General features: G+C 66.8%; 187 protein-coding genes, 4 pseudogenes and 1 riboswitch (2 of these 192 cut by a window edge). Of the genes and pseudogenes, 100 read left to right on the top strand and 91 right to left on the bottom strand.

All coding sequences use genetic code 11. From position 1 onward, the window contains the following. Positions 1-364 precede the first annotated feature (364 nt). Positions 365-856 carry a hypothetical protein gene (locus P9A17_RS20565; RefSeq protein WP_278040539.1) on the top strand — a complete coding sequence of 164 codons (492 nt, stop codon included), beginning with the start codon at positions 365-367 and terminating at the stop codon, positions 854-856. Between the two features lie 397 nt (positions 857-1,253). Further along, positions 1,254-2,021, top strand: a complete 768-nt coding sequence (locus P9A17_RS20560) for a hypothetical protein (protein WP_278040538.1) — start codon at positions 1,254-1,256, stop codon at positions 2,019-2,021. 153 nt (positions 2,022-2,174) lie between these two features. Here the strand turns inward: P9A17_RS20560 and P9A17_RS20555 are convergent, their stop codons facing one another. Beyond that, positions 2,175-2,780: a recombinase family protein gene (locus P9A17_RS20555; protein WP_278040537.1), complete on the bottom strand. Its 606-nt coding sequence runs from the start codon at positions 2,778-2,780 to the stop codon at positions 2,175-2,177. A gap of 262 nt (positions 2,781-3,042) precedes the next feature. Here P9A17_RS20555 and P9A17_RS20550 point away from each other — a divergent pair, with 262 nt between their 5' ends. After that, positions 3,043-4,965 carry a hypothetical protein gene (locus tag P9A17_RS20550; RefSeq protein ID WP_278040536.1) on the top strand — a complete coding sequence of 641 codons (1,923 nt, stop codon included), beginning with the start codon at positions 3,043-3,045 and terminating at the stop codon, positions 4,963-4,965. 226 nt (positions 4,966-5,191) lie between these two features. On the opposite strand, the gene P9A17_RS20545 is transcribed toward P9A17_RS20550, so the two are convergent. Both P9A17_RS20545 and P9A17_RS20540 read right to left on the bottom strand, forming a co-directional pair. Beyond that, positions 5,192-6,403, bottom strand: coding sequence for a type I restriction enzyme HsdR N-terminal domain-containing protein (locus tag P9A17_RS20545; protein WP_278040535.1), 1,212 nt, complete (start codon positions 6,401-6,403; stop codon positions 5,192-5,194). A gap of 127 nt (positions 6,404-6,530) precedes the next feature. Further along, positions 6,531-6,953 (bottom strand): hypothetical protein, encoded by a 423-nt coding sequence (locus P9A17_RS20540; RefSeq protein WP_278040534.1) that lies wholly within the window; start codon positions 6,951-6,953, stop codon positions 6,531-6,533. Positions 6,954-7,863: 910 nt separating this feature from the next. On the opposite strand from P9A17_RS20540, the gene P9A17_RS20535 reads away from it, so the two are divergent. Both P9A17_RS20535 and P9A17_RS20530 read left to right on the top strand, forming a co-directional pair. Beyond that, complete coding sequence (locus P9A17_RS20535; RefSeq protein ID WP_278040533.1) at positions 7,864-8,592, top strand: ANTAR domain-containing protein; 729 nt, start codon at positions 7,864-7,866, stop codon at positions 8,590-8,592. A 309-nt stretch (positions 8,593-8,901) separates the two neighbouring features. After that, complete coding sequence (locus P9A17_RS20530; RefSeq protein WP_278040532.1) at positions 8,902-9,303, top strand: STAS domain-containing protein; 402 nt, start codon at positions 8,902-8,904, stop codon at positions 9,301-9,303. A gap of 24 nt (positions 9,304-9,327) precedes the next feature. On the opposite strand, the gene P9A17_RS20525 is transcribed toward P9A17_RS20530, so the two are convergent. Next, entirely contained in the window at positions 9,328-9,687 is a 360-nt protein-coding gene (locus P9A17_RS20525; RefSeq protein ID WP_278040531.1) for an Rv2640c family ArsR-like transcriptional regulator, read from the bottom strand. A 97-nt stretch (positions 9,688-9,784) separates the two neighbouring features. On the opposite strand from P9A17_RS20525, the gene P9A17_RS20520 reads away from it, so the two are divergent. The 4 genes and pseudogenes from P9A17_RS20520 (at position 9,785) to P9A17_RS20505 (ending at position 12,634) form a co-directional block, all read left to right on the top strand. Further along, positions 9,785-10,246: an ArsI/CadI family heavy metal resistance metalloenzyme gene (locus tag P9A17_RS20520; RefSeq protein WP_278040530.1), complete on the top strand. Its 462-nt coding sequence runs from the start codon at positions 9,785-9,787 to the stop codon at positions 10,244-10,246. Beyond that, positions 10,243-11,408 (top strand): annotated as a pseudogene (gene arsB, locus P9A17_RS20515) (ACR3 family arsenite efflux transporter); the annotation flags it as partial. The gene P9A17_RS20520 and the pseudogene arsB, both read left to right, overlap by 4 nt. Further along, entirely contained in the window at positions 11,397-11,747 is a 351-nt protein-coding gene (locus P9A17_RS20510) for an arsenate reductase ArsC (RefSeq protein ID WP_278040604.1), read from the top strand. The pseudogene arsB and the gene P9A17_RS20510, both read left to right, overlap by 12 nt. Before the next feature lie 119 nt (positions 11,748-11,866). Continuing rightward, the gene (locus P9A17_RS20505; protein ID WP_278040529.1) at positions 11,867-12,634 is read left to right on the top strand and encodes a DUF4239 domain-containing protein; all 768 of its coding nucleotides are present in this window, start codon (positions 11,867-11,869) and stop codon (positions 12,632-12,634) included. A gap of 78 nt (positions 12,635-12,712) precedes the next feature. Here the strand turns inward: P9A17_RS20505 and P9A17_RS20500 are convergent, their stop codons facing one another. The 3 genes and pseudogenes from P9A17_RS20500 to P9A17_RS20490 all read right to left on the bottom strand — a co-directional run. Continuing rightward, positions 12,713-13,276 (bottom strand): dihydrofolate reductase family protein, encoded by a 564-nt coding sequence (locus P9A17_RS20500; protein ID WP_278040528.1) that lies wholly within the window; start codon positions 13,274-13,276, stop codon positions 12,713-12,715. Between the two features lie 36 nt (positions 13,277-13,312). Then, a complete protein-coding gene (locus P9A17_RS20495) occupies positions 13,313-13,687 on the bottom strand; it encodes an NUDIX domain-containing protein (RefSeq protein WP_278040603.1) in 375 nt (124 codons plus the stop codon). Between the two features lie 45 nt (positions 13,688-13,732). Further along, a pseudogene (locus tag P9A17_RS20490) lies at positions 13,733-14,362 on the bottom strand (isochorismatase family cysteine hydrolase); the annotation flags it as partial. Between the two features lie 128 nt (positions 14,363-14,490). On the opposite strand from P9A17_RS20490, the gene P9A17_RS20485 reads away from it, so the two are divergent. Next, on the top strand, positions 14,491-15,267 hold the full coding sequence (locus tag P9A17_RS20485; protein WP_278040527.1) for a methyltransferase: 777 nt from the start codon (positions 14,491-14,493) through the stop codon (positions 15,265-15,267). Here the strand turns inward: P9A17_RS20485 and P9A17_RS20480 are convergent. The 4 genes from P9A17_RS20480 to P9A17_RS20465 all read right to left on the bottom strand — a co-directional run bounded on the left by P9A17_RS20480 (position 15,257) and on the right by P9A17_RS20465 (position 19,744). Then, on the bottom strand, positions 15,257-16,897 hold the full coding sequence (locus tag P9A17_RS20480) for a hypothetical protein (RefSeq protein WP_278040526.1): 1,641 nt from the start codon (positions 16,895-16,897) through the stop codon (positions 15,257-15,259). The genes P9A17_RS20485 and P9A17_RS20480 overlap by 11 nt on opposite strands. 152 nt (positions 16,898-17,049) lie before the next feature. Continuing rightward, positions 17,050-17,703 (bottom strand): ABC transporter permease, encoded by a 654-nt coding sequence (locus P9A17_RS20475; RefSeq protein WP_278040602.1) that lies wholly within the window; start codon positions 17,701-17,703, stop codon positions 17,050-17,052. Between the two features lie 188 nt (positions 17,704-17,891). Beyond that, the gene (locus P9A17_RS20470) at positions 17,892-18,911 is read right to left on the bottom strand and encodes an aliphatic sulfonate ABC transporter substrate-binding protein (protein ID WP_278040525.1); all 1,020 of its coding nucleotides are present in this window, start codon (positions 18,909-18,911) and stop codon (positions 17,892-17,894) included. Beyond that, entirely contained in the window at positions 18,908-19,744 is an 837-nt protein-coding gene (locus tag P9A17_RS20465) for an ABC transporter ATP-binding protein (RefSeq protein WP_278040524.1), read from the bottom strand. Before P9A17_RS20465 ends, P9A17_RS20470 begins: the two co-directional genes overlap by 4 nt. Positions 19,745-20,002: 258 nt before the next feature. Between P9A17_RS20465 and P9A17_RS20460 the strand changes: the two genes are divergently transcribed. Together P9A17_RS20460 and P9A17_RS20455 are read left to right on the top strand one after the other, a co-directional pair. Beyond that, positions 20,003-22,021, top strand: coding sequence for an alkaline phosphatase family protein (locus P9A17_RS20460; RefSeq protein ID WP_278040523.1), 2,019 nt, complete (start codon positions 20,003-20,005; stop codon positions 22,019-22,021). A 55-nt stretch (positions 22,022-22,076) separates the two neighbouring features. Continuing rightward, entirely contained in the window at positions 22,077-23,111 is a 1,035-nt protein-coding gene (locus P9A17_RS20455) for an alcohol dehydrogenase catalytic domain-containing protein (RefSeq protein WP_278040522.1), read from the top strand. Here the strand turns inward: P9A17_RS20455 and P9A17_RS20450 are convergent. After that, positions 23,092-23,745, bottom strand: a complete 654-nt coding sequence (locus tag P9A17_RS20450; RefSeq protein ID WP_278040521.1) for a glycoside hydrolase — start codon at positions 23,743-23,745, stop codon at positions 23,092-23,094. The two genes, P9A17_RS20455 and P9A17_RS20450, sit on opposite strands and share 20 nt — an antisense overlap. Before the next feature lie 152 nt (positions 23,746-23,897). Here P9A17_RS20450 and P9A17_RS20445 point away from each other — a divergent pair, with 152 nt between their 5' ends. Further along, positions 23,898-25,277, top strand: coding sequence for an amino acid permease (locus P9A17_RS20445; RefSeq protein ID WP_278040520.1), 1,380 nt, complete (start codon positions 23,898-23,900; stop codon positions 25,275-25,277). A 6-nt stretch (positions 25,278-25,283) separates the two neighbouring features. Here P9A17_RS20445 and P9A17_RS20440 read toward each other — a convergent pair whose 3' ends face one another. From P9A17_RS20440 to P9A17_RS20415, 6 genes are all read right to left on the bottom strand, one after another. Then, positions 25,284-25,613 (bottom strand): cupin domain-containing protein, encoded by a 330-nt coding sequence (locus P9A17_RS20440; RefSeq protein ID WP_278040519.1) that lies wholly within the window; start codon positions 25,611-25,613, stop codon positions 25,284-25,286. Between the two features lie 64 nt (positions 25,614-25,677). After that, positions 25,678-26,475, bottom strand: coding sequence for an ABC transporter ATP-binding protein (locus P9A17_RS20435; protein WP_278040518.1), 798 nt, complete (start codon positions 26,473-26,475; stop codon positions 25,678-25,680). Next, a complete protein-coding gene (locus P9A17_RS20430) occupies positions 26,472-27,494 on the bottom strand; it encodes an iron chelate uptake ABC transporter family permease subunit (RefSeq protein WP_278040517.1) in 1,023 nt (340 codons plus the stop codon). Before P9A17_RS20430 ends, P9A17_RS20435 begins: the two co-directional genes overlap by 4 nt. Continuing rightward, complete coding sequence (locus P9A17_RS20425) at positions 27,491-28,495, bottom strand: iron chelate uptake ABC transporter family permease subunit (protein WP_278040516.1); 1,005 nt, start codon at positions 28,493-28,495, stop codon at positions 27,491-27,493. Before P9A17_RS20425 ends, P9A17_RS20430 begins: the two co-directional genes overlap by 4 nt. Then, positions 28,492-29,472, bottom strand: a complete 981-nt coding sequence (locus P9A17_RS20420) for an ABC transporter substrate-binding protein (RefSeq protein ID WP_278040515.1) — start codon at positions 29,470-29,472, stop codon at positions 28,492-28,494. Before P9A17_RS20420 ends, P9A17_RS20425 begins: the two co-directional genes overlap by 4 nt. 83 nt (positions 29,473-29,555) lie before the next feature. After that, on the bottom strand, positions 29,556-30,413 hold the full coding sequence (locus P9A17_RS20415; protein WP_278040514.1) for a hypothetical protein: 858 nt from the start codon (positions 30,411-30,413) through the stop codon (positions 29,556-29,558). 211 nt (positions 30,414-30,624) lie between these two features. On the opposite strand from P9A17_RS20415, the gene P9A17_RS20410 reads away from it, so the two are divergent. The 5 genes from P9A17_RS20410 (at position 30,625) to katG (ending at position 38,361) form a co-directional block, all read left to right on the top strand. Then, on the top strand, positions 30,625-32,862 hold the full coding sequence (locus P9A17_RS20410; RefSeq protein WP_278040513.1) for an NADP-dependent isocitrate dehydrogenase: 2,238 nt from the start codon (positions 30,625-30,627) through the stop codon (positions 32,860-32,862). A gap of 169 nt (positions 32,863-33,031) precedes the next feature. Next, entirely contained in the window at positions 33,032-34,168 is a 1,137-nt protein-coding gene (locus P9A17_RS20405; RefSeq protein WP_278040512.1) for a hypothetical protein, read from the top strand. A gap of 55 nt (positions 34,169-34,223) precedes the next feature. After that, on the top strand, positions 34,224-35,507 hold the full coding sequence (locus P9A17_RS20400; RefSeq protein WP_278040511.1) for an acyltransferase family protein: 1,284 nt from the start codon (positions 34,224-34,226) through the stop codon (positions 35,505-35,507). Positions 35,508-35,620: 113 nt separating this feature from the next. Next, positions 35,621-36,064, top strand: a complete 444-nt coding sequence (locus tag P9A17_RS20395) for a Fur family transcriptional regulator (RefSeq protein ID WP_278040510.1) — start codon at positions 35,621-35,623, stop codon at positions 36,062-36,064. Positions 36,065-36,129: 65 nt separating this feature from the next. After that, on the top strand, positions 36,130-38,361 hold the full coding sequence (gene katG, locus P9A17_RS20390) for a catalase/peroxidase HPI (protein ID WP_278040509.1): 2,232 nt from the start codon (positions 36,130-36,132) through the stop codon (positions 38,359-38,361). Between the two features lie 50 nt (positions 38,362-38,411). On the opposite strand, the gene P9A17_RS20385 is transcribed toward katG, so the two are convergent. Then, positions 38,412-40,196: a thiamine pyrophosphate-requiring protein gene (locus P9A17_RS20385; protein ID WP_278040508.1), complete on the bottom strand. Its 1,785-nt coding sequence runs from the start codon at positions 40,194-40,196 to the stop codon at positions 38,412-38,414. Positions 40,197-40,288: 92 nt separating this feature from the next. On the opposite strand from P9A17_RS20385, the gene P9A17_RS20380 reads away from it, so the two are divergent. Together P9A17_RS20380 and P9A17_RS20375 are read left to right on the top strand one after the other, a co-directional pair. Next, a complete protein-coding gene (locus P9A17_RS20380) occupies positions 40,289-42,634 on the top strand; it encodes a Tex family protein (RefSeq protein ID WP_278040507.1) in 2,346 nt (781 codons plus the stop codon). Continuing rightward, positions 42,631-43,284, top strand: a complete 654-nt coding sequence (locus tag P9A17_RS20375) for a sensor domain-containing protein (RefSeq protein WP_278040506.1) — start codon at positions 42,631-42,633, stop codon at positions 43,282-43,284. The genes P9A17_RS20380 and P9A17_RS20375 overlap by 4 nt, the downstream gene beginning before the upstream one ends. Before the next feature lie 17 nt (positions 43,285-43,301). Here P9A17_RS20375 and eutC read toward each other — a convergent pair whose 3' ends face one another. From eutC to eat, 3 genes are read right to left on the bottom strand one after another with little or no spacing between them, the layout of a single operon-like run. Beyond that, positions 43,302-44,042 (bottom strand): ethanolamine ammonia-lyase subunit EutC, encoded by a 741-nt coding sequence (gene eutC / locus P9A17_RS20370; protein ID WP_278040505.1) that lies wholly within the window; start codon positions 44,040-44,042, stop codon positions 43,302-43,304. Continuing rightward, entirely contained in the window at positions 44,039-45,448 is a 1,410-nt protein-coding gene (locus P9A17_RS20365; RefSeq protein ID WP_278040504.1) for an ethanolamine ammonia-lyase subunit EutB, read from the bottom strand. The genes eutC and P9A17_RS20365 overlap by 4 nt, the downstream gene beginning before the upstream one ends. Then, a complete protein-coding gene (gene eat / locus P9A17_RS20360) occupies positions 45,445-46,854 on the bottom strand; it encodes an ethanolamine permease (protein WP_278040503.1) in 1,410 nt (469 codons plus the stop codon). Before eat ends, P9A17_RS20365 begins: the two co-directional genes overlap by 4 nt. Before the next feature lie 362 nt (positions 46,855-47,216). Here eat and P9A17_RS20355 point away from each other — a divergent pair, with 362 nt between their 5' ends. Next, positions 47,217-48,218, top strand: a complete 1,002-nt coding sequence (locus P9A17_RS20355) for a hypothetical protein (RefSeq protein ID WP_278040502.1) — start codon at positions 47,217-47,219, stop codon at positions 48,216-48,218. A gap of 27 nt (positions 48,219-48,245) precedes the next feature. Next, positions 48,246-49,430, top strand: coding sequence for an acyl-CoA dehydrogenase family protein (locus P9A17_RS20350; protein WP_278040600.1), 1,185 nt, complete (start codon positions 48,246-48,248; stop codon positions 49,428-49,430). Here the strand turns inward: P9A17_RS20350 and P9A17_RS20345 are convergent. Then, positions 49,427-50,677, bottom strand: a complete 1,251-nt coding sequence (locus P9A17_RS20345) for an MFS transporter (protein WP_278040501.1) — start codon at positions 50,675-50,677, stop codon at positions 49,427-49,429. The two genes, P9A17_RS20350 and P9A17_RS20345, sit on opposite strands and share 4 nt — an antisense overlap. Before the next feature lie 164 nt (positions 50,678-50,841). Between P9A17_RS20345 and P9A17_RS20340 the strand changes: the two genes are divergently transcribed. Further along, positions 50,842-51,081 (top strand): hypothetical protein, encoded by a 240-nt coding sequence (locus P9A17_RS20340; protein WP_278040500.1) that lies wholly within the window; start codon positions 50,842-50,844, stop codon positions 51,079-51,081. Between the two features lie 93 nt (positions 51,082-51,174). Beyond that, on the top strand, positions 51,175-51,642 hold the full coding sequence (locus tag P9A17_RS20335) for a DUF5078 domain-containing protein (RefSeq protein ID WP_278040499.1): 468 nt from the start codon (positions 51,175-51,177) through the stop codon (positions 51,640-51,642). Between the two features lies 1 nt (position 51,643). On the opposite strand, the gene P9A17_RS20330 is transcribed toward P9A17_RS20335, so the two are convergent. Genes P9A17_RS20330 through P9A17_RS20315 form a run of 4 tightly spaced genes read right to left on the bottom strand, consistent with a single transcriptional unit; the run spans position 51,644 to position 55,956 of the window. Continuing rightward, on the bottom strand, positions 51,644-52,276 hold the full coding sequence (locus P9A17_RS20330) for a methyltransferase domain-containing protein (protein ID WP_278040498.1): 633 nt from the start codon (positions 52,274-52,276) through the stop codon (positions 51,644-51,646). Between the two features lie 16 nt (positions 52,277-52,292). Next, positions 52,293-52,628 carry a DUF732 domain-containing protein gene (locus P9A17_RS20325; RefSeq protein ID WP_278040497.1) on the bottom strand — a complete coding sequence of 112 codons (336 nt, stop codon included), beginning with the start codon at positions 52,626-52,628 and terminating at the stop codon, positions 52,293-52,295. A gap of 47 nt (positions 52,629-52,675) precedes the next feature. Continuing rightward, the gene (locus P9A17_RS20320; RefSeq protein WP_278040496.1) at positions 52,676-55,531 is read right to left on the bottom strand and encodes an MMPL family transporter; all 2,856 of its coding nucleotides are present in this window, start codon (positions 55,529-55,531) and stop codon (positions 52,676-52,678) included. Next, positions 55,528-55,956, bottom strand: coding sequence for an MmpS family transport accessory protein (locus tag P9A17_RS20315; protein WP_278040495.1), 429 nt, complete (start codon positions 55,954-55,956; stop codon positions 55,528-55,530). Before P9A17_RS20315 ends, P9A17_RS20320 begins: the two co-directional genes overlap by 4 nt. A 221-nt stretch (positions 55,957-56,177) precedes the next feature. Between P9A17_RS20315 and P9A17_RS20310 the strand changes: the two genes are divergently transcribed. Next, positions 56,178-57,362, top strand: coding sequence for a cytochrome P450 (locus tag P9A17_RS20310; RefSeq protein ID WP_278040494.1), 1,185 nt, complete (start codon positions 56,178-56,180; stop codon positions 57,360-57,362). Here the strand turns inward: P9A17_RS20310 and P9A17_RS20305 are convergent. Beyond that, positions 57,342-57,737: a hypothetical protein gene (locus P9A17_RS20305; RefSeq protein WP_278040493.1), complete on the bottom strand. Its 396-nt coding sequence runs from the start codon at positions 57,735-57,737 to the stop codon at positions 57,342-57,344. The genes P9A17_RS20310 and P9A17_RS20305 overlap by 21 nt on opposite strands. A gap of 66 nt (positions 57,738-57,803) precedes the next feature. On the opposite strand from P9A17_RS20305, the gene P9A17_RS20300 reads away from it, so the two are divergent. Both P9A17_RS20300 and P9A17_RS20295 read left to right on the top strand, forming a co-directional pair. Next, positions 57,804-58,613, top strand: a complete 810-nt coding sequence (locus P9A17_RS20300; RefSeq protein ID WP_278040492.1) for a ketosteroid isomerase family protein — start codon at positions 57,804-57,806, stop codon at positions 58,611-58,613. A gap of 89 nt (positions 58,614-58,702) precedes the next feature. Then, the gene (locus P9A17_RS20295) at positions 58,703-59,299 is read left to right on the top strand and encodes a hypothetical protein (protein ID WP_278040491.1); all 597 of its coding nucleotides are present in this window, start codon (positions 58,703-58,705) and stop codon (positions 59,297-59,299) included. 1 nt (position 59,300) lies between these two features. Here the strand turns inward: P9A17_RS20295 and P9A17_RS20290 are convergent, their stop codons facing one another. Together P9A17_RS20290 and P9A17_RS20285 are read right to left on the bottom strand one after the other, a co-directional pair. Next, positions 59,301-60,071 carry an SGNH/GDSL hydrolase family protein gene (locus P9A17_RS20290; RefSeq protein WP_278040490.1) on the bottom strand — a complete coding sequence of 257 codons (771 nt, stop codon included), beginning with the start codon at positions 60,069-60,071 and terminating at the stop codon, positions 59,301-59,303. A gap of 18 nt (positions 60,072-60,089) precedes the next feature. Continuing rightward, entirely contained in the window at positions 60,090-60,893 is an 804-nt protein-coding gene (locus tag P9A17_RS20285; RefSeq protein ID WP_278040489.1) for a hypothetical protein, read from the bottom strand. A 27-nt stretch (positions 60,894-60,920) separates the two neighbouring features. On the opposite strand from P9A17_RS20285, the gene P9A17_RS20280 reads away from it, so the two are divergent. Further along, positions 60,921-61,412 carry an NUDIX domain-containing protein gene (locus P9A17_RS20280; RefSeq protein ID WP_278040488.1) on the top strand — a complete coding sequence of 164 codons (492 nt, stop codon included), beginning with the start codon at positions 60,921-60,923 and terminating at the stop codon, positions 61,410-61,412. Between the two features lie 22 nt (positions 61,413-61,434). Here P9A17_RS20280 and P9A17_RS20275 read toward each other — a convergent pair. The 7 genes and pseudogenes from P9A17_RS20275 to malQ all read right to left on the bottom strand — a co-directional run. After that, positions 61,435-61,866: pseudogene (locus tag P9A17_RS20275) on the bottom strand (nuclear transport factor 2 family protein); the annotation flags it as partial. Beyond that, positions 61,827-63,260 carry a serine/threonine-protein kinase gene (locus tag P9A17_RS20270; RefSeq protein ID WP_278040487.1) on the bottom strand — a complete coding sequence of 478 codons (1,434 nt, stop codon included), beginning with the start codon at positions 63,258-63,260 and terminating at the stop codon, positions 61,827-61,829. The gene P9A17_RS20270 and the pseudogene P9A17_RS20275, both read right to left, overlap by 40 nt. 21 nt (positions 63,261-63,281) lie before the next feature. Beyond that, positions 63,282-64,388 carry a PDR/VanB family oxidoreductase gene (locus tag P9A17_RS20265; RefSeq protein WP_278040486.1) on the bottom strand — a complete coding sequence of 369 codons (1,107 nt, stop codon included), beginning with the start codon at positions 64,386-64,388 and terminating at the stop codon, positions 63,282-63,284. After that, a complete protein-coding gene (locus tag P9A17_RS20260) occupies positions 64,388-65,290 on the bottom strand; it encodes a metal-dependent hydrolase (RefSeq protein WP_278040485.1) in 903 nt (300 codons plus the stop codon). Before P9A17_RS20260 ends, P9A17_RS20265 begins: the two co-directional genes overlap by 1 nt. A 91-nt stretch (positions 65,291-65,381) precedes the next feature. Beyond that, positions 65,382-65,876, bottom strand: coding sequence for a hypothetical protein (locus P9A17_RS20255; RefSeq protein ID WP_278040484.1), 495 nt, complete (start codon positions 65,874-65,876; stop codon positions 65,382-65,384). Between the two features lie 174 nt (positions 65,877-66,050). Continuing rightward, on the bottom strand, positions 66,051-67,859 hold the full coding sequence (locus tag P9A17_RS20250) for a hypothetical protein (RefSeq protein WP_278040483.1): 1,809 nt from the start codon (positions 67,857-67,859) through the stop codon (positions 66,051-66,053). A 342-nt stretch (positions 67,860-68,201) separates the two neighbouring features. Further along, positions 68,202-70,340: a 4-alpha-glucanotransferase gene (malQ, locus tag P9A17_RS20245; RefSeq protein WP_278040482.1), complete on the bottom strand. Its 2,139-nt coding sequence runs from the start codon at positions 70,338-70,340 to the stop codon at positions 68,202-68,204. A 58-nt stretch (positions 70,341-70,398) separates the two neighbouring features. On the opposite strand from malQ, the gene P9A17_RS20240 reads away from it, so the two are divergent. The 5 genes and pseudogenes from P9A17_RS20240 to P9A17_RS20220 all read left to right on the top strand — a co-directional run bounded on the left by P9A17_RS20240 (position 70,399) and on the right by P9A17_RS20220 (position 76,331). Further along, complete coding sequence (locus tag P9A17_RS20240) at positions 70,399-71,586, top strand: MFS transporter (protein WP_278040481.1); 1,188 nt, start codon at positions 70,399-70,401, stop codon at positions 71,584-71,586. A 42-nt stretch (positions 71,587-71,628) separates the two neighbouring features. Further along, positions 71,629-73,200: a carboxylesterase/lipase family protein gene (locus P9A17_RS20235; RefSeq protein ID WP_278040480.1), complete on the top strand. Its 1,572-nt coding sequence runs from the start codon at positions 71,629-71,631 to the stop codon at positions 73,198-73,200. 60 nt (positions 73,201-73,260) lie between these two features. Beyond that, positions 73,261-74,113 (top strand): annotated as a pseudogene (locus tag P9A17_RS20230) (sterol desaturase family protein). A gap of 10 nt (positions 74,114-74,123) precedes the next feature. Further along, positions 74,124-75,530: an FAD-dependent oxidoreductase gene (locus tag P9A17_RS20225; protein ID WP_278040479.1), complete on the top strand. Its 1,407-nt coding sequence runs from the start codon at positions 74,124-74,126 to the stop codon at positions 75,528-75,530. A gap of 111 nt (positions 75,531-75,641) precedes the next feature. Continuing rightward, entirely contained in the window at positions 75,642-76,331 is a 690-nt protein-coding gene (locus P9A17_RS20220) for a hypothetical protein (protein ID WP_278040599.1), read from the top strand. Here the strand turns inward: P9A17_RS20220 and P9A17_RS20215 are convergent. Further along, complete coding sequence (locus P9A17_RS20215) at positions 76,328-76,768, bottom strand: nitroreductase/quinone reductase family protein (protein ID WP_278040478.1); 441 nt, start codon at positions 76,766-76,768, stop codon at positions 76,328-76,330. The genes P9A17_RS20220 and P9A17_RS20215 overlap by 4 nt on opposite strands. 109 nt (positions 76,769-76,877) lie before the next feature. Here P9A17_RS20215 and P9A17_RS20210 point away from each other — a divergent pair, with 109 nt between their 5' ends. Genes P9A17_RS20210 through P9A17_RS20200 form a run of 3 tightly spaced genes read left to right on the top strand, consistent with a single transcriptional unit; the run spans position 76,878 to position 79,584 of the window. After that, positions 76,878-77,558, top strand: a complete 681-nt coding sequence (locus P9A17_RS20210; protein ID WP_278040477.1) for a TetR/AcrR family transcriptional regulator — start codon at positions 76,878-76,880, stop codon at positions 77,556-77,558. A 50-nt stretch (positions 77,559-77,608) separates the two neighbouring features. Next, on the top strand, positions 77,609-78,103 hold the full coding sequence (locus P9A17_RS20205) for a VOC family protein (RefSeq protein WP_278040476.1): 495 nt from the start codon (positions 77,609-77,611) through the stop codon (positions 78,101-78,103). Further along, positions 78,100-79,584 (top strand): FAD-binding protein, encoded by a 1,485-nt coding sequence (locus P9A17_RS20200; RefSeq protein ID WP_278040475.1) that lies wholly within the window; start codon positions 78,100-78,102, stop codon positions 79,582-79,584. The genes P9A17_RS20205 and P9A17_RS20200 overlap by 4 nt, the downstream gene beginning before the upstream one ends. Here P9A17_RS20200 and P9A17_RS20195 read toward each other — a convergent pair. The 3 genes from P9A17_RS20195 to P9A17_RS20185 all read right to left on the bottom strand — a co-directional run bounded on the left by P9A17_RS20195 (position 79,581) and on the right by P9A17_RS20185 (position 85,047). Further along, a complete protein-coding gene (locus P9A17_RS20195; RefSeq protein WP_278040474.1) occupies positions 79,581-81,491 on the bottom strand; it encodes an ABC transporter ATP-binding protein/permease in 1,911 nt (636 codons plus the stop codon). The genes P9A17_RS20200 and P9A17_RS20195 overlap by 4 nt on opposite strands. 45 nt (positions 81,492-81,536) lie before the next feature. Then, positions 81,537-83,435, bottom strand: coding sequence for an ABC transporter ATP-binding protein/permease (locus P9A17_RS20190; protein WP_278040473.1), 1,899 nt, complete (start codon positions 83,433-83,435; stop codon positions 81,537-81,539). A 67-nt stretch (positions 83,436-83,502) separates the two neighbouring features. Continuing rightward, complete coding sequence (locus P9A17_RS20185) at positions 83,503-85,047, bottom strand: FAD-dependent monooxygenase (protein ID WP_278040598.1); 1,545 nt, start codon at positions 85,045-85,047, stop codon at positions 83,503-83,505. Between the two features lie 35 nt (positions 85,048-85,082). On the opposite strand from P9A17_RS20185, the gene secA2 reads away from it, so the two are divergent. From secA2 to P9A17_RS20070, 23 genes are all read left to right on the top strand, one after another. Then, complete coding sequence (secA2, locus tag P9A17_RS20180) at positions 85,083-87,434, top strand: accessory Sec system translocase SecA2 (RefSeq protein ID WP_278040472.1); 2,352 nt, start codon at positions 85,083-85,085, stop codon at positions 87,432-87,434. 11 nt (positions 87,435-87,445) lie between these two features. Beyond that, positions 87,446-88,024: a CDP-alcohol phosphatidyltransferase family protein gene (locus P9A17_RS20175; RefSeq protein ID WP_278040471.1), complete on the top strand. Its 579-nt coding sequence runs from the start codon at positions 87,446-87,448 to the stop codon at positions 88,022-88,024. 28 nt (positions 88,025-88,052) lie between these two features. Further along, positions 88,053-88,946: a DUF881 domain-containing protein gene (locus P9A17_RS20170; RefSeq protein WP_278040470.1), complete on the top strand. Its 894-nt coding sequence runs from the start codon at positions 88,053-88,055 to the stop codon at positions 88,944-88,946. A gap of 13 nt (positions 88,947-88,959) precedes the next feature. Next, complete coding sequence (locus P9A17_RS20165) at positions 88,960-89,292, top strand: DUF1290 domain-containing protein (RefSeq protein ID WP_278040469.1); 333 nt, start codon at positions 88,960-88,962, stop codon at positions 89,290-89,292. Between the two features lie 2 nt (positions 89,293-89,294). Then, a complete protein-coding gene (locus P9A17_RS20160) occupies positions 89,295-90,065 on the top strand; it encodes a DUF881 domain-containing protein (RefSeq protein WP_278040468.1) in 771 nt (256 codons plus the stop codon). Between the two features lie 34 nt (positions 90,066-90,099). Beyond that, positions 90,100-90,495 carry a glycine cleavage system protein GcvH gene (gene gcvH, locus P9A17_RS20155; RefSeq protein ID WP_278040467.1) on the top strand — a complete coding sequence of 132 codons (396 nt, stop codon included), beginning with the start codon at positions 90,100-90,102 and terminating at the stop codon, positions 90,493-90,495. 155 nt (positions 90,496-90,650) lie between these two features. Further along, entirely contained in the window at positions 90,651-91,121 is a 471-nt protein-coding gene (garA, locus tag P9A17_RS20150; protein WP_278040466.1) for a glycogen accumulation regulator GarA, read from the top strand. Positions 91,122-91,166: 45 nt separating this feature from the next. Next, the gene (locus P9A17_RS20145) at positions 91,167-91,910 is read left to right on the top strand and encodes a MerR family transcriptional regulator (RefSeq protein ID WP_278040465.1); all 744 of its coding nucleotides are present in this window, start codon (positions 91,167-91,169) and stop codon (positions 91,908-91,910) included. Between the two features lie 50 nt (positions 91,911-91,960). Further along, positions 91,961-92,455, top strand: coding sequence for a bifunctional nuclease family protein (locus P9A17_RS20140; RefSeq protein WP_278040464.1), 495 nt, complete (start codon positions 91,961-91,963; stop codon positions 92,453-92,455). Positions 92,456-92,640: 185 nt separating this feature from the next. Then, positions 92,641-93,258, top strand: a complete 618-nt coding sequence (locus P9A17_RS20135; protein ID WP_278040463.1) for a MerR family transcriptional regulator — start codon at positions 92,641-92,643, stop codon at positions 93,256-93,258. A 33-nt stretch (positions 93,259-93,291) separates the two neighbouring features. Further along, a riboswitch (glycine riboswitch) is annotated at positions 93,292-93,389 on the top strand. 172 nt (positions 93,390-93,561) lie between these two features. Continuing rightward, positions 93,562-96,402 carry an aminomethyl-transferring glycine dehydrogenase gene (gene gcvP, locus P9A17_RS20130; RefSeq protein ID WP_278040597.1) on the top strand — a complete coding sequence of 947 codons (2,841 nt, stop codon included), beginning with the start codon at positions 93,562-93,564 and terminating at the stop codon, positions 96,400-96,402. A gap of 19 nt (positions 96,403-96,421) precedes the next feature. Continuing rightward, positions 96,422-97,153 carry an alpha/beta fold hydrolase gene (locus P9A17_RS20125; RefSeq protein WP_278040462.1) on the top strand — a complete coding sequence of 244 codons (732 nt, stop codon included), beginning with the start codon at positions 96,422-96,424 and terminating at the stop codon, positions 97,151-97,153. Positions 97,154-97,706: 553 nt separating this feature from the next. Further along, entirely contained in the window at positions 97,707-99,488 is a 1,782-nt protein-coding gene (locus P9A17_RS20120) for an AMP-binding protein (protein ID WP_278040461.1), read from the top strand. Then, positions 99,485-104,941, top strand: coding sequence for a type I polyketide synthase (locus tag P9A17_RS20115; protein WP_278040460.1), 5,457 nt, complete (start codon positions 99,485-99,487; stop codon positions 104,939-104,941). Before P9A17_RS20120 ends, P9A17_RS20115 begins: the two co-directional genes overlap by 4 nt. 96 nt (positions 104,942-105,037) lie before the next feature. Next, positions 105,038-106,759 carry an AMP-binding protein gene (locus P9A17_RS20110; protein WP_278040459.1) on the top strand — a complete coding sequence of 574 codons (1,722 nt, stop codon included), beginning with the start codon at positions 105,038-105,040 and terminating at the stop codon, positions 106,757-106,759. Continuing rightward, on the top strand, positions 106,756-111,432 hold the full coding sequence (locus P9A17_RS20105; RefSeq protein ID WP_278040458.1) for a type I polyketide synthase: 4,677 nt from the start codon (positions 106,756-106,758) through the stop codon (positions 111,430-111,432). The genes P9A17_RS20110 and P9A17_RS20105 overlap by 4 nt, the downstream gene beginning before the upstream one ends. A gap of 5 nt (positions 111,433-111,437) precedes the next feature. Then, on the top strand, positions 111,438-116,834 hold the full coding sequence (locus P9A17_RS20100; protein ID WP_278040457.1) for a type I polyketide synthase: 5,397 nt from the start codon (positions 111,438-111,440) through the stop codon (positions 116,832-116,834). Next, complete coding sequence (locus P9A17_RS20095) at positions 116,834-122,218, top strand: type I polyketide synthase (RefSeq protein ID WP_278040456.1); 5,385 nt, start codon at positions 116,834-116,836, stop codon at positions 122,216-122,218. The genes P9A17_RS20100 and P9A17_RS20095 overlap by 1 nt, the downstream gene beginning before the upstream one ends. Next, positions 122,215-126,612 carry a beta-ketoacyl synthase N-terminal-like domain-containing protein gene (locus P9A17_RS20090; RefSeq protein WP_278040455.1) on the top strand — a complete coding sequence of 1,466 codons (4,398 nt, stop codon included), beginning with the start codon at positions 122,215-122,217 and terminating at the stop codon, positions 126,610-126,612. Before P9A17_RS20095 ends, P9A17_RS20090 begins: the two co-directional genes overlap by 4 nt. A gap of 19 nt (positions 126,613-126,631) precedes the next feature. Beyond that, a complete protein-coding gene (locus P9A17_RS20085; protein WP_278040454.1) occupies positions 126,632-127,660 on the top strand; it encodes an ATP-binding cassette domain-containing protein in 1,029 nt (342 codons plus the stop codon). After that, on the top strand, positions 127,657-128,508 hold the full coding sequence (locus P9A17_RS20080; protein WP_278040453.1) for an ABC transporter permease: 852 nt from the start codon (positions 127,657-127,659) through the stop codon (positions 128,506-128,508). The genes P9A17_RS20085 and P9A17_RS20080 overlap by 4 nt, the downstream gene beginning before the upstream one ends. Then, positions 128,505-129,350, top strand: coding sequence for an ABC transporter permease (locus P9A17_RS20075; protein ID WP_278040452.1), 846 nt, complete (start codon positions 128,505-128,507; stop codon positions 129,348-129,350). Before P9A17_RS20080 ends, P9A17_RS20075 begins: the two co-directional genes overlap by 4 nt. Positions 129,351-129,397: 47 nt before the next feature. After that, positions 129,398-130,651, top strand: coding sequence for a phthiocerol/phthiodiolone dimycocerosyl transferase (locus P9A17_RS20070; protein WP_278040451.1), 1,254 nt, complete (start codon positions 129,398-129,400; stop codon positions 130,649-130,651). Here P9A17_RS20070 and P9A17_RS20065 read toward each other — a convergent pair. Next, positions 130,644-131,474 (bottom strand): class I SAM-dependent methyltransferase, encoded by an 831-nt coding sequence (locus P9A17_RS20065; protein ID WP_278040450.1) that lies wholly within the window; start codon positions 131,472-131,474, stop codon positions 130,644-130,646. The genes P9A17_RS20070 and P9A17_RS20065 overlap by 8 nt on opposite strands. Before the next feature lie 56 nt (positions 131,475-131,530). Here P9A17_RS20065 and P9A17_RS20060 point away from each other — a divergent pair, with 56 nt between their 5' ends. From P9A17_RS20060 to P9A17_RS20045, 4 genes are all read left to right on the top strand, one after another. Further along, complete coding sequence (locus tag P9A17_RS20060) at positions 131,531-132,196, top strand: flavodoxin family protein (protein ID WP_278040449.1); 666 nt, start codon at positions 131,531-131,533, stop codon at positions 132,194-132,196. 1 nt (position 132,197) lies between these two features. Further along, complete coding sequence (locus P9A17_RS20055) at positions 132,198-132,704, top strand: DUF2505 domain-containing protein (protein WP_278040448.1); 507 nt, start codon at positions 132,198-132,200, stop codon at positions 132,702-132,704. Then, the gene (locus P9A17_RS20050) at positions 132,697-133,416 is read left to right on the top strand and encodes a nitroreductase family protein (RefSeq protein WP_278040447.1); all 720 of its coding nucleotides are present in this window, start codon (positions 132,697-132,699) and stop codon (positions 133,414-133,416) included. The genes P9A17_RS20055 and P9A17_RS20050 overlap by 8 nt, the downstream gene beginning before the upstream one ends. A gap of 299 nt (positions 133,417-133,715) precedes the next feature. Then, a complete protein-coding gene (locus P9A17_RS20045) occupies positions 133,716-135,338 on the top strand; it encodes a PecA family PE domain-processing aspartic protease (RefSeq protein WP_278040446.1) in 1,623 nt (540 codons plus the stop codon). Between the two features lie 70 nt (positions 135,339-135,408). On the opposite strand, the gene P9A17_RS20040 is transcribed toward P9A17_RS20045, so the two are convergent. Next, positions 135,409-136,656: a hypothetical protein gene (locus tag P9A17_RS20040; protein ID WP_278040445.1), complete on the bottom strand. Its 1,248-nt coding sequence runs from the start codon at positions 136,654-136,656 to the stop codon at positions 135,409-135,411. Positions 136,657-137,056: 400 nt separating this feature from the next. Then, entirely contained in the window at positions 137,057-138,205 is a 1,149-nt protein-coding gene (locus P9A17_RS20035; RefSeq protein WP_278040596.1) for an LLM class flavin-dependent oxidoreductase, read from the bottom strand. Positions 138,206-138,378: 173 nt separating this feature from the next. On the opposite strand from P9A17_RS20035, the gene P9A17_RS20030 reads away from it, so the two are divergent. The 4 genes from P9A17_RS20030 to P9A17_RS20015 all read left to right on the top strand — a co-directional run bounded on the left by P9A17_RS20030 (position 138,379) and on the right by P9A17_RS20015 (position 144,970). Then, complete coding sequence (locus tag P9A17_RS20030) at positions 138,379-139,155, top strand: alpha/beta fold hydrolase (RefSeq protein WP_278040444.1); 777 nt, start codon at positions 138,379-138,381, stop codon at positions 139,153-139,155. 507 nt (positions 139,156-139,662) lie between these two features. Continuing rightward, the gene (locus tag P9A17_RS20025) at positions 139,663-142,071 is read left to right on the top strand and encodes a PE-PPE domain-containing protein (protein WP_278040443.1); all 2,409 of its coding nucleotides are present in this window, start codon (positions 139,663-139,665) and stop codon (positions 142,069-142,071) included. A gap of 22 nt (positions 142,072-142,093) precedes the next feature. After that, positions 142,094-143,578 carry an NAD(P)/FAD-dependent oxidoreductase gene (locus tag P9A17_RS20020; protein WP_278040442.1) on the top strand — a complete coding sequence of 495 codons (1,485 nt, stop codon included), beginning with the start codon at positions 142,094-142,096 and terminating at the stop codon, positions 143,576-143,578. Positions 143,579-143,602: 24 nt separating this feature from the next. Further along, positions 143,603-144,970 (top strand): cytochrome P450, encoded by a 1,368-nt coding sequence (locus P9A17_RS20015; RefSeq protein WP_278040441.1) that lies wholly within the window; start codon positions 143,603-143,605, stop codon positions 144,968-144,970. Here the strand turns inward: P9A17_RS20015 and P9A17_RS20010 are convergent. The 5 genes from P9A17_RS20010 to P9A17_RS19990 all read right to left on the bottom strand — a co-directional run bounded on the left by P9A17_RS20010 (position 144,967) and on the right by P9A17_RS19990 (position 150,854). Continuing rightward, positions 144,967-145,794 (bottom strand): class I SAM-dependent methyltransferase, encoded by an 828-nt coding sequence (locus P9A17_RS20010; RefSeq protein ID WP_278040440.1) that lies wholly within the window; start codon positions 145,792-145,794, stop codon positions 144,967-144,969. The genes P9A17_RS20015 and P9A17_RS20010 overlap by 4 nt on opposite strands. Positions 145,795-145,815: 21 nt before the next feature. Then, on the bottom strand, positions 145,816-147,030 hold the full coding sequence (locus tag P9A17_RS20005; protein WP_278040439.1) for a PE-PPE domain-containing protein: 1,215 nt from the start codon (positions 147,028-147,030) through the stop codon (positions 145,816-145,818). 214 nt (positions 147,031-147,244) lie between these two features. Continuing rightward, complete coding sequence (locus tag P9A17_RS20000) at positions 147,245-147,910, bottom strand: cutinase family protein (protein ID WP_278040438.1); 666 nt, start codon at positions 147,908-147,910, stop codon at positions 147,245-147,247. A gap of 60 nt (positions 147,911-147,970) precedes the next feature. After that, positions 147,971-149,452 carry an NAD(P)/FAD-dependent oxidoreductase gene (locus P9A17_RS19995; RefSeq protein ID WP_278040437.1) on the bottom strand — a complete coding sequence of 494 codons (1,482 nt, stop codon included), beginning with the start codon at positions 149,450-149,452 and terminating at the stop codon, positions 147,971-147,973. A gap of 166 nt (positions 149,453-149,618) precedes the next feature. Further along, the gene (locus P9A17_RS19990; protein WP_278040436.1) at positions 149,619-150,854 is read right to left on the bottom strand and encodes a PE-PPE domain-containing protein; all 1,236 of its coding nucleotides are present in this window, start codon (positions 150,852-150,854) and stop codon (positions 149,619-149,621) included. 634 nt (positions 150,855-151,488) lie between these two features. Between P9A17_RS19990 and P9A17_RS19985 the strand changes: the two genes are divergently transcribed. After that, positions 151,489-152,346 (top strand): SDR family oxidoreductase, encoded by an 858-nt coding sequence (locus P9A17_RS19985; protein ID WP_278040435.1) that lies wholly within the window; start codon positions 151,489-151,491, stop codon positions 152,344-152,346. On the opposite strand, the gene P9A17_RS19980 is transcribed toward P9A17_RS19985, so the two are convergent. The 7 genes from P9A17_RS19980 to P9A17_RS19950 all read right to left on the bottom strand — a co-directional run bounded on the left by P9A17_RS19980 (position 152,326) and on the right by P9A17_RS19950 (position 162,866). Next, complete coding sequence (locus tag P9A17_RS19980; RefSeq protein ID WP_278040434.1) at positions 152,326-153,516, bottom strand: alkane 1-monooxygenase; 1,191 nt, start codon at positions 153,514-153,516, stop codon at positions 152,326-152,328. The two genes, P9A17_RS19985 and P9A17_RS19980, sit on opposite strands and share 21 nt — an antisense overlap. A 232-nt stretch (positions 153,517-153,748) precedes the next feature. Next, positions 153,749-155,335, bottom strand: a complete 1,587-nt coding sequence (locus P9A17_RS19975) for a peroxidase family protein (protein ID WP_278040433.1) — start codon at positions 155,333-155,335, stop codon at positions 153,749-153,751. Between the two features lie 40 nt (positions 155,336-155,375). Continuing rightward, the gene (locus P9A17_RS19970; protein WP_278040432.1) at positions 155,376-157,310 is read right to left on the bottom strand and encodes a substrate-binding domain-containing protein; all 1,935 of its coding nucleotides are present in this window, start codon (positions 157,308-157,310) and stop codon (positions 155,376-155,378) included. Positions 157,311-157,348: 38 nt separating this feature from the next. Continuing rightward, positions 157,349-159,529 carry a malate synthase G gene (locus tag P9A17_RS19965; RefSeq protein WP_278040431.1) on the bottom strand — a complete coding sequence of 727 codons (2,181 nt, stop codon included), beginning with the start codon at positions 159,527-159,529 and terminating at the stop codon, positions 157,349-157,351. Positions 159,530-159,582: 53 nt separating this feature from the next. Then, on the bottom strand, positions 159,583-160,461 hold the full coding sequence (locus P9A17_RS19960) for a 3-methyladenine DNA glycosylase (RefSeq protein ID WP_278040430.1): 879 nt from the start codon (positions 160,459-160,461) through the stop codon (positions 159,583-159,585). Next, positions 160,454-161,515, bottom strand: coding sequence for a hemolysin family protein (locus tag P9A17_RS19955; RefSeq protein ID WP_278040429.1), 1,062 nt, complete (start codon positions 161,513-161,515; stop codon positions 160,454-160,456). Before P9A17_RS19955 ends, P9A17_RS19960 begins: the two co-directional genes overlap by 8 nt. After that, complete coding sequence (locus P9A17_RS19950) at positions 161,508-162,866, bottom strand: hemolysin family protein (protein ID WP_278040428.1); 1,359 nt, start codon at positions 162,864-162,866, stop codon at positions 161,508-161,510. Before P9A17_RS19950 ends, P9A17_RS19955 begins: the two co-directional genes overlap by 8 nt. A 386-nt stretch (positions 162,867-163,252) precedes the next feature. Here P9A17_RS19950 and P9A17_RS19945 point away from each other — a divergent pair, with 386 nt between their 5' ends. Genes P9A17_RS19945 through P9A17_RS19935 form a run of 3 tightly spaced genes read left to right on the top strand, consistent with a single transcriptional unit; the run spans position 163,253 to position 166,932 of the window. Beyond that, positions 163,253-164,314 carry an iron ABC transporter substrate-binding protein gene (locus P9A17_RS19945; protein ID WP_278040427.1) on the top strand — a complete coding sequence of 354 codons (1,062 nt, stop codon included), beginning with the start codon at positions 163,253-163,255 and terminating at the stop codon, positions 164,312-164,314. Positions 164,315-164,321: 7 nt separating this feature from the next. Next, on the top strand, positions 164,322-165,869 hold the full coding sequence (locus P9A17_RS19940; protein ID WP_278040426.1) for an iron ABC transporter permease: 1,548 nt from the start codon (positions 164,322-164,324) through the stop codon (positions 165,867-165,869). Next, a complete protein-coding gene (locus P9A17_RS19935; RefSeq protein WP_278040425.1) occupies positions 165,862-166,932 on the top strand; it encodes an ABC transporter ATP-binding protein in 1,071 nt (356 codons plus the stop codon). The genes P9A17_RS19940 and P9A17_RS19935 overlap by 8 nt, the downstream gene beginning before the upstream one ends. Here the strand turns inward: P9A17_RS19935 and P9A17_RS19930 are convergent. From P9A17_RS19930 to P9A17_RS19915, 4 genes are all read right to left on the bottom strand, one after another. Beyond that, a complete protein-coding gene (locus tag P9A17_RS19930; protein ID WP_278040424.1) occupies positions 166,885-168,324 on the bottom strand; it encodes a GuaB1 family IMP dehydrogenase-related protein in 1,440 nt (479 codons plus the stop codon). The genes P9A17_RS19935 and P9A17_RS19930 overlap by 48 nt on opposite strands. A gap of 24 nt (positions 168,325-168,348) precedes the next feature. Further along, on the bottom strand, positions 168,349-169,806 hold the full coding sequence (gndA, locus tag P9A17_RS19925; protein ID WP_278040595.1) for an NADP-dependent phosphogluconate dehydrogenase: 1,458 nt from the start codon (positions 169,804-169,806) through the stop codon (positions 168,349-168,351). Positions 169,807-169,895: 89 nt separating this feature from the next. Continuing rightward, entirely contained in the window at positions 169,896-170,831 is a 936-nt protein-coding gene (locus tag P9A17_RS19920; RefSeq protein ID WP_278040423.1) for a M56 family metallopeptidase, read from the bottom strand. A 14-nt stretch (positions 170,832-170,845) separates the two neighbouring features. Further along, positions 170,846-171,262 (bottom strand): BlaI/MecI/CopY family transcriptional regulator, encoded by a 417-nt coding sequence (locus tag P9A17_RS19915; protein ID WP_278040422.1) that lies wholly within the window; start codon positions 171,260-171,262, stop codon positions 170,846-170,848. A 268-nt stretch (positions 171,263-171,530) separates the two neighbouring features. Between P9A17_RS19915 and P9A17_RS19910 the strand changes: the two genes are divergently transcribed. The 8 genes from P9A17_RS19910 (at position 171,531) to P9A17_RS19875 (ending at position 177,286) form a co-directional block, all read left to right on the top strand. Continuing rightward, a complete protein-coding gene (locus tag P9A17_RS19910) occupies positions 171,531-172,307 on the top strand; it encodes an iron reductase (RefSeq protein ID WP_278040421.1) in 777 nt (258 codons plus the stop codon). A gap of 213 nt (positions 172,308-172,520) precedes the next feature. Beyond that, positions 172,521-172,925, top strand: a complete 405-nt coding sequence (locus P9A17_RS19905) for a PaaI family thioesterase (protein ID WP_278040420.1) — start codon at positions 172,521-172,523, stop codon at positions 172,923-172,925. 51 nt (positions 172,926-172,976) lie between these two features. Further along, positions 172,977-173,279: an urease subunit gamma gene (locus tag P9A17_RS19900; protein ID WP_278040419.1), complete on the top strand. Its 303-nt coding sequence runs from the start codon at positions 172,977-172,979 to the stop codon at positions 173,277-173,279. Between the two features lie 10 nt (positions 173,280-173,289). Next, positions 173,290-173,607 (top strand): urease subunit beta, encoded by a 318-nt coding sequence (locus P9A17_RS19895; protein WP_278040418.1) that lies wholly within the window; start codon positions 173,290-173,292, stop codon positions 173,605-173,607. Then, positions 173,600-175,321 carry an urease subunit alpha gene (locus P9A17_RS19890; protein ID WP_278040417.1) on the top strand — a complete coding sequence of 574 codons (1,722 nt, stop codon included), beginning with the start codon at positions 173,600-173,602 and terminating at the stop codon, positions 175,319-175,321. Before P9A17_RS19895 ends, P9A17_RS19890 begins: the two co-directional genes overlap by 8 nt. Continuing rightward, the gene (locus P9A17_RS19885; protein WP_278040416.1) at positions 175,321-175,965 is read left to right on the top strand and encodes an urease accessory UreF family protein; all 645 of its coding nucleotides are present in this window, start codon (positions 175,321-175,323) and stop codon (positions 175,963-175,965) included. Before P9A17_RS19890 ends, P9A17_RS19885 begins: the two co-directional genes overlap by 1 nt. 14 nt (positions 175,966-175,979) lie before the next feature. Continuing rightward, positions 175,980-176,660, top strand: a complete 681-nt coding sequence (gene ureG / locus P9A17_RS19880; protein WP_278040415.1) for an urease accessory protein UreG — start codon at positions 175,980-175,982, stop codon at positions 176,658-176,660. Further along, positions 176,660-177,286: an urease accessory protein UreD gene (locus P9A17_RS19875; protein ID WP_278040414.1), complete on the top strand. Its 627-nt coding sequence runs from the start codon at positions 176,660-176,662 to the stop codon at positions 177,284-177,286. Before ureG ends, P9A17_RS19875 begins: the two co-directional genes overlap by 1 nt. On the opposite strand, the gene P9A17_RS19870 is transcribed toward P9A17_RS19875, so the two are convergent. The 3 genes from P9A17_RS19870 to P9A17_RS19860 all read right to left on the bottom strand — a co-directional run bounded on the left by P9A17_RS19870 (position 177,283) and on the right by P9A17_RS19860 (position 180,489). Continuing rightward, positions 177,283-178,656, bottom strand: a complete 1,374-nt coding sequence (locus P9A17_RS19870; RefSeq protein ID WP_278040413.1) for an NAD(P)/FAD-dependent oxidoreductase — start codon at positions 178,654-178,656, stop codon at positions 177,283-177,285. The two genes, P9A17_RS19875 and P9A17_RS19870, sit on opposite strands and share 4 nt — an antisense overlap. A 156-nt stretch (positions 178,657-178,812) precedes the next feature. Beyond that, a complete protein-coding gene (locus P9A17_RS19865; protein ID WP_278040412.1) occupies positions 178,813-179,742 on the bottom strand; it encodes an LLM class F420-dependent oxidoreductase in 930 nt (309 codons plus the stop codon). A 75-nt stretch (positions 179,743-179,817) separates the two neighbouring features. Then, positions 179,818-180,489, bottom strand: coding sequence for an SDR family oxidoreductase (locus P9A17_RS19860; RefSeq protein WP_278040411.1), 672 nt, complete (start codon positions 180,487-180,489; stop codon positions 179,818-179,820). Between the two features lie 421 nt (positions 180,490-180,910). On the opposite strand from P9A17_RS19860, the gene P9A17_RS19855 reads away from it, so the two are divergent. The 3 genes from P9A17_RS19855 to P9A17_RS19845 all read left to right on the top strand — a co-directional run bounded on the left by P9A17_RS19855 (position 180,911) and on the right by P9A17_RS19845 (position 183,441). Beyond that, positions 180,911-181,960, top strand: coding sequence for an APA family fibronectin-binding glycoprotein (locus P9A17_RS19855; protein ID WP_278040410.1), 1,050 nt, complete (start codon positions 180,911-180,913; stop codon positions 181,958-181,960). A gap of 139 nt (positions 181,961-182,099) precedes the next feature. Further along, complete coding sequence (locus tag P9A17_RS19850) at positions 182,100-182,402, top strand: GlsB/YeaQ/YmgE family stress response membrane protein (protein WP_278040409.1); 303 nt, start codon at positions 182,100-182,102, stop codon at positions 182,400-182,402. A 40-nt stretch (positions 182,403-182,442) separates the two neighbouring features. Further along, positions 182,443-183,441 carry a zinc-binding alcohol dehydrogenase family protein gene (locus P9A17_RS19845; RefSeq protein ID WP_278040594.1) on the top strand — a complete coding sequence of 333 codons (999 nt, stop codon included), beginning with the start codon at positions 182,443-182,445 and terminating at the stop codon, positions 183,439-183,441. Here P9A17_RS19845 and P9A17_RS19840 read toward each other — a convergent pair whose 3' ends face one another. Beyond that, positions 183,442-183,921, bottom strand: a complete 480-nt coding sequence (locus tag P9A17_RS19840; protein ID WP_278040408.1) for a hypothetical protein — start codon at positions 183,919-183,921, stop codon at positions 183,442-183,444. It lies immediately after the preceding gene. Between the two features lie 98 nt (positions 183,922-184,019). On the opposite strand from P9A17_RS19840, the gene P9A17_RS19835 reads away from it, so the two are divergent. After that, positions 184,020-184,592: a CGNR zinc finger domain-containing protein gene (locus P9A17_RS19835; RefSeq protein WP_278040407.1), complete on the top strand. Its 573-nt coding sequence runs from the start codon at positions 184,020-184,022 to the stop codon at positions 184,590-184,592. Positions 184,593-184,600: 8 nt separating this feature from the next. On the opposite strand, the gene P9A17_RS19830 is transcribed toward P9A17_RS19835, so the two are convergent. Then, on the bottom strand, positions 184,601-185,362 hold the full coding sequence (locus P9A17_RS19830) for a CPBP family intramembrane glutamic endopeptidase (RefSeq protein ID WP_278040406.1): 762 nt from the start codon (positions 185,360-185,362) through the stop codon (positions 184,601-184,603). A gap of 36 nt (positions 185,363-185,398) precedes the next feature. After that, complete coding sequence (locus tag P9A17_RS19825) at positions 185,399-187,858, bottom strand: phosphoketolase family protein (protein WP_278040405.1); 2,460 nt, start codon at positions 187,856-187,858, stop codon at positions 185,399-185,401. A 73-nt stretch (positions 187,859-187,931) separates the two neighbouring features. Between P9A17_RS19825 and P9A17_RS19820 the strand changes: the two genes are divergently transcribed. The 3 genes from P9A17_RS19820 to P9A17_RS19810 all read left to right on the top strand — a co-directional run bounded on the left by P9A17_RS19820 (position 187,932) and on the right by P9A17_RS19810 (position 193,128). After that, positions 187,932-190,274 (top strand): CoA transferase, encoded by a 2,343-nt coding sequence (locus P9A17_RS19820; protein WP_278040404.1) that lies wholly within the window; start codon positions 187,932-187,934, stop codon positions 190,272-190,274. A gap of 13 nt (positions 190,275-190,287) precedes the next feature. Next, the gene (locus P9A17_RS19815) at positions 190,288-191,763 is read left to right on the top strand and encodes an acetyl-CoA acetyltransferase (protein WP_278040403.1); all 1,476 of its coding nucleotides are present in this window, start codon (positions 190,288-190,290) and stop codon (positions 191,761-191,763) included. Between the two features lie 66 nt (positions 191,764-191,829). After that, a complete protein-coding gene (locus P9A17_RS19810) occupies positions 191,830-193,128 on the top strand; it encodes a dicarboxylate/amino acid:cation symporter (protein WP_278040402.1) in 1,299 nt (432 codons plus the stop codon). On the opposite strand, the gene P9A17_RS19805 is transcribed toward P9A17_RS19810, so the two are convergent. The 7 genes from P9A17_RS19805 to P9A17_RS19775 form a co-directional block, all read right to left on the bottom strand. Beyond that, complete coding sequence (locus P9A17_RS19805) at positions 193,129-194,118, bottom strand: malate dehydrogenase (RefSeq protein ID WP_278040401.1); 990 nt, start codon at positions 194,116-194,118, stop codon at positions 193,129-193,131. A gap of 14 nt (positions 194,119-194,132) precedes the next feature. Next, positions 194,133-194,687, bottom strand: a complete 555-nt coding sequence (locus P9A17_RS19800; RefSeq protein WP_278040400.1) for a hypothetical protein — start codon at positions 194,685-194,687, stop codon at positions 194,133-194,135. Between the two features lie 20 nt (positions 194,688-194,707). Next, positions 194,708-195,340 carry an endonuclease gene (locus P9A17_RS19795; RefSeq protein WP_278040399.1) on the bottom strand — a complete coding sequence of 211 codons (633 nt, stop codon included), beginning with the start codon at positions 195,338-195,340 and terminating at the stop codon, positions 194,708-194,710. 37 nt (positions 195,341-195,377) lie between these two features. Continuing rightward, positions 195,378-195,710: a TfoX/Sxy family protein gene (locus P9A17_RS19790; protein ID WP_278040398.1), complete on the bottom strand. Its 333-nt coding sequence runs from the start codon at positions 195,708-195,710 to the stop codon at positions 195,378-195,380. Positions 195,711-195,784: 74 nt separating this feature from the next. Next, positions 195,785-196,822: an LLM class flavin-dependent oxidoreductase gene (locus P9A17_RS19785; RefSeq protein WP_278040397.1), complete on the bottom strand. Its 1,038-nt coding sequence runs from the start codon at positions 196,820-196,822 to the stop codon at positions 195,785-195,787. A 76-nt stretch (positions 196,823-196,898) separates the two neighbouring features. After that, positions 196,899-199,229, bottom strand: a complete 2,331-nt coding sequence (gene lon / locus P9A17_RS19780; RefSeq protein ID WP_278040396.1) for an endopeptidase La — start codon at positions 199,227-199,229, stop codon at positions 196,899-196,901. Positions 199,230-199,285: 56 nt separating this feature from the next. After that, on the bottom strand, positions 199,286-199,750 hold the full coding sequence (locus tag P9A17_RS19775) for a nucleoside deaminase (protein WP_278040395.1): 465 nt from the start codon (positions 199,748-199,750) through the stop codon (positions 199,286-199,288). 36 nt (positions 199,751-199,786) lie between these two features. Between P9A17_RS19775 and P9A17_RS19770 the strand changes: the two genes are divergently transcribed. Next, the gene (locus P9A17_RS19770) at positions 199,787-200,533 is read left to right on the top strand and encodes an SDR family oxidoreductase (protein WP_278040394.1); all 747 of its coding nucleotides are present in this window, start codon (positions 199,787-199,789) and stop codon (positions 200,531-200,533) included. Positions 200,534-200,594: 61 nt separating this feature from the next. On the opposite strand, the gene P9A17_RS19765 is transcribed toward P9A17_RS19770, so the two are convergent. Further along, positions 200,595-201,587 carry an alpha/beta hydrolase family protein gene (locus tag P9A17_RS19765; RefSeq protein WP_278040393.1) on the bottom strand — a complete coding sequence of 331 codons (993 nt, stop codon included), beginning with the start codon at positions 201,585-201,587 and terminating at the stop codon, positions 200,595-200,597. 280 nt (positions 201,588-201,867) lie between these two features. Here P9A17_RS19765 and P9A17_RS19760 point away from each other — a divergent pair, with 280 nt between their 5' ends. After that, a complete protein-coding gene (locus tag P9A17_RS19760; RefSeq protein WP_278040392.1) occupies positions 201,868-202,302 on the top strand; it encodes a DUF1810 domain-containing protein in 435 nt (144 codons plus the stop codon). Between the two features lie 4 nt (positions 202,303-202,306). Here P9A17_RS19760 and P9A17_RS19755 read toward each other — a convergent pair whose 3' ends face one another. Continuing rightward, positions 202,307-203,608: an alpha-amylase family glycosyl hydrolase gene (locus tag P9A17_RS19755; RefSeq protein ID WP_278040391.1), complete on the bottom strand. Its 1,302-nt coding sequence runs from the start codon at positions 203,606-203,608 to the stop codon at positions 202,307-202,309. Beyond that, positions 203,605-204,084 carry a nucleoside deaminase gene (locus P9A17_RS19750; protein ID WP_278040390.1) on the bottom strand — a complete coding sequence of 160 codons (480 nt, stop codon included), beginning with the start codon at positions 204,082-204,084 and terminating at the stop codon, positions 203,605-203,607. The genes P9A17_RS19755 and P9A17_RS19750 overlap by 4 nt, the downstream gene beginning before the upstream one ends. Positions 204,085-204,116: 32 nt before the next feature. On the opposite strand from P9A17_RS19750, the gene P9A17_RS19745 reads away from it, so the two are divergent. Beyond that, positions 204,117-204,884: a maleylpyruvate isomerase family mycothiol-dependent enzyme gene (locus tag P9A17_RS19745; RefSeq protein WP_278040389.1), complete on the top strand. Its 768-nt coding sequence runs from the start codon at positions 204,117-204,119 to the stop codon at positions 204,882-204,884. Between the two features lie 2 nt (positions 204,885-204,886). On the opposite strand, the gene P9A17_RS19740 is transcribed toward P9A17_RS19745, so the two are convergent. The 3 genes from P9A17_RS19740 to P9A17_RS19730 are packed head-to-tail and all read right to left on the bottom strand — an operon-like array spanning position 204,887 to position 208,113. After that, a complete protein-coding gene (locus P9A17_RS19740; RefSeq protein ID WP_278040388.1) occupies positions 204,887-206,548 on the bottom strand; it encodes a tetratricopeptide repeat protein in 1,662 nt (553 codons plus the stop codon). Then, positions 206,502-207,527, bottom strand: coding sequence for a hypothetical protein (locus tag P9A17_RS19735; protein WP_278040387.1), 1,026 nt, complete (start codon positions 207,525-207,527; stop codon positions 206,502-206,504). The genes P9A17_RS19740 and P9A17_RS19735 overlap by 47 nt, the downstream gene beginning before the upstream one ends. Next, entirely contained in the window at positions 207,520-208,113 is a 594-nt protein-coding gene (locus P9A17_RS19730; protein WP_278040593.1) for a TetR/AcrR family transcriptional regulator, read from the bottom strand. The genes P9A17_RS19735 and P9A17_RS19730 overlap by 8 nt, the downstream gene beginning before the upstream one ends. A gap of 125 nt (positions 208,114-208,238) precedes the next feature. Between P9A17_RS19730 and P9A17_RS19725 the strand changes: the two genes are divergently transcribed. Beyond that, positions 208,239-208,622 (top strand): hypothetical protein, encoded by a 384-nt coding sequence (locus tag P9A17_RS19725; protein WP_278040386.1) that lies wholly within the window; start codon positions 208,239-208,241, stop codon positions 208,620-208,622. Positions 208,623-208,720: 98 nt separating this feature from the next. Continuing rightward, positions 208,721-209,368, top strand: coding sequence for a hypothetical protein (locus P9A17_RS19720; protein WP_278040385.1), 648 nt, complete (start codon positions 208,721-208,723; stop codon positions 209,366-209,368). Here P9A17_RS19720 and P9A17_RS19715 read toward each other — a convergent pair whose 3' ends face one another. From P9A17_RS19715 to P9A17_RS19690, 6 genes are all read right to left on the bottom strand, one after another. Continuing rightward, on the bottom strand, positions 209,369-210,973 hold the full coding sequence (locus tag P9A17_RS19715) for a regulator (RefSeq protein WP_278040384.1): 1,605 nt from the start codon (positions 210,971-210,973) through the stop codon (positions 209,369-209,371). It abuts the gene before it with no gap. 11 nt (positions 210,974-210,984) lie between these two features. Continuing rightward, positions 210,985-211,677 (bottom strand): cysteine hydrolase, encoded by a 693-nt coding sequence (locus P9A17_RS19710; RefSeq protein WP_278040383.1) that lies wholly within the window; start codon positions 211,675-211,677, stop codon positions 210,985-210,987. After that, complete coding sequence (locus P9A17_RS19705; RefSeq protein WP_278040382.1) at positions 211,674-213,095, bottom strand: allophanate hydrolase; 1,422 nt, start codon at positions 213,093-213,095, stop codon at positions 211,674-211,676. The genes P9A17_RS19710 and P9A17_RS19705 overlap by 4 nt, the downstream gene beginning before the upstream one ends. Before the next feature lie 64 nt (positions 213,096-213,159). Further along, positions 213,160-213,822, bottom strand: coding sequence for a GntR family transcriptional regulator (locus P9A17_RS19700; RefSeq protein WP_278040381.1), 663 nt, complete (start codon positions 213,820-213,822; stop codon positions 213,160-213,162). A 105-nt stretch (positions 213,823-213,927) separates the two neighbouring features. After that, positions 213,928-215,412, bottom strand: coding sequence for an HNH endonuclease signature motif containing protein (locus P9A17_RS19695; RefSeq protein WP_278040380.1), 1,485 nt, complete (start codon positions 215,410-215,412; stop codon positions 213,928-213,930). A gap of 10 nt (positions 215,413-215,422) precedes the next feature. Beyond that, complete coding sequence (locus tag P9A17_RS19690) at positions 215,423-216,868, bottom strand: FAD-dependent oxidoreductase (protein WP_278040379.1); 1,446 nt, start codon at positions 216,866-216,868, stop codon at positions 215,423-215,425. 86 nt (positions 216,869-216,954) lie between these two features. Here P9A17_RS19690 and P9A17_RS19685 point away from each other — a divergent pair, with 86 nt between their 5' ends. Both P9A17_RS19685 and P9A17_RS19680 read left to right on the top strand, forming a co-directional pair. After that, entirely contained in the window at positions 216,955-217,512 is a 558-nt protein-coding gene (locus tag P9A17_RS19685) for a TetR/AcrR family transcriptional regulator (RefSeq protein ID WP_278040378.1), read from the top strand. 31 nt (positions 217,513-217,543) lie between these two features. Then, positions 217,544-218,170 carry a PaaI family thioesterase gene (locus P9A17_RS19680; protein WP_278040377.1) on the top strand — a complete coding sequence of 209 codons (627 nt, stop codon included), beginning with the start codon at positions 217,544-217,546 and terminating at the stop codon, positions 218,168-218,170. Here the strand turns inward: P9A17_RS19680 and P9A17_RS19675 are convergent. Further along, positions 218,142-220,154 (bottom strand): FUSC family protein, encoded by a 2,013-nt coding sequence (locus P9A17_RS19675; RefSeq protein ID WP_278040376.1) that lies wholly within the window; start codon positions 220,152-220,154, stop codon positions 218,142-218,144. The two genes, P9A17_RS19680 and P9A17_RS19675, sit on opposite strands and share 29 nt — an antisense overlap. Positions 220,155-220,185: 31 nt before the next feature. On the opposite strand from P9A17_RS19675, the gene P9A17_RS19670 reads away from it, so the two are divergent. Together P9A17_RS19670 and P9A17_RS19665 are read left to right on the top strand one after the other, a co-directional pair. Next, entirely contained in the window at positions 220,186-220,893 is a 708-nt protein-coding gene (locus P9A17_RS19670; protein WP_278040375.1) for an EthD domain-containing protein, read from the top strand. A gap of 10 nt (positions 220,894-220,903) precedes the next feature. Beyond that, on the top strand, positions 220,904-221,656 hold the full coding sequence (locus P9A17_RS19665) for an enoyl-CoA hydratase-related protein (RefSeq protein ID WP_278040374.1): 753 nt from the start codon (positions 220,904-220,906) through the stop codon (positions 221,654-221,656). On the opposite strand, the gene P9A17_RS19660 is transcribed toward P9A17_RS19665, so the two are convergent. After that, positions 221,653-221,847 carry a (2Fe-2S)-binding protein gene (locus P9A17_RS19660; RefSeq protein ID WP_278040373.1) on the bottom strand — a complete coding sequence of 65 codons (195 nt, stop codon included), beginning with the start codon at positions 221,845-221,847 and terminating at the stop codon, positions 221,653-221,655. The two genes, P9A17_RS19665 and P9A17_RS19660, sit on opposite strands and share 4 nt — an antisense overlap. 2 nt (positions 221,848-221,849) lie before the next feature. Then, complete coding sequence (locus P9A17_RS19655) at positions 221,850-222,482, bottom strand: fatty-acid--CoA ligase (protein ID WP_278040372.1); 633 nt, start codon at positions 222,480-222,482, stop codon at positions 221,850-221,852. Between the two features lie 238 nt (positions 222,483-222,720). On the opposite strand from P9A17_RS19655, the gene bfr reads away from it, so the two are divergent. From bfr to P9A17_RS19630, 5 genes are all read left to right on the top strand, one after another. After that, the gene (gene bfr / locus P9A17_RS19650; RefSeq protein WP_278040371.1) at positions 222,721-223,200 is read left to right on the top strand and encodes a bacterioferritin; all 480 of its coding nucleotides are present in this window, start codon (positions 222,721-222,723) and stop codon (positions 223,198-223,200) included. 104 nt (positions 223,201-223,304) lie between these two features. Beyond that, positions 223,305-225,347, top strand: a complete 2,043-nt coding sequence (locus P9A17_RS19645; protein WP_278040370.1) for an MDR family MFS transporter — start codon at positions 223,305-223,307, stop codon at positions 225,345-225,347. Between the two features lie 42 nt (positions 225,348-225,389). Next, entirely contained in the window at positions 225,390-225,872 is a 483-nt protein-coding gene (locus P9A17_RS19640) for a carboxymuconolactone decarboxylase family protein (protein WP_278040369.1), read from the top strand. A 21-nt stretch (positions 225,873-225,893) separates the two neighbouring features. Continuing rightward, on the top strand, positions 225,894-227,255 hold the full coding sequence (locus P9A17_RS19635; RefSeq protein WP_278040368.1) for a glutamine synthetase family protein: 1,362 nt from the start codon (positions 225,894-225,896) through the stop codon (positions 227,253-227,255). Positions 227,256-227,273: 18 nt separating this feature from the next. Further along, a complete protein-coding gene (locus P9A17_RS19630; RefSeq protein ID WP_278040367.1) occupies positions 227,274-228,377 on the top strand; it encodes an amidohydrolase family protein in 1,104 nt (367 codons plus the stop codon). 75 nt (positions 228,378-228,452) lie between these two features. Here the strand turns inward: P9A17_RS19630 and P9A17_RS19625 are convergent, their stop codons facing one another. Beyond that, complete coding sequence (locus tag P9A17_RS19625; protein WP_278040366.1) at positions 228,453-230,213, bottom strand: amidohydrolase family protein; 1,761 nt, start codon at positions 230,211-230,213, stop codon at positions 228,453-228,455. 11 nt (positions 230,214-230,224) lie between these two features. Further along, on the bottom strand, positions 230,225-230,686 hold the 3' portion of the coding sequence (locus P9A17_RS19620) for a nuclear transport factor 2 family protein (RefSeq protein ID WP_278040365.1). It continues 9 nt past the right edge of the window; the window shows 462 of its 471 coding nt (coding positions 10-471); the start codon falls outside the window, past its right edge — the gene reads right to left on this strand; the stop codon is at positions 230,225-230,227. Then, positions 230,685-230,686 carry a 2-nt sliver of an amidohydrolase family protein gene (locus tag P9A17_RS19615; RefSeq protein WP_278040364.1) on the bottom strand. The gene runs 1,798 nt beyond the window's last position, so only 2 of the gene's 1,800 nt are visible here; its start codon lies beyond the right edge, outside the window; only part of the stop codon is in view: it crosses the right edge, with 2 bases visible at positions 230,685-230,686. Before P9A17_RS19615 ends, P9A17_RS19620 begins: the two co-directional genes overlap by 11 nt.

Genomic DNA, 230,686 nt, shown 5'->3' with positions numbered 1-230,686 from the left:
ATAGGGCGGCCGAACTCCCTTAGGTGGATAGGACCGGCACCCTCCTCTCAGGTACTGAGAATCCTGGCCGTGCGTTCGTATGTTGGTTTGGATTTCTTGGAGAGCACGAGTTGGGCTTCTCCTTCGGCACTGGCTCCCCGGTGAACGTGGCAGGTCATGTCATCATCATCGGGTGGATTGGTTGGGAGATCTCTGGCACTACCCGTTGTACGCATCTGTTTGGGGAACCGCCGGGCAGTGGGTTGGGTCGCTGTTGACTGCCGGGTCACTGTTTCTTGCATTCCGAATAATGCGAACGAATCAGAAGGATAAGCGTCGTGAGCAAGCGTCGTTGATCACCTTCCCCAGCCACTACACCAGCCTTATGAATGAAGACTTCTTTCTCGTCTCGGTTCGGGGGAGGGTTCACAACCACTCATCGGCGCTGATAACGAATGCTGCAATCGTCATTGAGATGACCGACAGGACTGCTAGACAGCGACTGTCGCGATCTGACCGATGGTTTAGACCGCACAAGAAGACGGTTCTTTATCATCACCTGCGGGACGAAAAGGACATGGACATCACCGACACGATCCTCCCTGGTGAGGACCGGCGCTACTACGTAGAGATGCCCGACGACGCAGAACTGTGCGCTGAAGAGGTCGTGGTGAAGTTGACGTTCATGGATGCCAATAGTGTGGAGTGGGAACGCCCAATGCAGGGCGCACCTGTCGAGTCGAATTTGCCAGGCAGGATTCGGAGGAGGCTGATCAATCGCCTGTACTGGAAGGACTGGCTGAAGGAGCACCCCGACACTGACGAGGACTCCAATCCCCAAGAAGACGAAGGCCGGAGGGCGCTGACGGCTGAGTAATCACGCCATCACCTAAGCAATGGTGAGGTAGCCGGAAAATTCTACGACCGGCATCTTGCGATCGTCACGACAGTAGCCCGTGTATGTCCATTGGTTTTTCCAGCATCGATAAATGGATGCAGTTCGGTCGCATTCGGCGCGTCGAATCTGTCGATAACTACCGAGAACGTCGCACCACGTTGGAGTTCTTCGATAAGTTGTTTAGTCTCGCTGGTCCGTTGCACTCGTTTCGGATTGATCATTAGGTATGACTACTCGGTATTACATTCGTGTCTTGCGTTCTGTATCAGTATTAGCGAGCTTGCTGCCATTCTGCACATTGTGGAATAAACAACGCGACTAACCAATGCTGTGTCGCACACCTGAACTGTCACAGCGTGCCACTAGGGTGACGGTCATGTGGTTCGAGATCTTCACAACGCACCAGTTCTGGGCTGGCGTAGGCAGCACCGGCGTCGCTGGTGTGCTCGGAACCTTCCTAAACAATCGCTTCAGCGACAGGCGGAAGTTCAAGCACGAGGACAAGAAGCTCGGTCGCCAAGAGGATCGCGAGGATACGACTCAGACCCACAAGGAGACTCGAGAGGACAAGCTGCGCGAGGAGCAGACGTTGATCGCAGCGGCAGACGAATTCGCGCAGATCTGCTCGGGCATCCTGGTCGACACAATCGATACGGAGGGAGCGTTCAACATGATCCGCGACCTCATGAATAACGTCCAGGGCAAGGACGACACAGCGGCCGAGAAGAAGATTGCACATGGGCAGAAGGTGGCCGATGCGCAGAAGCGGATCGCCGCTCCGCACTACAGGTTGAAGATGACGGCAAACTCGCCTGCAGTGTTGGCAGCATCGGACAAGGTCGTAGTGGCAATACTTGCCGTAGCTCGGATGACGGTCGAGCCCTTCGCCGTGGTCGTGACGCAGAAGATCGCAGCTGACGAAATGAACAACTTTGCCATGGTGGTTCGCAAAGAACTCGGTAAAACCGAGTACACGTCTGACGACTCAAAGAAAGCGGTCCTGAGTTTCCTCGACACGTTGCAGCGGCAGACCGACGACTTTGTCGAACATGCCAGAGACGAGATGAAGGCCGCTGGCTTCAGAACGACGCCGTGGGACAACTACGTGCGGAAGACCCCGAAGGTGCCGCCCACCGTCATCTAGCGACCTTCACGAGACTCACTAGCTCGTCCAGTTAGTGCGACTCGATACGAATAGCTCTGTCCCACAACCTTTTCCGCCACAAATTTGACAGCGCGTCAAAGATGAGACGTGGTTTCGGAACTAGAGAGCAGCCACAGGACCCGTGCGAGGTTTTCAGTCGATATCCGCGCCATTGGCAAGTGCACGGTAGATAGTCGCTCGGCTGACACCTAACGTGTCGGCGATCGAGCTAGCCGGCTCACCGGCTGCGTGCATGCGCTGGGCAAGAGCGGCTTTGGAGTTGTTCAATGCTTTCGGCCGTCCAATGGACTGCCCACGGGCCCGACGCGCCTCACGAGCGGCGGAGCGACGCTCACGTCCCAGTTCCAACTCTAATTCCGCGAGGCTGGCGAGAACCCCCGCAACCATTCGGCCAGTGGCATTTGAGGTGTCGATGCCTTCGCGAAGGGACCTCAGCACAATCCCGCGCTCACCGAGGTCGCGGATGGTCACCATCACCTCGGCAGCGTTACGGCCCAAGCGGTCAATGCCGACCACGACGATGGCGTCGCCCCGTCGTGCGTAGTCCAGTAGTGCGGCAAGGCCGGGGCGCTGCTGCCGCGTTGAAGTCCCCGAGAACTTGTCCGTGTAGACGCGGTCGGCATCGACGCCTGCTGCAGTCAGCGCATCCGTCTGTTGATCGAGCGACTGATGGGTGGTGCTAACGCGGGCGTAGCCGAGTTGGGTTCCGGTGACGGCGGGCGTGGTTTGGGTGACCATGCGTCGAGTGTCTCATAAGTATCAAAAGTTGTACATATGAGACATCACTTTTGGAGCAACTTCTGAGACGCCGCCAACTGGCAATGTTTATCCGACAGTCGCTCTCAGTCCTTGTGTTGCAGAACTTTAGTTTTGAGATGAAGTACTTCCACACGGAGATGCAGCAGACTGGGCGGCAGCCAGCTACTCCCGCAAGGGGCGGTTGCTGTCGGAACGCACGGCACCAATATCGTGGAAGACCGTCAGTAGCGATGGAGTTCCCGTGGTCAAGAAGCCGACCTGCGTCAAGATTGCGCGATCCCGTCCGGCGGGGGTTGAGTGGACGGTAACCCTCTCAGCGGCCATCGCTGCCGCAATTGCCTTGGCGCGGGTCTGGCGGCGGTTCAGACCCACCGAGGTACCGGAGAGCAAATCGACTACAGAGAACGACACATCCCCAGAGCCGCCTGCCACTTCCAGTCCCGATGAGCCGGCCGTTACACCCACCGCAACCCAAGAGCCCGAGATCGACATGGCGAGAATTAGTGCCGACGTCGAGCGGGCTCGCCAACTTGTACCGACAATTGGCGCACGGTGGCGGTGGTACGACATCCCATACCGCCTCCTCGATTGGACTCTGAGGTCTTCGCGAGGTCGTCGAGCGCCGTGGCAATTTCGATACCGACTCAACAATGGGCGCAACTTTCTCTCAGCGTTCAATCACTACGAGCGGTTGAAGGTGGAGCGCCTCGATGATCCTCGGAAGAACCTGATCGTCCCCGCTGATGAGAAAGTCACCCAGGGTGGCATCTGGGTGGTCGAATTTTTTCCGCCCAGCATGTACTCCAACCTGAGGCAGGCACTCGAAAAGAACGGGTGGGATGCGCCAAGTCCGCTACTCGACATCTATGGATCGAATGCCGACCGGGTGACACAGGCTCGCAGGGTAAGCCAAATGATGTGGACACAGATCGGCACCGTGGTGGACCCCAAGTCTAGGTATTTCGCTGGCGATGCGAAGCGCGAAGCTTTGCCCATGGAGTTCGGGTCAGTTCAACTGACCGCCGTTCAGTTGGGGCATAGCCTAACTGCGATAACCGCATACGTTCGACTCAGCGAGGAAGGCCAAACCTCCCTTAATAAGGTTTGGAAGGCGCAGCATGATCCGACGCTAACCTGGCGGGGACTCAAACCACCTCACGTTGAATCGCGAAACTTCGCCGCGATACGTGCCACACAGCGGGAGCGTAAGCGACTGCATGACCTAGCTCGCTCGTGGCTCGCCAGTCGTTGCGGCGGCTATTTCGCCGCCACCGAAGCCAGGCAGCCGGTGATGGACTTCAACATTTTCGCGAATTTTGACCCCACGGCAGCGAGTCCCACGCGAGAAATGCGCGACCCTCTGCGTGCTCTAGGTATGGACGGCGACCATGTGTACAACTACATCTCGCCGCAACTTCCTGGAGGGGTTCTAACGCAAGGCAATTCACTTCGCCGCGATGACGGCGAGGACTTAAGGAACTGCTGGGGTCTAGTCGCTTCGTATCAGGTATTTGCCGACCACAACGACGAGCCAGGATACGGCCCGAAGCCGCTCTCTGTTTCCGCCCTAGCTGCTATGACCGACGAAGCTGTGAGGGGCTTCTTGTTGGCCTTCGCAGTAGTCCGGTACACGGAGCAGCACGGTGAAACTCTCTCTGCTGCAAGGGATGCTGCGCAAAGTAAGCATCGGGAGTTTACGCCGCGGCAGGTCGATCAGCTTAGAGAAGAGTTACTCACATCAAGTTTGGATCTGCCTGTTGTCGCACGCGACACGGCTTTTCTATGGGAAGCGGAGACGCGGCTCTTCTACAGCATTCAGGCAGAAGCAGTTCCTATACCGGGAGACCCCTATCCCGCAGAGGCTTTCGACTTGATGGACCGCTTTGCACAAAGATGCACCAGCGCGTTTGAACGACTTATATCGGACGACAGTGCCTACCGCGACGTACTGGCAACCGCGTCTGCCCTCGGCTCAAGCGCAGCAAGCAACCGTCTCAGTAAGCGTGCGCTCATGATCTCCGGTACATCACTGGTCGTGTCGATAACAGCCGTCTTGACGACTAACGACGCTGCCGCCTGGCATCAGATCGCCGAGTGGTCGGTCGACATGTGGCACTGGGCTTGGGGTTTCATCGGTGGACATGCGCCAGCCGGTTCTCCATAAGTATAGCTCTACAAGATCTATCTCTAGCTAGCGACGAGATCGTCCTCCAACACCCACTCCTGAGGGAGGTCGCAACGACGGTGCGCGAGCACTTCGCGCCGCCAAGAGGGGGAGGGGGGGTCGAAAGTTCGCGGTGATAGCGGAAACGACATCCTGTCGCCGGAAGTTTTCGCCAAGAGTGGCGAGATCAACACAATGTTTGGTTACCAACTACCAGACCGGCGGTCTACGGCACGCTGGTATTTGCTTCAGTAGACGAATCGTCGACGGGTGGCGTAGAAAGCTCCGCGCTGACGCCGCCACTCTCGTAGCGCCGGATGGTCTGGCGGATCTCCTCGGTTGCAACCTTGTAGATGTCAACCACCGATGTGATGTCGCGCCGGATGCCAGCATCCTTACCCTGCTCGAACGTGGTGACGAACTTGACGCTCTTGCCGTTGAGATTAAGCCGGATGATGGGCTTGCGGTTGTTGTCGTCCAAGAGAACGGCAAAGTACGACTTGCTATCTCGGTAATGGACACGCTCAGGTGCAACTTCGGAGACCGCGATTGCGCGAACAATGTTGAACCCCTCAATTTCCTCGTCGGTCGTCACGACGCCGGGATCAGTCTCGCCATCGGCATTGGCCGTTGCATCAGCGAGTACAGCTCGCCCAATCGGCGCCGGTGGAGCTGGTGTCTCCGACCGAGGGATTTCGGTGGAGCGATTGGGGTCAGGAGCGTCGTCACCCAGGGCGGTCTTCAGCCGACTGTTGACCTGATCGCCCACGTACTGATTGAGGGCTTTGGCTACCAGCGGCCGGAATTGATCAATGATCCGCTGGGTTGTACGACCCTCGTAGATGCGGTTGACGAACAGTCGCACCCATTCCTCTGATGGGTCCTTTACTTCGGCCGCGATAATCCGGCGGATGCCGCCGATGTACTTGAGCTCCTCCGCGGCACTAACCACCGATTCGATGTCGAAGGATTCCTTCGAGAACTTCTGTATCTCGGGGACTAACGTCCGGTCGATGTCTAGGAGGTCAAACATCAGAAAAGGCTTCTCGTCCATTCGATTTGGCAGATCGCCGTCCGTATAGACGTGGTAGTGCTGACCGTTGGTCAGGATCGCGATGCGGGCAGATGTGACAGCGAAGTACCGGAAGAGCTGCGATGCATACCGGAGGTCCAGGGGGTCACCGATTTTCTTGCACTCAATCAGTATCTGGACTTGGCCATCTTTGAAAATCGCATAGTCGACCTTCTCGCCCTTCTTGACACCCACGTCGGCGACGAACTCAGGTACCACTTCCGAGGGATTAAACACGTCGTAACCGAGCACGTTCGATATGAACGGCATGATGAATGCGTTCTTTGTTGCTTCCTCCGTCAGTACGGAGTCCCTCATGTCGCGGATCTTCTTCGCGATAGTTGCAAGTCCATCTGAAAACGCCATTGCTCCCCCTTGGTGTGTGCCCCTCCGCGGCACACCTTAGATGAGGGCTGCGACAGTATTCCCTCAATCGCCGCACACGCGTCTGGCACTGGTTCTTTGCCTACCGGCAAATTGCCCACGGGGTCAGCTAGTCAAGCCCCCATACATCGCGCTCAACATGTCCGATTCGATCCTCGATGAATCGGGCAACATCACCCCTTCGCGACTCAAGTGGATTTTCGTACATTCGGTCAAGCTCCTGGAGCTGGTCGCGGGTGAGGTGAGTCTTGAACGTGGCGAACCACGTCTGTTGACGCACGTCGGCATCGTCGGGGCTGTAGATACCGGCAACGCTCAAGACGCCAGTATCAGGCTTGAGTAAGTCCTTCTCAATCCATCGCACCTGCTGTATCCGATCGCGCCATTCCTTGACTTGCTCGGTGCGCCGTTGTCGTCGAAGACGACGCTTCTCGATGCCCCAATTCACCCATGGCGCGAAGATCGTTCCGACAATCCCCGTCGCGAGACCAGCGCCACCGCCGATCAATGCGGCGACGATCTCGGCTGGCATGTCGAACATTGTTCCAGCGGCAACGCCGTCTGTGTGGGAGGTTCGCGCTCTGGCGGGGCTCAAGCCAAGGGCTATCTTCGCTCGTATGTTCGATAGGTGGCACCCCTGCCTGTAGTTCGCCTCCGCGACGACCCCTTCAAGTCGACACTCACGCGATGCGGCCGGATCTCGACGCCTCATTCGCGCATCTGGAGATCCGACAGCACGGCCTACGCATCGAGGCGTTCCAGCCTGGCCCTCTCACCGCCCGGGTGCGCCAATCCTCTGAGGGATGGCTGACCGTCGTGGAGGCCACCGCCTATGTTGCAGATGGCGCCGCCTCCGTGCCGATGACGTTGTGGGTCCGGGTAGCGCGGTGCAGCGAGGATGGCGCCCAGGGTGGGTCCGTACCCAAACGTGTACCCAAACCGGAACCTAAATCCGCAGAAATACGCTCTCGTCCGTCGAAGACCGCGTAGGACGAATTACTTTGCAACACACGGCATTAAGGTACTTCTGCGGATCCGTACGAACACACTTGCGATGCCTGGGGGTCAAGTGGTCGCAGGTTCAAATCCTGTCAGCCCGACCAAGACAAGGTCTTCGACCTGCTCTTTTCTGAAGAGCAGGTGTCCAACGGTACTTTCACAGTCAGCGATCGCTCCTGAGCTCGCTGCAGTAGCGCCGACTCGCGGGCGTTGCCGGCCGTCGTCTGCGGAACTCACGGTCACGGCTACTCCTCGTCGATCGCGGCGTTACTTCGTCACGCTTGTACCCCAGATCGAGGTGCGCGCCGCAGCCGACGACGCGGTCGGTGAGCTGGCCTCTGCTCCTAACAGGCTATTGGCTACATTCGCAGTCACAGGGTGCATACTGGGACTTCTACAGCGTGGATGTCACCTTCGGTGTCTGTGCGGAAAGCGCGGACACCATGCCATCTGAGGACGCCACCGACGCGCTGCTTAGCGCTGCGATCGCCCGCATCGTCGGCGATTTCGAACGAACTATCGTCGACATCGAACACGTGCTTGGCAGCGTCACCAGCACTGCTGTGGAGCTCATCGGCGGCATTGATCATGCCGATGTGGTGCTCATCGAGGACGGCACGTTTCACTCGATGGCATCTACCGCCCGGGTGGCCAGTCAGCTCGACGACGTTCAACTGCAGTGCCAGGAAGGGCCCTGTCTGACGGCGGCCGTGGCTGATTGTACCGTCCGATGTCCTGACTTGCGTACGGAGTCGCGGTGGCCTCAGTTCGCTTCTGCAGCAATCGAACTCGGCGTCTACAGCGTGTTGTCCTTCCAGCTCTACACCCACGACGGCGGTGCCGGCGCGCTGAATCTGCTTGGTGACCGTCCGCAGGTGTTCACCCGTGAAACTGAAACCGCGGGCGCGATGCTGGCCACCCACGCGGCGATCGCTTTGGCTGCCAACGCCAAGCAGCATCAGTTCGAATCTGCGTTGGCCAGCCGCGACACCATCGGCCAAGCCAAGGGCATTCTCATGGAGCGTTTCGGCGTCGACGCCGTGGGCGCCTTCGACCTTCTCAAACGGCTCTCCCAGGAAACCAACGCACCATTGCGGGACCTCGCCGCCCAGCTCGTCAACTCACTGACCCAACGGACTGACCCCGCCGCAGGGCCGTCGCACACCCAATAGCCCGACGACAACGAACAACCCCAGATTTCCCGGGAGGACTGACGATGGGCCGCATCCGACCTCCCCGGAAATGGGACGCTGCGCACAGCGGCCCGGCGTTAAGTAGCCAGCGTCGGCGCAGCGTTTCGCGCGAAGCCTCGCGTTTTCGCTTCCACATCAACGGCTGCCGGCAGAGCAGGTCGGACTTTCGCCTATCTCGCAAAGACAACGTGTGCGAGTGCGGCTGCCCTCGCAGCGCCCACAATCCGTATTGCGCGCACTGCAGCTGTCGAAAGTTTCGGCTTTGGCTGCGTTGAACGTGGTACTCGCATGTCGACACCGGAGGATCACGTGAACTCCGACCAGCCCGCACCGGCAACACCCGAGTCTGCGCTCTGCTCAGTCGTTCGCTTCGACCGAGGCGACATCGCAGTGCTATCGGTGACCGGCGATCTCGACGCGTTCACCGCGCCTGCCCTGCAGCACGCAGTCGTACAGGCGGTGGCCAGCGCTCCTCGGGCGCTCATCGCGGATCTGACGGGAGTTGACTATCTCGGCTCGGCCGGAATGTCCGTGCTCATCGACGCCCACGAACAGATGATTCACTCGGGCGGATTCGCCATCGTCGCCGAAGGCCGCGCCACCAGTCGTCCACTCCACATCGTCGGTCTGACCAACGTCATCCCCACCTGTCCAACCCTCAACGATGCCATCACCTTGTTCGACGCTTAACCGGCGCGGGGAAGGCGAACTGCGCTAACGGCAGCAGTTGGGGTCGAGCACGGTGCATAGTGCGACCAGCGATTCTCTGCGCGGGCGGTGATAGACGTTCATGCCACGCCGTTCGGATTCCACGAGCCCGGCGCGGCGCAGCTGCGAAAGGTGATGGCTGACAGTCGATTCGCTGAGTCCGACGGCGGTAGCCAGGTCGCAACTGCAGACCTCGCCCTCGCCGGAACTGAACAGCAATGACACCAGCTTCACCCGAACCGGGTCAGCAAGCGCCTTGAGTCGCAACGCAATCTCCAGCGCGGCCTCGTCGCCGACGGGGCCCGCTGCAACCGGTGAGCAACATACGGGTTCGGAGATGTCCACGACGGGCAGTGCCTTTGGCATGAAGACAGTCTGCCACACCATATTGACATATATCGAAGAGGTTGCCATTCTGATGCATACCAGTTCGACATAAGTCACACAGGTTCTGGAGGTCGCCATGTCCCGCGCCCAGCTCGCCCTCAATGTCGACAACCTCGACGACGCTATCGCCTTCTATTCGAAGCTGTTCAACACTGCCCCCGCCAAGGTCAAGCCGGGGTATGCGAACTTCACGGTGACCGAGCCACCGTTGAAACTCGTCCTGATCGAAAACCCGGGCCACGGCGGCACTTTGAACCACCTCGGCATCGAGGTCGAGTCCAGCGACGCCGTCCACGCCGAGATCGCCCGCCTGACCACCGAGGGTATGTTCACCGAAGAAGAGATCGGCACCACGTGCTGCTTCGCCACCCAGGACAAGGTGTGGGTCACCGGACCCGCGGGGGAGAAGTGGGAGGTCTACACCGTGCTGAGCGACTCGGACACCTTCGGACAGGGTTCGATCGCCCTAGGCGATGACGGTGCCAACGGAACCTGCTGCACGTCGGCGGTCGACGCCGCACCCAGCACGACACCATGATCCAGCCCATGGACTCGGATACCGACACCGCCGTCGTCGGGAAGCTCGCGACGCTTGACCGGTTCCTGCCGCTATGGATCGGCCTGGCGATGGTCGCGGGCTTGCTGCTCGGCCGACTTATCCCCGGCCTCGACGTCGCACTGAACAGTGTGCAGATACAGGGAATCTCGATCCCGATCGCCCTCGGCCTGCTGATCATGATGTACCCGGTGCTGGCCAAAGTCCGCTATGACCGCCTCGAGACCGTCACCAGTGACCGCAGACTCCTCATCAGCTCGCTGGCTCTGAACTGGGTCCTCGGCCCTGCGCTGATGTTCGCCCTCGCCTGGCTGTTGGTCCCCGACCTTCCCGAGTATCGAACCGGCCTGATCATCGTTGGCGTCGCCCGTTGCATCGCGATGGTGATCATCTGGAACGACCTTGCCTGCGGTGACCGCGAAGCCGCCGCGGTGCTCGTCGCACTCAACTCGCTGTTCCAGGTCGTCATGTTCGCGGTGCTCGGCTGGTTCTACCTTGCAGTGCTACCGGGATGTCTCGGACTCGAAACCGCCTCGATCAGCGCCTCACCGTGGGAGATCGCGCAATCAGTGCTCATCTTCCTCGGCATCCCACTGCTGGCCGGATACCTGTCACGGCGGGCAGGCGAAAAGTTCAAGGGACGGTCCTGGTACGAGACACGCTTCCTGCCCGCGGTCGGGCCGTGGGCGCTTTACGGGCTACTGTTCACCATTGTCATCTTGTTCGCGCTGCAAGGCGAGCAGATCACCAGCCGCCCCCTCGATGTCGTGCGCATCGCGGTTCCGCTGCTCATCTACTTCGCCATCATGTGGGGCGGAGGATACCTCCTCGGCGCCGCCCTCGGGCTGGGGTACGCCCGCACAGCGACGCTGGCCTTCACCGCCGCGGGCAACAACTTCGAACTCGCCATCGCCGTCGCCATCGCGACCTACGGCGCCACCTCCGGCCAAGCCTTGGCCGGAGTCGTCGGGCCACTCATCGAGGTCCCCGTCCTCGTCGCGCTGGTCTACGTATCACTGCGCCTGCGCCGCAGATTCGCAAACGACGCCGACCACCGAACGGCGCCCACTCCATGACGGATCCCAAACCCGCAGTGCTGTTTCTGTGCACCCACAACGCGGGACGCTCCCAAATGGCGATGGGCTTTTTTCGCCACCTTGCCGGAGATCGCGCCGCGGTGTACTCGGCGGGTTCAGAGCCCGCCGACCGGGTTAACCCCGCCGCCGTTGCCGCCATGGCGGAGAAGGGCATCGACATCTCGGCCGCGCAGCCACAACGCTGGACCCACGACATCGTCGAAACCGTCGACGTCGTGGTCACCATGGGCTGCGGCGATGAATGCCCCTACATTCCCGGCAAGCGCTACGAAAACTGGGAACTCGCCGACCCCGCCGGCCGAGGTGTCGCAGACGTCCGTCCCATTCGCGACGAGATCGAAGCTCATGTGCGGACGCTTCTCGCCGCACTCGGCGTCAAACCATAGTCCCGATAACCGCACCATCCCAGACACCTCGCCCCTAGAGTCGGAACGCCGACCGCGTCCGAGCCGGCGCACATGGCTGAGCACCAGGGGGATATGTGAGTCAGTGGCTGGTTTCGCACGTGCCTTCCTGGCTGCTGTTGCTCTTGATCGTCGCCTTCACAGCGGGGATAGCCATCGTCATCCAGTTTGTGGTCCGGCGGCGCTTCCCGAACCTGCGCGGTGAAGAGCACAACGACGTCACCAAGTTCGCCTTCGGCGTTGTCGGCTTCGTGTTCGCTTTCTTCATCGGCTTCGTCGTGTCGGCGATGTGGGGCCAGATCAGCCACGCCGATGACCTCGTGCGCACCGAGGGGACCGCCGGTGCTCAACTGGCTAGGGACTCCCATATCTTCGATCAGCCCGACAGAGATCGCATTCGGCAGAGCCTGCTCGAATACGAGCAAGCAGCGATCACTGAATGGGACGAGATCAACGAAGGCCGGTCCTACCCAGCCGCCGACCAAGCACTGAACCGGCTCTACGCCGCCTACGAGAACGTTGAACCCCGCACCGAAGCTCAGAAGACGCTTCTCTCAACATCATTCAGCAACTTGAACGACGTCAGCAAGAACCGCGCTGAACGCATCCTTCAGGCGCGCACCGACACGGGCCCGCCGTGGTCGCTGTGGGCGGTCATCTTCGTCACCAGCGGTCTGCTCTTGGGGTGCGCGATCATCTACGGCGTCGAGAAGGCGTCCAATCACTACGCCATGGTCGCCATCATCGGCACGCTCGTCGGAGCGCAATTGTTTCTTGTCGTCGAACTGTCCCACCCCTACGTCGGCGCGGTGTCCACCGTTCCTGAACCACTGCTCCAAGTCATCCGCACGCTGCAGAGCAGCCCCTAGCAGATCTAAGGGTTGCGGAAAGGCGTGGCCGCCGTATCCGCCTGCGCCTGATGGCATCCATGCAATGCTCGGGGGCCGTTACCGCCGAGTCTCGTACCTGTTGAGGATCACGCCGTCGGGAAACGTCAAGGTCTCCACCAACTTCAGGTTCACCCAATTGTCCAGGGCCGTGAAAAACGGTGTACCGCCGCCCACCAGAACCGGTGCGGTGGCCAACACGTACTCGTCGATCAGCCCGGCCCGCATGGCTGACGCAGCGAGTGTGGCGCCGCCGATGTCCATCGGTCCGCCCTCTTCGGCTTTGAGCCGGGTGATCTCGGCGACCGCGTCGCCGGTGACCAGCCGGGCGTTCCCGTCGACCGCGGCGGTCGTCGACGAGAACACCACCTTCGGCATGGCACACCAGCGGTGCGCGTACTCCGCCTCCGCCGGTGTGATGCCGGGCTGTTGGTCGGCGGTCGGCCAGTAGGAGCTCATCGTCTCCCAGAGTTTGCGCCCGTACAGAGCCAGGACCGTCGCCCCCACACGGTCGGACCACCACTGGAACAACTCATCGCTCGGCACGCTCCAACCGATATCGTCACCGGGCGCCGCGATGTAGCCGTCCAAACTCACGTTCATGCCAAAAGTCAGTTTCCGCATGGCTTACAGACCATCCTGGCGCAGAAGAATCATCGGTCAGCGTGTCTCGCTGCGAAGAAGGTCGAACACGGCGCCCCGCGTCAGCGGTGCGAGCTCGATGTCTCCGGGTTCACGTGGATCGATCCACGCGATCTCGTCGATCTCAGCCGAAGCGACCGGGTCGCCACGCAACGTCACCATGAACAGATCGGCATGCACCAGGTGTCCCGGCTCGTTGGCCGCGGCGGCGACGCGCTTGCCGAGCGACCGGACATCGGATGCCGTGACCCTGACGGCGAGCTCCTCCAGAAGCTCGCGGTGCAGCGCGTCCACTGCCGTCTCCCCAGCATCGACCTTGCCGCCTGGTTGCATGAAGGCCGTCGTGCCGCGCTTGCGTACGAGGAGTGCTCTACCGGTGTCGTCGACGATCACCGCGGCGACGATGTTGATCGCCGGCACCGTATCCGGCTGCGCCCCAAGTGATTCGACGACAGAGTCGGTGTCGATGAGATTGACCCCGATGGCGTACAGGTCCGCAAGGCGTTCTGCGGTGCCCTGCGAGGTCGCGTCAGGGACGAGGACTGTCCGGTAGTCGAGCTCCGATGCGTCGAAGAGCGTGGCGCGCGGACAGTTCGGCAAGTTGCATCCGGCGACGACGACCGTGGAGACCTCGAGCAAGCGCAGGTGGGTGTCCAGGGCCGTCCGGAAGAACGCAGACCACCGTGGCTTGGACAGGATGAACTCGTTGCGACCGATGGGTTGGACTTCGCTCCCCAGGAGAGCGTCAGCGTCCAATTCGACTGGGCGTGGCAGTACTTCGGCGAGGATCTGCGAGCCCGCGGTTCCTGGCGCGGCGATCATCGCCCCCGACTCGACCGCCGCACGGCGTACCGCGTCGACATCGGAGCCACCGGGGACGTAGAGGCGCACGACGTGGACGATGGGCCGCCCCGCGGCGCGAAACGCCGCGGCGAGCCGGGCCATCGCCGGGAGCTGCTCGGCGGTTCCGGCGATCGCGCTCGAGCCCGACACGAAATCGTTGTGGACGTCGATCAGCAGCAGCGCCGAGTGCGCCCATTCCGGCGACAGGTAGCTGGATTGGGGCACGTGATGATTCTGGCACCGACCCGGGGCATGTCGCCGTGCGGGTTCACGTCGTCTGCGGTGGTCTATCAACGCGAAGCTGGCTATTGTCAACCCAATCGAAAGCAGGCCGTTGAACGGGGGAAAGTGTCATGGCGTTGCGAGGGGAGCGATTTCTTTCGTCGGCGGCGGCGGTGGTGGGAGGGCGTCGGTTCAAGGACCGGATCGCCGGTCAAGCTTCCCGCTACTGGTCGGCACCCGCCGATTCCGCCTGGGAGGCCAACTCGCATTGGCGCCGCGGCATCGGCGACGAAGCCTGGCTCGAGGTGGGCAGCGACCACTGGGCGATCTACGAGACATTCGCCCGTGCCCTCCAGCTGCCCCGCCCCGGCACGGTGATGGAGTGGGGTGCCGGCGGCGGGGCGAATGCCGTGGCGTTCGCCCCGCACGCACAGCGGTTCATCGCCGCAGACATCTCGCAGGACACCCTGGACGAATGCGTCCGGCAGGTCCGGGAAACGTGTGCAACGCCGATCGAGACGAGAGTGATCGACCTCGCCGATCCCGGGCAGGCTGTCGCTGGGCTGACCGATACGTGCGACGTCTTTCTGTGCCTCTACGTCTTTGAACTGACGACCGGTGTGGATGCGGTCCGCGCCATCCTCGACATCGCCAAGAATGTCTTGGTTCCAGGGGGATTGGCCCTGGTTCAGGTCAAGTACCACACCGCCGAAGGCCGAACGCGTGGTCGCGCCGGCGTGACCTATGACCGGAACATGGCATCGACCACGACGTTCGGCATCGAGGAGTTCTGGCAGTTCGCCGCCGACAACGGACTCGATCCACGGCTCATCACACTCGTGCCGGAAAACCGGCTCGACTGTCGCTACGCCTATTTCGCGTTGACGACGCCGACGGTCAAGGTCTGACGAGCAGCAGTCGCTTGCCTGCGCGAGCGGTTGACGTGACGGAGGCCAGCTGAAACTCAGTTGTCGTGGGACTCGCCGCCACGCCGATCACCGCCGCACTCGTCGGCCCCTTCGGCGTCTCGATGGGTAGTGTCTCGCCGAATTCACCGTAGAGCCCTGTGCAATCGCCGCCTTCGCAAGTCCCTGTCGATGCGTCGATGCGTCCGGCGAAGATGTCGTTGACCCAGCCCGCGATGATCGTCTGCGCAGCCGATTTGTTCTGTTCCGTCGGGAATCCCTGGTACAGATACGACACCAACTCGATGAGCTTGGTTCCGCCCTGCATCGCGTCGAGATGCTCGCCCTTGTCCAGGATCAGCCCGTTGAAATGCCCCGGCCGATGAGCGTTGAGCGCCGCGTCCACATTGCGGACCGGTTTGGGCGCACCCAGTTCGAAAACCGGCGTGTACGAATCGAGGCCGTCGAGCTTGACCAGTGCGTCCGGCAGTGATGTCTGCGGGGGAGCGCCGTCGAGGAAAACCACGCCCGCCAAATGGTTTTCGGCACCGCTCGCGGTGACTGCGTCCGCGTAGTATCCCGCGGCGCCTGCTGCGACGCCGGCGCCGAGCGAGTGCCCGACGAGGACGAACGTGTCCGGCAACGCGACCCCGGCGCCGTACCTGCGCGCGAAGCCGGCTGACATCGCGCTGGCCGTCAACGCTTCTCGCGCTCCGAGGAAGAGGTCCGCGGTGGCGCGGTGAACTTGGTCATCGCCCAGCCAAAAACCGTCCTTGACATAGCGATTCGACGAGTGGGTCGGAACGACGACGATGCTGTTGGTGCGCTCCGCCAGGTACGACGCCGTTCGGCTGTACATCGCACTGACGCCGAGGTAGCCGTGCTGAAGGAAGATCAACCGCTGGGGTGGCTCGTCGCTGTCGGGGTAGTACCAATGAGCCGCGATCTTGCGCCCGTCGGTGATCTCCAGCGACGAGGTTCGTACGGTGACATCACTGCCACGGTGCACCACCGGGGGCCCGGCGACAAGTTTGACGGCGACGCCGATGATGTCGAGTAGCAGCGATTGGAATGCGTTCGACGGCGCCGGCGCGGCTTGCTGCTGGGTCTGCGACTGCGGTGCGACGTCGGTCGTCACGCTTTCCGGCTGCGCCGCGGACGCCTCGGAGGATTTGACCCACTTGGCTCGCGTCGGTTCGGACTCCAGCTCGACCGACAGCTGCTCGATGCGTGAGTCCTCTTCGGGGTCGACGTCCACATCGGCTTCATCGACCTCTACCTCGTCGTCGACCTCTACCTCGTCGTCGACCTCTACCTCGTCGTCGACCTCTACCTCGTCGTCGACCTCGACGTCGGCGGCGTCTTTGTCCTCGCCCTCTGCGTCGCGGTCTGCCTCGGCGTCGTCGGTATCCGGCGTTGCTTCGCCGCTGGCGTCCGACCCTGCGGAATTGTCTGCGCCCGAACGAGATTCACCGGCCCCGGGACGGTCTCGCTTGCTCGTCGCGCTCGCACTGGAATCCGATCCCGATGCCGCGCCGGTGTCGGCGCTCGCCACGTCGGCGCCTGCGACCACTGCGGCGGACACCCCTGCCGCGAGTACACCCGCCCCCATCCACGCTGATAGATGCGTCACGCAATCTCCCTAGAACGTCCTGAATTGACGACTGTCAAGTTAGGTGATTTTGACGCGCGTGAAGGTTGTTTTCACAAGAGTGGGTCAGGCGTGTCATGCATTCGTCAGAATCGAGCGCGCGCACTGCGCCACATTGCTGCGGCGTGCAGGTGCTACGTCCATTTCGCGATCGCCCACCGCTCGAAAAGGCTGAGCAACGAATCAGTGATCTTCCCGAGAAGCGCCAACGAGATGATGGCCAGGAAGATCCGATCGATACGCCCGTTCTGACCCGAATCGAGCAGCAGGAAGCCCAGCCCCATCGAGCTGGCGATCAGCTCGGCGGCCACCAGGAACAGCCAGGACTGTGCGAGCGCCAGCCGCAGTGCTGACACCGTCGACGGCACGACGGCAGGCAACTGCACGGTGGCGAACAACGCCAGACCATGTAGGCCGAACGCCCGGCCCGCCTCCAGGAGGTGCGCGTCGACGTGCCGGAGCGCCGCACCCACAACCGTGTACACGGGGAAGAACGCGCCGATCGCGATCAGGATGATCTTCGATCCCTCGCCGATTCCGAACCACAGGATCAGCAGTGGCACCCACGCCAGCGACGGCACTGCCCGGACACCGCCGAGGCTCGGCGCCAACAGGATGTTGGCGTACCGCGACAACCCGACGACCGCCCCGAACACCAGCCCCACCGCGGCACCGATCGCGAAGCCGATCAGCACACGCTGCGTGGAGATCGCGATGTACTGCCCGTAGAGGCCGCGCTCGGTGAGATCGACCGCTGCGTTCCACACCATCTCCGGCGACGGCAGCATCGACGGCGCCACCCACCCGAAGCCCGAGACTGCTTGCCACACGACGAGAACAGCGAGCGGCAGCAGCGCACCACCTACGAAGCGCAGCCAGCGCCGCTCGGTCACAGCGACGCGCCCTGGCGGCTGCCCGGTATCGGGTGCCTCGGACGGCGCCGTGACGGCGATCCTCTCGTCGACGGTCATCGCACCTATCCGAGACGCGCCGCGTCGGCCTGCGTGACGAAGGTGTCGTTGACGATGCTCGCGAGCGCATCGTCGACCTGCTTCTGGTCGGGCACATCGCCGAGTTCGACGAACACCGGCCCGATCTTCTCCAGCACGGCGAGTTGGGCCGCACCGGGTACGGGATCGACGTCGAGGTTGGAGCGCTCCCGGATCACCTTCTCGGCCACCGCCGGCTGCAGACCCGCGACGTCGGCAAGGATCTGCGCCGTCTCCTCCGGGTGCTCATCCGCCCACACCGCCGCGGTCGCGTACGCGTCGACGACCAGCTGCGCCAGCTCCGGCTTCTCGGCCAGGAAGTCCTCTCGCGCATTCAGGAAGCCGTAGCTGTTGAAATCGATGTTGCGGTAGAACAGCGTCGCTCCGGTCTCCTCGGCGCCGGCCATGATCGGGTCGAGCCCCGCCCACGCGTCCACGGACCCGTTCTGCAAGGCTGCCCAGCCGTCGGCATGCTGCAGGTTCTGCACCGTGATGTCCTGCGCGGTAAGGCCATTGGCCTCCAGCGACTGCAGCAGGAAGAAGTAAGGGTCGGTGCCCTTGGTCGCCGCGACCGTCTTGCCCTTGAGCTGCCCGACGCTTGTGATGTCGCTGCCCGCGGGTGCGACGAGGGCAGCCCACTCGGGTTGGGAGTACAGGGCGATGACCTGAATCGGTGAACCGTTCGACCGTGCGAGGAGCGCGGCCGAGCCGGCCGTCGAACCCACGTCGATCGCTCCCGCCCGCAGCGCTTCATTCGCCTTGTTGGACCCTGCCGACTGCACCCAATTCACGGTGACGCTCTGGGCTTCCAGCCAGCCCTGGTCCTTGATGATCAGACTCAGCGGGTTGTACGTGGCGAAGTCGATGTTCAGTGTCTGGCCGTCGACGCCGTCACCGCCGTCCGCCGACCGAGTCGGCGAGCTGCCCTCTCCGGACACGCAGCCGCTCAGCATCAGTGCCGACACGGCGACGATCGCGGTCAGCGCCGCTCTGAGTTCGCGTTTCATCTTGTCCTGCTTTCGTCAGTGCGGTCGTGGCGGGCGATGCCGAGGCCGGCGAGGAGTCGAGCGCGCAGTTCTGCGAGTTCTGCGGAACCGCGGTCGCGTGGTCGCCGCCCGGGGACGACGACGGTCTGCTGGATCGAGGCGCCCGGTCGTTCTTCGTCGCGGCCGAGCAGGATCACCCGGTCGGCAAGTTGCAACGCTTCGTCGACGTCATGGGTGACGAGCAGGACGGTCGCCGGCGCCGCCTCGTGCACGTCCAACAGCAGGTCCTGCATCTTGAGCCGCGTCAGCGCGTCGAGAGCGCCGAACGGCTCGTCGAGAAGCAGCACCCCGGGGTTTCGCGCCAGTGCCCGCGCCAATGAGGCCCGTTGCGCCATGCCGCCCGACACCTCGCGGGGCCGGTGGTCGGCGAAGTCGGCGAGCCCGACCAACTCGAGGAGTTCGGCGACGGAATCCTTGCCGGCCGCGGCCGGTCCGCGCCTCGGCAACCCGAGGGCGACGTTGTCGGCGATCGTGCGCCACGGCATCAGGCGTGGCTCCTGGAAACCCACCGCGCACCGCGGGTCGAAGGATTTCGCGGGCGTGCCGTCGATGCGCGCGACGCCTGTCGTGGGGGAGTCGAGTCCTCCGACGATGCGCAGCAGCGTCGATTTGCCGCAGCCGCTCGTCCCGAGGATCGCGACGATCTCGCCTGCATCGATGTCCAGATTGATGTCGTGCAATACCGGGCGGGCACCGCTCTTGCCGACGGGGAACGAGCGGCCCAGAGACTCGAGCGAGACCGGAAATGCCTGATCGGCGACACGATCGCGTATGGCCGGGGTACGCGCGGACATACGGGTGACTCCAGCCGGACGGGGTTGCCAACGAATTCGAACTCATCCGCATGCTCGCGCAGACGATCCGCCGAGTCGCTGGTTACGCGCACGCTGGTTTGAACACTTCCCGAGACTTCGGACACCACTCGAAGCGAAGTCGTCGAATCCTGTCCAGCGAACCATTGCCAGCGCGTAATTTACGGACAGCACAATCAGCCCACAGCCGACAACGACGTCGCGCGCGTCCGTCGTCGTGGCACCGACGTAAGGAATCTCATGGGTCACGCCAACAACATTGGTCGCGTCGGAGCACTCGCGGTGGCGCTGGGAGTCGGCTGGGCTGTCGCGTCCACATCGGGTGTCGCCTACGCCGACAACACCGATTCGTCGTCGTCGAGCGAATCGTCCTCGACGACGAAAGCCGACAGGTCCGGCGCGCCGTCGGACACGTCGGACGCCAAGGGTGGGGGCAGCGCCGACGACTCCACAGATGCTCACGCCACCGACGACGCCACCGACGACGAAGCCGATGACGACGCCGATGCTGATGCCGAAGTGGCGTCGACCGGGGGCGGCGGCAGCGACGCCGCTGACGACGACGACGTCGCGTCAGCCTCCGAGGCCGACGACGCGGCCACAGCCGATGTCGCGGATGTCGCCGACGACGAGGCAGACGAAGCGCAGCCGGTGGCCGCGACGACGAAGACCACCGCGCCGTCCAAGACGCCGCCCAAGGCGCCGTCGGCCCCGGCCACACCGGCGACCCCGCAGCCTGCCGCGGCCAAGCCGACGCTCGTCAGCGTCATCACCGACGTCGTCACTGCACTCCTCACACCCGCGAAGCCCTCTCCGGCGACGCCGCTGCAGGGCTCCACCTTCCTGGCGTCGCTGGCCGCAGCGCGCGACGAGTTGGAACGCAACGCCCTGCGCCGGGCCGCGATCACCACCCAGGACATCGAGGCGCAGGACGTCGGTACCCCCAACGTCCTGGTGATCGGCGTCGACGGCACCAACCTGAGCCGTGTCCTCGCCCATCCCGAGCTCACCACCAACTTCTTCAAGCTGATCCAGGGCAGCACCACGGCCGCCTCGACCATCGTTGGGCACACCACCATCTCGAACCCGTCCTGGACGTCGATCCTCACCGGGGCGTGGGGCGAGAAGACCGGCGTCATCAACAACGTCTTCACCCCGTGGACGTATGACAAGTGGCCCACGATGTTCACCCAGCTCGAGACGTTGAACCCCGGCGCGTCGACCACGTCGATCGCCAACTGGAACGTCATCTCGGCGATCGCGGCGTCAGGACTCGGCGCCGACACCATCATCAACGTGCCCGAACTGGAGAACGATCCGCGCTGGCTCGAAGCCGACGACCTGGTCGGCGAGTACACCGAAGCCGCGATCGCCGCCGCCAGCGCCGACGTCGCGAACCTGATCTTCAGCTACTTCGTCGGAGTGGACGAGAACGGCCACATGTTCGGCGGTGATTCTCCCGAATACCTCGAAGCCCTGGCCAATTTCGACGAGAACCTCGGCGAGATCATGCTGGCGGTCGACAACTGGGAAGCTCTCACCGGCGAGCAGTGGACGATCATGATGGTCACCGATCACGGCCACCAACCTCAGAAGGGCTTCGGCCACGGCTTCCAATCGCCGGATGAGACGTCGACATTCGTGATCGCGAACAACCCTCTTCTGTTCACCGAGGGCGGTGTGAACCTCAAGTACTCGATCGTCGACGTCACCCCCACGGTCATGCACCTGTTCGGTTTCGAGCCGGCCGAAGATGCCGACGGCGTCTCCCTGACCGACCTCGACGACAGCACAGTGCTGCCGGGTGACGACGATGCGTTGCTGCGCAAGGCACTTCAGGATGCGATCGCGATGTACGGCTACCCGGACATCGGCACCAACATCGCGCTGAGCGTGCGCACCATCGCCGCCACGATTCCCTACTACGTGGACAACATCGTCAACGGCATCACGTCGGGCCTGCAGTCATTGGCCGATCAGGACATCTTCCTGATCAGCCCGCTGGCCTCGCTGGCGATCATTCCGGTCAAGATCGTTGGTGACATCGCCTACATCGCAACGAATATCGTGGCCCAGATCGTCGCGCGGCTCACCGGAGTCGAAGGGGCCAGCATCTTCCCGCTGGAGCGTCCGGCGACGCCGACGTTCCCGTGGCCGCCGGAGGAGTCGTCGACGCCGGACCTTGTCGCGGTGGCATGCACCGATGGCCGGGTGTCGAGCGCACTGTTCTCGTGCGGGGCGGCGGCCGTCGCGGTCTGAGCTTGGGTGCTAGCAGGAATGTCGCCGGCGGCGGTCGCCGCCTAATCTCGGCAACATGCCGACCTACCGCGCCTACCAGGTAACTGGTCAACGTCACTTCGAGCTCGTCGAACGGGATCTCGTTCATCCCGCGCCGGGCCAGGTGCGGTTACGCGTGCTCAGCTGCGGAGTGTGCCACAGCGACGTCCTCGCCGTGGAAGGTCAACGGCCCCAACCCGATCAACCGGTGGTCCCCGGCCACGAGGTCGTCGGCGTCGTCGATGCGGTGGGCGACGGTGTGACCGCATGGGCGGTCGGGGACCGGGTCGGACTCGGATTCCTGGGCGGACCGTGCGGGCAGTGCGAATGGTGCCGGCGCGGTGACTACGTGAACTGCACCGACCAAGCGCTGCCCGGCACATCCGTCGACGGTGGTTACGCCGAGGTCGTCTATGCGCGAGCCAGCGGGCTGGTGCGGGTGCCCGCCGAGTTCGACGCGGCACTGGCCGCGCCGATGCTGTGTGCCGGCATCACCACTTTCAATGCACTGCGCACCGCCGACGCCCCGCCGGGAAGCCTGGTGGCCGTTCAGGGCCTGGGTGGTCTCGGCCACCTCGGCGTGCAATACGCCAAGAAACTCGGGCACCGCGTGGCCGTCATCGCCCGCGGCGCCGAAAAGTCGTCACTGGCAACCACTCTGGGGGCCGATCACTACATCGACAGCAGCGCCGACGATCCGGCGGCGGCATTGAACGCCCTCGGCGGCGCCGCCGCGGTCCTCGCCACCGCCGCCAGTGGCGCCTCGATGACACCGCTGGTAGCCGGACTGCGGCCTCGCGGAAAACTGGTGGTCGTGGGCGCCGCACCGGACCCGCTCGAGGTGGGCACCTCGGACCTCATCTTCGGCGGCCGCAGCATCGTCGGCAGTTTGACGGGAACGCCGATCGAGAATGAGGACAACCTGAATTTCAGTCTGGCAGCGGGCATCACGCCGATGATCGAGACGATGCCGTTCGTCGAGGCGCCTAAGGCCTACGACAGGATGATGTCGGGTCAGGCGAGGTTCCGGATCGTTCTGGAGATGGCCGGTACTACTTCATCGACCCGATGAAGTAGGTCTCGTCACCGGTCGGGTAGCCACCGCCGTCGGTCGCGATGTGCACGTGATCGAAGTGGTTGAGGGTCTCGGAGCCGTAATCGGCCGTCCAGCTCGGTGCTCCGATGCCGGGGTAGAAACCCTGTCGCCAGATCACGTGGATGACACCCATACGTTCGGCGTTGGCGAGGGCGTATCCGGCGATCTGGTTGCCGAGGGCGATGCCTTCCTCGCTGTTGTGGTCGGGGATCATCACGTCGATCGCCAAACCGTTGGGATGCCACTTCAATGCATCCTGGCGGTAGCCGCCGATGGTCTTGATCTCGGGGAACATCGCGCTGATCGCCCGTGCGACCCAGATGGTGTGCCTCTGAAGGCCGCCTTCGGGCGCGATGCCCTTGGGCAGCGCGAAATCGAACACCCGGGCGTCCACCGCAGGGGCCGTCGCGGCGAGCAGTTCCGCCTCGGTCGGCACCGGCGTCGACGGCGGGCTGGGGTTGAATGCCGGCATCTGCGCCGCGGGTGACGCCGGCTGTTGCGGCGGCGCAGGCTGGGTCTGCTGGGCGTAGACCATGCCGGCCGAGATGACGAGGGAGGCGCCGACCGCCATCCACCGCCCTCTGCCCTTGGCCCACAAGTTCGTGCCCACGGAGAGCACCTTAATGTCAGCGTTGCGCCTCAGATGGCAATTGGCGGCAACGCGTCCCAAGCGTCATCGGTTTCGTTGCGACGCGTTCCGGGAATGCGTGCGGTCTGTCTTGTGCAGCGCGGCACGCGTAAACGACCGAGGGGGCGTGTGCAATGGCCGGAAATGATAGGCCCGGAAACGTTGGCTTGGGGACCAGCCTGAAGCCCAGACACATCACGATGATCTCGATCGCCGGGATCATCGGGGCCGGCCTGTTCGTCGGATCGGCCAACGCGATCGAAGAAGCCGGACCCGCCGTCATCCTGTCCTATCTGATGGCGGGCACCCTGGTCGTCCTGGTGATGCGGATGCTGGGGGAGATGGCCGTCGCCAACCCCGACACCGGGTCCTTCTCGGTGTATGCCGATCGGGCGCTCGGCGGGTGGGCAGGATTCTCGATCGGTTGGTTGTACTGGTGGTTTTGGGTGCTCGTCATCCCTGTCGAAGCCACTGCCGCCGCGGACATCCTGACCAACCTCGTCGGGGGAGCGCAGTGGATCTGGGCTCTCGCCGTGACCCTGCTGCTGACCATCACCAACCTGATCAGTGTCGGCAACTACGGGGAATTCGAATTCTGGTTCGCGCTCATCAAAGTCGTCGCCATCGTCGCTTTCATCGGGATCTGCGCGGCCGCCATCTTCGGGCTCATCCCTGACTCCGAGGTCAGCGGCATTCATCACCTCTGGGAACCGGATGGCTTCATGCCCAACGGTTTCGGCGCAGTCGTCGCGGCGATGCTCATCACGATGTTCTCGTTCATGGGCACCGAGATCGTCACCATCGCGGCCGCCGAATCACCCAATCCGGAATCGGGCATCTCCCGCGCGGTCAACTCGGTGATCTGGCGGATCTCGCTGTTCTACATCGGCTCCATCTTCGTCATCGTCGCGCTGATGCCGTATGACCAGCTCGCCGACGGGTCCTATCAGACGACGTTGGAAGCCATCGGGATTCCCGGTTCCAAGCTCATCATGGACCTCGTCATCCTGACCGCGGTGGCGTCGTGTCTGAACTCCGCGCTCTACACCGCATCGCGGATGCTCTTCTCGCTCGCCGAGCGCCGGGATGCGCCCCAGGCGGTGAAAAAGCTGACGCGCAACGGTGTTCCGTGGGTTGCGGTGCTGGCGTCGATGATCGTCGGGTTCCTCGCCGTCATCGGCAACTACCTGCTACCGGAAAAGATCTTCGGCTATCTGCTGGCGACTAGCGGAGCCGTGGCGCTGTTCGTCTATCTGGCGATCGCCGCGAGTCAGTTCGTGCTCGGACGGTCCATGCGCGCGGCCGGGGAGAAACCCGCCGTGCGGATGTGGCTGTTCCCGTATCTGACGGTGGCCGTGATCGGGCTGATCGTCCTGGTGCTCGTGCTGATGGCGTTCGACCCCGATCAGCAGCAGGCCATCGCGCTGTCGGTGGTGTCGGCCGCGTTCATCGTCACCGCGGGTGTGGTCGTGCATCGCCGGCATGCCCGGAAGGGTGAACTCGTCTCACGCTGAGACCCGTCAGGACACCTTCGCGACGGTCAGCAGCAGCGCCGAATCCGCCAGCGCCACCAACGAGTGCCTGGTGTCGGGGATCAGCAGCATGTCACCGGTGCGAGCGTCCCACTCCTGATCGCCCGCGACCAGCCGGACCGAGCCCTTGAGCACATACAGCGTCGCCTCGCCGGGGTTCTCGTGTTCGCCGAGTTCGGCGCCCGACATCATGCCGATCACGGTCTGGCGCAGCACTTTTTCGTGACCGCCGACCACGGTGTCGGCCGCGTTGCGCCCACTGGCGGCGGCTTGCGACAACTGCTGACGGGCCAGCGCTTCGATCGACACCTTCTGCATGCTTGCCATTCCATGCCCGGATCGCCGTGTCGTCAACTAAGGGTCGCCTACGGTGGTGCAGCGTTCACGAATGGTGACGGCCGCGGGGCACCACCATCGGCGAGCCGCCGAGCGGGTCGCCGACGACGACGCAGTCCAGGCCGAACACGGCGCCGACCAGTTCGGCGTCGACCACGCCGGCAGGCGATCCCTGTCGCACGATCGCGCCGTCCTTCATCGCAATGACGTGGTCGGCGTATCGAAACGCCAGGTTCAGATCGTGCAGCACGATGACGACGGTGGTTCCCCTGGTGCGATTCAAGTCGGTCAGCAGGTCGAGCAACTCGATCTGATGGTTGATGTCGAGGTATGTGGTCGGCTCGTCGAGCAGCAGGATGTCGGTCTGCTGCGCCAGCGCCATCGCCACCCAGACACGTTGGCGCTGACCGCCCGACAGCGACGACAGCGGGCGTTCGGCGAGCACGCTGGTCGACGTGACCCGCAGTGCTTCCTCGACGGCTGCGTCGTCGGCCGCGGTCCATCTGCGGAACCAGCCCTGATGGGGGTAGCGGCCGCGGCCGACGAGGTCGGCGACGGTGATCCCGTCCGGCGCCACGGGGGACTGGGGGAGCAGCCCGATGATCTTGGCGACCGATGTCCCGGCCATCTGATGCACCGAGTCGCCGTCGAGTTCGACTGTGCCGCTTCGCGGTTTGAGTAACCGGGCCAGACCGCGCAACAGCGTCGACTTGCCGCACGCGTTCGCCCCGACGATGACGGTCACCTTGCCGGCAGGGATGTCCACGCTGAGATCGCGCACCACGTCGGTGTCGCCGTACCCGAGCGTCAACCCGGTGGCCTTGAGTTGGTGGTCGGTGGTCATCCTCCCCGTCCTTCCCGGTTCACGGTGGCGAGCAGCCAGATCAGATATGGAGCGCCGACCGCACCGGTGACGACACCCGTCGGGAGCGCAACGGGCAGCGCGTGCGCCGCGACCAGGTCACCCGCCAGGACCACGACGGCGCCGACAAGACCCGCCGAGAGAATGCCGACTCCCGCGCCGCGCAACAACCTGGCGGCGATGGGTCCGGCGGTCAGCGCGACGAACGCGAGCGGTCCCACGGCAGCGGTGGCCAGCGCCGTCAGCGTGACCGCCACGCCGATCATGGCCAGCCGTGCCCCCTCGACTCGCAACCCGAGTCCGTGAGCACTGTCGTCGCCCAGTTCGAGAAGCCGCAGGATACGTCCTGCCGCCATTGCCAGCGGAACCAGCACCGCGACGCCGCCGGCCAGCAGTTGCAGTTGCAGCGAACCGGCCTGCCCGACGGAACCGACGAGCCACGTCATCGCCTCCCGCGCGTCGTTGATCTCGGCCTTGGCGAGCACCCAGGCGATGAGCGCCGTCACGAACTCCGTGACACCGATCCCGACGAGGATGAACCGGTAGCCGGTGAGCCCGTCGCGGAAGGCCAGCACGTAGATCAGGGCCGCGGCGAGGAACGCGCCTGACAACGCCGCTCCGGCCACGACGATCGCTGAGGCGTGCAGGAAAACGATCGAGCCGACCGCGAAAAGACTGGCGCCGGAAGAGATTCCGATGAGATCCGGCGAAGCCAACGGGTTGGCGAGCAGTGTCTGAAAGATCATGCCCGCCACGCCGAGCGCCACGCCGGCCACCAGTGCGGTCGACGCGGTGGGCAGCCGCAACTCGAGCACGATGAAATCGACGGCAGCGTCGTCACCGAGGCGGGTGACGGCCGCGAACACCTCCCAGGGGCCGAGCGCGACGTCGCCGATCATCATTGTGCCGACCAGCAAAGCCGCGACGATGACCCCGAGCCCCGATGTCACCGCGACGACTCGGCGGCGTCGCGCGATGCGGGCGGTGGCTGCGACCGTCACAGTTCCGCCAGATCCCGTCGCCGCACGAGCGCGATGAACGCCGGCGCACCGAGCACCCCGAGCACGACTCCCACCTGAACCTCGCCGGGCGGAGCGATCAGCCGGCCAACGATGTCGGCCGTCAACAACACCATCGGGCTGAGCACCGCGGTGAATGCCAGCACCCAGCGGTAATCGGGCCCGCAGATCGCCCGCGCGATGTGCGGAATCACCAGGCCCACGAACACGATCGGGCCGCAGGCCGCTGTTGCCGCGCCGCACAGCACCGCCACCGCGACGAACAGGCCGATCCGCGTGCGCCGCACGTTCTGGCCGAGTGCGACCGCCATGTCATCGCCCAGCGACAGCCCGTTGAGCAGGCGTCCGCACAGCAGCGCGGCGAGCGCGCCGATGATCAGGAACGGGGCCGTCTGGATCAGCACCGGCCAGTATCGGCCTGCCAGCGAACCGACCTGCCAGAAGCGCAACTCGTTGAGGGCGTCGACGTTCATCATCACCACACCCGTGGTCACCGAGTACAACCCGGCGCTTGCCGCAGCACCGGCGAGCGCCAGCTTGACCGGCGTCGCACCCTCCCTTCCGAAGGACGCGACCAGATAGACGAGCGCCGTTGTCGCGCCTGCGCCGAGGAAGGCGAGCACGACCGAGACGCTGAGCGGAGTCGGGCCGAAGATCAGCACGGCGGTGACGATGACGGCGGCGGCCCCGGCGTTGATTCCCATGATTCCCGGGTCCGCCAATGGGTTTCGGGTGGCGCCCTGCAAAATGGCGCCGCCGAGCCCGAGCGCCACGCCAGCCAGCAGACCGACGAGGGTGCGCGGCACTCGCATGTCGCGGATCACCGTCTGCGAGGTCGACTGCGGATCGAAATCGACGATCGCATACCACACCGTCATCAGCGTGACGTCGCGCGATCCCACCGACACGCTGAAGAATGCCACGACCGCCAGACCTGCCAGCAGAGCGACCAGCAGTGTGCGCAAACGTGCGGTGCGGGTCACGTGAGGTCGGGGTCCGCCTTGTCGACGGCGTCGCTGAGGCGGTTGAGTTGGTCGGCGTAGGATGCCCACGTGCTGATCCAGAAGGCGGGCCACGGCGTGATCGCACCCGCCTGCACGGCCTCGATGCGTTTCCACGTCGGCTGCCGGTCCGCGGCGGCCATCGCCGAGTCGTAGGTCCGGTCGTCGAACAGGATCAGGTCGGGCTGGTACTTGTCGGCGTTCTCCCAGCTCAGGTTCTCCCAGTACGGGAACGCCGGATCGGGGTCGCGGGGGACCAGGACGTCCATTCCCCAATCGCTGAAGTCGGTCAGTTCGGCGGCATGCTCGGGCACCGCGACGTAGAGCAGTTCGTCGGTCGGGGAGGCCGCCATCGCGACCAGTCCCGGTTTGGCCGCCACCGCCTGGCTGAACCGGTCTCTGGCAGCGGCGAAATCGGCTTTGTCCTTCGCGATGTCGGGGCTGCCGACGTCGGCGCCCAGCGAGATCGCGAGTTGCTCGAAACCGTCGAGCATCGTCTGCACGGACTCGCCGGTGGTGGGTCCGACGACCTGCGCGAGTTCGCCGACCTTCTTGGCGCTCTCTTCGACGCCCTCTTCGAGTCCGCCGTAGGCCTCCTCGACCGGCCAGTACGCGCTGACGATCAGGTCGGGCCGCAGCGCGGCCGCGCGCTCGACGTCGATCTGACCCCAGGTCTCGCCGAGGATCTCGACGCCGTCGAGGTTCACTCCCGCCAGCGCCTTCGAGTCCTCCAATGGTTCGTTGAGGAACACCCCGACGGGTTTGATGCCGAAACTCATGAGCGCAGCCGCCGCCTCACCCTGAGCGATGATGCGCGTCGGAACCTGTTCGGCGGTATAGGTCTTGCCATCGCCGGAGAGGTAGGACCATCCGCCTTCACCGGCCTCGGTGCCGCCGCCTGACCCGCAAGCGGTGAGCAGCATGACGAGCAGAAGCGCGACCGTTGTCCGCGCTCTCATAGGGTTCCTCTCGGGCGGGTGAACCGCCCTCAGGAGTAAGGGCAGCCTCTACTTGGTCCCCGCCGAGAGGTTCGGCCAAACGTCTAGAAGGTCTCCACCTTCGCCGCGCTGACGGTGGCGCCGTGGCCCGTCTTGTCATTGGTGAACCGCATACCCGCTGGGCTCGACACGATCGTCCACCCCTGCGCCCGGTAGGGCTTGTCGGCCAACGTCGTCGGTGTCGGCGCACCGAGGTTCCCGTCCACCCACGAACCCGTGCCGTCCGGGTTGATCCGCACCCCGTGATAGGGCCCGCTGCCATCGACATGCTGCGCCCAGTTCATGCCGTCGGTCTCGCAGCCGACGTAGGTGGTGTCGACGATGCACTGGGTGTCGCCGGCCGAGGTCTGCACGACGACGTAGCCGTACTGGTTCGCTGGGAGTGTCACCGCGTCCGACGATGACACTGCCGGGACCGCGGCGGGGACCGTGCTGCCCGGCAGCGCTTCGACCAACGGCGACTGATAGGACGCCAGCGTGAAGCCGTACTGCTTGAGCGGTTCGAGGTCCTCGGCCTCGCCGGACGGCGTCCAGATCGCCAACGGCTTACCTTCGACAACCGCGTGCGCCACATACGTGGACGGCTGCCAGGACAGCACCGACGTCATCGACGGCTCCGATTCGAAGTGGTCGAAGTTCACGACGCCGTCGCCGTCTTGCGGTACGCACGTGGTGCCCTCGACGGTGTGGCGGGTGCCCGACGCCGTCTCGGTGTCGTCGCGGCAGACGGCCGCCTGCCAGTCGTCGATCGACCCGGTGATGGCCGGCTGGGAGGTTCCCGGGTTTGCCGAACCTTCGCTCGCAGGGGCAGAAGAGCATCCGGCCGCGGCGATGGCGACCCAGAGCGCGGCAGCGCCGCACCGTAGAGGGCCTGCCAACGCGGCCCGAGTCATGTCGGTCATGCGGCCGAATGTAAGGGCGTGATTTTCGCTGGCGTCAACGACGCGCCGATGCACGACCAACCGTGACCCCAGCGTGTCTGGAGGGAGGCCGCGAGGGTCGGTGTAGTGGCCTGACCCTGTCGGTTCGCTCTTCGGTACGCTGCGCCTGAAGGGTGCGAAGCTCCACAAGAGCCGACCGCCACACTCACCAACACGCCGGGAGAGCACACACATGAGCGCCGAGCAGCCGTCCATCATCTACACGCTGACCGACGAGGCGCCGCTGCTTGCGACCTATGCGTTCCTGCCCGTGGTGCGGACGTTCGCGTCGGCCGCCGGCATTGACGTCAAGTCCAGTGACATCTCCGTGGCCGCACGCATTCTGGCCGAGTTCAGCGACCGGCTCACCGACGAGCAGAAGGTGCCCGACAACCTCGCCGAACTCGGCGAGCTGACGCAGCTGCCCGAGACCAACATCATCAAGCTGCCCAACATCAGCGCCTCGGTACCCCAGTTACTCGCCGCCATCAAAGAACTCAAGGCCAAGGGCTACGACCTTCCGGACTTCCCGGGCGAACCGAAGAACGACGAAGAGAAGGCCATCAAGGAGAAGTACTCCAAGGTTCTCGGCAGCGCGGTGAACCCCGTTCTGCGCCAAGGCAACTCGGACCGCCGCGCGCCGAACGCCGTCAAAGAGTACGCCAAGAAGCACCCCCACAGCATGGGGAAGTGGTCGCAGGCCTCCCGCACCCACGTTGCGACGATGAAGGGCGGCGACTTCTACCACGGCGAGAAGTCGATGACGATCGACGCGGACCGGACCGTGAAGATGGTGCTCGAAACCGCGAGCGGGCAGACCATCGTCCTCAAGCCCGAGGTCAAGCTCGACGCCGGCGACGTCATCGACAGCATGTACATGAGCAAGAAGGCCCTCATCGAGTTCTACGAGGAGCAGATCGAGGACGCCTACAAGACCGGTGTGATGTTCTCGCTGCACGTCAAGGCCACCATGATGAAGGTGAGCCACCCGATCGTGTTCGGCCACGCGGTCAAGGTCTTCTACAAGGACGCGTTCGCCAAGCATCAGGCGCTGTTCGACGAGCTCGGCGTCAACGTCAACAACGGCCTGTCCGACCTCTACTCGAAGATCGAGACGCTGCCCGCGTCGCAGCGCGAAGAGATCATCAACGACCTGCACGCCTGCCACGAGCATCGCCCAGAGCTGGCGATGGTCGATTCGGCGAAGGGCATCTCCAACTTCCACTCGCCCAGCGACGTGATCGTCGACGCGTCGATGCCTGCGATGATCCGGCTCGGCGGCAAGATGTACGGCGCCGACGGCCGCACGAAGGACACCAAGGCCGTCAACCCCGAATCCACGTTCTCCCGGATGTACCAGGAAGTCATCAACTTCTGTAAGACCCACGGGCAGTTCGATCCGACGACCATGGGCACCGTGCCCAACGTCGGCCTGATGGCGCAGAAGGCCGAGGAGTACGGCAGCCACGACAAGACCTTCGAGATCAGCGAGGCCGGCGTCGCCAACATCGTCGACGTCGACACCGGTGAGGTCCTGCTCAGCCAGGACGTCGAAGAAGGCGACATCTGGCGCATGCCGATCGTCAAGGACGCCCCGATCCGCGACTGGGTCAAGCTCGCCGTCAACCGGGCCCGGCTGTCCGGGATGACCACCGTGTTCTGGCTCGACGACGAGCGCCCGCACGAGAACGAGCTGCGCAAGAAGGTCAAGGCCTACCTCGCCGAAGAGGACACCGACGGTCTGGACATCACGATCCTGCCGCAGGTGTGGGCCATGCGGTACACGCTGGAGCGTGTCATCCGCGGCCAGGACACCATCGCCGTCACCGGCAACATCCTGCGCGACTACCTGACCGACCTGTTCCCGATCCTCGAACTGGGCACCAGCGCCAAGATGCTGTCGATCGTGCCCCTGATGGCCGGTGGCGGCATGTACGAGACCGGCGCCGGCGGATCGGCGCCCAAGCACGTCAGCCAGCTGGTCGAGGAGAACCACCTCCGGTGGGATTCCCTGGGCGAGTTCCTGGCCCTGGGCGCCTCCTTCGAGGACATGGGCGCCAAATCTGGCAACGAGAAGGCCCTGCTGCTGGGCAAGACCATGGACTCGGCGATCGGCAAGCTGCTCGACAACGACAAGAGCCCGTCTCGGAAGTCGGGGGAGCTCGACAACCGTGGCAGCCAGTTCTACCTCGCCCTGTACTGGGCGCAGGCGCTGGCCGAGCAGACCGAGGACAAAGAGCTGGCTGAGCGGTTCGCGGCGCTGGCCAAGACGCTGGCCGACAACGAATCGACCATCGTCTCCGAGCTCAACGCGGTCCAGGGCAAGCCGGTCGACATCGGCGGCTACTACTACCCCGATCCGGAGAAAACGGCCGAGGTCATGCGGCCCAGCGCCACCTTCAACGAGGCGCTGGAAGCGGCTCGCGGCTAATAATCAGCCAGCTACCACGGAAAATTCGCCGCAACGGTTAATTGTCTTTTCGCCGTACAGCGAGAAATTGGTTCTGACACACGCGTAACATCTGTCGCAGGCGTGCCGATTACAAGCCAACACCGGCATCTGTCTAGGGGTAGTTATGCGCGTGGTAATGGGTCTGTCCTTGACCGCAAGTAGTGCCGTTTGGGTGCTCGTCGACACCTATGACGGCAGCATCATCGCCGACGAGGTGGTGCCACTGGAGTCGGTGAACGAGATTGCCAGGGCGGCGGCACGCAGTGTGCAAGCCTTCGCCCTGCAAAGCGAGCAGGACATCGACGGTGTCCGGCTGGTGTGGGACGACGAAGGACGCCAGCACGGCATCCGTCTGCGGACCAAGCTGCGCCTCTTCGGCTTCGACACCGTCGAGACCGTCTCCGAGGACGCCGCCCGCGAGGGACGTAACCGGACGGCCCGCCACATCGCGCCGCACATGGTGCTGGCCTACGGTGCCGCGCGTGCCGACCTCGACGACGCCGACGGCAAGGGCGTCCTGGGCAGGCTCGCCGCCCGGGTGCCCCACGATCGCAGCGGCGGGATGCCTACCGGTGGCGGTGGCCGCATCGCCGCCCTGAGGTCGGCCAGCAGCGAAGCTGCGCTGCGCATCTCGGACCGGGTCCGCCACGTCGGCTCGTCCGTGTCACGTCCGGTGGCAGCGTCGGCCGCGGGCGTCGCCCTCGTCGCCGCGGTATCCGGAGTCGTCGGATGGGCACTGCTCAGCGGTCCGTCGTCCGCGCCGGAAACGCCCGAAACGGCGTCTGTTGCGGCCGTCGTCCCCGTCCCGGCAGCACCCGCGCTCCCGGCTGTCCCTCAGGCTGTCGTCGCTCCCATACCCGCGCCGGAGGCCATCGTCGAACCGGAGGTGACGGTCGCCGAGGCGCTGCCCGAGGTGGAGGAGCTGCCCGAGTACACCGCCGCCGTCCCCCAGACCGCCGCCGAGACCGAGACGGAGGTCGCGACGACACCGTTGCTGCCCGCCGAAGTCGCTACGGGTGTGCCGACGGTCCAGGGTCTCGGGTCGACGGCGCAGAACCAGACCGGGGTGCCGCACCTGACGGGGGTCGGACCGCAGGCCGGGCCGCCGCTGCCGGTCACATCCGCCGCGTCGCCCGCCTCTTCCGCCTCTTCTTCAGTACCGTCGGCCACCGGCTACGTGCCGGTGTCCCCGATCTCCGGGCAGGCCACGCCCGGCAACGTGCCCGCCCAAGCCGCGCCTGCTCCGGCCGGTCCGATCGGTTCCGTCCTCAGCGCGCTGCCCTGACACACGGCGTAGTACTACTCATGCCGGGCCGGCGACGGCCCGGCATGCTTGTTTCATGACTCAGCCAACGCGAGATCGCGCCGTCGACGTCGCCCGCCTCGGCGCCCTCGTCGTCGTGATGTTCGGCCACTGCGTGCTGCTGCTCGCCACGATCGGCAGCGGCGGCGTGCGCATCGGCAACCTGATCGGTGAGGTGCCCGCCGTCGCCCCGCTCACCTGGTTCGCCCAGGTGATGCCGCTGTTCTTCCTGGCGGGCGGCGCCGCGGGCGCCTACAGCTTCCGAGCCGGAACTCCTTGGGGCTCATGGTTGTTCACCCGGGCGCAGCGGCTGTGTCGTCCCGTGTTCTGGTATCTGGCCGCATGGTCGGTGGCACTGCTCGCGGCCTGCCTCATCCTCGGCGCCGACTCGGCCGCCCGGCTCGGCGCAGAGAGTGTGGCGCTGCTGTGGTTCCTCGGCGTCTACCTGATCACGCTGGCCTTCGTCCCCGCACTGGTCCGGGTGTCGAGCGGCCGTGTCGTTGCCGCCGTCCTCACCGGACTGCTCGCCGCTGCCGCCGCCATGGACGCCATCCGGTTCGCGACCGGCGTCACCGAATCGTCGGCCGCCAATTTCGTCATCGTGTGGCTGATCCCGGTCGTCATCGGCGTGGCCTACGCGCGACAGCTGATCAGTCGGCGCATCGCCGCATGCATGGGGCTGGCCGCGTTCGCCGCAGCGCCGGCCCTCGTCACGTTCGGGCCCTACGAGGTCTCACTCGTCGTGACCGGCGCCGAGAAAGTGTCCAACGTCGGACCTCCGACGCTGCTCCTGGCACTGCACTGTGTGTGGATGTCGTGTGCGTTCATCGCCCTGGCCGGTGCGATCCAGCGCTGGGCGCAGCGGCCGCGGGTGTGGCGTGTGGTGGCGGCGGGCAACGCCGGCGCGATGACCATCTATCTGTGGCACATCATCGCCATCGCGATCGCGGCGTTCACCCTCAGCGCGTTCGGTCTCGACGCCTACGACGTGGCCGCGCCCGATTTCTGGTGGCTTCTGGCGCTGCGCGCCGTCGTCTTCGCGGTTGTCATGTTCGTCCTGTTCCGGTTGCTGTCCCCGCTGGAGCGTCGCCCGCTGCCGTGGTGGGACACACTCGTCTCCGCGACCGGTGCCCGGTCGACCGTGACCGGTGTGTTCGTCTGCGTGGGCGGCGTGGCCCTCGTGGCGATGGCCAAGTTCGGCCTCGGCCACCCCTCGGGGTGGGTGGCACTCGGTGTGTTCCTCGCGGCCGTCGTCGCTGCGCGACTGTGTGCGGTGGTACCCGCACGATCGATCTCGGCGCAACCGGTGCGCACTGTGTGACGAGCGCCTTTTCGCATTTCGGATAGCTCAGCTCTCCATCGGATTGCATTCTTGGCCAACGGATTCCCGAAAAATCTTGATTCCGTCCAGATAACGGTCCAGGATGGGATTCGATGGCCGGAGAACGAGAATATTCGGAGGCCCTCAAGGCGGCAGCGCTTCGGGTCACCCGACCGAGGATCGCAGTGCTGCGCGCCGTGGGCGAACATCCGCACGCCGATACCGAGGTGATCATCGGGGCGGCGCGGCGCCAGTTGCCGGACATCTCGCGCCAGGCCGTCTACGACGTCCTGAATGCCCTCACCGCAACAGGTTTGGTGCGGCGGATTCAACCGGCTGGCTCACTGGCCCGATACGAAACCCGGGTCGCCGACAACCACCACCACATCGTATGTCGCTCGTGCGGAACGATCGCCGATGTCGACTGCGCAGTCGGGGAGGCGCCGTGCCTCACCGCATCCGACGACCTCGGCTTCGACATCGACGAGGCAGAGGTCATCTACTGGGGCGTGTGCCCCGAATGTTCGAAGTCCCCCGCGTGTTCGAAGTCGAAGTAACCGGTCACAGCCGTGATCACAGCCCCATCACCACATGATGTTTACGGAAAAGGAAAGGGAACACTGTGTCCGATACGCCCGATAGCAAGCCGCCATTCCCCGAGAAGGCGACGGCCAGCCGGAGCGAGAGCGAGAACCCGGCAATCGCGTCCCCGACCCCCAAATCCCATGCGCCGCGGACAAATCAGGACTGGTGGCCCGATCAGGTCGACGTGTCCAAGCTGCACGCGCACGGGTCGGCGTCCAACCCGTTCGGCCCTGAGTTCGACTACGCGCAGGAATTCGCGAAGCTGGATGCAGAGGCACTGAAGGCCGACGTGCTGTCGGTGATCACCACCTCGCAGGACTGGTGGCCCGCCGACTACGGAAGCTATGCCGGACTGTTCATCCGGATGAGCTGGCATGCCGCGGGCACCTACCGGATTCACGACGGCCGCGGCGGCGGCGGGCAGGGCATGCAGCGGTTCGCGCCGCTCAACAGCTGGCCCGACAATGCCAACCTCGACAAGGCTCGCCGGCTGCTCTGGCCGGTCAAGCAGAAGTACGGAAACTCGATCTCGTGGGCCGACCTGCTGGTGTTCGCAGGCAACGTCTCGCTCGAATCGGCCGGCTTCGAGACCTTCGGCTTCGGCTTCGGCAGGCCCGACGTGTGGGAGCCCGAAGAGATCCTGTTCGGCGAAGAGGACGAGTGGCTTGGCACCGACAGGCGCTACTCGGGCGAGCGCGAACTTGCCGAGCCGTACGGCGCCACCACGATGGGCCTCATCTACGTCAACCCGGAAGGCCCTGAAGGCAAACCGGATCCGCTGGCGGCGGCCATCGACATCAAGGCGACATTCGGCCGGATGGCGATGAACGTCGAGGAGACCGCCGCACTGATCGTGGGCGGCCACACGCTCGGCAAGACCCACGGCGCCGGAGATGGCGAGTTGGTCGGCCCGGAACCCGAGGGTGCGCCGATCGAGCAGCAGGGCCTCGGCTGGAAGTGTGCCTTCGCATCCGGCAAGGCCGGGGACACGATCACCAGTGGCCTCGAAGTCGTGTGGACCCCGACGCCGACCCGCTGGAGCAACGCCTTCCTCGAAATCCTCTACGGCAACGAGTGGGAGCTGACCAAGAGCCCCGGCGGGGCATGGCAATTCGAGGCGAAGGACGCCGACGCGATCATCCCGGATCCGTTCGGCGGCCCGAATCGCAAGCCGACCATGCTCGTCACCGACGTCTCGATGCGGGTCGACCCCGAGTTCGGCGCCATCACCCGCCGCTGGCTCGACCATCCCGAGGAGCTCGACGCAGCCTTCGCCAAGGCCTGGTACAAGCTGCTGCACCGCGACATGGGACCGCTGAGCCGCTACCTCGGACCGTGGATCGCCGAACCCCAACTGTGGCAGGACCCGGTTCCCGCCGCTGACGGCGCGCAGATCGACGACGCCGATATCGCGGCGCTGAAATCATCTGTGCTGCAGTCGAACCTGACAGTTCAGCAGCTCGTCAAGACGGCGTGGTCTGCGGCGTCGAGCTTCCGCAGCACCGACAAGCGCGGTGGCGCCAACGGCGCGAGGCTGCGTCTGGAGCCGCAACGGAACTGGGAGGTCAACGAGCCGTCCGAACTCGACAAGGTGCTGCCCGTGCTCGAGAAGATCCAGCAGGACTTCAACGCTTCGGCTTCCGGCGGCAAGAAGGTTTCGTTGGCGGACGTGATCGTGCTGGCCGGTTCGGCGGCGATCGAAAAGGCCGCCAAGGAAGGCGGATTCGAGATCGACGTGCACTTCGCTCCGGGACGCACGGACGCGTCGCAGGAGGACACCGACGTGGAATCGTTCTCCGTGCTGGAGCCTCGTGCCGACGGCTTCCGCAGCTACATGCGTGCGGGGGAGAAGGCGCCGCTGGAGCAATTGTTGGTCGAACGGGCCTACATGCTCGACCTCACCGCGCCGGAGTTGACGGTACTTCTCGGCGGGTTGCGGGCGCTCGGCGCCAACCACGGCGGTAGCAAGCACGGCGTCTTCACCGACAGGCCGGGTGTGCTGTCAAACGACTTCTTCGTCAACCTGCTCGACATGAGCACCGAGTGGAAGGCTTCGGAGAACGCCGAGAACGTCTACGAGGGCAAGGACCGCGCGTCGGGTCAGACGAAGTGGACCGCGACCGCCAACGACCTTGTCTTCGGCTCGAATTCGCAGCTTCGGGCGCTGGCCGAGGTGTACGCGCAGAACGACAACAAGGGCAAGTTCGTCGAGGACTTCGTCGCCGCGTGGGTCAAGGTGATGAATGCCGACCGGTTCGACCTGCACTGAGTCGCAGTAGTGAGATCGGCGCCCGCACCCAACGGTGCGGGCGCCGACTCTCAGAGTGAGAAAAGCTCTGCCGCCTTCGTCTTGATCGTCTGGTAGACGAGGTGCCGTGCGTCGGGGTCGCCCTTGGCGACCGCGCGCGTCATGTTCAGCATCTGCTCGACGGTGATGTGCGGAGGTATCGGCGGAACCTCCGGATCGCAACGGACATCCAAGAGGGTCGGTCCGGTCGCCGAGAGCGCCCAGTCCCAGGCATCGCCGACGTCGTCCTCCGAATCGACGGTCATGGCATCCACTCCCATGGCGCGCGCGACCTCGGCATAGCTCACCGGCGGAAGGCTCTGCGACTCCTCGAATTTGGGCGCTCCGCCCATCGCGCGCAGCTCCCAGGTGACCTGGTTGAGGTCGCCGTTCCCGAAGACGCAGACGACGAATGGGAGCGCGTCCCACTCCGGGCGGTAACGGGCGATGGTGAGCAATTCGGCCAACCCGTTCATCTGCATCGCGCCGTCTCCGACCAGAGCAATGACGGGCCGGTCCGGGTGGGCGAACTTGGCCCCGAGCGCGTACGGCACGGCACACCCCATCGTGGCGAGCGTGCCGGACACCGAACCGCGCATGTCTTCGGTGAACGTCAGGCATCGGGCGTACCACGTGGTGGACGATCCCGAGTCCGCGGTCACGATCGCGTTGTGCGGCAACCGCTTCGAGAGTTCCCACCCCACTCGCATCGGATTGACCGGCTGTGCGGAGATCAGACTTTGCTTTTCGATCACCGACCACCAGTCAGCGACGTTGTCGACGACCGTCGCCCGCCACGTGTCGTCGACCTTGGCTTGCAGATGTGGCTGGAGTGCGGCCAAAGTCGTCTTCGCATCGGCGACGATGTTCAATTCGGTCGGATACCGCATACCGATCGACGTCCCGTCGCTGTCGATCTGGACCGCGCGGGCCTGGCCGAACTCGGGCAGGAATTGCGTGTAGGGAAAGTTCGAGCCGACGATCAGCAGCGTGTCGCAGTCGCGCATCAGCTCGTAGCTCGCGCGCGTGCCGAGAAGGCCGATGGCGCCGGTGACGAACGGAAGATCGTCCGGGAGGACGTCCTTGCCCAGCAGCGCCTTGGCTACCCCCGCTCCGAGCGTGTCGGCCACCGCCGTAACCTCCGCGGCGGCGCCGCGCGCCCCCTGCCCGATCAAGATGGCCACCCGTTCGCCGGCGTTGAGGATCTCGGCGGCACGGCGCACCTGGGTTTCATCGGGGGTGACGACGCCGTAGACGTCGCCGGGGTCACTCGAGGGAACCTGCTTGAACTCGTGCTCGGGCGCCTCGTACTTCTCCTCCTGCAGGTCCGACGGCACAATGACGACAGTCGGCGCGCGCCGTGTGCGGGCCGTTCGGATCGCCCTGTCCAGTGCCATAGGAAGCTGGGCGGAGGCATTGACTTCGACGATGTAGTCGCTGGCGACGTCGCGGAACAGCGCCTGCAGGTCGACTTCCTGCTGGTAACTGCTGCCCATCGCGGTACGCGCCGTCTGACCGATGATCGCCACCACCGGCACATGGTCGAGTTTTGCGTCGTAGAGGCCGTTGAGCAGGTGGATCGCCCCGGGACCCGACGTGGCCATGCACACGCCCACCTCGCCGGAGAACTTCGCGTACCCGACGGCGGCGAACGCGGCCATCTCCTCGTGCCGGGTCTGCACGAACCGGGGGTCGTCGTCGGCGCGCCCCAGCGCGGAAATCAGACCGTTGATCCCGTCACCGGGGTAGCCGAAGATGTGTGTGACATTCCATTGTCTGAGGCGGTCGAGAAGGAAATCGGCGACATCGGTGCTCATACCCACGGCGGCTACCCGGAGGTGCCCTGGCCAAACGTCGCGTGCCCGTGTCACAGACCGTGCTGTCCGAGAGATTGGGTAGGGTTCCGCGGGTGAATACGAGCACCGCCGTGAAGTCTGTAAACGCCCGTCTCGCTGAGGAACTGGCGGTGGGGGAGAACCAGGTCATCGCCGCCGTGCGGCTGCTCGACGAGGGTGCCACGGTGCCGTTCATCGCCCGCTACCGCAAAGAGGTCACCGGCAGCCTCGACGACGGTCAGCTGCGGCAGCTGGAGGAACGGCTGGGCTATCTGCGGGAGCTCGACGACCGGCGCACCGCGGTACTGGCATCCATCAAGGAGCAGGGCAAGCTCACCGCCGAGCTGACGTCGGCCCTGATGGCGGCCGACACCAAGGCCCGCGTCGAGGACATCTACCTGCCGTACAAGCCCAAGCGCCGCACCAAAGCGCAGATCGCCAGGGAAGCCGGGCTCGAACCGCTCGCCGAACGCCTGCTCGCCGATCCCACCCTCGTGCCCGACGCTGCCGCGGCGGAATTTCTCACCGATGATGTCGCCGACGTGGCGGCCGCCCTCGACGGGGCCAGGCACATCATCGTCGAGCGCGCCGCCGAGGACGCCGAGCTCGTCGGCGGGCTGCGGGAGCGTTTCTGGGAGAAGGGCTCGGTGCGCACCCGGCCTGCCACCGATGACGCGGCCACCTCCGAGAAGGCGCAGAAGTTCCGGGACTACTTCGACCACACCGAACCTCTGGCGGCGATGCCGTCGCACCGGGTGCTCGCCGTGCTGCGGGGGGAGAAGGAAGGGGTGTTGTCGCTGGGTCTCGACGGCGGCGACGAGGACTTCTATCAGGCGACGATCGCCGCCGCCCTCGGCGTGAATCTGACCGCGGGTGCCGCGGCGACGACGTGGCTGGCGGCCACCGTCGGGTTCGCGTGGCGCACCCGTCTGTCGGTGTCGGCCTCGGTGGACGCCAGGGTGCGGCTGCGGCTGCGCGCCGAGGAGGACGCCGTCACGGTCTTCGCGAAGAACCTCAAGGATCTGCTGCTGGCCGCCCCCGCGGGCAACCGCACCACGTTGGGCCTGGATCCCGGGTTCCGGACGGGCGTCAAGGTCGCCGTCGTCGACGGCACCGGCAAGGTCGTCGACACCTGCGCGATCTTCCCGCATCAGCCCCAGAAGCAGTGGGACGCAGCCAAAGCCACGCTCGCTGCACTGGTCGCGCGGCACGGCGTCGAGCTGGTCGCGATAGGCAACGGCACCGCTTCACGGGAAACCGACGCTCTGGCAACAGAACTCATCGCCGACATCCGCGGCGCAGGCGCACAGGCACCCGCGAAGGCGTTGGTCAGCGAGGCCGGCGCGTCGGTGTATTCGGCGTCGGCGTATGCGGCACACGAACTTCCCGATCTCGACGTCACCCTGCGCGGCGCGGTGTCGATCGCACGGCGGCTGCAGGATCCGCTCGCCGAGCTGGTCAAGATCGAGCCGAAGTCGATCGGTGTGGGCCAGTATCAGCACGACATCACCCCGGGCATCCTCGCCAAGAGCCTCGGCGCCGTCGTCGAGGACGCGGTGAACGCCGTGGGTGTCGATCTGAACACCGCCTCGGTGCCGCTGCTGTCGCGCGTCTCCGGCATCACCGAATCGCTGGCCGAGGCCATCGTGGCGCACCGGGACAGGACGGGACGGTTCCAGAACCGTCGCGCACTGCTCGACGTTCCGCGCTTGGGCCCCAAGGCTTTCGAACAGTGCGCCGGATTCCTGCGGATCCGCGACGGTGAAGACCCGCTCGACGCGTCGGGTGTGCACCCGGAGTCCTATCCGGTGGTCCACCGCATCCTCGACCGGGCGAGCCTGACGCTGGCCGAGATCATCGGCGACGAGCGCGCCTTGCGCGCGATGAGGCCGGCCGACTTCGCCGACGACCGATTCGGGATCCCCACCGTCACCGACATTCTCGGTGAGCTCGAGAAGCCCGGGCGCGATCCGCGGCCGGCGTTCACGACCGCGACGTTCGCCGCCGGTGTCGAGAAGGTCGCCGACCTCAAAGCCGGGATGATCCTCGAAGGTGTCGTCACCAACGTGGCGGCGTTCGGGGCCTTCGTCGACGTCGGCGTCCACCAGGACGGACTCGTGCACGTCTCCGCGATGGCCGATCGCTACGTCTCCGATCCCCACGAGGTGGTGCGATCCGGACAGGTGGTACGCGTCAAAGTCGTCGACGTGGATGTCGAGCGGCAGCGGATCGGCCTGTCCCTGCGACTGGGCGATGACGCGAAAGCGGGGCGAGCACCCCGCAAGGACGAGCGGCCCCGCGGTCCGCAACGGAAGCCGGACCGAAAGCCGGAGCGCGCCAACAACTCCGGAGGACGGTCTGACAGCCGGGCGGGCGGATCGATGGCACAGGCGTTGAAGGACGCAGGCTTCGGGCGATGATCACCGCAGCGCGGCGCACGGTGGCGGCATCTGTCGCCGTGGCCGCCGCGCTGCTCGGCGGATGCACCCGCCACGTGGACAACCCGCAGGCCCGGCCCGAGTCGCTGGCTGCGCCCATCGGCACGCTGCAGGTGGCAGACCTGCTCAGCCCCAAGGTGATCGGGGAGGACGGCAACCTGTTCGTCGTCGCAGAACCCGAACGGTGTGCCGGCCTCGGCCGCGAGGTCGACCCACCGTTCATCGACGCGGGGCGACCGCTGGCCACCGACGGCGGCCACTGGACGAGCGACGACGGACAGTTTTTCATCGAGGAGATGGTGGCGGTCTACCGGTCGGAATTCGATCCGGCCGCCGCGCTGGACACGGTGCGCACGGCCGTCGACGAGTGCACCGCCACCACGCTGTCGGTCACCACGATGCAGGACCGGGTCTACGAGTTCGAGGTGCAACCCGCGGCCACAGACGGCCCCGACGGCAGCGTGCTGTGGTCGCTGCGCGCCGTCGACTGGAACTGCGACAACCTTTTCGTCGCCGCCTACAACGCGGCGATCGAGATCACGACCTGCGGGCCGGCCCCAGGTTACGACGTCGCCGGGCTCGCCGAGGAAGCCCTGGAGCGGATCGACAGACTGGCGAACACCACCGCCTGATCATTTCAAAGCGGGAATCACTCCAGCTCGGCACGTGACGTGTCCTTGAGCGCGACGCCCGACCGTCCGAGCTTGCGAGCGCCGGCCACCAGGGCTGCGGCGATGCGCGCAGCCGTCGGATAGTCGAGACCGCCGGGGTGGATGTTGGAGATGCAGTTGCGGTCCGCGTCGGTGCGGCCAGGCTTCGGCAGATGGGTCAGGTAGATACCCAGGCTGTCGGCGACGGAGAGCCCCGGCCGTTCCCCGATGACCATCAGCAGGGTCGATACACCGAGCGCGGCGCCGATGTGGTCTCCGAGGGCGACCCGCGCCTGGGTCGCGATGACCGGAGGCGCCAGCCGATACGCCCCGTCGAACTGCTCGATGAGCGCCGCGAGCAGACCGGTGCCGTGGTCGGTCAGCGCGCGGGGCGACAGACCGTCTGCGAGCACGATGCCGATGTCGGCTCCCGTGTCCGGCAGCTCGCTCAGGTCGTCGGGTGCGCGGCCCAGATCGGGACGGCGCAGATATTCGGCGCGGCTCGCCGCCCGGCTGCGCACGATCAAGGGCGCACCCAGCCCGGCGGGCTCGACTGCGGCGGCGAACGCATCGACATCCAGCGGCACGTGCACGGCGTCGCGGGCCGCCGAATGCGCGGCCTTGAATTCCAGAACACGCTGCGAGGGAAGCGAATTGCCCGCGCGGCCCAACCCAATGCGCGCCTGTGTGGTGCGGCGCAGGGGAGCCCAGACGTCTTCGACAGGGGCGTTCTCGGTCATTGGCCGGCCGCCAGCGCGAGTAGGGGCGAGCGGGCGGGGTCGATCGGCAGGACGTGGCCGTGGGCGTCGGCCATGCCGAGCCGCGCCAGCCAGGCCTCGAATTCGGGCGCCGGCCGCAGCTTCAACGTCTTGCGGGCGTACAGCGCGTCGTGGAAGGCGAGACTCTGGTACCCGAGCATGACATCGTCGGCGCCGGGAACCGTGATGACGAACGCCGCGCCGGCGACGCCGAGCAGGGTCAGCAGTGTGTCCATGTCGTCCTGGTCGGCTTCGGCATGGTTGGTGTAGCAGACATCGACGCCCATCGGCAGGCCGAGCAGCTTGCCGCAGAAGTGGTCTTCGAGACCAGCCCTGATGATCTGCTTGCCGTCGTAGAGGTACTCCGGCCCGATGAAACCGACGACGGTGTTCACCAGAAGCGGGTCCAGAGCGCGGGCGACGGCGTAGGCCCTGGTCTCGAGCGTCTGCTGGTCGACGGGCTTGCCCCCGGTACCGAGGTGGGCGCCGGCCGACAGTGCCGAACCCTGGCCCGTCTCCAGATACATGATGTTGTCGCCGACGGTGCCGCGCGCGAGGGATCGCCCCGCTTCGTTGGCCTCGGCCAGCATCGGCAGCGTGATCCCGAAACTCGTGTTCGCCCCTTGTGTTCCGGCGATGGATTGGAACACGAGGTCGACCGGGGCGCCGCGCTCGATGAGCTCCATCGTCGTGGTCACGTGAGACAGCACGCACGACTGCATCGGAATCTCGAACCGCTGCCGGATCTCGTCGAGCAGGTGGAGCAGATCCGATGTCGCGTGCGGGGAGTCGGTCGCCGGGTTGATGCCGATCACCGCGTCTCCGCAGCCCATCAGCAGGCCGTCCAGCGTTGCGGCGGCGATCCCGCGCGGATCATCGGTCGGGTGGTTCGGCTGCAGACGGGTGGCGAGCGTGCCCGGCACGCCGATCGACGTCCGGAAGGCGGCGCCGACGACCGTCGCCGCGGCCACGGCGATCAGATCCTGATTGCGCATGATCTTCGACACGGCCGCCACCATCTCCGGGGTCAGCCCGGGCGCGACCGCCCTGATCCGCTCGGCGCTCTGCGGGTGGGATGCGGTGTCCAGCAACCAGTCCCGCAACCCTCCGACGGTCAGGTGGGACACGGCCTGGAATGCCTGGCGGTCGTGGCTGTCGATGATCAGGCGCGTGACATCGTCGGTCTCGTAGGGGACCACCTGCTCCTGGAGAAACGTCGAGAGCGGTAGATCGGCGAGAACCCATGCCGCAGCAGCTCTTTCGGCATCTGACTCGGCGGCGCACCCGGCGAGCTGGTCACCGGAACGCAGCGGGGTGGCCTTGGCCATGACCTCGACGAGGCCGTCGAACTGATAGGTGTGGCCGGAAATCTGCTGACGGTAGGTCATCTGAGATCGTCTTCGGCGGCGGCAAGTGCGGCGAATTCTTCGTCGGGGGAGTTGGCGATCACGCGGTGCCGACTGTAGAGCCCGAAATACGCCATGAAGGCCGCGAACACGCCCAGGCAGCACAGGGCGGCGACATGGTCGACGAGGAAGGTTGCGATCACCGCGAGCACCGCCACCACGAGGGCGAAACCGGTGGTGACGACACCGCCCGGGGTGCGGTAAGGCCGCGGCATCTCAGGCTCGCGCCTGCGCAACACGATGTGGCTGACCATCATCAGCACGTAGCTCAGCGCGGCGCCGAACACCGCCATGTTGAGCAGGAGCGCGCCCTGGCCGGTGAGCGACAACGCAAATCCGATGAAGCCCGGCACGATCAGCGCCAACGTCGGTGCTTTGCGCGAGTTCGTCACCGACAGTGCGGTCGGCAGATAGCCGGCTCGCGAGAGCGCGAAGAGCTGGCGGGAGTAGGCGTAGATGATGGAGAAGAAGCTCGCGATCAGCCCGGCCAGCCCGATGTAGTTGACCACCTTGGCCCACCCGCTGTCCCCGAGCGCCTCGACCAACGGATTGCCGGACTCCGACATGGCCGCTGCACCACCTGCACCGGTCGTCAACACGAGGACAGCGACGCAGGTCACCAGGAGCACCGCCATCGCGGCGATGATGCCTCGCGGCACATTGCGCTCCGGGCGGTCGGTTTCCTCGGCCGCCAGCGGCACGCCCTCGATGGCGAGGAAGAACCAGATCGCGAATGGGATCGCCGCCCACACCCCGAGCAGCCCGAACGGCAGTAGCGCAGACGACCCGGCCGCGTCGGTCACGGCGATGTCGGTGAGGTTGGCGGGATCGAACTGGCCGACCGCGGCGACGGCGAAGACGACGAGTCCGACGAGCGCGATCGCGGTGATGACGAACATGACTTTGAGTGCCTCACCGACCCCGGACAAGTGGATGCCGATGAAGATGGCGTAGGCGCCGAGGTAGACCCACCAGCCATCGGTGATGCCGAACAGGCCGAGGGATTCGACGTAGGCGCCGATGAACGTCGCGATGGCCGCCGGTGCGATCGCGTACTCGATGAGGATGGCGGTGCCAGTGGCGAAACCGCCCCATGGTCCGAGCGCGCGCCGCGCGAACGTGTAGCCGCCGCCGGCCGCGGGCAGCGCGGAGGACAGCTCTGCCATGCCGAGCACAAGGGCCAGGTACATCCCGGCGATGATGACCGCGGCGATCGCCAGACCGCCGAAACCACCTTCGGCCAGGCCGAAGTTCCACCCGGAATAGTCACCGGAGACGACGTAGCTGACGCCGAGTCCGGCCAGCAGCACCCAGCCGGCGCTACCTCTTTTCAGCTGGCGCTTCTCCAGATAGTTGTCGGTTTCCCGGTGTGCTTCGACGCCGCTCACGAGATGGGTCTCCCTTCATCGATGTGACCCAGAACACTACTGGCCGCGGAGTTGCATCGACGTTGCACGAAAGCGCGAAACGCTTTGGCGCACAACGAAATACACGTGACAGAACGCAGGATTAATCAGCGCGACATCGACGTCGCCACCCGGATGACGCGCGGGAGCCGCATGGTGGCGTTACGCTCCTGCCGATCCGACGTGCACCCGGGGCGGATTTTAAAGGTCTTTCTTCCAACCTTTAGCGGAAGCCTAGGTGCTGCACGAGGCGGTGTCCAGTCGTGTGCACGGACAACCCCATCTGTAACAGCGTCCCGACAATGTCCGATAGATCACACACAACGGCGACAGAAGGAGACGGCGTGGGCATGGTGCTGGGGTTGTCGCTGACCTCCGACGATGTCGTCTGGGTATTGGTCGACGAAGCCGACGGCACCGTGACAGACCACGACGTCATCGAGTTCCATTCCGACACCGAGATCGCCGGTGCGGCCGCGCGTGGCGCTCACGCAATCGCTGCCAACGGCGGTTTCGACGTCGACCGCGTTCGGCTCACCTGGAGCGACGACGTCGCTCGCGACGGCCTGCGGCTCCGGACTCGCCTGAGCTGCCTGGGCTTCGCCAAGGTCGAGGCCGTTCCTTTCGGCAACGCCATGGCCGTCATGGTGCACCCGGAGACCGAGCCCGGCCTGGCACTCGCCTACGGTGCCGCCGTCGCCAAGGTCCACCCCAGCGAGGCCGTCACCGTGCCCATCGTTCGGCAGACCCCACCTCGTCGAAACCGCTCCCGGACGCGGATCGCGGTGGCCGTGCTCGGCGCCGCCGCCGTCGCGGCGCTCGCCGGGCTGCTTCTGACCTCGGGTTCTGTCCCGTCCGCCGAGCAGACCGCCACCGCAGCCGCATCACGACCCCAACCCGACCCGGGCTGGGTCGCCGTGCCCGCACCGTCCGACTCCGCCGCAAACGCAGTCCGCAAGATCGTCGCGGCGCCGGACCAGGAGTCCGACGAGGCCGACGAATCCGAGTGGGCCACCCCCGAGCCTGCTCGCGCCGCGGAGCCCGTCGCGCTCCCCGTCGTCCCGGTGCCGACCGGAGTGCCCCACATGCCCGAAGGCGTCCCGCACCTCGCGGCACCGGCGCCCGCCGCTCCGGTCGTCTTGCCGGCGCCGGTCCCCGAGGCCGTTCCGGCTGCGCCCGAGGCCGTTCCGGCTGCGCCCGAGGCCGTTCCGGCGGTGCCGGAAGTGGCTCCGCCCGCTCCCGAAGCTGTCCCGCCGACGGGCGAACCACACCTACCTGCCGGGCAACCCGAACCCGTCGCCCCCGAGATGACAGATCCGTCGAATCTGTTCACTGCGCTGCCCTGAGCCGCTAGCCTCGACGCCGTGACGGCGGTGACCCACGAACTCGAAACCGGAAACAGCATCGTCGACCGCGCCCGCGCGATGCGCGACCTCGTGCGCGACCAGGCCGCCGACTGCGAGCGCAACCGCACCCTGACCCCCGCCGTCGTCGACGCCATGTGGTCCGGCGGACTGATGACGTCGTTCAACCCGACGGCCGCCGGCGGCGTCGAGCCGACCTTCACCGAGATGATCGAGACCTGGATCGAGATGGCTTGGCAGGACGGCTCGTTCGGGTGGGTGGGGATCGCCAACCTGCCGTCGTCGTTCGCCGCGGCGGCCTACCTGCCCGATGCCGGTTTCGCCGAGGTGTTCACCGCCAACGACAACCGCGTCACGATGGGCGGCCAGTTCTTCCCCAACGGCCAGGGCGTCGCCGTCGACGGCGGCTACCGACTGACCGGATCATGGAGTTTCGGCTCGGGCACGGGCCACGCCGAATACGTCGCCGCCGGCTTCTTCCCGATGGTCGACGGTGAGATGCAGTGGATCAGTGAAGGCGTGCCCGACATGCGGGTCGCCGTGGTGCCGCGCGCCGACGTCGCGTTCAACGACGGCTGGCATGTGCAGGGACTCAAGGCCACTGGGTCCTACGACTACGCGATCGCCGACGTATTCGTCCCGCACGAGCGCACTTTCGCGCTGTTCACCCGGGAACCGCAGCGGGGGAGTTCGGCCGCGACGCGGATGGGCATGATGCCGGTGACCGCGGCGGGGCATGCCGCATGGGCGCTGGGCGTCGCGAAGAGCATGCTCGACGACGTCGCGGAGCTGGCCGAGACGAAGTTCCGGATGAGCGACATGGCATCGCTGGCCTCCCGGCCGACCTTCCAGAAAGGCCTGGCCCATCACGTCGCCGCGTGGCGAGCAGCCCGGCTGCTTGTGCTCGACGCGTTCACGACCGCCGAAGCAGTTGTCGGCGGGGGTGGCGAGCTGACCCCCACGCTGCGGGCCGATATGCGCGTCGCCGCGGTGTTCGCCACCGACACCGCGAGGTCCTGCGCCGAATGGGCCCACCTCGTCGCAGGCACCACGTCCATCCGCGAGGGCAGCCGCCTCGAGCGGGCGTTCCGCGACATCTACACCGGCACGCAGCACGCCTTCATCAGCGAGAAGGTGGCCATCGACGCCGCGCAGGTGTGGCTCGGAATCGTCGAGGACCAGTTCGGGCTCTAGATCTCGGTCACGATCTCGCGTAGGTAGCGCCTGCTCGCCAGCAGGTAACACGCGATCGCGACCAGATGCATGACGGGAACCACGCACAGTAGTGCCCGGCCCAGCGACACGGTGCCGAGGTCCGCCTTCAGCGCATCGCTGATCACGCCGGTCACGAACGGTCCCACCGAGCCGAGGATCGCGCTGAAGAACAGGAAGATCGCCGACGCGGTGGCCCGCTGTTCGGCAGGTACCAGGCGCTGGATCGCCGCGATCGACGGCGCCATGTAGGCCGTGCCAACGACATAGCTCAGCGCGATGAACACCACTGCCAGAACCGGACTTTCGACGATGAAGGCCAGCGTCGAGAACGGGATCAGGACAGCGGTCATCAACGCCACCAGCCACAGCAGCCACCGGGGATCTACGCTCGACAGCCGGTCGGCGACCTTGCCGACCACGAGCAGGCCCAGGATGCCGGCCACACCGCTGGCGATGCCGTACTGGATTCCGACGTCACCGAGCGACATCCCGCGGGCCCGCATCAAGAAAGCGGGAGCGAACGTCGTGACTGCATAGCCGGCCACTGAGATCGACGCGGCACCCGCGACGATCGTCAGGTAGCTCGGCTTGCGCAGGATATCCCACCAGTTCGTCGGAACCTGTTCGGCAGCAAAAGATTCGACCAATGGATTCTGTCGGCGGCCGACGACCGCCAGCACGACGGGAACGAACGCGACGCTGAGCGCGCCCATGACGACGAACGCCGTCCGCCACCCGAGCGCCTGGGCGAGCAGACCACCGCCGATGAGGCTCGCTGCGCTCGCGAGTGGGATGGCCAGTGTGATGACCGCCAGCGGCGCCGCTCGGCGTTCCGGTGCGAAGTTGCGGGCCACGTAAGCGTGGGCGGCCGGCGTCGAACCAGCTTCGCCGATGGCCACACCCACACGGGTCAGCGCGAGCTGAAACCCGGACTGCACGGCCCCGCCCAGCATGGTCATCGCTCCCCACAACGACAGGCATCCCGAGATCACCAGGCCGTAGGCGCCCCGATCGGAGATGCGCGCGATGGGGATCCCGATGAGCGCGTAGACGGCCAGGAATCCGAACCCGTTGATCAGGCCGATCGCGGTGTCGGACAACGCCAGATCTTCGCGGATCGGTTCGGCCAGGACGGCAGGCAGGAATCTGTCGGCGTAGTTCAGCGTGCCCACGACGGCCAGGACCGACACGGCCGCCCATGCACGCCGCGGCGTATGGCCCGACATCAATCTCCTCGTGGGGCTCGGCTTCTAGCGAGAGGCTTTACAGGAAGCTCCCAGAATGTCATGTGTGCACGGCGCGGAAGTGCCGAACTGACGACCCGGGGTTACCGCTGGGCCGTCTCGTTATATATGCTAAGTACCGCCCTGTTCCGACGCGGGAGTGATACATGACCTTGATGAAGCGTTCGCTCTGTGCCGCCGCCGTCGCTGCCGGCCTGACCGCGGGAGTGCTCGGCGGTGCGTCCGCGAGCGCGCAACCCGCGCCGGCATGGGCACCGCCGAAACCCGCCGAAGTCTGGAACGGTCAACCGGTCGTGTGGAATCCGGCCTGGGGCGGGCGTTGGGGTGTTTGGATCAACGGTGGCTGGATTTCGTTGACCTCGAACCCGGTCACGGGCGGCGGTTAGATCCATGATCGGCACCCTCCATCTGCATAGCCGCGCTATATACTCACGCGGGGATGCGCGCACCCCGATCGACATGACGAGGCAGGAGCAACGATGACCGGACTGAGAAATCGCATCACGCGTGCAGGTCTGGGGTTGCTCGGCGCCGCAGCGGTCGGCCTGAGCCTCGCCGGTCCCGCGTCGGCCGACTCGACCGAGGACTATCCGATCCCGCGCCGCATCATCCACACCACCTGCGACGTCGAGCAGTACCTCGCCGCCGTCCGCGACACCAACCCGGTGTACTTCGAGCGCTACATGATCGACCGCAGCAACAGGCCCGCCGACATTCAGCAGATGGCCTTCGACCGCATCCACTGGTTCTTCTCACTCGACGCCGTGGGCCGCCGCCAGTACTCCGAGAACACCGCGACCAACATCTACTACGAGCAGGTCGCCACCCGCTGGGGCAACTGGGCCAAGATCTTCTTCAACAACAAGGGCGTCGTCGCCCACGCCACCGACGTCTGCATGAACTACCCCCGCGGCGATATGTCCGTGTGGAACTGGGTCGTCCGTTAGCTCAGCCTCTGACCCCGACCGTGATCACGTCCGATATCGGCGTCCACATCGGACGCTGAACGCGGTGCTGATCGTCGACGGCGAACCCGGCGTCGGTGAACAGCGCCCGCATCTCCGCGGGATCCGGGGCGTGCGACGGGTTCAGCTGGTTGGCGGTGAGCCATTGCAACGGCAGCCGCTGCCGCGGGCTGAGTGTCGCCACCGCAGCGAAACCACCCGGCGCGAGCACGCGGTGGAACTCCCGCAGCGCGGCCGGCTGATTGAACCAGTGGAACGCCGACGTCGTCACGACCGCGTCGAGGGTCCCGTCGTCGAACGGCAACTGCTCCGCCGGCGCCGTCCGCCATTTCACGGCGCCCGAGCGACGCACCGCCTGCGCCAGCATCCCCTCTGAGAGGTCGACACCGAAGACCTCCCCGGGATGCAGTTCGCGCTGAATCCGGTCGGCGAGAATGCCAGTGCCGCAACCGACATCGGCGACTCGTCGAGAGGCATGAGCCCGCAGAAGCGCGATCATCTCGTCGTGCGCAGGCCGGTACACCCACCGCTGCACGAACTCGGTGTCATAGATCGGCGCGGCAAGGCCCCAGAACCCGGTGACGGCCTGGTTGAACCCCCTGCGCGTGACCATCATCGCGGAAACACCGAAGCTACTGCTGGGCCTGGCCCAGAATCGGGAGCTTGTCCGGGCAGTACGTGCGCAGCGCCGCAGCCAGGAACTGGTAGGCCTGATCCGTCGTCGCGTCCTTCTCCAGCTGGTTGTGGACGAAGTTCGCCGACGCGAACACGTCGGGGTCGGTGCCCATAGTGATCCGCTTACAGGCGATCTTGCCGATCCAGGCGTTGTAGTCCTTCTGCCCGTAGATCCCGTACGTGTTCAGCTCGTTGGCGAACGCGGTGTCGGGGTCGGCGGCGGCGGGCGCCGCGGTTCCGAGAGCTCCAAGCGTCACAGCCGCCGCGGCGACACCGATCATGAGGCGCTTCATGCCCTCACTCCTTCCGACGGATCCGATTGCAGCCCACCAGGTCTCGGCTAGGGCGCGGGGATAGGACGGGTACGTACCCGTTGCGGCCACCAGAACCATGGACCCAGTAGCGCGGCGATCGACGGTGTCATGAAGGCTCGAATCACCAACGTGTCGAACAACAGACCCAGACCGATCGTCGTGCCGACCTGCCCGATGACGGTCAGCTCACTGACCGACATCGACATCATCGTAAGCGCGAACACCAATCCCGCGGCCGTTACGACGGAACCACTGCCGCCCATGGCGCGGATGATGCCCGTGCCGATGCCCGCGTGTATCTCCTCTTTGAGGCGGGAGACCAACAACAGGTTGTAGTCGGCGCCCACGGCCAGCAGGATGATCACCGCCATGGCCAAGACCATCCAGTGCAGTTCCTGGCCCAGGATGTGCTGCCACAACAGCACCGACAACCCGAACGAGGCGGCCAGCGACAACACCACCGTGCCGACGATCACCGCAGCCGCGACGACGGCCCGCGTCAGGATCAACATGATGATGAAGATCAGGCCCAGCGCGGAGATACCGGCGATCAGCAGGTCGTAGTTGTTGCCGTCCTGCATGTCCTTGAACGTGGCCGCGGTGCCACCGAGGTAGACCTTGGACCCCTCCAGCGGGGTGCCCTTGATGGCTTCCTTGGCGGCGGTCTTGATGTTGTCGATCTTGGCCACGCCTTCGGGGCTGAGCGGATCACCCTCGTGAGAGATGATGAATCGCACCGCATGCCCGTCGGGGGACAGGAACTGCTCAAGACCACGCTGGAAGTCGGCGTTCTCGAAGATCTCCGGCGGCAGATAGAACGAGTCGTCGTTCATCGAGTCGTCGAACGCCTCGCCCATGGCGTCGGCATCCTCCGACATCGCCGCCATCTGGTCCTGCTGACCCTTCTGCGACTGATACATCGTCAGCATCATGGTCCGCATGGTCTTCATGGTCTCGATCATCTCGGGCATGAGCGCGACCATCTGCGGCATCAAGGTGTCCAGCCGTTTCATGTCCGGCAGGATCGCCTTGAAGTCATCGGTCATCACATTGATGCCGTCGAGCGTGTCGAACACCGACCGCAGCGCCCAGCACACCGGGATGTTGAAGCACTTCGGTTCCCAGTAGAAGTAGTTGCGGATCGGCCGGAAGAAGTCGTCGAAGTTCGCGATGCTGTCGCGGAGATCTTCGATGTCGACCAGCATGTTCTCCATCTTCGAGACCATGCTGTGCGTGATGTCGGCCATCTGAGTCGTCAGATTCGACATCTTCTCCATGGTCGCGATGGTGTTGGCCATCTCGTCCGCCTGGACCAGCATGTCGGCCATCCGGTCCTGCATGTACTTCTCGTTGAGCCGCTGCGTGGTGCCCTGCATGCTCATCTGGAACGGGATCGACGTGTGCTTGATCGGCTTGCCGTCGGGCCGGGTGATCGCCTGCACACGGGCGATGCCCTCTACCTTGAACAGCGCCTTGGCGATCTTGTCGATGACGAGGAAGTCCGCCGAGTTGCGCATGTCGTGATCGCTTTCGATCATCAACAGCTCGGGGTTCATCCGGGCCTGGTCGAAGTGCTCGTCGGCGACGGCGTAGCCCTCGTTGGCGGGCAGATCGGCCGGCAGGTAGTCACGGTCGTTGTAGTTGGTCTTGTAGCCCGGCAGAGCCAGCAGGCCGATCAGGGTGATCGCCATCGTCGCGATCAGGATCGGGCCGGGCCAGCGGACCACGGCGGCACCGACCTTGCGCCAGCCGCGGATTCGCATGGCGCGCTTGGGTTCCAGCAGCTTGCCGAAGCGGGTGGCGATGCTGATGATCGCGACCATCAGCACCACGCCGGCCATCACGACGACGAACATGCCGATCGCCAGCGGAACGCCCATGGTCTGGAAGTAGGGGAGCCGGGTGAAGCTCAGGCAGAAGGTGGCGCCCGCAATCGTCAGACCCGAGCCGAGCACGACGTGGGCCGTGCCGTGGAACATCGTGTAGTAGGCGGATTCCTTGTCCTCGCCGAGCGCACGCGCCTCCTGATATCGGCCTATCAGGAAGATCGCGTAATCGGTCGCCGCGGCTATCGCGAGCGTCACGAGGAGGTTGGTCGCGAAGGTCGAGAGCCCGATGATCTCGGTGTGCCCGAGGAATGCGACCACGCCGCGGGCGGTGGCCAGCGACAGCACCACCATGAACAGCGTGATGAGCACCGTCACGATCGACCGGTACACCAGCAGCAGCATGACGATGATGACGGTGAATGTGGCGGCCTCGATGAGGCGCATGCTGCGGTCGCCGGCGATGTGCTGATCGGCGGCAAGCGCGGCCGGACCGGTCACGTATGCCTTGACACCAGGTGGCGCCTCGAGGCTGTTGACGATGCCCTGGACGGACTTCACCGACTCGTTGGCGAGTGCCTCACCCTGGTTGCCCGCGAGCTTGACCTGGACGTAGGCGGCTTTGCCGTCGTTGCTCTGCGAGCCCGACGCGGTGAGGGGATCGCTCCAGAAGTCCTGGACGGACTGCACGTGCGCGGTGTCAGCCTCCAGCCGGTCGACGAGTTCGTCATACCAGGCGTGCGCCTCGTCGCCGAGGGGCTGCTCGCCCTCGAAGACGATCATCACCGAGCTGTCCGAATCGCCTTCTTCGAAGAGCTCGCCGACCTTCTTCATCGAGATCATCGACGGGGCGTCGTTCGGGCTCATCGACACGGCCTGCGCCTCGCCGACCGCCTCGAGCTGGGGCACAAAAACGTTCAGGCAGACGATCACCGCGATCCAGACCACGACGATCGGCAGCGCGAAGAGCCGGATCATCCGGGGGATGAACGGCCTGTGCGGCTCACGCGCAGCGGGGAATTCGTCGGTGCGGGCGTCGGAAACCGGTGCGCTCATGCGGACTTCACAAAGCAGAAGGTCTGGGCATTCAAGCCGTCGGTCGTCCTCTCGTCCTTCAATTCGTCATCGACGAAGATCCGGCACGTGATCGATCCGCCATCACCCTGGGCGACGATGTTGGGCGCCGCCGACGGCTCGGTCGTCTCCAGGACGAGCGTCCACGGCAGCGCCGCGCCGTCGACGCGCTGCGGTTTGGCGTCGAGGTCGAGGTAATTCACGTCGGCATACGTTCCATTACCGACGATCTCGTAGCGGACGACCTTCGGATCAAACGGTTCGGGCAGGTCGGCGAAGTTGCGCGGCGTCTCGATGATGCCCTCGGCGCCGAAGAAGGTACGGATGCGCGCAACGGTCAGGCCCGCAACCACAACGACGACGACGATGAGCAGTGGCAGCCAGATCTTCTTCCCTATGGCTAGCACGACTGCTGACCCCGCGAAGTGACGCGCATTTGACCCCTGAAATCCGTATCTAATGTTGTGCTGATCGTAACTTAGCCGGTTTAAGTTCTCACCCGGCCATAGATTAGCTCAAGCAAATGTGTCACTGCTAACTCGTATTTCGAGCAGGCGATCCAGGTCACAATTTAACGCTTCCGGTAGTGTGCTGAGCGGTCGCACAGTCGATGAGGAGCGTGCCCGTCATGACCGTCTACTACGACCCGTATGACATCGCCATCACGACCGATCCCTACCCGACCTACGCCCGTCTGCGCGACGAGGCACCGCTCTATTACAACGAGCGATACGACTTCTGGGCGCTGTCACGACACGCCGACGTCGAGAAGGCGTTGCTGGATTGGTCGACGTTCTCCAACAGCCGCAGCGACATCCTCGAGCTGGTCAAATCCGACTTCGACATGCCCAAGGGCGTGATGATGTTCGAAGACCCGCCCGAACACACGATGCTGCGCGGCCTGATGTCGCGAGTCTTCACACCGCGCCGGATGGCCGAGATCGAAGACCAGATCCGACGGTACTGCGTCAACTGCCTCGACCCGCTGGTGGGCAGCGACGGCTTCGACGTCATCGCCGAACTCGCCGCGATGATGCCGATGCGGGTGATCGGCATGCTCCTCGGCATCCCGGAATCCGAACAGGTGTCGGTGCGCGACGCCAACGACGCGAACCTGCGGACCAAACCCGGCGCGCCGATGAAGGTCGCAGACCCGGACCGGATCGCCGACGGTCGCATCTACGCAGACTACGTCGAATGGCGTGCAGCCAACCCGTCCGACGATCTGATGACCGCACTGCTCAACGTCGAGTTCACCGACGAACACGGCGTTGAACGCAAGCTCACCCGCAAAGAGGTCCTGCACTACACCCAGGTGGTGGCCGGGGCGGGCAACGAGACCACCGGGCGACTGATCGGCTGGCTGGCCAAGGTGCTCGCCGAGCACCCCGACCAGCGCCGCGAGATCGTCGAAGACCGCTCACTGCTGGGGCGCACCGTCGACGAGACGCTGCGCTTCGAACCCACCGGACCCCACGTTGCGCGATATCTGGCCAAGGATCTCGAATACGACGGCACCACCGTGCCCGCGGGCGCCGCGATCCTGCTGCTGTTCGGTGCCGCCAACCGCGACGAGCGCCGGTACCGCGATCCCGACACCTACGACATCCATCGCGACAACATCAGCCACCTGACGTTCGGCAAGGGACTGCACTACTGCCTGGGCGCCAACCTGGCCCGCCTCGAGGGGCGCGTCGCGCTCGACGAACTCCTCAACCGGTGGCCCGAATGGGACATCGACTACGCCACCGCGCGACTGGCCCCCACGTCGACCGTGCGGGGCTGGGAGCACCTACGGATTCTGGTCGCCTGAGCCGTCGCCTGAGCCTGAGTCGTCGGTGTCGGCAGCGTCGAGCACGCTGACCGCGATCCCGTACGGCAGGAAACGCACCCGCCGCTTCGGATCGGTGTTGTTCTTGTTGGCGCGCAACGCATCCAACTCCGTCGGATACACCTGCTCGATGTGCGCACCACCGCCGTCGTCGGTCGTGAAGATCGCCCACACGCCGTCACCGGCCTCGCCCGTGGTCTCCGGCTCCGCGCGCGTCCGGGTGCCCCGGGAGAACTCGTCGAACAGACTGGAAAAGCCCGCGCGCCCCAGCGCGTCCCGCAACCCTTCGCCCGCTTCGCGGACGACGCGGTCCAAATCCTCGGGGTCGAATCCGAAAGGTCCGTTGCTCCTGCTCATAACCACCAGTGTGCCCGCGGCGGCACGTCTAGTCGACTGTGGGCCCCCGAGGTGGTAGGCAACCATATGCCTTTCACACAAGCTGACGTGCTGGCCTCGGCGCAGAGGTCGCTCGTCGCCGCCGGCGCGCATGACCGTGACGGCTGGATCGGCCTGTTCACCGCGGACGGCCGGGTCGAAGACCCGGTCGGATCGGCGCCACACGTCGGGCACGCCGCGATCGGGAACTTCTACGACACCTTCATCGGTCCACGCATCATCACCTTCCGGCCCGAAGGCGACATCGTCGTCGACAACATCGTCATCCGCGACGTCGAGCTCGTCATCGAGATGACATCGACGCTGACGATGCGCGTCCCCACCTATATCCGCTACGACCTGCGCGAAGACGGCGGCGAACTCGGCGTCGCCGCGCTGTCGGCCTACTGGGAGCTCCCCGCGATGATCGGCCAGTTCGGCCGCGCCGGGTTCGGTGCCGTCCCCGCCGGTATCGCGCTCGGGCGGACGATGTTCGCCAATCAGGGCCTGAGCGGCAGCCTCGGCTTCCTGAGCGGCTTCCGCGGCGTCGGCAACGGCGGCAAGAGGCTGTTCGGCCGTTTCCTCGACGACGCATGCGGCGGAGACGAGGTCGGGATGCGACGGCTGCTGTCCGACACCCAGGTCACCGGCGGTGACGCTGGCGGGCTGACACCCTCCGACCTCGTCAAGCACTTGTCGGGCGGCAGCTGGAGCAAGCTCATCAGCGCCGGCCGGTCAGTGGCGGCGCGGGTGGACCGCGACGGCATCAGGACCGTGCTCGTCGGGGAGATCGGCCCCGGAGCCGGCAGCGACCGCGCCCGGATCACGCGGATCCGGGTGTTCGGCGAACTCGACTGACCGGCCACATCAACCGAGTACGGCGACCCGGCAACGTTTCGGTCGCGGTGTCGCGTGGCCCCCGCCGAACGTGAGAACGTAAAAGCACCATGGCCGAGCCTTCATCTTTCTCCCACGATGCGTCCGTTCCCGGGCAATCCCTGACTTACGAGCAGTTCGGTCGCCGATTCTTCGAGGTCGCGGTCACCGAGGAACGCGTCGGCAACGCCATCGGCGAGATCGCGGGAGACGCGTTCGAGATGGGCCCGATGGCACAGGGGCCCGGCGGCCTGGCCAAGGTCACCGCGAAGGTCCGCGTCCAGCAACCCAATGTGACCCGTGACGTCGGCGAGCTGATCACGTTCGCGATCCGGATCCCACTCGAGATCGACATGGTCGTCGACCTGCGCATCGACAAACCGAAGTTCATGGTCTTCGGGGAGATCTCACTGCGGGCCACCGCGAAAGCCGCCGAGCCGCTGCTCCTGATCCTCGACGTCGAAAAACCGCGCTCCACCGACATCTCCATCCACGTGACATCCAAGACGCTGCGCGCCGAGGTGGTGCGCATCATCGGCGGGATCGACGCCGAGATCAAACGGTTCATCGCGCTGCACGTGGCCGGCGAAATCGACAGCCCCGGTTCGCAGAAGGCCAAGATCATCAACGTCGCCGAAACCATCGACGAGGCCTGGACCGGCATCTGAGCTACGCGCTCAATGTCTCCAGGTGCGGGCGCCGCGGAGGCCGGCCGGTTCCCACCGACTTACCGCGCATGTGCATCCACAGGTACGGCATCAGCATGTTCTGCGTCCACAGCAGCTGCGAGTACATCCGGGAGCGGAACGACGGCAGTGCGGCCGCTGGATCCGCCACCGCCCAGTCGTGATCGGCGCTGGGCAGCGCCAGCGCCTCCGCGGCGGCTGCGGCAAAGAGCATGTGCCCCTTGGGGGATCCGTGTACCCGATCCGGACTCCAGATGTCGGGCTGAGTCATCGACGGTGCGACGAACAGATCCACCAGACGGAAGCCGTGGCGCACCGCAGCGTCCCTGATTTGGGCGTTGATGATGATGAGGCGCTTGGCCAGCACCCGCCCGATCGGCAGGATCCGTGCCAGATCCGGGAACGTCGTCGTCACCACCGTCGCGCCCGACGCCGCGAGCCGCACATGCATCTCGTCGAGCTGTTCCAGTGCCCGGTCGAATCCCGAACCGGGCCTGGTCATGTCGTTCATCCCGATGCAGACGGTGATCAGGTCGGCGTTCATCTCCAACGCCCGCGGCAGCTGATCGTCGAGCACATCGCGGATCTGCCGACCGCGGATCGCGAGATTCGCGTACTGCAGGCCCGGCCAGACGCTGTCGATCATCACCGCCAGCCGGTCGGCGAAACCGGCCAGGCCGGTCTCGTCGTCGCCATCCCAGAGCCCTTCCGTCTGACTGTCACCGAGTGCGACATACCGGGAGTACCCGAACACAAACGTGACTCTAGCGCGTCACCACAATCTGCCCAGCCTCGTCAGGTTGAGCACCATTCCGGTGACGCTGAGCTGAGTGATGATGTCCTCCAACAGCTTCGGTGGAAGGTCGGTGCGCCACTCCGGCAACCTGCCCGACATCTGCACGACACCTGGAGCGAAGGTCACGGCGGTCAGCTGCAGACCGTTCGCCAACTCGGGAAGCTGCACCGGGTAGCGCGGAGTCGCGGCGGGCAACCGCCAGCGCCGGCTGCCGACGCGTAGCTGCCGCGCGGTCAGCCACAGCGTCGTGCCGTCGAGCCTGGCCTCCACCTCGACGTCGCCGAGATCAGGCCGTCGCGCCAGCCCCAGCCGTGCGATGCCGTCGGGTCCGACCCTGCCCGACAGCCGCGGAGCCGCCGTGCGGAACAGATCGTCGAGCGTGGCGGCAGGTAGATCCAGCGTGATGTCGACCGGTGCGGCCACCGCAACCGGCGGCGCACCCGGCTTCATGTGCACGTTGTGCATCACCACCGTCGCCCGATCGAAACGAGCTGTCCGCCAATGAATGTCCTCGGCGGTCACCGTCACATCGTTGAGCTGGCCGACGGCGAGCCCGTGCGTATCTAGGCGGGAATCGAACTCTGTGACGGTCATCGTCAGGTCGCCGCCGTCGAGACGCACCGTGAGCCTGCGGCCCAGGACGAGCCTGCGCATCGTGACAAACAGCGTGCGATAGGCGGCCGCGGCGCCGCTGTTGACGGGCACCATCGCGGTCGCCGACCACAAGGATGTCAATAGCTCGACCGGCCGGAACGGATCGAACCGCCGTGGACGGGTCATGATGGTGCCCATACTATCGTCGGCACCGTGCCCAAGCTCAGCGCCGGACTACTACTGTTCCGGGAAACCGACGCAAACCTCGAGGTGCTGATCGGGCATCCCGGCGGCCCCTTCTGGGCGCGCAAAGACGAAGGCGCATGGTCGATTCCGAAAGGCGAGTACGTCGACGGGGAGGATCCGTGGACGGTGGCGCAGCGGGAATTCACCGAGGAAACCGGTAAGCAGCCGCCGACCGGCCCGCGTATCGAGTTCGCGCCGCTGCGCCAGCCCGGCGGCAAGGTGGTGACAGCGTTCGCCGTGCGGGGCGACCTCGACCTCGAGGGCACGTTCAGCAACACCTTCACGCTGGAGTGGCCGCGCGGATCCGGCACGATCAAAGAGTTCCCCGAGATCGACCGGGTGGACTGGGTCGACCTGGCGACCGCGCGGGAGAAACTGCTGAAGAGCCAGCGCCCGCTGCTCGATCAGCTCGAGGAGGCACTCGGACGCGACGCACCGGAAGGGTCTCGATCGCGTTGATCGTCAGCGCGCGGCCGTGGAACCGCCAACCTTTCGGGGTCCGCAGGTATTCGTCGTCGTAGCGCAGATGCCAGACCACGTCGGTGGCGTTGCCGTTGCCGTCGACGCTCCAATGGTGGGCCACGCACGCGATCCGTCCCAGCGCGTAGTCGCGGTCCTCACCGGGCGCGTACACCTCGCCCACGATTGCGTGCTCGGTCCGGGTGATCGCGGCCAGTGCCGACAGCGCGGTGCGCACGCCGTCCCGGCCATGGTGACGCAGCGTCGGCTCCAGCGAAGAGGGAGGGTCCGGCACCCGTAATTCCGCTGTCTCGGTGAACAATTCGAGTACATCGTCAAACCTGCGGTCGTCGACCGCGGACGCGTAGAGGTGGACCAGGTCGGACACCGCAAGCCGGTCGGGTACCTCGAGCGTCACGGCAGGCCGTTGCTTCGGCGGATGTCCTCGCGGCATTCCCTGCGCGTCTGGCCCGTCTGTTCCATACAGGTCAGCACCGGGAACGCCTCCTCGGCGGGCACCGGCGGCTCGGTCGGATCCGGCGGTGGGGTCGAGCTGGGGCTGGACACTTCGCCCCGGGTCAGCGACCAGATCGTGGCATCGGAAGCCGGAACGGAGGAGCAGTACGCCGTGGCGCCGGTGTCCGTCGTCGCCGTGCTGTCCAGCGGAGAGCAGTTCGCGCCGATGACCGCGACGGCAGGCGCGGTCGCCGAGGATGTCACGGTGTCGGTGACGGTCTCGGTCGCCTCGGTCGTTGTGGCGGGGGCACTCGATGTCGGTGGCGGAGGCGCCGCGGTGGTCGCGGTGGACGTGGTGGACGTCGAGGTCTGGCGCGCGGTGGGCGTCTCGTCGGCGCGGTCCGCGCGCAGGAACTCCAGCGCGGCCACCGCGACGGCCGCGACAAGCAGCACAGCAAGCACCGCCGGCACGAGGACGGCCGGGCGCCGCCACGTAGGTCGGGGCGGCGCGGCAGTCGCCCGCAACAGCCGGGTGGCGCCGTCGTCGGCCGGTGCCGCGAGCCGATGACTGAGCGCGTGCGCGAAGTCCGCACACCGCTCGAAGCGGTCGTTGGGGTCCTTCGCGAGCGCCTTGGCCAGGACGGCGTCGACGTGGGACAGGTCGGGTCGTTGATCGCCGATCGTCGGGGGTTCCGCCGAGAGATGCTGGCTGATCACCACAGCCGGATTCGAATGGGAGAACGGCGGTTTGCCCGTCAACAGATGGAATGCCGTCGCAGCCAGCGCGTACTGATCGGCGCGGCCGTCGAGGTCACGGGCCATCAGCTGTTCGGGTGCCGCGTACGACACCGTACCGACGGTCATGTTCGTCGCGGTCAGGCCGCTGATATCGTCATCCCATCGCGCAATGCCGAAGTCTGCCAACAGAATTCGCTGATCCGGAGCACCCGGCTTGGACAGCAGGATGTTGGCGGGCTTGACATCGCGGTGCAGCAGGTGGCGTTCATGGGCGTAGTCGAGTGCCTCGGCGACAGCGGTGATGACCTCGGCAACCTGCTGTGCGGGCAACCCGTCACCGCGCTGATCGGCAAGAAGGTGCGCGGCGTCGGTGCCCTCGACGTAATCCATCGAGATCCAGATCTGGCCGTCGTACTCACCGCGGTCGTGCACGCCGACGATGTGAGGATGCCACAGCGTCGCGGCGATGTCGGCTTCCCGGTTAAAGCGCTGGCGATATTCCGAATCGGCCGACACCGAGGCGGGCAGAACCTTCAACGCATCCTGGCGGGGGAGGCGGGGATGCTGCGCAAGGTAGACCTCGCCCATCCCACCGGAACCGAGCAGGCGCACGATCGTGTACCCGGCGAAGGTCTCACCTGCGGCCAACGGCATTGGCGCATCCTACCGACGGAGTCAGAAATCCAGCGTCAACCGCGAGCCGTCTTCGGCGCGGGACACGCAGGTCAGCATCATCCCGGCAGCCCTCTCCGGCGCGGTCAGCAGCGTGTCGCGGTGATCGACCGACCCCGTCAGCACCCGGGTGCGGCACGTTCCGCAGAAGCCCTGCTGGCACGAGTACCGCGCGGGGACGCCTGCACGGCGCAAAGCGGACAGCAGCGTCTCGTCGGCGCTCACGTCGACCGTCTCGCCCGTCGATGCGACCGTCACCCCGAACGGTCTGCCGTCGACAACCGGCGGCGCTGCGAACCGCTCGAAATGCAACTCCACATCGTCGCGCCCGACGAGTGACGACCTGATCGCGGTGAGCATCGGCGCCGGCCCGCACGCGTAAACCGCTGTGCCGTCCGGACAGTCGCCCAGCAGATCGGCCGCGTTCGGCAACCCGTCCCGGTCGTCGGTGCGGATCTCGACCGGCGCCCCGTAGGCGGCGACCTCGTCGACGAACGGAAGGCTGTCCACAGAACGTCCCGTGTAGACCATCGACCAGTCGATGCCGAGCTTTCGGGCCAGCGCGAGCATAGGCAGGATCGGCGTGATGCCGATACCTCCCGCGACGAACCGGAACCGGCGCGCGGGGGAGCCGTAGCCGGGCACGGTCAGCGGGAAGGCGTTGCGCGGTCCGTGGGTGTGCACCGTCGAACCGACCGGCAGCCCGTCGTGCACCTCGATCGACCCGCCGCCGCCGTCGGGGATGCGGCGCACCGCGATCCGGTACTCCTGCGCGACACCCGGATCCCCGCACAGCGAGTACTGCCGTACCGCGCCGCTGGGTAGATGGACGTCGACATGTGCGCCGGGATACCACTGGGGCAACGGATTTCGGCCGGGTGCCGTCAGCGTCAACTCGACGACATCCTGGTCGTGCGCCACGACGCGACGCGCGGCGACCGTCAGCGGAAAAGTTTCCAAGGCGGCGCCCGGTGGACGGATTCGCCGCACCGCCGCCGATGCCGCGAACAGACCGGAGATCGCCGCGTCGGCAAGTCGCAGCGTCGGGTCGTGGCGCATGCGTCCGGACGCGCTCGGCGGCACCCGCCGATAGCGCTCGAAGGGCCGCATCACAGGTGTGCGGCGCGCGCCGCCGGCGACGCGGCCAGATACGCCACGGCCTGCGCGGTCGATCCGAGTTGCTCCGGCGAGTAACCGGGACGGAAGTAGCCGAGCGTGCTCGACCCGAAAAGGTTGCGGTACAAGGGAAGCAGGCCAAGCTTCGAATCGCGCATACGCATTCTGTTGAACGCCCACCAGCCGGCGTCCACGGACGGATCGTTCTTGACCAGATACCACGCGGCACGCTGGAAGAACACGAACAGCATCGAGGCCGACACGGTCATCGCGCGGATCCTCGCGAAGTAGCTGTCGTGGAAGTAGACGGCGACATCGTGGGCGACGCTGCGGTGCTCGACCTCCTCGCTGCCGTGCCAGCGGAACATGTCGACCAACGTCGGGTCGGCACCATGGTCGTCCCACGAGCAGTTCAACGCGAAATCACCCATTACCGCCGTGTAGTGCTCGATGGCGGCGATCAGCCACAGACGGTCGCACAGGTGGTTCATCCGGCGGGCTTCGTCCACGGTGTCGTCGAGCGGCGCGAGGACCCCGGAGAACAGGTGCTCGATCTGATCGAGGATCGGGGTCGGGTCCACGCCGTGACCGACCATGAACTCGTGCAGCACCTGGTCGTGCACATCGGCGTGGGTGGCTTCCTGGCCGATGAATCCACGAATGTCGTCGGCCAGCTTCGGGTCGTTGACCAGTGGCAGCGCCTCGTTGAACGTTTCGACGAACCAGCGCTCGCCCGCGGGCAGCACGATGTTGAGGACGCTGACGACGTGCGACGCGACGGGGTGGCCGGGAATCCAGTGCAGCGGGATGTCGGCGACGTCGAAGTGGACCTTGCGGGCCTGGATCTGCACGGGACCGGGATCGATCTCGGCGTCGAAACGGCGCGGTCGCAACATTGCGGCTCCTGTTCGTCGTGAACTCGAGCTGAGTTTACGACGAAACGAACCCTTTAGTGGGAACGCGGGTACCGGATAAGGGGGCCGTGCGTCAGGGTTGCGGTGACGTGTTGGCGATGATGGGCGCGCCGCCACCCGGCGGAAGCCCCTGCACGACGCCCGGCGCCGGCGGCGGGACACCCGCACCGGGAGCTCCCGCGATCGGAACGATCGGGGTAGGGGTGACCGTTGTCACGCCATTCGCGCCGATTGTGGGTCCGCCGGTCGGACCCATCGCCTTGATCTGGTCCGCCGCGGCTTGCGTGCAATCGAGCATCAGCAGCATGCGACCGCCGCTGGTGACCTTCTGCGTACCGACCAGGCACGAAGACTGAGGAAGCACACTGCCGGTCGATCCACCGAAATAGGCCTTGATGCCCTGGCTCTTCAGAATGGCCAGCGCACGCCCATACTGCTCGCCGACCACATTGGAGGGATGAGCCGAGTTCCCGGCGGGCTGCGGCTGAGACATCGACACACCGGCGCCGACCAGCGCAGCTGTTCCGGCGGCGACGAGTCCGCCGCTGAGCGCAACGAGCTTGTTCACAAAAACTCCCTCGGGTTCGGTATGCGGTGCGAACATATCGCAGCAGTGACGAATGTGAAACCGCTGCAGCGGGCCTCGGCGTTACACCGGGCCTGACCGCAGACACAACGAAGCCACCTCCTTGGGAGGTGGCTTCGGTGCCTCAGGGGAGTCTGTCGCCGTTACGACTCGGCCCTATGCAGCCGGGGTACGCGGGTCCCATCTTTCGAACCGATCGACGATGCGATCCACATTCTTGTCCAGAAAATCCCGCACAGGTCCGATGATTCGGTCGGGAATGAAGGACGGTAGACTGTCGAGTACGACGTGAAATGAGTCTTTGAGCTCATCCCTGACGTCGGCCCAATCGCCGGCCAAGATACCTGTCACTACAGAAACAAAATTCTGCGTTTGACTCGCGAAGCTGTAGGCAGCGCCGACATAGCGGTCCCACACAAAACCTAAAACCTTTCCGATATCGGGCGGAAGCACATACTTCACCCATCCCGACGGCTCCCATGCGCGCAATGCATCGCCGACACCGCGGACTTGCTCACCCAGACGTTCCCACGTCTTTTCCCACAAGCCATTCGACGGATCTTCTGGATCCGTCCCGGGATCACCGGGATCTCCAGGATCACCGGGGTCGCCAGGATCACCGGGGTCGCCAGGACCTCCAGGATCGCTCGGGTCAGGATCGCTCGGGTCAGGATCGCTCGGGTCAGGATCGCTCGGGTCGCCGGGAATGTCCGAGTCGAAGTCGTCGGGGTCCTCCACCGAAGGGACGCCGTCGCCGTCTTTGTCGGGGTCTTCGTCGTCTGGGATACCGTCCCCGTCGAAATCGGGCCGCGGCCGGGGTTCGAAGAGCTCGCTGGGGAACTCATCCTTGGCGATCGCCACAATCGCGTGTCCGATGTAGACCGATGCTTCGCGGTCGTAGTTCAGGACCCATTCGTTGAGGGCATTCTTGGAGAAAATCGCCTTTTGATGCGCGTAGTTGACAATCTCGTGGTCGTCGGTGAGCAGCTCAATTCCCACGGTTTCATACGCAGTCGTGTACGAGGTGTAACCGGTTGAGTCCGTGCTCGCGACTTCGACGAGGCGGTACTGCACGACGTAAATATCGAAATCGCGGAGCGGGCCATCGAGGGGGGTCAGACGCTGTCTGAATACTTCGTAGGCATCGTCTCTGGAGACCGAGGAATAGACATCCCAATAACCAGCGTCCAGATAGGGCTGCTCGTCACCGGAGAAATCCCGCGGTGGGTATTCTGAAAAGCTGAGAATGCGCGGACCATTGATCGAGTAGTTCGACTCTGTCTGCGCCCACCGCTGACGGAGCAGCGCCAAGCCCCAATTGTTCCAATCGCGGCCGGTCGGGTCCACGATGACCACCCCGTCAGACCCCGACGGCATGTTTGGATCCTTGCCCGGTACCCCGAAGACGTACGGCATGTCATCCACCGGGACGTAGGCAAGTTCTGGCACCTCCAATTCGGGTGGGATGCCTGCCACCTCTTCGTCGTCCAGCCACGCCTGGCTGGTCGACGAGGTTGCCAGCCTCGCGTTCCCGGCGAGCGTCGCGTCGGGCACGACCGAGTTTTCAGCGCCCGCTGCCACGGACCCCTCGTGTGCCTGCAACGCGGGGGCCGATTTCAGGTCGATCTCGGAGAGGGTGTCGGCGTTGAGGTCGTCGTCTTCGAGTGCGTCCCCGACTGACTCGTGGCTCGAACCTCGGGCCACGCCGCGTCCTCCGTCATCGGCTTCGTCGCTGCTCGAATCGTCGTTCTTGCGCGACGGAGAGCGCTCCTGCGCAGTGTCGTCCGGGGCCGGGGGCTTCGTGGAGGCTGATCCACCCGACGAGTTTCGGGCGCTCGGGGCCTCTCGCGTCGACTTGGACGACGGCGACGCCACGCTTGTGGAACCGCTTTGGTCCGACGAAGGAGTGTCGGCGCTGGCTGCTCCCGCACCTGACACCAGCGCCGCGCCGACACCGAGCGTCACCGCCCCTGCGCCGAGCCATGCATACGGTTCGACCCGACCGCGCGTCGCGGCTCGGTGTCTTCCTCGGCCGTGCCGGCGGGTATTCGCCACCTCTTCCGGTACCCCTGTGGACATTCAGCAACCCCTCCCCATGAACTGTTTCATCGCCAAACTTGCGTCGCCGTTGGCTCGTTGAGGCCGAGGTGTCAAGCTGACTTGGGGGAAAGTAGCACATGATCAGGCCATACTCTGAAGATTGCGAAAACGACACGAAGGAGGGCGCTCGCCCCTCAGAATTTGCTGCGGTGGGAGGACGCGAGATGCAGCAAGTCCGTCGCGCGAGCGCGTTCCGACCCGCCAGAATCAGCTGCGCGGTTTAACGGCGGCCTGCATGGCCTCACACAGCGCCGCGGCGCGGGGATCCGTAAAGATGTCCTCGAGGAGCATCTGCCTACCGTCCGGGCCGCCCAGGGGGACCCGCCAGTTCGGGTATTCGTCCGTCGTTCCCGGCTGATTCTGGGTGCGCTTCTCACCGACCGCGTCGGCCAGCGACAGAGACAGCAGACGTGAGGGAGTGCGGCCCAGATAGCGGTGCAGTGCCAGCACCACCCGATCAACGTCCTCGTCCCCGTCATCGAGCAGCCCGACGCGGCGAAGCTCGGCCATCCAGGATTCCTGATGCGCGCGATCACTGGCCAATTCCTCGGCCGCCGAACGGGTCAGCAGACCGAGTTCGTCGCGCAGGCGCACATGCTCGCCCGCCAGATACCCCGCCGTCGGCGGAAGATCGTGCGTCGTCACCGCCGACAGGCAATACTCGCGCCACCGCTGCGCAGGCAACGGTCCGTCTCCAGCCATCTCAAACCACAAGATCGACGTGCCGAACAGGCCACGGTCACGCAGATAGTCCCGAACCCACGGCTCGACCGTCCCGAGGTCTTCACCGACCACGACAGCCCCGGCGCGGTGCGCTTCCAGCGCGACGATCCCGATCATCGCCTCGTGGTCGTAACGCACATAGGTGCCGACGGTCGGCAGCGCGCCCTTCGGAATCCACCACAACCGGAACAGCCCGATGATGTGGTCGATGCGGACGCCGCCCGCATGCCGCAACACCGCGCTGACCAGTGCCCGGAACGGTTCATACGCGGCGTCGGCCAGCCTGTCCGGGCGCCACGGCGGCTGCGACCAGTCTTGTCCGAGCTGGTTGAACTCGTCCGGCGGTGCACCCGCGGTGACCCCGAGCGCCAGCACGTCCTGCAACGCCCAGGCGTCTGCCCCATCGGGATCCACGCCCACCGCGAGGTCGTGCATGATGCCGAGCTCCATGCCTGCCTGCACCGCCGAGTCCTGAGCAGCCGACAGCTGCTCGTCGACCAGCCACTGCAGCCAGCGGTGGAAGTCGACCTCCGAGGCGTGCGCCTCGACGAATGCGGCCACCGCATCGCTGTGCGGGTGCTGCAGTTCCTCCGGCCACTGATGCCAGTCCGCACCGTAGTTCTCGGCCAGCGCGCACCAGGTCGCGAAGTCATCCAGGCTGCGGCCTTCGCGTTCCCGGAATGCCTGGTAGGCGAGCTCGCGGCCCGCCGACAACTCGACCAGGTACAGCGTCTCCAACGCCGCGCGCTTGGCCTTCCACGCCGCGTCACGGTCGATCTGCTTCGCACGACTGGCCCTCGACTGCACCTGGGCCTGAGCCTTACGGATACGGCTGCGGTGCCTGACGTACGCGAACTCCGGAACCGCCTCGACTCGCAGATACAGCGGGTTGACGAACCGCCGCGAGGTCGGCAGGTACGGCGAGGGCTCCATCGGTGCGACAGGCGCGGCGGCGTGCAGAGGATTGGCGAGCACGAAACCCGCGCCGTGCCGGGCGGCCGACCACACCGCGAGATCGGTGAGGTCCGTCAAATCGCCTGTGCCCCATGATTTTCGCGAGCGAACACTGTAGAGCTGGGTGGCCAGACCCCACGTTCGCCCCGTCCGCAAAGGGGTCGAACGCTGCAGCGTGCTCGGCGACACGATCACCGTGGTGCTGACATCGGATGACCCGACCTGAAGATGGAGCCGGTGGTAGCCGATCGGCAGATCCGCGGGCAGCTCGAAGGTGGCCTCGCCGATCAGCCTGCCGTCGACTTCGAAAGGGGGCCTGTTGTTTTCGAGCTGCCGGACTCCGGTGCGGACGCTGCCGTCCTCGAGCCGCAACCACAGCCGGGCCGGGTCGCCGTGCGTGACGTGCACCCAGAACGGCGTCGTCGCGCCGGACCGTCCGACGATCGTCGGCGGCAGCGGGCGCACCCAGTAGTCGCGGTCGTGAGCGGCCAGCGCATCGGCGCGATCCTGCTCAGTCCCCGCGGCCACACCCAGCGCGTCGAGTACGGCGATCAGGGTCGATGGAGTCACCGGCACCTGGCCACCGGTCCAGTCCGTGTACTGGGTCGCCACCCCGTACCGCTGGGCCAGCTCGATCAGCGACGCGGACAGCTCGGTGTCATCGGACATGGCGCCAATCTTGCCCTGTGAAGAGCGTTTGCAAACGTCGAAGGTAGGGTCGCAGCTCATGGCGCCAGAACCGCTCGCCGGCGGCGAAGCGCGTATCCGCCGGGCCCGGTTCGCAGCCGCCGCGTTGTTCCTCACCAACGGCGCGCTCTTCGCCAACCTGCTGCCGCGCTTCCCGGAGATCAAGACCGACCTGGCGATGTCCAACGCCGTCTACGGCGCGGCCGTCGCCTCGTTCTCGGCGGGCGCACTGCTGGCCGGCCTCACCGCGGGAGCCTTGGTCCGGCGCTTCCACTCCGCTCGGGTCGCCGTCGTGACGACCGTGGCGCTGGCGTCGCTGATCGTGGTCGCAGCACTGGCCCCGACACCACTGGTGTTCGCAGCAGCGCTCCTTATGGCGGGCGCCTGCGACTCCGTCACCGACGTCGCCCAGAACGTCAACGGGCTGCGGCTGCAACGCAATTACGGACGTTCGATCATCAATTCCCTGCACGCGATCTGGGCGGTCGGTGCGATCATCGGCGGCCTGATGGGCGCGGCCGCCATTGCGCTGGACATTCCGCGCCCCATCCACCTCGGGTTCGCGGCCGTGGTCTTCTGCGCGGTCGTCTTCGCCGCCTATCCCTACCTGCTCCACGGACCCGACCACGACGACCATCCGTCCACCCACAACCAGGGCGAGGCTCCGGCCGGGGCAATGGTCTACCTGACGCTGCTCGCCCTGGTGGGGATCGCGGTGGCCGGTGCGACGGTCGAGGACGCGGGCAGTTCCTGGGCCACCTTGTATCTACGGGACACCCTCGACGCGCCCGGCGCGGTCGCAGTACTCGGCTACGTGGCCCTGGTCGGTTTCATGTTCGTCGGGCGGATGGTCGGGGACCGGCTGGTCGACCGGTTCGGCGACCGCGCGGTGGCACGAGCGGGGGGCGCGCTCACCGCCGCGGGCATGGGTGTCGCGCTGGCCTTCCCGACGGTTCCCGGCACGATCGCCGGATTCGCGGCCGCCGGCCTCGGCGTGGCGACGGTGGTGCCGGCGGCGATGCGGGCCGCCGACGAGCTTCCCGGCCTGCGTCCGGGGACCGGTCTGACGATCCTGACGTGGTTGATGCGGGTCGGGTTCCTGGGGGCGCCGCTGATCGTCGGCGTGGTCGCCGACGCGAACGGCCTCCGGGTGGGCCTCCTGACCGTGCCCGCCGCGGGCATTGCGCTGATCCTGCTGGCCGGCGCGCTCGGATCTCGACGGCACTAGCCCCTGGTACACTGGCGTACCGATCAACCTGAGGAGGTCGGCATGACCACGGAGGCCACAACGCGCAGTTCGGCAGGTGGCAGGCCTGTCGTCGAGACGACGAGTGGGCCGGTGCGTGGTGTCGACGACGGAATCGTCAAAGCCTGGAAGGGCGTCCGTTACGCCGCCGCCCCGGTGGGGGAGCTGCGGTGGCGCGCCCCGGAACCGCCGGTGGCGTGGACCCAACCGCTGGAAGCCGGCCACGTCGGACCCGTGTGCCCCCAGCCCACCGACCCCAAGATCCCGCTCGATCTGGGCGCGCCGCAGGGCGAGGACTTCCTCACGGTGAACGTGTGGGCCCCCTCGGGAACCCAGCCCGGTGACCGCAAGCCCGTGATGGTGTGGGTGCACGGTGGCGCCTACGTCCTGGGCTCGGGCAGCCAGCCTCTCTATCACGGACGCACGCTGTCCTCGGCCGGCGACGTCGTCGTCGTCAACGTCAACTACCGGCTCGGCGCCCTCGGGTTCCTCGAGCTGTCCACGCTCGGCGACGACTCCGGACGCTTCGCGACGAACGTCGGCATCCGCGACGTCCTCGCCGCGTTGCGCTGGGTTCGCGACAACATCGCGGCCTTCGGCGGCGACCCGACCAAGGTGACGCTGTTCGGCGAATCGGCGGGCGGCGGCATCGTCACCGCACTGCTCGGCAGTCCCGACGCGGCCGGCCTGTTCGGCGCAGCGATCGCCCAGAGTTCGCCTGCGACATCGACCTACGACCTCGGCCGGGCACGGCGCGTGGCGACGCGGTTCCTCGAGGTCCTCGGCGTCGGGCACGACGAGCTGTCCCGAATGCACGACGCGCCGATCGGCACGTTGGTCGAAGCGTCGCGCACCCTGTTCAACGAAGTGCCGGTGAGCACCCCAGGCACGCTGGCGTTCGCGCCGACCGTCGACGGCGACCTGCTGCCCGACTACCCGGTCAACCTGGCCCGCAACGGCAAGACCCACCCGGTGCCGCTCATCATCGGCACCAACAAGAACGAGGCCGCGCTCTTCCGGTACATGAAGTCGCCGCTGATGCCGATCGCTCCGGAGTCCATCAAGGCGATGTTCGCCGAGATCGCCGCCGAACAGCCGAGCCTGCAGTTGCCCAGCGAAGACGAACTCAGAGGCACCTACCGCGGCCGGGGCAAGGGCAAAGGACTCGGGCTCACCAGCGATCTCGGCTTCCGCATGCCGTCGATCTGGTTCGCCGACGGCCACCGGCAGGTCGCGCCCGTGTACCTGTACCGATTCGACTTCGCGACCCCGCTGCTGCGCGCCGTGCGTCTGCACGCCGCCCACGCCACCGAACTGCCCTTCGTGTGGGGCAACCTCGGGTCCGGGCGCAAGGATCCGACGTTCGCGCTCGGCGGACGCAAAGCAGGCACCGCCGTCTCGAAACGGATGCAGACGCGGTGGGTGAACTTCGCCCGCCACGGCGAACCGTCCGGCCCAGCAGGGGAGCCGCAGTGGCGGCCCTACGGCGCCGACGACAGGCCGACGCTGGTCATCGACAAGCAGGACTCGGTGGTCGACGACCTCGACGCCGACGTGCGCCGTGCCTGGGGCGATGACGTCCTGAGCTTCCTGTAGCGCCGTACACTCACCTCGGAGGTGCTCGACGTGGAGTTCCTGGATTTTCTTCCGCCGCAGATGCGCGATCCCGTGCTCTTCGCGATCCCGTTCTTCCTGCTGCTGCTCGTCGTGGAATGGACCGCCGCGCGCAAACTCGAAGAACTCGAGGAGGACGGTAGCCCGCCCAGCGGTGCCTATCACGCGCGTGATTCACGCGCCAGCATCTCGATGGGCCTGGTCTCGGTCGCCACCATGGGTGCGTGGAAGTTCTTGGCGCTGTTGGGTTATGCCGCGATCTTCGCCTATGTCGCGCCGTGGCAGCTGTCGGCCTCCCAGTGGTACACGTGGGTCATCGCGATCCTCGGCGTCGACCTGCTGTTCTACGCCTATCACCGCACGGCACACCGGGTTCGGCTGATCTGGGCCACGCACCAGGCTCATCACTCCAGCCAGTATTTCAACTTCGCGACGGCGCTGCGCCAGAAGTGGAACAACAGCGGCGAGATCTTGATGTGGATTCCGTTGCCGCTGTTGGGCGTTCCGCCGTGGATGGTCTTCTTCAGCTTTTCGCTGAACCTGATCTACCAATTCTGGATTCACACCGAACGGATCGGAAAGCTTTGGCGGCCTTTTGAATTCGTGTTCAACACCCCGTCGCACCACCGCGTGCACCACGGAATGGATCGGTTGTATCTGGACAAGAACTACGGCGGAATCCTCATCATCTGGGATCGGATCTTCGGCAGCTTCCAGGACGAGGAGTTCCGGCCCCACTACGGGCTGACGAAGCCGGTGAACACCTTCAACATCTGGAAGCTGCAGACGCGCGAGTACGCGGCCCATCGGCCGGGACGTGCGCGCCGCGCGGGGACTGCGCGCCAAACTCGGCTACATCTTCGGCCCGCCCGGTTGGGAACCTGCAAGTGCGTAGTGTTCGGCATGTGGAGACCGTCTTCGATGCCCATGTCGACCCCGCTCTGATCGACCGTTCGCTCGCCGAGACCACGCTGGGCTCGATGTGGCTGGACATCCCTCGTCCAGAATTCCCGGCCACCTCCGGACCCGTCACCTGCGACCTGCTCGTGATCGGCGGCGGCTACACCGGATTGTGGAGCGCCCTGCACGCAGCGCGTCGTCACCCCGACCGCAAGATCGTGCTCATCGAGGCCGACCGCATCGGCTGGGCCGCGTCGGGACGCAACGGCGGATTCGTCGACGCGAGCCTCACCCACGGCTTCGAGAACGGAAAAACCCGCTGGCCCAACGAAATCGACACGCTTGAGGCTATGGGTGTCGAGAACCTCGACGGCATGCAGGCCGAGATCGCCGAGCTGGGCCTCGACGTCGAGTGGGAACGCACCGGCATGCTCGGTGTCGCCACCGAGCCCCACCAGGTCGAGTGGCTGGCGGAGGCGGCCGCCGACGGACACGGCGAGTTCCTCGGCCGCGAGCAGATCCGCGAGCAGGTGAAGTCGCCGACATATCTCGCCGGGCTCTTCAGCGCCGACTCCTGCGCGATCGTCAACCCTGCGAAGCTGGCGCTCGAGCTCGCGCGGGCCTGCGCCGAAGCGGGCGTCGAGATCCACGAACACACCACCGCGTCGCGCCTCGAATCCGGCGGCGCGGCACTGCGGGTGTACACCGACGGACGGCCGATCCTCGCCCGTCAGGTGGTGCTGGCGACCAATGTGTTCCCGAGCCTGCTGAAGCGCAACCGGCTCTACACGGTGCCCGTCTACGACTACGTGCTGGCCACCGAACCGCTGACCGACGAACAACTCGGCCGGATCGGCTGGCAGGGCAGGCAGGGAATCGGCGACTCCGCCAACCAGTTCCACTACTACCGCCTGAGCAAGGACAACAGGATCGTGTGGGGCGGTTACGACGCCGTCTACCACTTCGGCCGCCGCGTCAACTCTGCCTATGAAGACCGGCAGGAGACGTACCGGAGGTTGGCCGCGCACTTCTTCGTCACCTTCCCGCAGCTCGACGACGTCCGGTTCACCCACCGGTGGGCCGGCGCCATCGACACCAACACCCGGTTCTGTGCGCACTGGGGATTGGCCCGCGAAGGGCGGGTGGCCTACGTCAACGGCTTCACCGGGCTCGGGGTGGGCGCGGCCAGGTTCGCCGCCGACGTCTGTCTCGACCTTCTCGACGGAACGCCGACGCCGCGCACGCAGCTGGAGATGGTGCGAAACAAGCCGTTACCGTTCCCACCCGAACCGCTGGCCAGCGTCGGAATTCAGGCCACCCGATGGTCGCTGGACCGTGCCGACCACTCCGCTGGCCGGCGCAATCTGCTGCTGCGCGCCCTCGACGCGGCGGGTCTCGGTTTCGACTCCTGATGTAACGCGTCGTTATGCAACCGCGATGACTCGGTTACACCACCAGCATCAACGGGTATTGGTGGATCGGGTCATCACGGGGTCGGAGGCGCTGTGTCTGTTTTCGCGTTCATGCAGTCGCCGCGGCGGAAGCTGGTCGGGCTCGTCGCGCCGCTGCTCCTCGTCGCCCTGCAGTCGCCCGTTGCCCAGGCTCAGCCGGGCGCTCTCGTATACCCCGGCATGGAAATCCATCAGGACACCGTGTTGTGCACGCTCGGTTACGTCAATCCGCAGACCCGGATCGCCTACACCGCGGGACACTGCCGAGCGTCGGGCTCGGTCTCGGACAAGTTCGGCGCGCCGATCGGCGTCCAGGGCAGCTTCCGGGACAACACCCCCAATGGCATGACCGTCGACACCAACCACCAGATCACCGACTGGGAAGTCATCCACCTCAACTCGAACGTGGCCGTCAACAATGTGCTGCCCGGCGGCAAGGTGCTGGTGACCGATCCCGGCGTGGTTCCCATGCAGGGGATGCCGGTGTGCCACTTCGGCGTCGTGACCGGTGAGAGCTGCGGGACCATCGAATCGGTCAACAACGGCTGGTTCACGATGACCAACGGCGTGGTGAGCAAAAAGGGTGACTCGGGCGGACCGGTCTACACACCGCTTCCCGACGGCCGCACCGCGCTCATCGGTCTGTTCAACAGCACGTGGGGCACGTTGCCCGCCGCCGTCTCGTGGCAGGCCGTCAGCCAGCAGTCCGCGGCGGACACGATCTCCGCGGCGTCGGCTGTCGCCACCCCCGCGGTGCCCTAACCGACAAGCTCGAAGACCGGGATCGACGGCGCCACCCGGCGCATCTCGACCCGGCTCGAGTCCGGCGTCAACCCGCCGATGTGGCCCTTCAACTGCCAGAACCACCGCTCCAGATACGGCTTGAGAAGCTCGGGCTTCGCGTCGTCGGACACTTCGACGATCGCGTGACTGCGGGATCGCCGCCGCGGGCCCATCTCGACTTCTCCGGCGGCTCTGGCGTTGCGCACCCACTGCGTGTTGCCGCGGGGCGAGATCAGATAGCGTCGCCCGTCGACGGTCAACGGATTGACGACGACGCCGCGCAACTCGCCCGACGTCCGGCCGCGGACCCTGATCGCGGTGCTGCCCTGGATGCTGATGCCGATTTCGGCGAGCCGCCGGACGGCCTCGTTGAAGACGCGCACCCCGAATCCGGGCACGTCGTAGCGCTCAGACATGGTTTCCTCCTTCGAAAGACTTGAGAGAGCAGTGCTCTCTTTTTCCCAGGCTGCCACGCCACGCTCTCTAAATCAAGAGCAGTGATCTCTTTTCTGTCAGACTGACCCCGTGGGCAAGAGGCAGGAAACACGCGACCGCATCGAACGCGAGATCATCGAGGTCGGGCGGCGGCATCTGATCACCGAAGGCGCGGCGGGCCTGTCATTGCGCGCCGTCGCCCGCGATCTCGGCATGGTGTCCTCGGCCGTCTACCGCTACGTCGCCAGCCGGGATGAGCTGCTGACACTGCTGGTCGTCGATGCCTACACCGAACTGGCCGAATCAGCCGAAGCCGCCCGCGACGACGCAGCGGGGGACTGGAAGCAACAGCTGGCCGCGATGGCGCGCGCGGTCCGGTCCTGGGCGGTCCAGCGGCCTGCCAGCTGGGCGCTGCTCTACGGAAGCCCCGTTCCCGGGTACCACGCACCACGGGACACGACCGTCGGACCCGGGACCCGGGTCGTCGGTGCGCTGTTCACCATCATCGCCGAGGGAATCGCCGCGGGCGACATCCGCACGTCGGACGTCTCTGCGCCGCAAGAACTCTCGACAGACTACGACGGCCTGCGCGAGGAGTTCGGCTTCGACGCCGACGACGCCGTCGTCGGGAAGTGCCTTGCGCTGTGGGCGGCGCTGGTGGGCGCGATCGGCCTCGAGGTGTTCGGCCACTACGGACCCGGCACATTCACCGAGCCGGCGCAGGTGTTCGATGTTCAGCTAGCGCTGATGACGGGGCTGTTCAGCCAATGAATTAGAACACGTTCTAGCTTGTCGGGGCGGTGGGCGATATTCTCGACTCGATGCATGACCAGACACCTGTCCAGATTGCCTGGGTGACCGGAGACCTCACCGCCACCGAAACGGCGCTGACCACCCTGATGGGCGCCAAGAAGTGGGTCCGCATGCCGGGCGTGCACTTCAGCCCCGATACGTGCACCTACCGCGGCCAACCCGCCGACTTCGTCGCCGACATCTCGCTGAGCTACGCCGGCGACACTCAACTGGAGCTCATCGCGCCGGTCAGCGGCACGAGCATCTACACCGAGTTCCTCGACCGGTCCGGAGCGGGACTGCACCACGTCTGCATGGCCGCACCGGACCCGCAGAGCTACGACGCCACGCTCGCCGACGCCGAAGCCGCCGGAAACCCCGTCGTCATGGCCGGCACCATGCCCGGAGGCATGCGGTTCGCCTACGTGTCCGCCGAACGCGCGGGCGTGCCCTACCTCGAATTCGCTGACATACCACCAGAGATCCACGCCTTCTTCAGCCATATCAAAGAGGAGCAGAAGTGACCATCCAGCACATCCCGGAGACGGTGCGCGCCGACGACGTCACCGACTGGTCGGACGAGGCCGACGTCGTCGTCCTCGGGTTCGGTATCGCGGGCGGCTGCGCGGCCGTCAGTGCTGCCGCTGCCGGTGCCCGCGTCCTGGTGCTCGAAAAGGCCGCCGCCGCAGGCGGAACGACGTCCATGGCGGGCGGCCACTTCTATCTCGGCGGCGGCACCGCGGTCCAGCAGGCCACCGGCCACGAGGACACCGCCGAGGAGATGTACAAGTACCTGGTCACGCAGTCGCGCAACCCCGAACACGACAAGATCCGCGCCTACTGCGACGACAGCGTCGAGCACTTCGATTGGCTTGAGGCGCTGGGCTTCCAGTTCGAGCGCAGCTATTACCCGGGCAAGGTCGTCGTGCCGCCGGGCACCGAAGGCCTGTCCTACACCGGCAACGAGAAAGTCTGGCCGTTCTTTGAGCAGGCCAAGCCCGCGCCGCGCGGCCACTCCGTCCCGGTTCCCGGCGAACTCGGCGGCGCCTCCATGGTGATCGAACTCCTGGTCAAGCGCGCCGCCGACCTCGGCGTGCAGATCCGCTATGAAACAGGAGCGACGGGCCTCATCCTGGACGACAGCGGCGCCGTCGTCGGCGTGCGGTGGAAGCACTTCACCGAAACCGGTGACGTCAAGGCCAAATCGGTGATCATCGCCGCCGGTGGATTCGCGATGAACCGCGAGATGGTCGCCGAATACACGCCCGCCCTCGGAGCAGAGCGCAAGACGAAGAGCCACGGCACGGTCGCGCCCTACATTCTGGGCAACCCGCACGACGACGGGCTCGGCATCCGTCTCGGCATCTCGGCAGGCGGAGGCGTCGACAACCTCGACCAGCTGTTCATCACCGCCGCGGCGTACCCACCCGAGATCCTGCTCACCGGAGTCATCGTCAACAAGGACGGGCAACGGTTCGTCGCCGAAGACTCCTACCACGCCCGCACATCCGCGTTCGTCCTCGAACAACCTGAGCAGACGGCCTATCTCATCGTCGACGAGGCGCACATGCAGATGCCCGAGATGCCGCTCATCAAGTTCATCGACGGCTGGGAAACCATCGCGGAAGTCGAAGCGGCGCTGGGCATCCCGGCGGGCAACCTCGCCGCGACGCTGGAGCGCTACAACGCCAACGCCGCGGACGGCTCAGACCCGGACTTCCACAAGCAACCGGAATACGTTGCGGCACAAGACACCGGGCCGTACGCGGCGTTCGACCTGTCACTGGGGCGGGCGATGTACTCCGGCTTCACGATGGGCGGGCTGACGGTGTCGATCGACGGGGAGGTGCTCCGCGAGGACGGCACCGCCGTTGCGGGCCTCTATGCGGCAGGCGCCTGCGCGTGCAACATCGCCCAGGACGGCAAGGGCTACGCCAGCGGCACCCAGCTCGGCGAGGGCTCCTACTTCGGCAGGCGGGCAGGGGAGCACGCCGCGCGGCGTTAGGGCGCGTCGGCTCCCCGCACGCCGAAGCGCCATTCACCGCCGCCGAGCAGTGCGAGCTCCAGGTCGCAATGGCTGATCACGGTGCCGCGATGGGCCACGCTGACCAAGATGGCTTCCGGTAGATCCTCGCGGACCATCCGGTAGAGCATCGTCTCCAGCCCGACGTCGAGCGCCGAGGTCGCCTCGTCGAGGAACGCCGCCTTCGGCTTCGTCAGCAGCACCCGGGCGAACGCCACGCGCTGCTGCTCGCCAGGCGAGAGCACCTTGGCCCAGTCCTGCTCTTCGTCCAGCCGCTCCGCAAGATGGGGTAGCGCGACCTTGTTCAGCATCGTGACCAGTTCGGCGTCGGGGATGTCGCCCGACTGCCGCGGATAGGACAACACGGCGCGCAGATCGCCGAGCGGCACGTACGGCATCTGGGACAGGAACATCGTCTCGTTCGGTCCGGCCGGGCAGCGCAGCGTGCCGGTCGTGAACGGCCACAACTGAGCAAGGCTGCGCAGCAACGTCGTCTTGCCGGTACCCGAAACGCCGGTGACGGCGAGGGTGTCGCCGGCCTGCAGCTGCAAATCGACGGGATTGATCAGCAGGGTGCCGTCGGGCTTGCGGACCTCGACGTCGTCGAGTTCGATGCCGCCCGTGCTCGGCGCCACGGTCAGCGTAGGAAGCTCGCGGCCCTCGTCGTTGGCGACGACCAGGCCGTGCAGACGGATGATCGCCGCGCGGTAGCCGGCGAAGTTGTCGTACGCATTTCGGAAGAACGAGAGGCCGGTCAGGATTTCGCGGAACGCCGCAGCCGTCTGCGACAGCTGCCCGAGGGTGATCTCGCCGCTGTAGAAGCGGTTGAACTGCACGATGTAGGGGATCAGCTCCTGGGCCTGGGTGATCGAGATGTTCCAGCCGAAGAAGCCCGTCATCCTGTTGACGTACTTCTTGTAGTTGGTGACCACCGGTGCGAACCGGCGCCGCAGCCCGGACCGCTCCGCCAGCTCTCCGCGATAGAACGCGACTGCCTCGGAGGCGTCACGCAAACGCACCAGCGCGTAACGGAACGCGGCGTTGTACCTCTCGTTGTTGAACGACAGCCGGATGATCGGACGGCCGATCCAGAACGCGATGATCGTCGCGAACACGACGTAGACGATGCCGATGATGAACATCGCCTTCGGCAGCGTGAAGCCGACGACCGGCAGAGTCACCGGACCCGAGAGGTCCCACAGGATCGTCGTGAAGGAAATCATCGCCGCGATCGACGACACCGCACCGAACAGCAGCGTCGACGTCGACGTGTTGCCCGGCGTGTTCGGCTGCGAACTCACACCTGTGGTGAAGATGTCGATGTCGGCCTGGATGCGCTGGTCCGGGTTGTCGATCGTGTCGTCGATGAATCGTGCTCGGTAGAACGCTTTCCCGTCGAGCCAGTTGCCGGTGAGCTCCTCCGTCAGCCAGGCGCGCCACCGCAGCATGAATCGCTGCGCCAGATACAGGTCGAGCATCACCTGGGCGATGTTCGCCACGGCGAGAACACCGAAGATCCACAACGACATCCAGAAGCCGTCGCCGCCCGACTGCCGGACCGCGTCGTCGCCGCTGAGCAGTCCGCCCGCGACCACCTGGAAGCTGGTCGACATGTCGCTGCCCTGATAGGTGAACAGCACCGAGAGCCGAACACCGATCATCACCGACAGCAGGAGCCCGGCCAGCCACGCCCACACGATCACGCTGTCGCGGCCGACGAAGTAGCCGCGGGTAACCCGCCAGAACTGCCTGCCCCAGACGGTGAACCTGGCGATCAGGACAAGGACCAAGAGGGTGGCGATCGCCGCGATCACCCAGGCCTTGCCGATCCAGATCAGCGACGTGACGAGCTCATTGCCCCAGTCCAGGGTCGGTGTGAACTTATCCACCCGGGCAACGTACCCCTCGAGCCCGTCGGCGGCGTGCCGTAGGGGCTAGCCCGGGGCGTCGAGTCGTTCCAGGCGCCACTGCCCGCCGCCGACCAGCTCCAGCCTGCTGGTGTGGAAGGGCTGCACCGACGGACGGTGGCTCACGCTGACGACGATGGTGTCGGGCAACTCGGTCCGAAGCAGCTCATAGAGCATCTGCTCCAGACCCTCGTCCATCGCCGAGGTCGACTCGTCGAGGAACACGGTCTTGGGTCTGCTCACCAGGATTCGCGCGAACGCGACGCGTTGCTGCTCGCCGACCGAGAGCACCTTCGACCAGTCCTGGTCATCGTTGATGCGGATCACCAGATGGGACAACGCCACATCGAGCAGGGCCTTCTGAATCGCCTTGTCGTCGAACGTGCCGGACGGCTGCGGGTAGGACACGACCGACCGCAGGTCCCCGACGGGGAAATACGGCAACTGTGGCACGAACATCGCCTCGTCGCGACCGTCGGGCAGCAGCACCCGACCGGTGGCGAACGGCCACATCCCCGCAAGGCTCTGCACCAGAACCGATTTCCCGATGCCCGACGGTCCGGTGATCACGAGGCCCTCACCGGTTTCCAGTGCCAGGTCCAGCGTGTGCACCAACGGGGAACCGTCCGGCTTGCGCACCTCGACACCTTCCACTGAGAACGCGCCGTTCGCCGACTGGGTCGTCCGCACCGCGCTGAAAACCCCGGCGCGCGTGTTCTGGTCGGCCAGGCCGTCGAGCCTGATGATGGCGGCGCGGTAACTCGCGAACTGGTCGTAGGCGTTGCGAAAGAACGACAGCGAGTCGTGAATCGCGCCGAATGCGTTGGAGGACTGCCACACATCGCCGAAGGTGATCCGCTGGGCGAACAGCCCCTGCGCCTGCACCAGCCACGGCAGCGGATTGATGGTCTGGCTCACCGAGACGTTCCAGCCGAAGTACAGCATCATCCGGTTGAGCCAGCCGCGGTAGTTGTCCATCACCGAGTCGAGCCGCTGGCGCAGCGCCGAGCGTTCAGCGGCCTCGCCGCGGTAGAGGCCGATCGCTGCTCCCGCGTCGCGGACACGGACCAGCGCGTAGCGAAAGCCTGCATTGCGCAACTCGTTCAGATAGCTCAGCCGGATCAGCGGACGCCCGATGGCGAACGCGACGATCGTCGCGATCAACACGTACACGACGACGATCCAGAACAGCGCGCGCGGCAGCGTCAGCCCGCTGATGGTCACCGGTTCCGACAGCCGCCACAGGATCGGCCCGAACGACAGCACCGACAACACCGCCTCGACGGCGCCGAACAGCAGCGTGTTGCTCGAGTTGTAGATCGGGTTGTTGCCGAGCCCGCCGACACCGGTGGTGAACACGTCGACGTCCTGCTGGATGCGCTGGTCCGGGTTGTCGATCGGCCTGCCGGAGAACTGGGCCCGGTAGTAGGCCAGGTCGCCGAGCCAGTCGTCGATGAAGCGCCGGCTCAGCCAGACCCGCCACCGCATCATGAACCGTTGCGTCAGGTACATGTCGACCAGCACCCGGGCCACGAAACACACTGCCAGCACGGCGAACACCCGCATGGACGCCCAGAACCCGGCCATCCCGCTGGACATGCCACCCTGGAACGCCACCTGCAGCGACGTGAACAAGTCGTTGACGTAGTAGGTCAACAACACGTTGATGCGGACCGAGATGATCACCGACAGCAGCAGCACCGCGATCAGCGCCCACGCGGGCGCGCTGTGGCGGCCCCGGAAATAGTCGCCGGTGATGCGCCAGAACTGCCGGCCCCATTCGGTGAATCTGGCCAGCGCAGCCAAGACCAGCAGCAGGCACAGCGCTGTCAGCACGAACGTCGTCGCGACCCACTGAAGAGAGTGGAAGAACTCGCGACCCCAGTCGAGAGTCGGCTGGAACGTCTGAGTATCTACCGTCTCCACAGCCGGGCGACCTCCCCTCCGCGCGTTCCGAAGCTACCGCAGGTTGTCGCCCGCAGGAGCGAACTCGTCACGCAAATGTCCTGCCCAGAGCGTCAATTACGGCTTCTGTGCGCACGGAGCCACGCTGCACATGAGCCAGGTAACCGTCGGGGCGGACCAGGAACACCGACGGTCCGGTGGCGCCATACTCGCGCGCGAAGTCGCCGTCCGCATCCCTGACGACGGGCAGTACGGTCGCACCCGCGTCGGCTCCGGCGGCCACGACGAGGTAGACGTCGAGGCGGCCGTGTGCCGCCTCGACCGCCGCCGGGGCCACAGCGTCGAAGCCGTCGACCTGGCCGCCGTCGGTATAGAGCAGCAGCGTGTGATCGCGGGCGCCGAACAACGAGAACAACCGGATCGGGTCCGCCACCGCCGCGCGGGTCAGACCCCGCGCATCCGGCGCCCGCGTACCGGCACCGTCGGACACGATCGGACTCGCGGCATAGTCGATCAGCAGCTGCGCTTCCCTGCGCATGACATACGACGGGTCATTCGAATCGGCACCGATGCCTTCCCGGGCATTGCGCACGGTGCGCCCGACGACCTCCTCGCCGACCGGGCGCCGCTCGGCGTCATAACTGTCGAGCAGGCCGGGGGCAGCGACACCGGATACGGTCAGCGCCAGCTTCCACGCCAGGTTGTGCGCATCCTGGATGCCGGTGTTCATGCCCTGCGCCCCGGTCGGCGGGTGGATGTGCGCGGCGTCGCCCGCGACGAACACCCGGCCGGCGCCGTAGCGGTCGACGATGCGGTGGCTGATCCGGAACACCGACGACCACCGCAGATTGCGTGCCACGGTGGGCTCGGGGGAGAGGCGGTCGATGACGGCCTGAATATGGTGCAGCTCAGGCTTTTCCGTGCCCAAACCGTCGGGGACGAGCATCGACATCCGATAGCGACCCCGCCCCGAGAGCGGGATGCACACCAGGAGGTCGTCGGTTACGCCGTCGGTCTGGTGCATCGAGCGCACCCCGTAGCCGCGCGGCATCGACCAGTCGACCTCGACGTCGCCGAGCATGTACTGTTCCTCGAAGGCCGCGCCCGCGAACGTCAGGCCGAGGATCTTGCGCACGACGCTGTGGGCGCCGTCCGCCCCGATCAGATACGCCGCGCGCACCGTTTCCCCGCCCGACAGCGCCACCGTCACACCGTCGTCGTCCTGCGAGAAGCCGGTCACCGCGACACCGCGCTCGACGTGCACGCCGCGGAGCGACAATTCCTCGTCCAAGATGCGCTCGGTCTCGTACTGCGGAATGCAGAAGAACCCGAACGGCACGTCGGCGGGCAGGCTCAGATCGAGGCGGCCGACCTCGGTGCCGTTGACGTAGACGATCTGGCCGTTCATCTGCACGCCCGCATCGAGGACGCGGCGCAACACCCCCATGCCCTCGAAGATCTCCAGCGTGCGGGGTTGCACGCCAACGGCTTTCGCATACTGCGGCCGCTCGAGCAGGGGGTCGACGATACGGACGGCGACGCCGCGGCGGGCCAACTCGATCGCGGCGGTGAGCCCGATCGGTCCGGCTCCGGCGATGAGGACGTCCACTACCGCGCTGTCGGGGGTCACCAGGGGATTATGGTGCAGCCGCCGCGTACCGTGACCTTGTGGCACGCACCTCCTCGAAGACGTCCCCCAAACCGGCCAAGACGGGTCGGTTGTCCGGCCGGTTCTGGAAGCTGCTCGGCGCCAGCACCGACAAGGACCAGTCGCGGTCGATGGATCAGGTCACCAAAGCCGCGGACTTCGACGCCAAGGCCGCCGAACTCGACGACGAGCAGCTCAGCAAGGCCGCCAAGCTTCTGGAGCTCGAGGATCTGGCCGACGCCGCCGACGTGCCGCAGTTCCTGGCGATCGCCCGCGAAGCGGCCAAACGCACCACAGGGCTCACGCCGTTTGACGTCCAGTTGCAGGGAGCGCTGCGGATGCTGGCCGGCGACGTCGTCGAAATGGCCACCGGTGAAGGTAAGACGCTGTCCGGCGCGATCGCCGCGGCCGGATATGCGCTGGCAGGCCGCAACGTGCACGTCATCACCATCAACGACTACCTGGCCCGCCGCGACGCCGAGTGGATGGGTCCGCTGATCGAGGCGATGGGACTGACCGTCGGCTGGATCACCGCCGACTCCACCGCCGCCGAGCGCCGCGCCGCCTACGAATGCGACGTCACCTATGCGTCGGTCAACGAGATCGGCTTCGACGTGCTGCGCGACCAGCTCGTCACCGACGTCGCCGACCTCGTCTCCCCGAACCCGGACGTCGCGTTGATCGACGAGGCGGATTCCGTGCTCGTCGACGAGGCGCTCGTGCCGCTGGTGCTCGCGGGCACCAGCCACCGCGAAACGCCGCGCCTGGAGCTCGTCAAGCTCGTCGGCGAACTCGACGAGAACAACGATTACGACACCGATACCGACAGCCGCAACGTCCACCTGACGGAGGAGGGCGCTCGCAAGGTCGAGGCGGCCCTCGGCGGCATCGACCTGTACTCCGAGGAGCACGTCGCCACCACGCTGACCGAGATCAACGTCGCGCTGCACGCCTACGTGCTGCTGCAGCGCGACGTGCACTACATCGTCCGCGACGACGCTGTGCACCTCATCAACTCCTCGCGCGGCCGCATCGCCACGCTGCAGCGCTGGCCCGACGGCCTGCAGGCCGCCGTCGAAGCCAAGGAGGGCATCGAGACCACCGAGACGGGCGAAGTTCTCGACACCATCACCGTGCAGGCGCTGATCAACCGGTACCCGAAGGTCTGCGGCATGACCGGCACAGCGCTGGCCGCCGGCGAGCAGCTGCGCCAGTTCTACAAGCTCGGCGTCTCGCCGATCCCGCCGAACAAGCCGAACATCCGCGAGGACGAGACCGACCGCGTCTACGTCACCGTCGCCGCGAAGAACGACGCCGTCCTCGAGCACATCGCGGAGATCCACGAGACCGGGCAGCCGGTCCTGGTGGGCACGCGTGACGTCGCCGAATCCGAGGAGATCCACGAGAAGCTGGTCAAGAGGGGCATTCCCGCGGTCGTCCTGAACGCCAAGAACGACGCCGAGGAAGCCGCCGTCATCGCCGAGGCGGGCAAGCTCGGCGTGGTGACGGTGTCGACGCAGATGGCGGGCCGCGGCACCGATATCCGGCTGGGTGGGTCGGAAGAGGAGACCCACGATGAGGTGGCCGAGTTGGGCGGTCTGCACGTCATCGGCACGGGACGGCACAACACCGAACGTCTCGACAACCAGCTGCGCGGCCGCGCCGGACGTCAGGGCGATCCGGGCACGTCGGTGTTCTTCTCCAGCTGGGAAGACGACGTCGTCGTCTCCCACCTCGAGGACAGCAAGCTGCCGCTGGAGTGCGACGAGAACGGCAGGGTCGTCAGCCCGAAAGCGGCGACACTGCTCGAACACGCCCAGCGCGTCGCCGAGGGCAGGCTCCTCGACGTGCACGCGAACACCTGGCGGTACAACCAGCTGATCGCGCAGCAGCGCGCGATTCTTGTCGAACGCCGCGACACACTGCTGCGCACGACAACCGCCCGCGACGAACTGCGCGACCTGTCGCCGGAGCGCTACGAGGAAGTCAGCGAGCAACTGGGCGATGAGGCAGACGAGAAGCTGGAGAAGATCTGTCGGCTGATCATGCTGTACCACCTGGACCGCGCCTGGGCCGATCACCTGGCGTTCCTGTCCGACATCCGCGAGAGCATCCACCTGCGGGCGCTCGGGCGGCAGAATCCGCTCGACGAGTTCCACCGGATGGCGGTCGACGCGTTCGGCTCGCTGGCCGCCGACGCCATCGAGGCCGCACAGCAGACGTTCGACACCGCACCGTCCATCGAGGACGAGCCCGGCGTCGACCTGTCCAAACTGGCGCGCCCGACTTCGACGTGGACGTACATGGTCCACGACAATCCGCTGGCCGACGACACCCTGTCTGCGCTGAGCCTGCCCGGGGTGTTCCGCTAGGTTCTACGTTCATGGCAGGCGACCGCGTGCTCACCGTGCCCAATGCGCTGTCGGTGATCCGGCTCGTCCTGGTCCCGGTGTTCCTGTACCTGCTGCTGGTGGTGGACGCGACCGGGTGGGCCGTCGGCATCCTGATGTTCAGCGGCGCCTCCGACTGGGCTGACGGCAAGATCGCCCGGCTGTACGCCAACCAGTCGTCGCGGCTCGGCGAGCTGCTGGACCCGGCCGTCGACCGGATCTACATGGTGACCGTGCCGGTCGCTCTCGCCCTGGCCCACGTGATCCCGTGGTGGGTCGTGATCCTGCTGCTGGGCCGCGACGCGGTGCTGGCCGGCACACTGCCCCTGCTGCGCAGCCGCGGGCTGTCCGCGCTGCCCGTCACCTACATCGGCAAGGCCGCGACGTTCGCCCTGATGTCCGGACTGCCGCTGGTGCTGCTCGGCCAGTTCGACGGGCAGTGGAGCCGCGTCGTCCTGGCGATCGGCTGGGGCTTCCTGATCTGGGGCATGGCCATGTACCTGTGGTCGGGCGTGCTGTATCTGATCCAGGTAGCAATGGTCATGAGAACGATGCCCCGGGCGCGGGCATGAGCGGAGCTTGCGAGCGAATCGACAGCCTATGAGCTCGTTGGGTGGCTACGACTCGGCGGCCCGACGCGGCCCGGACGCACCCGACGCGCCGATCCGCATCCCGGTGCCGTCGCTGCTGCGGTCCCTGCTGTCCGACCACCTCGATCCCAGCTATGCGGCTGCCGCGCAGGCGAACCGGCCTCGTAGCCGGACGTCCGACGCGCTCTGGCAGGTTCTGGCCGCCGTCGTGGTCACGGCGGTGTTCGCGCTGGCATGGGCCCAGGCGCAGGAAACCGCGCCCGGAGTGAAGGAGTCCCAGCAAGTGCTGGCGGGAAGCGTGCGCACGGCACAGACGGCGACCGACGCTGCCGCCGTCCGCCGCAACGGCCTGACGGCGGACGTGGACGCCGCACGCCGAAGCCGACTGGAAGGCGACGCGACCGGCCGTCAGCTGCTGACCGAACTCGACGACGCGAACTTCAACGCCGCCGCCACCCCGGTGATCGGCCCCGGGCTGACCGTCACGGTCACCGATCCCGGCATGTCGCGCGACCTCACCGATGTCTCCAAGGAGCGCGTCGAAGGCAGCCAGCAGGTGATCCTGGACCGCGACCTGCAGCTCGTCGTGAACTCGCTGTGGGCCAGCGGAGCGGAGGCGATCTCGGTCGGCGGGGTGCGCATCGGCCCCAATGTCACGGTCCGGCAGGCCGGCGGCGGCATCCTCGTCGACAACCAGCCGATATCGAGTCCGTATGCCATTGTCGCCGTGGGCCCGCCGAACGCGCTGGCCGACAACTTCAACCGCAGCGCCGGGCTACAGCGTCTGCGTCTGCTGGAGGCGTCCTACGGTGTCGGGGTGAACGTGTCCGCGGGCGACGGTCTGGCGCTGCCCGCCGGATCGATCCGAGAAGTCATCTTCGCCAAGCAGATCGGGCCCAATTGATGGGGATCACCACTTGATAGGAATTGTCGCGCTCGTCGTCGGGATCGTGCTCGGGGTGGTCTTCCACCCCAGCGTCCCCGAGTTCATCCAGCCGTATCTGCCGATCGCGGTGGTGGCGGCGCTCGACGCGGTGTTCGGCGGACTGCGGGCCTATCTGGAGAGGATCTTCGACTCCAAGGTGTTCGTCGTGTCGTTCGTGTTCAACGTGCTCGTCGCGGCGCTGATCGTGTACGTGGGCGACCAGCTCGGTGTCGGTACCCAGCTGTCCACGGCGATCATCGTCGTCCTGGGCATCCGCATCTTCGGCAACGCCGCCGCACTTCGGCGCAGGCTCTTCGGGGCCTGATCGTGAACGAAGAGCACCACGGCCGCCACGAACTGCCGCCCGACGACGCGGCCGCCGCACCTCGGCGCACGCGGTCGCAGGCCGTGTTCGGGGTGCTCGCCGTGCTGCTGTGTCTGCTGCTCGGCGTCGCGATCGCCACCCAGGTCCGGCAGACCGATTCCGGTGACTCGCTGGATTCGGCGCGCCCGGCCGACCTTCTCGTGCTGCTGGATTCGCTGCAACAACGCGAGGCCGCGCTCAACACCGAGGTCGCCGACCTGCAGCGCACACTCACGCAGCTGGAGGCGTCCGGGAGCAGCGATCAGGCCGCGATCGAGAACGTCAGGGCCCGGCTGGCGGCGTTGTCGATCCTGATCGGCACCGTTGCGGCGACCGGCCCGGGGGTGACGCTGACGATCGCCGACCCGGCGCAGGGTGTGGCGGCCGAGCCGATGCTCGACGTGATCAACGAGTTGCGGGCGGCGGGCGCGGAGGCGATGGAGATCCGCGGCGAACAGGGCGGGCAGCAGTTGTCCGTCCGGATCGGCGTCGACACCTGGGTCACCGGAAGTCCCGGCGCGCTGATCGTCGATTCGACGACACTCGGGCCCGTGTATTCGGTTCTCGCCATTGGGGATCCGCCCACGCTGGCGGCGGCCATGAACATCCCCGGCGGGGCGATGGACAGCATCGAACGCGTGGGCGGCACGATGGTGATACAACAGTCCGACCGGGTCGACGTCACCGCCTTGCGGCAACCGAAACCGCGCCAATACGCTCAGCCCGTCAAATAGTTGGCCCAGCTCGACATACAGATTGAGGAGCGCCGTGAGCGAGATCCCCGCCGAACTGTCCTTCACCGCCGAACACGAGTGGGTGCAGCGGACCGGCGACGACACGGTGCGCGTCGGCATCACCGACTATGCGCAGTCGGCGCTGGGCGACGTGGTGTTCGTCCAGCTGCCCGACGTCGACTCCGAGGTGTCGAGCGGCGAATCGTTCGGCGAGGTGGAGTCGACGAAGTCGGTGTCCGACCTCTATGCGCCGGTCACGGCGAAAGTCGTTGCGGTCAACGGTGAATTGGAGAGCAATCCCCAGCTGGTGAACTCCGACCCGTACGGCGAGGGATGGCTCGTCGAGTTGCAGGCCGACAGCGAGTCGCTGACCGCGGCGCTGGGCTCGTTGCTCGACGCGGAGGGCTACCGCGCCCACGTCGCGGACTGACGTGTTGTTAGGGTCGTCTCGACAGACCGGAACGCAACGAGCGGATCCGGCAGTGGTGGACACAGCGCGGTCGGATGCGCGGTACGGTCGACACCAGCGGCGTGACGGCTGGAGCCCGACCGCATATCGCCACAGCAGCCAGTGAGGAGCAGCGGGTGACGGACAAGGACTTCAACTCTGGGGCCGACTCGGACGAAGTCACCGTGGAGACCACATCGGTCTTCCGCGCCGACTTCCTCAACGAGCTCGACGCTCCGCCAGCCGCAAGCGGCGAAAGCGCGGTCTCGGGGGTGGAAGGTCTGCCGGTCGGATCGGCGCTGCTGGTCGTCAAGCGTGGCCCTAATGCCGGGTCTCGGTTCCTGCTCGACCAGCCGACGACGTCCGCCGGGCGCCACCCGGACAGCGACATCTTCCTCGACGACGTCACCGTCAGCCGCCGCCACGCGGAGTTCCGCCTGGAGAGCAGCGAGTTCCAGGTCGTCGACGTCGGCAGCCTCAACGGCACCTACGTCAACCGCGAACCGGTCGACTCGGCCGTGCTCGCCAACGGCGACGAGGTCCAGATCGGCAAGTTCCGTCTGGTCTTCCTGACCGGACCGAAAGGCGACGACGGCGCCACCGGTTAGACCGGCCCGTCCGCAACCGACATCACGAGCCCGCCGGACGCATCCATGACACAACCCGACACCCCCGCACTGACCGGGATGTCGATCGGGGTTGTGCTGGATCTGCTACGCGGCGACTTTCCCGACGTCACGATCTCCAAGATCCGTTTTCTGGAGGCCGAAGGGCTGGTCACCCCCGAACGCACCGCGTCGGGGTACCGGCGGTTCACGGCGTACGACTGCGCCCGGCTGCGGTTCATCCTGACCGCGCAGCGGGACCAGTACCTGCCGCTGAAGGTCATCAAGGCCCAGCTCGACGCGCAGCCCGATGGCGAGCTGCCACAGAGTGTTTCGTCATACGGGCCCCGGCTGGTCTCGGTGTCCCCGCAAGCTCCGGAGGAAGTGACCGCCTCCGCCGGGCCGACACAGGTGCGGCTGAGCAGGCACGACCTGCTGGAGCGTTCCGGTGTCGACGACGAGCTGTTGACCTCGCTCGTGAAAGCCGGCGTCATCACCCCGATCTTCAAGGGCGCCGGGACGGCGTTCTTCGACGAACACGCCGTGGTGATCGCGCAGTGCGCGCGAGCGCTGGCCGACTACGGCGTCGAACCGCGGCACCTGCGCGCCTTCCGCTCCGCCGCCGACCGCCAATCCGACCTGATCGCCCAGATCGCCGGGCCGGTGGTAAAGGGCGGCAAGGCCGGCGCCCGTGATCGCGCCGACGACCTGGCCCGTGAGGTGGCGGCGCTGGCGATCACGTTGCACACGTCATTGATCAAGTCGGCCGTACGCGACGTTCTGGATCGCTGAGGACTAGACTCGCTGGGACGGGTTCGTCGGCGTGCGGAGGGCAGGCACACATGGGTGAAGTTCGGGTGATCGGCATTCGAGTGGAGCCGCCCCAGAACCAGCCTGTCCTGCTGCTGCGGGAGTCCAACGGCGACCGCTATCTACCCATCTGGATCGGACAGTCCGAGGCTGCCGCCATCGCCCTCGAACAGCAGGGTGTCGAGCCGCTACGGCCGATGACGCACGACCTGTTCCGCGATGTCATTGCCGCCCTTGGCCATTCACTCAAAGAGGTGCGGATTGTCGACCTCCAGGAAGGCACTTTCTACGCCGACCTCGTCTTCGACCGCGACATCAAGGTGTCGGCCCGGCCTTCCGATTCTGTGGCGATCGCCCTGCGGGTGGGCGTCCCGATCTACGTCGAGGAGGCGGTGCTGGCGGAGGCCGGCCTGCTGATCCCCGACGAGGGTGACGAGGAATCGACCGGCGCCGTCCGCGAGGACGAGGTCGAAAAGTTTAAAGAGTTCCTCGACAGCGTGTCGCCGGACGATTTCAAGGCGACCTGACCTGCCACCTGGCGCTTGGTCACGGATGCGTCTCGTCGCGTTCGACACGCGGGGCGGGTTTTCATCAACACCGAATTGGGCAGCCATACTTGGTGCCGACGGGCAGTCACGGAACGCCCTCAAGCGTATGCTCGGACAAGGTTCGAGCAGGGCTTAAGCAGCCGATCGGCGAGAGGATTCGACCAGTGGGAGACACGCCACGCCAGGAGGAACTGGACTTGAGCACCCCGCAGGCGGACACCCTCCCGCGGGTCGCAGCCGAGCCGGTTCAGGCAGGCCTGTTCCCGGACGACTCGGTGCCCGACGAGCTCGTCGGCTACCGCGGACCGAGCGCCTGCCAGATCGCCGGCATCACCTACCGCCAGCTCGACTACTGGGCGCGTACCTCGCTCGTCGTGCCGTCGATCCGCGGCGCTGCCGGATCGGGCAGCCAGCGGCTGTACTCGTTCAAGGACATCCTTGTCCTCAAGATCGTCAAACGCCTGCTCGACACCGGGATCTCGCTGCACAACATCCGCGTCGCGGTGGACCATCTGCGGCAGCGCGGCGTCCAGGATCTGGCCAACATCACGCTGTTCTCTGACGGCACCACGGTGTACGAGTGCACCTCCGCCGAAGAGGTCGTCGACCTGCTGCAGGGCGGTCAGGGCGTGTTCGGTATCGCGGTCTCGGGTGCCATGCGTGAGCTCACCGGCGCCATCGCGGACTTCCCCGGCGAGCGTGCCGACGGCGGTGAGTCGATCTCGGCCCCCGAGGACGAGCTGGCCTCGCGACGCAAGCACCGCGACCGCAAGATCGGCTGAGCCCGGGGTCGGCGGGTAGACTCTCATCCGCATCGCCCTTGTGCGGGAGAGTTTCGTGACTGCCAGTCACGGACGCCGAAGGAGCAACACCTCTCCGTCAACCTCTCAGGCCCCAGGACCGCGCCAGGCCCCGATGCCTCTGGAAAGCGGTGCACGCACCCGCCCATGGGGAAAGGCTCACATCGCCGCGACGGCGTTCGGACCGAATCTCTCAGGCAGCCCGATCAGGGCCGACGACAGAGGGGGAGGAGCCGGTCTCGTCTGCGCCCCTGGAGATGTCCTCACGTGTCTGAGCAGTCACCCATTCCGTCCGTTCCCGCGTTCGTCGACAGGCACATCGGACCGGATGCGCAGGCCGTCGACACCCTGCTGAGCACCATCGGTGTCGCATCGCTCGACGAGCTTGCCGCCAAGGCGCTTCCCGCCGTTATCCTCGACCGGCTTTCCGAGAGTGGCGTCGCGCCCGGCCTGGAGCATCTGCCCCCCGCCGCCACCGAACACGAGGCGCTGGCGGAGCTCCGTGCACTGGCCGACTCCAACACCGTCGCGGTGTCGATGATCGGACAGGGCTATTTCGACACGCTCACGCCACCGGTGTTGCGTCGCAACATCCTCGAGAACCCCGCCTGGTACACCGCCTACACCCCGTATCAGCCCGAGATCAGCCAGGGCAGGCTCGAAGCGCTGCTCAACTTCCAGACCATGGTCACCGACCTGACGGGCCTCGAGGTCGCCAACGCGTCGATGCTCGACGAGGGCACCGCCGCTGCGGAGGCGATGACGTTGATGCACCGCGCGGTTCGCGGACCTGCCAACAAGCTCGCCGTGGATTCCGACGTGTATGCGCAGACGGCGGCGATCCTCGCGACGCGCGCCGAACCGCTGGGTATCGAGATCGTGACCGCAGACCTGACCCAAGGTCTGCCCGACGGTGACTTCTTCGGGGTGATCGTGCAGCTGCCCGGCGCCTCCGGTCGCGTCACCGACTGGTCGGCGCTGGTGACGCAGGCCCACGAGCGCGGCGCTCTGGTGGCTGTCGGCGCCGACCTGCTCGCGATGACGCTCGTCAGCCCGCCCGGCGAGATCGGAGCCGACGTCGCGTTCGGAACAACTCAACGATTCGGCGTGCCCATGGGATTCGGTGGCCCGCACGCGGGCTACCTAGCCGTCCACTCGAAGCAGGCGCGCCAGCTGCCCGGCCGACTGGTCGGGGTGTCCGTGGACGCCGACGGGTCACCCGCCTACCGCCTCGCTCTGCAGACCCGTGAGCAGCACATCCGCCGCGACAAGGCGACGAGCAACATCTGCACGGCCCAAGTTCTCCTCGCCGTGATGGCAGCGATGTACGCGAGCTACCACGGCCCCGACGGTCTGCGCGGCATCGCCCACCGCGTGCACGGGCATGCCCGGGCGCTGGCAGCGGGACTGTCCGGCGCGGGTGTGGAGGTCGTTCACGAAGCATTCTTCGACACCGTGCTCGCCCGGGTTCCCGGGTGCGCCGACGAGGTGCGCGCCGCCGCCAAGGAGCGCGGGATCAACATCTGGCTCGTCGACGCCGACCACGTGTCGGTGGCCTGCGACGAGGCCACCACCGAGGCGCATATCGCGGGCGTCCTCGAAGCCTTCTCGGCATCCCCGGCGGCGGTCGGCCCCGCCGATTCTCCTGTCACTACGCGCACCTCGGAGTTCCTGACCCATCCCGCGTTCGCGAAGTACCGCACGGAGACCGAGATGATGCGGTACCTGCGCTCGCTCGCCGACAAAGACATCGCGTTGGACCGCAGCATGATCCCGCTGGGCTCGTGCACGATGAAGCTCAACGCCGCCGCCGAGATGGAGCCGATCACGTGGCCGGAGCTCGGCCGCCAGCACCCGTTCGGACCCGCGTCGGACACGCCCGGCCTGCGACGGATGATCGCCGACCTGCAGTCCTGGCTCACCGGGATCACCGGCTACGACGAGATCTCGCTTCAGCCCAACGCCGGTTCGCAGGGGGAGTATGCAGGCCTGCTGGCGATCCAGGCGTATCACAAGGCGCGGGGCGACACCGATCGGACGGTCTGCCTGATTCCTTCGAGCGCGCACGGCACGAACGCCGCGTCGGCCGCGATGGTCGGGATGAAGGTGGTGGTCGTGGCGTGCCGCGCGAACGGCGACGTCGACCTCGACGACCTGCGGGCCAAGGTGGCCGAGAACGCCGACCGGTTGTCGGCGCTGATGATCACGTACCCGTCGACACACGGCGTGTACGAGCACGACGTGGCCGACATCTGCGCGGCGGTGCACGATGCCGGCGGGCAGGTCTACGTCGACGGCGCCAACCTCAACGCACTGGTCGGGTTGGCCCGTCCGGGCCAGTTCGGCGGGGATGTCAGCCACCTGAACCTGCACAAGACGTTCTGCATCCCGCACGGTGGCGGCGGGCCCGGGGTCGGCCCGGTGGCGGTGCGGTCGCACCTGGCGCCGTATCTGCCCGGGCACCCGCTGGCCGACGAACTGGCCGACGAGCACACCGTCTCGGCGGCGCCGTACGGGTCCGCGTCGATCCTGCCGATCACGTGGGCCTACATCCGGATGATGGGCGCGCACGGTCTGCGGTCGGCGTCGCTGGTGGCGATCGCGTCGGCGAACTACATCGCCCGCCGTCTCGACGAGTACTACCCGGTGCTTTACACGGGTGAGAACGGCATGGTCGCCCACGAGTGCATCCTCGATCTGCGCGCCATCACCAAGGCCACCGGCGTCACGGTCGATGACGTGGCAAAACGGTTGGCGGACTACGGCTTCCACGCCCCCACGATGAGCTTCCCCGTCGCGGGAACGCTGATGGTGGAGCCCACCGAGAGCGAGTCACTGGCCGAGGTGGATGCGTTCTGCGAGGCGATGATCGCGATCCGGGCCGAGATCGACAAGGTCGGATCCGGCGAGTGGCCTCTGGAGGACAATCCCCTGCGCGGAGCGCCGCACACCGCCGATTGCCTGTTAGTGGACAAGTGGGAGCACCCGTACACCCGGGAGCAGGCGGCCTACCCGCTGGGCAAGGGGTACCGGCCCAAGGTGTGGCCTCCGGTGCGCCGGATCGACGGCGCCTACGGCGATCGCAACCTGGTCTGCTCATGCCCGCCTGTCGAGGCTTTCGCTTGACGGGGGATAGGGTGCTCGCATGACCGGAACGAGTGAGGGGGCCCAGCCGAAACTCTTCATCTTCCCCCACGCCGGTGGAACTCCGCAGTACTACGTGCCGTTCGCCAAGACGTTCACCACGGATATCAAACGGACGGCGGTGCAGTACCCGCGCCAGGGCGGCAAGCAGGACTTCGGATCGTTCACGAGCCTGCCGGCCGTCGCCGACGAGATCTGCAGGATGGTTCCGCCGGACACAGGAGGCGGGGCTCACGGTGCCCCCGTTTTTTTCTTCGGGCACAGCATGGGCGGACTGCTCGCCTTCGAGGTCGCCCGCCGCTTCGAGGAGGCGGGTAACCCCGTCACGGCGCTGTTCGTGTCGGCGGTGGCGGCCCCCGGCCTGGTCGGGTACGACGACGTGCCCGACACCGACGAGGGGCTGCTCGCGGCGGTCAGCACCATCACCGGTGCCGACCCCGAGTTCATGAAGAATCCCGAGTTCGCGGCGGCGATCCTCCCGACGTTGCGGGGATTGAAGGCGATCGCAAACTACAGCTGCCCGCCGGACACCCGGCTGTCGAGCCCCATCCACGCGTACTACGGGGACGACGACGAAATCGCGACGGCGGACAAGGTGATGCCGTGGGCCGAGCGGACCACGGGCGGTTTTACTGCCCGTGATTTCAAGGGGCACCACTTCTATCTGAATGATCACCTGAGCGATGTGGTACCGGATATCGAGGAGAAAATCTGGTCACGCCTGCGTGGTTAGCGTCGCCGCCATGTGGTGTTCGCCACAGCGACATGTCGCTGCGCATCGTGCCGAGCACATCTGCGAACGACTCGACCACGCCGTTGCGCCACCCGCCAAGAAGCCTCCGGACCTGCTTCTTACCGGCAAGTCAGATTGTTTATTGACGTGAGCGTGCAATTTGGGCAAACCCTTTACCAACGCGTCAAGACGAAAGGAGCACTACGTTCAGCGGTCGCGGACGCGAACTCGCTCATCCTTCAGCCATAGGGTCGAGCAACGTAAAACCATCTAACTATGTGGGCTCTTTCAGCTTCTGGCAAAACTGTGAACCGGCTGTGAGTAACGGTTCGGGCACGCCCACCGATACACTTTTGGCGAAATTTGCCACAAGCTGCCAACTTCCCTCTGGCAAGCAACACGTGGTCTAATCCTTCGTCGGATTGCACGACATTATTAACAAGCCGGTGTTAGCCTTCGGGCGAGCGGGGGAATGCGCGGCCTAGAGCTGCGAACTGGTTTGCCATCCACGGCAGCGAGGCCGGGGCGCAGGAGAGTGAAAGGACGACGTCGCATGCCGTTGCTTGAGGGGACCATTCCTGGGTTGCTTGCCGAGCGCGCGAAGTCGCAGCCGGACGATGTGGCCTACACCTTTCTCGACTTCGATCTCGACCCCGCCGGCTTCGCGGAGTCGCTGACCTGGTCTCAGATGAACCACCGCGTCCAGGTGGTCGCCGAGGAACTGTTGCGCCACGGCACCAAGGGCGACCGCGCCGCGATCCTCGCCCCCCAGGGACTCGAGTACATCGTCGCGTTCTACGGCGCGATGGCCGCCGGCATGATCGCCGTGCCGCTGCCGGTCCCGGCCATGGGCCAGCTCGACGAGCGTGTCAGCGGCGCGCTGCGCGACTGCCAGCCGGTAGCCGTACTGACGACCTCCGCCGTCGTCGGCGAGATCCTCAACTACGTAGGCGGCCTGCCCGGTGGGAACCCGCCGGCCGTCATCGAGGTCGACGCGCTCGACTTCGACTCGCCACATACGCCCGAGATCAACGTCGGACCCCTGCCCAAGACGGCCTACCTGCAGTACACCTCCGGCTCCACCCGCGCGCCGGCCGGCGTGATCATGACGCACACCAACGTGATCGCGAACGTCAAGCAGGTCTTCGACGACTACATGGAGCACCGCAACGGCGTGCCCCCGCGCGACATCACGATGGTGTCGTGGCTGCCCTTCTACCACGACATGGGGCTCATCCAGGGAGTGTTCGCCTCGCTGCTGACCCCGAACGAGGACGACGGCGGCAAGCTGCACGGCCGCCCCGCGATCGTGATGAGCCCCGTGGCTTTCCTGCAGAAGCCTGCCCGCTGGATCCAGCAGCTGGCTCTGAACCCGTCCGCATGGTCGGCAGCACCGAACTTCGCCTTCGAGCTCGCGGTACGCCGGACCACCGACGCAGACCTCGAAGGCATGGACCTCAGCGGCCTGCTCGGCATTATCAGCGGTAGCGAGCGCATCCACGTGGCGACCATCCGCCGCTTCAACGAGCGGTTCGTCAAGTTCGGCATGCCCGAGACCACCGTGCTGCCGTCCTACGGCCTCGCGGAAGCGACCCTGTATGTGATCTCGGCACCGATGGGTCATACGCCGGCCACGGTGCGCTTCGACTACGAGAAACTCGCCGCCGGCCACGCCGAGCGCTGCGGGACCGATGCCGGCACCGAGCTGGTCAGCTACGGCGCACCGCGCTCCTCGACCGTGCGCATCGTCGACCCGGAGAGCTGCAACGAGAATCCCGACGGCAAGGTCGGCGAGATCTGGGTGCACGGCGAGCAGGTCGCGATGGGCTACTGGCGTGATCCGCAGAAGACCGAGCGCACATTCGGTGGGGAGATCAAGAACCCCTCCGACGGCACCCCGATCGGCCCGTGGCTGCGGACCGGCGACCTCGGCGTGATGAGCGAGGGCGAGATGTTCATCATCGGCCGCATCAAGGACATGCTGATCGTCGACGGGCGCAATCACTACCCGGACGACATCGAGGCCACCATCCAGGAGATCACCGGCGGCCGCGTCGCGGCCATCTCGGTGCTCGACGACACCAGCGAGCAACTCGTCGCGGTGGTCGAGATGAAGAAGAAGGGCACCTCCGAAGAAGAGGCGCTCGACAAGCTGCGCGCCGTCAAGCGCGAGGTCGCCTCGGCGATCAAGAGGTCTCACAGCGTGCGCGTCTCCGACCTGGTGCTCGTTGCGCCGGGCTCCATCCCGATCACCACCAGCGGCAAGATCCGGCGTTCGGCCTGTGTGGACCGTTACCGCCTGGACGAGTTCAGCCGCCTGGACGTCACCACATGACCTCTGAGTTCGACGAGGACTCAATCCGGCACTGGTTGGTCGACTACCTGGTCACCAACATCGGATGCAGTCCTGATGAGATCGACCTCGATGCACCACTGAACGATCTCGCCGTCGGATCCAGCGACGCCGTCGTGCTCACGGGAGAGCTGTCGGAGTTGCTGGGCCGCACGGTGTCTCCGGTCGAGTTCTGGCAGTATCCGACGATCAACGCGCTGGCCAAATTCCTGACCGGCGGCGAGGTCGACGTGGCGGCCGAGGTGACCCCGACACACCGGATCGCGGACGACGCGATCGCGGTGGTGGGGTTGGGCTGCCGGTTCCCCGGGGACAGCGAAGACATTCATGGCCCTGACGCGCTGTGGGACTTCCTCGCCGAAGGCCGCTCGGCGGTCAGCCAGGTCTCGCCGTCCCGGTGGTCCTGGTACGACGACGGATCCGCCGAAGGTGCTGCCGCGCTCGCGGGCACCACCCGGTGGGGTTCCTACCTCTCCGACATCGACGAGTTCGACGCCGACTTCTTCGAGATCTCGCCGAGCGAAGCCGACAAGATGGATCCACAGCAGCGGCTGCTGCTGGAGGTCACCCACGAGGCGCTGGAGCACGCCGGGATCCGACCCAGTTCTCTTCGCCACACGCAGACCGGTGTGTTCGTCGGCGCCTGCCTCGGCGAGTACGGCGTGATGGCCGCCAAGGACCTGGCCGAGGTCAACGCCTACTCGGGCACCGGCGGCGCACTCAGCATCATCGCCAACCGGGTCTCGTACTACTTCGACTGGCGCGGCCCGTCCGTGGCGCTCGACACCGCCTGCTCGTCGTCGTTGGTGGCGATCCACCTGGCCTGCCAGAGCCTGCGCACCGGCGATTCCGACGTCGCCGTGGCCGGCGGCGTGAACGTGATCCTGTCACCGGCGGTGACCCGCAGCTTCGATCAGGCCGAGGCGATGTCGCAGTCCGGCCGCTGCCACGCATTCGATGCGCGCGCCGACGGCTTCGTCCGCGGCGAGGGCTGTGGCGTGGCGGTGCTCAAGCGGCTCTCCGACGCAATCCGCGACGGTGACCGTGTGCTCGCCGTGGTGCGCGGCTCCGCCGTCAATCAGGACGGTCGCTCCAACGGTCTGATGGCACCCAATCCGGCCGCCCAGATGGCCGTGCTGCGCTCGGCCTACGCGTCGGCGGGTATCGAACCGCGCGACGTCGACTACGTCGAAGCGCATGGCACCGGAACGCTGCTCGGCGACCCGATCGAGGCCCGCGCGCTCGGCACCGTGCTCGGTCGGGGACGCGCCGCCGATGCGCCGCTGCTGATCGGCGCCATCAAGTCCAACCTCGGGCACACCGAGGCCGCGGCCGGAATCGCCGGTTTCGCCAAGGCGGTCCTCGCGCTGCAGCACGGGCAGATCCCCGGCAATCTCGACTATGAGTCGCCGAACCCGCACATCCCGTTCGACAACCTGCGGCTCAAGGTCGTCGACACGGTCACCGACTGGACGCAGAGGGGCAGGCCGCGCGTTGCGGGCGTGTCGTCGTTCGGCTTCGGTGGCACCAACGCCCACGTCGTCCTCGAACAGGCTCCTGCCACCGCAAGGGCCGGGGAGCGCGACGGTGTGGTCAACGCCCCTTCCGCGGTCACGACGCTGGTCGTGTCCGGCAAGTCGCCGCAGCGCATCGCGAGCACCGCGGGCGTGCTCGCCGAGTGGATGGCCGGGGCGGGGGAGCAGGTCCCGCTCGACGACGTCGCGCATTCCCTGAACCATCACCGCGCGCAGCATTCCAAGTTCGCCACGGTGAGCGCACGTGATCGCGCGGGGGCACTGGCAGGTCTGCAGGCGCTTGCCGCCGGCGGGACGGCTCCCGGTGTCGTGCCGGCGCACCAGGGTTCGTGCCGTCCCGGCACGGTGTTCGTCTACTCCGGACAGGGCTCGCAGTGGACCGGGATGGGTCGTCGGCTGCTGGCCGACGAACCCGCATTCGCGTCGGCGATCGCCGAATTGGAGCCCGTCTTTCTTGAGCAGGTCGGCTTCTCACTGCGCGACGTCGTCGCCAAGGGGGAGACCGTCACGGGCATCGACCGCATCCAGCCGGTGCTGGTCGGTATGCAGCTGGCCCTGACCGAGCTGTGGCGCTCCTACGGTGTGCATCCCGACGCCGTCATCGGTCACTCGATGGGCGAGGTCGCCGCATCGGTGGTGGCGGGCGCGCTGTCGGTCGCCGACGGTCTGAAGGTGATCGCCACCCGGTCGAAGCTGATGTCGCGGCTGTCCGGGCAGGGCGCGATGGCGTTGATCGAACTCGATCCGGACGCGGCCACCGAGCTCATCGCCGGCTATCCCGACGTCACCCTTGCCGTCTACGCGTCGCCGCGGCAGACGGTCATCGCGGGCCCCCCGGATCAGGTCGACGCGGTCATCGCCGCGGTCTCCGCGCAGGACCGGCTGGCGCGTCGCGTCGAGGTCGACGTCGCGTCGCACCACCCGACGATCGATCCGATCCTGCCGGAGCTGAAGGAGGCGCTGCGCGACCTGCGGCCGGCCTCGCCGAGCGTCCCGATCGTCATCACGACGCGCGAGCACGACGGCCCGAAGCCGGTGTTCGACGCCGACTACTGGGTCGACAACCTGCGCAACCCGGTGCGGTTCCAGCAGGCGGTGGCCGCCGCGGGCGCCGAGATCGGCACCTTCATCGAGGTGAGCCCGCACCCGCTGCTGACATTCGGCATCAGCGACACGCTGGGCACCACCCACCACCACGCGCTGCCGACGCTGCTGCGCGAGGGGGATCAGGCTCCCGACGAGACACTGACGTTCCACACTCATCTCAACAGCACCTATACGACGGCACCGCCGGTCACCGACCACGCACCGGAGCCGCACGCGTCGCTGCCCGCCACGCCGTGGCACCACACCAAGCACTGGGTGCCCGCCGCCAAGACCGACCGGCGCGGGCCGTCGGCGCCGCAGCGGGGCACCTTGCTCGGCGACCTGACCTCCGTCGCGACCAGCCCGCCCACCCACCTGTGGCAGGCCCACCTGGTGCGCGAAGCCAAGCCCTACCCCGGTTTCCACCGGATCCAGGGTGTCGAGGTGGTCCCCATGTCGGTGCTGCTGCGCACCCTGACTGCGGCGGCCGCCGAGTCCGGAGCGACAGCACTGTCCGACATCGCCTTCGAGCGGCCGGTCGTCATCGACCAGTCGCAGGTGATCCAGGTCGTGAGCACCGGCGACACGGTCACGATGGCCTCCGCGGCGTCCGCGGACGCACCGGCCAACCGCTGGGTGCGGCACGCCACCGCCCGGATCTCACCGGCGGAGCCGAGCGCCCCCGTCGTCGCCGACGTCACCGGTGCCACAGATTACGACAGATCGACCGTCGAAGATCTCCAGGCCCAGTGGGGCGTGGAGGGACAGCCGTTCCCGTGGTCGATCACGTCGTGCCGTGCGACGGCCGACGGTGTGGTCGCCGACGTGCAGTGGGAGGACGCCTCCGCGGTCGCGCTGCTGGACGCGGCGGTGCAGGTGGCCCGCCTGGCCGACATCAACGACAGCCGGCTTCTCGTCCCTGCCGGTCTCGAAAGCCTTTCCGTCACAGGCGAATTGGCCGATACTTCCGGGACCGTGACGGTGCGGCGCCGACGCGACGACAGTCAGGATCTCGTCCTCGACATTTCGGTCACCGTGCCCGACGGCAGCAGCCGCGCCGAGATCCGCGGCCTGCGCTACGTCGACGTGCAGGCCGGTCCGTCAGATTCGGCACCCGCCGACCCGCGCACGGTCGCCCACGAGATCGCGTGGCAGCCGTGGGAGGCGCCCGAAGCGGCCGAGCCCACCACACTGGCCGTGATCGGCAACGGCGCTACCGCAGCCGCACTGCGCGACGGCCTGGCAGCGGCGGGATACACGGCCGCCGACGAGTCGACGGCGCGCTGCGTGCTCTACGTGCCCGACACCGAGGAGACCGAAGCCGACGACCTGGCGACCGCCGTGCGGTTGTCCGGTGAGGTGGCCGGCCTCGTCGGACGCCTGGCCGGGCGTTCCGAAGAACCCCGACTGTGGATCGTCACCGAGGGCGTGCGCGACGCCGCCTCTGCCGCATCGCTGCGACAGAGCTGCCTGTGGGGCATCGCCGGTGTCATCGGCGCCGAACAACCACAGTTGTGGGGCGGCCTCGTCGACATCTCCTCGACCGAAGGGGCCGCGGCGGCACTGGCCGCCGTCCTGCCCAGCTCGGCCAAGTCGATCGTGTCGCTACGCGACGGTGAACTGTTCGCGCCCGGTCTCGCCCCGATCTCCGCGGAGCCGGTCCGGGAACCGATCCGCTGCCGTCCCGACGCCGCCTACCTGGTCACCGGCGGCCTCGGCGCCCTGGGCCTGGTGACCGCGGAATGGCTCGCCGACCGTGGTGCCCGCCGCGTCATCCTCGCCGGCCGCACCGCGCTGCCGCCGCGCAGCCGATGGGATGCCGACGATCTCGCCAAGGACGTGCGGCAGAAGATCGCCGCGGTCCGTGCACTGGAGCTCCGTGGCGTGGCTGTCGAGACTGCGGCGCTCGACATCGGGTCGCGTGACGCCGTGGCCGCTCTGCTGGCCCGACGTGACGAGCAGGGCGCGCCGCCCATCCGCGGTGTCGTTCACGGCGCCGGCCTCACCGACAGCCAATTGCTGACCGACATCGATGACAACCGGCTGCGCACCACGCTGTGGCCGAAGGTGGCGGGCGCGCAGGTGCTCGACGACGTCTTCCCGGTCGACAGCGTCGACTTCCTCTACCTGACCGCGTCGGCGGGCACCGTGTTCGGTGTGCCCGGCCAGGGTGCGTATGCCGCCGGTAACGCCTACCTCGACGGTCTGGCCCGCGCACGCAACCACCGGGGCGGCATCACCGCCAGCCTCGACTGGGTGGCGTGGCGGGGTCTCGGGTTCGGCTCCGACGCGCAGGTCGTCATCGACGAACTCGAACGCCAGGGGTCTCGGCCGGTCACCCCGGCCGAGGCGTTCGCCGCGTGGGAGTACGCCAGCACGTTCGACGTCGCGCATGTCGTCATGGCGCCGACGCTGTCCGGTGACGACGTCGATGCACCGGACGCTGCCGCCTCCCCGGAGCGCGACTGGTCGCAGATGTCGGCCGACCAGGTCGTCGCCGAGTTGGAGAGTGGGCTGCGGGCGATCCTGGCGACCGAGTTGCGCATCGCCGAGGACGAGGTCGACACGGACCGGCCGCTGGCCGAGATGGGACTCAACTCGGTGATGGCGATGTCGATCCGCCGGGAGGTCGAGCGTCTCGCCGGGATCGAGCTGTCCGCCACAATGTTGTGGAACTATCCGACCATTGCCGCCCTGGCGGTCCATCTGGCGGCGAAGGTGGCCCCTGCGGACAGCGCGGAGGCCGATGACGACGAGGCCGACGACGCGGGTGACAGCCTGCTCGACTCGCTGTTCGACAGCGTCGAGAACTGATTTCTCAAAGACACCCGACACGGGAGACCATGTCGGAAGCGCTCCGTTTGGTCCGGGTGTGGAATTTTGGATGTGTTGGGAAAGGATCACGTGAAAATGGCACTTTCTGAAGCCACCATCCCGGCGGCACTGGCCGACCGAGCACAGCAGCAGCCAGACGACGTCGCGTACACCTTCGTCGACTACGAGGCCGACCCCGCGGGCGTCGAGGAAAGCCTGACGTGGTCTGAGGTCTACGAACGCTCGCTGGTCGTCGCGGACAAGCTGAGCAAGATCGGCTCGCCCGGGGACCGCGCGGTCATCCTGGCGCCGCAGAGCCTGGAGTACATCGTCGGTTTCTACGGCGCGATCCAGGCCGGCTTCATCGCCGTGCCGTTGTCGATGCCGCAGACACGCCACCACGACGAGCGGGTGACCGGCGCGATGGCCGACTCCACCCCGGTGGTCGTCCTGACGACCTCGGAGGTCGTCGACGACGTCCGCCGCTACGGCGAGGCGGACCCGAAGCAGCGGCCGCCGAAATTCCTTGAGATCGACACGCTCGACTTCGACTCGCCGCCCAAGTCGGCCACTCTGCCGTCGCTGCCGAAGACGGCCTACCTGCAGTACACGTCGGGCTCCACCCGCAGCCCCGCCGGCGTCGTGGTCTCGCACAAGAACGTGCTGATCAACGTCGAGGAACTGCTCACTGACTACTACGAGACCTACCCCGACGGGCCGCCCGCCGACACCACGATCGTGTCCTGGCTGCCCTTCTATCACGACATGGGTCTGATCGTCGGCGTGTTCATCCCGATGATGCTGGGCAAGCCTGCCGTGCTGATGAGCCCGGTGGCGTTCATGATGAAGCCGTCGCGCTGGATGCAGCAGCTCGGCTCGCACCCGAGCGCGTTCACGGCCGCGCCGAACTTCGCGTTCGAACTGGCCGTCAAGCGCACGTCCGACGACGACATGGCGGGCAAGGACCTCAGCACCGTCGCCGTCATGATCAACGGCGCCGAGCGCGTGCACGGCGCGACGGTGCAGCGCTTCAACCAGCGGTTCGCCGCGTTCGGCCTGCCCGAGTCGGCGATGCGCCCGTCGTACGGTCTGGCCGAGGCGACGGTATACGTCGCGGCGTCGCACGGCGGGCGCCCGCCCACGTCGGCGAGGTTCGACATCGAGAAGCTGGCTGCGGGTCACGCCGAGCCCTGCACCGGTGAGCACGGCACCGAGCTGATCGGCTGCGGTGCGCCGCGGTCGACGACGGCACGCGTCGTCGATCCCGAGACGTCGGTCGAGAATCCCGCGGGCAAGATCGGCGAGGTGTGGCTGCACGGCGAACACGTCGCCGGCGGTTACTGGAAGAACCCGAAGCTCTCCGAGCTGTTCGCCGCGCAGCTCGGCGAGGGCAGCCCGAAGGGACCGTGGCTGCGTACCGGCGACCTCGGCGTGATGTTCGACGGCGAGCTCTACATCGTCGGGCGGATCAAGGACCTCCTCATCGTCGACGGCCGCAACCACTATCCCGACGACATCGAGGCGACGGTCGCCGAGTTCACCGGCGGCCGGGTGGCCGCGGTGTCGGTACCCGACGACGCCAGCGAGCGGCTGGTGGTGATCGCCGAGCTGAAGAAGCAGATCGATGCCGCCACCTTGGAGTCGGTCAAGCAGCAGGTCGTCTCGGCGGTGTCGATGACGCACAGCGTGCGGCTGTCCGACTTCGTGCTGGTCGGGGCCGGTTCGCTGCCGCTGACCACCAGCGGCAAGGTGCGCCGTGCATCCAGCGTCCAGCTGTATCGCGACGACAAGTTCACTCGACTGGACGCCACTACATGACCTCTGCTTTCGACGAGGCTGCTGTTCGTGCGTGGTTGATCGACTACCTGGTCACGAATAACGGTTGCAGTCCGGAGCACATCGAACGCGGCGCGTCGATGCACGACCTCGGAGTCGGGTCGCGCGACGCCGTCGTGCTCACCGGCGTGCTGTCGGAGTTCCTGGGGCGGACCGTGTCGCCCGTCGATTTCTGGCAGTACCCGACCGTGGACACGCTGTCGAAGTTCCTGACGGGCGGGGAGGTCGAGCCCGTCGACGACGGTGAGGTGACCCGTGCGGCCGGGCTGGACGAGCCGATCGCCGTCATCGGCCTCGGCTTGCGGCTCCCCGGCGGGCCCGACCTCGACGGCAACATCGAAGGTCCGGACGCCTACTGGGACTTTTTGACCGAAGGCCGCTCGTCGGTGCGCGAGGTCCCCGAGGATCGCTGGGCGTGGTTCGACGACGGCACCCCCGAGGGCGGTGCCGCTCTGGCGGCGACCACCAAATGGGGGTCGTTCCTGCGTGACATCGACTTGTTCGACTCCGAGTTCTTCGAGGTCATCCCGCGCGAGGCCATCCGCATGGACCCGCAGCAGCGACTGCTCCTGGAGGTCACCCACGAGGCGCTGGAGAACGCCGGCATTGCCGCGGATTCACTCGCCGAGACGCGCACCGGGGTGTTCGCCGGGGCGAGCGCCGGCGAGTACGGGCAGATGGGGTCGACCGATCTGAGCGGCGTCGATGCGTGGTTCGGCACCGGCGCGTCGATCAGCATCGTCGCCAACCGCGTCTCGTATGCCTTCGACCTGCGTGGCCCGTCGGTCACGATCGACACGGCGTGCTCGTCGTCCCTGGTCGCCATCCACCTGGCCGTGCAGAGCCTGCGCACCGGCGATTCCGACCTGGCGCTGGCCGCCGGCGTGAACTTGCTGTTGTCGCCTGCGGGCACCCGCAGCCTCGACCGGGCCAACGCGATGTCGCCGACGGGACGCTGCCACGCCTTCGACGCCTCCGCCGACGGTTTCGTGCGCGGTGAGGGTTGCGGTGTCACCGTGCTCAAGCGGCTGTCCGACGCGCAGCGCGACGGGGACCGCGTGCTCGCGGTGATCCGCGGGTCCGCGGTGAATCAGGACGGCCACTCCAACGGTCTGATGGCGCCGAACCCGTCGGCGCAGATGGCGGTGCTGCGTGCCGCCTATGCGGCGGCCGGGGTCAGCCCGCGCGAGGTCGACTACGTCGAGGCGCACGGAACCGGGACGCTGTTGGGCGACCCGATCGAGGCGCGCGCGCTGGGCACGGTGCTCGGTAAGGGGCGCGCCGCCGACGCCCCTCTGCTGATCGGCGCGGTCAAGTCGAACCTCGGCCACCTCGAGGCCGCCGCGGGCATCGCCGGCTTTGCGAAAGCCGTTCTTGCGCTGCAGCACAACAGGATTCCGGGGAATCTGGATTACCAGAATCCGAACCCGCACATCCCGTTCGAGAAGCTGCGGCTCAAGGTCGTCGACGAACACACCGAGTGGGCGCCCGCGGGCAGGCCGCGTCGCGCCGGCATCTCGTCGTTCGGGTTCGGTGGCACCAACGCCCACGTCGTCGTCGAGCAGGCGCCGGTGACGGTCCCTGCACCCGCCGAGGAGGCGGATTCCGCCGTCACGACGCTCGTCGTGTCCGGCAAGACACCTGAGCGGATCGCGTCCCAAGCCGCGATGTTGGCGGAATGGCTTGCCGCCGAGGATGTTCCGCTCCCGGATGTCGCGCACTCGCTCAACCACCACCGGTCCCAGCACGCGCGTTTCGCGACCGTCGTCGCACGCGACACCGCGCAGGCCGTCGCCGGGCTGCAGGCACTCGCCGACGGCCAGTCCGCGCCAGGCGTCGTCGCACCCGCACACGTCACCCCGAAACCGGGCACGGTGTTCGTCTACTCCGGTCAGGGCTCGCAGTGGGCCGGGATGGCGCGGCAGCTCTTGGCCGACGAGCCGGTGTTCGCCGAGGCGCTGGCCGAGATCGAGCCCGTCTTCGTCGAGCAGGTCGGCTTCTCGCTGCACGGCATCATTGCCAACGGCGAGACGATCAGCGGCGACGCGCAGGTGCAGCCGGTCCTGATGGGGCTGCAGCTGGCGCTGACGCAGCTGTGGCGCTCCTACGGCGTGCACCCCGACGCCGTCATCGGCCACTCGATGGGTGAGGTGACGGCAGCCGTCGTCGCCGGCGCGCTGAATCTCGCCGACGGGCTGAAGGTCATTGCGGCGCGCTCGTCGATCATGTCGCGGCTGGCCGGGCAGGGCGCCGTCGCGCTGCTCTCCGTGGAGGCCGACGAGTGCGAGGCGCTGATCGAAGGCCATCCGAGCGTCGAGATCGCCGGCTATCTGTCGCCGCGGCAGACCGTCATCGCGGGGCTGCCCGACGAGGTCGACGCCGTCATCGCGACCGTCACGGCGCTGAACACGTTCGCGCGGCGCGTCAACATGGTCGTCGCGTCGCACACCGCGCTGATGGAGCCGGTGCTCGGCGATCTGCGCGCGGCGCTGGCCGAGGTGGATCCGAGCATTCCGACGCTGCCGTTCCTGTCGACGGTCACCGATCCGTCCGTGTCGCCGGTGCTGGACGCCGACTACTGGGTGGCGAATGTGCGCCAGCCGGTGCGGTTCAGTGAGGCGATCACCGCGGCTGCCGCCGAGAACGGAACGTTCATCGAGGTCAGTCCGCACTCCACGCTGGGTCAGGCGATCAGTGAATCGCTGGAGGATGCGGGGGAGCACCTCACGATCGGCACGCTCGCCCGCGACACCGATGACACCGTCGCGTTCCGCGCGAACGTGAACGCCACGCACACGTCCCGGCCGCCGCACACTCCGCACGGTGCCGAGCCGCATCTGGCGCTGCCGACGACCCCGTGGCACCGCACCAGGCACTGGGTCGACGTGCGACCACGGCGCGGCGGCGTCGTGCGCTCCGGCGCGTTGCCCGAGGGCAGCGAGGTTCCGCCCGAGTGGTTCTGCGATCTGACGTGGCCCGCCAAAGCCCTTGCCGGACAAACTGAGTCAGACGCTTCCTGGCACGTCGTCGGCGATGATGCGCTGGCCGCCGCGATGGGGGCGACCTCAGATCTCGCCACCGCTACGCATGTGTTGTACGCGCCGTCGGAGACCGACGAGCTCGGCTACGCCGTCTTCGAGAAGGGCCGCGAGGTCGCACTCGCGACCGCGGCGCGTGACGTGCCGCCCAAGCTGTATTTGCTGACCCGCAACGCGCAGCCGATCAGCGAGGGAGACCGCGCCAACCCCGCCCAGGCCGTGCTGTGGGGCCTCGGACGCACGCTCGCGCTCGAACATCCCGAGATCTGGGGCGGCGTGATCGACGTCGACGAATCGGTGCCCGCCGTCGTCGCGGCGCGCTGGGTGCGCGCCGAGGCGCTCGCCGGCGACGGCGAGGATCAGGTCGTCTACCGCGGCGGCACCCGCCGGGTCGCCCGGCTGGTGCACTCGCTGCCGCCCGCGCCCGTCACCGAAGCCCTCGACCCCGACGGCGCGCACCTCGTCATCGGCGCGACGGGCAACATCGGGCCCGGTCTCATCGAGCAGCTCGCGTCGATGGGCGCCAGGACCGTCGTTGCGGTGTCCCGCAATCCGGGTTCGCGCCTCGACGACCTCACCGCGCGCCTGGCCGCATCCGGCACGACCGTCGTGACAGCCGCCGCCGACGCCGCCGACGCGGCGTCGCTGCGCCCAGTATTCGACCGGTTCGGCGCGGACCTGCCACCGCTGAAGGGTGTCTACCTCGCAGCGATGAGCGGCGGCCCGGTGACGCTGGCCGAGATGACGCACGACGATGTCGTCGCCATGTTCCGGTCGAAGATGGATGCCGCTGCCGCGGTCCATGAGCTGTCGCTCGGGCACCCGGTCGAGCAGTTTGTGCTGTTCTCGTCGATCTCGGGCATCCTCGGCTCCCGCTGGCTGGCGCACTACGCCGCGACGACGACGTTCCTGGATACGTTCGCGTTCGCCCGCCGCGCCGCAGGCCTGCCCGCGTCCGCGATCAACTGGGGGCTGTGGAAGTCGCTGGCCGACGTGCAGACCGGCTTCGAGAAACAGGCCACCGCGGAGTCCGGGCTCGAACCGATGGACGATGCCGTCGCGATCACCGCACTGCGCTCGTTCATCGGGCCGCAGGCACCGGCGCGGACGACGGTCGTCGCGGCGGACTGGCCACGCCTTGCCGCGGCGTATCACACCCGCGCGCAGCTGCACATCCTCGACGAACTGCTCGCCGGCGACGCCGCGGCGGCCCCAGCGCTGACCGGCGACACGAAGTTTCGCCAGGAGCTGAAAGCCAGCGAGCCCGACCGGCGGGTCGACCTGCTGACCGATTTCGTGATTGCCCAGGTCGCGGCCGCGATGGGACTCACGTCGGCGACCACGCTGGACCCCACCGTGGGCTTCTTCCAGTTCGGGATGGATTCGCTGATGAGCGTAACGCTGCAGCGCTCGCTCAGCGAAAGCCTTGGTGAGGCGCTTCCCGCGTCTGTGGTTTTCGACTACCCGACCGTCGAAGCGCTCACCGATTATTTGGCTTCCGTTCTTCCTGAGATAATCGATGCCGCCCAAGAGACTGTCAGCGACGTGGCTGATGACGCGTACGACGACCTCGCCGAGGAAGAACTGTTGGCGAGGCTGTCGGAAAGATTGAGTTGACTGAGATGACGCAAGCATCGCCGGACCGCCGGGCGATCATCACCGAGGCCCTGCGCAAGATCGACGATCTGACCGCCCGGCTCGCGGTCGCCGAGAAGGCCGAGACCGAGCCGATCGCCGTGGTCGGTATCGGCTGCCGCCTGCCCGGCGGAGTCCATGACGCCGACCGGTTCTGGGAGTTCCTGTCCGACGGGGAGAACGGCGTGATTCGCGTGCCCGCCGACCGCTGGGACGCCGACGAGTTCTACTCGCCCGACCACACCGTGCCCGGCACCATCTGCAACCGCGAGGGCGGCTTCCTGACGTCGTGGCAGCCCGACGAGTTCGACGCCGAGTTCTTCTCGATCGCCCCGCGCGAGGCCGCCGCGATGGACCCCCAGCAGCGCCTGCTGATGGAGGTCACGTGGGAGGCGCTGGAGCATGCCGGCATCAACCCGCGCACGCTGCGTGGCACGTCGACCGGTGTTTTCATCGGGATGACCGCCAACGACTACTACCACTCGGTGGTCGGCGCGCTGGCTCCCGCCGACATCGACCCCTACATCCCGTTCGGCAATGCACCGAACTTCGCGGCGGGCCGGCTCTCGTACTTCCTCGGCGTGCGCGGTCCGGCCGTCGTCTCCGACACCGCGTGTTCGTCGTCGCTGGTCTCGATCCACCTGGCGTGCCAGAGCCTGCGCCGCGGCGAGAGCGACCACGCGCTGGCCGCCGGTGTGAACCTGATCCTGTCCCCGGAGAACAACATCGCGTGCTCCCGATGGGGCATGCTCGCGCCGGACGGGCTGTGCAAGACGTTCGACGCCGACGCCAACGGCTACGTCCGCAGCGAGGGCGCCGGGGTGGTCGTGCTGAAGCGGCTCACCGACGCGCTGCGCGACGGCGATCGGGTACTGGCCGTCGTGCGGGGTTCGGCGGTCAACCAGGACGGCGCGAGCAGCGGCCAGACCGTGCCCAACGGCCCGGCACAGCAGGAGCTGATGCGCACAGCGCTGGAGACTGCGCGGCTGGCCCCGTCGGACATCGACTACATCGAGGCCCACGGCACCGGAACCTCGCTGGGCGACCCGATCGAGCTGGACGCGCTGTCGGCGGTCTACGGCGACCGCAAGGACGCGGCGCCGCTGATCCTCGGTTCGGTCAAGACCAACCTCGGCCACCTCGAGTCGGCCGCGGGCGTCACGGGCTTCATCAAGACGGTGCTCAGCGTGCACCACGGCGCAATCCCGAAGCAGCTGCACTTCAAGAAGCTCACGCCGCAGGCGGGCGAGGGCGCACAGAAGTTCCGCATCGCGTCGGAGCCGTTGGACTGGCCCGCCACCGAGATCCGCCGCGCCGCAGTGTCGTCGTTCGGTGTCAGCGGCACCAACGCACACATCGTCATCGAGCAGGCACCAGGCCCGGAACCTTCGAAAACTCCAGCGGCGCAGCCGGAACCACCGGTCAGCACGCTCGTCGTCAGCGGTAAGACACCGGCGCGCATCGCGTCGCTCGCCGGCCGGCTCGCCGAGTGGCTGCAGGCACCCGAGTCCGCGGCGCTGAGCCTCGCCGACATCGCCGAGACGCTGAACAGCCGTCGCGCGCAGTACCCACGCTTTGCGACGGTCGCCGCCGCCGACCGCGACCAGGCGATCGCCGGGTTGCGCGCGCTGGCCGGCGAGTACCCGGCACCCGGTGTCGTCGCGCCCAACGACCCGGCGATCGGGTCCGGAACGGTCTTCCTGTACTCCGGCCAGGGTTCCCAGTGGGCCGGCATGGGTCGTCGGTTGCTTGCCGACGAGCCCGCGTTCGCCGCCGCCGTCGACGAGCTCGAGCCTGATTTCGTTGCGCAGGTGGGCTTCTCGCTGCGCGACGTGTTGACCTCCGGTGAGACCGTCGTCGGCATCGACCGCATCCAGCCGGTGCTCGTCGGCGTGCAGCTCGCGCTCACGGCGCTGTGGCGCTCGTACGGCGTGAATCCTGACGCCGTGATCGGCCACTCGATGGGCGAGGTCACCGCCGCCGTCGTCTCCGGTGCGCTCAGCCCCGCCGACGGCCTGAAGGTCATCGCCACCCGGTCGCGGCTGATGAAGCGGCTGTCGGGCCAGGGCGCGATGGCGCTGCTGGAGCTCGACGCCGAGGCGGCCGAGAAGCTGATCGCCGACTACGACGGACTGACCGTCGCGGTGTACGCGTCGGCACACCAGACGGTGATCGCCGGTCCGCCCGACCAGGTGGACGCCGCAATCGCCGTCGTCGACGCCCAGGACCGGCTGGCCCGCCGCGTCGACGTCGACGTCGCATCGCACCATCCGATCGTCGACCCGATCCTCGACGATCTGCGCTCCGAGCTGGCGGGCTTGCAGCCGCAGAAGCCGACCATTCCGATCATCGTCACCACCGACGGACGGCCGACGGACGGTTCGAACGTGTTCGACGCCGACCACTGGGTTGCCAACCTGCGCAACCCGGTTCGTTTCGCCCGCGCCGTCGCGACCGCGGCCACCGACAAGGCGATCTTCGTCGAGGTCAGCCCGCACCCGCTGCTGGCGTACGCCATCAAGGACACCGTCACCGGCCCGCACCGCAGCCTCCCGACGCTGCAGCGGGATGCCAACGACACCGTCACGTTCCACACCAACCTCAACGCCACCCATACGGTGCGGCCGCCGAAGACCCCGCAGCGCGGCGGTTCTCGGGTGCAACTCCCGTCGACGCCGTGGCAGCACGCCCACCACTGGTTTGCCCCCACGTCGCCGAAGCAGGCGCAGCAGCCGGCGTCGTCGCCGCCCTCCGAGGGTGAGCGCCACGCGTGGTTCCACCAGCTGAGCTGGCCGGTTCGCGAACTGCCGCAGGGTGATTCGGACGTGGCCTGGCTGGTCTTCAGCGACGGGGCAGGCCTCGCGGAACTGCTGGGACCCGGATCGGCCACGTTGCCGCTTTCGGTGCTCGACGACGCGGATGCGCTGAAGGCTGCACTGCCGGGCGTACAGCATGTCGTCTACGCGCCATCCATCGCGCCCGGGATCTTCGACGCCACACCGAGTTACGACGAATTCCACCGGCTGCGCCGCCTGGTCGTCGCACTGGCCGGAACACCCGAAGCACCAAAGCTTTTCATCGTCACGCGCAACGCACAGCCTGTCGCCGAAGGTGACCGTGCCAACCCGGCGCATGCAGTGCTGTGGGGGCAGGGCCGCACGCTGGCGCTGGAGCATCCCGAATTCTGGGGCGGCATCATCGACGTCGACGAGACGCTGCCACCGGAACTGCTGGCGCTGTATCTGCGTTCCGAGGCGGGCACCCTCGACGGCGCCGACCGCGACGACCAGGCGGTGTACCGCGGGGGAGAGCGGCGGGTGCCGCGCCTGGAACCGCGTCCGCTGCCCGCGGTGTCGCTGTCCCGCTTGGAAAGCGGCACCAGCCATCTCGTGATCGGCGCGACCGGCAACGTCGGCCCGTACGTGATCCGTCAGCTCGCCGATATGGGCGCCTCGACGATCGTCGCGGCATCGCGGCGCGGCGGCGGGCAGCTGACCGAGCTGGCCGCCGAGCTGGCCGAGACGGGGACGACGCTGGTCGAGGTGGCCGCCGATGCCGCCGACGAAGCGTCGATGGCCGAGGTGTTCGCGCGGTTCGGCGCCGACCTGCCTCCGCTGGAAGGCATTTACCTGGCATCCCTGGCCGGCGGCGAGGCGCTGCTGACCGAGATGACCGACGACGACCTGACGCCGATGTTCCGGGCGAAGGTCGACGCCGCCGCGGTGCTGCACAAGCTGTCGCTGCGGACGCCGGTGCGCCGCTTCGTGCTGTTCTCGTCGATCACCGGGCTGCTCGGCTCCCGCGCCGTCGCGCATTACACGGCGGCCAACGCCTTCGCCGACGCGTTCGCCTACGCGCGGCGCGCGCTCGGGCTGCCCGCGACCGTCATCGACTGGGGCCTGTGGAAATCGTGGGCGGATGCCCAGCCGCAGATGAAGGCGGCCGGGCTGGAGCCGATGCCCAACGACGTCGCGATCAAGATGTTGCCCGCCGTGCTCGGCCCCGACGCCGCGGTGCACGCCGTGGTCGCGGGTGCCGACTGGGCGCGGCTGGCCGACGCGTACCGGATGCGGGCCGCCGTGAAGGTGCTCGACCATCTGGTGAACGCGCCGGTCGACGCCGCGGACCTCAGTGCCGTGGCGCCGCCCGCCTTCGGCACCGTCCTGGGCGAGCCGGTCTCCGGCTCCTCGCACGAGCACCTCTGGCAGGCCCGCCTGCTGCCGGGGGAGCGGTCCTGGCCGGTCGCGCACCGCGTCCGTGGCGTCGAAGTGGTCCCGGTTTCGGTGGTCCTGCAGACACTTTCGGCCGCAGCGGCGCGCCTCGACGGTTCGACCGTGGGCAGCGTGCGGTTCGAGTATCCGATCGTCGCCGACCAGGCCAAGGTCATCCATGTCGCCGTTGACGGGTCGGCCCTGACGGTGTGGTCGAGTTCGTCGCCGGACACCCCGGAACAGCGCTGGACGCGGCATGCGAGCGCGACATTGTCCGAGGCGCCTGGCGCCGAGCCGACGGGCGATCAGACGGTGAGCAGCGGGGCGTTCGACGGTGCGGCCATCGCCGAGATGCAGCGCGCGTGGGGTGTCGAGGGTCAGCCGTTCGAGTGGTCGGTCACCGACTGCGTGGCCACCGTCGCCGGGGCGCGCGCCGATGTCGAGGTGCCCGCGGCGGCCGAATCCGCCGCTGCCGCACTGGTGGACGCGGCGGTGCACGTCGCGCGCCTGGCCGACGCGGACAACGCGGCGCTGCTGTTGCCTGCCGGCGCCGAGAGCTTGTCGGTGTCGGCGTCCGCGGGTACGCGTGGTGTCGTCGAGGTCTTCAAGCGTGACGGCACCGGCGACGCGCTCGTCGTCGATGTCCTGGTCAAGGGTTCCGACGGCACGACGTGGGTCGACATGCGCGGGCTGACCTACGCCCCGGTGGAATCCGCGCCCGCTCCATCTGTAGGCGAGACCGATTCGGCGGCAGCCGAATTCATCGACTGGACCACGATGAACCGCCAGCAGACGGTGGCAGAGCTGCGGACGCGCCTGCGGACGATCCTGGCCCGCGAACTCGGGATGCCCGACGACGCCGTCGATGTCGACATGCCGTTCCCGGAACTGGGCCTGGACTCGATGATGGCGATGAACCTGCTCCGCGACGCCAAGGCACTGGTCCGCGTCGACCTGTCCGCCACGATGCTGTGGAATCACCCGTCGATCTCGCAGATGTCGGATTTCGTGGCCGACCTGCTGGCACCTACGCAACAGCCTGCCGAGGAGCCCGAGCCCGAAGCGGCGGAAGCTGACGAGGACGACTCGTTCGGCCTGCTCGACGAGCTGTTCGACAGCATCGAATCTGATTCCGTCGAGTCGGCCAACGCCGGCAGTGAGGGTTCACACTGATGAAGACGACTTTCGACAGAATCGCGGCCATGTCGGCCGAGCAGCGCGACAAGCTGGTCGAGCAGTTCGACAAGGCCTCCAGGGTCGCAGGCGCGGAGCCCATCGCGGTCGTCGGTATCGGATGCCGGTTCCCCGGGGGAGCGACGAGCCCCGAAAGCTATTGGAAGCTGCTGGAGTCCGGCACCAACGCGGTCACCGAGGTTCCCGCGGACCGGTGGGACGGCGACGCCTTCTACGACCCGGACGTGACAGCCCCGGGCCGGATGCCGTCGAAATGGGGCGCCTACATCGACGACATGCAGGGGTTCGACGCCGAGTTCTTCGGCATCACCCCGCGGGAGGCCGCCGCGATGGATCCGCAGCAGCGCGTGGTTCTCGAAGTCGCTTGGGAGGCTTTGGAAAACGCCGGGATGGCGCCCGACACCGTCGGCGAGGTCCGCGGCGCGGTGATGCTCGGCGTTTACTACAACGAGTACCAGAACGCGTCGGCGGGCAACCCCGACACGATCGACGCCTATTCGGCGACGGGTAACGCGCACAGCGTCACCGTCGGCCGGATCGCCTATCTGCTCGGTCTTAAGGGCCCCGCGGTCGCCGTGGACACCGCGTGCTCGTCGTCGCTGGTGTCGATCCACCTGGCCTGCCAGAGCCTGCGGATGCGCGAGAGCGACCTGGCGCTGGCCGGTGGTGTCAGCCTCAGCCTGCGGCCGGAAACCCAGCTGGCGCTGGGCAAGTGGGGCATGTTGTCCCCGCACGGCAAGTGCTACGCCTTCGATTCCCGCGCGAACGGCTTCGTGCGCGGCGAGGGTGCCGGTGTCGTCGTCCTCAAGCGACTGACCGACGCGGTCCGCGACGGGGACCGCGTCCTCGGCGTCGTCCGCGGCTCGGCCGTCAACCAGGACGGCCGCTCCAACGGCCTCACCGCCCCCAATGCGCCGTCGCAGAAGGACGTCATCGCGCGGGCCCTGCGCTCGGCCGACGTCGCCGCCGGAACCGTGAACTACGTCGAAACCCACGGCACCGGAACGTCTCTGGGTGACCCCATCGAGTTCGACGCACTGTCGGCCGTCTACGGCAAGGGCGACACCCCGTGCGCGCTCGGCGCCGTCAAGACCAACATGGGCCACCTCGAGGCGGCCGCCGGGATCGCCGGGTTCATCAAGACGGTGCTGACGCTGCAGCACGGCGCGATCGCCCCGAACCTGCACTTCGAGAAGTGGAATCCGACGATCGACCCGGCCGGGACCCGGCTCTTCGTGCCCACGGAGAAGGCAGACTGGCCCAAGACCGAGCATCCGCGCCGCGCCGCGGTGTCGTCGTTCGGCATGGGTGGCACCAACGCCCACATCGTGCTCGAGCAGGGACCCGAACCCGCTGCCGCGGTGGTGGATCCGACGCCGAAGGTCGCCACGCTCGTCGTGTCCGGCAAGACCCCAGCACGGCTGGCCGCGGCTGCGAAGTCGCTGGCGGACTGGCTGGAGGGCGACGGTGCTTCGACCCCGCTGGCCGATGTGGCGTACACGGTGAATCACCACCGCAGCCGCTACAACAGCATCGCCACGGTGAGCGCCCGCACCCACGCCGAGGCGGTCACCGGCCTGCGTGCGCTGGCGCTCGGTCAAACCGCGCCGGGAGTGATCGGTGCGCACGACGCGAAAGTCGGTAAAGGAACCGTTTTCCTGTACTCCGGGCAGGGCGCCCAGTGGGCGGGCATGGGCAAGGCCCTGCTCGCCGAGGAGCCCGCGTTCGCGGCGGCGGTCGACGAGCTCGAGCCCGCGTTCGTCGACAAGGTCGGCTTCTCGCTGCGCCAGACGCTGGAAGCCGGCGAACCCGTCACCGGCATCGACCGCATCCAGCCGGTCCTAGTCGGCATGCAGCTGGCGCTGACGCAACTGTGGCGGTCCTACGGGGTGGAACCCACCGCCGTGATCGGCCACTCGATGGGGGAGGCGACCGCCGCGGTGGTGGCCGGAGTCCTCACGCCCGCAGAGGGTTTCGACATCATCGCGACCCGCACACGGTTGATGAAGCGGCTGTCCGGCCAGGGCGCGATGGCACTGCTGGAGCTCGACGCCCGGGCGGCGGAGAAGCTGATCGCCGACCGCCCCGACGTCACGATCGCCGTGTACGCGTCGCCGAAGCAGTCGGTCGTCGCCGGTCCGCCGGAACAGGTCGACGAGCTCATCGCAATCGTCGACGCGCAGGGCAAGCTGGCCCGCCGCGTCGAGGTGGACGTGGCGTCGCACCACCCGACCATCGACCCGGTGCTTCCGGAGCTGCGGGAGGCTCTGGCCTATCTGAAGCCGGCAGCGCCGAAGATCCCCCTGGTGTCCACGGTCGCCTACACGGGGTCGGCTCCGATGTATTCGGCCGACTACTGGGCGGCCAACCTGCGCAACCCGGTGCGGTTCAGCCAGGCCGTCCACGAGGCCAGCGCCGAGAACAGCAATTTCATCGAGATCAGCCCGCATCCGCTTCTGGGGCATGCGATCTCGGACACGCTGGCAGCGCAGGGCACCACCCGCAAGTTCCATGTGGGCAGCACCGTGAACCGCGATCATCCCGAGTCGCAGGCGTTTCACGCGCAGCTGGCCGCGGTCAGTCCGCCCGCCGTCGCAGCGCCCGCGGGCAGCACGGCGCGACTGGCGGATGTTCCCGCGACGGCGTGGCAGCACACGCAGTACTGGATGGCCGACCGCTCCGGCGGCCAGCAGTTCGCCGGCACGCACCCGCTGCTCGGCCTGCACGTCGAATTGCCTTCCGGCACAGGCCATGTCTGGCAGTCCGACGTCGGCCTGGAGGCCCATCCGTGGCTGGCCGACCACATCGTGCACGGCCTGCCCGTGATGCCGGGCGCCGGTTTCGCCGAGATCGCGCTGGCCGCAGCACAAGAAGCGCTCGGCCTGCCCGCCACCGAGGTCGAGGTCTCGGTCGAGGTCGAGCAGATGCTTCCGCTCGACGACCACACCAAGCTGACCACCCAGGTCACTACAGGCGACGACGGCGCGCTGCGCGTCGAGATCCACTCGCGCTCGGAAGCCGGCACATGGACCCGGCACGCCGCGGGCACCGTCAAGGCGGCCGAGCCCGCTACCCCGGCCCGGCAGGCGCCGTCCAGCGAAGGCACCCCGGTTTCACCGGCGGACTTCTACACAGCCTTGCGCCGCACCGGAGCCCACCATGCGACCGCGTTCGCGGCGCTGGCGCGGATCGTGCGCTCCAACGGCAGAGCCGACACCGAGATCGTGCTGCCCGACGAGGCGACGCCGGCCCGGGGGATCACGCTGCACCCCGTGATGCTCGACGCCGCGCTGCAGGGCCTGGCCGCGGCACTCGGCGACGAGTCGCTGTCCGACGCCAACGACGTCACCTATCTGCCGGTCGGGTTCGGGTCGATCCGGGTGTTCGGTGAACTCGGCCGCCGCGCGAAGTGCCGCGCGGAGCTGGTCAGCGTCGCCGAGCAGACCGGTGACGCGGTCGGCCGTGTCACGCTGACCGACGACACCGGCGCCGTGCTGGCCCAGGTCAACGACGTCGCACTCAAGCGAATCCAGCGTCGCACCGTGCCACTTCCGTTGTCGCAGAAGGTCTTCGATTCACGCTGGGTCGAGAAGCCGCTTCCCGCATCGGGATCGGCGACCGGCAGTTGGCTGGTTCTCGCCGACGGTGTGGCCGGACAGGCCACGGCACAGGCGTTCGCCGAGAGCTTCGGTGGAGATCAGCGCCGTGTGGTCACCGCCGACCTGGCTGACGAGACGGCTGCACGCGATGCGTTCGCGTCGGCGACCTCCGACGCCGCACTGCCCCCGGCGGGTGTCGTCGTGCTCGTCGACCTGCCGGAGTTCGACGGCACCGACGCGAAGCTGACCGCCGCGCAGGACGCGATGTGGGAGACCGCATCGACGGTGCGCACCATCGTCGGCAGCTGGCACGGTAAGCCCCCACGGCTGTGGGTCGTCACCCGCGGCGGTCTCGCGGTCGCCGACGAAGACGGTGGCGGCAACCCGGGTGTCGGCAGCCTGAAGGCGCTGATCCGCGTGCTGGCCTACGAACACCCCGATCTGCGGACCACGCTGGTCGACGTCGGCGACGGCGACACGGGCGCGATCCTGGCGGCCGAGATCGAGGTTGACGGAACAGACGACACGATCGCGTGGCGCGGGGACACCCGCCGCGTGGAACGGCTTTCGCGGGCCAAGTTGCCCAGCACACCCGGTCGGCTCGAGGTGCGCCGCGGCGGCTCCTACGTCGTCACCGGCGCGCTCGGCGGTGTCGGGCTCGCGGTCGTGCGTTGGCTGGTCGACCACGGCGCCGGAAGGCTGGTGCTCAACGGCCGCAGCGGACCGTCGCCGGAGGCGCAGGCCACGCTCGACGAACTGTCGGGCCGCGCCGAGATCACCGTCGTCACCGGCGACATCGCCGTCGCGGGCACTGCCGAGCGGCTCGTCGCCGGGGCCGAGGAGACGGGCAAGCCGCTGCGCGGTGTCATCCACTCTGCGGCCGTCCTCGACGACGAACTCGTCGTCGGTCTGACCCGCGAGAGCGTGGAGCGGATCTGGGCGCCGAAGGCCGCGGGAGCGTGGCACCTGCACGAGGCGACGGCGGGCAAGGACCTCGATTGGTGGGTCGGCTTCTCGTCGGTCGCGTCACTGCTCGGATCGCCCGGCCAGTCCGCGTACGCCGGCGCCAACGCGTGGCTCGATGCGCTCGTGGCCTGGCGGACGGCGAACGGTCTGCCCGCAACAACGGTGAACTGGGGTCAGTGGGCCGACGTCGGCCTGGCGAGCTCGCTGCGTTTCTCGGTGCTGGACCCGATCAGCCCCGACGAGGGTGTCGAGGCGCTCGGCGGCGTGCTGGCCGCGGGCCTGTCCCGGGTCGGCATCGCGCGCCTGCGGTTGGATCGTGCCGCCGCCGCGTTCCCGGAGATCCGGCAGATCGGCTTCTTCGCCGACCTGGTCGGGGAACTGGACACCGACGACGCCGACGACGACTGGGAGGGCGCCGAGGCGCTCAAGGGCCTGGACGCGGCGGAGGTCAACCGCATCGTGGTCGCGCGGCTGCGGCGCCGGATCGCCGGTGTCATGGGCTACTCCGACGACAACGCCGTCGACACGGCGCGGCCGCTGACCGAGATGGGTCTCGACTCGCTGATGGCGGTTCGGATGCGCAACACCATCCGAGGAGATTTCGGAGTCGAGCCGCCGGTGGCACTGTTGTTGCAGGGGGCCACACTGGCTGATGTGGCGCTGGACCTGATCCGCCAGCTCGGGCTGGCCGAGGAGGATGGTTCCGACCGTCCGAACGCGCTACGCGATCGTGCGCAACAGCGCGCCGCAGCGCGTCAACGAGCCGCATCGCGGCGGAAAGTAGGGCCACGATCGTGACCGACGAACTACCCGACAACGCCATCGCCGTCATCGGCATGGCCGGACGGTTCCCCGGGGCGGAGTCGGTCTCGCAGTTCTGGCGCAACCTGCGGGGCGGCGTCGAGTCGATCGTGGACCTGTCCGAAGGCGACCTGCTCGCCTCGGGGGTGACCGAGAAGGCGTTGGCCAATCGGTCCTACATCCGGCGCGCGGCGCTGATGAGCGGCATCGAGGAGTTCGACGCCGACTTCTTCGGCTTCACGCCGTACGCGGCGCGTTCGCTCGATCCGCAGCACCGGCTGTTCCTGCAGTCGATCTTCCACGCGCTCGAGGACGCCGGCTACGACCCGCAGGGCCTTGAGTCCACCGTCGGTGTCTTCGGCACCAGCTCGACCAGCGGCTACCTGCTGCACAACCTGATGTCGAACTACGACCCGATGATGGTGATCGGGCAGGGTGCGAGCTTCGACATGGTCGCGCTGTCGCTGTCCAACGACAAGGACCACCTGGCCACCCGCGCGGCTCATCAGTTCAACTTCCGCGGGCCTGCCCTGTCGGTGGCGACCGCCTGCTCGTCGTCGCTGGTCGCCGTGCATCTGGCGTGCCAGTCGATCCTCAACGGCGAGTGTGACATCGCGCTGGCCGGCGGCTCGTCGATCCGCATCCCGAACAAGGTCGGCTACTGGTACGAGCAGGGCTCGATGGTGTCGCCGACCGGTGAGTGCCGTCCGTTCGACGTCCGCTCCGACGGCACGATCTTCGGCAGCGGTGTCGGGGTCCTCGTCCTCAAGGCGCTGCAGGACGCCGTCGACGACGGCGACCGGATCCACGCCGTCATCCGCGGCTCGGCGCTCAACAACGACGGCGCCACGAAGATGACGTATGCCGCACCGACGGTTCTCGGCCAGGCCGAGGTCATCGCGGAGGCGCATGCGATCGCCGGCGTCGACGCGTCGTCGATCACCTACGTCGAGACCCACGGCACCGGCACCCCGCTGGGCGATCCGATCGAGATCGAGGGCCTGCGTCAGGCGTTCGAGCTCGCCGAGGAGGACCGCAGCGCGCCCTGCTATCTGGGGTCGGTGAAGTCGAACATCGGCCACCTTGAGACCGCCGCGGGTATCGCCGGATTGATCAAGGCCATCCTGTGTCTGAAGCACAAGGCGATCCCGGCCACGTTGCACTACACCAGCCCCAACCCGGAGCTGCATCTCGACCGCGGACCGTTCCGCATCCGCAGCCAGGACGGGCCATGGGAGTCCGACGGGATCCGCCGCGCGGGCGTCAGCTCGTTCGGCGTCGGCGGCACCAACGCCCACATCATCCTCGAGGAGGCTCCGAACCAGCCGGTGAAGCAGGCCAGCTCCCGGCCACAGGTGCTTGTGCTGTCCGCGAAAACCCAAGAGGCCCTTGACCAGTCGCGTGCCGCAATGGCCGTCGAGCTGAGCGAGGCCGACGAGATCGACCTCGCCGACGCGGCCTACACGCTGACCCGGCGCCGCAAGGAACCGGTCCGGCTGGCCGCGGTGGTGCGCGATCAGGACAACGGCGCGACGGTGCTGTCGGCTTCTCCAGAAGACGGGGTGACGGACAACGTCTTCGTGGGCACGGCTGTCCCGGACGGTGACCGGTCCGAGGATCGGGTCGCGTTCCTGTTCCCCGGCCAGGGCGCCCAGCACATCGGCATGGCGCGCGGCCTCTACGACAACGAGCCGGTGTTCGCCCGCCACTTCGACGAGTGCGCAACAGCATTCAGCGCCGAGATGGGTTACGACCTCAAGACCGAGATCTTCGACGGAGCGGGCCGCAACCTCGAGCACACCGACCGGGCCCAGCCCGCGCTGTTCACCGTCGAGTACGCGCTGGCCAAACTGATCCAGTCCTACGGTGTGCAGCCGGCGATCATGGCCGGCCACAGCATCGGCGAGTACCCGGCGGCGACGATCGCGGGCGTGTTCGATCTGGAGACCGCCGTCAAGGTGGTCTCGATGCGCGCCAAGCTGATGCACGCCGCGCCCCGCGGCGTCATGGTCGCCGTGCCGCTGAGCCCCGAGGCGGTCGCCGAGCACCTCACCGAGGACGTCGACATCGCCACGGTCAACGATCCCGGCAGCTGCGTCGTCGCAGGCAGCGACGAAGCTATCCGGGCGTTCCAGGCGAAACTTGCGGAGAAGGGTGTCGCGGCCCGGCGGGTGCGCACCTCGCACGCCTTCCACTCGCGGCTGATGGATTCCGTCGTCGCCGAGTTCAGCGCCTTCCTGTCGCGGGTGACGCTGAACGAACCGACGATCCCGTTGCTGTCCAACATCACCGGCGCCGTGATGACGGCCGCCGAGGCGACCAACCCGGCCACCTGGGCCCGCCAGATCCGGGCGACCGTGCGCTTCGCCGACGAACTCGACGCACTGCTGGCCACCCCCGACCGGGTGCTGATCGAGGTCGGTCCCGGCGGCACGCTCACCTCGTCTGCGGGACGCCACCCGCGATGGTCGGAGCGTCATCGGGCCGTGCGGCTGATGCGTCACCAGGCGCAGAACCGCAGCGACGACGACACGTTCCTGCTCGCGCTGGGCCAGCTGTGGGCTGCCGACGTCGACGTCGATTGGAACCAGGGCGCGGGGGACACCGGTGCGCTGATTTCGTTGCCCGGTTATCCCTTCGCCAAGCAGCGCCACTGGGTCGAGCACAACGCAGGCGCGGCAGGGTCGGGCGCCACGGGGATTCCGGCGGGCGGTGGCACGACGGCACCGGCCACCGCGAGCGGTGCGTCGACGGTTGAGGTGGCACTGCAACGCATCTGGGCGCAGTGCCTGGGTCTGAGCGGCATCGACCGCAACGCCAACTTCTTCGAGATCGGCGGCGACTCGCTGATCGCGATCAGCGTCGCGATGACCGCCGGCCACGAAGGGCTGGACCTGACGCCGCAGGATCTCTACGAGAACCAAACGGTGGCCTCGCTGGCCAAGGTGCTGACCGCCCGGTACGCCGAGGGCGGCCTGTCACGCCAGGTTCTCGATGACACGGTCAACCCACCGGTCCCGCCGAACGTGACGTACTTCCTCGAACACGGCCTGCGCGACGTCGGCCGCTGGCGGATCCCGGTCATCCTCGGGCTGCGCGCCGATGTCGGCGAGGCCGACGTGCGTGCCGTGCTGACCGCCGTCACCGCAGCCCACGACGTGCTGCGGGTGCATCTGACCGAGCGGGCCGGCACGTGGGATCAGACCATCGCCGAGCCGGCCGAGTTCACCGAGCTGGTGACCCGGCGGCTGCCCGACGGCCTGGCCTCCGGCAGCCCGCAGGAGCGCGACGCGGTGCTGGGCTTCCTCGACGAGCAGGTGCGTGAACATCAGGTCGTGGTGCCGTTGACGGCCACCCTCATCCAGAGTGGAACCGGCGGCTCGTCCTATCTGGCGCTGAGCCTGCACGGAGCCGCAGGCGGGTCAGGTGACGACGGAGCCTCCCGCGACATCCTGCTCACCGACATCTTCACGGCGTTCAGCCAACGGATGGCGGGTGAGGACATCGTCCTCGCGCCCGTCAACGCGTCCTGGCGCGAGTGGTCGCAGCGGTGCGCCGGGCTGGCCAGCCATCCGGCGGTCCTCGACAGCCGGGACTACTGGCTGAAGACGGCGGCCACCGCGACGCTGAGCGTGGCGGGCACGGAAACGTCGGAGCGTCCCGGCGCGGACGATCTGGTGCGCCTGTCGACGACCCTGCCGACCGCCGAGACCGGCGAGATGGACGACGCCAGGCGGCGTCTGGGACTGTCCGTCGAGGACATCCTGCTGGCGGCGCTGGCGCGTACGGTCGCGGCGACGGTCGGCGAAGGCGCTGTGACGGTCGATCTGGGTGGCCGCGGCCGCTCGGTGCTCAAGCCGGATGTCGACCTGGCGCGCACGGTCGGCTGGTTCACCGCCCTGCACCCTGTCGTGCTGAACGCCCGCAGGCACGAAAGCGCGGCGCAGACGCTCGACGAGGTGAAGGAAGTCCTCAATGCGGTGCCTCACTACGGCATCGGGTACGGGCTGCTGCGCTACCTGTTCGCGCCCACCGCGCGCACGTTGGCCGCGTCGCGTCCCGCCGACATCCTGTTCTCGCACGCCGGGACCATCCCCGACGTGCCCGCCGATCAGCCTGACGACGTCCCGGTGCGGTTCGACGCGGACACGGCGATGCCGATCCGCGACGCGCTGCCGGGTCTCGGGCACGCGATCGAACTGCGGGTATACCGCACCTCAGGCGAACTCCACATCGACTGGTGGTACGACAATCGCCGTCTCGGACCCAGCGATGTGGAATCCTTTGCCCGGCAGTACTCGGCTGCGATCCTGGAGATCACCAGGGAGGCGCTTGCCGCGGAGGACAGCGACGCGGCCGGCGATGAGCTGGCGCTGGTCGATCTGTCGTGAGGGGGTAGAGGTAGAGCGCATGACCGGCTCAAGCACGGCAATGGAAAAGGGTCGCGACAAAGCAGTGGTCGTCGCGGGCATCAAGAAGTCGTTCGGCTCGGTTGCCGCACTGCGCGACGTGAGCTTCGAGGTGGAGCGCGGCGAGGTCCTCGGACTGCTCGGACCCAACGGTGCGGGTAAGACGACGACGGTCAACATCCTGTCGACGTTGATCAAACCGGACAGCGGCCGCGCGCTGATCGCCGGCCACGACGTGGTCAGCGATCCGGCGGGGGTGCGGCGTGCGCTGATGCTGACCGGCCAGCACGCGGCGCTGGACGACCTGCTGACGGGCCGCGAGAACCTGCTGATGTTCGGCCGCCTGCAGGGGCTGAAGAAGAAGATCGCCAAACAGCGCGCCCAGGAGTTGCTCGAGCAGTTCGACCTCGTGGCCGCGGGCGACCGGGCCGTCGGCAACTACTCCGGCGGCATGAAGCGCCGTATCGACATCGCGTGCGGGCTCGTGGTGCGCCCCGAGGTGGTGTTCCTCGACGAGCCGACCACGGGCCTGGATCCGCGTAGCCGCCAGGCCATCTGGGAGTTGGTCACGGACTTCAAGGAAGCTGGGATCGCCACGCTGCTGACGACGCAGTATCTCGAGGAGGCGGATCTGCTCAGCGACCGCATCATCGTGATCGACAAGGGCACCGTCATCGCCGAGGGAACCGCCGATCAGCTCAAGGAGCGCACCGGCGGCACCTACTGCGAGATCGTGCCCCGCCAGCTCACCGACATCCCGGAGGTTGCCCGCGCCCTCGGTTCGCTGCTGCCCGACGCGCACCGCGCCGCGCTGACCGATACGTCGGACCGGATCTCGATGCCCGCACCGGACGGGCCGGGCACGTTGATGCGGGCACTGCAGCTGCTCAGCGAGGCCAACATCGATCTGACCGACATCGCGCTGCGGCGTCCGTCGCTCGACGAGGTGTTCCTGGCGCTGACCGGGGACCACCCGAAGAGCATCAAGGACGACACCGAGAAATTTGCCGCAGCGGACGCATACGCGTGACGAGACAGTCGACGGTAGCGGCTCCCGAACGCTCGGTGGCGATTCCGCACGCCGTCCGGCCGCCCGTGTCGGCGATCCAGCAGTGGTGGGTGCTGACGATCCGGATGATCACCCCGACGCTGCGCAACGGGGAACTCGCCACCCAGATCGTCGGCTCGATCGTGTTCACGGTCGGCTACTACCTGCCGCTGAAGCAGATGATGGGCGCCGTCCAGCCGCTGAGCAGCTATGCGCAGTACCTGACGCCGCTGATCATCCTGCAGGCCATCTGGTTCGCGGCGATCTCGGCGGCGTTCCGGTCGGCGACGGACTCGGTGCAGGGCATCAACCGGCGTTTCCGCGCCATGCCGATCCCGTCGCTGACACCGCTCGCATCGCGGATGACGGCGAGCATGTACCGCTGCTGCATCGCGCTGGTGGTGTCGGTGGGCTGCGGCTACGTGATCGGTTTCCGCTTCGACAACGGCGTGGTGCACGCCGTCGGCTTCATCGGCCTGGTGCTGCTGATCGGCGCCGCCCTGGCCATCATCGGCGACCTGATCGGTATCGCCACCCAGAACCCGGAGGCCACCGCCCCGATGATGCTGATTCCGCAGCTGACCCTCGGGTTGGCGTCGGTCGGTCTGCAGCCGGTCGAGCGTTTCCCCGACTGGATCCAAGGGTTCGTCCGCAATCAGCCGCTGTCGCAGTGGGTGTACGGCCTGCAGGCGCTGGCCGGCGACAGCACCGGCGCGGCCCCGGAGGCGACGCTGGCGGTGGTCGGTCCCGGCATCATGTGGGCGATCGGCTGCATCGTGGTGGCACTGGCGCTGCACACGTGGGTGAGCGGCAAGAGGCGGCGCTCATGACGCTTCAGCCATCGGCGACGGCACCGTACCGCCCGGGCGGCAGGCATCGCCGCGAGCGCATCTGGGAGAACTCACCCAAGCGTCTGCTGCCGCAGGTGCTGGTGCTGACCGCGCGGATTCTGCGGCGGTGGAGCCGCGACCCGGCGACGCTGGTGCAGTCGATGGTCATGCCCGCGGTGTTCCTGGTGGCTCTCGACATCGTGCTGGGCGAGGTCATCGAACAGGTCACCGGGCACAGCGGGCTGTACGGGCAGGTGCCGCTGGTGGCGCTGGTCGGCGGCATGACCGGTTCGATCATCGGTGCGGTCGGCATCATGAGGGAACGCGAAGTCGGTCTGCTGTCCCGGTTCTGGGTGGTGCCGGTGCACCGCGCGGCGGGGCTGCTGGCACGGCTGACCGCGGACTTCTGCCGCATCGTCGTCATCACGCTCGTGGTCATGTGCGTGGGCTTGGCTCTCGGTTTCCGATTCGAGCAGGGCATCCTGGCGGCCGTCGTGTGGGTGTTCATGCCCGCGCTGTTCGGCGTGGCGTTGTCGGCGGCTGTGCTCACGCTGGCGTTGTTCTCGTCGAGCACGATCGCCCCGCAGGCGACCGAGATCGTCATCGCCATCCTGATGTTCTTCTCGATCGGGTTCGTACCGCTGGACCAATACCCGGAGTGGCTGCAGCCGTTCGTCGAGCACCAGCCGATCAGCACTACGATCGAGGCGATGAAGGGCCTGTCGTTGGAAGGTCCGATCGCCCAGCCGGTGCTCTTCTCGGTGTTGTGGGCGGCAGGGATCGCGGCCGTGTGCGCTATGCCGCTGGCGATCGGGTACCGCAGGGCCAGCAAGCGCGGCTGACCCACCGACAATCACGCGCACATCGAACAACCGGGAGTTAGGGACTCATGTTTCCGTCATCGGGCATCCGGAAGCTGGCACGCAGCGAGGAGATGTTCGCCGAGACACAGAACTTCGTCGGCCTCGCCGCCCACGTCCGCGGCACCGTCGACGTCGACGCGCTGTCCGAGGCGTTCGATGCGCTGCTGCAGGCCCATCCCGTCCTCAACGGCCACCTCGAGCAGCTGCCCGACGGGAAGTGGGAGATCGTCCTGGACGACCTGATGCACGAGGGACTGGAGGTCGTGGATCTCGACGCGGACGCCGAGCCGCCGCTGCTGCTGTTCGACCAGACCGCCGCGCTGACCCACATCCGGTTGACCCGACGGCCCGATGAGACGCACCTGACGCTCTACATCCACCACAGCCTCGCCGACGGCCATCACCAGTTCAGCCTCGTCGAGGAACTGTTCTCGACGTACACCGATCTCGTCACGTCGGGCACTGCCCGCCAGACTCCGGTGGAGTCGGTACCGACGTCGCTGGAGTCGGTGCTGGCCGACCGCGGCGTGGAGAAGAAGCTCCGCTCGGGCCTGGAGCGGCTGCTCGCGGCGATGTTCGCCTACGACGTGCCGCCGTCGCGCCGCGCCCCGTCGGAATCCAATCCGGTGCTGCCGCAACGTGTTCCGATGGAATTCTGCAAGCTCTCCGAACAGGAGACCGACAACATCATCGCGTTCTGCCGCGCCAACAAGCTCGGCCTGAACAGCCTGTTGTCAGCGGCGATCCTGATGGCCGAGTGGCAGTTGCGCGAGACGCCGAACATTCCGGTGCCCTACGTCTACCCGGTCGACCTGCGCTACCTGCTGTCACCGCCGGTGAAGGCGACCGAATGCACCAATCCCGTCGGTATCGCCACCTATCTCGCCGAAATCACCCCCGCCACAGACGTTGTCGACCTCGCGCGGGACATCAACGACACCTTCAAGAAGGACATCGCCGAGGGCGTCATCCAGCAGAGCTTCCTGCATTTCAGCCCGCAGTATGTCGGCAATCCGCCCGGCTTGCCCGATGTGGTGATGTTCACCGACAACGGCATCGTCCCGCCGATGCGGATGCCACCGGAAATGGAACTGGCAGCCAGCCACGGCGAGCTGTACTTCGCCGTCGGCGCGGGCATCGAGATCTACACCAGCAAGATCTTCGCGGGCCGCCTGATGATCGAATACCACTCGCACGGACCGCAGCCGGAGAAGTCGGTGCAGGTGATCGAGACGCTGCTGCGCGGCATTGCAGCCCGCCAGGCCGCCAGTGTCAGCTGACTGGGCCGAACCCGTAGCGGTGATACTGCAGCGCGTTACGCACCGGCGGCACAACACGAATGGCGCGAGCCAGCGCCTTGAAAAGCTTCGACGCCCGGGTCGCGGTACTTGCGCTGAAAATCGTCACGCACGCCAGCAATCGGGTGCCGGGAACGTTGGACAGGATGTCGTCGGGGCTGTTGACGGCCCAGTACAGCTTCGATCCTGTCTTGCGCACCAGGGTTTGCGTCTTCTGCGACCGGATGCCGACCCAGTTGTAGAAGTCGATCTGCAGCTCGCCGGACGGGAAGCGTTCGACGACGCGGCGCAGCAGTGCGATGCCGTCATCTTCGGTGAGGTACATGCTGATGCCCTCGGCGAGGAACAGCACGGGTTTGTCGGCGGGAATCTGGTCCAGCCAGGACAGTTCGGTGGCCGGGGTGGGCAGCAGGTGGTAGTTGGGTCGCGACGGGTAGACCTGCTCGCGCAGCTCGATGACGCCGGGGAAGTCGACGTCGTACCACTGCACGTCGGGGCCGGGGTCGACCCGGAACACGCGGCTGTCGAGTCCGCAGCCGAGATGGACGACGGTGCACTCGCCGTGAGCGGCGATGAACTGCTTGGCCCAGATGTCGTACTGGGCGGTGCGCACGGTGACGATGGGCGCCCATTTGCCGTTGACCCCGAGGTCGGCCCAGTCGTAGTCGATGCGGTCGATAGCCTCTTTGGCGAAGCGGTCGCCGAGCACGGGACGCTCGAAGTCCGCGTCGAGAGCTTTCAGGTAGAGGGTCGTCAGCATCGTCTGGGCCGGCCCGGTCAGATCGATGGAAACCTTGTCGGTCATGCACAGAGGCTATGCGGAAACGCCTCCGGGCGACAAAAAGCGAGAGGGAGCCAACCATGAGTGCGCCAGGCAACACCAGGGTGCTGTTCGTCTATTACTCGTACACCGGTCAAACCCAGAAGGTTCTCGACGCCGCGGCTGACGTGCTGCGCAGCAAGGGCGCCGAGGTGACGCTGGCGCCGATCGAGTTCGTCGATCCGCAGTACTCGGAGCCGTTCACCCGGTTCCCGATGCGCAGTGTGTGGCCCGACATGTTCAGCGTGTTCAAGGCCCAGGGCAAGGGTGAGACCGGTGAGATCCGCACGCCCGACGCGGTGCGCACGGGACCCTACGATCTGATCGTGTTCGGGTCGCCCACCTGGTGGAAGACCGTGAGCATGCCGCTGCGTTCCTTTCTGGAGTCGGCAGAAGCAGCGCCTCTGCTGGAGGGCACCCCGTACGCGGTCTTCACGGTGTGCCGCCGTTATTGGCGCGAGAACCTGGAAGCGGTCCGCGAGTTGGCGGACAAGAAGGGTGGCCGGTTCGTCGACAGCATCCATTTCGAGTACCCGGGTGGGCAACTGCCGTCGATGCTGTCGCTGACGAGTTACCTCGGGTCGGGCGAGTACAAGGACCGCTATCTCGGCGTGAAGATCCCGCCGACGAATATCAGTGCCGGACAGGTGGATCAGGCACGCACCTTTGCGGGCAGGCTGGCGGACCGGTTATTCGGCGGGCAGTAGGGTGCCGAGTCCTTTTGAGGTGCAGACCGACTCGCCCGCCGGCGTGGATGCGATTCTGGCGGCGTTCGGTGACGCTGGGTACTGGAACGACCGTATTGCCGAATTCGGCGGCGGTGCAACCACTTTGGACAGGCTCGACGTCGACGCAGACGGTGCGGTCGACGTCGCGACGACGCAGGATCTCCGCAATGATCTGCTTCCGGGACCGCTGACGAAGGTCTTCCGCGGCAATCTGTCGATCGTGCGGGCCGAGACCTGGAAGCGTGGCGTCGCCGACGACGTGCGTGGCGTCGTCACGATCTCCGCGTCGGGTGTCCCGGGGTCAGGGGAGGGGCACCTCACGCTGACCCCACAGGGGGAAGGATCACGGCTGACGTTCACCGGCACCGTCGAAGTCAAGATTCCCCTTGTCGGCGGCAGGTTCGAGAAGGCCATCTGCGACCAGATCGTCGCCGAACTCCCACAACTGACCCGCTTCACCTCGGATTGGATCGCGCAGAATGGCTGAGCCCAACTTTTCGACGACCACCCCGTCGACGCCGGAAGCTCTTGCGCGGCTGGACATGTCGCTGATCGACGTGATGATGACCCAGCGTGCCGTGCGACGGGTGTACCCCGATCCGATCGACGACGAGATCCTGATGAAGTGTCTCGAGGTGGCCCTGCATGCGCCGACCGGCGCCAACGGGCAGAACTGGGAGTTCATCGTCATCAAGGACTACGAGACGAAGAAGAAGCTCGCCAAGCGTTACCGGCAGGCGTGGAATCTGTATTACCAGGCCGTGATTCGCCGGGTATCGAAGAAGGATCCGTCGATGGCGAAGACGGCCCGCGCGGTGCAGTGGCAGGTCGACCACTTCACCGAGGTTCCTGTCCTCGTCGTGGCATGTCTGAAGCTGGGCGCCAAGGACGGTCGTATCCCGTTCGTCCCGATGCCGCATGCGGCGCTGTCCGGATTCTTCGGCTCGATCTATCCGAGCGTGCAGAATCTGCTGCTGGCCGCGCGCGCGATGGGCCTGGGCGCCTCGCTGATCACACTGCCGCTGTGGAGCGTCACCTCTACCCGCAAGACACTCGGGCTCCCCGTGTCGGTGACGCCGTGTTGCGTAGTGCCGCTGGGTTGGCCGCGCGGGCGCTACGGCCCGACGACCCGACGGCCGGTCGCCGAGGTCATGCACCTCAACACGTACGGCAACCGCCCGTGGATGGGCACCGACTAGGTGTGATGTCCGGGCAGGCCTCCGCCTGGATACAGCAAATCCGACAACCACGCCTGTTCGTTATTCGGATATTTGCTGATGATACTCTGCGACTTCACGTTCCCTTCACTGGCCGCCACCCGGCTTTGGCGCCCTCCCGCGGAGCCTGCCGCCTGTGTCAGGGGCTTTGAACACAGTTGTTGCTACGTCAACGAAAAGGCATCGCGTGATGCGGTGCTCCTGGTTTAATGACGCTTGTGAAAATCAGTAGCTGGGCAGCGACGGCCCTTGCGACACCCGCAATCGCCACAGGCGTGTGCATGTGGACGGCCACCACGGCACAGGCAGCACCGGATGACAGCAGCGCCAGCAGCAGTGCCGACGCAGCGAGCAGCAGCGATGATTCCTCCTCCTCGTCCTCGTCGGCATCCTCCGGCGAGTCGCGATCGACCACCAAGTCGACGCGCGCCGCCAGGGAGTCTGACGACGACGGCGGAGAGAACGACGGCGGCGGAGAGAACGACGCCGGAGAGACCGACACAGAAGCCGCCGAGAAGGCGAACGAGGCCGATGCAGAGGACGGCGATGCCGCCGACAGCGCGGAGACCAGCCCGGCCTCGGTGCCTGCCAGCGCCCGCACCGGCAAAGCCGAAGCTCTTGTCACGCTCGACGTCGCGGACGACGCCGACGATGCGGACGCCGACGAGGTGGTCGCCGCCGCAGCCGACGACGACACGAACACCGTCGATCTGGCGGTCGAGCAGATCTCCGAGGCGCGGGACGGCCTGAAGGCAGCAACCTGGGACAGCGGCAATTTTCTCGCCGGCCTGGCCTCGATCCTCCCGCAGATGTGGTTGGGGGGTGCCCAGACGTCGCTGGAGCGCTGGCAGGAGAACCACGCCACACTGCAGGCGCAATACGCCGCCACCGCGGAGAACACCTTCGCCCATTGGATCGCCGGGCAGCGGATCGAAGCAAGCATCCAGCGCACGATCCGAGCGCAGGACCAGCTCGAAGCGGCCGAGAAGTTCCTTCCCGTGGTCGGGCTCTTCGGCCCACGGGAGCAGATGGCCGCCTTGGCAACGCTCGTCGATCAAGCGTCCGACAACGGCCTCGTCTACCAGATCCTGGACGTCTACATGGAGAACACGAACGGCATTCCCAGGATCAACCCGATCATCCAGATGTCCATCAACGGCGGTGAGGTCGTCAACGTCCTCCTCGACACCGGGTCGTACGGGCTGGTCATCAACCCGCAGGTGATCGGACTGGAGCAGCTCGGCCCGATCATCGGCCGCGATTGGGCCTGCTTCGCCGACTGCGCCGTTCCGTATTTCTACGACGTCTACAACATCCCGGTCACGGTCAATGACGACGTCACGAGCGCACCGTCACCTGTCAAGGTCGTCACCTTGAACACCTGGTATGCGCTGTCGCAGACCAACAGTGACTACCAGGGCATCCTCGGCATCGGCCCCAACTCCGGTAGACCGAGTGCCGCCGGCAGGTCCAATCCGCTCGCGTTCCTTCCCGGGCTTCTCGGCCAGGGCGTCCTGATGGATCCGAAGCGCAACCGCGCCATCCTGGGGCCGAATCCCTATGCCGCCCGCGTCACACTCGACGGCGCCCCGATCAACCAGCTGAGGGTGAAGATCGGTGACTACGACGAGCAGCTCCTCGACACATGGGTCGACACCGGAGGCATCGAGGGTTCCATCCCAGCCTCACTGGTCAACGGCGCGACAAGCCTGCCCAACGGCACCCTGATCACGGTGTCGACCCCGGACGGGGTGGAGCTCTTCTCGTACCGCACCTCGGGCAAGGACACCCCGAGCATCGATCCCGAGGCGACCGACGCGATCTTCGGCTTCACACCGTTCGCGGTGACACCGATCTACACCGAGTTCACCAACGGCGGAAGGCTCGTCTTCAACTACAAGTGAACCCGTCGCACCACAACGCGCCGCCACTTTCGTGGCGGCGCGTTCTGTTGGGCGTATTTCGCGGGGCGCCTCAGCTGTCGGAATCGCCTCCACCGGAGCCGCCCGAACCGGCGGAGCCACCGGATCCCCCGGAGTCGGAGTCGCTCGCACTAGAGGCATCCGAGCCCGATCCGGAATCGCTGTCGCCGGACTTGCGGTGCTTGACCCTGCTGCTGGACGCCTCGTCGTCGGTGGACGCATCGCTTTCGTCCGAATCATCTTCGGCTGCAGCGCCTTTCACATCCGCTGCTTCTTCGGCGTCTTCGGTGTCGCCTTCCGGCTCGGCCAGCGCGAACTTGCCTTTCAGGAAATTCGTCGCGGTGTCGACGATCGTCGGGGCGTCCGGCTTGTCACCCTGCTCGTCGGAAGTCGTCTCGGTGACCTTTTTCTCGGTGGTCTCGTCCGGCACGTCGTCGGCGGCCACGTCGACCACTTCGGCATCGGTCGCGGCGGGGGAGAGCAGCGCCGGCGACACGAACGACAATTCTGTTGCACCGGAGGGTGTTTCAGGATCCTCCTCGACGGGGGGCCGCAGGAAGTGTTTGAAGAACGTCTCGATCTCACGTACCGCGATCCAGTCCGGCATGTGGCCGGTGATCTGCAGTGCCGCACCGAGGTTGGCCGCCGCGGTGACGAACTCCCACAGCGTCGTGGTCTTGATGCCGGTGGGCTCGGCGGTCAGCGAATCCCACACGGAGCGAAGAGGTTCGGCCGGATCGAGTTTGACGGTCTGCTCCGACCACGGCGTCTCCTCGCCGTTGAAGGGAGTCTTGACGACGGGGAAGGTGTAGCCGTCCTCGTCGTAGAACTCGCTCATCGGGACCTTGAACATCCGGTCGAGCATCCCCGGCAGATCCGGGCAGTCGAAGTTGCATCCCTCGTACATCGGCAGGTTCGCCGTGGCCCACCAGTTCAGGTGTCTGCCCCACGGCTCGGAGAACGCCGGAAACGGGATGGCCATGTTGATCAGCTCTTTCAACATGGCCGGATTGGCCTCGTCCCAACCCCATTGGTTGTTGGCGTGGTTCTCGTTCCAGCTGCCGCTGATCACCAGGGCGGCGGCCAGCCGGTCCATCGCTGCGGCCATGTTGGCGGGTGAGCTGAGGACCTGCTGGACCATGTTGATCGGCACGTAGGCCACAGACGATGCGGACAGGCTGACGTCGGACTGGACGACGGGCACGGTCGGCGCAGGCGCCTCGATCGGAGTGATGGCGATGACACTGGCCCCCACCAGAGCCACGCTGGTCGTGATGACCGGTTTGACGGCTATTCGCATGACTTCCAACTTCTCCCCGACAGTTACATCAACTGATCGCAAGACCATACCCCGGGCCCCGGTGATCAGCCGCACTCTTCGGCAAACAATCGCGAATCGTGGCGCCGGCCATTCCGGGCGCCGCGGTCGGCCGTTCACCCACGACGCGGGGCACGGCGCCGGGTGCGGCGGCCACGCCGTTCCGCCGTTCGCCAGGCAATCCGGATATTGACGTCAACGCGAAAAAGCGGTGTTCACGGGCTTTCCCGGAGGAGATGCTCGGTGATGCGCCGCATCGTCTTCGGATCACGTCGGTACGGCACCTTTCCCGCGGCCGATACGTCCACATCGTGGCCCGACGGACCAATTCGCGTCGACGCGCCGGCCGAAAACTTCAACCGGCAAACATGTCCGACCGATATCAGAGTTTCTTCAGACCCCGCAGTACCGAGGTATAGGGCAGAGTCGCCGACATCCCCTTGCGCAGCTTGGGGTTGAGCTGGCTGCCGTTGATGACGAGCAGGTACCTCAATCCGTGGTCGCGCCACTCGGCCACCTGATCGAGGATCTCGTCGGCAGTCCCATGGAAGCAGATCTCCTTCATCAGCGAGGCGGGCACGCGGGCCGTGTACTCCAGCGCCGCCTCGCGGTCGATCGTCTGCGGAACCAGGTCCTGCACACCCGAGAAGTCAGACCCGAGTGGATGTTCGACCCCGTGCCTGGCCCAGGCCTGCGCCGGCGCGGCCAGGGCAACCGCCTTCACGATCACCGAATTCAGTGCCTCGTCGACGTCGTCGCGGGTGCGGCCGGCGACGACGGTGCGGTTTACGGCGGGTGTGATCGACATCGGATCGCGGCCGTTGTCGGAGGCGGCGGTGCGGACCGCCTCCAGCGCCGCGGAGTAGTCGGCGGGACGGGAGATGACGAACGGCACCCAGCCGTCGGCATAGCGGCCCGTCGCGCGCAGCATGCGCGGACCGTGTGCGGCGACCCAGATCTCGGGCCACCGCCCCTTGTAGGGCGGCAGATCGAAGACCGCGTGCCGCAGCGGGAAGTAATCGGACTCGCGGGTGATCGGCTCGCCGCCGGATTCCCACAGCGCGCGGATCGTGGCGAGCGCCTCGACGAAACGGGCGACCGGCTTGGTCCACTCCACGCCGTACGGCTCATTGCCTTCCCGTTCGCCGACACCGATCCCGAGGATCGCGCGTCCGCGGGTGAGCAGGTGCAGCGTCGCGGCGGCCTGGGCGGTGACAGCCGGATGCCGTCGGCTGGCGTCGGTCACGCCGACGCCGAATCGCAGCCGCCGCAGGCGGTTGCGGGCCGCCAGGTGGCCGAGCATCGTCCAGGGCTCCAGGATCGCGTCGACCTTGGGAACCAGCTTCGCCGCCAGGCCGAGATGCTCGGGGGTGGCCACCGAGCGGGGCACCAGCGAGTTGATGTGATCGCCCACCCAGAACGAATCCGCGCCGGTGGCCGAGGCCGTCAGCATGCTGGCCGAGGGCAACAGCGTGGGGGAGATCCGGGTGTTCACGATGCCGTCGAGCAGTCCGAAACGGAACGGGGCCACAGCGGACCGCGGTCGGGACGTCATGATTAGCGACCGTACTACCCGGGATCGCCACGGCGCCCGCGCCGACGGCCGGTGGTACGTTTTCGGTACTCGTCTCCCGTGGAGAACGTCCCCCGCCCTCGATCGCAAAGGTTGTCGCCCTGCCCAGCCCGTCAACGGCACCGCTCGAGGTGATCGACAAGGGTGCCGGCGGCTCCGAGCATCCGGTGCCACTGTTGTTCGTCCACGGCGCCTGGCATGCCGCCTGGTGCTGGGATGAACATTTTCTGAACTTCTTCGCGGAGAAGGGTTATCGCGCGCTCGCCCTGAGTTTCCGGGGCCACGGCGGCAGTCCCTCCGACAAACCGCTGCGGGCGCTGTCGATCCACGATTACGTCGACGACGTCGCGTCGGTGGCGGCGACGTTGCCCACCCCACCGGTCGTGATCGGCCATTCCATGGGTGGATTCGTGGTGCAGAAGTTCCTGGAATCCCGCGACATCCCCGCCGGCGTTCTGATGGCGTCGGCGCCACCGCGGGGCTATCTGGCCTCCGGCCTGCGCTGGATCCGGCGGCATCCGTGGGACTTCGTGAAGTTGTCCGCCACCGGAAAGTCGCTGCGCTACGTCAGCTCGCCGGAGCTGGCCAGGGAGCGGTTTTTCTCTCCGCACACCCCGCAGGCGGTCGTCGACGCGTGTGCGTCCCGCCTCCAGGAGGAGAGTGCGCGGTCGGGTCGCGACGGCTTGTTGGCACTCCCGCGGCCTCAGCGCGTGCGGGCGCCGATGCTGGTTCTCGGAGCTCGGGAGGACGGGCTGGCCGTCACACCGGCGGAGGTGCGTGCCACCGCGCGGGCGTACCGCACCGAACCGCAATTCTTCCCCGGTATGGGGCACAACATGATGATCGAGCCGGGCTGGCAGGCGGTCGCAGAACACATTGACTCCTGGCTGGGCGAGCGCGGCTTCTGATAACGAATCTGTGACCTGTGCGACGCCTGTGACCGCGGAAGGCTAAACCTCTTCTGGCTAATTAACGCGGCCAGCAAAACGTTCTGTAACACATTCCAGTTGCCGAGCGATGTTGCTGGAAGGCGGCAGAGCTATCCCGCCGACCGAGCCGTGCCCGGAGTGGCTACGGTTCCGTAACCGGCTATCAACTTTGCGTTGCTACAAATTAGCTGGGTTAGACAATTCGAGCATTTGACACTGCTGAGATACAGGGTATCGCGCATTCACGCTGTTGCTTACGCGCTCCAGGCCGGCGTTGGGCGATGACGTTGCCAGCGAGTGGGGGACGCGGCTGCGGGCGTGAAATCTTCCCGCGGTAGCATCCGATACGGTTTTCTCTCAGGGGTTGCGGGCAAGATTGTGATTTCGTCCAGCAATTCCTTGCGGCATGTGATTCTGTGATAATCTCCGCACACCTTTGCCGTGATCAGATCGTCATCACAATGCAACGACTTGGAAGGTTGGGACATGCACTCAGCGCTTCGCCCGTACGTAACGACGGGCCTTGCCATTGTCGGGACGAGCGTGATCGCGCTCTCGCCCATCGCTCCGCCGGCGCCCGCTTTCGGTGCTGCCACCACCACCAAGCAGGTCACGCAGGAGGTCACCCTCTCCGCGCGTGTGGTGACGCTCAACCCGACGCCAGACGCGCTGAACATGGCCGAGCAGTTGAACGGCACGGTCTGCGGCGGTAACGGCACCCCCTGCTACGAGGTCGAGTACCTCCCCATCTGGACCGACCCGCTCAACGCCGGATATTTCGGCAACGGCGTCGAGGAGCTCCGGAAGGCGCTGTCCGGCAACCTCGGTGAAGAGACCACCATCTTCGGCTTCAGCGAGGGTGCTGTCGTTGCATCGCAGTGGCTGGAGAAGCATCTTGAGGATCCCGAGGCGTACCCGGCGCCCAACAACCTGACGTTCGTCGTCATCGGCAACCCGACCCGTAAGTACGGGGGCTCGGGCACCGTGTGGGGTCAGGGTTGGCCCGAGAACAGTGGCATCAAGGTCATCGACGTCGCGCAGCAGTACGACCCGACCGTCGACATGCCCACCGACACGCTGAACTCGCTGGCCGTTCTCAACGCCACGATGGGCTTCTTCACCAACCACCTCGGCAAGGGCTACTCGGACGTCGACATCGACGACCCCGCCAACAGCAGCTGGGAAGAAGACGGCATCGAGTACGTCTTCGTCCCGTCCAAGACCCTTCCGATCGTCGAGCCCCTGCGCTGGATCGGTCTCGACCAGCTGGCCGACGGCCTTACCCCTGGCCTGCAGTACCTGATCGAGCAGGCGTACGACCGCGACGACCGCATCACCGGCACGACGATCGACGCGCCCGAGAAGAGCTGGTCGTACATCCCGATCAACTTGGCGGAGACGATCGCCAACATTCCTTACTACGCCATCGCCGGCACCAACCGTTTCGCCAACGCGATGCGTGCCAGCGGCAGCTGGTGGGTCTACACGCCCACCAACGTTCTCGGCTGGGACCCGGCCAACCCCGAGATGACGCGCGCGTTCGTCGACTTCCTCGTCGCGATCCCGTCGATCTCGACCCCGATGGGCATGACCGCCGACTGGTGGGCGCGCGCCAACCTGCCGATGAACGCAGGCTGCACCGGCTTCCCGCCGTGCAACAACCCGTCGGGCATCACCGATCAGATGTTCAAGGTCAACCTCTGGGACTTCTTCGCCCCGGGCGGCTTCACCTTCACCAGCCCCATCACGCCTCAGTACAACCCTGTCAGCTCCGTCGAGGGATTCTGGGGACAAGAGCTGGGCATCACCGGCGACGAGGTCGAATGGTACGGCGAAACGGTGAATCCGGAGCCGTTCGGCGAGACCAAGGGCTTCTTCGACCACCTGATGTCCACCCCGGAGGGCATCAAGACGGCGACGCTGCAGGCGCAGATCGAAGCGTTCAGGAACCTTGCCGACGGTCTGACGACCACCTTCAATCCATTCGTGCCGAAGAGCTACGTGTGGAATCCGGCGATGACGCCGTTCGCGTACCTGGCCCGCCCGCTCGCCAAGGTCCTGTGCCCGACGTGCAACAAGGTCGATCCGTTCATGCCGGAGGACTGGAAGGTCGGCCTGGACGTCTACCCGGGCGCCTACATCCCGCCGTCGGTCAAGGATCAGTACGACCCCGAGACCGGTAAGTACATCGGCGATCCCGTCGACGGTCTGACCGACGCCGAGATCGCGGCATGGAACAAGAAGGCCGGCCTGGAGGGTCTCAACGGCCAGACGGCAGAGGAAACCCAGCAGGCCATCGACGAGGAGTCCAAGGGCGGCCTGGTCGACAAGCCCGAGTCGGGGCTGAACGCTCTGCTCGCCAAGCTGGCTCCTGAGGAGACCACCGAGGCCGACACCACGGAAGACTCTGCAAAGGCCTCCACCGAGGAGACCACGGAAGAGGTCACCGAGGAGCCCGCCGGGGAAGAGAAGACGGACGTCATCTCGACCGCGGTGCAGGATCTGCTCGACAAGTTCCAGAAGGCGCCCGAGGAAGAGGAGACCCCCGCCGAGGAGGCTCCCGAGGCCCCGGCCGACGAGGCCCCCGAGACCGAGGCGCCTGCCAAGGACGAGGCACCCGCCGACGAGGACAAGGCAGACGCCAAGGAAGCAGCTGCGACCAAGGCCAGCAAGGCCGCCGAAGCCAAGGAAGCCAAGGAAGCCAAGAAGGCCGCCGAGGCCGAGAAGGCTGCCGAGTCTGAGAAGGCTGCCGAGAAGTCCGACACCGAGTCCGAGAAGGACTCGAAGAAGGACACCTCCGACAGCGACTCCGGAAGCAGCGGCAGTGGCGGCGGAAGCGCCAGCGGCAGCAGTGGCAGCGGCGGCAGTGGTGGCAGCGGCGGCGGCGACGACTGATGAAGGGCCGTAGTATCGCCCCGTGAGTACGGAGCAGTTTGAGGCCGTCATTGTCGGAGCGGGATTCGGTGGCATGGGTGCCGCGATCCAACTCAATCGGCTGGGCTATCAGAAGATCGCCATTGTCGACCGCGAGGACGATCTCGGAGGTACGTGGCACGTCAACCGCTATCCAGGGTTGACGGTCGACGTCCCCTCGACGACGTATTCGTACTGGTTCGAGCCGAATCCGTACTGGTCCAGGTTGTATGCGCCCGGTGCTGAGCTCAAGACCTACGCCGAGCATGTCGCCGACAAGTACGACCTGCGTCGCTACATGCGGTTCGGGACGACCGTCGAAGGCGCCCGGTGGGACGAGGAGAGCCAGCGTTGGCTGGTCTCCCTCGTGGGTGGCCAGACTCTGCAGACGCAGTTTCTGATTCTCGCCACGGGCTACCTCTGCCAGCCCAAGAAGCCCGACATCGCCGGTATCGACGACTTCGCGGGCACGGTGCTGCACGCCCAGGAGTGGGATTACGACTACTCGCTGGCGGGCAAGCGGGCCGCGATCATCGGCACCGGTTCCACCGGGGTGCAATTGATTCCGAAGCTGGCCGAAGATGTCGCGGAGCTGACGGTGTACCAGCGCACGCCCATCTGGGTGATGCCGAAGCTGGACTTCCCGTTCGGCCCCAGGGCTCAGCGGCTGTTCGCGAGAATCCCTGCGACTCAACGGTTCCTGCGGTTGTCCAGCGACATGTTCATGGACATCATGGTGACGATCGCGATGTGGAAGTTCCGTCAGTTCCGGCCGGTGAACCGGGCGGCGGCCGCGATCGGCCGACTGCACCGCTTTCTCGCGATCCGCGACAAGGGGCTGCGCCGCAAGCTCACGCCGTCCTACGACTTCGGGTGTAAGCGGCCGACGCTGTCCAATGTCTACTACCGGACGTTCAACAAGCCGCACGTCCACCTGGAGACCACCGGAATCGAACGTATCGAACCCGACGGCATCGTCACCAAGGACGGCACCAAGCGCACCATCGACACCCTGGTCCTTGCAACGGGTTTCGACGTCTGGGAGTCCAATCTGCCTGCCATCCCGGTGATCGGCCGGGATGGCCGGGACCTGGGCAAGTGGTGGCGCGAGAACAAATTCCAGGCCTACGAAGGACTTTCGGTACCGTTGTTCCCGAACCTGCTGACGCAGGCCAGCCCGTACGCCTGGGTCGGAATGTCGTGGTTCGACACCGTCGAATACCAGATGCGGCACATGAAACGGTTGTTCGGCGAGCTGCAGCGCCGCGGCGCCAGCACCTTCGAGGTCACCGAAGAGGCCAACGCCGAATTCCTCGATAAGATGCTGACCCTGCTCGACGATTCGGTGTTCATGCTCGGCAACTGCGCGAACTCGCGGTCCTACTGGTTCAACAGTTCGGGCGAGGCGCCGTTGTTCCGCCCGACGTCGATCCGGCAGGCCGTCAAGGAACAGGACAGCTTCCCGCTCAGCCACTACGAGATGGTCTGACCGCTCACAGGAAGGGGTGACGACATGGCAACGGCCACAACCGATCCCGTGCGGCTGCCACCCGGCCCACGGATTCCGAAACTGATCCAGGGCGCCGCCGTGCTGGCGATGCGCTATGGCTCGGTCGCCGCGCTGGGCCGCCGCTACGGCTCGACGTTCACACTGCAGTTGCCCGTGTTCGGGGAGACCGTGGTGATCAGCGACCCGGTCCTGGTCAAGGACTTGTTCAGCACCAGCCGTGAGCTCGTCGGCCGGCCCCAGAACAATCTGGGCGGCGACGTCCTCGGTCCCGGATCGATCTTCAATCTCGAGGGCGACGAACTGCTGGCGCGGCGCAGGCTGCTACTGCCGCCGTTCAACGGCAAGAACATGCGCGCATACGAGGACATCACCGAACAAGAGGTGGTGCGCGAGATGGCGTCGTGGCCGGAGGGCGTCGAGTTCGAGACGCTCGAACCGATGATGCGGATCACGCTCAACACCATCCTGCGGGCCGTGTTCGGCGCCAAGGGTGAGGAACTGGACGAACTGCGGGTCGTGATTCCCGCGGCGGTCGAATTCGGTTCCAAGATCGCACTGTTGCCGTCCGTGGTGCGTCGCGACGTCGGCGCATGGAGCCCCGGCGGGAAGTTCGCGCGGTATCGCAAGCGGATGGACGAGATCTGCACCTCGCTGATCACCGACGCCCGCTCCGACCCGAATTTCGCCGAGCGCGGCGACGTGCTGTCACTGCTGCTGCAGGCGCGCTACGACAACGGCGAACCGATTCCGGACCCGTACATCATCGACGAACTGCTGACGATGCTGGTGGCCGGCCATGAGACGACGTCGACGCAGTTGGCGTGGACGATCGAGCGCATCCGCCGGCACCCGGACCTGTTGCAGCGCTTGTCCGACGAGGTCGATGCGGGCGGTTCGGAGTTGATGAACGCCACCATCGCCGAGTCCCAGCGCACCCGGCCGGTGCTGACCGCAGCACTGCGGCGCGCCAGGACACGTATCCGGCTGGGGGAGTGGGTGATTCCCGAGGGCGACACGATCATGGCCAGTACCCAGCTGGCGATGGCAGCCGAGCAGAGCTTCCCCGACGCCGAGGTGTTCAATCCGGACCGTTTCGTCGGCAACCCGCCGAACCCGTTCGCGTGGATTCCGTTCGGCGGCGGCATGATGCGGTGCATCGGCGCGTCGTTCGCCACCATGGAGATGGACGTCACGCTGCGCACCATGCTGCGCGAGTTCACGCTGGAACCGACAAGCGAGCCCGACGAGAAGCCGCACAGCCGCGGTGTCACGGTGACACCGGGCCGGGGCGGCCGCGCACTGGTCCGCAGACGTCGTAAAGATGCACCGCAGAGCACCGATTCGGTGTCGGTGGCCGAGACCGCCGGCTAGAACCGGTACTGCAGGATCCTCGCCTTCCTGGCAATCGACGGGACTCGGCGCGACAGCTTGCTCGCGAACCGCAGCCCGGCAGGGAAAAGTGCGGCCTCGGGGCGGTGCATCGCGCTGGATTCGTCGAGCAGGTGCAGATCGGGGTTCCAGGTTTCGGGTTTTCGGGCGTCTGTGAATCCCGGGAAATTCCATTGGCTGTGAGGCGAATTCGCCGTGCGCGAGGTCGCCAGCTTGCCGATGATCTGGTTGACCTTGCTGACCGGCCCGTAGTCGTTGAAGGCGAGGACACCCGAGGTGAAATGGCGGGTGATGCTCCGCATGACGCCGATCACCTCCTCCTCACCGAGGAATGCGAACAGGCCGTCGGCGAACACCATCGCTGGGCGATCGGCAGAAATCCCTGCGGCCCAGTCGGGTTCGAGGACGCTGGCCGCCACGGAACGGGCTCGCGGGTGTGCACGCACCACGGCCTCGCGAACCTCGACCACGGCGGGGAGGTCGACGTTGTACCAGTCCACCGCGGCCGGCGGGTCCACCCGTGACACGGCACCGCTGAGTCCGGCACCGAGGTCGACCACCACGGCAGCGGGGTGAGCGGTGGCGAACGCCCGAATCCGCTCATCGAGCATCTTGGCGCGCAACGCGACCAACGCCACCACACTGGGGGTGGCGCCCAGGCTCGCGAAATCGTGGTCTATCCGGCAGATCGTGGCATCGGCGCCTGTGTCACCGAGAATCGGCCGCGCCGAACGGGAGTCGAGGGCGCGGCAGTACTCGGTGAGAAGTGCGGTCTGTTCGATGGGGGCAAGGCCGCTGACATCCATGACGCCAGCCAAGCACACCGACTACTCGGAGTCGCCCGACGCCCCGTCGTCCTTCGACGAATCCCGCTCCGACGGCTTCTCGGTGTCACCCTTGCGAGTCGGCCGATCAGCGTCGTCCGCGGAGTCGTCATCCTTGGCGGCTGCGGCCTCGGTGTCGGTCTCGGCGGCCTCGTCTGCTGCGTCCTCATCGGCCTCGGCGTCGTCCGCGACCGCGGATCCGCCGTCGCCGTCCTCATCGGCAGGCGAGTCCTCGACGTCTGCGACGGTTTCTTCGCTGACCGGCTCGACGAGCACATCGTCGTCCTCGGCGGCATGCTTACCGCGTGAGAGCGCGGCAGGCTCCGACGCCGGCTCGGTGATCGTGGCTGACGAGATGTCTGCTTGCAGCGCTTGGGTTTCCGGCTGCGCCGCGGACGGGAGGCCGGGGGTGGCAGGCAGGTAGGACCGATCGTAGGCCCGGTCGATGATCTCCTTCAACGGCGCATTGAGGGCGTCGGCCACAAATCCCAGCCCGAACCAGCGCAGCGGCGTGAGCATCGGGAGCTTCTCGGTGGGGACGAACACGTACGTGGTGTTGCCCTCGACCCAGACGTAGTTGGCTTCGTCGTAGATGTCGACGGTTTCGTAGTCCTGGTGGGTGAAGAAGAATGCTGCGTTCGCATTGATCATCGCCAGCCAGTTGTTTCGATCGTCGGGGAAGTCGGACGCCAGGTCGTACTCCTGCGACACGTCGATCACCTTGTACGCGGTCTCCGGGAAGTTGGCTTCCCAATCCCGGTCCGAGCCACCGTATTTGCGACTGGGGTTACCCATCAGGACGAAGCTCATGTCTTCGACCGACGGGGCGCCCTCCGTCCCTTCGTTCTCGATGAGCCACCTGCCGGCCACCCTGGCGCCCTGGCTGTAGGCGAAGACGATCTGCTTGCCCGTCGTCCCGTCTCGCAGTGCCGCGTTCAGCGTGGCCACTGCCGCAGGCGAATTGGCGCGCGAGTAGATGACGTTCTGACACGTCCGCGGCGACTGGCACATCACGCCCATCAGGTCGTCGTCGTTGCCACCCGGCAACAAACTCAGCGTGAGCACCCGCGTGGGTTCCTGAGGGAAGTACTCGAATGCCGCCGAAGCGACCGGACTCGTCGTTCCCGCGACCGGGATCGCCATCAGCGGCACCATCGCCGCGGCGGCCACCGCCATCGCTTTCGACTTCCTCTTGCGCCTGTGCGCCACCTTCGACATATCTCCCCTTGCCACTGCACCCCGAGCAACCTGTACCAGCACCGTTTGCTGACCACGTCAGCCTACAGTGCGTTGGCGACGTCCCGAACACTATTTTCGGCCCGTTTCCGATCCGTCACAGACGATTTTTCGGAAATAGGCCAAATCCAGGGCAACGTAGTTTCGTAAATGTCGATCAGATGTATAGGTTTGCTAGCGAGTCAGTCACAAACGGTCACTGAAGTCGCCCGGCGACGAAGTTCGCCGCTTCGTCGACCATGCCGTTCTTGATGTAGGAGAAGTGGGCGGGGAAGTTCAGACCTGACGAGCAGAACGGATCGTCGAGACCGCACAGGTCGATCGTCCGGGGCCCGAACATTCCACTCACCTGCGAGAGTGCGCCGCCACCGGGAAGGTCGCGCAACGGATTACCGAACACGGCGACCGCCGCCACGCGGTCGGAGAGATGCGGGGGCAGGGGAGTCGGATGGAACCTGCCGAAGGGTCGAGCATCGGCGGTGATGAGGTCGATCACGCCTGCTCCCTGTGAATTCCCGCCGAGAACCAGCTTGGTGTCGGGACAGTTGTCGGCCATCCACTGCACCCGTCCCGCCGCGTCCGCGGCGCCCACGGGGGCGGATGCATCGAAGTCGAAGCTCGCCGGATAGTTGACACCGTAGGCGCCGACGGACCGTCCACCCATCTTCGCGCGCAGTGAATCCACGAACGCGTTACCCAGCCAACCGAGGCCGGGCGGCGCACCGGTTCCACGCGCGAAGATGACCTCGACGTCGGGGCAGGGCTGCGCCCCTGCCGAAGGAATTCCGACCGCGGTCGGTACTGTCGCAGCCACCGCGAGCGCCGCCGCGCCGAGCCCACTCAACATCCGCCTAACCAGCATGAATCCATGCTGTCACACAGCTGTGAGTACTTTCCGGAAAGTGCTTGTGAGCTGGCCTTCTCAGGCGATCGAGTAGTCGCTGAGCGGGAAGTTGTCGTTCTCGCGGTTGGTCTGATTCGTCGACGCCGGCCGAACCAGCGTCTCACCGCTGGGGCTGAAATAGTACGACCGCGACCGGGCGCAGTCCCCGAGCCCGAACACCGTCTTGCCCAGAAGCTTCGACATCCGCTCGCGGAACGCGGCATTGGCTTCCTCGGTGACCTCGAACGTCGTCGCGTTGCGCCGTTTCACCTCACCGAAGAGCCGATCCATGTGGCGCATCTGGTACTCCACGGTGTTGAAGAACGACAAGCCACTCGACGCGTATGGCCCTGCGAGACTCAGGAAGTTGGGGAACGCCGGGATCGTGACGCCCTGGTAAGCCTGGAACCCGTTGTCACGCCACCATTTACCCAGATTTCGGGCGTCGCGACCGATGATCTCGATCGCCGGTATGTTGGCCTCCCACAGATCGAAGCCGGTGCACAGAACCAGTGTGTCGATCTGCGTCTTGGTTCCGTCGCAGGCCACGATGCCGTCGGCTTCGATCTGCTCGATGCCCGCGGACTGCAGGTGGACGTTGGGTTTGGTGAACGTCCGGTAGTACGAATTCGAGTAAGTCGGCCGCTTGCAGCCGAATTCGTACTCAGGCGTCAGCTTCGCCCGCAGCGCCTTGTCCCGGATGGAGACGAAGCGCAGGGCACGCGAGGTGAGGTCGGCGACGGTGTTGAGCTGGCGGAAGTACTTGAAGTTCAAGACCGACAGAATCATCATCGCTTCGAGGCCGATGTCGCTGTTCCACCGGAATGCGCGCTGGATCAACGGAACCCGGGCGAGAAGCTGCCGAATGATGGGCGGGATCGGGAAGTCGACCTTCGGCACCACGTGGATGGGGGTGCGCTGATACACGGTCAGCTCGGCGGCGTGTTTGGTGAGCTGGGGAATCAGCTGCACAGCGGTGGCACCCGTTCCGATCAGACCGATGCGATCGCCGGCGGGGGAATAGCTGTCGTCCCAGTCCATGCTGTGCACGATCCGACCCGCGAAATCCTCGATTCCGGGGATGTCGGGCTTGCGCGGCTGCGACAGATACCCGGTGGCGGTGATCAGGAATCTGGCCGACAGCGTCTCACCGCCCGACAGCGCAACGTGCCAGAGCTTCGTGTCGTCGTCCCAGTGCGCACCGTCCACAGGGGTGTTGAACCGCATATGCCTGCGGACGTCGTACTTGTCGGCGACATGCTCGGCGTAGCGCTTGAGCTCGGATCCCGGCGCGTAATAACGCGACCAGTACGGGTTCGGCTCGAACCAGTACGAGTACGTCGGCGACGGAATGTCCACCGCCAGACCCGGATAGTGGTTCACGTGCCACGTCCCGCCCAGGTCATCCTCGCGGTCGAGGATGAGGATGTTGTCGTAGCCCATCTTCTTCAACTGGATGGCGGCCCCCATACCGCCGAAGCCAGCGCCGACGACAATCACGTCGTACTGCGGATCGTCCATGATCAAATACGGTACCCCACAGCAAATCGATCATCAGCCTATGGACACGTGGCCGCGCCCACTATGATTTTTCATTCTCGAACCCAGTCCGGACACCACGAAGCCCCGGCCGGATGCCGGGGCTTCGGGCGGGCGTCCTACGTCGGCAGCCTCGAGTTCGGGGAGGCTACTCCGAGGAGCCGGAGTCAGACGACCCAGATCCATCAGACGACGAGTCCCCTGACGACTTGGATCCCTTGGTGCTCGCGGAATCGTTGTCGCCCTCGTCGCCCTTGTCGGCCTTGTCGGAATCCGCCGTGTCGGCATCCCCGGAGGCCGCAGATTTGTCGTCGTCGGCCTCGGACACGTCGGTGTCCTCCTCGGCGACGGTTTCCCTCTTGCTCGCCTTCGTCGTCGGCGCGTCGGAATCGGCGGTATCCGATTCGGCGGCCTCAGATTCGGTCGTGTCGGCTTCGGTCGTGTCCTCCGCCTCCTCCTCGACGGTCGCCGAAGCCTCTTCGACCACCGCGGGCGCGGCGAACGAGCGGGCCGAGGCCGAGTTGGCGGCAGCAAGCCGGTCGTCGTTGCGGCTGTAACCCGCGTCGATCTTGGCCTTCAACGAGGCTTCCTGAGACTTCAGGAACGGAAGCAGCCGCACGATCGGAAGCGTCTTGGTGGGGACGAGGTAGGTGGTGGTGACACCGCCCTTGCTGTTCGTCACCCTGGTGATGTTCTCTTCGGGCGTGACCGCCGCGTAGTCCTCGAACATCATCGGCACGTGGACGTAGATCCCGCCGGCGATGGCGTTCACGACGGCCAGGAAGTTGAAGATCCGGTCCGGCATGTCGGCCGCGCCGTCGTATTCACCGGTGACGACGTCGATGTCGTAGATGGTCTCCGGTGCCGGCTGGTACGTGTAGTCGTACTGCGGGTTGTACTTGCTCGACCCCTGGATCAGCTTCTGACGGCTCGAATCAGCAACCAGGATGAACTTCACCTGCCCCTTGGTGGGGGCATTGGGGTCTTTCGCCAACTCCCGCATGAAATCGTTGACGACGAGCGAGCCGGCGGAAAAGCCGACGACGGTGAACTGCTCGCCCGCCTCCAAGCGACCGACGGCAGCGTCGAAATGGGTGTCGAGACTGGCGATCCCTTCTGTGATCGACTGTCCCAGGGTCCGCCCTGTCCCGGGCCGCTTGGCCTCAGCGGGCCATTCGACGCCGTCCAGGATGTCGTTCTCGCGGTCGAGCTTGCCGCCGAGCAGCGGCTTGATGACGATCTCGTGCATGTCGGGCGTCCCCAGCCCTCCGACTGCCACCGCCGTGGTGACGGCGGAGGCCCCCGTCGCCGTAGAGACGGCGATTGCCGTCGAGGCAAAGGCCGCCCCGCAGGCGACCCCTACCTTTCGAATGCTTCTGCGCATAGTGATCTCCCCGATCAGTAGCTGTGAGCGACTCGCCATGTCCGGCGCGACAGAAGCATATTGCGTCACTGTCAAACTTTGCGCAGCAAAATGGAGCTATTTCCAATGAATGCGATTGCAGCAAAAGGTGTTAATATTGCTGATATTGGACAGTTATACACTCTCTACACCGGTAGAGGATTTGTCCGACATTCGCCCGGGCGCTAACCGAAAAGCATGTCCGTCAGCAGTTCAACGATGTAAAACCACGTGAACCTCGTTCGCACTCGATCGCTGTAATGTTGCATCTCCTGAATTACCCAATTGTCATTTAGCGTCGAAACTCGGCGACTAGTTACCCGCCAACTTGTTGCCAGTGGCAGTGCCGCTAATAAATTTTGTTGGTCTGTACCACCTCTGTCAGCACACCATTTCGAGCAGACATCCATGCGGTGAACATTGGACGATCCCGGCCGTGTTGTCCGAACCGTGATCGGCACGCAGAACCGCTGGCGGTTCCGTCGTCGGCATGCCCCGCCCACCGCAGAGGCAAACCATGGGATCGTTGTCGCGCGCCGGTGCCGCGCCGGCCGATCGGGGCCGTGTCGTGTGGTCGGCATGACGCCCGACCCGACCCGGCCGATATCCTTCCCGGATGGCATCCAAGGACGCAGTCGAGCTGGCCGGGAAAGTCGCGTTCATCACCGGTGGGGCTTCCGGGATCGGCGCCGCGCTGACGGCGAAGCTGGCGGCGGCCGGCGCACAGGTCTGGATCGCCGACCGCCAGATCCAGGCCGCAGAACAACTCGCGCAGCACGTGCGGAGCACCGGAGCGACGGCGCATGCCGTGGAACTCGACGTGCGTGATCCAGACGCATTCCACGACGCCATCACCAAAACCGTTGATACATCGGGGAAAATCGACTATCTGTTCAACAACGCCGGGATCGGCATCGGTGGCGAGGTCGACACGCTCACCCTCGACGACTGGAACGACGTCATCGACGTCAACCTTCGCGGCGTCATCCACGGCGTCCAGGCGGCCTACCCGTTCATGATCCGCCAGGGCAGCGGCCACGTCGTCAACACCGCGTCGATGGCCGGCCTGATCACCACGACCGCGCAGGGCGGATACACGGCAACCAAGCACGCCGTCGTCGCCCTGTCCAAGGCGATGCGGGTGGAAGCCGCGACCCACGGCGTCCGCGTCTCGGTGCTGTGTCCCGGCGTCGTGCGCACGCCGATCCTCACCGGGGGTGAGTACGGCAGGAACAAGAGCGTCAGCCGCGAGGATCAGCTCAAGCTCGGCGAGGCGCTACGCCCCATGGATGCTGATGTATTCGCCGACAAGGCGTTACGGGCCGTCGTGCGCAACGAGGCGATCATCGTCGTACCGGGATGGTGGAAGGCGCTGTGGTACCTCGAGCGCCTGTCGCCGGGGCTGTCGATGCGCACGGCAGCAATCGCCCTCAAGCGCACCCGCGAAGTGCAGTCAGCCGTACCGCTTCACTAACTTGTGCTCTTTGCCCGGCGCCAGCGCAGCGAGACGCACGTCGCCGTTGTAGTGGGCGATCACGCGGGGATCCATGACGCGGCGCCACAGCGGCGGAAACAGCGCCAGGAGCACCATCGTGGCGTACCCCGACGGCAACTGCGGAGCCTCGTCGGCATGGCACAGCGCCTGATACCGCCGTTGCGGATTGGCATGGTGGTCGGAATGGCGCTGCAGGTGGAAGAGGAAGACGTTCGAGATCACCGAATTGCTGTTCCAGCTGTGCGCAGCGCGCACCTGTTCGTAACTGCCGTCCGCCCGGCGCTGACGCCGGAGTCCGTAATGCTCCAGGTAATTGATGGATTCCAGCAGGCAGACGCCGACGACGGCCTGGCCGATCAACCAGATCACCACGTCAGGTCCGAACACCGCGACCAGGACCGAGAACAGCACAACCGTCATCAGCCAGGAGTTCAGCACGTCGTTGCGCAGGGTCCACACCGACTTGTGCCTGCGGTTGAGGCGCCTCTTCTCGATGCGCCACGCCGACCGCAGACTGCCGAAAAACGACCGAAACTGGAATGTGTACAGGCTTTCGCCCAGGCGTGAGCTCGCAGGATCGTCAGGGGTCGCGACCCGCGCGTGGTGGCCGCGGTTGTGCTCGACGTAGAAATGCCCGTATCCGGTCTGCGCCAGCGCGATCTTGCTGAGCCAGCGCTCCGACTGTGCCCGCTGATGGCCCAGCTCATGTGCGGTGTTGATGCCGACGCCCGCGATGCCACCCACGGTAAGCATGAGGCCTACTTTGTCGAGCTCGCTCATCGGGATGCCGCTGCCGCCGGCCCACAGCCAGCAGGCCAGCACCAGCGAAAGGTACTGGGCCGGCAGGTAGATATAGGTCGCCCAGCGGTAGTAGCGGTCGTTTTCCAGCCACGTCAACGCACTGTCGGGTGGATTGTCCGAATCAGGGCCGACGAGATGATCCAGCGCGGGAATCACGATGAACATCAGCACCGGTCCCGACCACCAGAACACGCTCCAGCCGGACAGAGACGCACCCAACGCCGACATCGGGACGAGGGTGGGCACCACCAGCCCGAGAAGCCAGACGTAGCGCTTCCTGTCACGCCAGGGCGGAGCAACTACCGGCGCCTGGCTGCGTACCTTCAATGTCCGCTGCAGAGTCGACATCAGTCGATGCATCCCCCTCTTAGCCGGACGATTCCCCGATCATGTCAGCCGGAAGCGACTTTATGATAACGCCGTCATACCATTGAGGCACGGTACCGGCAATCGCCTCAGCGAACCGGCAGCGAAACACTTGCTGTGCGACGGTCAGACAGATCATTGCTGGGCGGCTGCTCAGTCCCGATAAGGGTGCCCTCAGAAGGGCGAACGGCGCCGTGCGACGCAGCAAAGCCGATTACGAGCCTGGGATGCGTGCCAGGCTGACGTGGGGCACCACCGACTCACCCTTGGTGTTGCGACGGACGATGTCCTGCAGCGACCTCGTCTCCTTGATGGCCTTCATTCCCTGGGGCGAGAAGGTGTCGCACGTGAAGATGCCCGGCGCCAGGAGCGGATTGGTCAGCGCCTGGGAGAAGGCGTCCACGGCGACCATCGTCGTCATCAGGGGCGGCAACGTCGCGCCCTTGCGCACGTCCTCGGCGAACAGGCCGGGAAAGAACTCGACGTTGTCGATGTGGCCGTAGCAGGCGTGCAACGCATCTCGCACCGACTGCTGCGACGTCAAATCCTCGATGCTGCCGAGGCGGGGGAGCCCGCACCTCTGGCGGTAGTCGTTGTACGACGCGAGCTGGGTCTTGCGCGCGACGAACATCGACTGCTGCTCGATCTGGAGCATCGACACGTCGGTATTGAGCAGGTCGATGGTGCTGCAGGGCTGCCGCGAAGCCTCATGGAACAGTGCCGCCAGGTCGTGATCGGTGACGGGGCTGGTGTCCCACGTCAGGCTGGAGAACTGCCGCGGCGTGCCGCCGACCTTCACCCGTGACGGCACCAGGCTGTGCCACCGGTACAGCAGGTTGAATTCGACCGACATCCAGTTCTGGCGGTACCACCGCTCGTTCATGCCGATGCCGGACTCCATGAACAACGGAAACTGTATCGGCGTGATGTGGTTGATGTAGTCCTCGATCACGACCTTGATCAGCAGCACGATCATCGTGTTGCGCGTCGTTTCGAAGATGCGGTCGCTGTCCCACTTGGTGTGCTTTCGGATCTCCCTGGCGATGCGGTTGTGTTCGCGGATGAACAACGTGCTCATCATCGCGAGGCCGTAGTGCATGTTGCCGCGTGGCAGGCCGAGAGCGAAGAGCTTGAGTTTGCGTTCCTCGGCCAGGGCCGTGGTGGATTGAGCTTTGGAGTCGTCGACGCTGTCCAGGACGATCGGCAAGTCCTTGAAGCATGCCTTGACGTTTCCGTCGCGGTCGTAATAGAGGGGTGGGAACTCGCGGCCCGATTCGTCGGTCGAGGTTTTGAGCAGGCCGAACTCGGCCCGCAGGGCGTCGGTCTCGATTTTCTTCTGGCCGTAGAGCTGACTCAGGTCGATGTCGTGGGTGGACGTGTTCTTCCTGGCGTCTGTGGGGTCGGTCCGCAGGAATCCGTCGACGAACCACTGGGCGAAGAACGGGAACAGCAGCGAGGACCCCTCCGATGTCGACTGCTTCCCGGCCGGCCTCTCGAACAGCGCCGAGACGCATTCCATGGTGGGCTTGGTGTCCGGCGCGAATCCATCGTCGCCTGCGAGGTGGCGGGCACTGAACTCGCGATCGTGGAGGGAGTCCCAGCTCGTATAGCTGGACTTGGTGCTCAGCGCGGGCGGGCGGGTCTCCATGGTGTAGATGGACGAGTTGATCAGGAACTGGTTGACCCGCGACTTCACCTTCGGTATTCGCCGCAGCGTGTGCCAGAAGCACGGAAAATTCGTGGTCAGCAGCACCCGCACACCGCGTTTGACGCCGTTCTTCCGCCAGAACCCCCCGGTCATGAGCGTCAATATTACGTCGTTGACGACCGATTGTCGCTGGTCAGGACAACATTTTTGCGATTGCGGACGCAAGTTCCGGAGACGCCGAGCTGCCGAGATTCTGATAGCTGCCACCGGTGATCTCCGCGACGGATTCCCAGGTGGCCCGGTCGGTGTCGTCACCGAAGTCGATCACGTTCACCGCGACCGGACGGTCGGCCTTGAACGCGCCCCTGATGTAGTCCTGCAGCCCAGAAGCGCCCAGGGACTGGTCGGTGTGCGGGCCGGCGGTGATGACGAGAACCGAGTTCTTCTGTCCTTCGCGGAATTTCGATGTCGCGTCGCCGTAGACGATCCGCATCGTGGTGAACGACACCGCGCCGCCGTTGGATGCGGTCTGGCCGTCCAGCTCCGAATTCAGCACGTCCTTGCGCGGAGTCCCGTTGACCGCGTCCGCCAGAGGCCCGAGCGCGACCTCCGAGCGGCTTCCCACACCGTCGAACGTCCACAGGCCCACGCCGGAGTCCGGGGGTAGCACCTGAATGCGCGTCTTGAGGGCGTCGGCGACATTGGCCAAGCGGGTCGCACCGCCCTCGTCGGTCGGCATCGACTGGTCGAGCATCACCGTCACGGTCGGGCTTTCGGCCGGAGCCGTCAACGTGTCGGCGATGGTGGTCCGGACGGCGTTGTCCCCGACGTTGAGTGGGGCCGACACCGGCGGGAAGTCGACGACGTCGCTGGCCGGCGGTTCGGTTCCCTCGACGCGGAAGCCCGCCTTCGCGAGCTCGGCAAGCTGTTCGGGTTTGCGCATAAATCGCGCGAACTCGCTTGCCGCCGTGACCTCTTCCTGTGACAACCAGTCACCGGACAGCAGCACCGTCGGGAAATCGGCGACGGCGGTCGGGCCGGGAGGCAGCCACGCGGCCAGTTTGCCGGTGGCGTCGGTCAGCGACGAGGCGCGCTGGTACACCCGCTGTTCCGTCGTGACCACGGCGTGAACGGGCGAGGTCTTCGGGTCCGACGCGTTGACCAGCGCATCGATGGCGGTATCGGCGTTGGTGTCGGGAAGTTCGGGTGCCCCGGCCATCAGAGTGCTGATGGCACCCAGGCCGGCATTGGCGGGTTCACCCTGGGGCGCGGCGGCCGACGCGACGGCTTCGGCCGCGAGATAGGAGGCGTCGCTGTCGCCGTCGAGGGGCAGCGCCAACCGCAATCCGCCCCAGCCTTGCAGGCCGAGGCCGTCGAGGGCGGCCGGGTCGGTCTGCAGGTCGGGCAGAGTGCCCCAATTCTGCTCGCCGAGAGCATCTTTGAGCGCAGGAGAGACGGCCAACACGACGGGGGAGCTGACCAGGGTGCGGCTGTCGCTGACCGATTCGGGGCCCTTGACCGCTTCGAGCCGGGCTTCCGAGACGGAACTGGCCGGGATCCACAGTGCAGGCTGATCACCGAGGTCGCCGGGCCAGGCATCACGCAGGCCGTCGACCACCTGGTCGGAGTCGGCGGGCTTGACGCCGACCTTGACGCACTTGTCGCCCACAGGGTCCGCGGTCTGGTTGTACTGCTCGGCGAGCGCCGCGATGGGCTCGGCGATCGCGGGATCGGCGACGACGGCGACGCCGACCTCGCCGTCGACGCAGCGGGCGGCCGCGGCGTCGGATCGACCGTCGAGCGCGTCACCGACGAACCGCCACAAGATCACGACGGCGACCACCACGACGACGGTCACGAGCGCCGCGATCACGCCGACGCTGAGCTTTCGCGGCCCCTGCGTGATCGCGCGATGACTACCCGTCCACTCGCCGCCTTCCCAGTCCCCACTGTGCTGGGCGCCGGCGCGTGGGCCGGGGCCGCCGACTGAGAACCGTGTCGTGGCGTCGTCGTCACCGTACGTGCCGTCACCGGAATCGCTTGCGCGCGAATCGATGCGCTCGGTCTGCGGCTCATCGGACTTCCGGCGACCCGACTCGTCGGGGTCCGGGAGGCTATGTCTGCCCATGCCGTCCTAAGCGTCCTAACGTGCGGGGTCGTCGTGCGTCAGCCAACGGTACTAGCTGCTTTGAACTCCCGGCGCTTGCGGTGCAGGATCGGCTCGGTGTAGCCGTTGGGCTGCGCACCGCCGTCGAGGATCAATTCCTGGGCCGCCTGGAACGCGATGCTGGCGTCCGGGTCCGGGGCCATAGGCAGGTACGAACCATCGGCGGAGTTCTGCTCGTCGACGATGGCGGCCATGCGGCGCAGGCTCGCCTTGACGTCCTCTTCGGTGATGACACCGTGGCGCAGCCAGTTGGCCAGCAGCTGGCTCGAGATGCGCAGCGTCGCACGGTCTTCCATAAGCGCGACATCGTGGATGTCGGGCACCTTGGAACAGCCGACACCCGCGTCGATCCAGCGCACCACATAGCCCAGGATCGACTGGCAGTTGTTGTCGACTTCCTCGCGGATCTCCTCCGGTGCCCACGCCAACTCCTTGGCCAGCGGGATCGTCAACAGTTCCTCGATCGTCGAACGGCGCTCGCCGCCCAGTTCCTTCTGCACCGCATAGACGTCGACCTGGTGGTAGTGCATCGCATGCAGCGTCGCCGCCGTAGGGGACGGCACCCACGCCGTCGTCGCACCGGACTTGGGTTGGCCGATCTTCTGCTCGACCATGTCGGCCATCAGTTCGGTCATGGCCCACATGCCCTTGCCGATCTGCGCCCGGCCCGACAGCCCGGTCTCCAGGCCGATGTCGACGTTCTGGTTCTCGTAGGCCTTGATCCAGTCGGTCGATTTCATCGCGCCCTTGCGGATCATCGGGCCCGCATCCATCGACGTGTGGATCTCGTCGCCGGTGCGGTCGAGGAAGCCGGTGTTGATGAACACCACTCGGTCGGCAGCGGCCTTGATGCACGCCTTGAGGTTGAGCGTGGTGCGCCGTTCCTCGTCCATGATGCCGACCTTGATCGTGTTCTGCGGCAAACCGAGGACGTCCTCGACGCGGCTGAACAACTCGCAGGTGAACGCGACCTCGTCGGGCCCGTGCATCTTCGGTTTCACGATGTAGATCGAGCCGGTGCGGCTGTTGACCAGCGGGCCGTTCTTGGTGTCGCCGTCGCCGTCCGACTTCAGGCCGTGGATGCCGATCAGGCTGGTGAACAGTGCGTCCTGGATGCCTTCAGGAATCTCTGCGCCGTCGGAATCGGTGATGGCGTCGTTGGTCATCAGGTGGCCGACATTGCGGACGAACAGCAGACTGCGCCCGGGCAGCGTGACGTCGCTTTCTCCGTCCGGTCCGGTGTATGTGCGGTCCTCGCTGAGCACGCGGGTGAACGTCTTGCCGCCCTTGCTGACGTCCTCGGAGAGGTCACCGCGGTTGAGCCCCAACCAGTTCCGGTAGCCGAGCACCTTGTCGTCGGCGTCGACGGCGGCCACGGAGTCTTCGAAGTCCATGATCGTGGTGATCGCGGATTCGAGGACGACGTCCTTGATGCCGGCCCTGTCGGTCGAACCCACCGGCGACTCCGGATCCACGAGGATCTCGATGTGCAGGCCGTTGTTGACGAGCACGACGGAAGTAGGCGCATCAGCTTCGCCGAGATAGCCGACGAACTGGGACGGGTCGGCGAGCGCAGGGACGACCGCGCCGTCCTCGACCTTCAGCTCCGAGATGTCCGCCCACGAGCCGTCGGCGAGCGGGACGGCGCCGTCGAGGAACGTGCGCGCATAGGCGATCACCTTGTCGCCGCGAACCTTGTTATACGAACTTCCCGCTTCGGCACCGTCCTCGTCGGAGATGACGTCGGTGCCGTACAACGCGTCATACAGCGAGCCCCAGCGGGCATTGGCGGCGTTGAGCGCGAACCGCGCGTTGAGGATCGGGACGACGAGCTGCGGCCCCGCGGTCGTCGTGATCTCGTCGTCGACGCCCGCGGTGGTGATCGTGAAGTCCGCCGGCTCCGGGTCGAGGTAGCCGATGTCGGTGAGGAACTGCTTGTAGTCGGCGGGCTCGAAGCCGCCGATCACGCGGGCCCGGTGCCACTTGTCGATCTGCGCCTGCAGGTCGTCGCGCCGGGCGAGCAGATCCTGGTTCTTCGGGGTCAGATCCGCGACCACCTTGTCGACGCCGGACCAGAACGTGTCGGGGTCGATGTCGGTACCGGGCAGCGCCTCGTTGTTGATGAAGTCGTACAACACGGGGGCGACGCGCAGGTTACCCACCGTCACGCGTTCAGTCATGGTTCCTCCCTCGCTTCACTTTCGCCGTACCAGCTTACCCACCGGTAACAGGCCTATTCGCCGGCGGCGGTGTCCCGCAGCGCCACGCAACGCTCCAGGAGCCGGGCGCGCAGCGGTGCGGCGCGCTCGCTGATCGCCTCCTGGGCCCGCGCGTACTCGCGGCGCCCACCTGGTGTTTCGATCGCGATGGGGTCGAATCCGAAGTCGCTGAGGTCGTACGGGCTGGCCCTCATGTCGAGCACCCGGGCGTCCGCGGCGAGCTCGAGGCAGTCCAGCACCAGCCCGGACTCGATGAGCGGCCCGAGTTTGAAGGCCCACTTGTACAAATCCATTCCGGCGTGGACGCAGCCGGGCTGTTCGAAGGCGACCTGGGTGTGCCGGGCCAGCGGCTGTGCATTGCGTTCCACGGCGGCATCGGTGAAGAAGCGGTAAGCGTCGAAATGGCTGCAGCGCAATGGAATTGACTCAACCACCGCATCGGTTCCCGCGGCGCCGAGGCGCAGGGGAACCTTGGCGTGGCGCACGTCGGGCGACTGGTAGACCATCGCCCACTCGTGCAGCCCGAAACAGTTGAACCGGGCGGCCCGTGAAGCGGTGGCTCCGAGCAGATCGGCGATGAAGATCACAGTGCCCAGCCGCGCCGCGAGGTACTCGCCGGAGACCGTGACCCCGCGGCCCGTCCGGACGTATCCGGCCCGGTCGAGGTAGCGGTCCGCGGCGGGTCCGTCGAGGACCGAGCCGTAGCCGGGGTGCCAGACCCGCAGCTGCCGCGGCCGCAGGCTGTAGTAGGTGAAAAGAAAGTCGAACACGGGGTGGGCTTCGCCGGCCTGCCTGCGCTGGACGTGCGGTGCGAGCAGGTCGTCGGCACGCTGCCGATGCCGAGCGGCGGCGAGCCGCCAATCGGGCACGGCGGCGAGCCGCCAATCAGACACGATGCGTGCTGTCGCGCACCGTTCCCACCAGGTCCTCGACCAGGTCTTCGAGCGCGATCATCGCCGTGGCGGTGCCGTCGGCGGCCGTGACGAGCGCCAGGTGGCTATTGGTGCGGCGCAGCCGCGTCAACCCGTCGGGCAACGGCAGCGACGCCGGGACCAGCGGCAGCGGGCGGACCATCGACGCTTCGACGACGGCGTCGCTGCCTGCGTCCGCGTTGAGCAGCGGCAGCACATCCTTGATGTGGACGTAGCCGGTGAAACCGCCCGTGGAGTCGGCGACGGGGAAGCGCGAGTATCCGGTCTCGCGCAGCGCTTCTTCGAGGGCGCCGACGGTCGGGCCCGCCCCTTCACGCGCGACGGGGACGGCGCGGATCTGGTGCAGCGGCATCGCGACATCGTTGACGAAGCGGTTGCGGATCTGCAGCGCGCGCGTCAGACGGGTGTGCTCCTCGGGGTCGAGCAGACCCTCCGACAGTGATTCGGCGATCATCTCGGACAGTTCGACCGTCGAGACGGTGATCTCGAGCTCGTCCTTCGGTTCGACGCCGAACGCGCGCAGCGTCGCGTTGGCGCACCAGTTGTAGAAGGCGATGAACGGGCGCGCGAACCGGATGTAGACGAGGTAGGGCGGGATGAGAAGCATGGCCGTGGATTCCGGGCCCGCGATGGCGATGTTCTTGGGCACCATCTCGCCGAGCAGCACGTGCAGGGTCACCACGATGGTGAGCGCCACCAGGAACGAGACCGTGTGCAGCAGCGCATCGGGGATGCCGACGAAGTCGAACGGCTTCTCCAGGAGGTGGGCTACGGCCGGTTCGGCGACGCGACCCAGCAGAATCGAGCAGATCGTGATGCCCAGCTGAGAGCCTGCGAGCATCAGCGACAGGTTCTCACCGGCCCTGATGACTGTGACGGCACTCGACTTGCCTTGCTCGGCAAGCGCTTCGAGGCGGTCTCGCCGAGCCGATATCAGCGCGAATTCGGCGGCCACGAAGAACGCATTGGCGGCGAGAAGAACAAAGGTGAGCAGCCCACCGAGGACGTCATCCATCTGATTCGTCTCCCTTGCGGCCCAGCTCGGTCAGGCGCAGCTGGTCGATTCGGCGCCCGTCCATCTTGACGACGGTCGCGAGCCATCGCACCGGGTCGTCGACGGGGCCGTCCGGGTCGAAGGCGGTCAGCTCCACGGCCTCACCCTCGGCGGGTATGTGGCCGAGCTTCTCCAGGATCAGACCGCCGATCGTCTCGTAATCGCCTTCGGGGGCCCGGAAGTCGGTGCCCTCGGCGACCTCGTCGATCCGCAGGAGTCCCGACACCTGCCAGCCCTTCCCGGCGGCGACCACGTCGGGTGGCTCGTCGTCGTGCTCGTCGCGCACGTCGCCGACGATCTCTTCGATCAGGTCTTCGACGGTCACCATGCCCGCGGTGCCGCCGTACTCGTCGACGACGAGCGCCGTCTGGAGTCCGTTGGCGCGCACCTCTGTCATGACGGCGTCGCCGTCGAGCGTCGAGGGCACCTTGGTGACCGGTTGGACGAGGTCGGCCAGCCTGGTCGTCGCGCGTGCGTCGGCAGGCACCTCGAAAACCTGTTTGACGTGCACCATTCCGATGGTCTCGTCGAGGTCTCCGCGGATGACGGGGAACCGGGAGTGACCGGTGCTGACGGCGGCTTCGCTCAGGTCGATCACGGTGTCGTCGGCCTCGAGGGTGTCGATCTTGGAGCGGGGTGTCATGAGTTCCTCGGCGGTGCGGTCACCGAACTGCAGGGACCGGTCCACCAGCAGCGCGGTGACGGGGTCCAGCGAGCCGCTCTCGGCCGACGACCGCACCAGGGAGACGAGTTCCTGCGGTGAGCGCGCCGAGCGCAATTCCTCGGCGGGCTCGATGCCGAGCCGGCGCAGAATCCAGTTGGCGGTGCCGTTGGTGAGCCTGATCAGCGGGGTGAACAGGAACGAGAACATCAGCTGCAGCGGCGCCGACCAGCGCGCCGTCGGCACAGGCTTGGCGACCGCGAGGTTCTTCGGCACGAGTTCGCCGAACACCATCGAGATCGACGTCGCGATCAGGATGGCGAGGATCAGAGCGATCGGGCTGGCGAACCGTTCGGGGATGTGCAGCGCCGTCAGGCCGGGGTGGATGAGCCGCGCGACGACGGGCTCGGCGAGAAAACCGGTGGCCAGCGTCGTGATCGAGATACCGACCTGGGCGCCGGACAGCTGTGTCGAGAGCGTGCGATGGGCTTTCTGCACCATCACGTCGCGGCGGTCGCCGGAGCGGACGTTGGATTCGACGGTGCTGCGTTCCAGTGCCGTGAGGGAGAATTCCGCGGCGACGAAGACAGCGGTGCCGGCGGTGAGGGCGACGATCGCCAGGATCGAGAGCAGGGACATCGCGACGCTCATCGGCACGCTCCGGCCGAAGTGTCATCGCGATTCCGCGGGGAGCCGGGTTTGCGACCCGGCAATGTACTGGACGGCTCGGCGTCGCAGGGTTGGTGGTCAGACCGTTCGCCGGCGATGGCCGGCTCGGATGGGTCTCCATCCAGTGCCTGCGGCACCTGGTCCCTTTCGTCGACAGCGGCTTCTGCGCGCATCCGTCGTGAAGCGCGAAATCAGCTGATTGTCAACACATGTTAGCGGAATCTCAACGGCTGACGGCACACTGCGTCGGTTAGCCGGGCCGACGCGTTCGGCCCTCACAGTGACTTCACAGGGTGATACGTTGGGCGCCACCGTGCTTGCTCGCCGGCAGCGTTGCCGCCCCACGAAAGGCTCAGGTCACCTCGCCCATGTTCACGTTCCCCAGCGGGCGGTTCGCCCGGATCACCACGGCGGTCTCGGCCGCCGCACTGGCTCTGTCTCTCACGGCATGCGGATCGGGATCCGACTCCGGAGATTCGGGCGCCAGCGGCGCAGACGCGGACAAGGTCGTCGTCTACTCGGGACGCAGCGAGGATCTGATCGCGCCGCTGCTGGAGAAGTTCACCGCCGACACCGGCGTCGAGGTCGAGGCCCGCTATGCCGGATCCGGAGAACTCGCTGCCCAGCTGATCACCGAGGGCGACGCGTCGCCCGCCGATGTGTTCCTGTCGCAGGACGCAGGCGCGCTCGGGGCCGTCTCCAAGGCCGGCCTGTTCGCACCGATCAACCCGGAGACCTTGGCCGCCGTCCCGGCCAGCTACTCGGCCGCCGACGGAACGTGGGTCGGCGTGTCCGGGCGTGCCCGCGTCATCGTCTACAACCCCGAACTCGCTCCGACTGTCCCGGACACGATCGACGGACTTCTTGCGCCGGAGTGGAAGGGCAAAATCGGATTCGCCCCGAGCAATGCGTCGTGGCAGGCGTTCGTCACGGGGCTTCGCGTCACCCGCGGGGATGACGCCGCACGTCAGTGGTTGCAGGCCTTCGCCGCGCAGGAGCCGCGGCCCTACGAGGGCAACGGTCCGCTGCGCGACGCCGTCAACTCGGGTGAGGTGCCACTGGGCCTGACCAACCACTACTACCTCTACGAATTGATCAACAGCACCTCGGCAGATCAGGTGAAGGCACGCAACCAATTCATGGCGCCGGGCGACCCGGGCGGGCTCGTCAACGTCGCCGGCGTCGGTGTGCTGAAGTCGGCGTCGCATCCCGAGCAGGCCCAGGAACTCGCCGCCTACCTGGTCAGCACCGCGGGGCAGGAGTACTTCGCCACCGAGACCACCGAGTACCCGCTCATCGCCGGCATCGCCCCCAACGGCGACATGCCGGCCCTCGCCGATCTGCAGCCGCCCGCTGTCGACCTCTCCCAACTCGACGATCTCGAAGCAACCCAGGAGATGCTCGTCGAGACCGGGCTGCTGACCAACTGAGCAGGTGATGCCGCATCACTCCGGGCGGTCGCGGGCACCGGTCCTGCTGGTGGCGGCGGCCGCCCTGGTGGCAGCTGCGACGCTGCTGCCGCTGATCTACCTGGCCCAGCGCGCCAATGAGCGCGGTATCGGCTTCGTCATCCGGGAACTCGTCCAGCCACGCACGTTCGAGCTCGTCGGACGGTCGGCGCTGCTCGTCGGCGTCGTCACCGCGGCGTGCGTGGTCCTCGGGGTCGGGTTCGCGATCCTGATCAATCGCACGGACCTCCCCGGCAGGCGGATGCTGACGGTGGCGCTGACGCTTCCCCTGGCCATGCCCAGTTACCTGCTCAGCTACCTGTGGGTGTCGACGGCGCCGGGCATCGCGGGGTTCTGGGGTGCGGCGCTGGTGCTGACGCTGGTGAGCTATCCGCTGGTCATGATGACGACGATGGCAGCGCTGTCGCGGGTCGATCCCGCCCAGGAGGAGGTGGCCCGCTCGTTGGGTTTGAGCGGGCCCGCGGTGCTGTTCCGCGTGACGCTGCGGCAGTCCCGGGCGGCGATCGCCGCAGGTGCACTGCTGGTCGCGCTGTATGTGCTCAGCGACTTCGGTGCCGTTGCGGCGATGCGGTACGAGGCGTTCACCTGGGTCATCTACGGCGCCTATCGGTCGGGCTTCAATCCGGCCCGCGCCGCAGTGCTGTCGTTGATCCTGCTCGTCATCGCGGTGGCTCTGGTCCTCGCCGAGCATCGCGCGCGTGGCCGGGCGGCGGCGGCGCGGGTCGGTTCTGGGACACCGCGTCCGGCCCCGGTGAACCCGCTGGGCCGGTGGCGGGCGGTCGCACTGGCCCCCGCCCTGATCGTGCTGGCGGCGGCGCTGGTGGTGCCGTTCGCCGAGCTCGCCGATTGGCTGACGGCCGGCGGGATCCGCTGGAACCGCGCCGAGTGGCTGTCCGCCCTGACCGCGACTATCTGGCTGTCGCTGGCCGCCGCGGTGGTGTGCACGCTGGCGGCGATGCCGCTCGGCGTGCTGGCCGCGCGCTACCGCAGCCGCGCGACGCGCATGCTCGAAGGCGCCAGCTACCTTTCCCACGGCCTGCCTTCGATCGTGGTGGCGATCGCGATGGTCTCCGTCGGCGTGCTGCTGCTCCGGCCTATCTACCAGGAGGAACCGTTGCTGATCCTGGGGTATGCGGTGCTGTTCATCCCCCTGGCCGTCGGCTCGATCCGGTCCGCGGTGGAGGCGGCCCCGATCCGTCTCGAGGAGGTGGCGCGATCGCTGGGCCGGGGGCCGCTGTTCGCCTTCCTGTCGGTGACGGCGCGCGGCGCGTTGCCCGGGATCGCGGCCGGCGCGGGCCTGGTCCTGCTCACCTGCATGAAGGAACTGCCGGTGACGCTTCTGCTGCACCCGACCGGAACCGACACGCTGGCCACCCGGCTCTGGGCGCACAGCTTCGTCAGCGATTACGCCGAGGCGGCCCCGTACGCTGCTGCGCTGGTGGTGTTCGCCGCGATACCCACCGCGGTGCTCGGACTGTGGAGCGCCAATCTGTCAGGGGAGGTCCGCGTTGACTGACGCACCCGCCGACGTCATCGTCGCTGGAGTCCACAAGTCGTTCGGCGACCTAACGGTCTTGCGGGGCATCGACCTGGAGGCACCGGCGGGCACCATCACGGCAGTGCTCGGACCGTCGGGCTGCGGTAAGACCACCCTGCTGCGGATCCTGGCCGGCTTTGAAGACCCCGACGCCGGCACCGTGCGCATCGGCGGCCGTGACGTGCTGACGGTTCCGGCCCACCGGCGCCGGGTCGGTCTGATGCCCCAGGAAGGCGCACTCTTCCCGCATCTGGACGTCGGCGCCAACATCACGTTCGGACTGGACCGCGGCCGCCGCGCCAATCCTGGTGCGGTGGTGGATCATTGGCTGGAAGTGGTCGGCCTGGAGGGTCTCGGCCGGGCCCGCCCGCACGAACTGTCGGGTGGTCAGCAGCAGCGGGTCGCGCTCGCACGGGCGCTGGCGGCGCAGCCGCGGGTGCTGCTGCTCGACGAACCCTTCGCCGCGCTGGACGCCGGATTACGGATGAGGGTCCGGGAGGACATCGCCGCGATTCTGCGCGAGACGCAGACCACGGCACTGTTGGTCACCCATGACCAGGCCGAAGCGCTCTCCCTGGCGGACTCGGTCGCGCTGTTGATGGACGGCACGCTCGCCCAGCACGGCACCCCTGCGCAGCTCTACCGTTTTCCGTCGACGCTGGCGGCAGCCCGATTCGTCGGCGCCACAGTCGAATTGGCGGGCCGGGTCGTCGGCGGGATGCTCGACTCTCCGCTCGGCGTCCTGCCTGCCGCGCAGCCACTCGTCGACGGCGAGGTCGTCGTCGTACTCCGGCCCGAGCAGGTGACGATCACCGCCGACGGATCGGGATCTGCGGCGACGGTGACCGCAAGCCGGTTCTACGGAGCCGAGACCACCGTTCACGTCAGGCTGCCCGACGGGTCCCCGCTGAGGTTGCGCGGCTCCGGCGGGGCCGCCCCGTCGGCGGGGGACCGCGTCGGCCTCGCCGTCATCGGCGACGTCCTGGCGTATCCGTCACCAACCGGTCGGGAGCGGGTGCCCCTCGGCGAAGCCGGCGGCTGATTGCACGCCGAGGACGACGTTGTCGTGCAGATCGGGCAGCGTCGAGGCTCCGACGTAGGTGCATGTGCTGCGGACGCCCGAGGTGATGTGATCGATGAGATCCTCCACGCCGCCGCGCACCGGGTCCAGTCCCATCCGCGAGCTGGAAATGCCCTCCTCGAAGAGGCCTTTGCGGGCGCGGTCGAACGCGCTGTCGGCCGCCGTGCGGGCCGCGACGGCGCGCTTGGACGCCATCCCGTAGCTCTCCTTGTACGGCCGAAGGTCGCGGTCGTGCATCAGGTCGCCGGGGGATTCATAGGTACCCGCGAACCAGGATCCGATCATCACGTTCGACGCACCGGCGGCAAGCGCGAGCGCCACGTCGCGCGGGTGCCGCACTCCGCCGTCGGCCCATACGTGCCCCCCGAGTTCCTTTGCAGCAGAGGAGCATTCGACGACCGCGGAGAACTGCGGACGGCCCACGCCGGTCATCATCCTGGTGGTGCACATGGCGCCGGGGCCGACGCCGACCTTGACGATCGACGCACCCGCGTTGATCAGGTCACGGGTGCCCGCCGCCGAGACGACGTTGCCCGCCGCCAGCGGAAGACCCAGGTCCAGGGCGGCGACCGCTTCGATGGCGTCGAGCATCTTTTGCTGATGGCCGTGCGCGGTGTCGATGACGAGGAGGTCCGAACCGGCCTCGGCCAACTCGCGCGCTTTGGCCGCGACGTCGCCGTTGATCCCGACGGCCGTCGCGATCCGCAGCCGGCCCTTGGCGTCGACCGCAGGTGCGTAGATGCCGGCCCGGATGGCGCCGGTGCGGGTCAGCACACCGGCCAGTGATCCGTCGGCCTCGGTCAGCACGGCGACGCCCACGTGGGCGTGCTCGAGGAGATCGAACACCTTGCGCGGCTCGGTGCCGACGGGTGCGGTCACGAAATCCGGGATCGCGATGTCGCTGACCCTGGTGAAGCGGTCCACGCCGCGGCAGCTGGACTCGGTGACCAGGCCGATGGGGCGGTTGTCACCGTCGACGACGACGGCCGCGCCGTGCGCCCGCTTGTGGATCAGCGCGCTGGCGTCGGACACCGAGTCGTCGGAGGACAGCGTCACCGGAGTGTCGACCACGGTGTCGCGGCTCTTGACGAAGTCCACCGTGTGCCGGACAGCGGACAGCGGGAGGTCTTGCGGCAGAACAACGATTCCGCCGCGGCGGGCGACCGTCTCGGCCATCCGGCGACCCGCCACCGCGGTCATGTTCGCAACGACGACAGGGATGGTGGTTCCTGACCCGTCGACCGTCGACAGGTCCACGTCGAATCGCGACGGGACGTCGGATCGCCCCGGCACGATGAAGACATCGTTGTAGGTCAGGTCGTACGCCGGCCGGTGGCCATCGAGGAACTTCACGACCCCGAGTTTAGTGGGGCCGCGTCAGGCCTCCACCTCGCTGCGATCGCCGCTCCACAATGTGTGGAACCGCTTCTCGGGATCGGTGTCGATGCGACCGTAGGTGTGGGCCCCGAAGAAATCGCGCAGGCCCTGGGTCAGCGCGGCGGGCAGCCGTTCGGTGCGCAGGCCGTCGTAGTAGGACAGCGCCGAGCTGAAGCCCGGGATCGGGATGCCCAGCTCGGTGGCCTTGACGACCACGCGGCGCCAGCTGTCGATCGCCGCTTCGATGGCATCACGGAAGTACGGGTCGACGATCAGCGTGGGCAGGGCGGCATTGTTGTCGAAGGCTTCGGTGATCCGATTGAGGAACTTCGCCCGGATGATGCAGCCGCCGCGCCAGATCCTGGCCATGTCGCCGGGCTTGATGCCCCAGTCGTACTCGTTGGAGCCGGCCTGGATCTGGTTGAAACCCTGCGCGTAGGCGATGATCTTCGACGCGTACAGCGCCTGGCGGATGTCCTCGGTGAACTGCGCTGCGTCCGTTGGCTTTTCGCCGAGATCTCCGGACGCCAGCCCGGTGGTGGCCTTGCGCTGCGCCACCGATCCCGACAGGGCGCGGGCGAACACGGCCTCAGCGATACCGGTGACCGGCACGCCCAGATCGAGCGCGGACTTCACGGTCCAGCGGCCGGTGCCCTTCTGCTCGGCCTCGTCGAGGATCAGGTCGACCAACGGCTTGCCGGTCTTTGCGTCGGTCTGCTTGAGCACCTGCGCGGTGATCTCGATCAGGAAGCTGTCCAGGTCGCCCTTGTTCCACTCGTCGAAGACGTCGGCGATCTCGGGTGCCGTCTTGCCGAGGCCGTCGCGCAGCAGCTGGTAGGCCTCGCCGATGAGCTGCATGTCGGAATACTCGATGCCGTTGTGCACCATCTTCACGAAGTGGCCGGCACCGTCGGGCCCGATGTGGGTGCAGCACGGCACGCCGTCGACGTGCGCGGAGATCTCCTCCAGCAGCGGGCCGAGCGACTTATAGGACTCGGCGGGGCCACCGGGCATGATCGACGGGCCCTTCAGCGCGCCTTCTTCGCCGCCGGAGATGCCCGCGCCGACGAAGTGCAGGCCACGCTCGCGGATCGCCTTCTCGCGGCGGATCGTGTCGGTGTAGAGCGCATTGCCGCCGTCGATGATGATGTCGCCCTCTTCCATGGCGTCGGCGAGCTCGTTGATCACCGCATCGGTCGGGTCACCGGCCTTGACCATGATGATGACGCGGCGCGGCTTCTCCAGCGCGTCGAGGAATTCGGCGATCGTCTCGCTGCGCACGAACTTGCCCTCGGACCCGTGCTCGGCGAGCAGCGCGTCCGTCTTGGCGATCGACCGGTTGTGCAGCGCCACGGTGTAGCCGTGCGATGCGAAGTTGCGGGCGAGGTTGGACCCCATGACGGCAAGGCCGGTGACGCCGATCTGGGCGGTACCCGTGGTCGAGCTCATAGACGAAATCCCTTCGATCCGTAGATTGCGGCACAGCTTCTGGCACTCAAAACACTCTGATACTCAAACGCGATGGACCCCGGGTTTTCGCCCCCGGTCTAGACGAGGAACAGTCGGTGCAGTTCGTTCAACCACGGCACCGCGAAGGCCACCGTGGGAACGACCAGGACTGCAGCGGCGGCGACATAGGCGCACGCTGCCAGGAATCTGCTGTTGGGCTTGCCGCCGAGGCGCCGGACGCGGACCACTGTCGTCGGCCCGCCCGCGGCGAGCGCACCACGCGGCGCGCGCGACGACGCGCAGGCCACCAGAGCGCGAGCCAGCGGGGTGGGCCCTTCGGCCCGCACCGCGGCGTCGTCGGCGAGAAGCTCGATGAGAAGGCGGACCGCGTACAGGGCGTGCGCGCTTCGGACGAACCGAGGGAACGCCGCGTGCACCGCGGTGAACATCTCGAGTACGAGGTCGTGGCGGGCGCGCAGGTGGGCGCGCTCATGTTCGAGGATGGCGCCGACCTCGCTGTCGGACAACGTCTTCAGCGCGCCCTCGCTGAGGACGACCCGGCTGCGGACACCGGGCAGGCAGTAGGCGAGTGGCTCGTCGACGTCGAGGACACGCAGCCCGCTGCGGGCTCTCGGCCGGGAGTCGTGCGTGCCGACGAGGTCGACGACCATGCGGTGGTGTGCGCGGCGGCGCCGGGTCGCGATCGCGACTTTGAGGACGGAGGTGATGAGCCTGGCGCCGATCACCAGAGTGAGGATCAGGACCACGACGTAGGCGACCCACAACGGCCAGCCGAGGTTGGCGATCTCACTGGTGATCGTGGCGGTGGGACGGCCGTCGGGGCCGGGTTCGAAAAGGCGTATCGCAATGGCGATTCCCGCCGAAAACGCCGACAGCACCGCGGCCAGCGCGATCGACTGCCACAACACGATCGCCGCGCGGGGTGCCCGCAGGGGCCAGGTGGCACGCGCCAGCAACGCAGGCACCGGCCCCGACAAAATCAGGGCGACGATGGAGAAGGCCAGCGCGGACACACAGTAAGTGTCCCTCAGGCGACACCCGAATCGCCAGCGGGTCTTTCGGTCCGGTGCTTGCCCTCCAACTCGGCCAGCGCACGGCGCAACGCGTCGGCTTCGTCGGCGCCCACGCGCTCGACGAAATGCACGAGAGCGGCTTCGCGGCTGCCCGAATCGGCGGCCTGATCGAGTGCGTCGACCATCAGTCCGGCAACGAGTTCGTCGCGGCCGTGGGTCGGGGCGTAGCGGTGGGCGCGATCGTCGCGGTGCTGCACGACGAGATTCTTCTTCGCCAGCCGCTGCAATACGGTCATGATCGTGGTGTAGGCCAGGTCACGGCGCGCGGCCAGGGCCTCATGCACCTGACGCACGGTCTGCGGCTCGCCAGCAGACCACAGGTGGTCCATGACGGAGCGCTCGAGTTCCCCGAGCCGAGTCAGCTTGGCCATCTTCCGTTCATCTCCTACCGGCGGTCGCCCAAAGCGTACTACGGGATTACTACCGCGCGTCGTATCGGATTCCCGCGCTGGTCGCACCCGATGAAGGCCTTTCTTCGAACCGTCAACGTCGAAGACTCCCGTCAGGCGTTCCCCGTTGCGTGTGAGTCCGGTCACAAGGACCTCCTCCATTCCCCATCGCGTTGTGTTCGAGACTGTAGTAAGGCTAACCTAAGTGTCAGTTAGGCTAACCTAACTGATCATCCAGAGTGGAGGTTCCATGACGGTCCTTGTCGAGGATCCGCTCATCGCGAGCATGACCATCAAGCGCGAGTTGCCGATTCACGAATCGAGCAGGCGGCTGCGTGGCTTGTATCGCGAATGTCCCCGGGTCTACGGCGTGGCAGTGATGGGTGACCTTTCGCGGCGGCGCTGGTGGCCGCTCGCCGAGATCCTGACGACGGACCGCCTCGAGACGATGTTCGACGCCGGTGTCGCCGAGACCGACAGCCGGTCCTCGGTGGCGCAGCAGCTGGCCGCGACCTTCGCCCATGTGGTGGTGGGTCGGGTGATCCCGCTGCTGGTCCTCGAAGGGCGCGCCTGGGACACCGGCCTGGAGAACCTGTGGGTCCACGTCGACTCCGAGGGAGCGATCGACTGGGTCGGCGTCGTCGACCCGACAGTGCGTGCCCTCGCGGAGGATCCGTTCTTCGCGAGCCGAAGGGGGCCGGCCGTCCGCACAGGCCAGACCGGGATCGTCGCGCTGCCCAGCGAGGCCGCACTCACGACGTGGATCGCCCACCGCAGCCACCGCGCGCTGGGTCCGCTGTTCAACAAGCTCGCCGCAGTGAGCGACGGCGCGATGTCGACGGCGGCGATGTGGCACATCGTCGGCGGCGCGGTCGTCAGCGCGGCGACCCAGGTTCCGCTGCTCGCCGGTTCGAGCGAGGTCGTCAGCATGCGCCGCGGACAGGCCGTGCTCGACGCTCTGGTCGGCTTCGGCCTTCCCGTGCGCGGCACATCTCGAATGAATACGGGAAAGGTCTTGCTTAATTAGGGCAGCCTTGCCTATCCTCTAGGAGTCGGGTTAATCCCCGGCATTCGGAACCACCGGACCGCGCCGGAGTCCTGAGGGCTGCAGAGACCCCCGGTCCAACCGAAGGAAGGGCCCCACGCCTTGTGCGTGGGGCCCTTCTGCATTTCGAGAGGCACTGCATTTCGAGAGGCACTGCATTTCCGCTACGGACATCACGGCGTGTAGACACATTTCGTGACCAATCACGTTCCCGCCGGCCTCGGCGACGGTTTCGACAAAGAGCTCGGGCTGACCTATCTGGAGATGACGCCCGACGGCGGGCGCGCACAACTGGAGATCACCGAGAAGTTGTTGCAGCCCTGGGGAATCGTGCACGGCGGGGTGTACTGCGCCGTGATCGAGAGCATGGCCAGTGTCTCGGGCCACGTCTGGCTCGGCGAGAACGGCGGCGGAACGGTCGTCGGCGTGAACAACAACACCGACTTTCTGCGCGCCATTCGGTCGGGGACCGTCACCGCGACGTCGACGCCGATCCACCGGGGCAGGCGTCAGCAGCTGTGGCTGATCACCATCACGGACGAGGCCGGAAAGACGGTCGCGCGCGGTCAGGTGCGGCTCCAGAACGTAGCCGACGACTAGCAAACGCCGCGAGCGCTGCTGACTGCGGTGCAGTCTGGCAGGATCGCGCCCATGCGATTAACGCCGCATGAACAAGAACGGCTGCTGCTGTCCTATGCCGCCGAACTCGCCCGCCGCCGACAGGCGCGCGGTCTCAAGCTCAACCATCCCGAGGCCGTCGCGATCATCAGCGACCACATTCTGGAAGGTGCGCGCGACGGCCGCACCGTCGCCGAGTTGATGGTCAGCGGCCGTGAGGTTCTGGCGCGCGCCGATGTCATGGACGGCGTGCCCGAGATGCTCTACGACGTCCAGGTCGAGGCCACGTTCCCCGACGGCACCAAGCTCGTCACCGTCCACCACCCGATCCCGTGAGGCCATCGCTGTGATACCTGGAGAGATCGTTTACGGCGAAGGCGCCATCGAGATCAATTCCGGTGCGGTCCGGCTGGAGCTGGACATCGTCAACACCGGTGACCGGCCGGTTCAGGTGGGCAGCCACGTCCACGTGACGCAGGCCAACAGCGCGCTGGACTTCGACCGGGCCGCCGCGGACGGGCATCGGTTCGATATCCCGGCGGGCACCGCGATCCGATTCGAACCCGGTGTCGCACAACGCGTCACACTCGTTCCGCTGGCAGGCACCCGTGAGGTGTGGGGCCTGAGCCTCGATCCGCCCGGCAGATTGGACGCGCATGACTGAGATCTCCCGGTCCCACTACGCCGCACTGTTCGGCCCCACGACCGGCGACCGCATCCGACTCGCGGACACCGACCTGTTCATCGAGATCACCGAGGACCGCAGCGGCGGCCCGGGTCTGGCGGGTGACGAAGCCGTGTTCGGTGGCGGCAAGGTGCTGCGAGAGTCGATGGGCCAGTCGCGGGTCACCCGTGCCGACGGCGCACCCGACACCGTCATCACCGGCGCGGTGATCCTCGACTACTGGGGAATCATCAAGGCCGACATCGGCATCCGGGACGGCCGCATCGTCGCCATCGGCAAGGCCGGTAATCCCGACATCATGTCCGGTGTGCACCCCGATCTGGTGGTGGGCCCGTCGACCGAGATCATCGCCGGAAACGGGCGCATCGTGACCGCGGGCGCCATCGACTGTCACGTTCACCTGATCTGCCCGCAGATCATGGAGGAGGCACTCGGCGGCGGCATCACGACGATCGTCGCGGGCGGCACCGGCCCCGCCGAGGGCAGCAAGGCCACCACCGTGACGCCGGGTTCCTGGCACCTGGCCCGGATGCTCGAGGCGCTCGACACGTGGCCGCTGAACGTCGCGCTGCTCGGCAAGGGAAACACCGTCAGCCATGAGGCGATGTGGGAGCAATTGCGGGGTGGGGCAGCGGGTTTCAAGCTCCACGAGGACTGGGGGACCACGCCTGCGGCCATCGACGCGTGCTTGACGGTGTCCGATGCAGCCGGCGTGCAGGCCAACATCCACACCGACACGCTCAACGAGGCCGGTTTCGTCGAGGACACGCTCGCCGCGATCAAGGGCCGGTCGATCCACGCCTATCACACCGAGGGTGCAGGCGGTGGGCATGCGCCCGACATCGTCACCGTCGCAGGCAAACCCAACGTGCTGCCGAGTTCGACGAATCCGACGCGGCCGCACACGGTCAACACACTCGACGAGCACCTCGACATGCTGATGGTGTGTCATCACCTCAACCCCAGCATCCCCGAAGATCTCGCGTTCGCCGAGAGCCGGATCCGGCCGTCGACGATCGCCGCCGAGGATCTGCTGCACGACATCGGGGCGATCTCGATGATCGGCAGTGACGCTCAGGCGATGGGACGCATCGGCGAGGTCGTGATGCGGACGTGGCAGACCGCGCACGTGATGAAGCGACGCCGCGGCTTCCTCCCCGGCGACTCGGGCGCCGACAACATGCGGGCCCGGCGGTATGTCGCCAAGTACACGATCTGCCCGGCCGTGGCCCACGGCATGGACGCCGAAATCGGCTCGGTCGAGGTGGGTAAGTTGGCCGACCTGGTGCTGTGGGAGCCTGCGTTCTTCGGCGTACGTCCGCACGCCGTCGTCAAGGGCGGCATGATCGCCTGGGCCGCAATGGGTGACGCGAATGCGTCGATCCCGACACCTCAGCCGGTGCTGCCGCGGCCGATGTTCGGCGCGTCGCCCGCCGCGGCGGCGGAGACGTCGGTGCATTTCGTTGCGCCGCAGGCGATCGAGGCACATCTCGCGGACCGGATCGCCGTCAACCGCGCGCTCGTGCCGGTCGGCAACGTGCGGGCAATCGGCAAGGCGCAGATGCCGCTCAACGACGCGACCCCCGACATCCAGGTGGATCCGGACACCTTCACCGTGCGCATCGACGGAGACGTCTGGCAGGAGCAACCCGCAGCGGAACTTCCGATGGCACAACGATATTTCTTGTTCTGATGTCGAACCTCGCCACCCTGCTCGCCCTGTCGGATTCGCGTCTGCCGACGGGCGGTCACGTGCATTCGGGTGGCGTGGAGGAATCGGTGACCAGCGGCCTGGTCACCGATCTGGGGTCGCTGCGCGCCTTTCTGGTTCGTCGCATCCGGACCACCGGACTCGTCACGGCCTCGCTCGCTGCGGCGGTACACCGGGGCGCGTTGTCGGCGGCGGCAGGGAAGTCCGGTGACCTCGAAACCGATGCGCGCACACCGTCTCCCGCAGCCAGGCAAGCGTCACGCGCGCAGGGCCGCGGCCTGACGCGGCTGGCCCGCCGGGTCTGGGCCGAGGAGAACTGGACCGAGTTGGGTCCGACACCGCATCTCGCGGTCGCGGCTGGTTGCGTCGGCCGAGCGGGCGGGATGGCCCATGAGCACACCGCTCTTTCGGTCGTCTACACCACGATGACGGGCTCGGCCACGGCGGCTCAGCGACTGCTGGCGCTGGATCCCGGCGATGTGGCGGCCGTGACGTTCGAGCTGTCGCCGCTGTGTGAACAGACTGCGGCCGAAGCTGCCAAGGATGTCGCGGACCTGTCCGACCCGCTGCTCGACGTCCTCGCGCAACGCCACATCGAGCGCGACCGCCCGTTGTTCGCGTCCTAGAGAAAGGTCTCCCTATGCCACCGCATTTCATGGACGGCCAACCCCACGGCCACACCGACCGTCCCCGCCGTGTGCGGCAGCTGGGGGAGCCGTTGCGCATCGGCGTCGGCGGTCCCGTCGGCTCCGGCAAGACCGCACTGGTGGCTGCGCTGTGCCGGCAGCTGCGCGAAGAACTCTCACTGGCGGTTCTCACCAACGACATCTACACGACCGAGGACGCAGACTTCCTGCGGCGCAACGCCGTTCTGCCCGACGACCGCATCGCCGCGGTGCAGACCGGCGGGTGTCCGCACACCGCGATCCGCGACGACATCACCGCCAACCTCGATGCCATCGACGACCTCATCGCCGCCCATGACCATTTGGACCTGATCCTGGTGGAATCCGGCGGTGACAACCTGACGGCGACCTTCTCGTCAGGTCTGGTCGACGTCCAGATCTTCGTCATCGACGTGGCCGGCGGCGACAAGGTGCCGCGCAAGGGCGGCCCGGGCGTCACGTTCTCGGATCTGCTGGTGATCAACAAGACCGATCTCGCTCCACTGGTGGGAGCAGACCTCGACGTGATGCGACGCGATGCGGCCGCGGTGCGCGCGGACCGCCGGTTCGAGTTGATCTCCCTGACCGTTGATCCCGCCGCCACACCGGTGCTGGCGTGGGTGCGTGAGCAACTCCGGGTCGCGCAGGCCGTGTAGTGCGCTCTGACGTCGTCATCGTCGCGAGGCCGGACCGGCGGCCCTACATCGAATGCAGCGGCGGGATCGCGGCACGCCAGACCGGCCCCGACACCGTGCACCTGGTGTCGTCGGTGGCGACCCCCCTGGGCGGCGACGCGATCGCGATGCGTGTCGTGGTCGAACCGGGCGCACGACTGCGGGTTCGGACCGTCGCGGCGACCGTCGCGCTTCCGAGCGCCACCACCGCGGAATCCCATGCCACGTGGGCGCTGGACGTCGCGGGGGAGTTGGACCTCGATCCGGAGCCCACGATCGTCGCGGGTACATCACGACACTTTGCCTCGACCCGCGTCACGCTCAGTGACACCGCGGTGCTTCGCCTGCGGGAGCGCGTCCAGATCGGCAGAACCGATGAACGGCAAGGCTTCTGGTCGGGATCGCTGCACGCCGACGTCGAGGGCAGACCGCTGCTGCGGCACCGCGTGGAGGTGGGCAGCGGCTCACTCACCGACGACGTGATCGCGGCACCCCGCGCCTGCGTCAGCGAATTCCATTATCCGAGAAGCGATGTCGAGACCGCAGGCGTGACGCTGGCACTGGCGGCTGGGGGTTGCCTGTCCACCTGGCAAGGCGACCGCCTTTAACTCGCTGCTTTCTCCGTCTGCTCGACGGAGGCCGCGATCTCCTCAAGCTCCTCGATGCGTGTTCGGGCGTAGGCCTGCTGTTCGGTGATCGTCAGCTGACCGCGGTTACGTCCGAGGAACGTCACCGTCCACGACAGCAACGTCGCGATCTTGGTCTTGAAGCCGACCAGGTATACCAGGTGCAGGAGCAGCCAGGCGAGCCACGCGATGAAGCCGCCGAATTCCAGCTTGCCGACCTTGGCCACCGCGTTGAACCGCGACACCGTGGCCATCGAACCCTTGTCGAAGTACTTGAACGGTTCTCGCTCAGTGGGGTCGGCGCCCTTGAGCTCCGCCTCGATCGCCTTGGCGGCGTACTTGCCACCCTGGATCGCGCCCTGCGCCATGCCGGGCACGTTCTCGACGGCGGCCATGTCGCCGACGACGAAGACGTTGGGATGCCCCGGAATCGACAGGTCGGGAAGGACCTTCACCCGGCCGGCGCGGTCGAGTTCGACGCCCGACTGCTCGGCGAGGTCCCGGCCGAGGGGACTGGCCGACACACCGGCCGACCACACCTTGCACGCCGCTTCGATGCGGCGCATCTTGCCGTCGGGGTCCTTGACCGTGATGCCGTTGCGGTCGACGTCGGTGACCATGGCGTTGAGCTGGATCTCCACACCCATCTTCTCCAGCCGATCCTGGGCCTTCTTGCCGAGCTTCTCACCCATCGGCGGCAGCACCGCGGGGGCCGCGTCGAGCAGGATGACCCGGGCCTTCGTCGAATCGATGTGACGGAACGCACCTTTGAGGGTGTGATCGGCCAATTCGGCGATCTGCCCGGCCATTTCGACGCCCGTCGGCCCGGCGCCGACGACGACGAACGTCAGCAGCTTCTCCCGGCGAGCGGGGTCACTGGAACGCTCGGCCTGCTCGAAGGCACCGAGGATCCGACCGCGCAGCTCGAGCGCGTCGTCGATGGTCTTCATGCCGGGCGCCCACTCGGCGAAGTGGTCGTTGCCGAAGTACGACTGGCCCGCGCCCGCCGCGATGATCAGGCTGTCAAACGGGGTGATGTAGGTGTGACCGAGCAACTCGGAGCGAATCGTCTTGGTGGCCAGGTCGACGCGGGTGACGTCGCCGAGCAGAACCTGCGCGTTCTTCTGGTTGCGCAGGATTATGCGCGTGGCAGGGGCGATCTCGCCCTCGGAGATGATGCCGGTCGCGACTTGGTACAGCAGCGGCTGGAAGAGGTGGTGGGTGGTCCGGGCGATCATCTTGATGTCGACGTCGGCCCTCTTCAGCGTCTTGGCCGCGGTCAACCCACCGAACCCCGATCCGACGATGACCACCTTGTGGCGGTCTGACGGAGTGGCTCCCGGATTGCTCATTACTACTCCCTTGTCGAGGTCCTCGGCGAACCTGCCTCAGGTATCTTCTTTACCCATTCAGAACAACGAAAACTCTAGTCGTTGCCCATCCGGGCGGCGCGGTGAGATGCCCCACCGCGCCGCAAAGTTCAACCTGCGGTTGCCTCGACGCCGAAATCAGTCGGCGAGCAGCGGCTTGAGGGCCCGACCGAGCTCCGTGATCTGCCCGGGCTGATAGCCGACTGTCTTGGTGGGCAGAAACAGGATCACCCCGTCGACGCCCGCGTCGAGCACCTTGGTCTTGATCTGATCGGCGATCTGCTCGATGCTGCCGAAGACCATGCGCTGCTTGAAGTCGTCGGGGACCATATCGGCGCTGACGCCGTCACCGACGATCGCGCCGACGAGCATGCTGGTCTCCAGCGTCGCCGGGTCGCGATCGATCTCCTCACACTTCTGCTTGACCACGTCGATCTTGCGGGCCAGCTCGTCGAATCCTGCGATGACGTTGAGGTGATCGAAGTGGCGGGCCGCCAGCGGGATGGTCTTCTTCTCGCCGCTGCCGCCGATCATCAGCGGAATGTGTTCGCGGAAGCGGGGATTCGCCATGGCGTCCTGGACGCTGTAGTACTTCCCGCTGAACGTCGGGTGCTCGCCCTTGATCATGGGCAGGATGATCTCGAGGGCTTCACCGAGTTTGTTGAACCGGTCGGTGAAGGTACCGAACTCGTAGCCGAGCTGGTCGTGTTCGAGTTCGAACCAGCCGGTGCCGATGCCGAGGATCGCGCGGCCCTGGCTGATCACGTCAAGCGTCGTGATGTTCTTGGCCAGCAGCGTCGGATTGCGATACGTGTTGCCGGTGACCAGCGTGCCCAGCTGTGCGTTCTCGGTGGCGGTGGCCAGCGCGCCCAGCGCGGTGTACGCCTCCAGCATCGGCTCGTCGGGGGTTCCGATTCCGGGCAGTTGGTAGAAGTGATCCATCAGGAACACGGAGTCGAATCCCGAGGTGTCGGCCTCTTTCGCCTGCGCGACCACAGTGGGGAAGAGGTCGGGAACGCCGGTGCCGTAGGAGAAGTTGTTGATCTGGAGCCCGAGTCGAATCGTCACGAACCCGACCCTACGCACCGGACGTCAAACGGCGTCCCGGGTTTCACTCGGCGCGAAGCGCGGAATAAAACTGCACTAAGCGAAGTTCGCCAGAGCCCCGTGCGTGACATGCAGCGTCTGCCCCGTGATGTGCCGCGCCGCCGGCGTGGTGAGGAACAGAGACAGGCGCGACATCTCCGCACTGACCGACGGCGGCGTGGAACCGAGGCCGTCGTAGCCGGGATCGATTCCGCGGCCGACCGCGACGGCATTCACCGTGATGCCGCGGATGCCGAAGTGGTTGGCCTGACCCGCGGTCCAGTCGGAGACCGCGGCCTTGACGGCCGCTGCGGCGCTGCCTTCGCGCGGAGGTTCGGGGATCACGGTGATGATCGATCCGCCGGAACGCATGTGGTCGCCGAGCACCTGCACGGTGAGCATCGCCGACACGAGGTTCGCGTCGAACAGCCCGCGCCATTCCGCGGCGTGGTCGTCGAGCGTGTAAGTGCGGGGATCGCCGCCGTTCCAGCGGGGGGCGGGCACGTTGATGATCGTGTCGAGATGAGCCGGCACCTGACCGTGCAATTGCCCGACAGAGGCGGCATCGGTGTTGTCGAAGACCAGAACATCCTGGTCGAGTTCTTTGGCGAGGACCTCGAGGTCGTCGCGGTTACGGCCGCCGAGGATGATCTTGTGACCGGCTTCGCTGAAGCTCTCGGCCATCGTGCGCCCCAGATCGGTGTCGCATCCCGTGATCAGAACATCCATCGATGGCCCTCCTGTTGTGTTCGACGCTGAACCCCAGCGAGCGCCGCCAATGTTACTGGACGGTAGCTAGATGAGAAACCCGGCGCGCCGCTGTCGACTGCCGTGCAACGGACGGCGCATCGCCGAGTGTGCGCCGATGGCAGGAATCAGGGTCGATTCCCGCCCTGTGGGCACGCTCGACGAATGGAGGCGTCTGCGCGCTGTAACAACCGCCGCCCGACGGGCCGATGAACGGGTGAGACATCACACCCGTCAACTTCGGCAGATTCGGCACCCGCGCGTCGCGTGGGTGCTGACGCATGTCAGCAAACAAACCGATTCTGTCTATCTGCTGCGATGTTCCTTGTGGCAATGTAACAATTCAGCACATTTTGACCACCTCACACTTGCGTCACGGCTGCAACACGGTAGTTTCTTCCCCATGGATCAGCCGGAAGTGCATCCTGACCGCCTCAAGGGCGTACCGACGCCGTTTCGACGCTCGGTACTGACGACCGTCACGACCGCTGCGCTGGCGGCCGCGCTGGCGATGCCGGCGGTGGCCGGCGCCCAGCCGGCACCGACGCCGACGCCCGCGCCGCCGCCTCCGGTGGTAGCGCCGCAGGCGCCGCCGGCGGCGCCGCCGGTCGATCCCAACGCGCCGCCACCCCCACCGGCGGCACCCCCGGTGGTGGACCCGAACGCGCCGCCACCCCCACCGGCAGCACCCCCGCCGGCGGACCCGAACGCGCCGCCACCCGTCGATCCCAATGCTCCGGTGGCCCCTGCGCCGGAACCGGGCCGCGTCGACAACGCCGCAGGCGGTTTCAGCTACGTCGTTCCCGCAGGCTGGAAGGTTTCGGACGCCAGCCAGATCTCGTACGGCCAGGCGCTGCTCACCAAGCTGCCGCCGGAGGGTTCGCCGCCGGATGCGCAGCCGCCGAACGACACCAGCGTGCTGCTCGGCCGACTCGACCTGAAGCTGTTCGCGGGCGCCGAGAGCGACAACACCAAGGCGGCCCAGCGACTCGCCTCCGATATGGGCGAGTTCTTCATGCCGTTCCCGGGCACGCGGGTCAACCAGCAGGTGATCCCGCTCGATGCCGACGGCCTGACCGGCGTCGCCTCGTACTACGAGGTGAAGTTCACCGACACGAACAAGCCGAACGGCCAGATCTGGGCCGGTGTCGTCGGTGCTCCCGTCGCCCCCGGCACACCCCGCGGTCAGCGCACGCCGGAGCGATGGTTCGTCGTTTGGCTCGGCACTGCAACGAATCCGGTGCCGCAGCCCGAGGCCGCCACGCTGGCGAACTCGATCCGCCCGTGGGCGCCGCCTCCGCCTCCTCCGCCGGCGGACCCGAACGCGCCTCCGCCGCCGCCGGATCCCAACGCGCCGCCGCCCGACCCGAACGCGCCGCCGCCGCGGCCCGCCGTGGGCGTCCCGGTTCCGGTCGACCCGAACACCGCACCGGGGATGCTTCCCCCGGCGTGACGTGATGTGTGAGCGGGCGGTGATCGTGTCCGATCGCCGCCCGTTTGCATAGCCGTTTCGTTACCCGCGGCAGGTATACCTGGGCCATGGCCCGGTTGCGGCCGCACCGGGTCCGGCTGGCGACAGGCGGGAGACCCTCATGGACATGGTTGCAGCTAGCGAAATTCTGGCGCGATCGACGACGCTGACCAGCGTCGGTTGGATCGGGTACATCATCATCGGCGCCATCGCCGGGTGGATCGCGGGCAAGATCGTCAAGGGCGGCGGCTCCGGCATCGTGATGAACATCGTCGTCGGGATCGTCGGCGCGCTCATCGGCGGGTTCCTGCTGAGCTTCTTCCTCGACACCGCCGCGGGTGGGTGGTGGTTCACGCTGTTCACCGCCATCCTCGGATCGGTGATCTTGTTGTGGATCGTCAGCAAGGTTCAGACGAAGGCCTGACCGCACACCGTGGCATCGTAGGGACGTGGCGCCCCCGACGATGCGCGCGTGGCAGGTGCGCAGGCCCGGTCCGATAGCGACCGAGCCGCTGTGCCTGTCCACTGTCCCCGTCCCCGAACCCGGACCGGGCGAACTGCTGGTGGCAATCCGCGCGTGCGGCGTGTGCCGCACCGACCTGCACGTCACCGAAGGCGATCTCCCGGTGCACCGGGAGGACGTGACGCCGGGGCACGAGGTGGTCGGTGAGGTCGTCGAAATAGGCCCGGGCGCCGGCGACTTCTCGATCGGCGACCGTGTCGGCATCGCGTGGCTGCGCTACACCTGCGGCTCCTGCCGATTCTGCCTGCGCGGCCAAGAGAATCTGTGCCCGGACTCCCGCTACACGGGTTGGGACGCCGACGGCGGCTACGCCGAATTCGCCACTGTGCCTGCCGCTTTCGCGCTGCCATTGCCTGCGGGGTACACCGATGCGGAGTTGGCGCCGCTACTGTGCGCCGGCATCATCGGGTACCGCTCGCTGATGCGCGCGGATCTTCCGCCGAAGGGCCGCCTCGGCATCTACGGGTTCGGCGGCAGCGCCCACCTGACGGCTCAGGTGGCGATCGCCGACGGCGCCGAGGTGCACGTGATGACGCGTGGGGAACACGCCCGCGAACTCGCCCTGTCCCTGGGCGCGGCATCTGCACAGGGTGCAAACGAACGGCCGCCGGTGGCGCTCGACGCTGCGATCCTGTTCGCTCCGGTCGGCGACCTTGTTCTGCCTGCGCTCGCGGCGCTCGACCGCGGCGGCACGCTCGCGATCGCCGGGATCCACCTCAGCGACATTCCGACGCTGAACTATCAGGATCACCTGTTCCAGGAACGTCAGATGCGGTCCGTGACATCGAATACGCGGGCCGACGCGCACGCATTCCTCGACTTCGCCGGCCGGCACCACCTCGCGGTCACCGCCCCCGAGTACTCGCTCGACCGCGCCGACGCGGCGCTGGCCGATCTGAGCGGCGGACGCATCTCCGGCGCGGCCGTGCTGGTCGTGTGACTAGAGGGCGGCGAGCGCGGCGCCGAGGCGGCCCGCGAGATCACCTCGCCCGTGCCGGTAGAGCGGTCCGGCGCCGTCGGAGAGCAGGACGCGTATCCGCGCGACGCCGCGTTCACACACGGGGTCCGCGGATTCGAGGCGCTGCACGATCCGGTCGATCAGATCTGTGACCGCGAGAATGCCGGGGCCGTTGAGCGGTATGCGCAGGGACACGGGCGGCTCCATGGCGTCGCCCACGAAGTGATTCAGCACCTCGGCGATGGCCTGACGCTCCTTCGGAGACAGCAGCCTCGCGCGGTGTGCCAGTAGCGACCTCCCAGGGCTCGACGGCATACCGACCGACAGCTGACGGTCGAGAGAGCAGGCAGTGATGTGGGCCGCGACCTGCGCCAGGAGCGACGGCCGTGGATCGCGACGCTTCCGCGTCCGGGCCGACTGCGCGGCGTGCAGGACTTCAGCGGGAATCCGGGGGGCGGCCATGCTGCACACAACTCCAATCGGTGACTGCCAAGAACGCTATACCGGTCATGCATGACCAGTCAATCGATTTAAGCAGTCACGAATGGTAGGCTGCGTCGATGACCGAGCTCTGGCCCGGCGACGACGAAGACAAGCCCGCGCCGCCACCGCTGCGCCGCATCCAGGCGCTCGTCAACACCGTCGAGCGGCCCGACGGCTCCGACCGGCTCAACGATGTCGCCGATGCGCGACCTTGGCTGGTCGACAACGACCTGCTGGCAGCGTCAACGGAGCTGTCGTCGGCCGATCTGTCGCTGGTCGTCGAGGTGCGTGAAGCGCTGAGGGCACTGCTCGTCCGCAACGGCGGCGGCCCGGCACCGACCCAGGACGCACTGGCTCCACTGCGCCGCGTCACGGCGGCGGTGCGCCCCTCGGTCGACGTGGACGGCAGCGTGGCCCTGAGAGTGGACGGCGACGACGTGGCGAGCCGGCTGGCCGGGCTGCTGCTGGTCGTCCGCGACGCGCAGCGGGACGGCAGCTGGGCACGGCTCAAAGCATGCGGCAACGACGAATGCCGTTGGGCGTTCTACGACGCATCGCGCAACCACGGCGGCACATGGTGCGACATGGCGTCGTGCGGCAACAAGCTGAAGAACCGGCAGTTCCGGGCGCGCAAACGGGCGGCTCGCTGATCGGCTGTCTAGGACAGATGCCACACGAGCGCGGCCGCCAGAGCACCCAGCCCGTTCAGCGACCAATGCAGCGCGATCGGGGCGATCAAGCTGCCGCTGCGCCTGCGCAGCCATGTGAAGACGAATCCCGCCGCCCCCGTAGCGATCACCGCGCCGACGACGCCGGCGACCATGCCGAACACTCCGCCGCCGAGGATCTCGGTGAACCCGACATTGCTCGCCGTCAGGCCGAGCGACGTAGCAATGTGCCACAGCCCGAAGAGCAGTGACCCCGCCGCCGCGACGCCGCGCCAGCCCCACGCACGGTCCAGGGCGCCGTGCAGCACGCCGCGGAAAGCCAGCTCTTCGGGAATCACGGTCTGCAGCGGAATGATGATCATCGATGCGATCAGCGCGCCCGACAACGTCGCGTAGTTGTCGTTGAGGAACATCGGCCGCGTCCACGGCAGCAACGCGCCGACCGCGATGACAGTGCCCACCAGGGCGACCGCACCGATCGCATACCCGGCGCCCGACTTCCAGTGCTCGCGGCCCAGTCCGAGCTCCGACCAACCGAGACCGCGGGAGCGCACCAGCAGTACGAGCCCCACCGCGGCAGCAGGTACGACGGCGACGTTCGCCCACGGCGTCGTGAAGTGCGCCAGCAGGTTCGAGGCCACCAGCACGACGACGACGATGGCGATGTCGACGTAGATCCGGAAGTGGTGCAACGCCGCGAGTTGAGCGACCACGGGGTGGGGCTCGACGGGTGCGGCGATGACGTCAGACATAACCGCACCAGGGTACCGGCGTTTCTGCGCGGCGGATTATTCGTTGTCGCCGCCGGTGTCGGACACACCGCCACCCGACACCCCGAGGCGGCGCGCGGCCGGCCACACCCAGTCCTTCACCTCGGGGATGTCGTCGCCGTGCTCGCGGGTGTACTCGCGGGCGGCGATGCGGGCGTCGGCCATCCGCTGGCGCAACGTCGCGCACGTCGACCCGAGCGCCGGAACGCGGTCCAGCACATCCATCACCAGGTGGTAGCGGTCGAGGTCGTTGAGCATCACCATGTCGAACGGGGTCGTCGTCGTGCCTTCCTCCTTGTATCCGCGGACGTGGAGGTTCGAGTGGCCGGCTCGCCGGTAGGTCAACCGATGGATCAGCCACGGGTAGCCGTGATAGGCGAAGATGATCGGCTTGTCGGTGGTGAAGATCATGTCGAAATCCGGGTCCGACAGCCCGTGCGGATGTTCGGTGGAGTCCTGCAGGCGCATCAGGTCGACGACGTTGACGAACCGGATCTTGAGCTCGGGCAGATGCGTCCGCAGGATGTCGGTCGCGGCGAGCGCCTCAAGGGTCGGCACGTCTCCCGCCGCGGCGATCACGACGTCAGGATCGGAGCCGAGGACCTCCGAGCCCGCCCACTCCCAGATGCCCAGGCCGCGCGTGCAGTGCGCGATGGCCTGCTCCATGGTCAAGAAGTTGGGGGCGGGCTGCTTTCCGGAGACGACGACGTTGACGTATTGCCGTGACCGCAGGCAGTGGTCGTAGGTCGACAGCAGCGTGTTGGCGTCCGGTGGCAGGTACACCCGCACGACGTTCGCGCTCTTGTTGACCACGTGGTCGATGAAGCCGGGGTCCTGATGGGAGAACCCGTTGTGGTCCTGGCGCCAGACATGGCTCGACAGCAGGTAGTTGAGGCTCGCGATGGGGCGCCGCCAGGCGATGTGGTTGGTGACCTTCAGCCATTTGGCGTGCTGGTTGAACATCGAATCGATGATGTGGATGAAGGCTTCGTAGCAGTTGAACAGCCCGTGCCTGCCGGTCAACAGATAGCCCTCCAGCCAGCCCTGACATTGGTGTTCGGACAGCATCTCGACGACGCGGCCCACCCTGGCCATGTGCTCGTCGACCTCGGGACCGATGTAGTCGGCGTTCCATTGCTTGTCGGTCGCCTCGAACACCGATTGCAGACGATTGGACGCCGTCTCGTCGGGGCCGAAGATGCGGAAGTTGTCCGGATTGCGCCGGATGACCTCGGTGAGCCACTGGCCCAGGACCCGGGTGGCTTCGGCGACCGTCGCGCCCGGAGCGGGGACGTCGACGCCGAAGCTGCGGAAGTCGGGCAGCCGGAGATCCTTGAGCAGCAGACCGCCGTTGGCGTGCGGATTGTCGCTCATGCGCAGGTGCCCCTGCGGCGCCAGCGAGGCGATGTCGGCGTGCAGTTTCCCGCCCTCGTCGAATAGTTCGTCGGGTCGGTAGGAGGCCAGCCAGTCGGCAAGCACGCCAAGGTGCTCGCTGGTGTCGCGGGCACTGGACAGGGGCACCTGGTGCGCCCTCCAGGAGCCGGTCGTCTTCTTGCCGTCGATGGTGCCGGGACCGGTCCAGCCTTTCGGGGTGCGGAACACGATCATCGGCCAGGCCGGTCGGGACTCGTCACCCGAGGCTGCTGCGGCTTTGATGTCGGCGATCTCGTCGAGGACCTCGTCGAGCAGCGCGGCGAAACGCCGATGCGCATCAACACGCGAGTCGTGGTCGTCCGGCCCGTCGTCGGGGACCTCGAAGAAGTAGGGATGATGCCCGTAGCCGACCATCAGCGCCCGCAGTTCGTCTTCCGGGATGCGGGCCAGCACGGTCGGGTTGGCGATCTTGTAGCCGTTGAGGTGCAGGATCGGCAGCACGACGCCGTCTGTGGTCGGGTTGGTCAGCTTGTTGGAGTGCCAGCCGGTGGCCAGCGCGCCGGTCTCGGCCTCACCGTCGCCGATCACGGTCGCGACCAGCAGATCGGGGTTGTCGAAGGCCGCCCCGTAGGCGTGGGACAGGGCGTAGCCCAGTTCGCCGCCCTCGTGGATCGACCCGGGTGTTTCGGGCGCGACGTGCGACGGGATCCCGCCCGGGAACGAGAACTGACGGAACAGCCTGCGCAGCCCCTCGGCATCCGGGGTGATGTCGGGGTACACCTCGCTGTACGTGCCGTCGAGGTAGGCGCTGGCGACCAATCCTGGGCCGCCGTGTCCTGGTCCGGTCAGGTAGATCGTCGACTGTTCGCGCTCCTTGATCGCCCGGTTGAGGTGCGCATAGAGGAAGTTCAGGCCTGGCGTGGTGCCCCAGTGTCCGAGCAGTCGCGGCTTGACGTCCTCGCGGGCGAGCGGGGTGCGTAGCAGCGGATTGTCCAGCAGGTAGATCTGGCCGACCGACAAATAGTTGGCGGCACGCCACCACCGGTCGAGTTGGTCGATCTGGGTGTCTGTGAGCTGCTGCCGTTCCACTGTCGTCCAGGTCATCTCTCCATCCAACCCCGGTTCGGGGAGAGGTCAACTCGTCCGCGATGGCGTGCGCGTTAATCTTTCTCCCGTGATGGCCGAGGGCGCTTTGCTGAATTCCCTGCGCGTACTCGATCTATCACTCGGAGATTCCGACGGTGTCGGACGGATCCTGGCCGACCTCGGCGCCGACGTCCTCAAGATCGAACCGCCCGGTGGTGCGCCCTCGCGCACCGATCTGCCCGCCGTGGACGGGGTGAGCATCCCGTTCGCGCTGAACAACGCGAACAAGCGCTGCGCACAGCTGGATCCGACGGATGCCGACGATCGTCGCCGCCTGCTGGAGCTCGCGGGCGGCTGTGACATCGTCCTGGATTCTGGAAACCCTGGCGGCGCAGCCTTGTTCGGTACGTCGGGGCAGGAACTCGCGGCGAAGTTCGAACATCTCGTCGTACTGGCGGTGACCGATTTCGGCACCGCGGGCCCGCACGCCTCCTGGCGCGCCACCGATGCCGTTCTGTACGCGATGTCGTCGGCGCTGTCGCGGACGGGGCCGACGACCGGCACACCGGTGTTGCCGCCCAGCGGTGTCGCGTCGGCGACGGCGGCGGTCCAGGCCACCTGGGCGGTGCTGGTCGCCCATTACGACCGATTGCGCTGCGGCCAAGGAGAATTCATTGACTTCTCCCGGTTCGAGGCGGTCGTTCAAACGCTGGATCCGCCGTTCGGCTCCGAGGGCCAGGCCGCTGTGGGTCTGAAGTCACCGTCCGAATTGTGGCGTGGCAGGCCCCGCAACCAACAGATCTACCCGACCTTCGCGTGCAGGGATGGACATGTCCGGATCTGTCTGCTGTCGGCACGGCAGTGGCGAGGCATGTTCGAGTGGCTCGGTGAACCCGCGCAGTTCGCCGGCCCCGAGTTCGAGACGATCGCTGCCCGCTACGCTGCGTCGCGGGAGCTCAACGCGGCGATGGCGGAGCTGTTCGCACCGGAGCTCAAGGCCGATCTCGTCACGCAGGGCCAGGCGCGTGGCGTCCCCATCGCGGCCGTGCTGTCCCCAGCAGAAGCGCTGTCGTCCAGCCATTTTCGTTCGGTCGGCGCCCTGTCCGAGGAGATCCTGCCGTCTGGGACGGCGCTCACCGTCCCGGTCGGTCCGCTGGTGATCGACGGGTCCCACCACGGATACCGGGAAGCACCCCGGGTGTTGCCAAGTCCCGAATGGTCCACCACGCGAAGCTCCCCGCCGCCGGCGTCCGGTGCCGGCCTGCGTCCGCTGGAAGGCCTGCGAATCCTGGACCTGGGCGTCATCGTCGCCGGCGGTGAACTCGGCCGGCTGTTCGCAGACCTCGGGGCGGAGGTCATCAAGATCGAGAGCCCCGCCTATCCCGACGGTCTGCGTCAGACACCGCCCGGTAAACCGATGAGCCGATCGTGGGCCTTGACCCACCGCAATCAACTCAGCCTCGGGCTGGACCTGCGAAACCCCGCCGGTGCAGATGTTTTCGGCAACCTGGTACGGACCGCTGATGCCGTCTTCGCGAATTTCAAACCGGGAACGCTGAATTCGCTCGGCTTCTCCTACGAGCGGTTACGCGCATTGAGGCCGGGAATCGTCCTCGCGGAGAGCAGCGCGTTCGGTGATCGTGGCCCCTGGAGCGCCCAGATGGGTTACGGACCACTGGTCCGTGCGTCCACCGGCGTTGCGTCGCTGTGGACCTCGGTGGACGCCGAGCCGGGCCGGTTCTACGACGCGACGACGATCTTCCCCGATCACGTCGTCGGCCGGCTGACCGCGACCGCGGCGCTGGCGGTCCTCATCGGCAGGTTGCGCACCGGTGCCGGCGGCCACGTCCACATCTCTCAGGCCGAGGCGGCGATCAACCAGCTCGCCACGACCTACGTCACCGAATCGGCCAGAGACGCAGGCCATCACGTGACCGACGCCGCGACGCTGGATGCGGTGTATCCATGCGCGGGCGACGACGAATGGTGCGTGATCTCCGCCAGTTCGCCACTGCAACGGGCTGCTCTCGCCGACCTCATCGGTGTTGCGGAACTGCCCGCAGATCGGCACGAGGCGATCGCCGCGGTGTCGCGCTGGACGTCGGTCCGCGACAAGGGCGACGTCGCGGAGTTGTTGCAGCGGCTCGGCGTTCCCGCCGGTCCGATGAACCGGGCCGCCGATGTCGCCGCCGACCCCCAGGTGATCGCGCGGGGACTGCTCACCGTGATGGTCCATCCGCTCGTCGACCAGGTTCTGCCCACCGAGACGGCACCGAGCCTCTACCAACGGATTCCGCGCGCCGAGCTGAGGCCCGCCCCGATGCCCGGCGAGCACACCCGAGACATCTGTCAGCGCGTGCTCGGACTGACTGACGACCAGATCGACCGACTCGTCGCCGACGGCGCATTGTTCACCTACGACCCGAAGACATAGGAGGCACTCCCGCATGCCCATCGACCCCAGGACGCCGGTCCTCGTCGGCTACGGCCAGGTCAACCAGCGCACGGAAGATCCCTCCGTCGAGCCCGTCGACCTGATGGTCGCCGCCGCGCGAGCGGCCGCCGATCCGCGCGTGCTCGAGGCCGTCGACGCCGTGCGCGTGGTCAATCTGCTGTCGTGGCGCTACCGGGACCCGGGATTGCTTCTCGCACAGCGTATCCGCGCCGACAAGGCGGCGACACGCTACACCGGCATCGGCGGCAACGTGCCACAGACACTGGTCAACCATGCCTGTCTGGACATCCAGCAGGGCAAGCACGACGTCGTGCTGATCGCCGGTGCGGAGACGTGGCGGACCCGGACCCGGGTACGCGCCGCGGGGCACAAGTACGTCGGTACCAAGCAGGACGAATCGGTGCCGCTGGCACCGGGCTCCGACGAGAACATGCCGATGGCGGGCCCCGGCGACCTCAAGATCCACCTCGACCGTCCCGCGTACGTCTATCCGATGTTCGAGCAGGCGGTGCGCATCGCGGCGGGGGAGTCACCCGGCGAACACCGCAGGCGCATCGGCGAGCTGTGGGCGCAGTTCTCGGCTGTCGCCGCGACCAATCCGCACGCGTGGAGCCAGGATGCGCTGACCGCCGAGGAGATCGTCGAGCCGTCGCCGAAGAACCGGATGATCAGCTGGCCCTACACAAAGCTGATGAACTCCAACAACATGGTCGACCAGGGCGCGGTACTGATCCTGACGTCGGTGGAGAAGGCGCAGTACCTCCAGATCCCTTCGGAGCGTTGGGTTTTCCCGTATTCCGGGGCGGACTCGCACGACACGTACGCGATCGGTGAGCGGGCCGAGTTCCACACGTCGCCGGCGATCCGCATCGCGGGCAATCGGGCGCTCGAGCTGGCGGGCGCAGGTGTCGACGAGATGGATTTTGTCGACGTGTATTCGTGCTTTCCCTCCGCGGTGCAGGTGGCCGCCAACGAACTCGGCCTGCCGATCGGCGACCCCGACCGTCCGTTGACGGTCACGGGCGGCCTGACGTTTGCCGGTGGGCCGTGGAACAACTACGTCACCCACTCCATCGCGACGATGGCCGAACGTCTGACGGCCAACCCTGGCACCCGCGGGCTGATCACCGCCAACGGCGGCTACCTGACCAAGCACAGTTTCGGTGTGTACGGGACCGAGCCGCCGGCCCATGAGTTCCGCTGGGAGGACGTCCAATCAGACGTCGACCGCGAGCCCACACGCGCCGCGGTGGTCGATTGGAGCGGCGTCGCCACGGTGGAGACGTGGACCACGCCCGTCGGTCGCGACGGGGTCCCCGAGAAGGCGTTCCTCGCCGTACGCACTCCTGAGGACGCCCGCGTCCTCGCCGTGATCACCAGTACCGACCAGGCTGCGGCGTCGGTGGCCGAGGACATCGCCGGGGCGTCGGTTCGCGTCAACGACGACGGGACCGCCACCTTGGAGTGACCCGGTAACGCGGCTGTCACCCGGGCGGCACATCCGTGTAGCCGCCACGACATAGCTTCAGATCGCATGAAGAAGCTGTCGCATCCTGCCCTGCAGATCGGGATCGCCGCCATCGGCGGCATCGTCTTCGGACTGGCCGTCGGAGACTGGGCGGCCAATCTGAAGTTCATCGGAGACCTCTTCATCCGGTTGATCCAGATGTCGATCGTGCCGCTGGTGATGGCGTCGGTGATCGTCGCGACCGGGTCGATGACCGGCACGGGAACGGGCAAGATCGCTGCCCGCACGTTCTCGTGGATGCTCGGATTCTCCTGTGTAGCAGCCGTGCTCGCATGGGCACTGAGTTCGGCGATCAAGCCGGGCGCGGGCATGGTCTACACCGAGGAGCTCGACCCCAGCCTGGCCGACAAGGCGGGCGAGGCGCTGGGTTGGCAGGACACTCTGCTGAACTTCGTGTCCACCAACATCTTCGACGCGATGTCGACTGCGACGATGGTGCCGATCATCGTCTTCTCGTTGCTGTTCGGCATCGCGTTGCGCACGCAGATCAACAAGACCGGCGACACCAGAGTGCTGACGTTCATCGATCACATCCAGCAGATCGTGCTGACGATGATCCGGCTCGTCATGTACATCGCGCCGATCGGTGTGTTCTGCCTTCTGGCGGCGCTGGCGGGCGACGTCGGCTTCTCGGTGGTGACGACGGCGCTGAAGTATCTGGGCACGACGCTGATCGGCGTGCTGATCCTGTTCGCGCTGTTCGTCGTCGTGGTGACGGTTCGGACCCGACTGAACCCGATGCTGCTGCCGGGCAAGCTGGCCGAGCAGACCGCGATCGCGATCACGACAACCAGTTCGGCGGTGACGTTCCCGACGGTGCTGCGCAACACCGTCGAGAAGGTCGGGGTCAGCCAGAAGATCGCTAACTTCACGCTGTCGATCGGCCTGACGATGGGCTCCTACGGCGCGGTGCTCAATTACATGATCGTCGTGATGTTCCTCGCCCAGGCAGGTGGCGTGGAGCTGAGCCTCGGCCAGATCGTGCTGGGCATGGGTTTGGCGATCCTGTTGAACATGGGCACGATCACGGTTCCGGGCGGCTTCCCTGTGGTGGCGATGTTCCTGGCCACGTCGCTGGATCTGCCGTTCGAGGCGGTCGGTCTGCTGATCGCCGTCGACTGGTTCGCCGGCATCTTCCGCACCTTCCTCAACGTCAACGGCGACACCTTCGTGGCGATGCTGGTCGCCAACGCTGACGACGAGATCGAGCGCGACGTCTACAACGGCGACAAAGTGGTGGTCGCCGAGGAGATCGACATGGCCGAGTACAGCGGAGCCATGGCTCGCGCCGACCAAGCCGACTGACTACAGCAGACCTAATGCAGCCACCGCGTCGCGTTCCTCGCGCAATTCGGAGAGCGAGGCGTCAATGCGTGCCCGCGAGAACGGGTTGATGTCAAGGCCTTCCACGATCTCCCAGCGGCCGTCGACCGAACGGCACGGGAACGAGCAGACAAGCCCCTCCTCGACGCCGTAGACACCGGGGGACGGGAGCGCGACGGACGTCCAGTCCTCGGCGGGGGTGCCGTGCACCCAGTCGTCGATGTGGTCGATCGCGCCGTTGGCCGCCGACGCGGCGGAACTGGCACCGCGGGCCTCGATGATCGCGGTGCCGCGGCGGGCCACGGTCGGGATGAAATCGTCGGTGAGCCAACGGGTGTCGGCGGCGTAGTCGGCGCCCGCGCGGCCGCCGACGGTCGAGTGGAAGATGTCGGGGTACTGCGTCGGCGAGTGGTTGCCCCAGATGATCATCTTGCTGATCTCGGTGACGGGCACCTTGGCATGGCGGGACATCGCCGCGACGGCGCGGTTGTGGTCGAGGCGGGTCAGCGCGGTGAACCGCTCGCTGGGGATGTCGGGGGCGTGGGCGGAGGCCACCAGCGCGTTGGTGTTGGCCGGGTTGCCGACGACGAGGACCCGCACGTCGGCGCTCGCGCCGACGTTGAGCGCCTTGCCTGCCTCGGCGAAGATCTGGGCGTTCGCCCCGAGCAGGTCCGCGCGCTCCATCCCCTTGGTGCGCGGCTTCGCGCCGATGAGCAGCGCGACGTCGACGCCGTCGAAGGCGCGGACTGGGTCGTCGTAGATCTCGGTGGCCGCCAGCAGCGGGAACGCGCCGTCGTCGAGTTCCATGACGACACCCTCGGCGGCGCGCACGGCACCGGGGAGCTCGACGAGCCTGAGGATCACGGGGGTGTCGTGGCCGAGCATCGCTCCGGCGGCGATCCGGAACAGGGCGGCGTACCCGATGTGGCCTGCGGCTCCGGTGACGGCAACGGTGACGGGGGAGCGAGTCATGGTCTTCAACCTAGTCAGGGCGCGTCGGCGGGAACATCGGTGTAGGACGTGATGAATCCCTCAGCCGAGAACGTGAATCCTTTCCCGCTGAGCTCCGACAGGCACGAAATTCCGCTTGCCTCTTGGATATTGCAGCGGAAACCGCCCACGGCCAGGATCCGGTTGAACGGGAGTTCGGTGGCAGGGCCGGGCTCGAGCGCGAAACCCGGCTCGTCGCGGGTGACGAATGTCGCGTCGGCGGTGCGGTCGACGACGATGCCGGTCACCGAGTCGGGGGTGCCATCGATGTTGAGCGCCGTCCCGTTGGCGTTCTGGCAGCCCGCTGAGGCGCGCGGGATGATCGCGCATTTCCAGCGGCCGCTGGGGGAGACGAAGTAGTAACCGGTCCGTCCGGCGACGTCGGCGGCAAAGTCGAATGCGTTCGCGAGGTGGGCGTTGCTCGGCTTCGTCGTGGTCGGCGGCGGCGGCGCGGCAGCTGTCGGCGTGACCGAGTTGTCGGAGGTGATGACGGTCGGGCCTGCGCACGCGGTCGTCAGCAGCACCATCGCGGCGGACGTCAGAAGTCGCATGCCCCCATTGGACCATTCGGCTACTGGGTGACCTTCTCTCGTAGGCCTTCGTCGAGCGATGCACGCACCAGCGCGGCGGCCAGCGGTGCGCAGGCGCCTGTGGCGAGCTTCGCCAACTCCTCCGGGTCTGCGGGCAAGCCGAGATCCATCGCCGCTGCGGTGGCGCGCGAATCGAAGAAGGGGCGCACCCAGGTCCACACGTCCTGCACTTCGCGCAGAAAGATGTCGGCTCCGGTGTCGCTGATGCCGGTGAACCCTTTGAGTAGGTCCTTGGCCTTTGCGACGTCGTGGCCGCTGCGGTTGGCCAGCTCCCGCAGGTCGCCTCCGTATTCGTCGCGCACCATCGTCGCGATGTCGACGAGCCGGGTGGCCGAGCTCTCGTCATAGCGGGCATACGAAGCCCGCCCGAACGCGTCGATCACCGTCTGGCGGTTGACTTTCAGCGCGGTGTCTGGAGTGCGGAGCTTCTCGCCGAACAGTTCCCGCGCCGCCTGGGTGGCGATACTCGCGTCGATGGGCTTGCTGGCGAGCATGCACAGCACCAGGAGCTCGAACAGTGGCATCGGCTTGTCATCGAGGGTGATGCCGGCTTCCTCGGCGTAGGTCATGCCGGCCTCGTCCAGAAGCCGGCCGGCCAGTGTTGTCGTGGTCATACCGTCCGGCTACCCGGCACCGGCGCGCCGAATCGCCTCACTTGGCGGGAAGACTCTTCGCGTAGTCGACGCCGCGGGTGACCCATGGCGACAGCTGGCGTTTGGTCTTGAGGCCCTCGACACCGACCCGGATCCAGCCGCGGGTTTCGCGGCCGGACATGATCATCGGCTCGACGTGCGCGCGGGTGAGCAGATCAGCGGTGTCGTCGGGCGGGACACGGACCATGAGGCCGCCTTTCGAGCTGACGCAGACCGACATGTTGCCGTTGATCAGAAAGGCCAGCCCGCCGAACATCGGCTTCTCGTCGACGTTGCGCTGGGAGGCGATGAGCTCACGGACGCGGTCGGCTAAGTCGAGGTCGTAGGCCACCGACCCACGGTAGCGCGGGGTATGACGGCACGGAATCAATCGACTCCTGCGTGAGGGCTGTCCACCCTCTGACATCACGACCCTGATGCAGAAGTCGCCGGCTTCCACCCCAAAGCCGGGCCGAGTCTCTCGGCCATGTCGGTGACGATCTGGACGTAGTCGTCGGCGTCGAAGCTGAACGGCAGCGCGAAGGCGACCTCGTCCACGCGCTGAAAGCCCGGGTGCGCATGCAGCGCTTCTACCAGCTCGTCGGACGTACCCACCAGGTCGGGGGCGAACATCATGCCCCGCGGCCCGTGCGTCTGCGCGGTGCGCGGCAACCGCGCCTCGGCATACGCCCGATACTTGGCCACCTGTTCCGGTGTCGCCGAGTCCGTCGGGATGACCACCAACCCCTGTGACACTCGGGCACTTTCAGGGTGTTCGTGGTGCGCCCGGAAGGCGTCGATCTGCTCGGCCTGGATTGTCGCGAAGTCACGCGACTCTGACCCCTCGGCGCTGACGACGTTGCTCGTCAGGTAGTTCAGGCCGTTCTTGGCGGCCCAGATCGCCGACGTCAGCCCGCCGCCGTACCAGACACGCGACGCCAGCCCGGGGGAGTGCGGCTGCACACGCCGCGAGAACTGCTCGATACCGAGCGTGCCCTCGAAATCGCTGACCGGCTCGCCGCGTAGATAGTCGAGCAGCCGTTCGGCCCGCTTCTTGGTGAAATCCTCGACGTCATGCGTGTCCGGATACAGCGCGCTCTTGTAGTTGTCGTACATCATCGGAGTGCCCACGGAGACACCGGGATTGAGCCGGCCGCCGGACAGGATGTCGACGGTCGCGAGGTCTTCGGCCAGACGCAGCGGGTTCTCCAGTCCCAGTGGGATCACCGCGGTGCCGAGCTCGATCCGCGACGTGCGCTGGGTGGCGGCCGCGAGCATCGCCACCGGTGACGAGATTCCGGGTTGCAGGTGGCGCTGTCGCACCCACACCGTGTCGAAGCCCAGCGCTTCAGCCCGCTCGATCGTCTGCAGTGTCTCCTCATGTCCCGGGCGGGGATCGCCGTCGTCGAATCGTCCGATCGTCAGAAAGCCCAGCTTGCGCAGCGGCTGACCTCGTTCCGGCATGGGACTCCTTTCTGCCGAGCAGACACAAACTCGCACGAATTCTTCCGAAAGCGTGCGAGTTTGCGTCTGCTCGCGTTTAAGCCGCGGCGGTCGCAGCCTGCTCGGCGGGCTCCAGGGCCTGCGCGACGATCTCGGCCACGTCCGTCATCGGCTTGACCTCCAACGCGTCCAGCACCTCGGCCGGCACTTCGTCGAGATCAGGCTCGTTGCGTTGCGGGATGAAGACCGTCTTCAGCCCGGCCCTCTGCGCAGCGAGCAGCTTCTGCTTCACGCCGCCGATCGGTAGCACCCGGCCGTTCAGCGTGACCTCACCGGTCATGCCAACGTCACCGCGCACCTGCCGCCCGGTCGCCATCGAAACCAGCGCGGTCACCATGGTCACACCGGCCGACGGGCCGTCCTTGGGCACCGCACCGGCAGGCACGTGCACGTGGATCTTGCGGTCGAGCGCCTTCGGGTCGACGCCGAGTTCCGCTGCGTGCGAACGGACGTAGGAGAGCGCGATCTGCGCCGACTCCTTCATCACGTCGCCGAGCTGACCCGTCAGCTGCAACCCCGACTCACCCTCGGTGGAGCCGGCCTCGATATAGAGGACGTCGCCGCCGAGGCCCGTGACGGCCAGGCCGGTCGCCACACCGGGCACCGCGGTCCGTTCGTCCGAATCCGGTGTGAACCGCGGACGGCCCAGGTATTCAACGAGATCCGGTTCGTCGATCGTGATCGGCTCTTCCGAGACGGCCAACTTCGTGGTCGCCTTGCGCAGCGCCTTGGCCAGCAGCCGTTCGAACTGACGCACACCCGGCTCCCGGGTGTAGTCCGCGGCGATCTTGCGCAACGCCGCGTCGGTCACCGAGACCTCCTCGGACGTCAACGCCGCACGCTCGGACTGCCTGGGCAACAGGTAATCTCGCGCGATCGCGACTTTGTCGTCCTCGGTGTAACCGTCGATCGTGACGAGCTCCATGCGGTCCAGCAGGGCCGACGGAATGTTCTCGATGACGTTGGCCGTCGCCAGGAACACCACATCGCTCAGATCCAGGTCGAGGTCCAGGTAGTGGTCGCGGAACGTGTGGTTCTGCGCCGGGTCCAGGACTTCGAGCAGCGCCGCCGACGGGTCGCCCCGGTAGTCAGAGCCCACCTTGTCGATCTCGTCCAGCAGCACAACAGGATTCATCGATCCCGCTTCGGCGATGGCCCGCACCAGCCGGCCCGGCAGTGCACCGACGTACGTGCGTCGGTGTCCGCGGATCTCGGCCTCGTCGCGCACACCGCCCAGAGCGACGCGCACGAACTTGCGGCCCAACGCGCGAGCCACGGATTCACCGAGCGACGTCTTACCGACGCCGGGAGGGCCGGCCAGCACCATGACGGCACCGGAACCACGGCCGCCGACGACGGCCAGACCGCGCTGAGAACGGCGCGCCCGAACGGCCAGGTACTCGACGATGCGGTCCTTGACGTCGTCCAGCCCGTGGTGGTCGGCGTCAAGAATCTCGCGCGCCGACTTCAGGTCGGTCGAATCCTCGGTCGTGACGTTCCACGGCAGGTCGAGCACGGTGTCGAGCCAGGTGCGGATCCAGCCGCCCTCCGGGCTCTGCTCGCTGGAGCGTTCCAGCTTGCCGACCTCACGCAGTGCCGCCTCACGCACCTTCTCAGGCAGATCGGCGGACTCCACGCGAGCGCGGTAGTCGGCTTCCCCTTCCTGGCCATCAGAACCCAATTCGCCGAGCTCCTTGCGGATCGCATTCAGCTGCTGGCGTAACAGGAATTCCTTCTGCTGCTTGTCCATTCCAGCGCGGACGTCCTCGGCGATCTTGTCGTTCACCTCGGTCTCGGCCAGATGCTCGCCGGTCCACGAGATCAGCAGGCGCAGCCGCTCGGCCACGTCCTCGGTCTCCAGAAGTTCGCGTTTGTGGACATCGCTGAGGTACGACGCATAGCCGGCCGTGTCGGCCAGCGCCGATGGGTCGGTGATCTTGTTGACCACGTCGACGATCTGCCACGCCTCGCGGCGCTGCAGCATCGCCAGCAGCAGCTTCTTATATTCAGCTGCAAGGGTTTTGGCCTCGTCGGTGATCGGCGCGTCAACGATCTCGTCGACGAGCACCCACAACGCCGCGCCGGGTCCGGTGGTACCGGATCCGATGTGGGCGCGGGTCTCGCCCTTGACGACGGCGGCGGCGCCGCCCCCGGGGACGCGACCGACCTGCACGATCGAGGCGAGCACGCCGTAGGTGGGGTACCGGTCGTCGAGGCGCGGCGCGATGAGCAGCTTGCCGCTTTCGCTGGCTTGGGCGGCGTCGACCGCGGCGCGGGCTGCGTCGTCGAGCTCGATCGGCACCACCATTCCGGGCAGCACGATCGGTTCACTGACGAACAAGATCGGGACTTGCAGAGCTTCAGGCATCAAACCTCCAAAGTTGAACCTAAGCCGCTCAACCTTGGGATCGCCGGGTTTGTTCCCTACGGATTGCACTCCTGCCACAACCGGTAGACGGCCAACGCGTCGTCACTGGGCTCATAGCGCATCGGCAGCCGCCGGTCCTGCCACGGTTTGGCTATCTCGTCATAGAACGTCTCCAGCTCGAAATACCTCCGGTTGTCGACGTAGAACGCCGCGTAGTCGTCCCTGGTGGTCAGGAAGACGACCTCGTCGGGGGAGCAGTAGTACAGCGATCCCAGGCACATCGGGCACGGGTGGGCCAGCACGTAGATCGTCGCGCCGGTGAGGTGTTCGGTCTGCAGCGCCGTGCATGCCGCCCGGATCGCGAGAATCTCGGCGTGCGCGGTTGGATCTTTGGTCTGCGCGACGCGGTTCGGGCTCTCGGCGAGCACCTCGCCGTCGCGGGCGATGACCGTGGCGAACGGTCTGCCGCCTTCGGCGACGTTCTGCCTCGCCAGGTCGATGGTGCGCTGCACGAAGTCCATGGGAATACTGTGCCCGCAGCCCGGGTCGTAGCACCTATGAACAACGCAGACGACCCCATCGGCGGCCTTGTCGTCGCGATCACGGGCGCCAGCAGCGGCATCGGGGCGGCGACGGCTCGCCGGCTCGCCTCCCGCGGAGCGCGGCTGGTGCTGGGCGCCCGCCGCGCCGACAGGCTCGAAGCCCTGGCCGAGGAACTCGGCCCATCGAATGTGTCGACCCTCGAGACCGACGTGACCCGCGCCGAGGATGTTCAGCGCCTCGTCGACACCGCGGTCGCCGACCATGGACGCCTCGATGTGTTGGTCTCCAATGCAGGCATCAGCGCGATCGGCCCGCTCGCCGACGGTGACGTCGCCGGCTGGGGCGCCATGATCGACGTCAACGTGCGTGGGCTTCTGCATGGGATCGCCGCCGCCACGCCCGTATTCGAGCGCCAGGGGCACGGGCATTTCGTCACGACGGTGTCGACTGCCGGCCTCAAGATCACCCCCGACATGGGTGTCTACGCGGCGACGAAGAACGCGGTGCGCACGGTGATGGAGGCGCTGCGTCAGGAGTCGACCGACGGCGTCATCCGCACCACGTCGATCTCGCCGGGCTTCGTCAACACCGAGCTGGACAGCTCCATCACCGATGCGCGGTTGCGTGCCCAGATCCGCTCCAGCATGGATGCTTTCGGACTCGACCCCGACGCGGTGGCCCGGGCGATCGTGTTCGCCATCGAGCAACCCCACGATGTCGAGATCGGCGACCTGACCATCCGCCCGACGGTGCAGGGCTAGACACAGCAGAGAGCCTGCCGTTCGGGGGAAAACGGCAGGCTCTCTGTGGTGTGCGCGGGTGCTAGGCGGTTGCCTGAGCTCCCAGAACCCGCTGGATATCCGGCTTCATCTGCTGCAGCTGCTGTCCCCAGTAGCCCCAGGCGTGCGTCCCCGCGGTGGGGAAGTTGAAGACACCGTTGGTGCCGCCGGCCGCAATGTACTTGTCGCGGAAGGCGATGTTGGTCCTCAGCGTGAATCCTTCGAGGAATTGCGCCGCCATCAGGTTGGGGCCGCCGCCGGCGTCCAGATCCGACGGGGTGCCGGTGCCGCAGTAGATCCAGACGCGAGTGTTGTTGGCCACCAACTGGTTGATGTTGACCATCGGGTCGTTGCGCTTCCACGCCGGATCCGAGGACGGGCCCCACATGCTCTCGGCGTTGAAGCCGCCCGCGTCATTCATCGCCAGACCGATCAGCATCGGCCACCAGCCCTCGGAGGGGTTCAGGAAGCCGGAAAGCGAAGCGGCGTAGATGAACTGCTGCGGGTGGTGGATCGCGTAGGTCAGCGAGGCGCTACCGGCCATCGACAGCCCGACGACGGCGTTGCCGGTCTGCGAGACGCCGCGGTTGGCCTCGAGCCACGTCGGAAGCTCCTGGGTCAGGAACGTCTCCCACTTGTAGGTGTAGTCCTGGCCGTTGCCTCGCGACGGCTGGTACCAGTCGCTGTAGAAGCTCGACTGTCCACCCACCGGCATGATCGTCGACAGGCCGGAGCCGTAGAGCCATTCGAAGGCCGGGGTGTTGATGTCCCAGCCGCTGTAGTCGTCCTGCGCCCGCAGACCGTCCAGCAGGTACACGGCATGGGGTCCGCCGCCCTGGAACTGCACGCGGATGTTGCGGTTCATCGAGGGGGAGAACACGTCCAAGTACTCGACGGGGAGGCCCGGTCGGGAAAATGCCCCCGCCGTCGCCGAACCCCCGGCGAAGCCGATCAGCCCGGGCAGCGTCGCGGCGGCAAGAGCGGCAGCTGCCACCCGCCGACCCCATCGACCCGAAAACTTCTCTTTCCACTTCATAACGGCAATCCACACCTTTCTCATCGCATCGCCTGGTTTCGCAAACTTGCCGTCGCGTTTCACGGGTAATGCAACACGCTCCGACCACGGCAGCAGCGGCATGACACAGGGAACAGGGGTCGCGGTTGGCTAACGATTGCGACTCGGCGCGGACTCACGGACCGCAGATAGCCGGTGTGACCAGTGTGAACGTTGTTAATTCTGGGGGATGCGCGCCACGGAGGCTCGACTGCGTCTCGTTACAGTTGGGGCGGATTGGCTTGGAAGCGGGGTAGCTGAGATGAATCGCGAGCAAGCATTTGACCTTGACCGATTCGTCGCCGCGCAGAACAGCGTCTACGCGGCGGTGCTGGCCGAACTCCGAGCGGGGTCCAAGCGCAGCCACTGGATCTGGTTCGTCTTTCCGCAACTGCGGGGGCTCGGGCGCAGCGCCACGGCACAGCGGTACGGGATTTCGTCGCTGGAGGAGGCCAGGGACTATCTCGCGCACCCCGTCCTCGGGCCGCGACTGCGGGAGTGCGCGGCGTTACTCGCAACCCACGCGGGACGTTCGGCCACCGAGATCCTCGGGTATCCCGACGATCTGAAAGTGCACTCGTCGATGACGCTCTTCGCCCGCGCGGCCGACCCCGACGACGCGGCACTTTTCCGTTCCGTAATCGATGCGTTCTACGACGGCGACGAGGACACCGGCACGCTCGATCTGCTGCGCTGAGCGGTCAGCGTGGCGCCAGAATCAACCAGCCGTGCGCAGGCACGGAGGTCTCGGTGACGATCTCGGCGGGCGGAGCGCCGGAGCCGGCGACGACTTCGGCGCGTCCCGGTCCGAGTTCGGGCAGCGACAGCGGGACGGCTTCGTCGCCGACGTTGAGCGCCACCACGAGCGCGTCGTCGCCGTGGCGCGTGATGTAGACGTAGGACGTGTTGGTCACCGACAGCGGCGCCGTTCTGGCTGTGTGTAGCCACGGGTGCCTGCGGCGCAGGCCGATGAGGTGCTGGTGGGACCGGAACACCTGGTGGCCGTGTTCGCCGACTCCCTCGAAGGGAGAACGGAATTCGGGACGGACCGCGTCGTCGCCGCCGAACCGTTCCTCCTTGACGCCTCGATAGGCGACCTCGTCGCCGGCGTAGATGCTCGGGGTGCCGCCGGTGGTCAGCAGGATCACCAGCGCATGCTCGACGTGGGCAGTGTCGGTCAGCTGGCTGGCGATGCGCGTGACGTCGTGGTTGCCGATGAACGTCAATGGCACGAACGTGTCGAGGAATTCGTTGTGCCGGGTGAGCGCCCAGTCGAGCTCGTGGAAGTTCTCGTCGTTGATACTGCTCCAGATCGCCTTCCACAGCTCGTACTGGGTGACGGAGTCGAAACCCGAATCACGAACGCGCGCTTCGTAATCGCCGTGGATGACCTCACCGACAAACCACGCGTCCGGGTGCTTCTCGCGCACCCGGGGCAGCACCTGCGCCCAGAACCTGTCGGGCACGGCGTAGGCCGCGTCCAGCCGCCAACCGTCGGCACCGCGGCCGAGCCAGTGACTCATCACGTCGACGGTGTAATCGACGACGGCGGCGTTGCGGTGGTTCAGCGCAATGAGGCCCCCGTGGCCCTCGAACGTGGCGAACTCGTTGCCGCGGACCCGGAACCAGGACCTGTCGCCACCGTCGACGGCGTCGCGGTATCGGGGGAATTCGGTGCCCACGTGGTTGAACACACCGTCGAGCAGAACCCGCAGACCGCGATCGTGTGCCGCGGCGATGAGATGGTCGAAGTCGTCGTCGTCACCGAGCCTCGGGTCGATGCGGTAGTGGTCGACGGTGTCGTAGCCGTGGGTCTGCGATTCGAACACGGGGCCGAGCGCCACACCCGAGGCGCCCAGTTCGATCGCGTAGTCCAACCAGTCCGCGATCCGGCGCAACCGGTGTTCGCCGGTCTGGGGTGCCGGGTCGGCAGGGTAGGCGCCGACGAAGCCGAGCGGATAGACCTGCCACCAGATCACGTGCTCGACCCAGCCGGAGGTCATCGACCGAATGCCTTTGCGTACAACGCTTTCATCTCCTCGGTCAGTTCGCGGGCAGGACCATCGACGGCGATGCCGGGGGCGACGGTCGTGATGGGCAGCGCTGCCACCGGGGGAGGCGGGGCGCTCCACTCGACCAGCCATTGCGTCAGCTGCGCTGACGACGCGGCATAGACGACGCGCCCAAGACCTACCCATGCGTGCGCCGCGGCACACATCGGGCAGTGCTCACCGGAGGTGTAGACGGTGCTACGTGCGCGTTCGTCGGGGGTGAGATTGTCGACGGCCCACTTCGCGATCGCATATTCGGGGTGGCGGGTCGCGTCGCCGTCTTTGACCCGGTTGTGATCCTCGAAACGGACGTCGCCGGAGGGGTCGAGCAGCAGCGAGCCGAACGGCTCGTCACCCCCGTCCAGGGCCTGGCCTGCCAGTTCCACACACCGGCGTAGGTAACGTAGGTCGTCGACGGTGACTGCCACAGCCGGAGTCTACGCAGCATGGAGGAGGCGACGTGAACGACTTCCGGTGGCACTGCACCGAGATCGAGGCCCAGGCGGACCTGTTCGCCCACCATCTCGACGGAGCCGATCTGACGACGGCGGTGCCGTCGTGTCCGGGATGGTCGGTTGCCCAACTGTCGAGCCATGTCGAGGCCGGGCTGAGGTGGGCGCGGGAGATCGTCGCGACCCGCGCGGCGGCGCCGCCTCCGGATACGGCGCTGCGGGACCTGTCCGGAGTCGGCGACGAGGACGCCAGGCAGTTCGCTTTGTCACTGCGCGACGCTGCCAGAGGGTTGGCGGCTGCACTGCGGGAGGCGGGTCCCGGCGAGCAGATGTGGTGTCCGGTGCCCGGTGGTGGAAGCGCCTTCTTCGCGCGGCGGTTCGCACACGAGACGGCGATGCACAGGGCCGACACATCCTTGGCGCTCGGCTTGGATTACACGCTGCCGAACTTCCTCGCCGTGGACGGGGTCGCAGAATGGCTCGAACTCGGCTGCATGCCCTTCCATTTCGATGTTCACCCGTGGATGCGGGAGCTGCTGGGTCCCGGGCGCACGATCGGGTTGCACGCCACCGACACCCACGATGACTGGCTGCTGGACTTCACCGGCGACGCGCTGGCGTGGCGCCACGGCTCCGAGCCCACCGCTGCGGCTTTGTCCGGTCCGGTGACCGATCTCCTTCTGGTGCTGTACCGCCGCAGGCCGGTCTCCACCGTCGAGGTTCGAGGGGACGCAGGGCTCGTCGACTTCTGGATGGAGCGCGTCGCCTTCGCCTGACGTCAGTCGCAGCAGTGCGGCTGGAGGCGGCACGCACAGGACGCCTCGATCGGCACATCTGCTCGCGCCGAAGCCATTTCGAGCTGCTTGCCGATGATCACCGCTTCGGCATCGCGGCCCAGCCGCGTCAGGCATTCGTGGTATCCGTGCAGGCTCCACACATTGCCCGGGTGCTGGCACGGGCGGCTCAGCGTCGGGTCCAGCCCGAGGTCGGCTGCGTAGACCTCCGCTGCCTCGTCCACCTGGCCCTGCTCCAGCAGCAGCGCTCCGAGCGCGTGTCGCGTCGGCTGCATCCACCCCCACGGTTCGTCATAGGGCAGAGAATCGTCGAGTTCCACCGCGCGCCGCAGATGCGTGAACGCATCGTCGAATTCGCCGGCACGGTAGGCGATCTCCCCGTCGAGCATCGCCGCGGCGACGGCCAGGATGTCGCGGCTGGTGTTGTTGAACAGGTAGCGGCTCTCCGGGATGCGCTCGTAGGCCGCGGCGAACAGTTCGCGCTCGGCACGCGCCTGGTCGAGGTGCCCGCTCGCGGCGTGGGCCACCCCACGGCCATAGTGGATGGTCGCGACAGTGGTGCAGTAAAGCTCCGTGTCGTCGGGCAGGGGAGTGGCGATCAGCTCGGACCACCGGCCGAACCGTACGAGCACGTGAATCCCTAACGGCACGAACGCTTCCAGCCAGTCGGCCATCGGCGGCGACTCGATGGCCAGCAGTTCGGGTGTCAGCTGCCCGGACAGTTCGTCTGCGGCCTGTAACGCCGTCGCCGAATTGCCCTCGAACATCGCCGAATACACGACGAAATGCAGGTTGTGCGCACGGTAGAGCGAGTAGAAGTTCAACGGGCCCTGATGCTCGACGAACCGCCGATCCACTGTCACCGCAGACTGATTCGCCACGATCGAATCTCGGTAGTTGCCGCACAGCACGTCGATGTGGCTGGGCATGTGCTCGAGGTGGCCGGCGTCGGGCACCAGTCCACGCAGCAGGTCGGCGGCAGGCAGTGCTTCCTGCGGCGTCGTCGACATCTCCATTGTGTGCAGGTACAGGTGCAGGATCCCCGGGTGCTCGCGTCCTGCGGCTGTCGTCAGTGCGGCGTCGAGGATCCGCTTGGCCTCGACGACGCGGGATCCGGGGGCGGGTTCGCCGGTTCTGCTGTCCCACAACGCCCATGCCGTCACATTCACCAGCGCGTCGGCCGCCAGCGCGGCCACGTCGACGTCATCCGGGTAGGCCCGTTCCAGTGCGGCCATCGCATCTGCGTAGGCGACGTGGCCGGCGGCCAGTGCCTCGGCATCCTCGGGATCATCGGTGGGAAAGCGCACCGTCAGCGCGTCGATGAGGCCGCGTTCGACGGCCGAGGCCCGCCCTCTGGCCGCCAACCCGAGTTCCATCCGCGCCCGCGCCAGCGACGCCGCGAGATCCACCGGGTCGAACGCTTCCCAGCCCTTGTTGTAGTTGGGCCCGATCGCATACGCGACGCCCCAGCGAGCGAGCGCGAAGTCCGCGTCGAGTTCCAGCGCGCGGTCGAAGCAGCGGATGGCTTCCTCGTGATTGAACGCGTAGGACCACACCATGCCGCGGTCGAACCAGACCTGCGCGGCCTCCGACGGGCTGTCAGTCGGCCGACGGTAGGAGCCGAGATCGTAGTAGGGCTCGCTCATAGAGGGGACGATAATTCACCCGCGCGGCGGTGGCGAGGACCGCGAGGAAACATCCGGCGGCAGCCCAGATCGCCAGTGTGGCCAGCGGAGTCGCGGCACCGTGACCGTCAAAGTAGGAGATGCTGCGCAACAGCGACACTCCCGATCCCTGGGGCACCACGGTGCTGAAGGTCGAGTAGAAGCCCGACAGCAACGGCCGCCCGACCGGGCCAGCCGCCGCGGCGTTACCGACGACGACGAGGAACAGGCCGAGGACGACCGACGCTGCGCTGCCGAAGGCGGCGGCAACGCCGGTGACCGCGCCTCCCACGGCCATGGCGTAGAGCCACAGGACGCCGAACACCTGCCACGGATGACCGGTCAGCGCGTCGAGGACCGGGCCGACGTAGACGGTGACGGCGCCGGCCAGTACCGCCGAGAAGGCGGCGAGCGAGACCGTACGCAACCCCAGCGTCGTGGGCGCCCGGACGCTGCCCATCAGCCGGCCGAGCAGCGCCGCACCCAGCGAGGCGCCGATCGAGATGAAGATGACGGCGTAGAACTCGACGGTGCCCGACGGATCGCCGGCCGAGGTCGGCGCGACGTCCTCGACGACGGGTGCCAGACCGGCGCGTTCGGCTGTCGCGCGTCCGACGGTCTCGGCCGCGGCGGCGACGCTGTGGCCACCTCCGCCGGCGACGTAGATGGTCATGTGCCCGTCCGGGGTCACGGCGAAAGCGGTGTCCGCGGTGCGCTCCAGCACCTGCGTCCTGGCCGCGGCGGCGTCACCGACGGCGTTGACGGCCAACGCGTTCTGGTCGCGCAGCCCGTCGACGATCGGCGCCGGAGCCGAGACGGCGACCGTCATGTGATGCAGCGTCGGTTTGGCGAAGGCTCCGGAATAGCTTGCGACCATGGCGATCACGAAGACCGTCAAACCTGCCAACGCGAGGACGGTCGTGCGGACCGCCCTGGTTTCGGGTGTGTGATGTCTACCCACGGAGGGGTCCTTTCTGAGTTGGCGTGATGCCGAGTAGCGCGTCCACGGTGTCCAGCGCGGCACCGACCCTGGCGTGCAGATCGGTGGCCGCCGGGTCGTCCATCCAGGACCGCAGGACTTCGACGAAGCCTCCGACGAGGAAGCGGGTCACCGCGTCGGCGGGGATGGGGGAGATGGTGTCCAGCACCGCCATGCCGTGCGCGGCAATCTCTCGGCAGGGTGCCAGCAGCGCATCGCGGTAGGTGACGAGAACATGCTGATTCACGGTGCTGGGCACCACGTTCCGGAATAGTGCGGGACGCTGTGAGGCGAACGCGAACAGGTCGAGGATCTTCCTGCGGGCATCGACACCGTCGGATCCGGCGACCTCCCGCGCGAACGCGTGACTGAAGGCCGCGGCCACCGCGTCGTCGCGGTCCCGGTAGTGCCGATAGAACACCTGGCGACTGACTTCTGCCCTGGCGACGAGGTCGCTGACAGAGATTCCGTCGAGCGATCGTTCGTCGGCGAGGGCGAAGGCGGCGTCACGCAGACGGGTTCGGACCCGCTCCGCGCGTGGATCCGCGCTGCGACCGCGTTCTGGCATCAGACCAGGCATGCGTTCAGGTTACGAAACTTCGTAGACAATTGTCTACGACAGCTTAGGTAATCTAACGCACGTTGTCGGGCGAGATGTGATCGCGCCCGAGCCCGCGGATTACGGTGACGCACATGATCCGATGCGTGCGGCTGTCGACCGGAGCCGACGACGACTCTCACGTTCAGGTCGGCCGCATCGACCTGACACCCGGCCGCAACGCCGATCTCGTGTCAGCGAACATGGGCGCCGACCACGTCACCATCGAAGAAACGCAGGCCGGCGGGACACTCGCGTGGCACCCCGCACCCGTACGGCAGCTCGTGGTGACGCTCGCCGGCACTTTGGTGTTCACAACCCGTACCGGCGAGGAGTTCACGCTCCGGCCCGGCGACATCCTGCTGGCCGAGGACACCACCGGGTCAGGACATCAGTGGCGACTCGACGGCGCCGACCCGTGGCGCCGGATGTACGTCGTTCTCGCCGACGGCGTCGACGTGCCCTTCATCGCCGACTGAGTCGGTTTTGCAATGCTGCCCGCAAATGATCTACGCATGTGTCAATAATTGGGAATCCACCGGCTCAGGAAGCGGGCCGTTGAACGAGAGGGTTCTGAATGGATATCGCACGCGTTTCTGCCACCGGCCTGACCATCGCCGCCCTGGCCATCGGCGCCACGTTGACCGGTTGCAGCAAGAGCGAGGAGCCCGCGTCCGAGACGTCGAGCAGCGCCTCGAGCACATCGGCAGAGGCCAGCCCGTCGGAAACTTCTGCCGAGGAGACCACAGCCGAAGAGACGAGCGCCCCGGCCGAACCCAGCGAATACGGCTCCCTGCTCCTGCCGCCGACCGAGATGGGTTCCAACATCCAGACGCCCGGCGGTATCCAGCTCAACCCCGGCGGCAACCCCGGCGCGGCGCAGGTCTACCAGAGCGCCGACAGCGACCAGCGAATCATCGACACCATCCTGGTCTTCCCCGACGTCGCCGCCGCCGCCTCGAACCTCGAGAGCAACACCGCCACGATGAGCGAGGTCGTCACCGGCGCACCCGAACCGGTCGAGGTCGGCGACAAGGGCGTGATCGCCGCCGGTACTTCTCCTGACGGCACCCGCGAGGTGACCGTCATCCTGTTCAGTTCGGGCAAGGCACTCGTCAGCCTGAATTTCGAAAGCGCCCCCGGCGACCCGGTGCCGGTCGACATCGCCACCGAGATCGCCAACAAGCAGGCCGCGGCCATCGAAGCGGGGCTACCTGCCGAGTAGTCAGTGGCCGGCCACCACATCGCTCTCGTCGAGCTGCACGGGGTCTTTGGCCCCGGGCAGGAACGAGAACGCCACGCACACCAGCCCGAAGAACACGTAGCCCAGTGCGACAGACGGACTTGCGGCCCAGGTGACTTCGGGTGCGTGGATGAGGCCGATGAACGACAACACGGCAGCCACGGCCGCCGCGATCGCGGCGTAGAGGAACTTCTTCTCCAGGATGAACACGACCATCGTGCCGAGCAGCATGCCGCTGAGCACCGCTCCCTCGCCGAGTGTCTTGAGACCCTCGTAGACGACGCCGGACCCGTTGAGCGCCTCCATGCCCACCTCGCTCGCGGTGGTGCCTGCGGCGTTGAGCGCGTTGTCGATCTGCGTCTTGCCCCACTCGGCAAGGTTGGGCAGCAGAGCGGCAACCACCGCGATGGCGTGCAGTCTGGGCACCGCCTGGAACGCCTGCGCGCCGATCAGGAGACCGATGTAGAGCAGGATCGGGACGATCGCGGGCACCGGTAGCAGCGCGGCAAGAACTCCGAAAAGCCCGACGAAGCAGAAGATTCCGATCACCGCACCGCTGGCCAGCGAGTAGCCGGCCCGTCCACCCGCGTCCTTCCATCCGGGGTGTCCGATGTAGACGGCGGGCGGGAACGGCGAACCGAAGGCCGAGCCGATCACGGCGCCGGCACCGTCGGCGAGAAGGACACTGCGCAGGTTGTAGTTGTCGCCTGCGGCGGCAGCGCTTTCGACGTTGCTCATCGCCTCGGTGAAGTTGTAGACACCGAGCGGGATCGCGGTGCCGAGCAGTGGCGCCAGGTCGGTTAGACCGTTGAACAGCATGTCGATTCGCATATCGGGGATGCCGATGGCGATGTTGCTGAATGCCTCGCCGACGTCAGGAGCCGACATGTAGCCGCCCGCCCAGCCGATCGCGGTTCCGACGAGCAGCGCCACCAGTCCGATCGGAATGCCGCCCGGGAGCCTGACATTGGTGAAGAAGCCGATGAGGATGATCGCCAGCACGGGCAGACCGATCCAGGCCGCCTCCCACATCTGGGCGGCGGGGCGCATCGAGATGAAGGTGATCGAGATGCCGGCCAGCGTGCCGAGCATCGCGGCGCGGGGGGTCAGCATGCGGATGTAGGGGCCGACGAAGGCGCCGATCATGACGATGACACCGATCAGGAAGGCCCACGCCAGGCCCGCCTGCCATGCCTGGATCGGGTCATCGGTAGCGAGGTACACCGGCAGCATGACGACGAACACGACGATGAACATGTGGGGGACGCTCGGCCCGTAGGGCAGAGCGGTGACGTCGGTTCTGTTCTCGCGCTTGGCGAGTCGCCGTGCGAGGAACGTGTAGTACAGGTTGCCGAGGATCAGCGCGACGCCGAGAGCGGGAAGCACGGTACCGAGTACGTCGCCGGCGGGGACGGCGATGACGCCGATCATCAGGCCCGTCAGGGTGAGGACGTTGACCAGGATGTTGAAGCCGAGGCCGAAGAAGGCGTTGGTGTCACCCTTCGTCCACCACGGCAGCGCAACGGGTTTGGCCGCCGAGGGTTCGACGGGGTCGGCGGGCGGATGGTTTGTGACGTCGGTGCTCATCGGTTTTCCTCTCAGGCTGCGGAGACGGTGAGTTGGGCAAGCGCGGGGATGACGGCGGACGTGTCGGCGACCCATCCGAAGATGCCGCCCTGCGCCTTGATCATTTCCAGGCCGACACGCTGGAACTCGGGGAAATACGAACCGACGCAGTCGGATACGACGAGACACTCGTAGCCGCGATCGTTGGCTTCCCGAGTGGTGGTGTGCACACACACCTCGGTCGTGACGCCGGTGACCAGCAACTGCGTGATGCCCGCTTCGGTCAGCACGTCGGACAGCTCGGTGGCGTAGAACGCGCCTTTGCCGGGCTTGTCGATGACGACCTCGCCGTCGATGGGCGCCAGGTCGTCGACGATGTCGTGACCGTACTCGCCGCGGATCAGGATGCGGCCGTACTTGCCCGGGTCGCCGATGCGCTTGGACGGCGCCCCGCGGTTGAGCTTGGCCGGCGGGCAGTCGGACAGGTCCGGCTGGTGCCCTTCGCGTGTGTGGATGACCATCACACCCGCCTCGCGGGCTGCAGCGATCAGTGCCGCAAGGGGCGGAACAACTTTCCGCAGCTGGTCGACGTCATTACCGAGGCTCTCCCCGAAGCCCCCGGGAAGCAGGAAGTCTCGTTGCATGTCGATGACGATGAGTGCGGTCTTGTCTGCGACCAGAGCGAACGGGGACGGTTCGGCGGGTACGTCGACGGTGTGGTTCACAGGTGCTCCTGGGCAGGCAATGAGGCGGTGGACGGCGATGGAGAGAGGCGAGTCGGTCGGATCGCGCGTGGTTCGTCGAGAATCTGCGCGGCCAGTTGCAGCACGGTGTCGTCGCTGAGTGCGTTGCCGAGCAGCATTGCGCTGTAAGGCCGCCCGCCCGCGGTGACACCCAACGGGATCGCCGCCCCGAGCAGGTCGAGCAGGTTGCCGAAGTGCGTGTAGTGGCCGAGCATGGTGTTGCAGTCGATGGGTGCGGCGAGAACCTGCTCGACGGTGAACGTGGTTCCGATCGTCGGCACCACCAGTACGTCCATCTGCTGCCACAGGCGCCCGACGATCGCCTTGAGTTCCTGCAGCTTCTGCAACGCCGCGAAGGTGTCGACCGCGTTGTACTTGTAGCCACCTTCGAAGATCTGCCGCACGACGGGATGGATCGAGTCCGGTTGGGAAGCAAGGAAATCACCGAACTCGACCAGACGCTCGGCCACCCACGGACCCTGGTAGAGCAGCGCCCCGGCAGCCAGGAACGGCGCAAGAGACACCTCGAACGTCGTGTGTGTGCGGGCGAGGTGCTCACGGAAGGCCAGGTGCGCCAGGCGCATGTCCTCGTCGCCGAAGAACTCGAGCTCGGCCTCGGGCGGCAGCCCGATGCGGATCGTCTCGCCGGTGAACCGCGGTCCCCGGTCGCGCGACCACGGATCGTCGTCGTCGCGCCCGATCATGATGTCGAGCACCCGGTCGACGTCGTCGACGGACCCGGCCATGACGCTCAGGCAGTCCAGTGATTTGCACGCAGGCACCAGGCCGACGGTGCTGATGAGACCGCGCGACGGCTTGTAGCCGACGACGCCGTTGAGTGCGGCAGGCACACGTCCGGATCCGGCGGTGTCGGTGGCGACCGCGAAGGACACCTGGCCGAGGGCCACGGCGAGTGCCGAGCCGGAACTCGAGCCGCCGGAGATCATCTCGTTGCCGTAGACGCTGCGCGGAATCGTATGAGGTGTGCGGGTGCCGTTGAGCCCGGTCGCGAATTGGTCGAGGTTGGTCTTGCCGACATACAGCGCCCCGGCGTCGATGAGCTTCTGGACCGCGGGCGCAGTGGATGCGGCGACGTAGGAGTAGGCGGGACACGACAGGGTTGTGGGGTGGCCTTCGACGTCGATGCTGTCCTTCACGCCGAACGGCACGCCGTAGAGCGGAAGCGTGCGGGCGCCTGGCCTACGTTCGATTTCCTCTGCGGCGGAAATCAATTCGTCGCGGGGGATTACCGACAGCCAGGTGCCGTCGTCGCCGCGTGCCGCGATGGCGTCAGCGACCCGGGCGGCGGTCTTGGCGGGCGAGCCCGTCCCGCTGGCGTGCGAAGCGAGGATTTCGGCGACGGAGGGCCCGACGGATGGTCCGTGGAGATCGTTGGCCATATATGTCGATTGTCGACAGAATCATGGCGAACTCGGGTCGGCTATGTGTCGTTTGTGTAAGCGATCATCCGAGCCCGAGGTAGTCCAGGTGTCCGTGGTCCCGGATCGCGCTGACGACGACGGCGGCGTCGTTGGTTTCCAGCGCTGTCAGGATGGCTTTGTGGCGGCCGGCGCCGTCGTCGCGCGCATGCTGGCGGGCCTCCTCGCGCAGGTTTCTGGCCATCGGCAGCTGCAGCTTCAGCAGGATCGGCTCGAGCGCGATGTCGAGTTGGCGGTTGTTCGCCAAACCCACGACGGCGGCGTGAAAAGCCCGGTGCGCGTCGTCACGGTCGAGTGCGTCCGAGGATGCGTCCATGCGTTCGAGCGCTGCCCGCACCGGCTCGAGGTCGTGACCGGGATCGGGCAGCGGCAGTGCGGTCTCGATGGCGTGGCGCTCCAGCACGTTGCGCAGTTCGAACAGCTGCAGGATGTCGCTGGGTGACCACTCGGCGACCCGTGAGCCACGGCGAGGGAGATGCTCGACCAGACCCTGCTGCGCGAGCAGTCGAAGCGCTTCCCGCAGCGGCGCCCTGCTGATGCCGATGTCTGCGCACAGCTGCTCTTCGACAATTTTCTCGCCGGGGGAGAGCTCACCGGAGAGGATGGCTTCCCGGAGCCGATGCGCGGTCACCTCGACCAACGTCGCGGGCAGCACAAGCCGCGAGGGTCTTTCCGTCGGCGCTGCCATGGCACACCAGGGTAGGCACTAAACGCCGCTCGCGCATCAACGCGCCGCCGAGCACCCCCGGCCACCGGACGACATAATCTCCGTAAACCACTGCCCGACAGAGTTTTACGGGCCCTCGTCGTCTTCGGGGAGCAGGTATCTCTCGGGGTGGTGGTAGCCGTTGACGCGATGTTGGCCGGTGTCGAGGTCTGGTGGTGGGAGCCATTCGGTGTGGCCTGTGGCGTTCTTGCGGGTGCGCCAACCCGTTTTGTCGAGCATGCGGTGGTCGGGGCCGCAGGCGAAGGTGAGCTCGTCGATGTTGGTCTGTCCGTCGTCTTTCCAATCCGCGACCGCGTGATGCACTTGGGCCCAATACCCGGACACCGTGCAGCCGGGTCGGGTGCAGCCGCGCTCCTTGCCGTGCAGGACGATGCGCTGGGCGGGGTTGGCCAACCTTTTAGCCCTGCCGAGGTAGAGCGACTGTTCGGTGTGCTGGTCGTAGACGTACAGGTAGTGGAATGCGTTGGCGGCCATCTGGATCAGATCGCGCATCGGCACCAGGCTGCCGCCGCCGGTGACCGCGACGCCGGCGCCTTTCTCCAACTCCTGCAACGTGGTGGACACGATCACCGTGACGGGAAGGCCGTTGTGATCGCCGAGCCCGCCTTCGAGGGCCCGGCACGCAAGGGCTTCGAAGGCGTCGTGGTTGCGCTGCTCTTGAGTGCGGGGATCGGCGCCGAGCGGCTGCGGCGACGGATCGTGATCGTCGGTCACGGGGTCGCCGTCGGTCGCAGGATCCGTCGTCTCGGCGCCGCCGGCCTCGTCCTCGGCGGTGTCGGGGACTGGCGGCTGATCGTCGACGGCGTCCTCCGCCGTCGCATCGACACCTACCGCACCGTCGAGTTCTTCGACGGGGATGTTGTGTCCGGGTGCGGCTTCTTTGGCCCACACCGCTTCCACCATCGCCCGGCATTTGGCGGTCATCCAGCCACTGACCCGGCTGTAGCCGTCGGCTTGCTGGCGCCCGAACCGCAACCCACGACGACGGATCCGTTCCTTGTCCGACGGCTCGGGCCCGTCCTGATCGATCTTGACCAACAAATACCGGGCCGCTGCAGCAAGGTTCTCCGGGTCCAGCCCCGCGCCCTGGCGCGCCAACTCCACATCGGCCTGCGCCCTGGTGCCGGCATCCACCCACGTCGGCAGTGCCCGGTGGACCTTCGCGATCACCGCGACATGCTCCTCATCGAGGAGGCCTTGGGCCTGGGCGGCGGCGGTGGCTTCCCACAACGGCGGCATCGGTTCCCCGCTGATGGCCCGCCGCGGTCCCAGGGTTTTGGCCCGCACCAACCGGCGCCCCGCCTCTCTCCCCGAGATCCGCAGAGCGGTGGTCAGGACCTTTTTCCACGACGCCTCACCCAACCGGTGCGGTTCGGTCTCTGCCAGCAGCCGCGCCAGCACCCGATGCTCGACGGCCGGGATCGTGCGGGTCACCGTCGCCAGCTCCGACAACAGCCTGATCAGCTCGCGGTGGGACAACTCATCGCACGCCTTCGACAGGATGGTGATCTGCTCACCCATCCCCGCCAGAGCGTCCGACACCGCATCCATGAATCGAACACTAGTTCGAACTACTGACAAGTCGGGCCTGCGCGACGAACCACTGCTCCAGAAAGCGAGCCAGCTCGGCACCGTCCGTCCCCGAGGCCGCAAGGTAGCCGTCCGGGCGGACCAGCATCCAGCCTTCAGACCGGCCGCCGCGCACTGTCACTACCCCATTCCACCGACGGGCAGCATCGACGACAGCACCGTCATCGGTGAACAGTGTCAGCGCGCCCAGGTCGAGTTCGTCGTACAGCCCGTCGACATCGGGCACCCGGTCGCCCTCGCCGAATCCGCGACCCCGGTAGTCAGCCGACAATTGCCCGAACATCGACGCGGCCGCGTTCTGAATTCGGTCCCGCCCCAGCGCTTTCGGTGCCATGCGGATACGCATCGCGTGCACCACGGGATTCGTCGAATTGAAGACCCGCGTACCGATCTCGGTGAACCGGATCAGCTTGCGGATCACTGGCAGCCGCTCCGCCGAATAGGTGTCGAGCAGTTCAGGTTTCGCGCGCCCGTCGAGCACCATCGCGAGCTTCCACGACAGGTTGATCATGTCCTGGATGCCGAGGTTCATCCCCTGCCCTCCCGCGGGGCTGTGGACGTGCGCGGCGTCACCGCCGAAGAACACCCGGCCCGACCTCAGCGACTTCATGTGCCTGCTGTTGATGCGGAACCGCGAACTCCAGTTCATCGCGTGCAGGCGCGCAGGAACGTGCACCACCCGGTCGAACAACTGTTGAATCTCGTGGACGGCAGGATCGCCTGCCACGACACCGTCGGGATCGGTCGCCATCAACCGGAATCGCCCGTCGCCCATCGGGAACACCGCGACGAAGCCGTCGGTAGCCAGGAATATCGACACCTGGTCCTGCGCAAACTCACCGTCGATGTGCAGATCCGCCAGCACATAGTTCTGGGGGAGTGTGCGCCCCGGGAATCCAAGACCCAGAGACTTGCGCAACGTGCTGTGCGGACCGTCTGCGGCTATGACGTACGACGCCCGCACCGACTCCTCAGCGTCTGCACTCGAGAGCGTGACATCAACGCCCGCAGTCGAATCCCGCACTGCGGTCACCTCGACGCCACGCTCGACTTTGACGCCGTGGCGCTCCAGTTGCTCGGCCAGCAGTCGTTCCGTCTCCGACTGCGCAAGCATCAGGATGAAATTGAATTGGCTTGACATTCTGTGCAATTCGATCGGCGCCAGCTTTCGCCCCTCGGCGTAGAGCGCGGCGGCGTGTGCCCTGTTACCCAGCCGAAGCATGGCTTCGCCGACGCCGCGCACCCGCAGCAGCTCCAGCGTGCGCGCCTGAACGGCCAGCGCCCGCGACTCCGGCGATGCGGCCTTCGCGCGGTCGACGATGCGCACCGCGACGCCGAGGCGCGACAACTCCAGCGCCGCAGTCAGGCCGGTCGGGCCTGCGCCGACGATCAGGACGGAAATCTCGGAAGCATTCATGATCACTCCTTCAAGTCAACGGCTGTTGACTTGAACCATAGCCCGCCGTACATAGATGTCAACGGTCGGTGACATATGCTGGGCCGATGACCCGAGCACGCAACGCCGCAGCCACGCGAGCCGACATTCTGGACGCAGCGCGCGCGAGATTCGGCGCAGAAGGTTATGAACGGACGACCCTGCGGGCGATCGCAGCCGACGTCGGCGTCGACGCGGCGCTCGTCATCCGCTACTTCGGCAACAAGCAGCGACTGTTCGCCGCCGCAGCGGAATTCACGCTGCACCTGCCTGACCTCAGGGGGCTCGGGCCCGATGCGATGGCAGACGCTCTGCTCGAACGATTCTTCGCGGTGTGGGAACGCGACACGACGTTCGTGGCTCTGCTGCGTGCCGCGATGACCAGCGCCGAAGCCGCCGAAACCATGCGGGGCGTGTTCGCCACGCAGGTGGCGCCCACGCTGGCCGCCGTCGCGCCCGACAACCCGGTCCCGCGGGCCGTGCTGATCGGCTCGCTCGTGATCGGTCTGGCGACCACGCGCTACGCGATCGAAGCGCCGGCAGCGACATCACTCGGGCACTCCGAACTCATCCGCTGGGCCCGGCCGCTCATCCGTGATCTCCTCGTCGGACCACCCCCGCAGTGACACAGAGATTGACACGTGTTCTAGTCGAGGGGTGCTGGACTACACCCACGTCGACGGACTCGGCGCCGCGGACATCGCACGGCTGCGAGCCATGTATGAACCCCTCACCGAATCGGTGCGCGAACTGATCGACGCGACCATCCGCACCGAGGTCGGCCCCGACGCCGTTGCCGCGGCCAAGGCCGAGATCGAATCCGCGACGGCCCGACTGCGCGGCGCACAGTGCGAGGGGGCGTTCGGAATCCAGTTCGGTGCCGAAGGTCAGTCGATGCCGTGGGGGAATGCGGTGATCGGCGTGCGTAACCCAACAGCGCCACCGCTGGTGATCCACAAGGGCGAAGACGGATCGGCTTGGAGCGACTTCTATCTGGGCGCCGCATTCGAGGGTCCGCCCGGACATGTGCACGGCGGAGTCTCGGCCAAGATCCTCGACCACGTGCTCGGCGACGCGGCGAGCAAGCCGGGGGTCCATCGCCTCACCGGCACGATCACCGTGCGCTACCGGCGGTTGACGCCCCTTGGCAAGCTGCACTCCGAGGCCCGGATCACCCACACCGACGGGTTCAAGACCTACGCCACCGGCCACATCGCCGACGACACCGGGATCACCGTGGAGGCCGAGGCGGTGTTCATCGAGCCGCGGTGGGCGCGGGGCTGACCGAGATCGCCGACAAGCTGCGGGTGATCGCACCCACCTCGGCGACGAGGACGCGCGCGGGGGCATCTTCGGAGCCGTGCCTGGGCACCGCCTCCCGCAACCGCTGCTCGGCGGCGCCCAATTCGGACGCGTCGACGGTCCACGGCGATGCCGCGGTCGGTGGGTCTCCGCACAGGGCTTCGACGTATTCGTCCACGGTGAGGACGAACTCGCGGTCGGTGGTGACCGGGCGGTCCGGCAGATGCGATTCCAGCGTCGTGCACGAACTGGTGACGGCGTTGAGCGCCGTCCGATACGAACGCAGCCAGTGGCGCAGATCGCGCGACTCCATCCGCATGGCTCCCGTCGTCGCCTCGAACGCCGCCCTGGCCCGGTACGCGCGCTGCCATGCCGACGTCACCTCGTCGGCCGGATTGTCCGACTCGTGCACATACCCCTTGATCACCGTTGCGGCATAGTCGATCTCGGTCTTGAGAAGCTCGCCCGCCCGCTGGGCGAGCCGCGTCAGCTCATCGTCGGGCAAGACGACGTGAGCGATCACGGCCAGCGCCCCACCCACGAGTACGGCCACCAGCGGGTCACTCATCGACGGCGGCAGGCCGGCCCTGCCGATGTCGAGCAGGAACACCGCCGCGGCGGTGACCGCCGCCGATATCGCGACATACCCGAGACCCGACACGAGGTACGCGATGCCGATGACGACGACGGCCAGCGCCGCCGACGCCACGATCGACGGGTCGACGACGAACAGCACCGTCGAGGTGATGACGATGCCGGCGGCGGTGCCCGACACCCGGCCCACGCAACGGGTGTAGGTGTGTGCGGTCTCCGGGCGCAAAACCATCAACACTGTCAGCGGTATCCAATAGCCGTACGGGACTTCGGCGTAACGCTCGACACCGCAGGCGAGCGCGACGGCGACCGCAAGCCGCACGGCGTGGCGAAACACCGGCGAGTGCCAGGCAAGGTGGCTGCGCATGCCCTGGACGGCGGAACGAACCGAGCTCGGGAGCTCTGGCCGCCGCAGCCGGACGGCGTCCGGGGTGGATGGGACGAAGTCACCAAGTCGCATCGCCGCGGCCTCGTGCAACAGCGCCGAGAGTCGTTGCACGACCCCTGTTTCAGGGCCCACCGCCTCTCTGGCGACACTGTCGAAGCGACCGATGGCGACGTCTGTGCCGACGCGGCCGGAGCGGCTGGTGTCGGCGACCGCCGCCATGGTGTCCGCGGCTTCGGAGAGGACGCGCGACAGCGGGTCCGACCGGGGCATGCCTGCCGTATCGGTCAGCGTCGCAGCGATCCGCTCCGGGAGCGCGTACCAGCCGCGGTGCTCCGCCGATCGTCGCCGCTTGGTGCCGTCACCTGTCGTGAACGCCTCCCGAAGTGAGACCAGCGGTTCGGTGTCGACGGCCCAGCCCTCGGCCGTGCTGCCGTTGCCGAGTCGTCTCGCGTCGGTGGCCAGTGATCCGTAGGCCCGCACCAATGCGTCGCGTTGGGTGCGCCAGCGCTGCGGCGGCCACAGCGCGATCACCAGCGCCTGGGTGAGCCCGCCCGCGAAGGCCAGGGCCGCGGTGCCCAGCGTCGTCGCCAACGACGGGGCGACCGGCGGCGCGGTCACCAGTAGAGCTGCCGACGCGGCGCCGATCAGACCGGCATTCGGACCGTGCGACCACAGCATCGCCGTTCCGAAACACCACAGCGCCACCACGACGACGAGCAGGGCGGTGAGTGAGGATGTGAGCGCGCCGAGGAGGACGGCGAGAGCGGACAGCGTCGACACGAGATAGACGAAGGGCACCCGCGACCGCGGGCTGTCCTGGAACGCGGTAGCACCCGCGATGGCTGACGAGGCGACGACGGCCGTCACCGACCCTGCCGGCCCCCACTTGACGGCGACCACGGCGACGACCACCACGCCGATCAGGCAGCGCAGGAGCGCAGCAAGGTCCGGCAGCAGCGGCTTGAGCGCCAGACCCTTGAGCATCTGTCCATTCTGACCCGGCTATGTTCGCGGGGTGGAGAAAGTCATCATCGCCATGCGGGGCGAGCCGGGCGACGAGGCCTGGTGCACCCGGTTGCGCACCGATGTCGCCGCAACGCTGCTCGACAGCGGCGCACCCGGCGTGACGGTCAATGTCCGCGATGCAGCGGTCGCCGATTCGCTGATGACGCTGACCACGCTCGACCCCCCTGTGATCGCGTTGGTGAGCGTCTGGACCCCGCAGTACTATGGGGACCACATCCGCGGCGCGACAACGTTTTTGGGTGAGCTGTGCGACCAAGTGGCCGCCTATCTGGTGACTGAATCGGTGCCTCTTTCCGGGCCGCGTACCGATCCCGGTGAGCGCACGCCCGGCTTCGCGAACGTGGCGCTGCTCCGCAGGCCGGCAGAACTCGACGAGACGACGTGGCTGCACCGCTGGCATCGCGACCACACCCAGGTCGCGATCGACACCCAGTCGACGTTCGGCTATACGCAGAACACCGTGGTGCGGGCCCTCACCGACGATGCGCCGCGGATCGACGCGATCGTCGAGGAACTGTTTCCGATCGAGGCCACGTCCGATCTGCACGCGTTCTTCGGGGCCGCCGACGACGCCGACCTCAGTGACCGGATGACCAAGATGGTAGCCAGCACAACGGCATTCGGCGCCAATCAGAATGTCGACACGGTCCCGACGAGTCGCTACGTGCTGCGCAGCCCGTTCGACGCGCCGCGATAGGCTCACCGCCGTGACTCTGCAGATCAGCGACGAGAACCGCGTCCGCACCCTGGTCCTGAACCGGCCCGACGCACTCAACGCGTTCAACCAGGAGCTCTACCTTGCCACCGCGACGGCGTTGCGCGACGCCGCCGAGGACCCCGACGTCGCGGTCGTGATCATCACCGGTGCCGGGCGGGCGTTCAGCGCGGGCAACGACCTCAAGGAGATGCAGGCGGGTATCGCCGACGGTTCGCTGACCACGGAGGGCAGCCATTTCACGACCATGATCGACGCGCTCATCGATCTGCCGAAGCCGTTGATCTGCGCGGTCAACGGTGTCGGCCTCGGCATCGGCACGACGATCCTCGGCTATGCCGACCTCGTCTTCATGTCCACGGCGGCCCGGTTGAAGTGTCCGTTCACCAGCCTGGGCGTCGCACCTGAGGCGGCGTCGTCATATCTGTTGCCGCAGCTGATCGGTAGGCAGAACGCGGCTTGGCTGCTGCTGTCGTCGGAATGGGTCGGCGCCGACGAAGCCAAGGAGATGGGTATTGCCTGGAAAGTCTGCGAGCCCGACGATCTGCTGCCGGAGGCCCGTAGGCACGCCGAAATCCTTGCCTCGCGCTCGATTCCGAGCCTGGTCGCGGTGAAGAAGACGATCGTGGCGCCATATCGCGCCGAGATCGCAGCGGCGACCCAGCGCGAAAACGCGCACTTCCAGGAGCTGCTCGGCGGAGTTGCCAACGCGGCCGCGCTCGCCGAGTTCACCGGAAAGAGTTAGAGCACGCTCTCGCGCGCGCGATCGACGGCCTGGAAATGGGATTCGATGATCGCCCGCAGCGTGCGCCTGCACCGTCCGCAGTCGCCGCCGGCCCCGCAGGCCTCGGCGATCTCGCGGGAGGTGCGTGCACCGTTGGCCACGACTTCGTTGACCACGTGGCTGGTGGTTCCGGTGCACAGGCAGACGAACATCGCTACACCTGCTCGCCAACGCTCATCAGGTGGGCGAACCTGCCGACGAAGCGGGTGGGGTAGGCGCCCATGCCTGCGTTGGTCATCCATTCGGCCGCGGCGTCGGGGTGCTCGATCCACTGCCGGGCACTGCTCTCGTCGGCGATCTCTTGGAGGATCAGGACCTCGTGACCGTCGTCGAGCGCCCGGTAGACCCAGATCTTGCGGACGCCGCCCTGCTTGAACCGCTCCAGTCCGTCGTGCACTTTGTCCATCAGCGTCGCGACGTCTTCGACCGACGACATGACACCGACGACGACCCGGCCGACGTGCCCTTCGGAGTCGTCGCCGTCCAGGTTGATCTTCTCGACCACCTCACCACCGAAGATCGGCGGGATGTCATCAGCGCCGGAAATATCGAACCATTCGAAAATTGCGGGTGAACTCAGTACGTCCCGAATGGAATGGGCCTGCCTGATGCCGATGGTCACCAATACCCGGCGCGGCTCCCATATGGATTCGTACAGCACGACATGGTGGGCGCCGATCGAGTACAGGCCATCTCGATGCTTGTTCAGCCATTTCCACATCAAATCCACGTCGTCGACCCGGAAATCGCAGGCAAGGATGAATGAGTGGAGGCTGTACTCACCCATTGGTTACCCTTACCTATTAGTCCGGCGAAACGGTTAGCGCAGTCTAACCTTACTTAGCGTAGGCAGTCCAGACCATGGCCCTGATCTGGGACTCAACATCCCAAAAGATCCCGAAATCGGTCGCCGAACCGCCACTGCGGCGCGGTTTTACGGTCGGAAATGCACTAGATTGAAAGGGCTGGCACGCAGCCCGTGCAGATAGCGCACCGAATCAGCCCCCAGTGTTTAGGAGCACGTCATGCAAGGCGATCCCGAGGTTCTGAAATTGCTCAACGAGCAATTGACGAGCGAATTGACGGCGATTAATCAGTACTTTCTGCATTCCAAGATGCAGGACAACTGGGGCTTTACCGAATTGGCAGAGCACACGCGTAAAGAATCGTTCGAAGAAATGGTTCACGCGGAGAAGATCACCGACAGAATTCTCCTCCTCGACGGCCTGCCGAACTATCAGCGCCTGTTCTCGCTGCGGGTCGGGCAGACCGTGCGCGAGCAGTTCGAGGCCGACCTCGAGATCGAGAAGGAGGTCGTGGCCCGCCTGCGGCCCGGCGTCATCATGTGCCGCAGCAAGGGCGACGCGACGTCGGCCTCCCTGTTCGAGGAGATCCTCGCCGACGAGGAACTGCACATCGACTACCTCGAAACCCAACTGGAGCTGATGAACAAGCTGGGCGAGGAGCTGTATCTCGCCCAGTGCGTGTCCCGCCCACCCCAGTAGCGGTTCGGGCCGCGCGCCCGAGGGAACCTGCTTCCTGGGTACCGTAACTTTCATAGGTCATCTAACGATGTTCTAACGTGAAGGCGGTTTCCAGGGAGGCAGGTATGCAGGCTCCACCAGACACAGCGCCGAGCGATTCAGCACCCGTCAGCTCACAGCGCCGCAACATCATCTTCGTCGCCGTCGTCCTCGGCATGCTGCTGGCGGCGTTGGACCAGACGATCGTCGCGACGGCCCTGCCGACGGTGGTCGCCGATCTGGGCGGCGCTGGTCATCAGTCGTGGGTCGTCACGAGCTACCTGCTGGCGTCGACGATCGCGACCGCCATCGTCGGCAAGCTCGGCGACCTGTTCGGCCGCAAGGTCATCTTCGGTGCCGCGGTGATGTTCTTCCTCGTCGGCTCGATCCTCTGCGGGATCGCGTCGTCGATGGAGATGCTCGTCGCGTCGCGCGCGTTGCAGGGCATCGGCGGCGGCGCGCTGATGGTCACCGCCACGGCGCTCATCGGCGAGGTCATCCCGCTGCGCGATCGCGGCCGCTATCAGGGGGCGCTCGGTGCCGTCTTCGGCGTCACCACCGTCATCGGGCCGCTGCTGGGCGGCTACTTCACCGACCACCTGACGTGGCGCTGGGCGTTCTGGATCAACGTGCCCATCGGCATCGTCGTGCTCATCGTCGCGCTGGCGACCATCCCTGCGCTGAGCAGGCGCACCCGCCCGGTGATCGACTACGCCGGCATCGTGCTGATCGGCCTCGGCGCTTCCGGCCTGACGCTGGCCACCAGCTGGGGCGGCAGCACATACGCCTGGTCGTCACCGATGATCATCGGGCTGTTCGTCGGTTCGGCGGTCGCGCTGGCGCTGTTCGTCCGAGTCGAACTGCGCGCCGAGGAACCCGTGCTTCCGATCCGGCTGTTCGCGAGCCCGGTGTTCACCGTCTGCTGCGTGCTGTCGTTCATCGTCGGCTTTGCGATGCTCGGCGCACTGACGTTCATGCCAACCTTCATGCAATTCGTCGACGGCGTCTCGGCCACTGAGTCCGGTCTGCGCACCCTGCCCATGGTCGGCGGGCTGCTGCTCACGTCGATGGGCAGCGGTGTACTCGTCAGCCGCACCGGCAGGTACAAGATCTTCCCCGTCGCCGGCACCGCCATCATGACGCTGGGCTTCGTTCTGCTGTCCCAGATGGACGCGACCACGCCGGTCTGGCAGCAGAGCGTCTACCTGTTCGTGCTGGGCACCGGGATCGGGATGTGCATGCAGGTTCTGGTCCTGATCGTGCAGAGCACCGCGACGTTCTCCGACCTGGGCGTTGCGACGTCGGGGGTGACGTTCTTCCGCACCATCGGAAGTTCGTTCGGCGCAGCCATTTTCGGCTCGCTGTTCGCCAACTTTCTGGACGCGCGGATTGTCGGCGCACTGGCAGCGGGCGGAGCGCCGCCCGAGGCGGCACAGTCCCCGCAGGCCCTGCACCGGCTGCCCGACGCCGTCGCCGCGCCGATCGTGCAGGCCTACTCCGATTCGCTGGGCCTGGTGTTCCTGTGCGCGGCACCGGTTGCGGTCATCGGTTTCCTGGTGGCACTGACGCTCAAGCAGGTGCCGCTGCGCGACATCGAGACGACCGCGGCGCTGGACATGGGGGAGGGTTTCGGCATGCCGTCGTCCGAGGACCCGGAGAAGCTTCTCGAGACGGCCGTCGGGCGTCTGGTCCGGCACTCGCCGGAGATCAAGTTGCGCAGCATCGCAGGCACGCACGGCTGCGAGTCCGACATCGCGCTGCTGTGGGCGCTGATCCAGATCTACCGGCAGGGTCAGGTGTTCGGTTCGGCGCGACTGAGTCAGATGGCGGAGCGACTTCGGCTGCCGCCGGAGGTGCTGTCTCCGACGTTCGACCGGCTCGTCGAGTGCGGTCACGCGCTGCGCACCGGAGACCAGCTCTGGCTCACCCAGTCAGGTGCCCAGCAGGTCGCCTCGGCGACCTCGGCGCTGGTCGGCCGCATCGTGGAGAAGTTGGAGACCTCGCCGAACTTCGAGGGACGGCCCGACCGCGACGAAGTCGAAGCCGCCCTGGAGCGGATCGCGCAGCGGCTGCTGGTGCAGCGCGACTGGGACGACGACCGTGCGGAGCTCGCCACGGCAGGAAAGTGAAACACGTTCCAATTCCGGGGTCCCGGCGCGTACGCTGCCGATATGAGCCGCATTGGAGATTTCTCGGACGACGACGTGACGGCATTCGCCGTGAAGTCGCCGGAGTTGGGCACCGCGATGGCCCAGTTCACGAACGCCGTCTACACGAAGAGCCGGCTGCCGATGCGGACCCGCGAGGCTGCGCGGATCGTGATCGCGTACGCCAACGAGTGCGTGGTGTGCCAGAACACGCGCGACTCCGAGGGCGAGGCCAACGGCATCAGCGAAGAGTTCTACGACTACGCGACGCAGTGGCGGACGTGGCCGGGCTACAGCGACGCCGAGCGCATCGCGATGGAGTTCGCGCACCGCTTCGCCACCGATCACACCGAACTGCGCGACGACGAGGACTTCTGGGAGCGTGCCGCGGCCCATTTCGACGACGAATTACTGACCGACCTGGCGATCTCGTGTGCCATGTGGGTGGGTATGGGCCGGATGCTGCGCACCCTCGACATCGGGCAGACCTGCAAGATCACGCTGTAAGTCGAGCCGGTCGGCGGCAGAATGGCTGACATGGCCGCCAAACCGCTCGCCGCTGCAGCCATCGCCCAACTCGAGGCCGACGGTGTAGCCACGCTGATCGGCACCGTGGTGAATCCTGCGGGGCTGATCCACGCGAAAACCGTCCCGCTGCGCCGGATGGGAGCGTTCGCCGAACCCGGCCTGGGTGCCAGCCCCGTCTGGCATGTGTTCACCGTCGACCAGGCGGGCATCGTCTTCAGCGAGTCCACCGGCGTCGTGGGTGACCAGCGCATCCGGATCGATCTCGGCGCGCTGCGCATCCTCGGTGACGGATTGGCTTGGGCGCCTGGGTCTTTCTTCCATCAGGATGGCACTGCCGATCCGTACTGCACTCGCGGAACGCTGCAGCGTGTCCAGGACACGCTGACCGCGGCAGGCATCGACGCACTCGTCGGACACGAGATCGAGTTCGTTCTCGTCGGACCGGACGGCGCGCAACTGCCCGCGCACCTGTGGGCGCAGTACGGCCTGGCCGGTGTGCTCGAACACGAAGGCTTCGTCCGCGACGTGACCGCGGCGGCGACCGCGTCCGGCGTGGTGATCGAGCAGTTCCACCCCGAGTACGGCAAGAACCAGTTCGAGATCTCGCTGGCGCCGCAGCCGCCGATGGCCGCAGCAGATCAGCTGACGTTGATGCGGATCATCATCGGCCGCGTCGCGCGCAAGTACGACATGCGCGTGAGCCTGTCACCGGTGCCGTTCGCCGGAAGCGTGGGTTCAGGTGCGCACCAACACTTTTCGTTCACCCGCGACGGGGTGCCGCTGTTCTCGGGAGGTGACGGGCCGGGCGGGATGACGGCCGAGGGGGCGTCGGCCGTCGCAGGCGTGCTGGCCGGTCTCGGGGACGCCCAGGGCGTGTTCGGTGGGTCGATCCTGTCCGGGCTGCGGATGCAGCCGGGGAGTTGGGCAGGGGCCTACGCCTGCTGGGGCACCGAAAACCGGGAAGCCGCAGTGCGATACCTGACCGGCGGGGAGGCCAACCCGTACGGCGCCAACGTCGAGGTGAAGATCATCGATCCGTCCGCCAACACCTATCTTGCCTCGGCGGCGATCCTCGGCCTCGCACTCGACGGCATCGAACGTCAACTCACGTTGCCCGCTGAGGTTCCGGTGGACCCGTCAAGCCTCACCGAGGAAGCCCGCGCCGAGGCCGGGATCACGGTGTTGCCCACCGACCAGACAGCGATCCTGGACAGGCTCGACTCATCGGCGACAATGCGCGGCATCCTCGGCGACGCAGTGGTCGATGCAGTGGTGGCGGTGCGCCGGTACGAGCACGAGAACTTCGCCGACCTCACCCCCGAAGAGCTCGCGGCGAAGTTCCGTCTCGCTTGGAGCGTTTAAGTGATTCGGAGCGTGTGAGTGACGGCTCTGCGGGAGCACGTCGAGTCGGTTTCGCTGATCGACCATCATGTGCACGGCTGCTGGCTCGAGCCGGGCGACCGCGCGCGATTCGAGAATGCGCTCAACGAGGCCAACACCGAACCGCTGGCCGACTTCGACTCGGCGTTCGACACCCAGCTCGGGTTCGCCGTGCGCGCGCACTGCGCCCCGTTCGTCGGGCTGGAGCGGCACGCCGACGCCGACGCGTACTGGGCAGCGCGCAGCGCGATTCCGGAAGCAGATCTGGCGCGGCGTCTGCTGGTCGACGTGTCCGTGTCGGACTGGCTCGTGGACACCGGATTCGCTTCCGGCGTGGCCGATCTCGGGGAGATGGCCGGCCTGGGGGTGGGCCGGGTGCACGAGGTGGTGCGGCTGGAATCGGTGGCCGAGGAGGCGGCGGCAGCGCCGGGGGACTACGCCGACGCGTTCGACGAGATCCTGTGGCGGCGTGCCCGCACGGCCGTCGGCACCAAATCGGTGCTCGCGTACCGGGGCGGGTTCGTCGGAGATCTCTGCGAGCCCTCGCCGTCCGAGGTGGCCGACGCGGCGGCTCGCTGGCGCGACGACGGGGGCACCCGGCTGACCGACCGGGTGCTGCTGCGGTTCGGTCTGCACCGCGCGCTGCGGATCGGCAAGCCCCTGCAGTTCCATGTCGGGTTCGGCGATCGCGACTGTGATCTCGACGCCGCCAATCCCCTTCACCTGCTGGACTTTCTGCGGGTCAGCGGCGACACCCCGGTGATGCTGCTGCACTGCTATCCGTATGAGCGTGAGGCGGGCTATCTGGCGCAGGCGTTCAACAACGTCTACCTCGACGGCGGCCTGTCCATCAATTACCTCGGCGCCCGGTCGGCGGCCTTCATCGGTCGCCTGCTGGAGATGGCGCCGTTCCGCAAGATCCTGTACTCGTCAGATGGCTTCGGTCCCGCGGAACTGCACCATCTCGGAGCGCGCCTCTGGCGCAACGGCATCACCGCGACGCTGCAGGGTTTCGTCGATGCCGACGAGTGGAGCAAAGCCGACGCGATCCGGGTCGTCGACCTGATCGCGCACGGCAACGCCCGCCGCGTCTACAAACTCTGACCCGCGCGCCGAAACGGAATTCCAGCAGGGGAAGTGCGGGTAGAGCCCTGCGTACTTTCCGTTTCGGCGAGATCGCTAGCGGACGCCGCGCAGCAGCCCGCCCGGCCGGGCGCCGGTGTCGAGGCCGTGACGGCGCGTCACCACACCACTGACGACGGTGGCGTCGTAGCCGGACGCCCCCTGGATCAGCCGGCGACCGCCCGCAGGCAGGTCGTAGACCATCCGCGGCACGTCGAGGCGCAGCGCCTCCATGTCGATGACGTTGATGTCGGCCTTCTTGCCCACCGCGATGACACCCCGATCCGACAACCCGAAAAGCGTTGCGGTATCCAGGGTCTGCTTGCGCACCACCGTCTCCAACGAGAACTTCGGGCCGCGATGACGATCGCGGGCCCAGTGCGTCAGCAGGAACGTGGGGTACGAGGCATCGCAGATCAGTCCGCAGTGCGCGCCGCCGTCCGACAGGCCTGACACCGTTCCGGGATGCGACATCATCTCGTGAATGGCGTCGTGATTGCCGTCGGCGTAGTTGAAGAACGGCAGCATCAGCATCGCGGTCGCATTGTCTTCGAGCATCAGGTCGTACAGCGTCGCCAACGGATCCTCGCCGCGGCGCGCAGCGATCGCAGCCACCGTCATGTCGGGCGTCGGTTCGTAGTCCGGCGGATTGCCCATCGGGTAGATGCGCTCCAGCGCGTTCTGCACGAGCGCGAACAACGCGTCGAACATCGGCACCGGCTGCGGCGGCAGGTCCGTCTCACTCAAGATCGCCGCACGCACCGACGGCTCGGCCAGTTTCGCCGCCAGCTCGTCGGAACCGTACTTCGCCTTCAGCGCCCGGTATGTCGGCCGGTGGGTGAACGCGTGATATCCCGGGAATCCGAACAACATGCCGAACGGGCGCGCCGCGAACTGGCCGTACACCGCGAGGCCGTTGTCGTGCGCCTTGCCGATCCGGTCGAGTTGTTCGCGATACAGCGTCGGTGCCCCACCGGTCTGCAGCAGCGTGAAGGACACCGGCCGGTCGATGTCCTCGGCGATGCGGGTGAGCAGGTCCAGCTCGGTCAGCGAGGCAGCGTCGTTCTCGCCCGCCGTCCCCGCCGGCGAGCACTCGAACACGGCCTGACCGCCGGCGGCCATCGCCCGGCCCAGGCCGAGCAACTCGGCTTCGACGGCATACGTTCCCGGCATCACGGTGCCGTCCAGCGCGCGGTGCGCCTCGGTACGCGACGTCGAAAAGCCTAGTGCCCCAGCCTCGATGCCCTCGCGCACGAGGCGTGCCATCGCATCGATGTCTGCCGGCGTGGCGTCCTCGTTGCGGGCACCACGGTCACCCATGACGTAGCCGCGCACCGCGCTGTGGGCGATCTGCGTGCCGTAGTCGATGGCCAGATTGCGTTTCCCGATCGCGTCCAGATACTCGGGGAAGCTCTCCCATTCCCATGTGATGCCCTCGGCCAGTGCGCTCCCCGGGATGTCCTCGACACCCTCCATCAACTCGATGAGCCACTGTTCCTTGCCGGGGCGCACCGGAGCGAAGCCGACGCCGCAGTTGCCACTGACCACCGTCGTCACACCGTGCATGCTCGACGGTTCCAGAGTGTCGTCCCAGCTGACCTGTCCGTCGTAATGGGTGTGCACGTCGACGAATCCGGGCGCGACAACCCGTCCCGTCGCGTCGATCTCGTGGGCGGCGTCGGTCTCCAAACCGGCGCCGTCGCCGTCACGGCGGCGCACCTCGACGATGCGCCCGTCCTTGATGCCGATGTCCGCGCGGAAGCGGTCGGCGCCGGTGCCGTCGACGACGGTGCCACCGGTGATCTTCAGGTCCAACATCGTTATCTCCTCTAAACCAGGCCGGTGGCGTCGAAGACCCACGACATGTCGGCGTTGGCGAAATCGGCCAGCCAGGTGGGCGGGGCGTGGTTGGCCAGGGCTCCCATGTCCCAGTAGTCCTTCCACAGCGTGATCTTGCCGCCCTCGATGCGGTGCACGCTGACGAATTGCAGGACCGCGGATTCGCCTGTGGTCCAGTGCCATTCCTCGTGATGCTCGTACATCACGTCGACGCCGTTGCTGACCATCAGGCCGGTGAAGTTCTCATAGGACGCCAACGGCTCGATGCCGATCTTCAACCGCTTGACGATGTCCTCGGGACCCCGCGCCGCCGCAGCGGGGCCGACGGGCATGTCCAGGTAGATGCAGTCGGGGGAGAGGAAGGCCTTGATGGCCTCCCAATCGCGCGCCGACAGCGCCGCCCACATCTCGAGCACGGTCGCCTCGACCTCACCTGCACGGGTCACCTGGTC

This window comes from Mycobacterium sp. 236(2023) (genome assembly GCF_029623955.1).
Taxonomy (GTDB): domain Bacteria; phylum Actinomycetota; class Actinomycetes; order Mycobacteriales; family Mycobacteriaceae; genus Mycobacterium.
The sequence above is the reverse complement of the archived record's forward strand: the minus strand, read 5'-3'. Positions and strand labels throughout refer to the sequence as shown.

Coding starts and splice junctions, on each gene's coding strand:
- P9A17_RS19720 (WP_278040385.1), top strand. CDS start 208,721: ATGGATATCGCACGCGTTTCTGCCACCGGCCTGACCATCGCCGCCCTG.
- P9A17_RS19910 (WP_278040421.1), top strand. CDS start 171,531: ATGACGGTCCTTGTCGAGGATCCGCTCATCGCGAGCATGACCATCAAG.
- P9A17_RS19990 (WP_278040436.1), bottom strand. CDS start 150,854: ATGCGCAGAAGCATTCGAAAGGTAGGGGTCGCCTGCGGGGCGGCCTTT.
- P9A17_RS19810 (WP_278040402.1), top strand. CDS start 191,830: ATGAAGAAGCTGTCGCATCCTGCCCTGCAGATCGGGATCGCCGCCATC.
- P9A17_RS19770 (WP_278040394.1), top strand. CDS start 199,787: ATGAACAACGCAGACGACCCCATCGGCGGCCTTGTCGTCGCGATCACG.
- P9A17_RS20005 (WP_278040439.1), bottom strand. CDS start 147,030: ATGTCGAAGGTGGCGCACAGGCGCAAGAGGAAGTCGAAAGCGATGGCG.
- P9A17_RS19740 (WP_278040388.1), bottom strand. CDS start 206,548: ATGAGCGAGCCCTACTACGATCTCGGCTCCTACCGTCGGCCGACTGAC.
- P9A17_RS19640 (WP_278040369.1), top strand. CDS start 225,390: ATGAGCCGCATTGGAGATTTCTCGGACGACGACGTGACGGCATTCGCC.
- P9A17_RS19785 (WP_278040397.1), bottom strand. CDS start 196,822: ATGCCGGAACGAGGTCAGCCGCTGCGCAAGCTGGGCTTTCTGACGATC.
- P9A17_RS20170 (WP_278040470.1), top strand. CDS start 88,053: ATGAGCTCGTTGGGTGGCTACGACTCGGCGGCCCGACGCGGCCCGGAC.
- P9A17_RS20470 (WP_278040525.1), bottom strand. CDS start 18,911: ATGAAACGCGAACTCAGAGCGGCGCTGACCGCGATCGTCGCCGTGTCG.
- P9A17_RS20305 (WP_278040493.1), bottom strand. CDS start 57,737: ATGAGCAGGAGCAACGGACCTTTCGGATTCGACCCCGAGGATTTGGAC.
- P9A17_RS19675 (WP_278040376.1), bottom strand. CDS start 220,154: ATGCTCAAGGGTCTGGCGCTCAAGCCGCTGCTGCCGGACCTTGCTGCG.
- P9A17_RS19995 (WP_278040437.1), bottom strand. CDS start 149,452: ATGGACGATCCGCAGTACGACGTGATTGTCGTCGGCGCTGGCTTCGGC.
- P9A17_RS20365 (WP_278040504.1), bottom strand. CDS start 45,448: ATGACCTACCGTCAGCAGATTTCCGGCCACACCTATCAGTTCGACGGC.
- P9A17_RS20015 (WP_278040441.1), top strand. CDS start 143,603: ATGGCAACGGCCACAACCGATCCCGTGCGGCTGCCACCCGGCCCACGG.
- P9A17_RS20220 (WP_278040599.1), top strand. CDS start 75,642: ATGCAGTCGCCGCGGCGGAAGCTGGTCGGGCTCGTCGCGCCGCTGCTC.
- P9A17_RS20300 (WP_278040492.1), top strand. CDS start 57,804: ATGCCTTTCACACAAGCTGACGTGCTGGCCTCGGCGCAGAGGTCGCTC.
- P9A17_RS19825 (WP_278040405.1), bottom strand. CDS start 187,858: ATGACCTGGACGACAGTGGAACGGCAGCAGCTCACAGACACCCAGATC.
- P9A17_RS20445 (WP_278040520.1), top strand. CDS start 23,898: ATGGCCGGAAATGATAGGCCCGGAAACGTTGGCTTGGGGACCAGCCTG.
- P9A17_RS20485 (WP_278040527.1), top strand. CDS start 14,491: ATGGCGTTGCGAGGGGAGCGATTTCTTTCGTCGGCGGCGGCGGTGGTG.
- P9A17_RS19955 (WP_278040429.1), bottom strand. CDS start 161,515: ATGGATGACGTCCTCGGTGGGCTGCTCACCTTTGTTCTTCTCGCCGCC.
- P9A17_RS19795 (WP_278040399.1), bottom strand. CDS start 195,340: ATGACCACGACAACACTGGCCGGCCGGCTTCTGGACGAGGCCGGCATG.
- P9A17_RS19870 (WP_278040413.1), bottom strand. CDS start 178,656: ATGAGCAATCCGGGAGCCACTCCGTCAGACCGCCACAAGGTGGTCATC.
- P9A17_RS20000 (WP_278040438.1), bottom strand. CDS start 147,910: ATGCTGGTTAGGCGGATGTTGAGTGGGCTCGGCGCGGCGGCGCTCGCG.
- P9A17_RS20530 (WP_278040532.1), top strand. CDS start 8,902: ATGTCGACACCGGAGGATCACGTGAACTCCGACCAGCCCGCACCGGCA.
- malQ (WP_278040482.1), bottom strand. CDS start 70,340: ATGTCCGATGACACCGAGCTGTCCGCGTCGCTGATCGAGCTGGCCCAG.
- P9A17_RS19715 (WP_278040384.1), bottom strand. CDS start 210,973: ATGAGCACCGACGTCACAAACCATCCGCCCGCCGACCCCGTCGAACCC.
- P9A17_RS20215 (WP_278040478.1), bottom strand. CDS start 76,768: ATGTCTGAGCGCTACGACGTGCCCGGATTCGGGGTGCGCGTCTTCAAC.
- P9A17_RS20335 (WP_278040499.1), top strand. CDS start 51,175: ATGACCGGACTGAGAAATCGCATCACGCGTGCAGGTCTGGGGTTGCTC.
- P9A17_RS20295 (WP_278040491.1), top strand. CDS start 58,703: ATGGCCGAGCCTTCATCTTTCTCCCACGATGCGTCCGTTCCCGGGCAA.
- P9A17_RS20240 (WP_278040481.1), top strand. CDS start 70,399: ATGGCGCCAGAACCGCTCGCCGGCGGCGAAGCGCGTATCCGCCGGGCC.
- P9A17_RS20560 (WP_278040538.1), top strand. CDS start 1,254: ATGTGGTTCGAGATCTTCACAACGCACCAGTTCTGGGCTGGCGTAGGC.
- P9A17_RS19700 (WP_278040381.1), bottom strand. CDS start 213,822: ATGGCAGCGCCGACGGAAAGACCCTCGCGGCTTGTGCTGCCCGCGACG.
- P9A17_RS20070 (WP_278040451.1), top strand. CDS start 129,398: ATGTTTCCGTCATCGGGCATCCGGAAGCTGGCACGCAGCGAGGAGATG.
- P9A17_RS20410 (WP_278040513.1), top strand. CDS start 30,625: ATGAGCGCCGAGCAGCCGTCCATCATCTACACGCTGACCGACGAGGCG.
- P9A17_RS19690 (WP_278040379.1), bottom strand. CDS start 216,868: ATGAATGCTTCCGAGATTTCCGTCCTGATCGTCGGCGCAGGCCCGACC.
- P9A17_RS19645 (WP_278040370.1), top strand. CDS start 223,305: ATGCAGGCTCCACCAGACACAGCGCCGAGCGATTCAGCACCCGTCAGC.
- P9A17_RS20465 (WP_278040524.1), bottom strand. CDS start 19,744: ATGTCCGCGCGTACCCCGGCCATACGCGATCGTGTCGCCGATCAGGCA.
- P9A17_RS20420 (WP_278040515.1), bottom strand. CDS start 29,472: ATGAGAGCGCGGACAACGGTCGCGCTTCTGCTCGTCATGCTGCTCACC.
- P9A17_RS19685 (WP_278040378.1), top strand. CDS start 216,955: ATGACCCGAGCACGCAACGCCGCAGCCACGCGAGCCGACATTCTGGAC.
- P9A17_RS19835 (WP_278040407.1), top strand. CDS start 184,020: ATGACCGAGCTCTGGCCCGGCGACGACGAAGACAAGCCCGCGCCGCCA.
- P9A17_RS20440 (WP_278040519.1), bottom strand. CDS start 25,613: ATGCAGAAGGTGTCGATCGAAGCGCTGGCCCGTCAGCAGTTGTCGCAA.
- P9A17_RS20460 (WP_278040523.1), top strand. CDS start 20,003: ATGGGTCACGCCAACAACATTGGTCGCGTCGGAGCACTCGCGGTGGCG.
- P9A17_RS20395 (WP_278040510.1), top strand. CDS start 35,621: ATGGCCGGAGAACGAGAATATTCGGAGGCCCTCAAGGCGGCAGCGCTT.
- P9A17_RS19625 (WP_278040366.1), bottom strand. CDS start 230,213: ATGTTGGACCTGAAGATCACCGGTGGCACCGTCGTCGACGGCACCGGC.
- P9A17_RS20325 (WP_278040497.1), bottom strand. CDS start 52,628: ATGAAGCGCCTCATGATCGGTGTCGCCGCGGCGGCTGTGACGCTTGGA.
- P9A17_RS20330 (WP_278040498.1), bottom strand. CDS start 52,276: ATGATGGTCACGCGCAGGGGGTTCAACCAGGCCGTCACCGGGTTCTGG.
- P9A17_RS19840 (WP_278040408.1), bottom strand. CDS start 183,921: ATGGCCGCCCCCCGGATTCCCGCTGAAGTCCTGCACGCCGCGCAGTCG.
- P9A17_RS20265 (WP_278040486.1), bottom strand. CDS start 64,388: ATGCGGCCCTTCGAGCGCTATCGGCGGGTGCCGCCGAGCGCGTCCGGA.
- P9A17_RS19705 (WP_278040382.1), bottom strand. CDS start 213,095: ATGGCCAACGATCTCCACGGACCATCCGTCGGGCCCTCCGTCGCCGAA.
- P9A17_RS20105 (WP_278040458.1), top strand. CDS start 106,756: ATGACCTCTGCTTTCGACGAGGCTGCTGTTCGTGCGTGGTTGATCGAC.
- P9A17_RS20045 (WP_278040446.1), top strand. CDS start 133,716: ATGTGGACGGCCACCACGGCACAGGCAGCACCGGATGACAGCAGCGCC.
- P9A17_RS20115 (WP_278040460.1), top strand. CDS start 99,485: ATGACCTCTGAGTTCGACGAGGACTCAATCCGGCACTGGTTGGTCGAC.
- P9A17_RS19695 (WP_278040380.1), bottom strand. CDS start 215,412: ATGGATGCGGTGTCGGACGCTCTGGCGGGGATGGGTGAGCAGATCACC.
- P9A17_RS19730 (WP_278040593.1), bottom strand. CDS start 208,113: ATGCCAGAACGCGGTCGCAGCGCGGATCCACGCGCGGAGCGGGTCCGA.
- P9A17_RS19965 (WP_278040431.1), bottom strand. CDS start 159,529: ATGACTGAACGCGTGACGGTGGGTAACCTGCGCGTCGCCCCCGTGTTG.
- P9A17_RS20025 (WP_278040443.1), top strand. CDS start 139,663: ATGCACTCAGCGCTTCGCCCGTACGTAACGACGGGCCTTGCCATTGTC.
- P9A17_RS19655 (WP_278040372.1), bottom strand. CDS start 222,482: ATGGGTGAGTACAGCCTCCACTCATTCATCCTTGCCTGCGATTTCCGG.
- P9A17_RS19975 (WP_278040433.1), bottom strand. CDS start 155,335: ATGACCGGGGGGTTCTGGCGGAAGAACGGCGTCAAACGCGGTGTGCGG.
- P9A17_RS19725 (WP_278040386.1), top strand. CDS start 208,239: ATGATCCGATGCGTGCGGCTGTCGACCGGAGCCGACGACGACTCTCAC.
- P9A17_RS19635 (WP_278040368.1), top strand. CDS start 225,894: ATGGCTGACATGGCCGCCAAACCGCTCGCCGCTGCAGCCATCGCCCAA.
- P9A17_RS20525 (WP_278040531.1), bottom strand. CDS start 9,687: ATGCCAAAGGCACTGCCCGTCGTGGACATCTCCGAACCCGTATGTTGC.
- P9A17_RS19800 (WP_278040400.1), bottom strand. CDS start 194,687: ATGCGACTTCTGACGTCCGCCGCGATGGTGCTGCTGACGACCGCGTGC.
- P9A17_RS19850 (WP_278040409.1), top strand. CDS start 182,100: ATGGACATGGTTGCAGCTAGCGAAATTCTGGCGCGATCGACGACGCTG.
- P9A17_RS19805 (WP_278040401.1), bottom strand. CDS start 194,118: ATGACTCGCTCCCCCGTCACCGTTGCCGTCACCGGAGCCGCAGGCCAC.
- P9A17_RS20455 (WP_278040522.1), top strand. CDS start 22,077: ATGCCGACCTACCGCGCCTACCAGGTAACTGGTCAACGTCACTTCGAG.
- P9A17_RS20340 (WP_278040500.1), top strand. CDS start 50,842: ATGACCTTGATGAAGCGTTCGCTCTGTGCCGCCGCCGTCGCTGCCGGC.
- P9A17_RS19945 (WP_278040427.1), top strand. CDS start 163,253: ATGTTCACGTTCCCCAGCGGGCGGTTCGCCCGGATCACCACGGCGGTC.
- P9A17_RS20520 (WP_278040530.1), top strand. CDS start 9,785: ATGTCCCGCGCCCAGCTCGCCCTCAATGTCGACAACCTCGACGACGCT.
- eutC (WP_278040505.1), bottom strand. CDS start 44,042: ATGACCGAGAACGCCCCTGTCGAAGACGTCTGGGCTCCCCTGCGCCGC.
- P9A17_RS19970 (WP_278040432.1), bottom strand. CDS start 157,310: ATGGGCAGACATAGCCTCCCGGACCCCGACGAGTCGGGTCGCCGGAAG.
- P9A17_RS20060 (WP_278040449.1), top strand. CDS start 131,531: ATGAGTGCGCCAGGCAACACCAGGGTGCTGTTCGTCTATTACTCGTAC.
- P9A17_RS19890 (WP_278040417.1), top strand. CDS start 173,600: ATGACTGAGATCTCCCGGTCCCACTACGCCGCACTGTTCGGCCCCACG.
- P9A17_RS20235 (WP_278040480.1), top strand. CDS start 71,629: ATGACCACGGAGGCCACAACGCGCAGTTCGGCAGGTGGCAGGCCTGTC.
- P9A17_RS20475 (WP_278040602.1), bottom strand. CDS start 17,703: ATGCTGCCGTCGCCGGAGATGGTGTGGAACGCAGCGGTCGATCTCACC.
- P9A17_RS20260 (WP_278040485.1), bottom strand. CDS start 65,290: ATGTTGCGACCGCGCCGTTTCGACGCCGAGATCGATCCCGGTCCCGTG.
- P9A17_RS19915 (WP_278040422.1), bottom strand. CDS start 171,262: ATGGCCAAGCTGACTCGGCTCGGGGAACTCGAGCGCTCCGTCATGGAC.
- P9A17_RS20140 (WP_278040464.1), top strand. CDS start 91,961: ATGGGTGAAGTTCGGGTGATCGGCATTCGAGTGGAGCCGCCCCAGAAC.
- P9A17_RS19765 (WP_278040393.1), bottom strand. CDS start 201,587: ATGAAGTGGAAAGAGAAGTTTTCGGGTCGATGGGGTCGGCGGGTGGCA.
- P9A17_RS20175 (WP_278040471.1), top strand. CDS start 87,446: ATGGCAGGCGACCGCGTGCTCACCGTGCCCAATGCGCTGTCGGTGATC.
- P9A17_RS19815 (WP_278040403.1), top strand. CDS start 190,288: ATGCCCATCGACCCCAGGACGCCGGTCCTCGTCGGCTACGGCCAGGTC.
- P9A17_RS20110 (WP_278040459.1), top strand. CDS start 105,038: ATGGCACTTTCTGAAGCCACCATCCCGGCGGCACTGGCCGACCGAGCA.
- P9A17_RS20540 (WP_278040534.1), bottom strand. CDS start 6,953: ATGCCAGCCGAGATCGTCGCCGCATTGATCGGCGGTGGCGCTGGTCTC.
- P9A17_RS20010 (WP_278040440.1), bottom strand. CDS start 145,794: ATGGATGTCAGCGGCCTTGCCCCCATCGAACAGACCGCACTTCTCACC.
- P9A17_RS19950 (WP_278040428.1), bottom strand. CDS start 162,866: ATGAGCGTCGCGATGTCCCTGCTCTCGATCCTGGCGATCGTCGCCCTC.
- P9A17_RS20120 (WP_278040461.1), top strand. CDS start 97,707: ATGCCGTTGCTTGAGGGGACCATTCCTGGGTTGCTTGCCGAGCGCGCG.
- P9A17_RS20345 (WP_278040501.1), bottom strand. CDS start 50,677: ATGTCGGGCCATACGCCGCGGCGTGCATGGGCGGCCGTGTCGGTCCTG.
- P9A17_RS19775 (WP_278040395.1), bottom strand. CDS start 199,750: ATGGACTTCGTGCAGCGCACCATCGACCTGGCGAGGCAGAACGTCGCC.
- P9A17_RS19900 (WP_278040419.1), top strand. CDS start 172,977: ATGCGATTAACGCCGCATGAACAAGAACGGCTGCTGCTGTCCTATGCC.
- P9A17_RS19860 (WP_278040411.1), bottom strand. CDS start 180,489: ATGGATGTTCTGATCACGGGATGCGACACCGATCTGGGGCGCACGATG.
- P9A17_RS20125 (WP_278040462.1), top strand. CDS start 96,422: ATGACCGGAACGAGTGAGGGGGCCCAGCCGAAACTCTTCATCTTCCCC.
- P9A17_RS20205 (WP_278040476.1), top strand. CDS start 77,609: ATGCATGACCAGACACCTGTCCAGATTGCCTGGGTGACCGGAGACCTC.
- P9A17_RS20565 (WP_278040539.1), top strand. CDS start 365: ATGAATGAAGACTTCTTTCTCGTCTCGGTTCGGGGGAGGGTTCACAAC.
- P9A17_RS19755 (WP_278040391.1), bottom strand. CDS start 203,608: ATGACCTCCGGCTGGGTCGAGCACGTGATCTGGTGGCAGGTCTATCCG.
- P9A17_RS20040 (WP_278040445.1), bottom strand. CDS start 136,656: ATGCGAATAGCCGTCAAACCGGTCATCACGACCAGCGTGGCTCTGGTG.
- P9A17_RS20285 (WP_278040489.1), bottom strand. CDS start 60,893: ATGACCCGTCCACGGCGGTTCGATCCGTTCCGGCCGGTCGAGCTATTG.
- P9A17_RS20100 (WP_278040457.1), top strand. CDS start 111,438: ATGACGCAAGCATCGCCGGACCGCCGGGCGATCATCACCGAGGCCCTG.
- P9A17_RS19830 (WP_278040406.1), bottom strand. CDS start 185,362: ATGTCTGACGTCATCGCCGCACCCGTCGAGCCCCACCCCGTGGTCGCT.
- P9A17_RS20535 (WP_278040533.1), top strand. CDS start 7,864: ATGCCATCTGAGGACGCCACCGACGCGCTGCTTAGCGCTGCGATCGCC.
- P9A17_RS20145 (WP_278040465.1), top strand. CDS start 91,167: ATGACACAACCCGACACCCCCGCACTGACCGGGATGTCGATCGGGGTT.
- P9A17_RS20385 (WP_278040508.1), bottom strand. CDS start 40,196: ATGAGCACCGATGTCGCCGATTTCCTTCTCGACCGCCTCAGACAATGG.
- P9A17_RS19885 (WP_278040416.1), top strand. CDS start 175,321: ATGTCGAACCTCGCCACCCTGCTCGCCCTGTCGGATTCGCGTCTGCCG.
- P9A17_RS20435 (WP_278040518.1), bottom strand. CDS start 26,475: ATGACCACCGACCACCAACTCAAGGCCACCGGGTTGACGCTCGGGTAC.
- bfr (WP_278040371.1), top strand. CDS start 222,721: ATGCAAGGCGATCCCGAGGTTCTGAAATTGCTCAACGAGCAATTGACG.
- P9A17_RS19940 (WP_278040426.1), top strand. CDS start 164,322: ATGCCGCATCACTCCGGGCGGTCGCGGGCACCGGTCCTGCTGGTGGCG.
- ureG (WP_278040415.1), top strand. CDS start 175,980: ATGCCACCGCATTTCATGGACGGCCAACCCCACGGCCACACCGACCGT.
- P9A17_RS19855 (WP_278040410.1), top strand. CDS start 180,911: ATGGATCAGCCGGAAGTGCATCCTGACCGCCTCAAGGGCGTACCGACG.
- P9A17_RS20075 (WP_278040452.1), top strand. CDS start 128,505: ATGACGCTTCAGCCATCGGCGACGGCACCGTACCGCCCGGGCGGCAGG.
- P9A17_RS20320 (WP_278040496.1), bottom strand. CDS start 55,531: ATGAGCGCACCGGTTTCCGACGCCCGCACCGACGAATTCCCCGCTGCG.
- P9A17_RS20500 (WP_278040528.1), bottom strand. CDS start 13,276: ATGCGGAAACTGACTTTTGGCATGAACGTGAGTTTGGACGGCTACATC.
- P9A17_RS20310 (WP_278040494.1), top strand. CDS start 56,178: ATGACCGTCTACTACGACCCGTATGACATCGCCATCACGACCGATCCC.
- P9A17_RS20375 (WP_278040506.1), top strand. CDS start 42,631: ATGATCACCGCAGCGCGGCGCACGGTGGCGGCATCTGTCGCCGTGGCC.
- P9A17_RS19845 (WP_278040594.1), top strand. CDS start 182,443: ATGCGCGCGTGGCAGGTGCGCAGGCCCGGTCCGATAGCGACCGAGCCG.
- P9A17_RS19980 (WP_278040434.1), bottom strand. CDS start 153,516: ATGTCGACTCTGCAGCGGACATTGAAGGTACGCAGCCAGGCGCCGGTA.
- P9A17_RS20065 (WP_278040450.1), bottom strand. CDS start 131,474: ATGACCGACAAGGTTTCCATCGATCTGACCGGGCCGGCCCAGACGATG.
- P9A17_RS19760 (WP_278040392.1), top strand. CDS start 201,868: ATGAATCGCGAGCAAGCATTTGACCTTGACCGATTCGTCGCCGCGCAG.
- P9A17_RS19820 (WP_278040404.1), top strand. CDS start 187,932: ATGGCCGAGGGCGCTTTGCTGAATTCCCTGCGCGTACTCGATCTATCA.
- P9A17_RS20400 (WP_278040511.1), top strand. CDS start 34,224: ATGACTCAGCCAACGCGAGATCGCGCCGTCGACGTCGCCCGCCTCGGC.
- P9A17_RS20415 (WP_278040514.1), bottom strand. CDS start 30,413: ATGACCGACATGACTCGGGCCGCGTTGGCAGGCCCTCTACGGTGCGGC.
- P9A17_RS19985 (WP_278040435.1), top strand. CDS start 151,489: ATGGCATCCAAGGACGCAGTCGAGCTGGCCGGGAAAGTCGCGTTCATC.
- P9A17_RS19660 (WP_278040373.1), bottom strand. CDS start 221,847: ATGTTCGTCTGCCTGTGCACCGGAACCACCAGCCACGTGGTCAACGAA.
- P9A17_RS20085 (WP_278040454.1), top strand. CDS start 126,632: ATGACCGGCTCAAGCACGGCAATGGAAAAGGGTCGCGACAAAGCAGTG.
- lon (WP_278040396.1), bottom strand. CDS start 199,229: ATGCCTGAAGCTCTGCAAGTCCCGATCTTGTTCGTCAGTGAACCGATC.
- P9A17_RS20095 (WP_278040456.1), top strand. CDS start 116,834: ATGAAGACGACTTTCGACAGAATCGCGGCCATGTCGGCCGAGCAGCGC.
- P9A17_RS20270 (WP_278040487.1), bottom strand. CDS start 63,260: ATGCCGTTGGCCGCAGGTGAGACCTTCGCCGGGTACACGATCGTGCGC.
- P9A17_RS20545 (WP_278040535.1), bottom strand. CDS start 6,403: ATGGCGTTTTCAGATGGACTTGCAACTATCGCGAAGAAGATCCGCGAC.
- P9A17_RS20510 (WP_278040604.1), top strand. CDS start 11,397: ATGGCGATGGGCTTTTTTCGCCACCTTGCCGGAGATCGCGCCGCGGTG.
- P9A17_RS20555 (WP_278040537.1), bottom strand. CDS start 2,780: ATGGTCACCCAAACCACGCCCGCCGTCACCGGAACCCAACTCGGCTAC.
- P9A17_RS20050 (WP_278040447.1), top strand. CDS start 132,697: ATGGCTGAGCCCAACTTTTCGACGACCACCCCGTCGACGCCGGAAGCT.